Source organism: Streptomyces kryoterrae, assembly GCF_054072135.1.
This window is the reverse complement of the sequence record NZ_CM133358.1, coordinates 1,718,445-1,949,130: the sequence shown is the minus strand read 5'-3', so window position 1 is coordinate 1,949,130 and position 230,686 is coordinate 1,718,445. Positions and strand designations below refer to the sequence as shown.

The window sequence follows — 230,686 nt, the reverse complement described above, 5'->3', positions numbered from 1 at the left end:
GGGACGCACACGTACCGTCTGCCGACCGTCGACGGACCCGCCGGACTGGGGGAACTGCGCGCCGACGACGTGCTCGTCCTCGCCGTCAAGACGCAGGACAGCGAAGCCGCCCTGGCGGCCTGGGGGCCGGTGCCCGTCGAGGGTGGCGGTACGGCGGCCGAGCGGTTGCCGTTGCTGTGCGCGCAGAACGGCGTGGAGAGCCAGCGTCTCGCGCTGCGCCGCTTCCGGCGGGTGTACGGCGTCTGCGTCTGGCTCCCCGCGGCCTACGAGGAACCCGGAATCGTCTCCGCCCCGGGCGCCCCCCTCACCGGCATCCTCTTCCTCGGCCGCCACCCGCACGGCACCGACGACATCGTCCGCCGGATCGGCGCCGACCTGGAGAAGGCGGAGTTCGAGGCCCCGGTCGTGGCGGACGTGGCACGCTGGCAGTACGCCAAGCTGCTCACCAACCTGGGCAACGCGCTGGAGGCGGTCGCCGGGTCCGTCGACAGCGACGAGAGCCTGACGTTCTCCGGGCGGGTCCGCGCCGAAGGCGCGGCCGTGCTCGACGCGGCAGGGATCCCGTACGCGAGCGTCGCGGAGCAGAAGGAGCGGCGCGGAACGAAGATCACGCTGGTGCCGATGAACGGGGTCACGAGGGGCGGCGGCTCCTCCTGGCAGTCCCTGAGCCGGGGCACCGGCACCATCGAGGCCGACTACCTCAACGGCGAGATCGCCCTGCTGGGCCGCCTGCACGGCGTACCGACGCCGCTCAACGCCCTGCTCCAACGGCTCGCGAACGACTTCGCGCGAGAGCACAGGGAGCCGGGTTCGATGCCGGTCGCGGAGCTGGTGCGGCTGGCGGACGAGGCGACGGAGGCCGGCCGGGCGTTCTAGGTCCGGCGAACCGGGACACCCCTACGCGCTCACCGCGATCCGCCCCGCCGACGGCACCCGTACCGCCGCCTCCGTGTACCGCCTCAGCAGCAGCCGTGCCACCTCGGGCGCCGGTCCCAGGACGTCCGCGAGGATGTCGGCCCGGGCCGCGCCCCGCGCGATACGGTCCGGGAGGAAGCCGGGGGCCAGGACGTACGGCGCGACGGCGACGCGCTCGCAGCCCAGTTCCCGCAGCTCCCGTACCGCGTCCTCGGTGCGGGGAAGGGATGCGGAGGCGAACGCAGGCCGCACGGCGCACCAACCGGTGTGCCGCCACTCCCGCGCGATGTCGGCGATCACTGCGATCGCCTCCGGGTCGGTGGACCCCGCCGAGGCCAGCACCACTCCGGTCGAGGACCTGTCGGCGGACGTCAACCCCGCCTCGTACAGGCGCCGTTCGAGCGCCGAGAGGAGCAGCGGTGACGGGCCCAGCACCTCCGTCTGGCGGATCCGCAGCCCGCGAGGCGCGTCCCGCAGTACCGCCGGGATGTCAGCCTTCGCGTGGAAGGCACGGGTCAGGAGCAGTGGGAGGGCGACCACGTCCCGTACGCCCTCCGCCGCCAGGGACTTCAACACCCCTTGTACGGACGGGATGTTGAAGTCCAGGAAGCCGGTCTCCACCCGCAGCCCCGGCCGCAGCGACCGTACGCGCCGCACGAGGGCGTGCACGGTCGCCGCGTGCCGCGCATCGCGGCTGCCGTGGGCGATCACCACGAGGACGGGGCGGGCCGGCTGCTGGTGCACGGTGCTCAGCTCGCCACCAGGAGGCCGCGGCTGCGGAGCACCCGTCGTTCCAGCGGGCTGAAGATGAGCAGGTCGACGGCGATACCGACGAAGAGGATCAGGAAGATCGCCTCGAAGATCATCGGCATGGAGCTGGCGTTGCGGCCGTTCTCCAGCAGCGCGCCCAGACCGATGCCCAGGTCGGGGGAGGAGGCGATGATCTCCGCCGCCATCAACGAGCGCCAGGAGAACGCCCAGCCCTGCTTCAGACCGGCCAGATAGCCCGGCAGCGAGGCGGGCAGGACGATGTGCCAGGCACCCTTCCAACCGGTCGCGCCCATCGTGCGGCCCGCCCGCAGGAACAGCGGCGGCACCTGGTCGATGCCGGAGACCAGACCGTTGGCGATGGACGGGACCGCGCCGAGCAGGATCACCGCGTACATCATCGAGTTGTTCAGGCCCAGCCACAGGACCGCCGGCGGCACCCACGCCACCGACGGCAGCGACTGGAGGCCCGACAGGACCGGTCCGATCGCCGCTCGGATGAACTTCACCCGGGCCACGACCAGACCCAGCGGGGTGCCGATCGCCAGCGCCAGCAGGAAGCCGAGCAGACCGCGCTCGACACTGGTCCAGATGTAGCCGAGAAGTTTGCCCTCCAGCCAGGCGTCCTTGAACTCGACCGCCACATCGCCGGGTGAGGGCAGCTTGGTCGGGTCGCTGACGACGTTGAAGGTGATCAGTGCCTGCCAGATCAGCAGCACCACGCCGGTCGCGACGAGCGGCGGGAGGATCTTGGTGCGGAAGGTCACCGAGAAGGGCGTGCGCGTGGTGGCCACGTTCTCCAGGGCGTCCAGACCGGCCTCCAGGCCGCCGATCCGCTGGTTGCCGTCGGCTCGCTCCTGGCGCGTGTCCGGCAGGCCGGACTTCGTGTCACTGCTGGCCATGACGGCGGATCTCCCCACGCAGTTGTTCGGTGATCTCGATGGACAGTTCGGCCACGGGAGCGTCCTCGATGCGGCGCGGCTGCGGGATGTTTACCGTCCACTCGTGCGCCACCCGGCCCGGCCGGGACGACAGCAGAACGACGCGCTGTGCGAGCCGCACCGCCTCCCGCACGTTGTGCGTGACGAACAGGACGGAGACGCCCGTCTCCGCCCAGATCCGGGTCAGCTCGTCGTGCAGGACGTCACGCGTGATCGCGTCGAGCGCCGCGAACGGCTCGTCCATCAACAGCAGTCGGCTCTCCTGGGCCAGCGCCCGGGCCAGCGCGACCCGCTGGCGCATTCCGCCGGACAGCTCGTGCACCCGCTTGTCGTACGAACCCTGGAGCCGGACGAGCGCGAGCAGCTCGTCGGCGCGTCCGCGCCGCTCGTTCTTCGGAACTCCCCCCAGTTTCAGGGCGAGTTCGATGTTCCGGCCCGCGGTCAGCCACGGGAAGAGGGCGTGCTCCTGGAACATCAGGGACGGTCGCCCGTCGGTCTTGATACTGCCCGCGCTCGGGTCGTCGAGACCCGCGACGAGGTTGAGCAGGGTGGACTTGCCGCAGCCCGAGGCCCCCAGGAGGGTGACGAACTCACCCGGTGCGACATCGAGCGTGATGTCGTCGAGGACGAGCTGCTGCCCGGCGGGCCCGGCGAAGGACTTCGATACGTGCTCGATTCGGGCGGCGTACTCGACTGACTCGGCCCGTTCGGCCTTGGCGATCGCGGTGGCCATGGTCGTCACCTCCTGGGAACTCTCGGGATGGGGACTACTGGACGCCGAGACCGGCGTCGTCGACCGGGCTCTCGCCCTCGGCCTTCAGGACGTTGTTGAGGGGGGTGAGGTCGTAGATGCCCTTCAGCAGCGGGTCCTCGAGCAGACCGGCCTTGACCGCGTGCTCAGCCTCGGAGTTGAGGGTGGAGGCCAGCGGGTCGTTGGTGAACTGGATGGACTTCCACGCCGGGTCGATGACCTCGGGCTTCAGCGCCTTGCCGGAGTCGATCGCGAGCTGGGCGTTGGCCGCGGCCTTGGCCGCGTCGGAGTTGGCGTTGATCCACTTGTTGGTGTCGACCGAGGCCTTCAGAACCGCCTCGACGGCCTTCGGGTGAGCCTTGAGGAACTTCTGCGACACGATGATGTTCGTGATCACGAACTTCTTGTCCGGCCACAGGTCCGCCTCGTCGATCAGCACCTTCGCGCCCTCGGCGACCAGCTTGGACGCGGTCGGCTCAGGGACCCAGGCGCCGTCGATGGAACCCGACTTGTAGGCGTCCGGGGTGACCTTGTTGTCGGTGCGGACGACCGACACGTCGCCCTTGCCGCTCTCCGCGTCGACCTTCCAGCCCTGGTCGGCGATCCAGTTGAGGAACGCCACGTCCTGGGTGTTGCCCAGCTGCGGGGTGGCGATCTTCTTGCCCTTGACGTCCTTGACGGACTTGATCTTGTCCGGGTTGACGACGAGCTTCACACCGCCGGACGCCGAACCGCCGATGATGCGCAGGTTGGTGCCCTTGGACTTGGTGTAGCCGTTGATCGACGGGGAGGGGCCGATCCAGCCGATGTCGATCGAGCCGGAGTTGAGGGCCTCGATCTCGGAAGGACCGGCGTTGAAGACCTGGTACTTCGCCTCGGTGGCGCCCAGCGCCTTCTGGAAGTAGCCCTTGTTCACACCGACCAGCGCGGTGCCGTGGGTCAGGTTGCCGAAGTAGCCGATCTTGACGGAGTCGAGCCCGTCGATCTTCTGGGCGCCGGCGGCGACCTTCGCCTTGGAGCTGTCGTCCTTCGAGTCCGACCCGTAACCGCAGGCGGCGAGCGTCAGGAGGGGGAGTGCGGTCGCCACGGCGAGGCCGCGGCGGAGGAGTGCTGAGCGGTTGGCAGGCACGGGAGGGGTTCCTCTCGTTGGCCCGGCGGTCACGCCCTCAGGTCGTGGCCGGGAGGTCGGCAGGTCTTCGTCGTCGGGACGTCCGGTGGGGGGACAGGGCGCGCAGGCAGTGCGCGTACGTCAGCACGCACATCGCGCGACCCCGCCCTGCCCGCTGCCGAGGGCGCCGCTGCCGACGCGGCCGCCCTCCTTCGCGAACGTGGAGTAGAAATCGGTGGAGTTCATGTCAGAAGTCCCAACCGTCGTCGTCGGCCTCGTTCTTGACGGGCTCGGGCGACGCGAACGACTCGCCGACCATGCCCGCGGTGAGCGTGGTGCCGTCGTTCGGGTCGATCAGGATGAACGAGCCGGTGCGCCGAGAGTCGGCGTACGAGTCGACGGGCAGCGGCTCGGCGGTACGGATCTTCACGCGGCCGATGTCGTTGGCGACGAGCTGTCCCGGATGCGGGTGCAGGGACAGGTCGTCGAGCGTGAGACGGGACGGGATGTCCTTGACGATCGCCTTGACCGTACGGGTGCCGTGCTTGAGGAGCACCCGGTGACCGACCGTCAGCGGCGCGTCGGCGACATGGCACACCGTCGCCTCGACGTCCTGTGTGGTCGGCGGCGCGTCCTTGCTGGGCACGATCAGGTCGCCGCGCGAGATGTCGATGTCGTCCTCCAGCAGGACGGTCACCGACTGCGTGGTGTAGGCGATGTCGACCGGTACGCCGAGCAGGTCGATACCGGAGATCCTCGACGCGTGGCCGGACGGCAGGACCGTGACGGACTCGCCGACGCGGAAGGAACCGGAGGCGATCTGGCCCGCGTAACCCCGGTAGTCGGGGTGTTCGGCGGTCTGCGGCCGGATCACGTACTGCACGGGAAGGCGGGCGTGGCAGTGGCTCAGGTCGTGGGCGACCGGGACCGTCTCCAGGTGCTCCAGGAAGGTCGGCCCGCCGTACCAGTCCATGTTCGCGGACGGGTCCACCACGTTGTCGCCGGCCAGCGCCGAGATCGGGATCGCGGTGATCTCCGGGACGCCCAGCTCCAGCGCGTACGCCGTGAACTCCTCGGCGATCGCGGCGAACACGGACTCCTGGTAGTCGACGAGGTCCATCTTGTTGACCGCGAGGACCACGTGCGGGACGCGGAGCAGCGCCGCGAGGGCGGCGTGCCGGCGGGTCTGCTCGACGACGCCGTTGCGGGCGTCGATCAGGATCACCGTCAGCTCGGCCGTGGAGGCACCCGTCACCATGTTGCGGGTGTACTGCACGTGGCCGGGCGTGTCGGCGAGGATGAACCGGCGCCTGGGCGTGGCGAAGTAGCGGTACGCCACGTCGATCGTGATGCCCTGCTCGCGCTCGGCGCGCAGCCCGTCCGTCAGCAGCGCGAGGTCCGGGGTGTCCTGGCCGCGGCTCGCCGACGCGCGCTCGACGGCCTCCAGCTGGTCGGTGAGGATCGACTTGGAGTCGTGCAGGAGCCGGCCCACGAGGGTGGACTTGCCGTCGTCGACGGACCCGGCTGTGGCGAACCGCAGGAGCGTGGTCTCGTACAGTTCCGTGAGTTGCGTGGTCGTGTTCATGGCTAGAAGTACCCCTCGCGCTTACGGTCTTCCATCGCGGCCTCGGACATCTTGTCGTCGGCGCGGGTGGCGCCCCGCTCGGTCAGCCGGGAGGCGGCGATCTCGGCGATGACGTCGTCCAGCGTCACCGCGTCCGAGTCGACGGCGCCCGTGCAGGACATGTCGCCCACCGTGCGGTAGCGGACCTGCCGCTTCTCGACGGTCTCGTCGGATTTGGGCCCGCCCCACTCGCCGGCGGTCAGCCACATCCCGGCCCGCTGGAACACCTCACGCTCGTGCGCGAAGTAGATGTCCGGCAGCTCGATGCCCTCGCGGGCGATGTACTGCCACACGTCCAGCTCGGTCCAGTTGGAGAGCGGGAACACGCGGACGTGCTCGCCGGGCGCGTGCCGCCCGTTGTAGAGGTTCCACAGCTCGGGGCGCTGGCGGCGCGGGTCCCACTGCGAGAACTCGTCCCGCAGCGAGAACACCCGTTCCTTGGCCCGGGCCTTCTCCTCGTCGCGACGGCCGCCGCCGAACACCGCGTCGAACTTCTCGGCCTGGATCTTCTCCGTCAGCGGCAGCGTCTGGAGCGGGTTGCGGGTCCCGTCCGACCGCTCCTTCAGCACCCCGCTGTCGATGTAGTCCTGCACGGAGGCGACATGCAGCCGCAGCCCATGAGCCGCCACCGCCCGGTCGCGGTACTCCAGTACCTCGGGGAAGTTGTGCCCGGTGTCGACGTGCAGCAGCGAGAACGGGATCGAGGCCGGGGCGAACGCCTTCAGCGCCACATGCAGCATGACGATGGAGTCCTTGCCGCCGGAGAAAAGGATCACCGGCCGCTCGAACTCACCCGCCACCTCACGGAAGATGTGCACGGCCTCTGACTCGAGGGCGTCCAGGTGGGAGAGGGTGTACGGGGCGTCGGTGGCGCCCCCGTGCACCTTGGTAACGGGCGTCGTCATGCCAGTCCCCTCTCGGCGAGCAGCGCGTGGACGGCCGCCGCGGACTCCTGGACGGTCTGGTCCTGCGACTCGATCCGCAGATCCGGCGTCTCGGGCTCCTCGTACGGGTCGTCGACCCCGGTGAGCCCGGTCAGCTCGCCCGCTGCCTGCTTGGCGTACAGACCCTTCACATCGCGTACGGAGCACACCTCGACCGGGGTCGCCACATGCACCTCGACATACGCGGCACCGCTCTCCTGGTGGCGCTTGCGCACCGCCTCGCGGCTGTCCGCGTACGGCGCGATCACCGGGACCAGCGTCTTGACGCCGTTACGGGCGAGCAGTTCGGCGAGGAAGCCGATGCGCTGCACGTTCGTGTGCCGGTCCTCGCGGCTGAAGCCGAGGCCCGCCGAGATGAACTCGCGGATCTCGTCGCCGTCCAGCACCTCGACGAGGTGGCCCTCCTCGCGCAGCCGGCCGGCCAGTTCGTACGCGATGGTGGTCTTGCCGGCGCTCGGCAGACCCGTGAGCCATACGGTGGCTCCGGTCGTCACTGGTATCTCCTGGTCCTCGGGGGTCGCGGTCTCGGTCCGGTTCATCAGCCGTGCAGCCCGCACTCGGTCTTGCCGCGGCCCGCCCAGCGGCCGGCGCGCGCGTCCTCGCCCTCCAGCACCCGGCGGGTGCAGGGCGCGCAGCCGACGGACGCGTAGCCGTCCATCAGCAACGGGTTGGTGAGTACGCCGTGTTCGGTGACGTACGCGTCCACGTCGTCCTGTGTCCAGCGGGCGATCGGGGAGACCTTGACCTTCTGCCGCTTCTCGTCCCAGCCGACGACCGGGGTGTTCGCCCGGGTCGGGGACTCGTCGCGGCGCAGTCCGGTCGCCCAGGCCGCGTACTCCTTGAGACCCCGCTCCAGGGGCTCGACCTTGCGGAGCTTGCAGCACAGGTCGGGGTCGCGGTCGTGCAGCTTCGGCCCGTATTCGGCGTCCTGTTCGGCGACCGTCTGGACCGGGGTCAGGGTGAGGACGCGGACGTCCATCACGGCCTCGACCGCGTCGCGGGTGCCGATGGTCTCGGGGAAGTGGTAGCCGGTGTCGAGGAACACGACGTCCACACCGGGCATGGCACGGGAGGCGAGGTGGGCGACCACCGCGTCCTCCATGGAGGAGGTCACGCAGAACTTCCTACCAAAGGTGGCTGTGGCCCACGTGAGGATCTCCAGTGCGGAGGCGTCCTCCAGGTCACGTCCCGCCTGCTCGGCGAGCGCCTTCAAGTCGTCGGTCGTACGGTCTTTCTGAACCGTCGTCATATCTCGTCCCCTCCGGTTTCCCGGTGCTGAAATCCGCGAGCAAGCAGCCCGAGGAACTTCAACTGGAAGGCTCGGTTGCAGGCTCCGCATTCCCAGGCGCCGTGGCCCTGGTCGTTCGGGCGCAGGTCCTCGTCGCCGCAGTAGGGGCAGTGGAAGGGGGCGGCACGCTCACTCATGGCCCCTCCTTTCGCTGCCGTTCGCTGACGCTCACGACAGGGACTCCTCGCCGGCCCGCAGGGCCCAGGTGGCGAACCGCTCGCCGTCCTCGCGCTCCGCCTGGAAGTTCTTCAGCACGCGCTCGACGTAGTCCGGCAGCTCGTCCGAAGTCACCTTCAGACCACGGACCTTGCGGCCGAAACCGGCCTCCAGACCGAGGGCGCCGCCCAGGTGGACCTGGAAGCCCTCGACCTGCTCGCCCGCGTCGTTCAGGACCAACTGGCCCTTGAGACCGATGTCCGCGACCTGGATACGGGCGCAGGCGTTCGGGCAGCCGTTGATGTTGATGGTGATCGGCTCGTCGAACTCCGGGATACGGCGCTCCAGTTCGTCGATAAGGGAGGCGCCGCGCGCCTTCGTCTCGACGATCGCGAGCTTGCAGTACTCGATGCCGGTGCAGGCCATCGTGCCGCGTCGGAACGGGGACGGGTTGACGGTCAGGTCGAGCGCCTGCAGGCCCTCGACGAGCGAGTCGACCTGTCCCTCCTCGACATCGAGCACGATCATCTTCTGCTCGACGGTGGTGCTGAGGCGGCCCGAGCCGTGGGCCTCGGCGAGTTCGGCGATCTTCGTGAGGATCGTGCCGTCCACGCGGCCGACGCGCGGGGCGAATCCGACGTAGAAGCGGCCGTCCTTCTGGCGGTGCACGCCGACGTGGTCGCGCCAGCGCTCGACGGGCTGGGCCGGGGCCGGGCCGTCGGTCAGCTTCCGCTTCAGGTAGTCGTCCTCCAGGACCTGGCGGAACTTCTCGACGCCCCAGTCGGCGAGCAGGAACTTCAGACGGGCGCGGGTGCGCAGCCGCCGGTAGCCGTGGTCGCGGAAGATCGAGATGACGCCCTCGTAGACGTCCGGGACCTCGTCCAGGGAGACCCAGGCGCCCAGGCGCTGGCCGATCTTCGGGTTGGTGGAGAGGCCGCCGCCGACCCAGACATCGAACCCGGGGCCGTGCTCGGGGTGCTCCACGCCGACGAAGGCGATGTCGTTGATCTCGTGCGCCACGTCCAGCAGCGGCGAGCCGGAGATCGCCGACTTGAACTTGCGGGGCAGGTTCGAGAAGTCCTTGTTGCCGATGATCCGGCGCTGGATCACCTCGATGGCGGGCGTGCCGTCGATGATCTCGTCCTCGGCGATCCCGGCGACCGGCGAACCGAGGATGACGCGGGGCGTGTCACCGCAGGCCTCGGTGGTGGACAGGCCGACCGCCTCGAGCCGGTTCCAGATCTCCGGGACGTCCTCGATGCGGATCCAGTGGTACTGGACGTTCTGCCGGTCCGTGAGGTCGGCCGTGCCGCGCGCGAACTCCTGCGAGATCTCGCCGATCACCCGCAGCTGGTCGGTGGTGAGCCGGCCGCCGTCGATCCGGACGCGCAGCATGAAGTACTTGTCGTCCAGCTCCTCCGGCTCCAGGATCGCGGTCTTGCCGCCGTCGATCCCGGGCTTGCGCTGTGTGTACAGGCCCCACCAGCGCATCCGGCCGCGCAGATCGTTGGGGTCGATCGAGTCGAAGCCCCGCTTGGAGTAGATCGTCTCAATGCGTGTCCGCACGTTGAGACCGTCGTCGTCCTTCTTGAACTGCTCGTTCCCGTTGAGCGGGGTGAAGTGTCCGGCGGCCCACTGACCCTCACCACGGTGACGGCTCACCTTGCGGCGGGGCGCGGCGGCAGGGTTCTGCGGGGTGGCGGCCATGTTTCAAAGTCCTTTGGGACAGGCGGAAAGCGGCTCTTACCTGCGCGTACGGGCGCATGGTCAGACCCGCGCGGCTCTGCGCGGGCTGAGGCAAGGGGGAGGGGGGCGGCGGTGCTGAGGGCTCTTCAGCTCGCCGGACAGATGGCGCTGGACATGCGGCCGAGGTCGACGTGCCGCCGACTCACCAAGGCAATCCCAGTTCCAGACATGACGGAAGCGTGTCACGGCGATCTGGACACAGTCCAGCATTGTCCGCCATGCGGACACCCTTGTCTCGTACAGCGAGATGAGGGTGTCATCGGTCACATGGCACGTTCACGACAGGTCGAACATTTTGCGACCGGCCGTTCCTGAGCAGGTCAGAGGCGGTGCGCCCCCGGCCAGGGTCCGGGCGTGGCCACCTCGGTCTCCTCCTCGACCTTGGTGTCGAAGAGGGTGAAGCCGCGACGCAGATAGTTGTCCATCGCGTGCTCCCCGTCCTTGCTGCATGTATGCAGCCAGACCCGCTTCGTCGGCGCCAGCCCCGGCCACCGCTCCCCGAGGTCCCAGGCCCGGGCGGCCCCGTACGCCAGCAGGTGTCCGCCGATGCGCCGACCGCGGAAGGCGGGGATCAGCCCGAAGTAGACGATCTCCACGGCCCCGTCGTCCTGGGGTTCGAACTCCAGGTAGCCCGCCGGGGTGCCACGGTCGTAGGCGACCCAGGTTTCCACGCCCGGCCTCTCCAGGTACTCCTGCCAGCGGGCGTACGTCCAGGTCAGCCGGTCGGTCCAGCGGATGTCGCCGCCGACGGAGGCGTAGAGGTAGCGGCTGAACTCGGGGGAGGGCACCTCGGCGCGGACGATCCGGACGTCCCCGTCGGGCCCTGCTGCGGGCAGCAGGTCGGTCGGCGCGGTCTGTTCCAGGGACCAGGTGGTCACGGCGATGTTGCTCATGACGTTCAGGGAATCATGGGTCGTCCGCCGCGGGCCCGGTGGGGGCCGTACCTATTTCAGGGAACCGGTGACCGACGACAGCGGTACGGCGTACAGGACCCGTTCCGGGACCGGTGTGCCGCGCCAGCCGGAGTGTTCGTCCGCCGCCCGTTCCGTCAGGGACCAGAGTTCGCCGGTGCCCTCCCAGTAGGAGAGGGACTCGGCGTGTTCGCCCCAGCAGCGGCGGGACTCGTCGTCGGAGCCGCAGCGGGCGGCCTTCGCGCCCTCGGAGTCGAGCCGCCACAGGGTGCCGTGCCGGTCCTTGGCGCCGGGGGCGAGTCCGACGTACCAGTCCGCCTTCTCGTCGCCCACCGACCGGTAGGACAGCACGCCCCGGATGCCGGTGGCCTTCGTCGAGTAGGCCTCCACCGCGTTCACACGGCCGAGTGCGTTCGCGGCGAGGAGGCCGGAACGGTCACCCGCCCGGCTGAACGAGTAGCGCCAGAGGCGGCTGCGCCGATCGGCGCCGGCCGGGAAGGACTCGCTCGCGACCAGGCTGTCGGGCGTGGAGCTGCGGTCCAGGGACAGGGACCCGAAACAGGGGGTGCGGTCGTCGGCCGCCGGATCACACGAGCCACCGGTCAGGCTGTACGAGGCGACGGCGGGCATGACATACCCGTACCCGTGCGCCGACCAGCCGCCGGGCACCCGGCCGACCGCCGGGCTGTCGACCGAGGCGTGCTGGATGCGGTTCATGTCGTAGACGTACAGGGACTTGCGGTCGGTGTCCGCGGCGGAGGCGGTGACCAGCAGCTTGTCCTGGTACCAGACCATGCCGGAGATCGAGGAGGCCAGCTTGCGGTAGTCCGAGCCGTCCTCCGTCGGGACGACCAGGAGCACCCAGCGGTACGTCATGTCGGACAGGTCGTTCGCGTCGATGACGGCGACCCGCGCGAGACCCCGGGAGACCTCGGGCTCGTCCGTCTTGGCGTCGTTGTGCGTCCAGCCGGAGAGGATCACCCGGTTGGCGCCCCAGCGGCCGTCCTCGTCCGCGTCCCCCGAGGTGGTGACGGACTTGGGCAGCCAGCGCTGACTGGCCGAGTCGGCGTCGTCCCAGCAGTACGCGCGGGTGGCCGCCGGGGCGACGGGCAGCGCCTCGGTCTCGGTGGGGGCGCACTCGGCCGAGTCGCGCAGCGTGCGGTTGGTGTGTTCCAGGAGGGTGCCCACACCCACCGTGCCGCCCATGGAGGTTGCCAGCCGGTCGAGCGAACGCTTCGACGCCAGGTGCTCCTTGAGCTGGAAGTCCTTCAGCTCGGCGGCGGACGTGATGGATCTCAGGGGCCCCGGGTTGTCGCTGCTCACAGCCTGGGAGGCACTGACGATGGTGGCCGCGGCGGTCAGGGCGAGGGCGGTTCCGGCGAGAACGCCGCGCAGCGCTCTGCCCCTTCTCTGCCTGCGGTGTCTGCCGCGATACGTCATTCATCCTCCCGAGGCAGGCCAACTGCGGCTCGCGTTCCGTGCGTTGAACCGGAGTCGCAGTGTGGGGGGCCGTGTGATGGATGGTACGTCAGGGGACGCCAGGCCTGGTCGAATACGCCGGAATCCTTACCCCTGTGTTGCTTCCGGGGGTCGTTCGGACGCGTTTCCTCACCCCGGTGTCACATTCGGGTCACTGTGCGTCGCCCGCCACCCGTCCGTCGGCCTCCGCACCCCGCCCCCGTACCACTGCCGGCGCCGTCGAGTGGGGCAGCAGATCGCGGGGGTCGTCCGGAGGGAGGACGGCAACTTCCGTGTCCTCGCTGAAGCGGTACGGGCGATGGTCCAGAAACGCCCCGAGATACCGCCGTATCCGCGACAACTCCGCGCGTACGGTCACCGTGCGGGCCGGGTCGCCGAACACGTCGTCGGCCAGGCCCGCCGCGCTGCGGCCGGCGGGGTGCAGGGTCAGGAGGTAGAGCAACTCGGCGTGCCGGGGACTCAGTTCGTGGGTCCAGGAACCCGCGGGACCCGACACCGCCACCGACCAGCGGCGCGGTCTGCGCAGGTCGAGGACGATCCGCGAGGCGCCGCGCGGTTCTGGCTCGGCGGCGGCGCGGATCAGCCAGCCGCCGGCCAGCGGCTCCACCGCGCACAGTCCCAGCGCCGGCAGCCAACGGCAGCCCGGGGACAGCGCCTTGGGCAGGGCGACGCGGTTCGTGTACGGCAGGCCGGTCACCGCGGCCGTCCAGCCGTCCCGGTCCACCGCCAGGGCCCGCCCGCCGAGCCGAGCCAGCACCGGCGCCGCCGCCGAGCGCAGCCGCTCCAGCGACTGGTGGTGCCGCTCCCGCAGCCGCGCCTCGGCGAGCTTGGCGACCGAGTCGACCCAGGCGAGCGTGGCCGGGTGCACGGTCTCCAGCGGGCCACTGACATCCACCACGCCGAGCAGCCTGCCGTCGCGTGGGTCCAGGATGGGGGCGCCCGTGCACGTCCAGGTGGCGAGCGACCGTACGAAGTGCTCGGAGGCGAAGACCTGTACGGCGCGCCGGGCGACCGCCGGGGTGCCCACGCCGTTGGTGCCGACGACGTCCTCGGCCCAGTCGGCGCCGGGCTCGATCCCGAACCGGTCGGCCCTGCGCAGCACCGGCGTACTGCCCTCGCGCCACAGCACCCGGCCGTCCTCGTCCGCGACGACCATGATGTGCTGGTCGGCGTCCGCGACCGGCAACAGCCCCTGCCGCAGCACCGGGAGCACGTGCCGCAGCCGGGAGGTCTCGCGCCGCCGCTGCAGCTCCTCGCTGGTCAGCAGCCCGGTCCGGAAGTCGTGGTCGGGGTCGACGCCGCTGCGCAGCACGCGGTCCCAGGACTGGTCGATCACCGGGCGGGGCGCCTGACGCGGTCGCTGTCCGGCGAGGCGCGCCGCGCGTACGTCGCTGAGGAGCCGCGCCGCCCGCGCCGCGTCCCGGGCGACGAGTCGCGTGACGTCCATCGGCGGGTTCGCCACTGTGTCCTCCCGGCCCGTACTGACTCGATGTCTTATGGTGCCGCCCCGGGGGAGCGGAGGGCCACGGTCCGCACACAGACGCCAACAAGTTGCAACCCCCTGCAACCCTGGTGAACTGCTCTGCGGTGTCTGAAACTTGGGCGACGCCGCCGACGCGGCGTCCGTGCTCCCGGACCATGCGGGGCAAGTGGGCGGGGGTGGTGCCGTGTCGGCGCAGCACCACCCCCGCCACATGAGCGGTCGGGTGGCTAGGCGACCGGCCGGGCCCGTTCCACGACCGACGCCAGGTCCAGGGTGTGCGGGAGGGTGCCGAAGGCGTTGCCCCAGTCGCCGCCCAGGCGCGAGCCGCAGAACGCGTCGGCGGTCTCCGGGGGTGCGAACCGGACCAGCAGCGAGCCCTGGAGCACCAGCGCGATCCGCTCGACCAGCCGCCGCGCCCGGCCCTCGACGCCGTCCAGGTCGGCGAGTTCGGTCAGCAGGTCCTTGATGGCGCCGTCCAGCCGATGGTCCGCTCCGCGCGCCTTCCCGACCTCCTGGAGGAACGCGTTGAGCGCGGCCGGCTCCCGCTGGACGGCCCGCAGCACGTCCAGCGCCTGTACGTTCCCGGCGCCCTCCCAGACCGAGTTGAGCGGCGACTCGCGCAGCAGCCGGGGCATGCCCGACTCCTCGACATAGCCGTTGCCGCCCAGACACTCGGACGCCTCCGCCACCAGCGGGGTGCAGCGCTTGGTCACCCAGTACTTCGCGGCAGGCAACGCGAGCCGCAGGAAAGCCCGTTCCTGTTCGCCGCCGTCGTCATAGGCGGCGGCCAGCCGCAGCGCGAGTGTCGTCGCCGCCTCCGACTCCAGGGCCAGATCGGCCAGCACGTTGCGCATCAGCGGCTTGTCGACGAGCTTCCCGCCGAAGGCCTCGCGGTACCCGCAGTGGTGTACGGCCTGGGCGACCGCCTGCCGCATCAGCGCGGCGGCGCCGAGCACACAGTCGAGCCGGGTCGCCGAGACCATCTCGATGATGGTGCGCACCCCGCGCCCCTCGTCCCCGACCCGGCGCACCCACGTCCCGTCGAACTCCACCTCGGCGGAGGCGTTGGACCGGTTGCCCAGCTTGTCCTTGAGCCGCTGGATCCGGAACTCGTTGCGCGTGCCGTCCTCCAGCACGCGCGGCAGCAGAAAGCAGGTCACCCCGCCGGGGGCCTGCGCCAGCACCAGGAAGCCGTCCGACATGGGCGCCGAGCAGAACCACTTGTGGCCCGTCAGCTCGTACGTCCCGTCCTCGGCGAGCGGCCTCGCGACGGTCGTGTTGGCCCGTACGTCGCTGCCGCCCTGTTTCTCCGTCATGCCCATCCCGAAGAGCACGCCGGCCTTCCGGTCCGCCGGCCCGAGCCCCTCCTCGTAGACGGTGGACGTCAGCCGGGGCTCCCACTCGGCGGCGAGCACCGGGTCGGTGCGCAGCGCGGGCACCGCCGCGTGGGTCATCGACAGCGGGCAGCCGTGGCCCGCCTCGGCCTGGGACCAGACCACGAACCCCGCGGCCCGCCGCACATGCCCGCCCGGCCGCGTCCAGGCCGCCGTCAGCCCGGCCGAGACGCCCTTGCCGAGCAGCCGGTGCCAGGCCGGATGGAACTCCACCTCGTCGATCCGGTTGCCGTACCGGTCGTGTGTCCGCAGCTTCGGGGGGTTCTCGTTGGCGAGCGCTCCCCATTCCTGCACCTGCGCGGACCCGGCGGACCGGCCCAGTCCGGACAGGTCGTCCCGGGCCTCCTCCAGAAGCCCGGGGTCCAGGTGCCGCTCGACGGCCGCGACCAGGGCCTTGTCGGCGCTGAACACGTCATATCCGACCAGGGGCGGCACCTGGTTGGTCACGGTGTGGGTGCTGGCTGCCATACAGGGAACCTACCGTGTACGCGCCTGGTCACCCCCGCGGCCGGATCCGCTGACGGACACAGCCCCCGCCGGGCGGCACCCGTGCCGTTCCCGCCCGTCAGGCCGGCCGGGAGAGGGCCGCCAGTTCGTCGGAGGCGAGGGACGCGAGGTTCTGGCCGGCGGCCTGCTCGCCCTGGAGGGCCTCCAGCCAGCCGGGGTGGTACACGGTGTCGAGGTAGCGCTCGCCGAGGTCCGGTGCGATCGCCACCGCCGTGAGGTCACGGCCGTCGTGCCGGGCCAGCCACTGGGTCGCCCCGCTGATCACCGTGCCCGTGGACCCGCCGAACAGGAAGCCCCGGGAGGCCAGCCGGCGGCAGACGCGCACCGCGTCCGGTTCCTCGACGTGGATCACCTCGTCGAGGTACGACTCGTCGAGCAGCGGCGGCCGTACGCTCGTGCCCAGGCCCGGGATCATCCGGGGCCCCGGCGGACCCCCGAAGGTGACCGAGCCGACCGCGTCCACGGCGACGATCCGCACCCGCCTGTTCCACTGCCAGAACCAGCGCGCGCAGCCCATCAGCGTGCCGGTGGTGCCGGCGCCGACGAACAGGACGTCCAGGCCCGGGAACCGGCGGGCGATCGCCGGTGCCGTCGTACGGTAGTGCGCCCGCCAGTTCCCCTGGTTGGCGTACTGGTTGAGCCAGACATACCGCTCGTCGGAGGCGCACAGTGCGCGGACGTGGCCGATCCGGGCGCCCAGGAAACCGCCGTGCAGATCGGGCCGGTCGATGACGTGCACCCGGCTGCCCAGCGCCTCCATCGTGCGGATCGCCTGCGCGTTGCAACGGGAGTCCGTCACGCACAGGAACCGGTAGCCCCGGCTCGCCGCGAGCACACTGAGCGCCACGCCCAGGTTGCCGGACGAGGACTCCACGAGAACGGATCCCGGCCGCAGCCTGCCGTCCCGTTCGGCTGCCGTCACCATCTCGTAGGCGGCCTTCATCTTGATCGAACCGGCGAAGTTGAACCCCTCGCACTTCAGGAAGAGAGGCAGCCCCACGGTGGCCCGCAGGTCGACGTAGAGCTCTTCCTCGTTGAAGTCCGACGGCTGGGAAATGACTGGCATGTTGTCCCCCTGTGTGCGGCGCGCCCGTCCTCGGCACACCTGATCTGTGGCACGGCACCCGAAGGGGTCAGCCGTGCCGGCGCAGTTCGTGGAAGAAGCCGTCGACGACACGCAGTTCGCCGCGGCGGGCCACCTCGTCGTGGACGAACCGGCCGACGGCGAGGTCGAGCACTCCGAGGCCGAAGGGCGAGAACACCACCGGCCGGTCCACCGGCACCTTGGTGCGCCCGGTGAGTACGTCGTCCAGCGTGCCGTCGACGAACTCCCGTCCGCCGGTGAGCTGTTCGGCCAGATGCGGCGAGGTCTCCGCCTTCAGGCAGTGCTCGACGTCGTCGACGTAGTTCGCCGAGGCGAGCAGGATCTCGGGTGCGAGGTCGCGCAACGAGACATGCAGGACGAGCGGATGGTGGTCGAACCACGACACGTCGTGGATGTGCGGTTTCGCCGCGACGGTGGCGAACACCAGCAAGTCGCTCGACCTGACCAGCTGTTCGGAGCTGTCGTGCACGGTGACCTTGCCACCGCCCTCCGACCGCTCCAGATAGCCGCGGAAACCGGCCGCGCTGTCGGCGGACAGGTCGAACACGCCCGTCTCGTCGAACTCCCAGCCGGTGGCGCACAGATAGGCGTGGATGTAGCGGGCGATGAGCCCGGTGCCGACGAACCCCACCCGGGTCGGGCGGGCGCGTCCCCGGCTCAGCCGGTCGGCGGCCAGCGCGGCCGAGGCAGCCGTGCGCGAGGCGCTGATGATGGAGCTCTCCAGGCAGGCGAACGGATAGCCCGTGTCGTGGTCGTTGAGGATCAGCACGGCCGATGCCCGCGGAATCCCGGCCGCCACGTTCTCCGGGAAACTGGAGACCCACTTCAGCCCGTCCACGCGCACGTCCCCGCCGATCGACGCGGGCAGCGCGATGATCCGCGACGACGGACGGTCGGGAAAGCGCAGGAAGTACGAGGGCGGGTTCACCGAGTCCCCGGCCCCGTGCAGCCGGTACACCGCCTCGACCAGGTCGACGACGTCCGACTCCCGCCCCTGGAGAGCCTGTTGGACCTGCTCACCGGAGATGACCGAGAACGGCGGGACCGTGACAGGGTTCGTGGTCATGAAGCTGTCCCTTCAGAGGAGTTGCCGGAGTTGCCGGAGTAGACGGAGTCCGTGCGGCGGACCGGGTCGGCGAGGGCGGCGAGGACCTCGCGCGGCCCTTCGAAGGGCTCCCGGCTGTGCGCCGTACGGATGTTGTCGACGAGCAGCAGATCGCCGCCGCGCCACGGCTCGCGCACGGTGTGCGCCGCGTACACCTCGTTGAGGGTCTGGACGACGTCCTCGCCGATCGGATCGCCGTTGCCATAGCGGGTGTTGAAGGGGAGACCGTCGGCTCCGTACACGTCGACCAGGTACTCGTGGACCTCCGGGTCCATCGTCCACTCGTTGAGGAACGCGATCTGGTTGAACCAGCAGCGGTGGCCGGTGACCGGGTGGCGCAGAACGGCACCGCGGCGCTGGCGCGTGCGCAGGGAGCCGTCCAGCTCCCACACGAACTCGATGGCGTGGGCTCGGCAGTAGCGCTCGACGGAAGCCCGGTCGGCGGTGCCGAAGGCCTCGGCGACCGTCGCGCCTATCTCGTCGTTGAACGTCCGGGTGAGCAACCAGCCCTCCCGCTCGAAGCGTCGGACGAGTTCGGCGGGCAGCGCGTCGAGCACGGCCGCCGAGTCGGCGACCCCGGTCGCGCCGCCCTCGGCGGGTGCTTCGAGGCAGGCGAACAGCAGCAGGCCGGGGAACTCCAGCGCGTAGCTCAGCTCGTGGTGCATGCACATCGGCTGGTTCGGCGGCCACTTGGAGGAGGAGTACACGCCGTCGGTGTACTGCCGCCGGGGTGCGAAGGCCTCCTGGTCGCTCATCAGGCCGTCGGCCAGCCGCCGCAGAACGGCGCCGGTCGTGGCCGGCTCGTGCAGGCCGAGCCCACGCACCAGCAGCGAGCCGTGCTCCGCGACGGCCGCCCGCAGCGCGTCCCGATGGGTGCCCGCCCACTCCGCCGGGTCGGTGACGGGCGGGGTGCGCAGGACCGGCGGCCGGCCGGGAAGCAGCTCGACGCCGGTAAGTGACGGCTGGGGCAGAGGAGTCGATGTCGAGGAAGGGGACGAGAATGTCATGGTGTCGTTCCTTTCGGTGCGGTGCGCGGCCGTCGTCAGGCTGTGGCGGCCGGTGTGTCGAGCAGCTCGGCCAGGTCCGCGAGGACCGGGCGGCGGATGACGTCCTTGGGGGTGATCGCCCGGCCCAGGGCGATCGCGAGCCGGACCGCCGACAGCGAGGTGCCGCCGCGGTCGAAGAAGTGGTCCAGGCGGCCGATCCGGTCCGGCGCGACGCCGAGCACCTCGGCCCAGGCGGCGGCCAGCCGCCGCTCACCGGCGGTCTCCGGGCCCCGCACGCCGTCCCCGGCACGGTCTTCGGCCAGGGCGAGCTCCTCCGCGAGCGCGGTGAGCTTCCTGCGGTCGGTCTTGCCGTTGGCGGTGAGCGGCAGCCGCTCCCGCCAGTACACGGCCCCCGGAACCATGTACGCGGGCAGTGATTCGGCCAACCGCTCCTTTACGCCGACGAGTTCGGCGCCGGTGCAGAACGCCACCAGCCGTGCGCCCCGCACGACCACCACGGCGCCGTCCCGGACCCCGGGCACCCGCAGCAGCGCGTTCTCGATCTCGCCGATCTCGATCCGGAAGCCGCGCAGCTTGACCTGGGTGTCCCGGCGCCCGAGGAACTCCAGTTTGCCGTCGGACAGCCAGCGTCCGTGGTCACCGCTGCGGTAGAGCCGCTCACCGGGCCGGTAGGGGTCCAGGGTGAACGCCGCCGCCGTGCGCTCGGGGTCGTTGACATACCCGCGCCCGACACACACCCCGGAGAACACGATCTCGCCGGGCGCCCCGAGCGGCACGGGCGCGAGGTGCTCGTCGACGACGTACACGCGTACGTTGCGCACGGGCCGGCCGAGCGGAACGCGCGGCCCGTCCGGCACCCGGTCCATCACCTCGTGGTTGGTGTCGTCCGAAGTCTCGGTCAGGCCATAGGCGTTGACGACCCTGATGCCGGGCTGGGCGGCGAACCAGCGCTGGACCAGCTCCCGCTTCACCGCCTCCCCGGTGACCGACACACAGCGCAGGTCGGGGAGTTCGCGTGGCCGCTGCTCCAACTCGGCCAGCACGGCCTCCAGATACGACGGCACGATCTGGAGCACATTGACCCCGCCGTCCACGATCGTGTCGACGAACCGGGGCACGTCCAGGATCACGTCCTGCCCGACCAGCAGTGTCCGGCCGCCGACGAGCAGCGCGGACACCAGCTGCCACAGCGAGATGTCGAAGCACTGGGGAGCGGTCTGTGCGACCACCTGCCCCTCGCCGACGCCCAGGTCCTCCAGCTTGGCGAGGACGTGGTTGACGAAACCCGCGTGCTCGCACATCGCGCCCTTGGGCTCACCGGTCGACCCGGACGTGAAGTAGATGTAGGCCAGTTGGTCAGCGCCGACGCTCACCCCGAGGTCCTCGTCCGCGTGCCCCTCCGCCCCGATCTCGTCGACGTACAGCCTCGGCACGTCCGTCCCCGTGCCGTCGAGCGTGGTGGTGCTGCCCTGCTCGGTGACGACGAACGCGCACTCGGCGCGGGTGAGGGTCGAGGCGATGCGCTCGGCCGGGAAGTGCGGCTCGACCGGCAGATAGACACCGCCCGCCTTGAGCACCCCGAGCACGGCGGCCATCCAGTCGAGGTTGCGCTCGGTGACCACGGCGACGACACCCTCACGGGCCAGCCCGCGGGCCAGCAGCGCCCGACCGAGCTGGTTCGCCCGGGAGTTGAGCTCCCGGTAGGTCCACTCCGTGCCGCCCAGCACGGCCGCTACCGCGTCCGGGTGCTGCCGTACCCGCTCCTCGAACAGCTCGTGCACCCGGCGGTCCGGGAGTTCACGGTCCGGTCCTGCCAACCCGTCCAGCTGGAAGGCGAGTTCTTCTCCCGACAGCAGGCTCCGCGACTCGTGGTCGGCGTCCGGGTCGGCGGCCATCAGGGAGAGCGCGGTGAGGTGGTAGCCGGCGATCCGGGCAGCCGCGCCGGTGTCGAGGACATCGGTGCGGTGGCGCAGGCGCAGGGTGCGCTCGCCGACGCTCAGGTGCAACACGGTGCCGTCGGCGCCGCAGTCCGCGGGGTCGCCGCCGTGCGGGTCGAGCACGGTCTCGCAGGGCGGCTCGTCGTCTTCGCCCACCTCGTCGGCGAGGTCCGTCAGCGCCAGCAGCTCCCGCCAGGAGCCGGGGCCGACCAGCATCCGGCGGGGCACGGGCCGTCCGCCCTTCACCGCCACGTACCCGGTGGTGACCTCCCGCTCACCGGAGAGTGCGGCGAGGACCTTGGCGTGCGCGGCGAGCAGCGCGGACCCGAACGAGGCCGACCTCAACAGGCCTGCTTCCAGCGGGACTTCGTACTCGGCGTACACCGAGTGCCGCCTGTCCTGCGGGTCCTTGCCCGGTACCGGGCCGGGTGTCCAGCGTGGGACCGTGTTCATCGGACTGCCCCCGTCGAAATCTGTGCGGTGTGTGCGGTGTGCGCGATCTGGTCGGTCTGTCCGGCGGCCGGTGCGACCTGGTCGCCGCGCAGGGCCACCGCCGGGTTGCCGCCCCAGCGGGCCAGGCACGGCACGTCCTCGCCCTTCATCAGGAAGGAGTCCGGGGCGAGCTGGGAACCCTCGCCCATCGACACGCCGTAGTGGACGAGCGCGCCGGTGCCGAGCGTGACGCCCGCGCCGAGGACGATGTGGTCGGACTTGTAGGTGCCGTCCTCCTGCGAGTGGGCCTGGATCTTGCTGTGGGCGCCGAGCGTGCAGTCGTCGCCGATCGTGGTGAGCGTGCGCTCGGTGATGATGGCGCCGTCGTCGAAGACCCTGCGCCCGATACGGACGCCCAGCAGCCGCCACAGCAGGCTCTTGAACGGCGTCCCGTTGAACACGACGAGGAAGTCGACCGGCACCTTCCACAGCCGTTCCTGCCACCAGAAGTGCGGGTCGTAGATGGACACCAGCCGCGGTACCAGGCGCCGGAACCGGGTGATGAGCCGCTCGATCAGCACGTAGTACCCGGCGGTGAGCACGAGCCTGAGGACCAGGGACGCGCCGACCAGCGCGCCGGCGGCGATGCCGTGCGTGCCGTACACGGCGAAGGCGGCGAAGCCGAGCACCGTCAGGAGGAAGGAGTGCAGCCAGCGGAGGAACAGGAACAGGCCCATCGAACGCAGGTTGTAGCGGTTCTTCGCGGCGAGACGGCGGTGGAACTCGTCACCCTCACGCAGTTGGTCGAAGTCGGTGTCGCGCTCCACCGACCGCGGGATCTCGAAGGGCGGCGAGCCCAACAGACCGACGTTCTCGCGGAGTTCGCCGTCCAGCGGCACCATCACCTTGGTGGCCAGCAGGACGTTCTGGCCGGTGCGGCCCCCGACGGGGTAGGCGATGTGGTTGCCGAGGAAGCTGTGCGCTCCGATGGACGCCCGTGAGACGCGGAAGGACGTGGCGGAGTAGTCGGCGTTGAGGACCGACAAGCCGTCGGCGACCATCGTGCCGCGGCCGACGGACACCAGGTACGGGTTGTCGTGCTGCATCTCCGTACCGAAGTTGGAGCCGGTCTGCTCGACGTGCGAGAGGTCGTAGCCGATGGCCCGCAGATAGTGGACGATGTACGAGCTGTCGCCGCACAGCCACTTGAAGAACTTGAGGTTGGTCATGCGGGTGATGGCCCGCTGCGCCCCGTAGCGCGGGCCGTACAGCGGATAGACCCGCTCGGGCCGGATCACCAGGTTCAGCAGCCGGGGGACCAGGGACACGGTCACGGCTCCGACGACGATCACTGCGGCGAAGAGCGCGAGGGAGAGGCCCACCGCCTCGGCGTAGAAGCGGACCGAGGCCATGTCGGCCACGTCCGGATCGACCAGCATCTCAAGACGGGGTGCCAGGTCGAGCAGGAGAAAGCCGCCGCCGACCGTCAACGGCACGTACACCAGCAGGAGCTGGAGAAGACTGGCGAAACCGTAGGCGGCCCGTCGGGCGGTGGAGCAGTGGGCCCCGGGGATCCGTACGTAGTCCACGTCCGTCGGCTGGGCGGGCGAGCCGTGCCAGCGCAGGCCGGCCGGTACCGCCTGGCCCTCGAACAGCGCCGAGGCGTGGCCGAGCTGGGACCCGTCGCCCATCGACGTGCCGATGTCGAGCACGGTCTTCTCGCCGATGTGGACGTCCCTGCCGAGGGTGACCGGCCCGGTCTGGACTCGTCCGGCGACGACCCGGTAGCAGAGGAAGGAGGAGTCCTTGCGGATGATCGTGCCGGCGCCGACCGTGAGCAGGTCGGTGCAGACCGGGAGGGCCGGCGAGAGGATGGTGACGCCCTTGCCGATCCGCGCGCCGAGCGCCCGCAGGTAGAGCACGTACAGCGGGTTCCCGGTGAACAGGCGCATCGGGTTGGCGTTGAGCAGTGCCCTGACCGTCCAGAAGCGCAGATAGGTCAGACCCCAGACGGGGAACTCGGCCCGCTGCCACCGGCCGACCAGCACCCACTTGGCGACCACCGGCAGCACACACATCCCCACGAAGGCGGCGCCGCCGGACACGACCGACCGCAGATAGACGTCGACGGCCCCCGAACCGGCGTTGATCCACTGGTAGCCCTCGACGGTGACGAGCCCGGTGAGGAAGCAGTACGCGGCGAAGATGATCAACTGTGCGGCCCCGCACAGGACATACCGCGAGGTGCTGCCGGGCGCCGGGGCCTCGGCCGGCGGTGCGACGGGCGCCTCTGCCGGGGCGTCGGTGAGTGCCGCCGCCAGACTCCGGATCGTCGGATTGCCGTACACGTCCTTCATCGACACCGACGGCAGATCGTCGCGCTTCCTGACCCGGGCGCAGAAGTGCGCCATGACCAGGGAGTTGGCACCGAGATCGTCGAAGAAGTGGCTGTCGAGCGGTACTTGGTCGGTCTTCACGACAGCCGCGAGCACCTCGGCGAGGATCTGCTCGGTGCCGCCCCCGGCGCCGGTCGTGTGCCTGGCCGCGTCTTCGGTCGTGTGCTTGGTCGGATCGGTCGGCGGCATGGGCGCCAACTCGATCGGTGTTCCCCCCACTTTTCCCCCCACGATGAGCTCCCTAGCGGTGCTGGTCCTGGCTTTCGTTTCGTTCGGTCAGTTCGGTCAGGTCGGTCGGTTCGATCGGTTCGGATCGGTGGACCGGCGGCTCCGGCGGGCTGCCCTGTGCGCGCCGCCGTTCCCACTCCCGGGCGTGCCGCGCCGCGCCCGCGACCACGGCCTCCAGGGGTCCCTGGCCCCTGGTGAGCCGCCACCCGACCGCGAAGAGCAGCGAGCCCGCGACCAGCACGGCGTACTGCAGGTCGCGGGAGCCGTTCAGGGCCCCGGTGGCGAGGAACAGGACATGGGCGGTGTAGAGGGTCAGCGGCATGCTTCCCGCAGCCGCCAGCGGGAGCAGGGCCCGCCGCACCACGGTGATCCGGGTCAGCAGCAGGACCGCCGCGAACAGGACCGTGGCCGCGCCGAGGGTGTGCAGCAGGTCGAACGGTGAGGTGGAGTGCGGGGCGCGGGAGATCATCGACCACCAGGTCGAGCCGTCCGGGGTGTCCCACAGGACCTCGTCGCGGGCATGCGGCCCGGTCGCGTCGGGGAACTCGGCCTGCCGCAGCCGCTCCAGACCGCCCCAGCGGAAGAGCCACAACGAGCAGACCAGCCAGGAGGCGGCGGCGAGCGCCAGCCCGCCGGTCAGCAGCCGGGTCGCGGTGCGCCGGTCGAAGAGGTCGAGGCGCCCGATGGCGAGCCCCGCGCAGAGGTACGCCATCCACGCCAGGACCGGATAGGCGCCGTGGACGAGGAGGTCGCCGAGGAGACCGGCCGGGTCGGTGACGACGTCCTGGAGTGTCGGATCACCGTCGAAGACGGGTTCGGGCAGCACCCCCCGGAGCAGGTGGACGAGGAGCGGCGCGACCACCCCCAGGGTGAGCGCGATGCAGGCCAACGTCCGTGCCCGCAGGGCCAGCAGGGGCAGGGCGAGCAGGAACAGCAGGGCGTAGAAGGCGAGGATGACGTCGACTTCGAGGCCGCCCGCGTTGGCGGCGTAGCCCAGGAGCAGGCCGATCAGACCGACGGTCAGCGCCCGGGCGGTGACCGCGGCGAGCGAGCCGCGGCCGACACGGGGCGTACGGCCACCGGTGGTGAAGGCGAGGCCGACTCCGGCCACCAATGCGAAGGTCGCCGAGGACCGGCCGCCCGCCAACTGCCAGGCCACCGTCGGCGAGTCGTCCGGCTCGAACGCTCCGAATACGTGCACGGAGAACATACCGAGCAGTGCGAGGCCACGGGCCACGTCTACACCGGCGATGCGCGGTGTCGATAAAGGCATGGGTCGCTCCGTAAATTGGCACGGTGGATTTCGCGTCCGCCGTCTGCCCGCAGTGCAGCTGCGGGCGGAAGTGACAGGAGACGCGATATGGGGAATGGCGTAGGGGACGAAATGACGTATGCGAGGTGCGAGCGGAAAATGTCGATGGGCGAGGCGTGCGGCACGGTGTCGACTTGATCGGGCTTGGTCGGGGCCCGGATGCCCCCGTGTCGTCTTGGTTCGCACTCCCTTGGGTGGGTGTGCCCCGGAGAATGCAATCCGAATTGTTTCGACCCGGTTATGAACGGGTCAAGGTGGCCTGGCGTAATGTCGCTTTCCTGTTACAGAGCAACGACTTTTCGCGTAGATTGCGACCGCCTGTTCGCCCGCCTCACCAGGAAGCTTTCCGTGAGGCAGGTGTAATTGCCGGGCGGTATTCCGTTTACGGGTTCCGAAATATGGCCGCCAAGGGCATGACAGAAATAGTATTCGATTTATCTGCCGTATCGTTCCGCCCGGTTTCCACTGGGTTTCCCGTCGTTTTCTGCTGCGTCACGGGAACGGAGGGAGGGGAGCGGCGCACGGGCGCCGCGCCCTGACCGGGGCACCGGAGGGTGAGAGGGGTAGCGCCCGCCCGATACCGTTAGGGCGTGCAGGCAGCAAGTGAACTTCCCGAGAGCCCCAGCGGCCGACTCCATCGCGCGCGAGTCCTCTACCGGAACGTCTCCAAGCGCAGGACGGCATGGCTGTTGCTCAAGGACACCGTCAACTCGTGCGTCGAGTACCGGATCCTGGGTCTGGCGGCGGAGGCGGCCTTCTTCACTCTGCTGTCCGTGCCGCCACTGCTGCTGAGCCTGATCGGGCTGCTCGGCTACGTCGACGACTGGACCGGCACCGACACCATCACCAGCCTGGAGACCAACATCCTGGAGGCGTCCCGGACGGTCCTGTCGGACAAGGGCGTCGCCGAGATCGCCCGGCCGATCCTGGACGACGTGATGAAGGGCGGCCGGCCCGACGTCATCTCCATAGGGTTCCTGTTCGCCCTCTGGTCCGGCTCGCGCGCGGTGAACGTCTTCATCGACACCATCACCGTGATGTACGGCCTCGACGGCGTCCGCGGCATCGTCAAGACCCGGCTCGTCGCCTTCGTGCTGTTCGTCGTGGGGCTGCTGATCGGCTCGGTCGCGCTGCCGCTGATGGTGGCGGGCCCGGACGCCGTGCTGGGCGTCCTGCCGTGGTCGGAGACGCTCGTGCAGGTCCTGTACTGGCCCGTCGTGATCCTGTTGTCCATCGCCTTCCTGACGACGCTGTTCCATGTGTCCGTCCCGGTGCGCTCACCGTGGATCGAGGACGTCCCGGGCGCGCTGATGGCCCTCGCGATGTGGGTGTTCGGCAGCTTCCTGCTGCGCATCTACCTGACCAAGACGATCGAGGGCGCCACGATCTACGGATCGCTCGCCGCGGCCGTCGCCGTCCTCCTGTGGGTCGGGGTGTCCGCGTTCGCGGTGCTCGTGGGGGCCGCCGTCAACGCGGCGATCGACCGCGTCTGGCCGGCCGCGGCCACCGCCGCCGCGCGAGCCGCCAACGAACGGATCCGTGAGGAGGAGGCCGCCGAGTACGTCGCCCGGATGACCGCCGTCCGCTCCTACGAGCCCGATGGCGACGCCGATGACGACCCCGACGACTGCGACATGCCCTCGGAGTTCCCGGAGCGCTGGTCGCGCTTCCTGCCCCCGGAGGACGTGACGTCCCGCCTGCGGACCCATGTGAAGAGCACACCCAAGACGGTAGAGGGCCCGCCCCCCGAGAAGTGACGCACCGACCCCCCGCCTCCCTGTACGCCCGTCGGGCCGGCCACGGCGGCGATCGCCCTGTTCAGCGCCTTCAAACGGATGTACGGCGCCGCCCCCGAAGGGCACCGGGCGGCGTAGCGTGTCGTTCGTGTACGAGGAACGGCCCTCCCGGCTGCCGGGCGCGATGGTGTGGACCAACACCCCGACCGGGTCCGGCGACGCGCGGCCCGTCCTGCCCGACGGCTGCATGGACCTGCTGTGGAGCGAGGGCCGACTGCTGGTCGCGGGACCCGACACCCGGCCGTACGTCCCCGAGGGCGCCCCCGCGCACTGGGCGGGCGTCCGCTTCCACCCCGGCACGGCGCCGGCCCTGCTGGGCGTACCCGCGCACGAACTCCGGGACCGGCGTGTCGAGTTGGCCGACCTGTGGGGAGCGTCCGAGGCGCGACGCCTCAGGGCACGCTTCGACGCGGCGGCCGACCCGGCGACGGCACTCGAGCAACTGGCACTCGAACGGGCAGCGCGCACGGACCCGCCGGATCCCCTGCTGGGCGGACTGGTCGCGGCCCTGCGGGCGGGCCGCCCGGTCGCGCGCACGGCCGACGAACTGGGCCTGAGCGCCCGCCAGTTGCACCGCCGCTCGCTGACCGCCTTCGGCTACGGCCCCAAGACACTGGCCCGCATCCTCCGCCTCCAGCGCGCATTCGCGCTGGCCCGGAAAGGGATGCCCTTCGCGGAGACGGCGAGCCGTGCGGGCTACGCCGACCAGGCCCACCTCGCCCGGGACGTGAGGGAGTTGGCGGGGATGCCGCTGGGAAAGCTACTCGGCGGAGGGGACGGGGGAGGAGGGTAGGGGTGCGAACAGGTCGACCCCGTTGCCGTCCGGGTCGAGCACGGACGCGTACCGCTGTCCCCACACGGCGTCCCACGGCTTCAGCTCGCTCCGGTACCCCGCACCCACCAACTCCTCGTACAGGGAGTCGACGTCGGCGGCCGAGCCGCACAGCATGGCCAGCCCGATCCGGCCGCCGCCGCCGGGCGGCCGCCACCCGGGGTGGAATGAGCGGACGGTCTCCTCGGTGTCGAGCAACAGCCTCATACCGCCCGGGAGTTCGGCCTCGACATGCGGCTGCTTCTCGGCTCCCTCGGGGAAGTCGAGCCCGAGCCGGCGGTAGAACGCGACAGAGGCTGCCAGATCGGCGGTGACGATGCCGACGGCGTCGAACCGGGGTGTGGGGCGTGGGATCGGTTGTGAAGTCATACGGCCAGGTTAGGCGGGGTGTCCCGGGCCGGTCTTGAACGAATCGGACGCGACCGCGTCCCCGGTCCACCCCGGTTGCGGGCCTGGCGGAGGGCGCCAATAGTGGGAAGGACAGCTGCATCTTGATCGGTGGCCGGAGCCCCGCACAAGGAGCCTGCTCGGTCTCCTGACCGCGGCTGCCCACCGCCCCACACCTCACTGACCTCTCCCCTTGCCAAGAGAACCTTGCCAAGAGAGGAGTGCTGCCATGCGCAAGCACACTCGGGCACATCGACTTCTGACGGCCTCGACGGTCCTGTTCGCCGGCGGTGTCCTGCTGCTGCCCACGCCCACGATCGCCCAGCCGGAGCAGCCGGACTCGCGGGACTCCGCGGCAGTGGTCCCGGCATCCGAGTTCCAGATAAGGAACCCGCAGACCGGCAAGTGCATGACGGTCGCGGGCGGGCGCTCGACCGAGAACAACGTACGGCTCGTCCAGTTCAACTGTGACAAGGACCCCTCGCGCCGCTGGAAGCTCACCGGCGAAAGCGGCAACTCCCACCAGCTCGTGAACGCGCAGACACGCAAGTGCGCGACGGTCGCGGGCGGGCGCTCGACCGAGAACAACGTCGAACTGGTCCAGTTCGACTGCGACTCGGACGCCTCACGCCGTTGGAGTCTCGTCAACTGGGACAACGGCGCCTTCGAACTCGTCAACGACCGGACCGGCAAGTGCGCGACGGTCGCCGGTGGCCGCTCCACCGAGAACAACGTCGGCCTGGTGCAGTTCGACTGCGACGGGGACCGGTCCCGCACCTGGACCCTGAACCTGGCGGGCTGACGGCGCCGCACCCACCGAATGGCTCCTTCCGCGGGAATACCGCCAGGTCATGTGTTGCTCTGGTCTGAACGGTTCACGAGCGGCGGCGAGAGAGCTGGTGGGCAGATGACGGACGAGTCGACGCGGCCCGTCGTGCGGACGCCCTACGGGGACGTCCGCGGCAGATACGTGGGCTACGAGCGCTACGGAGGACACGACGGCGCCAGGATCGCCGTGTTCCGCGGCATTCCGTACGCCGCACCGCCCTTCGGCCCCCGCCGGTTCCGGCCGCCCGTGCCGCCCATCCCCTGGGACGGGGTGCGCGACGCGGGTGGCTTCGGTCCCACCGCGCCGAAACCGCCGTACTCCGAGGCCTTCGCCCGGCTGCTGTCGGACCCGGTGGTGCCCGGCGACGACTGCCTCAACCTCAACGTGTGGACCCCGGAGCCCGGACACGGGGCCCGGCTCCCGGTCATGGTGTGGATCCACGGCGGGGCTCTGACCCGTGGCTCGTCCGCCGTGCCCGTCTACGACGGCCACGGCTTCGCCCGCGACGGCGTGGTCCTCGTCTCGGTCAACTACCGCCTGGGCGTGGAGGGTTACGGCCTCTTCCCCGACGCACCCCCGAACCCGGGCCTCCGTGACCAGCTCGCCGCCCTGGAGTGGGTGCGGGCGTCGATCGCGGCCTTCGGCGGCGACCCCGACCGCGTCACCGTCTTCGGCCAGTCGGCCGGCGCGATCAGCATCGGCGCGCTCCTCGCCTCCCCACGGGCGCGGGGACTCTTCCGGCGGGCCGTGCTGCAGAGCGGGCCGCCCGAGGCGAGCGACCGCGACAAGGTACGGCGGATGGTGCGCCGGATGGCGACCCGGCTGAGGATCCCGGCGACCGCCGAGGCCTTCGCCGCCGTCGACCGGCAACTGCTGCTGCGCGTCCAGGGCGAGGTCGGACGGCTGAGCAGCCCGGTGCTGGGCGGGCCCGCCTTCGGCATCGTCGTCGACGGCGACCTCGTACCCCGCGACCCCCTGGAGGCCCTGGTCGACGGAGCCGCCGCCGACATCGACCTGCTCCTGGGCTGGACCCGGGACGAGTACCGGTTGTGGCTGGTGCCGGGCGGGCTGATGGAGCGCGTCGACCGGCTCGGCCCGGTCGCCCTGGCCGGCGCGATGGCCCGCTGCCACTGCGGCCCCGAGGTCCCGCGCGGCTACCGCACCCTGCACCCCGGTGCCGGCACGGCCGACCTCGTCGGCCAGCTGGTCACCGACCACCTGCTCCGCGTACCGCTGCACCGGCTCGCGGACGCGCGGGGCGACGGGGGAGAGGGCGGGCGGGCGTATGTGTACGAGTTCGCCTGGCCGTCCACCCAGCCCGGACTGGGCGCCTGCCACGCCCTCGAACTGGGATTCGTGTTCGACACCCACCAGGCCCCCGAGTCGGCCAAGCTGGCGGGCCAGGGCGCCCCGGAGGAACTCGCCGAGGCCATGCACAGGGCCTGGGTGCGCTTCGCCGTCGACGGTGACCCGGGCTGGCAGCCGTGGGACGCCTCGCACCCGGTGCGCGTCTTCGGCGACGGCGACCCGCACACCGTGGAAGGCCCGCGCGACCGCGAACTGGCCCTGTGGGCGGCCGACCGTGCCTCCGTGCCCCCGACGGCTCCGGAGCCCGAACCCCGGTCGGCCACGGGGCCCCGGTTGCCCCTACGGGGTGCGGAACCGCTGTCCGTCGTACGACGGCTGCGCCGCCCCGGCGGTGTTCCCCGGCGCTGATCACCGCCGTCCGGCGGGATCCGGCCGGGTGGCGGGTCCGGGACCTCAAGCTACTCCTCGCCGACACGGCCACCCTGGTCCGGGCCGCCGCGCTCACCGCCCTCGCGACCACCGGCTGTCCGCCCCCGCTGGACACGGCCGCCGCCGAAGCGCTCAACGACCCTGCCTGGCAAGTCCGTTCGGGCGCGGCGACGGCACTCGGCGCGGCGGCACCGGCGTTGGCGGTGCCCGCCCTCTCCGACGCGCTGTCGGAACCGTTCGCCGACGTCCGCGAGGCCGCCGTCCGGGCGCTGCGCCGCCACGACCGGCGACCGGGAGTCGCCGACGCCCTCGCCTCGATGGCGGGGGACGCCGACACGAACGTACGGGCCTACGCCCGGCTGTAGTAGCGGTGGAGTGGCGGCGGTGGGCCCTTCCGCGTCAACGCAACGTGTCGGCGATCGACGTGATCGCCTGCGGCCCCACCCGGCAGCATCCGCCGATCAGCCGCGCCCCCGCGTCCCGCCACCCCGTCACCTGACCGGCGGCGAAGGTCGAACTGCCGGTCCAGGCACGGGCGTCGCCGTCCCAGACCTCGCCGCTGTTCGGATAGACCACGACCGGCTTGCCGGTCACGCGCGCCGCCAGTTCCACGGCGCCCTCCACGTCCTCGGGCACACAGCAGTTCACGCCGACCGCGACGACCTCGTCCGACTCGGCGGCCGGCGCGAACGCCTCCGCCAACGGCTGACCGGCCCGCGTCCGCTCCCCGGCCACGCTGTACGACAGCCACACCGGCACCCCGAGCCCGCGCACCGCGCGCAGCAGGGCGTCGGCCTCTTCGACGTCGGGAACCGTCTCCAGAGCCAGCACATCGGGCCCGGCGGCGGCCAGCGCCTCCACCCGAGGCCGGTGGAAACGCTCCAGCTCCGCCACGCTCAGCCCGTACCGCCCCCGGTATTCCGAGCCGTCCGCGAGCATCGCCCCGTACGGCCCGACGGACGCCGCCACCCACAACGGCCGCTCCGTCTTCGCCCGGCGCGCGGCCTCGCGGGCCAGCTCCACGCTCAGCGCGAGCAGCTCGGCGGCCCGCTCGCGGCCGATGCCCCGCTTGGCGAAGCCCTCGAAGGTGGCCTGGTAGCTGGCGGTGATCGCTACGTCCGCGCCCGCCTCGTAGTAGGCGAGGTGCGCGTCGACGATCGCCTCGGGCTGCTCGACGAGCAGCCGCGCCGACCACAGCTCGTCGCTCAGATCGTGCCCGGCGGACCCGAGTTGGTTGGACATTCCACCGTCGAGGACGAGGGGCGCGCCCGAGGCCAGGGCGGCGGAGAAGGAGGAGGACGCGCGGGCGGCTTCACTGGTCTCGCTGGTCATGCCTCGACGCTAGCCGACGGCGGACCCGACGACCGCATGTCTCCAGTGCGCGGGGGTGCTGTTCCTGTTCGCCGGGATCCCGGCGAACGCGTGGATGCGGGGGCGTCGGTCGACGGAGGAGAGCGGGGTGACGGAGAAGGCGGCGGAGGCGGCGGAAGCTGTGGCCCAGCCCGGAGCATGCCGTCCTGAGTGAAATCGAATATGTTGGCGGACTCCTCGCGTGTTACTTGCCGGTAGGGAATGATGGCGGACGACCATCCACACGGCAGAGGCTGAGGCACCGGTGACGACTTTCGATGAACGGACCATCGTGCATGCCTTCCGGGACGACTCCCTGGGCGAGCACGACGCCGTCGGTCTCGCCGAGGCGATCCGGCGAGGTGAGGTGTCCCCCGCCGAGGTCGCCCGGGACGCCGTGGAGCGGGTGCGGGCGGTCGACGCACGGCTGGGCGCGGTCCAGGTGCACGTCGACAGCCCGGCGCACGCCGCCGGAACGGGCGGTGCCCTCGCCGGGGTGCCGACGTTCGTCAAGGACAACACCGACTACCGGGGGCTGCCCACGGGCCACGGCAGCGCCGCCTTCCGGCCGAGGCCGGCGCGGCGGCACGCACCGTTCGCCCAACAGTTCCTGAGCAGCGGCGTGACGGTGCTGGGCAAGACCCGGCTGCCCGAGTTCGGGTTCAACGCGAGCACCGAGTACGACGGTGCGGAGCCGGTGCGCAACCCATGGAACACGGGCTACTCGGCAGGCGGTTCGTCGGGCGGCAGCGCGGCACTGGTCGCCGCCGGTGCCGTGCCGATCGCACACGCCAACGACGGCGGTGGCTCGATCCGGATACCCGCGGCCTGCTGTGGACTCGTCGGCCTCAAGCCGACCCGCGGCCGCGTCGTGGGGAGTGACCTGGGCCGCCGGCTGCCGATCGACATCGTCTCCGACGGAATCGTGAGCCGTTCCGTGCGGGACACAGCCGCGTTCCTCGCCGCCGCGGAGACACACCGGCGCAGTCCCGGACTGCCGCCCCTCGGCCTGGTCGAAGGCCCCTCGGAGCGACGGTTGCGCATCGGGTTCCTGCTGGACTCGCCGAACGGAGCTCACACCGACGCGGCGACCCGGGCGGCGGTCACGGAGACCGTGGCCACGCTCGAACGGCTCGGACACACCGTGGAACCGGTGGAGTTGGACTTGGACCCGAACTTCACCAACGACTTCCTCACGTACTGGGGAATGCTGTCCTTCCTCCTCGGTGCCACGGGCCGCACCCTCGGCGCGGACTTCGACCGGCACCGCATGGACGCCCTGTGCCGGGGGCTGCGCGAGGACTATCTGCGGAACTGGCGGCGGACTCCCGGCGTGGTGCGACGGCTGAGGCGTACGAAGGAAGCGCACGCGACGTCCTTCGGCCAACTCGACCTCGTGATGTCGCCCGTGCTCGCCCACACCACGCCACCGATCGGCCACCTCAGCCCGAACGTTCCCTACGCGACGCTGATGGAGCGGCTCATCGCGTACGTGGCGTTCACACCGCTCGACAACATCGTCGGCACTCCGTCGGTCTCGGTGCCCGCCGCGAGCGGGACGGCGGACGGACTGCCCATCGGCGTCATGTTCTCCGCCCCCTCCGGCGGTGAACGGAAGCTGCTGGAGATCGCCTTCGAACTGGAGGCCGACCGGCCCTTCCGGCGCATCCAGGACCAGTGACATCGGCACTGTCCGCCGATCTCGAAGGTCTGCGACGCAGTGACGCACGCTTGGTCGACGTCCTGCTGGTGGAGCTGGGCCAGAGCGAGTCGGGTGGCGTCACCGACGTCCGGGACGGGACGAACCTGCTCCGCCCCCTCTGCGGCGGAGGCCAGGCGTGAACGGTGCCCAGCGACGAGAACCTGTCGGTCAGTGTGCCGCGGACGGAGTGTCTTGAGTGACGCTCGCGAACGACGACGGCTTGCCCGCGCCCTATCAGTCGGCCTGCGGCATCCGGACGACCGCGACCCCGCCCTCCAGGTCCACCGTCGTCCGGTTCGGTGGCGCCCCGTCCTCCTCGTCGTCCCGCATCAGCAGCGACGACTGCCGCTCCTTGAGCTCGTTCTGCTTCCCGGGGGAGAAGGTCGCGTGGAGTTGTTCGAACCCGGTTGCCGATATCTGGCCCTGGCGGGCGCTGTTGCGCCAGGGGAGCCGGCCGGCCCGCCCTGCGCGCAACAGCAGCTGGTCTGCGAAGGCCGTGGCGGTCAGCAGGATGACCAGCCCCGGCAAGGTCATGAAGACGGCGAATCCCATGCTCTCCAGTATCCGGAGTGGCGGGCGATGCCGACAGGTCTCGCGCCCGTCTCGGATCGGTCCCGCTCGGTCCCGTTCAGCCCTGCGCCGCGTGCCGCCCGCCCCGCCGCCGCCCGTTCCCGCGCCCCCGGACCTTCCGCGTAGCCGGAATCATCAGCCCCGCCAGCAGCCCGACCGTCATCGCGTACGGCCAGAAGCCGAGCCCCGTACCGGCCGCCGCCGGACCGGAGTTGGTGCTCGCGTCGGCCGCCGTCACCGAGCCCGATCCTGCCCCCGCCGACGAACCCGAGCGCAACCCCGCGCCCGCGGTCGGCGACGCACTCTTCGCGACCGACGTCAGGACCACGTCGTTGCCGTCGCCGCCCCGGTAGGTGATCCGGTACGTCGTGTCGCCGAGCTTGAGCGCCGTGCCTTCCTTCAGCCCACTGAACGCACCGGCCGTCTTGGCCCGCCCCGCGTGGTTCAGCACCGTGATCGTATGGGCGGAGGCAGAGGCTGCGGACGAACCCGCCGCCGACAGGTCCAGTGCCCCCGCCAGCCGCACCGCACCGGCGACCTTCAACGACCTTCCCCGCAGCACCAGTTCAGCCTTCTCGGCCTGCGTATAGCTTCCCGTCACCGTCAATCCGCCTGCCACCACGCCCTCGTTCGTCACCGAGCCCTTCACCGTCCCCGAGCCGGTGAGCGTGGTCCTCACGCGCAGCCCCGCCGAGCCCACGTCCAACCGTGCGCCCGGCGCAGTCAGTCGTATCGCCTTGCTGCGAGCGAGAGTTGCTCCGCCTCTGAGCGCCAGCGTGCCCTTCGCGACCGTAGTGCTCCCGCTGTACGTCACCCCGCTGCCCGTCAGGGTCGTCGTCGCGACGCCCGACTGTGTGAACGAGCCGCCGCCTCTGATCCGCGACAGCACCAGCGCCCTGTTCGTGTTCCGTACCACCAACGAGCCGTTGTTCACGACCTTGTAGAGCGAGCCCCCGGTGTAGAGGCCGCCGTCGCCGCCCGCCTTTCCGCTGCCCAGTCGCAGTACCGCGCCCTTCTCGACCGTCGTCGACCCGTCGTAGTACTGGACGGCGGCGAACGTGACATCGTTGCCGCGCGTTCCCTTGATGACGATGTCCCCGGCGCCGGGCGCGGACAGGGTGTCGTGGAACCGGCCGCCGCCGATGGGGGCGCCCAGTGTCACCGGGCCGTTGTAGTCGAAGGTCAGAAGTGAACGGGACCTCGCCGCGAGCAGGTTGATGTATACCGTCTCCGACGTACCCGGCATGAAGATCTTGTTCGTCGTGCCGTCACCCCACTGGACGTTCGCGCCCTTGATGTTGGTGCCGCGCTTGTTGACGTTCTTGCGGGCGGGTGTCCAGTTGAGGGCGGGATCGCTGAGCGACGGGTCGGTGTCGCCGCCCTGGTTCGACCAGCTGTACTGACCGGTCAACACCACCTTCGAGCCCGGGCGGGACTGGACGTTGATGTCGCTGCCGTACTCGCGCTGGTAGAAGTCCATCCCCATGGTGACCGTCTGGCCGACTGGCGTGTCGACCGTCCAGGTGCCCTGGTTGAGGACCTTGTGCACGCGGGGGAGTGACGTCGCGAACTCCGGTCGTCCCGCGTTGACCTGGGTGCCGTTGTCGATCACACCGGAGAAGGGGTGGGTGCCCGAGAGGTCCCAGGTGCCCCAGAGGAAGCGGGGTTGGGTCACGAGTCCGGCACCGCTGATCGTGCCCAGGTTGTACGCGCTCTTCAGCGACAGCCGCAGGGTGCCGTCCACCCGGATGTTGTCCTGGTTCAGGCGGAACGCCGGGGTGTTGTACGGGAAGTGGCCGATCAGGCCCGTCGTACCGCCGTTGCCGTACTGGAGGGTTGCTCCCCGTTCCACGGTCACCGCCGGCGGGTCCGGGTTCGTCACCGTGACGTACGGGTGGTTGCCGCCCGGGATGCTCACCCGCTGCCCCTGCCGGGACCTGGGCAGTGTGAAGTCGCTGTCCCTGGTCAGGATCAGGGTGCCCGTGCCGCGCACGGTAAGAGTGCCCTCGCCGCGGAAGACACCGTTGTACGTCGTCGTCCCGGCGGGCACGCTCACCACCGTGTCGCCGGTGAGCGTCACGTCCCGGCCGGCGAGTACGTCGGCGGTGGCGTCCCGGGAGCCGGCCGCCGAGGCGGGCGGGGCGCCGAGCAGGAGAGCGGTCATCGTGAGGGCCGCGGCAGCCGTGGCTGTCGTCCGGTGAGCGGTCCTGGGGGCGGGGCCGGCGATGGGGCTGGTGTTGGGGGAGTGGCTGTGCACGTGACAGGAGACGACCGGACTTCCCGGTAATAACAGAAAGTTGCTCAGCGGATTCTTTCGCTCCGACCCGTTGACCTTCCCGTAACACGCGCTTACCTTTTCGGCACTCGGAATGACAGATCTTGTTCGCAATTACGAACGTTTCTCGTGTCACCCCCCACACACGCACACAAATGCACACCCTGAGACCCCCTGAGACCCCCGAGATCCCGAGACCCGCACCCACCGACATCTCGTGCCCCACCCCCGAGAGGCAGCCCGCATGAGCCGTGCCGACGACCTGCCCGAAGACCCGCTCGAAGACTTGCTCGAAGACTCCGCCCTTTCCTCGCGGAGGACCCTCCTGAAGGGCGCCCTGGCCGGTGGACTCCTGGCAGCCAGCTCCGCCATCCCCGGAATCTCCGGCACCGCGCACGCCGCCACCGCGACGGCGGGCGCCCCCTGCGCCACCGCCCCGTACGTCAACCCCCTCGTGCGCAACCGCGCGGACCCCCACATCCACCGCCACTCCGACGGCCGTTACTACTTCACGGCGACCGCCCCCGAGTACGACCGCATCATCCTGCGCCGTTCCCGCACCATCCGCGGGATCGCCACCGCCGACGAGTCCGTCATCTGGCGCAAGCACGACACCGGAGCCATGGGCGCGCACATCTGGGCGCCGGAGATCCACCACATCGACGGCAGGTGGTACGTCTACTTCGCCTCCGCGCCCGCCGAGGCCATCTGGGACATCCGTATCTGGGTCCTGGAGAACGCCAACCGCGACCCGTTCACCGGCACTTGGGTCGAGCGTGGCCAGCTCAAGACCGCCTGGGAGACCTTCTCCCTCGACGCCACCACCTTCACCCACCGCGGCTCCCGCTATCTCGCCTGGGCGCAGCACGAGCCCGGCATGGACAACAACACCGCCGTCTGGCTGTCGAAGATGGCCGATCCACTGACCCTGACGGGTCCTCAGATTCGGCTCACGACACCGGAGTTGGACTGGGAGCGCATCGGCTACCGGGTCAACGAGGGACCGTCGTTCATCAAGCGCAACGGCCGGATCTTCATGTCGTACTCGGCGAGCGCCACCGACTTCCACTACTGCATGGGCCTGTTGACGATCGACGCCCGCGCCGACCTCATGGACCCGGCCAACTGGACCAAGTCCCCGACGCCCGTCTTCACCAGCAACGACTCGACCAAGCAGTACGGCCCCGGCCACAACTGCTTCACCGTCGCCGAGGACGGCCGTACCGACGTCCTCGTCTACCACGCACGGCAGTACAAGGAGATCGTCGGCGATCCGCTCAACGATCCCAACCGGCACACCCGGGTGCAGAAGCTCGGCTGGAACACCGACGGCACCCCGGACTTCGGCGTCCCCGTCGCCGACACAGAGACAGTCACACAGACAGACACGCAGGTCGGCTCACTTTTGGAGAGTGGCTCATGAGACGTGTGTACGCGGTTCTCCTCGCCCTTTGTCTGGCGCTGGCAGGCGCCCTCGCCACCGCCGGGCCCGCCCAGGCCGCGGCCGTGACCATCACCAACGGCACCCAGTTCACCGCCACCAACGGTGACCCCGTGCACGCGCACGGCGGCGGGGTCATCAAGGTCGGGTCCTACTACTACTGGTTCGGCGAGCACCGCAACGCCGACAACACCTTCCAGTACGTGGACGCCTACCGCTCCACCGACCTGAAGACCTGGGAGTTCCGCAACCACGTCCTGACCCAGTCCAGCGCCTCCGAACTCGCCACCGCCAACATCGAGCGGCCGAAGGTCATCTACAACGCGGCCACCGGCAAGTACGTGATGTGGATGCACAAGGAGAACGGCGCCGACTACAGCGAGGCCCGAGCCGCCGTCGCCGTGTCGGACACCGTGGACGGCAACTACACCTGGCAGGGCAGCTTCCGGCCGCTGGACACCTACATGTCCCGCGACATCACGGTGTTCGTGGACACCGACGGCACCGGCTACATGATCTCGGCCGCCCGCGAGAACTACGACCTCCAGATCTACCGGCTCACCGCCGACTACACCGGCATCGACAGCCTGGTCGCCGACCCCTGGCACAACGGTCACCGCGAGGCGCCGGCCCTGTTCAAGCGCAACGGCGTCTACTTCATGGTGACTTCGGCCGCCACCGGCTGGAGCCCCAACCAGCAGCAGTACGCCACCGCGACCAGCATCACCGGCCCGTGGACCGCGATGACGAACGTCGGCGACTCGACGACGTACGGCTCGCAGGCCGCGTACGTCCTTCCCGTGCAGGGGAGTTCGGGCACGTCGTACCTCTACATGGGCGACCGCTGGGGCAACGCCTTCGGCGGGACCGTCAACGACTCCCGTTATGTCTGGCTGCCGTTGAGCTTCCCGTCCTCGACCACGATCTCCATGTCCTGGTCGCCGGAGGTCACCCTCGACACCGCCACCGGGACGGTGACGGGGAACAGTGCCACGTACAACACGCTGATCGCCCGGCACTCGTCCAAGTGCGCCGATGTCACCAGTCAGTCGCTGTGGGCGGGTGCCCAGATCAAGCAGTACACCTGCAACAGCGGCAACAACCAGAAGTACTGGTTCAAGTCCGTCGCGAGCGGCTACTACCAACTGATGGTCCGGAACAGCTCGTTGTGCGTCCAGGAGAACGCCGGCACGGTCACACAGGAGAACTGCGGCTCCTCGGCCACCAACCAGCAGTGGTCGCTCACCACCACCGGCTCCTACGTCAAGGTCGTCTCCCGCGCGAGTGGCAAGTGCCTCGACGTGAGCGGCGCGTCCACCGCCGACTCGGCCGCCATCATCACGTACACGTGCGGCAGCGGAACGAACCAGCAGTGGACACGCGGAACATGACGCCCACTCAGGTCAAGGCAGCTCAGGCCAGCAGGTCGAGTGCGTCGATCGCCGTTCCCGCACTGAGGTAGGAGGTCGTCCCCGACCCGCTCACCACGTTGATCTTCAGCACGTTGTACTGACCGGTGTCCGTGAGCCAGGCGCTCGCCGGCACGCTGTACGTGAACGTGTTGTTGTTCCCCCGGTAGGACCCGTTGGTCAGGGACCGGGTGTTCGGCTGGGTGGGCGGGGACGGGATGGCCGACGTCCAGATGTCGTTGACGACGACCTGCGGGCGGCCGTTGGCGTAGGCCGTCGTCACGCCGATGCGCAGGGTGTGCGCGGCGGCGGCCTGCGCCGCGGTCAGCTTGAAGTAGACCAGCAGGCCGCTGTTGACGTCCTTCCAGATGTAGCAGGGGAAGCCCGATGTCTCGGTGCCGCTGCCGATGACCACGTTGCCGGTCCAGGCGGCGGCCCGGACGTCCGACGGATGCGCGTATGTCATCAGGTCGGCGTTCTTGAAGCCGCTGGGCGTGCCGTTCCAGTCGTTGATCCGCCAGATCGCGCTCGCGTTGCTCGGGTCGTTCGTGGCCGGGATCGCGATCGAGTTGAGCGTGGTCGTGCCACCGGCGGTGACCGACACCGAGGTGGTGTGGACGGCGAGTTCACCCTTGAACACCGTGAGCGTGTACGTCCCCGGCAGGACGCCCGCGATGGAGAAGTAACCGTCCGATGCCCGGGCCGAACCCCAGTACTGCGCGGCCGAGTTGGCGATCCCGACCGTGTACGCGTACGCCGTGTTGCGCCCGGTGATCCCGACGCCCGCGACCCGGCCCCGGCCGCCCGCGGCGACATAGCCGGAGATGCCGAGCGAGTCCGCCCAGGGGGTGGTGAGCGTCCCCGCGTACAGCGACGAGGAGGGCGCTCCGCCGTCCGTGAGGGCGATGACGTACGGGCCCTGGAGGCCGAAGCGCTGGTCCTCGGTCTGGTTCTGGCCGTAGTACAGGATCTCGTACAGGCCGCCGCCGTCCGCGCTCTGATGGCGCAGGAGGGAGCGGTAGAAGGGGCCGCCGGAGGCCTTCTCGTGGTTGGAGCGCACGACGTACAGGCCGACGCTTCCGGTCGTCCAGCCGACGTAGTTGTAGTCCATGACCCGCAGCTTCGAGTAGTGCTTCGAGCGGGTCTGGCCGTCGGATTTCGCGAAGACGTCCGAGGCCTCGATGGTGCTGTTCGTGTAGGTGTAGGAATCGGGCTCGTCGTTGAGGAACAGGCCGGCCTTGACACGCAGGATGAAGCGGGTCGCCGAGACCGATGTGTCGGCCTTGTTGGTCCACACGTAGACGTTGTTCTCGCCGCTGCGGGCCGCGTAGTAGTGCTTCAGCGTGCCGTAGGTCACGCTGACGAGGATCGTCGAACCGGACTGCTGGATCGTCACGGTGGAGGAGCCGAGGCCGGACTCGATGTGCGAGTTCATGCCGCCGTAGCCCTGGTACTCCGTGCCCCGGTAGACCAGCGAGGACAGGTCGCCGTTGGACTTGCGGACCTTGAAGACGAGGTTGGCGCCGGTGTCGATGACGTAGTTCGTGCCGTCGTCGGTGTAGCCGAAGGTCGCCGCGCGCGCGGTGCCGGGAAGGGCGAGTCCGGCGGCGGTGGCCGTGGCGCCGAGGACGAGCGCACGGCGGCCGAGGTGGGTCCCGGGGCGTCTGCTGTTGGCTGCGGACATGTGGGGGTGCCTCCTTCGGAGGTGGGGGTGGGGTGGGGGGTGTGGGGGGTGCGGTGTTCGGAAGACTGACAGTTGAATCGATTTCGCGAAAGGGCTTTCGTTGTAAGGAAGTTGGCAGATATGTGAAATCGTGCAGCACTCTAGAAAGCGCTTGCCAGACGATGTACGGTCCTGCCGCTGGGCCTTGTCGAGCGTCGGAGGACTGCTGTGGGAACCGCGATGAGACGTTTCAACCGAGCCGTGCTGGCGGCCGTGACCCTGAGCACCGCCACCACCCTGGCCGCCGTGCCTGCCACCGCTCACGAACGGCCCTCGCACGGCCCGCGCGCCCTGGGCATCGAGAACTGCGCTGCCACCGCCTGCCACTTCGACGTGGCGCCGGGCACCTACGACGTCCGGGTGCTGCTGGGCGGTGAGGCCGCCGCCAGTACCGCCGTCACCGGCGAGACCCGGCGTGCGCTCCTCCCGGAGACCGCGACAGCCGCCGGCGAGCGGGTCGCCCGCAGCTTCACCGTCAACGTCCGTACGCCCGAGGGCGAACCGACCGGAGCCGAGGGCACTCCCGGCCTCGACCTGGTGCTCGGCGGCTCGGCGCCGGCCCTGGCGGACATCCGGGTGACCCCGGCCGCCCGCCACACCCGGCAGATCTTCCTGGTCGGCGACTCGACCGTCTGCGACCAGCCCGGCGACCCGTACACCGGCTGGGGCCAGGAGCTCCCGCAGTACCTCCGCAAGGGGCTGTCCGTCGCCAACTACGCTGATTCCGGGGAGAGTACGGTCAGCTACCTCGCCAACCCCGCGCTCTTCCCGACCGTCCGGCCGCTGATCCGCCCCGGCGACCTGGTCCTCGTCCAACTCGCGCACAACGACAAGCAGACGGACGAGCCGACGTACCGCGCGAACCTGGAGACGCTCGTCGCGGGTATTCGCGAGCGAGGGGGGAAACCGGTACTGGTGACTCCGATCGTGCGCCGCTGGTTCAACTCCGACGGCACCCTGAACAACGGCACGGCCCTGCTGGTCAACGGCCTCGGCGTCGACCACCCGGCGGTGATCCGCGCGGTCGCGGCGGCACAGGACGTACCGCTGATCGACCTGACGGCGAAGACGAAGGCGCTCGTGGAGTCCCTCGGCGTCGAGGGCTCCAAGGCGCTGTACCTCTACAACGAGAAGCGCGACAACACGCACACGTCCGTCCACGGGGCCACGGCGTACGCCGAGTTGGTGCGCGACGAACTGGCGGCGCAGCGGCTGGTTCCGCGCGGCGGGGTCCGATAGAGCGACCACAAGAGCGCCTGGAGCGTCCCGACCGGAACCGGGGCGCTCCAGGTTCGACAACCCGTCGCGGCTGCCGCTGACCACTCCGGCGCCGCGACCAGCCGTACGGTGTGGCCGGTTCAGAGTGCCAGGCGGGCGATCCGCAGCGTCGCCGTGGTCGGGGACGCGCCCGTCAGCGGGGTCGCGTACGACGGGGTCACCGGTGCGTACGCCCAGGTCAGGGAGCCATCCTTGAGGGCTGCTATGTCGCCCGTGATGCGTGCCTGCACGACCTTGTCCGGTGTCTTGAAGGCGCCGTTCCAGTCGATCAGCCGCAGGTGGGTGCCTGTGAACGTGCCGGTGCAGGTGCCGCTCGCGCACTTGGCGTTCTTCAGGGACTCCCAGGACACCAACAGCCGGTCCTTGCCGTACGGGGCCACGCGGACGTTCACGTGCTCGGTGCCCGGCGCGTTCGTCAGGTAAATGGCCTTGCCCGCAGGTGAGTTGCGGTTCCTGAGGAACGACACCGCCACCTGGTGCGTGCTCCACCTCGGCTTCACCGTCCAGCCCCGGCCGCTCGAGTCGTCCGGGTTCTTCGCGGCGGAGGCCGAACCGCGCGAGCCGTAGGCGGTGGCGTAGCGGCCCGTGGACGACTTCACCAGGTCGCCGGTGCGGCCGGCGTACGTGCCGCCGCAGTAGCCCGCCCAGCACTGCTCGCGCTGGACGGCCGGCGCGTTGTCCGGGGCGCCGATGCCCGTCGACACGAACAGGCCCGAACGCCAGTCGTCGAAGCAGAGGGAGGTGAAGGCGCCGGTCGCCTCGGCGTGCAGGGCGATGCCCTCGTTGTGGGAGCAGCCCCAGCCCCAACCACCGGCCAGCTTGCCGCCCTTGGCGCTCAGGTACGACAGCTTGTCGCCGAAGTGGCCGTCGGCGAAGCCGCCCGCGCCGTGCACCACGAAGTAGGCGCCGTACTTGGTGCCGTTCCAGGTGAGCTGGCCGTCCAGGGTCGGCGACGTGTCGTTGGACGCGGTGCCGGTGAGCTTGGTGCGCCAGGCTTCCTTGCCCTGTGAGAAGCGGACGAGGGCCGCCGCCGTCTCCTTCCACTTGTTGGTGTCGGCGACCCGGGTGAGCAGCGCGAAACCGTCGTTGTGCGCGACCAGCCCGCCGACCTCCTTGGCGCCCTTGACAATCGCGTCACCGCCGGCGCGCTTGCCGGCCGAGGTCAGTGGCGTCACGTGCACACCGTCGGACGCCGGCCAGGCGACCCGCAGTGTGCCGTTGGGCGCGACCGCTGTAGCCGTGCGCGTCCACTCCCGCGTGTTGTTGTAACCGGCGGACAGATAGGGGAACTTGGCCGGCAGGGTCACGGAGGTGTTCGTGACGGCGAGGGTGGGCGCGGCGGGCGTCGTCGCCGCCCCGGCCGTCGCGTACCAGGCACCGGCGAGCAGACCGGCCGCCGCGAGGCCGCCGATCAGGGGCTTGCGGGCCGCGTGGGTGCGACGGTGGGCGGAGGTGCGGGGGAGTGGTGCTGATGTCATGCCTGGCTGTTGCCGTGGCGGGGAGAAAGGTTGCCGCGCGGATCGGACCGGACTGGCCGAAAGGCTGAGCAGGCGGGGACGGTTCGGCGGGCGCCGAACGACTACGCCCCTACGGTGGCCGCATGACCGAGCCCATGTCCGCCTTCGCGGCCCTCCACCACCGCGACGAGCCCCTCCTGCTCCCCAACGCCTGGGACCATGCCTCGGCCGTGCTCCTCGCCGCGCAGGGCTTCGCGGCGATCGGCACCACGAGTCTGGGTGTCGCCGCGGCCGTCGGACTGCCCGACGGTGCGGCGGCCACCCGCGACCACACCCTCCAACTCGCCCTGAACCTCGGTACGGAGGATTTCCTGCTCTCCGTCGACGCAGAGGGCGGATTCAGCGAGGACCCGGTCCAGGTGGGGGAGTTCGCGCGGGAACTGTTCGTCGTCGGCGCCGTCGGCATCAACCTGGAGGACGGCCTGGGCTCCGCCGCCCTGCACGCCGAGAAGATCGCCGCCGTGAAGGCAGCGGCCCCGGGCCTCTTCGTCAACGCCCGGACGGACACGCACTGGCTCGGCGACCGCCGGTCCCCCTCCCTGGCCCGGGACACCATGACCCGCCTCGACACCTACCAACAGGCGGGCGCGGACGGGGTGTTCGTGCCCGGCCTGACCGACCCGGACGGGATCGCCGCGCTGGCGAGGAGCCTCGACGTCCCGCTCAACATCCTCTACTCGCCCACCGGCCCCACGGTCACCGGACTCGGCGACCTCGGCGTACGCCGCATCAGCCTCGGCTCGCTCCTCTACCGGCGGGCACTGGGCGCGGCCGTGGCGGCGCTCGGCGACATCCGGGCGGGGCGCGCGCCCCGGGGTGAGGCACCGTCGTACGACGAGGTGGTGGCGCTCGGTCACCAGTGCCACGGTTCCAGGGGCATTGGCCAGGCCCCGGCCCCGATCTCGACCCCGGCCCCGACCGGAATCAGCCGACCGGAACCAGCGTCTCCCGGAGTCGCGCCGCGAACTCCACCGGGTGTGTGAGCAGCCCGAGATGCCCGCCCGGGAACTGGCGGGCGACGCTGCCTGTCCGTCGGGCGAGGAACGTGCCGGTACGGTGCAGGAGTTGGCCGGTGGAGTCGATGCCCATGGCGACGGTGAGCCGGGGAGAGAGGGCGGAAAGGGCGGTGAGGTCGGGGGCGTAGGAAGTGAACGGGACCAGGACGCGGGTGAGGGAGATGCCCATGGGGGTGGACAACTCGTCGGTGACGGATGGGGGTTGAGCCTCCGCGCCCGACTCCTTGTCCAGTTCCTGCTGGGTGAGGGCCCGTTCCTCCAGGCCCGCCGCCATACGAGCCGACGCGGCCTCGACACCCCGGGCGCGGTAGGTGTCGCGCACCTCGGTGAACATCGCCCGCTGCCGCTCGGCGTCGGGTAGGACCGCGACGACCGGTGGTTCGTGCGCGACCACGTGCCGCAGCCGTCCCGGGTGCCGGGCCGCAAGGTCGAGGGCGGCGACGGCCCCCGCGCTGGTGCCGAACACGTACGCGGACTCGCCCTCGGGGAGCACCGTCTCCAGCACCCGGGCCGCGCCCTCGCTCCACCACTCGACGCGCTGTTCCTCGACGGGCTTGCCGAGTTGGCCGTGGGCTAGGCCGAGGGGGTCGTACGTCACGACCGTGAAGTGTTCGGAGAGGAGGGTGGTGGGGTTCTCCAGGCCCATGGGGTGTCCGGCGCCGCCGGGGATGATGAGGAGGACGGGGCCGGTACCGCGCACATCGTAGTGATCACTCATCCTCCCGAAGTTACCGGTTGGGAAGGCCCGGCGCGGAATGATTTTCCGGACCCTCGGGCGGGTGTGCGAGTGGGCGGACACCGGAAGAGTGTCCGCCCACACAACATCAGTCCTGGTAAAGGGAGTTGGAATGGTCAGGCAATCGGTGCGTACACCACGCCCAGCTTGTCCATCTCGTCGCCCGAGCGGCCCGTGAAGCCCACGATCTGCCAGCCCGACGGTGCCGTGAACGTCGCGGTGGCCGTCGTTGCCGTGCCGGAGGCCAGGGTGCGGGCCTTGTCCGTCGTGAACGCTGCCGAGAAGATCCTTGTCCGGCCGTCCTTCTGACCCTGCGTCAGCTTCACCGAGGTGAGGTGTTCGCCGGACGCCAGGGTGAGGGAGGAAGCGGTGCCGCCCGTGCCGCCGTGGGTCAGGGCCGTGCCGCCGTCGAGCGTCAGGGACACCGCGTCCAGGCGGGAGCTGCCGCGCAGGGTGAGTGTGCGGGGCGAGGGTGTCGCCGGGAGGTCGTCGGCGTCGGTGAACGCCGTACCGTGCTCGCCGCCGAGGAAGTCGCTCGCGCGCAGCTTCGAGGGCAGCGTCCAGGAGAAGTCGACCGTGTGCGGGAAGTGGTCGGAGAGGTTGCCGCCCGCGGAGTCCAGGAAGGACGCCCACGCGTTGTTGTAGCGGGTCGCGGAGAGGTTCACGAGCTTGCTGCCGCGGTAGAGGACCTTGTCGACGACCTCGCAGCTGTTCGTCGGCGCGGTCGTCGGGCAGACGAGCGCGTCACTGCCCTGCACGGGCGGCGTACCGCCCTTGACCAGCTGGACCCAGGCGTCCGTCAGACCGTTCTCGGACGCGAGCGTGCGGATGTTGTCGCCCGAGCGCGTGTACCGCGTGTTCGTGTCACCCATGACGATCACCGCGTTGCCCGCGGATTTGGCCTGGATGAACGCGGAGAGCTGCGAGACGTTGGCCCGGCGGGCGGCATGAGCCTCGTCGGTGTCGTCGGCGTTGGTGTGGACGTTGTACAGGTCCACGTAGACGCCCTCGGAGATCCGCACCCGGGCCAGCGAGAAGCCCTTCGGAGTAAGGCAGTTGGTGCCGGTGCACTTGTTCCACTTCACCCGCTCGAAGTCCTGGAAGGCATAGTCCGAGAGGGTGTTGAGACCGTCACCGAAGGGCACTCCGCCGCTCGTCGCCGTGCGGTACGCGTGGTTGTCGTTCGCGTACAGCGCCGCGTGGTAGTTGAAGTCCTCCTGCACGTTGACGATGTCGTACGCGCCCAGACGCGGCGAAATCAACGGGGTGTTCACCTCGGGGTTGCCCGAGCTCAGAAGGTCCGGGAGGCCCGCGACGTTGTACGTCAGGACGTTGAAGGAGCCCGAGGTGGCGGCGGTGGCCGGGGCCGAGCCGACGGTGGCGAGCCCGGCCAGCGCCAGGGCGCCGGCGACGAGGGTGCCGATGAGTCTTCTCATGGTGGGGGGTCTCCATGGGGGGTGGGAGATGAACAGTGCTCAGGTTCGAGGGCCAACAGTGTGCTGGACAAGGGCTGTTGGGGGAACAGTGAGTGGAGTGACGATCCGCCGTGTCCGGGTCGTCCGGCGATCACTCGCCGGTTGGGCGAGGTTCATGTTCCCCATCGATTCTCCTCAGGCGGCGCACTGCTACGCGCGCCGCGCGATGGAGGAGCCGCGGCCGTGGGGCACGGGCACGCGCACGGGCATGGGGATGACCATCACCACGGAGAAGATCGCGAGGGCAATACGGGTACGCGCTGCCCGTGGCCTCGCGACCGGCCCATGGTGGCCGCCTCGTTCACACTGCCGTCGGAGCCGCTCCTGCGCACCGCCGAGGAGCGGCTCCGAGCCCATGGGCACGAGGTGATGCGAGGAGTGCCCGACAGGGCGGGCCGAGCGGTCCCCCCGGGGGGCTTCGGCTCGCTCACCGGCACGGTCGCGGTGGGGAGTTGCCGGTCCGGAGCGCCCCGACACCGTGTTGCGCGGATCACTGAACCGGCCACCGGAGGGATCACCGCACGGTCGTCACCCGTTCACCCCCGTGTAGTGCCCCAAACTCCACCGCCACAGCAGCCGCGCCCCCAGGAACGCCACCAGCCCCAGCAGCGGTGAGGCCGCCGCCAGCCAGTACGGGACGCCCGTGTCGTCGCCGTGGCCGGTCAGTACCGCCGCCGGGAAGTAGGCGACGAACGCGAGGGGCAGCCCGAAAGTGAGGAAGCCGCTCACCGCCCTGGGCAGCACGTTGAGCGGATAGCTCCCGAACGTGCCGAGCAGCTCCTCCAGCCAGCGCCCCCAGTAGTCGGCGGCCGGGAAACGCAGCGAGGCGCAGGCCACCGCGGTGAACAGGGCCGCCTCCAGGAGCATCCCGCCGAGGACACAGACGACGAGGTACGTGATGCGGCCCGCTGTCCAGTCCAGGTCGCTGCGGGAGAGCGCGCCCGCCATCAGGCCCACGGCAACCGTCAGGTCGCCGATGGCGTTGGTGGGGAAGTAGGACAGCTGGACCTGGCGGAACACCGGCATCGGACGGACGAGGTAGGTGTCGATCGCCCCCTCCTGGATGATCCGGCCGATTCCGTGCAGCCGCCCGAGGAACAGTACGAAGATGCCGTGTGCCAGCATCCGGGTCGCCGGGATCAGCAGCACCTCCGAGCTGTCCCAGCCGCCCATCCCGGCGAACCGGGACAGCAGCACCGTGGCGAACACGATCACCGACACCTGCCAGATGGCGCCGATCGCGATCATCAGCAGGAACTCGGAGCGGTACTCCAGCTGGGCGCGGAAGTTGAGGCGCGTGATGCGCCACGCGATACGGACGGCGTTCACGGCCTCAGCCTCCCTGGGAGACGACACGGAGGGCGGCCCGCCGCCACAGGAACCGGGTGAACAGGGCCAGTACGAGAATCCAGCCGGCCTGCACGGAGAGCTGGAAGGCGGCGTCCGAGAGCGGGATGCGGCCCACGTACAGCGACAGCGGCACGCTCAGCGTGGCCTGGAAGGGCAGGAAGGAGCTGAGCGTGATGAACCAGTCCGGGAAGAACCACAGCGGTGCGTACACCCCGGACAGCAGGTTCTGCGCGAAGATCAGGATGAGCATCGCGGCGCCGTTGCGCAGCGTCCAGAAGCAGAACTGGTCGATGACGAGCATGACGTAGTAGAGAACCAACTGGCCGAGCAGCAGACTGAGCGCGAACACCCCGGCCACGGCGGCCGATCCGGGCGGCTGGACCACCCCCGTGGCCAGACAGAGGGCGAAGCCGGCCAGCGCCCACGCGAACCCGTACAGCTGCTCGCCGAGGGCCCGCAGCGCGTAGTAGCGCTGGGGTGCCAGCGGGCGCAGGTACCAGTACACGATCGTGCCGAAGTGCATGTGCTGGAGCACGGTGTCGCGGCCCGCGTACTGGTCCAACTCCCGCAGCCGGGAGGCGAGTACGGCCAGGACGGCGTACGTCACCGCCTGCTCGCGGTTGATACCGGCCGTCGTACCGGTCTGCTGGTACAGGCCGTTCCACAGGGACGCGACCAGGACCACCTGGACGGTCAGCCGGATCAGGACGGCGGTCATCCGGGGCGGGGCGTACAGCTCGCCGAGGGGGGTGACCCTGGCGGCCCGCCAGGCGTGCAGGACGGCCATGTCAGCCGCCCCCGCGCGATTCCGGAGCCTCGGCCTGGACGTACGCGGCCCGCATCACGTCCTCCAGGTCGGCCTCGTCGAGGGCGATGTCCGTCACCTCGTACCGCTCGATGACCCGCTTGAGCGCCTGATGGACCGTCGGCGCGGCCGGACCGTCGGGGCCGAAGACCACCTGCGGGCCCTCGCGGCGGAGCAGCGCGATGCCCGGGAGCGCCTCGACCTCCGCGTGCGGATCCGCCAGCGTCGCCCGGACCTGCCAGGTCGAGCCGAACCTCTTCTTGATCTCGTCCAGCGTGCCGTCCAGCACGAGCCGGCCGTGATTGACGAGGACGACCCGCTCGGCGAGCCGCTCGACCTCCGTCATGTCGTGCGTGGTCAGCAGCACGGTCCGGCCGCGCTCCTCGACCTGATGGCGCAGGAACTCCCGCACCTGCTCCTTGACGACCACGTCCATCCCGATGGTGGGCTCGTCGAGGAACACCACCGGCGGGTCGTGCAGCAGCGCCGCCGCCAGGTCGCAGCGCACCCGCTGGCCCAGCGACAGATGCCGAACGCGGGTGTCCCAGAACGTGGAGAGTTCCAACAGGTCGTCGAACTCCTGGAGGCGTACGGCGTGTTCGGGCTTCGGTATCTCGTAGATGTCCCGCAGGATCGAGAACGACTCCCGCACCGGCAGGTCCCACCAGAGCTGGGTGCGCTGGCCGAACACCGCCCCGATGTTGCGGGCGTTGCGCTCGCGCTCCAGGTACGGCACCACGTCGGCGACGCGTGCCTCGCCGGACGTGGGTGTGAGGATGCCGGTGAGCATCTTGATGGTCGTCGACTTGCCGGCGCCGTTCGGCCCGAGCAGGGCGAGGAGTTCGCCCGGCGCCACGTCGAAGGTGATGTCGCAGACGGCGTCCTTCGCGACCCGCTCCGGCTGGACGAGGGAGCGCAGCGCCCCGGCGAAACCGGGCCGCCGCACGGTGGTGTGGAAGGTCCGGGACAGGCCCCGGACCTCTATGGAACCACTCACTCAGGGCACCTCCGAGAGCTCGCGACGCACGAACACGGCCGTCCGGCTGGGGAGCCGGACGGCCGTGTGACCGGTAACATCCTCAGCCATCGATGGCCGAGAAGACAACGGAGAATTCAGCGGGCTGAACCCGCAGCAGGTACTGCGGAAGCGCGCCCGGCCCGCAGGACTGCGAGCCGATTCCCTGCTGTCCGTGGTCGAGGTTGATCCACACCGTGTCGCCCGGGGTCAGGTCGGTGAGGTGGTCGGCCGCGTCGAGCTGTTCGCTCGTCCAGCGCCGGGCCGTGAACGAGAACTCCGGGTCGCCGTCGATCCGCAGCGAGGCAAGCCCCTTGCCCCAGCCGATCTCCGCCCAGCGGACGTCGGCGCGGGCGCCGTTCTCCTGGGGGCGGAGGTAGGGAGTCTGGAGGTCGTCGATCGTGGACTCCCAACGGCCCAGCATGGAGGCCGACTTGGTGTCGGGGTAGCCCTCGCCGGGGCCGCCGCCGTGCCAGGTCACGTCGCTGCCGTTGAACAGCCCGAGGCGCAGCCCGAGCCGAGGCAAGGGCACCTGCCAGTCGCCCTCGGGGGTCACGGACACCGTCAGTTTCAGCCGTGTCCCGTCGGACGTCCACCGATAGACCGTGCGCAGGGCCACGTCGGCGGCGGCCGGCGCCACCCGGGTCCGTACGGTCAGGGCGTCCTCGCCCAACTCGATTCCGTCCAGACGGTGTTGCATCCGGTGCAGGCCAAGCTTGCGCCAGAGGACGCCGTACCGGATGTCGGGCTGCCAGGCCGCGCCGAAGTCGTTGTCGGTGGGCGCGCGCCACACGTCCAGCTTGACGTCCATGACGTCGATCCCGTGGATCGCTGCCAGTTCGCCGGTCGAGGGGGTGAAGACGGCGGGCCCGAGCACGATGCCTTCCTGCTCGTCGTGTACGGGGCGCGCACTGGCGGTGACGGTCACCGGCCGGCGTGCCTGGACGGGGAGTTGGCCCCACGCCACCGGATGACCCTTGGGTCCCCACGCCGTGTCCTCGGCGAGCGTGGCCCGCACGGTCCAGCGGGTCTCGGCGCCCTGGCCGTCGGACGGCGGCTCGGGGAGCTTCACGTCCGCCGACTGGCCGGGGGCGAGGGTCGCGGGCACCGCCAGGGTGCCCGTCTCGACCGCCGTGCCGTCGACGTCGTACGACCACGTGAAGGTGAGCGCGGACAGGTCGGCGAAGTCGTACGCGTTGGTCACCCGCACGGTCCCGTCCGTGCCGTCGCCCTCGATCCGGACCGGCTCGATGACCTTCTTGTACTCGACGAGCCCCGGCGACGGCGTCCGGTCCGGGAAGATCAGCCCGTCGCAGACGAAGTTGCCGTCGTGCAGCTCCTCGCCGAAGTCGCCGCCGTACGCGTAGCCGAACCGCTCGTCCTTGATGCCGTGGTCGATCCACTCCCAGATGAACCCGCCCTGGGTACGGTCGTGGGCCTCGAAGATCCGCTGGTAGTCGGCGATGCCGCCGGGGCCGTTGCCCATGGCGTGCCCGTACTCGCAGAGGATGAACGGGAGTCCGCGCCGTTTCCGCGTGCCGCCGTCCAGGCCCTGGCCGATGCGCTCGGTCTCCGCGTGGTCGGCGTACATGCGGGAGTACATGTCCGTGTCGCGGCAGTCCCAGTCGCCCTCGTAGTGCACGAGCCGGGAGCTGTCCCGGCTGTGGATCCACTTGGCCATGGCGGTCAGCCCGCGTCCGGTGCCGGCCTCGTTGCCCAGCGACCAGATGACGACCGACGGGTGGTTCTTGTCGCGCTCGACCATCCGGGACGCGCGGTCCAGGAGGGCCGGGGTCCAGCGGTCGTCGTCGACGGGGTTGTCGCGCCAGTTCTGCTCGGTGAAGCCGTGGGTCTCCAGGTCGCACTCGTCGATGACCCACAGGCCGTACTCGTCACACAGGTCGAGGAAGGCCGGGTGCGGCGGGTAGTGCGAGGTGCGGACCGCGTTCAGGTTGTGCCGCTTCATCAGCAGCACGTCGGCCCGCATGGTCTCCAGGTCGAGGGTGCGGCCCTTCTCGGGGTGCCACTCGTGCCGGTTGACGCCCTTGAAGAGCACCGCCTTGCCGTTGACCTTGATGAGTCCGTCCGCCAGTTCCACGGTCCGGAAGCCGATGCGCAACGGCACCCGCTCGCCGGCGGTGACCAGCTCGCCGTCGTACAGGCGGGGATTCTCGGCGGTCCACGGTTCGACCGCGACCGCCACCGCGTCACCGGTCCTGACATCGATGTCCAGCTCGGGGACGGTGACTCGCCCGTCGACGTCGGACTCGACGCGGAGCGTGCCCTCGCCGGTCGTGTGGTCGTACGAGGAGTGCACGAAGAAGTCGAGAACACTGGCCGCCGGGCGGTGCAGCAGCGTCACGTCCCGGAAGATGCCCGGCAGCCACCACTGGTCCTGGTCCTCCAGGTACGAGCCCGACGACCACTGGTGCACCCGCACGGCGAGGACGTTGCCGGTCGGCTTCAGGAGCTCCCCGACCGCGAACTCGTGCGCCAGCCGCGAGCCCTTGAACTCGCCGATGTCCGTGCCGTTCAGCCACACCCGGGCGCACGACTCGACCCCGTCGAAGCGCAGCACCGCCCCGCCGTCCGACAGGTCGGGCCAGTCGGACGGCAGATCGAAGACGTGCAGGTGGTCGCCGGTCGGGTTCTGGGTCGGCACCCTCGGCGGGTCCACCGGGAAGGGGTAGAGATGGTTGGTGTAGATCGGTGAACCGAATGCCCCGTCGCCCTGGAGGACCCAGTGACCGGGGACCGTCACCTCGGCCCAGTCCCCGGCGTCGAACCCCGGCTCGGCGAACGAGTCGTCCGCCTCGTCGGCGGTCGTCGACAGCCGGAAACTCCACCTGCCGTTCAGGGACAGCGAACCGGCGTCCGAGGACGCGTACCAGGCGCGAGGTGGCAGGACCCCGCGGCCGGGTGAGACGTCTTCGACGTAGTCGGTGGACATGGCCGTGGTGCGGAAGGACATCGGTCTCCAGGTATTGAGGGAAGGTTCAGCCCTTGATGCCTGTCTGTGCGATCCCCTGCACCAGCCAGCGCTGGAGGAAGAGGAACACGAACACCAGGGGAAGGATGGAAATGGCGGTCGCCATGAAGATCAGGTGGAAGTTGACCGTCTGATTCGTCATGTACGACGACAGTGCCACCTGCACCGTCCAGGCGCTGGGGTCCTGGCCGATGACCAGCGGCCACAGGAAGGAGTTCCAGCCGTTGATGAAGGTGATCGTGGCGATCGCCGCGAAGAAGTTCAGCGAGTTGGGTACGACGACACGCCAGTACGCACCCCAATAGCCGAGCCCGTCCACGCGCGCCGCCTCCTCCAGCTCCTTCGGGAACCCCAGGAAGTACTGCCGAAAGAGGAAGCAGGTGAAACCGCTGAAGAGGCCCGGGACGATGAGACCTTGGTAACTGTCCACCCAGCCGAGGGACGAGACCAGGACGAAGCTGGGCACGAAGGTCACGGCGGTCGGCACCATCAGGGTGGTCAGGACGAGGTAGAACACCTTGTTGGCGTGCTTGTAGGGGATGCGCGCGAGCCCGTATCCGGCGAGCGAGCACACCAGGAGGATGCCCGCGGTGTTCAGGACGGCGACCACCGTGGAGTTCCACATGGACTGGGCGAAGTCCACGGTGACGTCGTTGAACGGCTCGGTGATGTTGCCCCACTGGATGTCGGTGGGGAACCACTTCCAGCTCTCGCCGGTGATCTCCGGGTCCGTCATCAGGGAGTTGCGGACGATCAGGTAGAAGGGGAGCAGGAAGAGGAGGCCGGCGACTCCGGTCGCGATGTACAGACCGGTGCTGCCCATGACGCCGCTGTGCCTGGCCCTGACCGGCTTCTTCTGCCCGGTCTCGGGTGCTGTGGTGGTCACTTGCCCTCCTCACCCCTTCCGAAGCCCATGATCCTGCCCTGCAGCAGGGTGACGACGCAGATCAGCATCGTCAGCACGACAGCGCCCGCGCTGCCCGCGCCGTAGTTCTGGTTCTCACCGAGGGCCATCTTGTAGAGCTCGACCAGCGGGGGCTGCCCCCAGGTGGCCTTGGAGAGCAGGTTGAAGAACTCGTCGAAGGCCTGGTAGGCGGCGACCAGCAGAAGCAGGATCACCGCGGTCGACGTCGCCCGCAGCTGGGGCAGTGTGATGTAGCGGAAGGTTTGCCAGCCCGGCTTGGCGCCGTCGATGGAGGCGGCCTCGTACAGCTCACGTGGGATGTTCTGCAGTGCCGCGATGAACAGGATCATGTAGAAGCCCGACTGGAGCCACAGCCGCACGGTCACGATGACCATCCAGTACCAGGGCGGATCCGGAGACGCGAGCCAGGCGATGTTGTCGATGCCGAACCAGCCGATGACGGTGTTGGCGAGGCCGAACCGTACGCCGTTGAAGATGGACATCTTCCAGATCAGCGAGGCGGCGACATAGCTGACCGCCGTGGGCAGGAAGAAGACCGACCGGAAGAAGGCCCGCATGAACCGCAGCCGGTTCACCAGCAGCGCCAGGCCCAGCGAGAGGGCCCAGGTGGCCGGCACGATGAACGCCGCGAACACGGTGAACGTGACCAGCGAGTTCAGGAAGTCGACGTCGGTCAGAACCTGCTTGTAGTTCTCGAAGCCGACGAAGTCGCTCGGGGTGACCGTGAAGCGTGCCTCGAAGAAGCTGAGATAGATGCTCCAGCCGATGGGCACGAAGACGAAGACGATCAGACCGATGAGGAACGGCCCGGTGAAGAGCCAGAAGTTGAAGGCGCTGCTCGCCCGCAGGCCCCGCCGCGGCCGGTCCTTGGAGACCTTGGCCGGGGCGGGCTGGGCGACCCCGCGCGTGGTGGTGGTCGACATGTCGTAGTCCGTCCGGTGGGCTATCCGAAGAGCTTCTTGAGCTCGGTGTCGACCTTCTTCTCGCAGGCGTCGAGCTGGGCCTTCGGGTCGTCGTCCTTACGCACGGAGTTGGCCATCACGTCGTTGACCGAGGCGATCATGGCCTGGGTCCAGCCGATGTTGTCGAAGTGGCCGAACTCGTTGAACAGCTTGACGCCCTCGGCCGGCAGACCGGTCTTGAGCTTGGTGGCGGTCTGGGCGATCGACGTGCGCGGCGGGATGTGGAAGCCGTAGGAGGTGGCCCAGTCCTCCTGGTACTGCTTCTGGTCGATCCACAGCCACTTCACGTATTCCTTGGCCGCCTCGACGTTCTTGCCCTTGGCGTTGACGAACATCGACCAGCCGCCGTTGGTGACCGACTGCTTGCCGGCGGCTCCGACCTTCGGGAAGGGGAAGATGCCGATGTCGTCGCCGAGCGCCTGCTGCATGGCCGGCATGGCCCACATGCCGCACCACTGGATCGCCGTCAGGCCCTGCGTGAAGGCCGACGGGTCCCACCAGTCGGTGGGAGCGCCGAGCAGCAGGTTGCCGCTGGTGAACAGGGTCCGCAGCTGCTTCAGTCCCGCGGCGACCGCGTCCGTGTTGAAGGCGGGCTTGTTGTCCGCGGTGAGGGTGTCGGCGCCGGCCGACCAGATCAGGTTGTTCTGGATCGGGGTGAGGTCGTTGCCGAGGTAGGCGCCCTTGATCTTGCCGGTCTTGAGCTTGGCGGAGACCTCGATCAGCTCCTCCAGCGTGGTCGGCACCTCGACCTTGGCCTTCGCGAAGAGCGAGGGGCGGTAGAAGAAGAACTGCGGGTCGTCGATCATCCGGACGCCGTATATCTTGCCGTCGACCGTGTGCGAGGTGATGTCGGCCTGGTTGAAGTCGTCCTTGACCGGGTTGATGATGTCGGACAGGTCCGCCACCTGGCCGCTCTTGATGAGCTGGATCTGCGGGTGGAACTCGAAGACGTCGGGTGCGTTCTTGGTGAGCAGCGCGGCGAACAGCTTCTGTTCGAAGTTGGAGCCGGTGATCCACTGCGTGGTCACGTTGGCGCCCTTGTAGGCCTTGGCGTACTTCTTGATGGCCTGCTCGGTGCCCGCCTCGCCGTACGCGTGGAAGTACTGGACGAGCGCGTCGCCCGAACCCCCGCCGCTGCGGCCGGTGTTCCCGCCGCACGCGGTCAGTCCGCCGGCGGCGGCCAGGCCCATGGCGGCCCGCAGAACGTTCCGGCGGTCCCAGTTGCTGTTGCTCAATGCCGACATGTGACGTCCTTGTCTCGAGTACGGCCGCGGCCCTGTCGCCTCAGCGCCAGATGGCTCAAATGAGGTTGCGGAGCCGGACGTTAACCTTCGGCTAAGGCTTCGGCAAGGGGTTGGACGAAGCCCGTTCGAAACGTTGCGGACTGTTCGGGATATCGGACGCGGCAGATGAGCGGACCGCCACAACAGCGGTTCGCCCGGAGGAGATTGACGGTTGGCCCAGACCTATTTCAGGGGTACCGGACCGCTGCGCCGGGCGGCCGAGGACCGCTGGGTGACCGCGGACAGGGCACCTTCGAGAGCGAAGGTCGCAGCGCCCAGGCACACCGGGTCCCCGGGGATGGGGGAGAGGACGATCTCGGTGGCCGCCAGGGGCCGTTTCAGCGCGTGCCGGGCCACGGCCTCACGCACCTCGGCCACCAGCGGCTCGCCCAGTGCGGCCGCGACCCAGCTGCTCAGCACGACGATCTCGGGGTTGAGCAGGTTCACCAGGTCGGAGATGCTCGCGCCCAGATAGCGGGCCATGTCCCGGATCACCCTGACGGCCACCGGATCACCGGCGGCGACCCCACGGGCCAGCGCGTCGACGGTCGCCGTCTGGTCGTCGGGACGCAGCAGCGCGCCACCAGGGTCCAGCTCCGCCAGGTTCAGCATGATGCCGGGCGCACCGACATACGTCTCCACGCACCCGTGGTTGCCGCAGTGGCACAGGCGCCCGTCCAGTACGAGCGTCGTGTGCCCCCACTCCCCGGCGCTGTTGCTCACCCCCCGGTGCACCCCGCCGCCGATCACCAGGCCGGCCCCGACGCCCGTCCCGAGGTTCACCACGACCGCGTTGGCGTGGCCGCGTACGGCCCCGAACCACAGCTCGGCCACCGCGCAGGCGCGCAGGGGGTTGTCGAGGTGCAGCGGATAGGCGATGTGCTCGGTGAGCAGGTCCAGGAGGGGCACGTCGTGCCAGTCCCAGTTCGGCGCGTACTCGGCGACACCGGTGACCCGGTCCACCTGCCCCGGCACGCTCACCCCGACACCGAGGACCCGGGCCCCCTCGATCCCGGCCTGCGCGACCACCGAACCGACGGCCGTGGTGACATGCCCGACCACCTGCTCGGGGCGGCTCTCGCCGGGGCGCATGTACTCGGCGGCGCGGGCCAGGACGTTCAGCCCCAGGTCGAACAGCTCGACCCGGACGTACGTCTCCGCGATGTCGACGCCGATCAGCGCGCCGCCCGCCGCGTTGACGGCCACGAGCCCCCTCGGGCGTCCGCCCGCCGAGTCCTCGAAGCCGACCTCGGTCAGCATCCGCAGGTCGATGAGCTCCCCGACGAGCGTGGCGACCGTGGCCAGACTGAGCCCGGTGGCGGCGGCCAGCTCCTGCCGGGACGTCGGTGACTCGGCGATGATCTGGCGCAGCACCTCGTAGCGGTTCGCGGTGCGGATGTCACGTGATGTGCGCTTCACCACCGGGCTTGCCCCCTCGCCGTGCAGACCTCAGTGCAGACAGGCCGGAGTGCGACGGCACCGGCGCGGCGCAAGGCTATGGGCAGTGAGGGAGGTTCGACAAGGGGTTAGGAAAGGGGCTGAGGAAAGTCTCCGCGCACGTGGCGCCGTATCCGGCCCGGGGTCAGCCGCCGAGCACCTCCCGTACGAACGCGTTCGTGAACTTCTTCGAGGGGTCCAGGAACGCCGCCAGCGCCGCGAAGTCCGCCAGCTTCGGATACCGTCCGCGCACCACCTCCGCCGGTACGGCGAACACCTTGCCCCAGTGCGGACGTGCCCCGTACGGGTTCAGCGCGGCCTCGACCCGCCGCACCACGGGCAGCACCGCGTCGGTGTCCGCCACCCAGGTGAAGTGGAACGCCACACTGTCCCGCCCGTACGCCGGGCTCAGCCACTGGGTGTCGGCGGCGATCGTGCGGACCTCGCACACCTGGAGCACCGGCGCGACGACGTCCCGGATCGCGTCGAGCGAGCGCAGCGCGTCCACGGCGTACGGGCGCGGCAGCAGATACTCCGACTGCAGCTCCTCGCCGCTGCTCGGCGTGAACTCCGCCCGGAAATGCGGGAGTCGCTCGTGCCAGGGCCCCGGCACACCGAACTGCTCGGTGCAGTTCACGGCCGGCATCCCCGGCACCGGGTGCATCGCCTCGGTGGCGGGCGCGGCCCATGGGAAGTCCGGCGGTGCCTGGTCGGTACGACGCTTCAGCCACACCTGCCGGAAGCCCGGCGCACGCCAGTCGGTGAACAGGCTCACGCTGTACGCGGCGCCCGCCACGGCCTCGAAGTCCAGCCCGTCCAGCGGCAGTTCGGTGAACACGTACTGCTCGACCTCGAAGTCCGCCTCCAGGTCGAGGGTGAGGGCCGTGACGACGCCCAGCGCGCCGAGCGCGGTGACGGCGCCCTCGAACCGGTCCTCGCCCCGGGTGATCGTCACCGTCGAGCCGTCCGCCGTGACCAGCTCGACCTCGCGCACCGGGGCGGCGAGCGAACCGTTGCCCACCCCCGAACCGTGCGTACCGGTCGCCACCGACCCCGCCACGGAGATGTGCGGCAGGGACGCCATGTTCGGCAGCGCGAGCCCGCGCCCGTGGACGACCCGCGCCAGCTCCGCGTACCGGACCCCGCCCCCGACCCGGACCGTACGGGCCGCCGTGTCGACGTCGACCTCCTGCTCCAGCCCGGCCAGGGAGAGCAGGACACCGCCGTCGCCCGGCTCCGCGATCTCGTTGAACGAGTGCCCGCTGCCCAGCACCCGCACCCGCGCGCTCCCGGCCACCAGCGCCCGCAGGGCGCCCAGGGAGCCCGGTCGGTGCAGCTCCGTGGGCGTGTAGATGATGTTGCCCGCCCAGTTGGTCAGCGTCTCGGCCATGGGGTTCGTCCCTCCGCTCAGGTGGGTCGACCCTCTCACGCAGTCCCGTGTGACATGCCCGAGGGGCCCCGCGGCCACGGACGCGCAGTCGGGGGCATACCGTGAGGAGTCGAACGCCGGAGTACCGCCGGAGCTGGAGGAGACACGGGATGGGCAGCCGCACCGCGCTGGTCGAGGATCTGATGGAGCGCTTTCCGCATGTACCGCGGGAAGCTGTCTTCAAAGAGGACCTGCTCAGGGGTGGTGTGGCCTTCGATCCGTCCGCGCTCAGCGACAACGAGGGCGGCGACGTCAAACCGAAGTCGTACTTCATCTTCTCCTTCGACCACGGCACCCTCCCCGAGCTGGGCGAGGCCGCGCTGCGCCGCCCGCCGGAGGAGATCATCCTCACCGGCGGTCCCTACGACCTGCGCCGGACCGTCGTCTCGGTGCGCGTGAACCCCGCCTCGCCCTACCGGGTGGCGTCCGACGAGGACGGCGTCCTCGGGCTCTACCTGGACGGGAAGCGGATCTCCGACGTCGGCGTGCCGCCGATGCCCGAGTACTACAAGCACAAGCTCTCCAGCGGGAAGTCCGTCATGGAGGTCGCCCCGACCATCCAGTGGGGCTATCTGATCTACCTGACCGTCTTCCGGGTCTGCCAGTACTTCGGCGCCAAGGAGGAGTGCCAGTACTGCGACATCAACCACAACTGGCGCCAGCACAAGGCGGCCGGGCGGCCCTACACGGGCGTGAAGGACGTCGACGAGGTCCTGGAAGCCCTGGAGATCATCGACCGCTACGACACGGCGAAGGCCTCCACCGCCTACACCCTCACCGGCGGCGCCATCACCTCCAAGCTCCAGGGCCGTGACGAGGCCGACTTCTACGGCATGTACGCCAAGGCCATCGAGGAGCACTTCCCGGGCCGCTGGATCGGCAAGGTCGTCGCCCAGGCGCTGCCGAAGGACGACGTACAGCGCTTCAAGGACTACGGCGTGCAGATCTACCACCCCAACTACGAGGTGTGGGACCGCCGGCTCTTCGAGCTGTACTGCCCCGGCAAGGAGCGCTACGTAGGCCGCGACGAGTGGCACAAGCGCATCCTCGACTCGGCGGAGGTCTTCGGCGCGCGCAACGTCATCCCCAACTTCGTGGCCGGCGTGGAGATGGCCGAGCCGTCCGGGTTCACGACGGTCGACGAGGCGATCGCCTCCACCACCGAGGGCCTGCGCTTCTTCATGTCGCACGGCATCACGCCCCGCTTCACCACCTGGTGCCCCGAGCCCACCACCCCGCTCGGCAAGGCCAACCCCCAGGGCGCGCCGCTCGAGTACCACATCCGCCTCCTGGAGGCCTACCGCGCCACGATGGACGAGTTCGGCCTCGCCTCACCCCCCGGCTACGGCGAACCCGGCCCCGGCCGCGCCGTCTTCTCCGTCAGCTCCTTCATGGACAGCCTGCCGGCCCGGGATCCGGCGGCGCAGGTCTGAACGGAACGCCGCCGACATCCGTATGGGGGGACGGTGGTCGTACTTCCAGGGAACGAATCCGGTCGTTTTTCCCACCTCGGACCACCGTACGGCGAGCCCGCGTTGACATGTTGCGACATGTGGATACGTCGCTTGTCAGTTGTGCGGGAAACGTGAAAAGCTCGGGCTCCGTTTTGCAAAACGGTACCCAACTCCCCTTCTCGTGGGGTCAGTTGACCATGACGTTGGCGTGTGCAAGCCGTTGATGCTGGAGTCCCCCCATATGCCAGATCTGCCGACCCCTCAGGACGCCGCCGAAGCAGCGCTGTTCTCCGAGTGCTGGGACGCGGTCCTCTCGTACGCCGACCTGTGCACGTCCGGCTCGTCCGCCGGCACCGAACTGGCCGCCGAGGCGTTCACGCACGGTATCCACGCGGCCCGGGCCGCCGACTTCGGGGCCCGCAACACCGGGCGCCGCATACCCCGCCTGCCCTGGATACCCCTGCTCCTGGCGGCGGTTCGCAGTACCGCCGCGTCCTGGGAGGAGACCGGGCACGGCAACCACCTCGACCCCGACCTGCGACTGTGGCTCAACTCCGACAAGGCCGCCCGGTACGTGGGGCCGCCGCTGCGCCGCCCGCTCGCCCTGCGCGCCCTGCGCGACATGCAGGAACCGGACGCCGCCCTGATCTGGCTGGCCGAGGTGGAGGCACTGCCGCTGGGCCAGGTGGCCCGCCGGCTCGGCCTCGACCCGGTGAACGCCGCCGAGGAACTCGCCCAGGTACGCGTCCTGTTCAGGGACCGCTGCCAGCGCAACCTGCTCGACACCCCGCTGAGCCCCGACTGCCGCCGCTTCGCCCGGCTGCTCGACGCGGTCACCCGCTCACAGGGCGCCGAGGTGCCCGAGGACCTCTCCCGGCACCTCGCGACCTGCGTGGAGTGCGCCGAGGCCGCCGCCTGCCTGCGGCTGTACGGCGGGATCAGCGGACTGTCCGCCGCGCTCGCCGGCGGTGTCATCGGCTGGGGCGGGCTCGCCTACCTGGAACGGCGCCGCCGCGCCGCCGAGGCCGGCCTGCTCGGCGGGCGCTCCGAAGCGGGCATCAACACCGGTCTCACCATCGGGGAGTACCGCCCGCGCATCGGCCGTACGGCGATCCTGGTCGCCGCCGTCATCGTCTCCGGGCTGGCACTCACCGTCTCGATGATGCCCTTCAACGGCTCCGGCAACGACCCCTCCGCGAAGGGTGTGACCGACGGGAAGCCCGTGATGGACCCGTCGTCCGTCCTGCCGTCCGGCCTGACCGTTCCCGCGGGCTCCACCCCGTCCCCGGTGCCCCGGCAGTCGGACGACCCGGAGCCGGAGTCGTCCCCGGCACCCGCCGACAAGCCCGACCCGGAGCCCCAGGGCACCTCCGTCGCCACCGCGCGCGGCGAGACGCCGAAGCCGAGCCCCGACGAGAGCGCACCGGTGTCCTGCGAGGTCGAGTACGACCTCGTCAACGAGTGGCCCGACGGCTTCCAGGCCACCATCAGCGTCACCTCCGCGACGGCCGTCGACGGCTGGCGCATCGCCTGGAGCTTCCGCAACGGCCAGCAGATCGGCCAGATGTGGGACGCGGGCTTCTCCCAGGACGGCGCCCGTGTCACGGCCACGGCCGCCGACTACAACAGGTCCGTCGCGGCCGACGGCACGGTCTCCTTCGGCTTCCTCGCCAGCTGGCAGGGCAAGAACGAGGCCCCGTTCGACTTCACGCTGAACGGCAGCAGCTGCACGAGCTGAGCACCCATGCACCCGGGCCGGCCACTCCCGCGGCGACACCGCCGCGGGAGTGGCCGGCCCGAGGTCAGATCACCTCGGTCTCGCTCCGGTCGGCCCGCTCCCAGAGGGTGTGGAAGCGGCCCTCGCGGTCGGTACGCCGGTAGGTGTGAGCGCCGAAGTAGTCGCGCTGGCCCTGGGTGAGGGCGGCGGGCAGCCGCTCGGCGCGCAGGGTGTCGTAGTACGACAGGGCGGCGGAGAACGCCGGGACCGGGACACCGTGCCGGGCGGCCGTGGCGACGACCTCGCGCCAGGGAACCTGGGCGTCGGCGATCTCGGCCGCGAACCCCTCCTCGGTGAGCAGGGTGACCCGGCGGGGATCGGCCTCGTACGCGGCACGGACCCGGTCGAGGAAGGCGGCGCGCACGATGCAGCCGCCGCGCCAGATCTTCGCTATCGCGCCGAGGTCGATGTCCCAGCCGTACTCCGCCGACGCGTCCAGGATCATCTTCCAGCCCTGCTCGTAGGCGATCAGCTTCGACGCGTACAGGGCGTGCTCGACCAGGCAGGCGAACCGCTCCGCCTCGTACGCGGTGAGGTCCCAGCTGGTGCCCCCGGGCAGCTCGCGATAGGCGGCGCGCAGGGCCCGCTGGCCCGAGGCGGCGCGGGCGAAGGTGGCCTGGGCGATGGCGGTGACCGGGGAACCGAGGTCCAGGGCGGTGCGTACGGTCCAGCGGCCGGTGCCCTTCTGCCCGGCGGCGTCGGCCACCACGTCCACGAAGGGTCTGCCGGTGGCGGCGTCGGTGTGGGCGAGCACCTCGGCGGTGATCTCCATCAGGTACGAGTCGAGGCGCCCCTTGTTCCACTGGCGGAAGACCTCGGCGATCCGCGCCGGTTCGTACCCGCCGACCTGCCGCAGCAGGTGATAGGCCTCGCCGATCAGCTGCATGTCGGCGTACTCGATGCCGTTGTGCACCATCTTCACGAAGTGCCCGGCGCCGTCCGTGCCGACATGGGTGACACAGGGCTCGCCGTCCACCTTGGCGCTGATCGTCTCGAACATCGGCCCGAGCGCGGCATACGACGCCACGGAGCCGCCGGGCATGATGCTCGGCCCGTGCAGCGCGCCCTCCTCACCGCCCGAGACACCCACGCCGACGAAGTGGATACCGAGCCCGCGCAGCGCCTGTTCTCGGCGCCGAGTGTCGGTGAAGTGGGCGTTGCCGCCGTCGATGATCATGTCGCCGGGTTCCAGGAGCGCGGCGAACTCGTCGATCACCGCATCGGTGGCCGCCCCGGCCTGCACCATGATCATGAGCCGCCGGGGGCGCTCCAGGGCCGCCACGAACTGCTCGGCCGTCTCGGCCGGCACGAAGTCGCCCTCGTGCCCGAAGTCCTCGACCAGTGCCTTGGTCCTGGCGGGGGTCCGATTGTGGAGAGCCACGGTGTAACCGTGCCGGGCGAAGTTCCGGGCCAGATTCCGGCCCATCACCGCCAGGCCGGTGACGCCGATCTGCGCGGTCGCCTTCATGGTGTGCTCCTTCGCTCGGTGCGGTCCCAACCGCCACACGATCAGTTACGGCTGGTGGGGCCCCAGTTGTTCAGCCGGATGCGGGGTGGTGTCGAGAGCGGAGGTGCGCTTGAGGCGAAAGTGCTTTCTGCGACGGCCGTCACAGGCCGCGTCGACCGCGGCGGGCGCGACGCCGCCACCGCCGACGGTGTACACGGAAGTGGGATTCTCTCGCCACGGAACGCGACCGTCCTCCGGGATGCGTCATCCTGGTGGTGTCCTTGGCAGGACCGGTCGCGGTCCGGAAGCCATCGGTGCTCGTTCTCGTGAGGTGTCCCATCGCCAAGCCCGGCGGATCAACACTGGCCGTATGGCTGAGCGGTCTCGAATCCCGGCAGTTGGAGCGGGTTCTCGCGGCTCGCGCGGATTCCGTGGCGCCACCCGAACCACGGTCGCTCGGCGAACTGACGGACCGTCTTCAGCGCCCGGCGTCGGTGGCGCTCGTGCTGCCCCGGCTCGCGCTGCCGCACCTGCAGGTGGCCGAGGCGCTGGCGGCGCTGGGGCCGGCTTCACGCACCGCACTGGCGGATCTGCTGGGCGCGAGCGGAGGCGAGGGTGCTCGGGGCCTGGACATGGCCCTCGGAGCGCTGGCCGATCATGCGCTGGTCTGGCCGGACGGTGAGGGGCTGTTGCGCTTGGCGGCGCCGTTGCGGCAGGCGTGGGACTCGCCGTTGGGACTGGACGCACCGCTGGTCGAACTGCTGGCGGACACGACCTCCGAGGAACTGCGCCGGATGCTGGCGGCCCTGGGCGTCCGGTCACCGGCCGGCACCAAACAGCAGCGGCTGACGGCTCTGGTGGCCCACCACAGTGATCCGGAGCGCGTTGCCGCGCTGGTGGCGGGCGCACCCGCGGCCACCCGGGAACTGCTTGAGCGGCGCGCGGGTGACGAGACCGGACTCCCCGACGCGCAGGCGGAGTTCGTCGTCCTCGGGGTCGTACGGCCCGACTCCGGGCCGGAAGCGCGCTGGGCGCTTGAGCGGGGACTGCTGGTACAGGACCGGCACGGTTACGGACCTGCCCGTATGCCCGCCGAGGTGACGCTCGCGCTGCGCGGGGGCGACTGGCGCGCCCCGTTCGCGCCGGCCCCGCCCGAAGTGCGTTGCATGCCCCTCACACAGGCGGACGTGGACCGGGAGGCAGCTGCCTCGGCCACGGCGTTCGCCGCCCACGCCGCGTCGGTCCTGACGGTGTGCTCCGCCGCTCCGCCGGCCCGGTTGAAGTCCGGTGGCGTCGGAGCGCGTGAGCTGTCCCGGGTCGCCAAGGCGGCGCGGTGCGACGACATCGTCGTACGCCTCGTCCTGGAAACGGCGTACGCCGCCGGGCTGTTGGCCCGGGACGGTGCTCAGGTCGTGGCGACGGACGGCTACGACGCCTGGGCGCGGCGAGAACCGGCGGAGCAGTTCACGGTCCTGCTCCAGGCGTGGCGGACGCTGCCGTCGACCCCGTCCCAGGCTCGCGACGAGGACGGCAAGGCACTGGCCGCACTTGCCGGAACATCGCCGTGCGAAAGCTGTGCGCAGGCGCGGGACGGACTCCTCAGTGCCGCAGCGCACCTCCCGGCGGGCCAGGCGGCGAAGAGCGCCGCGGAACTGGGGCCGCTGGTCGCCTGGTACCGCCCGCTCGCCCATCAACTCCCGCAGGACACAACGCCGTTCGAGACGCTGGTCCGCGAAGCCGAACTGCTCGGAGTCATCGCCCGCGGCGCCCTGTCCCGCATCGGTGCCGCCGTGCGGGCCGACGACACGAAAGCCCTGGCCGCGGCCTGTCAGCGCCTGCTTCCGACCGCCACCAGGGCCGCCCGCTTCGGCGCCGACCTCACGGTCGTCGTCACCGGCACGCCCTCCGCCCACCTCGCGGACCTGCTGGACACCGTCGCGGACCGGGAAGCCGGAGGCACGGCGTCGGTGTGGCGGTTCACTCCGGGCACCATCCGCCGCGCCCTGGACTCCGGCCGTACAGCCGACGCGATCACGGCCGACCTGGCAGCCGTCGCCGTCGGTTCCCTCCCACAGCCGCTGTCGTACCTGATCCACGACACCGCGCGCAGCCACGGCCGTATACGCGTCACGTCCGCGGCCTGCGTGATCCACGGGGCGGAACCCGCCCTCCTCGCCGAACTCGCCGTCCACCGAAAGCTCGTCGGACTCGGCCTACGGCAACTGGCACCAACGGTTCTCATCAGCCGGACCCCGCTCGACAAGACCCTCGCCGCGCTACGGGCCGCGGGCTATGCCCCGGTCGCCGAGACCGCCGACGGGACGGTACGGGTCGAACAGCCCCCGAGCCACCGTGCCGCCGCCCCGGTGCCGCACCCACGTCTGCCCGGCGGCTCGGGCGCACAGGCGAAGCGGTCCCCGGCCGCCGTCGACGTGAGCGCGCTGGCCGTCAGGCTGCGGGCCGCACCGACCTTCGCACCGGATCCTGATCCGGGCAACGGAGTCCCCTTCGGCACCGACACCGAGGAAATCATCGCCGGGTACGCGCACCTGCTGTCCTTCGCCGACGTCCGTCAACTGGCCCACGCCATCGACGAGGGCCGGGCCGTGACCATCGAGTACGTCGCCGCGTCGGGCAGCCGCACCGTGCGCACCCTCAGCGAGATCGATTACGACCCGCCCTACCTGTACGCCTGGTGTCACCTGCGCGACGACGAACGTGTCTTCACCCTCTCCCGGATTCAAGGCGTCATGCCCGCGTAGCCCTGGCCCCTCCCCGCATACACGGTCGCTTCCTGGCGAGCCTGCCAGGTGGCCTGGACCAGAACCCGTTCGGTGCTCGCCAGGTGGACTGCCGCGGCGAGCCAGGCCGACGCGGAGTGGTCGGGGTCGGCTTCGTCGAGCCGGCCGAAGACATCACGGGTGCGGCGGTCGGCCGCCGCGGTGAGTGCCGCGGCCAGGTCGGCGGCGGTGCGGAATCCCGTACGGCGCAGGGAAGCCGCGTCGTGGCCGAGATCGCCGCTGCGGGTGGGCTCGGCGACCGCACGGCGGCCTCCGGCGACGGCCGGTTCGACCAGCCGCCGCACCCGCGGTGGGCAGGCTCGACTCGGTGCGAGCCTGCCCACCGCGGGTGCGCCGTAATTCGATGGCGCCGCGGCCCCGGATACCTCTAGGGTCGGTGGTGTTCGAGCGGCAACCTACGGTTGCCGTGGGTGACTTTGCTCGGGAGGTGTGACCGATGGCTGTCGTTGAGATGGGCGCTGCCCGCATCCGGAAGTTCATCAAGTCCACTTCTGTGGCCTCCGGCTGACCTCAAGTCTTTGATCCCGCGCCCGTGAGCGCGGTGCCGGGGCCACCCTTGTGAAGGGTCACCCCTTGTCTTTCTCATCTCTCCTGGGTTCGTCCTCGTCATTCCCTTCCCCGCATCCGCTCCTGCCGTATGGCTGGGATGCGGGCTGGGAGGCCGAGTTCGCCCCCTATGCCGAGCAGGGTCTTCTGCCCGGCCGTGTCGTGCGGGTCGACCGAGGCCAGTGCGACGTCGCCACCGCCGACGGGGTGCTGCGCGCCGACACCGCGTTCGTCACCCCGCACGACCCGCTGCGGGTCGTGTGCACGGGCGACTGGGCCGTGGTCGAACCGGCCGGCGACCCCCGTTACGTCCGTACGTATCTGCCGCGCCGGAGCGCGTTCGTACGGTCCACCTCCTCCAAGCGCTCCGAGGGCCAGATCCTCGCGGCCAACGTCGACCACGCCATCGTCGCCGTGTCGCTGGCCGTGGAACTCGACCTCGGCCGCGTCGAACGGTTCCTGGCGCTGGCCTGGGAATCGGGTGCGCAGCCTGTCGTGGTGCTCACCAAGGCCGACCTCGTACCGGACGCGACGACCCTCTCGTATCTCGTCCAGGACGTGGAGGCCGCGGCCCCCGGGGTGCCGGTGCTCACCGTCAGCTCCACCAGCGGGGACGGCGTCGACGTCCTCGCGGCCGTCGTCGCCGACGGTACGGCCGTGCTGCTCGGGCAGTCCGGTGCGGGCAAGTCGACTCTCGCGAACGCGCTCCTCGGCGTGGACGTCATGGAGGTCCAGGCCACCCGTGACGCCGACGGCAAGGGCCGGCACACCACGACCACCCGCAATCTGCTCGCCCTGCCCGGCGGGGGCGTTCTGATCGACACACCGGGGCTGCGCGGCGTCGGCCTCTGGGACGCGGGCACCGGCGTCGGGCAGGTCTTCGCCGAGATCGAGGAACTGGCCGCCGGGTGCCGCTTCCTGGACTGCGCCCACACGGCGGAGCCCGGGTGCGCGGTGCTGGAGGCGCTCGACTCGGGGGTGCTCGCCCAGCGGCGGCTCGACAGCTACCGCAAGCTGCTGCGGGAGAACCAGTACATCGTCGCCAAGACCGACGCGCGGTTGCGGGCGGAGATCCGGAAGGACTGGAAGAAGAAGGGGGCGGAGGGGAAAGCGGCGATGGAGGCGAAGCGGGGGCGCCAGCGGTAACGCTGCCGGGGGTACGCGGGGGTTGTGCCGCCCCCGCCGCCCGCTGGGGGCTGCCGCCCCCAGACCCCCGCATCGGCCCTGAAGGGGCCTCGTCCTCAATACTCCCCCAGAGGGGGGACCCCCAAGGGGCTGGATATGAGTGGGCGGGTGGGAAACGTGATGTCCGATAGCCGCCAGCGGCAACCTCCCCCCGTGCCGCAAACTGGGCAACGTGACCGACCAAGACACCAGGTACGCAGCCGTGCGCAGCAGGGACTCCCGGTTCGACGGTGAGTTCTGCTTCGCCGTCGAGACCTGCCGCCCGGACGCGGTTCCCGGCTCCGCCGAATGGGACGTGCGTGCGGACGTCGTGGGGAGGGCGATGCGGCTGATCGGCGACGGGGCCGTGGACCGGGAAGGCGTCGCCGGCTCGCCGTACGGCTCGGATACAGCGCCCGGCAGGTGCAGCGCCGGCTTCACCGCGGAGCTGGGGGCGGGCCCCGTCGCCCTCACCCGGGCCCAGCGGGCGCCCACCGCGCGCGTGCTCCTGCGGACCACCGCGCTGCCGGTCACGGAGACCGCGTTCGCCTGCGGGTTCGCCGGCGTGCGCCAGTTCGACGACACGATCCGAACCGTGTACGCGGCGACCCCGAGCGCCCTCCGCGACGAAGCCCGCCGCGCACTGCGCGCCCTGCCGGGACTCGACGCCCGTACCGTCGCCGTCGTCCGGGATCCTGCCCTCGGCGACCCCGACGTCGCGCCGCCCGGCGTGGACGTGCCCGACACCTGGCGCCCCTGGCGCTCGTACGCCCTCCATCACCTCATCGCCGCAGGCGAGTGGGAGCACACATCATGACGACACACCCCGCTGTTTCCGCGACCGCTTCGGTGACCGTCCACTGGACCGTCCTCGACAGCCCGGTCGGCCAACTCCTCCTCACCGCCGACGAGTCGGGTGCCCTGACCTCGCTCTCCGTGCCCGGCCAGAAGGGCGGCCGGAGCGTGCGGGGCGCCGAGGAGGGCTGGCGGCAGGATCCCGGGCCCTTCCGGGCGGCAGAAGCACAGCTTGCCGCCTACTTCGCCGGTGAACTCACCGAGTTCCGGCTGGAGTTGCGAAGCACCGGGACGGAGTTCCGGCAGCGGGTCTGGGACGCCCTCGACTCGGTGCCGTACGGGGAGACCACCACGTACGGGCGGATCGCCGCGCGCATCGGGGCCCCAAGGGCCGCCGTACGGGCCGTCGGTGGGGCGATCGGCGCCAATCCGCTGCTCGTGCTGCGGCCCTGCCACCGGGTGATCGGCGCGGACGGCTCCCTCACGGGATACGCGGGCGGCCTCGACCGCAAGCGCCACCTGCTCGGTCTGGAGGGCGCCCTGCCGACCCCGTGACGGCGGCAGCCCTCAGTCCTCCTCCAGGCCCCAGCTGTGGATGCGCCTCGGATGGACGCGGATCACCTCCTCGCTGAAGTGGGGACCCAACTCGTGCGGGCCCGTGAGGAGTTCGGCCTCGCCCCGGATGTCGACGCCGCGCACCTTCCAGGGGGTCACGCTCACCACGTCGTCGACGACCAGCGCCACCTTCGGGTTCTTCTCCAGGTTGCGCCATTTCTTGCTGGTTCCCATCGAGTAACCGCCGATCAGGATCGTCCCGTCGTCCTGCGGGAAGAAGCCGACGGGGTTCGCCTGCGGCTGCCCGTGCGGGTCGACGGTGGCGAGCCGTCCCAGCCGCTGGCTCCGGAGATAGGCACGCTCGGCCGCGCTGAATTCGGTCATGCCGGAAGCCAAACACGGCGGCCCCGGCGGGCGCAGCGGAAACGCGGGTGTACGTGCGAACATACGTGCGTGCCGCCATGGGTGTGACATTGCGTTGGCGCGGCTGACCGCTCGGGGAACCATGCGCACATGACCCGCGCGATCATGGTTCGGCACACCCTCGCGGCCCTGGTGACCGCTCTGGCGCTCGCCCCGCCCGCAGCGAGAGCCGACACGGGGAGCACCCCCGCACCGCCTCCGCTTCCCACTCTCACCCTCTCCCCTTCGCCCGTCCGGGAAACCCCCGTTCCCCGCGTCTGGACCGGGACCTGGGAGGCCGCCGCCTCCGGAACCGTCGCGGCCAGGCCCGGCGCCTCCTACCGCAACGTCCTGCACGTCAGCGTCGGCGGCAGCGCACTGCGCGTCCGCCTGACCAACCGGCTCGGCACCCAGCCCCTCCGCCTCGGCGCCGTCACCGTCGCCCTCCAGGAACCCGGCGAACCGAAGAGCCCGGACGCCGTCCCCGGCTCGATGCGTACGGCCACCTTCGCGGGCGCCTCCACGGTGACGATCCCGGCGGGCGAGGACCGGGTCACCGACGCCGTGCAGCTCGCCGTGCCGGCCGACACCAACCTGCTCGTCACCGTCCACACGCCCGGGGACTCCGGCCCGGCGACCTACCACCGCACGGCCAAGCAGACCAACTTCCTTGCCCCGAGCGGTGATTCGGCCGCCGTGGAGGACGGCGACGCCTACACCAAGACCCTCAGCTCCTGGTACTACGTCACCGGCGTGGACGTCCTCGACGCACCCGCCGCCGGCAGTGTGGTCGCGCTCGGGGACTCCCTCACCGACGGCGGCGGCACGACCTCCGACACCGACCGCCGCTGGCCCGACCGCCTGGCCGACCGGCTCGCCGCACTGCCCCCGAACCGCCGTCTCGGCGTGCTCAACGCGGGGATCTCCGGCAACCGCGTCCTCCTGGACGGCGTCGGCCCGCGCGCCCTGACCCGCTTCGACGCCGACGTCCTCTCCCGGACCGGAGTACGCGCGCTGATCGTGTTCGAGGGCATCAACGACATCAACGGCACCCCCGAACAGACCGTCCCGCGCGCCTTCGTGGAGGCCTACAAGTCACTCGTGAGCCGCGCCCACGCGCGCGGCATCCGCGTCATCGGCGCCACCATCACGCCGTACGGCGGCCACGGCAGGTGGAGCGAGGGCCGCGAATCCGTACGCCGGGAGGTGAACACCCTCATCCGCGCCGACGGCATCTTCGACGCGGTCGTCGACTTCGACGCCGCTGTCCGCGACCCGGCGTTCCCGCACCGGATGCGCGCCGCCTACGACACCGGCGACCACCTCCACTTCAACGACGCCGGCATGCGGGCCATGGCCGACCTGATCAACCTGGCGGACCTCAGGAGCCTGTGAGCCGTCAGGCGTCCGTGAGCAGCGGCAGGCCCCAGCGCGGCGCCTGCGCGTTCGGCCGGACCGGCGCGATCGTCAGGTCCGGCCGGTCGCCCCGGGCCGTGACGATCGCCGACTCACCCTTCCGCAGGGCGAGTTCGATCGCACCCTCGCCGAGGTCCCGGTACCTCAGGGTGCGGCCCCGTCCGTCCCGAACGTCGACCCGGCCCGCGATGCCGTGCCGTACGACGCAGGGTGCGCCCGCCTCGCTGACCAGCCGTACCCAGCGGGTGACACCGTCCTCCCGCACCGCGCTCAGGAGGAACGCACCCTGGGTACGGAAGTCGTGCACCGTGAGGTCCGCCCACGAGGCCGGCAGCGCCGGGAAGACGCGGATGATCCCGCCCCAGGACTGGCAGACCATGTCGTGCAGGGACTGGGCGGCCGAGAGAGGCGTCTCGATGACCGGGCCCGACTCCTTGTACATGGTGTTGGGCTGGATGAAACGGGACATCAGCTGACCCAGGTAGCCGAGCGCGTCCTCGCCCTTGCCCAGCAGGGCCGACATGGAGGCGGCGCCGGTGAACGTATAGCCCTGAAGGGCGCCCTCGAAGCCCACCCAGTGTGCCAACGACCGTTCGATCAGGGCCCGTTCGTCCGGTGTGCGGCCGGTCAGCTCGTACAGCGGGTAGACCGCGAGCAGATGCGAGTAGTGGCGGTGGGACTTCGCGAAGGGGATGTCCGCACCGATCATGAAGCCGTTGACGTCGGTCGGATACACCACCCGCCGCGCGAGCACCTCGCGCCAGCGCGGGGCCAACTCGTCCTTGATGTGCAGCAGTTCGGCGGATTCGAGGAGCGTTCGGCAGCCCCAGGTGAGCAGCATCAGGTCGTAGTTGCAGTCGCGGGAGTTGCCGCCGTACTCCGGGGAGAAGGTGGCCGGCAGGTGCAACCTCCCGTCCGGGCCCGGCTCCAGGAAGTGCAGGTAGTAGTTGATCGCCTTGCGGAGGAGCGGGTACAGGACGTCCCGCAGGATCCGCTCGTCCATGGTGTGGCGGTAGCTGAGCCAGACGTTGTGGAGGGCCCAGGTCAGGTTGCCCACCTCGGGAGTCGGTGGCTCCTGGCCGGGGATGCCCACGCCGTAGCCGGTCAGGGTGCCCGCGGCGCCGTTGACGAGGTGGGGGTCGGTGGTACGCGGGATGCCGAGCGAGTCGGTGCGGTACGGCTGCGCGGTCTCCTTGGCCAGGTTGTCCCGGAACTCGCTCAACGCCCGTGTCACAGCGTCGAGTTCGAGGTGGTTGGAGCCGTGGATCAACCAGTACTCCAGCTGCACGTTGAGGTTCCACCAGGTGTTGGGCCAGGGAGTGGACTCCAGCCAGGGGCCGCAGGTGGCCATCACGGGCGCGTCCCGGCGGGCGGCGGACGCCGTCTTGTACAGCTGGATCCAGTAGAAGCGCTGGATACGGGCGTCGGGGAGGGAGAGGAAACTCTTGCGGTAGTAGGCGTGCCACCAGGCCCGGTGGGTCGACGCAAGGGTCGAGTAGGGGAGTCGGGAGACTCCGCGCACCTCCTTGAGCGCCCGGCCGAGTGCCGTGCGCCCCGGATACGAGTGCGCCACATGTACGTACAGCGTGCGGCTCGTACCCCGGCCGCGCTCCCGCCACGCCGTCACGTGCTCGCCGCCCGCGAGCAGCGGCTGTACGGCTGCCCGGATGCCGTCGTGTTCCTCCACCTGGGCGGGCGCGTTGCCCTGGTAACCGTCCGGCAGCGGTTTGAAGGCGGCGCGCGGGCTGATCGCGTCGGCCGGATGGAACACCCACCGGAAGCCGCGTTCACCCTCGCTCGGGGTGACCTCGACGGCGAGAACGGAGCGGTCGTTGTGCACCAGGGCGCGCAGGGCGAGGGTGCCCCGGTCGGTGGTCAGCGTCCCGGTGAGTTCGGCGTCGCGCAGACCGAGCCGCCAGTCGAGACCGGTGATCGTGCCGACCGGCTCCAGCGTGAAGTGCCCGAGGGGCAGCCGTGCCAGCCCGAAGAGGGAGCCGAACTCGGGCCTGTGGTCCTGCACTTCGGAGTGCTGGACATTGAAACGGACGGCCGTGGTGGGCGCGCCGGGCTCGGCGTAGATGCCGGAGCCGAGGAAGCCGTTGCCCAGGTAAGGGCCTTCGTACCAGGTGGTCGGCATCCGCTGCCAGACGAGGTCGGCGTCGTCGAGGACGGTACGCCAGGGGTCGTCGGTCGGGTGTTCGCGGTCGTCGGCCGCCCGCGCCTGTGCGGGAAGACCCTGGGCGATCAGCCCCCCGCCCAGGGCGGATCCGGTGGCGAGAACGGTACGTCTGGACGGGCTGGGCACGCTGCCTCCCGGCGGCTCGGATCATCGCGGCCTGAATCACTCGCCAATGCATCGAGTCATCAATTCATCGGAGCTATCTCGAGATGAAACGTAGAGAAGAGGTGAGTGGCCGTCAATAAGGTGGGAGAGATCCGATGTGTCAGCCCCAGAGTGTGGCACCCAGCCATGCACCCATGATCAGCAGGCAGGTGAAGAGTTCGATGAAGACGCTGGTGCCCCCCGCCCGCATCACCCGCCGTACCGCCGCCACCGCCTCGCCGTGCCGACCGAGCCGCACCCGTTCGTGGAGATAGGCACCGCCCACGAACCCGGGGAACGCGCCGAGCACGGGCAGCAGGAAGAAGCCGAGAAGGGCGCCCGTCCCGGCGTACACCGCCATTCGGGGGGTGGCGCCGCCCGTGCGCAGCCGGCGCGGGGGCAGCTGCCAGCGGACCACCTGGGACAGGAACAGGACGGCGGTCGCGCTCACCAGTACCCACCAGGAGACCGCCTGCGGTTCCTTCAGCGCCCACCACAGGACCGCGGCCCACACGAGCCACGACCCCGGCACCCCGGGCACCAGAACTCCGCACAGCCCGAACAGCATGACCAGGCTGATCAGCAGGAGATCCCACACTCCCATCTGCCCAGCGTGCCGGAGAGCGCGGGAAACCGCAGGTCAGACGGAGAGGTGAGGAGGTCACCGCGCACCACAGCGGAATCCAGGGAAGAGCGGTCACACTCGGGTCGGAGCGGACCGGTACAGGTCACCCCGGCGTCGCCGGGCGGTTCTCCCGTGGGGGGTGGGACCGTCCGGCGACTTGTTTCGTACATTTGTCCGCCATGTCATCCGACACGCCGTCGAACACACCGCTCATGACGGAACGCCTCGCCGGATTTTCCGGATGCCCCGTTTTCAACCGGCCCATCCGGTGGACAATTGAGGTCATGAGCCAGCAGGGGGAGAGGTCCACCGGTCACTCGGACGACTGGTGGGGGCAGTTGTACGACGACTCCACCGAGGACACCGGGCCCACGGCCGCGGGCGACTCCCTGGACGACCGGTTCGCCTCGGCGTCGGGCACGGTCGACGCGGAGAAGGCCGACGCGATTCCGGGGCAGGACGGGGGAGGCGCGGTGTTCGGGCGCGAGACCGTGTCCGGGGATGCCTCTGGTACCTCCGGGGCCGCGCGGGCCTCGGAGGCCCTTGAGGAGTGGGACGAGTGGGAAGCGGGGGCTCCGCCACAGCCGCCGCCCCCGCCCTCGCGGCCCGTGCCGCCCCCGGCACCCGCGCCCCTTTCGCCTCCCCCTCCGGTCTCCTCGCTTCCGCCGCAGCGCGGCGGTGTCCCCTACGGGCCGCGGGACGCGGTGCCGAGCAGCGGGCCCGGGCAGCCCCGCGCCCCCTGGGAGCCGCCGCCCGCCCTGCCCCCGAGCTCCGCGTCCGTCCCGCCCGGCCCCAAGCCTCCGGGCTTCCAGGACCGTACGCAGCCGCCCGCACCCGGCGGCGCGTTCATGGACGGGGGCGCGGGCGGCGGGACGGCCCGTGAGAGCGCCCAGGAGGCAGGCGCCGACATGACGGAGGCCACGGACGCCGTGTGGGACGCACCGCCGTATCCGCCCACCGCGCCCGGCCCCGTACCCGAGTCCACCTCGTCCGGGGAGGATTCCCCCGACAGGCACCCCTCCGCCCAGGACGGCTCACCGGCCGACTCCTCCTTCCTCCGGGCCCCGGTCCGCCGTACCCCCACCCGCCGGGACATCGCCGCGTTGCCGTCCCGGGCACCGGAGGTGCAGGAGCCGCCAGGGAGCCCCAAAACGCCCGGCCTCCCCTCCTCCGCCCTCACCGTCGACGAGCCTCCCGTCACCGTCGATCACGTCGGCTCGGGTCCCCCCACCTACGCCCCCGAGCCCACCGCCCTTCCACCCGCCGACCCCGACGATCTGGGGGACCTCGTCGCGGACACCGTGCTCGACGGGGCGCAGTACGGCGCCTGCACGCTGCGGGCCGTCTCGCTGCGCGGGGACTCCGCGCGGTTCCGGGGGGAGCCCCGCCGCGACTCCCTCCTCACCGCCCGCTTCGGATCGGGCGACCACGCGCTCGTCCTCATCGCGATGGCGACCGGCGCCCGTGCCACGCCCGGCGCGCACCGGGCCGCCGCCGAGGCGTGCCGCTGGATCGGGCGCGCGGTGGGACGCAGCCATGTACGGCTCGCCGAGGATCTCCGTGCCGCCCGGCGCAGCGACCTCAAGTCGGGGCTGCACCGGCTCACCGACCGCAGCCTCGGCAAGCTCCGGGCGAGCGCCGCCGAGCAGGGCATCGATCCCGAGGAGTACACCGCGGGCCTGCGCTGCCTGCTGCTCCCCGCCGACCCCGACTGCCGTACGCGCGTCTTCTTCGGCGTCGGAGCGGGCGGACTGTTCCGGCTCCGGGACGGCGAGTGGCAGGACATCGAACCGCGTGTCACCGAGCTACCGGCCGGTGAGCCCGTCGTCGGGTTCGGTTCGCCGCCCCACGAGACGCCGGACGGCGACCGGCTCACCATGGACCTCGGGATCACCACACCTCCGAGCCCCTATGAGCCCGCCCCCGAACCGCCCCGCGAACCCTTCCGTTTCCGCGCCTCCGTGGGCCGTCCCGGGGACACGCTTCTGCTGTGCACCGGCGGCCTCGCCGAGCCGTTGCGCGGTGAGCCCGAGCTGTGCGAGTACCTCACGCGGCGATGGTCCGGCGGCACCCCGCCCGGCCTCGCCGCGTTCCTCGCGGACACCCAGGTGCGGGTCAAGGGTTACGCGGACGACCGTACGGCCGCCGCCGTCTGGGAGATGTGACGGGGCGTAACGGGACGAGGGAGAAGGGGCTGCTCAGTCCGTGCGCGGGACCCACTCGCGCATCGCGTACCAGTAGCGGGGCAGCTCCTTGATGCCGCTGGTCCTGAACGGGCGTCCGGCGTCGTCGACGCGGACGGTGCCGGTGCGGCCCCGGGAGGACCAGTCCAGCTCCAGGTACCAGCGGCAGTCGCACGTCACGGTCCGGGCGGTGACCAGCAGGACCTCCGGGTCCTGGGCGGAGACTCGGTAGGGGAAGCGCACCGCCGGGATCGGCGTCCCCTCGTCGTTCCCGGGCGTCGAGCGGGCGACGGGCCGGTCCTTGTCGAGGTCCACGGAGAAGTACCGGGGAGTGATCGAGCCGCCGCAGCCCTGGTCCATGGAGTACACGGTGCCCTCGGCGGGAGCGCTCCGCCCGACCACCCGGACCCGGAGCGCCTCCAGGACCACGGCTGTCGAGGTCCGCCCCTGCACCGAGATCTCGACGTTGGTGTCACCTCCGTGCACCGCGTGCTGGCTCGCCGCCCAGGGACCGGCGTCCTGCGCGGCCGGAGGCGGAGGGACCTCCCTCGGCGACTTGGCGATGACGTAGTCGTGGCCGCAGCCGAGCGACCAGGCCTGGGAGTTCGCGGTCCAGGTGATCGGCGCGGGGGATCCCTGGGTCGGGGTTGGCGTAGGGGACACCTTCTGCGGGGAGCGGTCGGCGGACAGGGCCGAGAGGCCGCCCAGCGTGCCCAGTGCGGCCAGGAGAGTGCCGGCCACGGCCGTGGTGACCGCGATCCGCCGGTGGCGGTACCAGGGGCGCCGGGCAGCGGAACGGCCGGCGGGAGCGGACACGTCCCGGGCGGCGGGCTCCGCGGGGGCGGTGTCCTCCGTATCGGACCCACCGGCTTCGGCGGACGTGCCCGGTGCCACGGGTGTACGCGGTTCCGCCGCTGTCCCCGGCTCCGCGGGCGTACGTGTCCGTTGCCGTGCCGCCACCGCCAGGATCCACCGGCGGTGCAGCTCCACGCGTTCCTCCGGCGACGCCCCGCACAGCGCGGCGAACCGCTCCACCGGCGCGAAGTCCAGAGGGACCGTGTCGCCGGAGCAGTAGCGGTGCAGGGTGGAGGTGTTCATGCCCAGGCGCCGGGCCAGTGAGCCGTAACTGCGGTCCGTACGCCCCTTCAGCCGCGTCAGCAGCGCCGCGAACTCCGCCACGTCGTCGTGCGTCGACACACCCTTCCCCGTCCTCAGCTGATCCTCGTGTCCCGGAACGGCATCCCAGGCACTCCATATACCTGCACGTCAGAGGGGATGGGATGGTTCCACCGTCGCGGATCGCGTGTCGGCGGTTGCGGTCGCCCCGGGTGGCGGCCGATGCTTTGGACGTCGCACCGACCGCCGCCGGACCGACCACCCGGCGCGGCGACATCCGACAACACCCGGCAACGCAGACCCGTGCACAGTCGTGCACCCATATACGGGGGACACCCATGCCCACTCACGATGTCCAGGCCACCACCGCCACCACCTCCACCGGGGCGACCAGGTCCACCAGGGCCGGCCTGCTCACCACGATTTCCGCACTCACCGCCCTCGCCGCGGCCGGACTCGCCCTCGCGGCCCCGGCCGATGCCGCGGCGAAGGCGAGCGCCCCGACTCCGCCGAAGTTCCTCTCGGCCGCGGAACTGCCGCCGCACCCCAGCTCCGCCTGGACGGCGGGCCGGGTCAAGGACGGGGTGCCGGACGAGCTGAAGTCCTGCTTCGGCGAGACGCTGCCGGGCTACGACTCCCGCTACCGCGAGTTCCGCACCGAACTGGACACCGGCGCCGTCCAGCTCACGCTCGTCGTCGCCACCGACGCCAAGGCCAAGGCTCTCGCCGAGCGGCTCAACAAGGACATGCGCTCCTGCGCCAAGCGGATCGAGCAGGCCGACCCCGAGATCGAGGCCGAGTCCAGGGACTACGGCACGCTCGCGGTGGAGGAGGGTGCGCACGTCTACGGACTGCACACCGAGACCTCGTACGGCGCCACCGACATCCACCTTCTGTCGGTCGGCCGGGACGGCCGCGCCGTCACGGTCGTCGAGTGGGGCCAGCTGGGTGACTTCACGGGTGCCCCGGTGAAGGCCTTCAAGAAGACGACGACCACGGCGGTCAAGAAGCTCTACTGACCGGCAGTACCGACCAGCCATACCGAGCCGGTTCCAGCGATCAGCAGCTCGACCGATCATCGACTGATCACTCACGGGGAGAACACCGAAATGAACCGCCGCACCATCTCGCGGGGGCCCGTCCGGCGTGCCGTCGCCCTGGCCCTCGGCATCGCGGCCGTCACCGCCCTCCCGCTGGGGCTGACCGCCTCGGCCGAGGCGCCCCCGGCCGAACCCGCCGCCGTCTCGGCGCCCCGGACGGTGACCGGCAGCCCGTCCGACTCCGTGACGCGCATCGCCGACTTCTACGGCGCCTACATCGACGCCAGGAGCGGCCCCGCCGACGGCGGAAAGCTCACGGCGGAACTCCGCAAGTACTACATTCACCCCGACTACCTGAAGAAGCTCGTCGCCTGGGAGGCGAAGAACCACGCGGACGGCGTCCTGCGCGCCCAGAACGTCCCCGTTCGCTGGACGGTCACCGACAACGGCACCGCCGACCACACGGAGGCCGGCATCACCCTGACCTGGGGCTCGGGAAGTACTGCCCGCACCACCAAGCTGGTGGTCGACATGGCCCGGGACCACCGGATCATCAACATCGGCACCAAGGGCATCGGCGGGAAGTGACCTACGGCGGGATCGGCAGCCCGCACTGGACAGTTCGGCCGATCCACCGCCCTCACGCGCCCGTCCACGACTGGACGGGCGCGTGAACTGCCGCAGCGTCCGCTCCACATGCCCCTCCAGCAGCGCCCGACGGGGGCGACCGACGTCGTGATCCGGCCAAGAACGGTCCAACCAGCCCCGTACATCCGGTCGTTGAGAATTCGACATGACTGCCGTGTTCAGGTCGGGGGCATGGATCCCGTGAACGCGTTCGATCAGGAGGGGACAGTTCACCGGAGTCCGGGCGGGGGTCATGAAGAGGCATGCGCGCGGAGGCGGTCCCGTAACCATCGGGGCCTTCTCGGCGAAAACGGCGGAGGAAACGACCGAGAACGACCACGACCACGACGACAACAACGACGGCAACGCCATCGGCGTGCACCGGGGGGAGGCGCCGCAATTGAGGCGCAGGCTGGGCTGTTCGGATCTGCGGGAGGTACCGGAGGCCCGCAGGGCACTGCGTGAGCTGTTGCGGCACTGGGGGAGGCCCGGCAGCTCGGAGATAGCGGAACTGCTCACGAGCGAGCTGGTCACCAACGCGCTGGTCCACACCGACCGCGACGCGGTGCTGACGGCCACCGTCTCGCCGCGCGGACTACGCGTGGAGGTACGGGACTTCGTGGGACGCAGGCCGAGGATGCGCGCGTCGAACGCCGACGACAGTACGCATGGCAGAGGTCTGGTTCTGGTGGAGTCCCTCGCCGACGCGTGGGGCGTGCGGGCGCACGGCGTGGGCAAGGCGGTGTGGTTCGAACTGAACGGGGGCGCGGCCTGAACAGGCCACGCCCCCATGTCGGTAGCGCTCGCTTCGCGCTCAACCCGTGTTCAGCGGTGTTGCTCAGCCGTACTGCTGCTCGAGGTCCCGGAGCTTGCGCTCCAGGGAGTCCAGGCGGGGCAGGGCCATCGTGTCGTCCTCGGCCGTGAGGTCGACGGTGATCGAGTCGGTGCTGCCACGAACGGGCTGGAGGGAGGGACGGGCGCGCAGAGGCAGCTGCTCCGCGGAGGCGGATATGGCAGGCTCCGAGGTGACCTGAGCGGGCGCCCGCTCCACCTCGACCTGCTGACCGCCACCGCCGCCACCGCCGCCGAACGGGCCGCGGTGGCCCCGGCTGATCGCCTTGAGGTGCGCGCGCTCGGCCCGCTCCTGCTCACGCCGGCGAAGACGCGTCTGCTCCTTCTGGCGCTTGTCCTCGCGCACCTCGTCGACCGCTTCGTCCAGGCTGCGTACACCCTCCAGAAGCATCAGCGACCAGGCCTTGTACGTCTCACGGGGCGCCCGCGCCCAGCGGACCATACGGATCTGCGGCAGCGGACGCGGCACCAGACCCTGCTCGCGCAGGGCGGCCCGGCGGGTCTGCTTCAGCGCGCGGTCGAAGAGCACCGCGGCGGACAGGGACATGCCGGCGAAGAACTGCGGGGCGCCCGCGTTGGCGATGCCCCGGGGCGCGTGCACCCAGTTGAACCAGGCAGCCGCGGCCGCGAACATCCACACCAGTATCCGGGAGCCGAGGGCCGCGTCACCGTGGCTGGCCTCGCGCACCGCGAGCACGGAGCAGAACATCGCCGCTCCGTCCAGACCGAACGGGACGAGGTACTGCCAGCCGTCGGTGAGGTTCAGGTTCTCCTCACCGAAGCCGACGAGGCCGCGGAACGAGAGCGCTGCGGCGACCGCCGCACTGCAGAAGAGGAGCAGGTAGGACGCCGAGGCGAAAATGGCTTCCTTGCGCCTGCGGCGTTCTTCGGTGCGCTCCCACGAGTCGTCCTGGCTCGCTTTCGTCCCCGAGGAGCGCTTGCCGCGCGCCAGCACCGCCACCGCCGCCAGCACGCCCAGGAGCAGTACGGCGCCCGGAAGCAGCCAGTTAAGCGATATGTCGGTCAGTCTCATCTGGGGTCCCTTGCATTGGGATAGGGCGTAACGCCCGCCATAGTGGCCCAATCCCCTCAGCCCTCAGGCTGTTTCGGGGCAAGAGGCCGCCTAAGGAGGTGCAAGGGGATGCCCAGGGCGACATTCTGCTCGAACTGCCGCTTGAGGGGCGGGAGTTGAGTTCGAATAAGACTACCCGTACGGGTGGTTCCACGGAAAGTTCCTGCGACAAGTGAGGAACTTGTGAAGTGCCCGTAACGAAGGGAAGCCCCAGTCGAACGTGATCTTACGGCGGTGATCCTACGGCACGCCGTGTCCGCCGCGGGGGGAGGGGGGCGATTGCTGAGGATGCCTCAACTCGCGGCGGGTCCCGTCAGCTTGGCGACGCGGGCGTTGTCGCAGGTGCGCGGGCAGTTGTCGCACATCTCGGCCGGGCGGATCGTGTAGAAGAAGCAGCAGCTCGCCCGGTCGCGGGCGAGCCGCGTGGCACCGTCCGGCCCGGTCGCGTCCCGGAAGCCCGCCGACCCGACGAACGGCCGGGTCGAGCCCGGCAGCAGCAGTTCCAGCTCGCGCCGCGCACGGTCCGCCTCGCCGACGACCTGTCCTATGTAGTGCAGGCCCTCCACGACGTCGTCGGTCACCACACTCCACAGAGCCCGGCCACGGCGCCGCATCCGCGGCCCGAAACCGCCGAGCAGGGGCTCCAGGTGCTCGGTGAGCGCCGCCCGCGCCTCCCCGCGCAGCGCCTCCTCGTCGGCGACGACCCGGGCGCCGGGCAGGGTCGCCGCCGGGTCGTCGGGCAGACAGGCGAAGGCGCCGGTGCGGACGCCGAAACGCCCGTCGACGCGGTGGTAGGAGACGTCCTCGACGGGCAGCCGGGGTACCCGGCGGTGCAGGAACCAGGGCACGGTGATCAGCAGACAGGCTGTCCACGCGTACCGGTGCAGCCCGAAACCCGCGACGACGTCCGGGCGGCCCCGCTCCCCGTAGTCCCGCAGTACCTGCTCGTCGTCCCAGGCGAGGAAGGCGTCGAGGTCGCCGTCACCGGCCGCGAGCCCGGCGGCCCGGACCCATCCGGCGCCGTACGGATGCGCCTGCCCGGGGCCCAGCTCCAGGACGGTGGCGTGCGGACAGGCCTCGGCGAGCCGGTCGTACGAGTCCGCGACGGGGGACCGGGTCTGTACGGGAGCGGACATGTCGGGACCACCGCATCTCGATAGATCAGTCAGAAGATCAAAGGCAAGGCTAACCTTACTCATCGTGCCCGCGATGTGATCGGGCTCCAACACCGGATCCGGCCTGGATCACAACCTGGACTCGAATCGGGATTTGAACTTACGGAATGTGCGCCTATGGTGCTTGACGGGCGAGTAACAACCCGCCGCAATGACCCCATGTGCCGTCAAGGTGCCATCTAGCCCGAAGGAGGCCCCCGTGCAGCACGCCGGCCCGCAGGGCGCGCACGGCTCGCCCGAGACCAGGGCCCCGGCTTCCCGTCCGGGCGCGGTACGCGTTCCACCGCAGGCCACGGCCGCGGACGTGGACCGCGGGTGGGGCCCAGGGGCGAGCGGCCCGACGGCGCGCGGAACCGCGGGTGCGCCGGTCGACGGCGCCCGGGGTGAGCACACGCACAGTGAGCGGCCGATCCCGGTGCCTCGTGCGGCACAGTCCCGCCCGGCGCAGGCGCGTCCCCTCATCCGGCGTTCCTCCGTGCGGGGCCAGATCCTCGACGCGCTGCGCGCCGCGCTCGTCGAGGGCGAGCTGGCACCCGGCGAGGTGTACTCGGCCCCCGCGCTGGGCGACCGCTTCGGGGTGTCCGCGACACCCGTCCGTGAGGCGATGCAGCAGCTCGCGATGGAGGGCGCCGTCGAGGTCGTCCCCAACCGGGGTTTCCGCATCGTGGAACGGGGCGCACGAGAGCTGGCCGAGCTGGCCGAGATCCGCGCCCTGATCGAACTCCCGGTGCTGCTCCGTCTGGCCCGTACGGTGCCCGCCGAACGCTGGACAGAGCTGCGCCCCCTCGCCGACGCGACGTCCCACGCGGCGTCCACCGGCTGCCGGGCCACCTACGCGGAGACCGACCGGGCCTTCCACCGGGCGGTCCTGTCCCTCGCAGGCAACACCCAGCTGGTTCAGCTCGCCGACGACCTCCACCGCCGCGCCCAGTGGCCCCTGGTGGACACCAAGGCCGACACGAGCCGATCGGCCCTCATGGCGGACGCGGCGGACCACGGCACGTTGCTGGATGCCTTGGCGGCAGGGGACGTGTCAGTGGTCCAGTCGCTGGTGCGGAACCATGTGACAGGCGCTCACTGAACCGACGCCCCGGAGGCGCGGGGCTGTGTCCGATGCGCGGCGCAACGTCCTACGCCGAAGCCGCCGGCGGGGCCAACTGCCGTGCCAGCCAGGTCGGCACACCCCCGAGCAGCCGGAACAACCGCCCCGCCTCAGCCCGTAGCCGTGAAGCCTCCGGCTCGGACTCCGCGTCGGCGAGCGACGCCAACGCGGGTGCCGTCCCGACCAGGTACCCCAACTCCTCCCGAATCCGCAGCGATTCGCTGAACCCGTGCCGCGCCTCCGCCAACTCCCCCTCACGCAGGGCGAGTCCGGCCAGATGGCGCCATGTGAACGACAGCAGCAAAGGATCGGCGTGCGCGGTGGCCCCCGCGTGCGCCCGCCGGTACGCGGCCCGCGCCGCCTGCGGAGAACGCGCCAGGTTCTCGGCCAGCAGCCCCCGCCGGAAGTCCAGCACCGCCCGCCCCGGAGCCCCTGGCGGGATCAGCGCCGCCGCCCGCCCCAGCGCGGCCCGCGCCTCGTCGGCGCGGTCCCGTACGCCGAGCAGGGTCGCCGCGTACGCCAGCTGTCCGCGCTCACACGCCGCCGCGCCCCGCTCGTCGTCGCTCTGGGCCACCGCCTCCGCCGTACGGAGCGCGTCCTCGGCCTCTCCCCAGCCCTGCTCGGTGTAGAGGCACCGCTCCACGAGCAGCGCGGCCCGCTGGAGCGAGGCGTCGGCCGTGCTGGGGTCGAGCAGCGCCGCCGCGTCCGCCCAGCAGGCACGCGAGCGCAGCCGCCATACCGCGGTCTGGAGCGGATCGTCACCAGAAGTCGTTCCGGAACCAGACATGGCGGTGTACGCCACGTTGCCCTCCCCAAGGTCCTGTCCTTCGGATCAGCTCGGGGTCGCGGGGCTCGGCACGCACTCCCCCGGGAGGGGGGATCCCAGCGGCGTTGTCGTGGTCGCCGACTGCCCCACGCTCGGCTTCGCGCGCGCGGGGGGACCCCCACGCGTCGACGCCCACCTCCGCCTTGCAGTCGCACGTACCAAGTCCCGCTCACCGGTGACGCAAGGCACAGGGCCTCGACACCGACCTGCTCCGAAGAACAGGACCAGCACGCCATCGAGCTGTTGAGTGGTGGCGGCATCTCAGCACGAATCCCGGTGCCGGGCCAAGAGGGTGGGTGAAAGAATTCACAAAGTCGGGGAAGAACGCGTGCCCGGGTTGCCGCGCGACCGGTCCCACCCGGCGCGCGCCAGGACCGCACGCCCCGGACGCCTGGCACCACACATCCGCCTGGCCTCAGCTCATCCGCAAGGCCAGGAAGAAGTCCAGCTTGTCCTCCAGCCGCGACAGATCACGGCCCGTCAACTGCTCGATCCGCCCCACCCGGTACCGCAGCGTGTTGACATGCAGATGCAGCCGCGCGGCACACCGCGTCCACGAGCCGTCGGACTCCAGGAACGCCTCCAGCGTCGGGATCAGCTCGGCCCGGTGACGCCGGTCGTAGTCCCGCAGGGGGTCGAGCAGGCGGGCCGTGAAGGCGCGGCGGACATCGTCCGGGACGAACGGGAGCAGCAGGACGTGCGAGGCCAGTTCCTGGTGGCCCGCCGCGCACACCCGGCCCGGGCGTGCCCCGGCCACCCGGCGGGCGTGCCGCGCCTCCTCCAGCGCCCCGCGCAGCCCCTCCGCCGAGTGCACGGCCGCGCTGACGCCGATCGTGAGCCGCCCGTCGTCGTCCAGCCCCGCCGACAGCGGGTCCCGTACGGCGGTGAGCAGTTCCTCGGCCAGGATCCCCGCCTCCGAACCGTCGTGCTCCGACGACACCGCCGGCAGCGGTACGAGGGCGATCGCCTCGTCCCCCGTATGGGCCACGGCGATCCGGTCGGAGTGCTCCGGGCCGGTCAGGAGCGGGTCGACAAGGATTTCCTCCAGCAGCGCCTGGGCGACCGGGCCGCCCTCGATCCCGCCGCCGGCCCAGTCCACCCGGGCCACGACGACCTGCCAGTGCGGGGCCGCGCCGAGGCCGGGCAACAGGACCGGCGCGGCGACCCGCAGCCGGGCCGCGATCTCGGCGGGCGCGGCGCCCGTCTGCACCAGCTCCAGCACCTCCTGGGCGAGCCGCCGCCGTACCACGCGTGCCGCGTCGCGCCGGTCGCGCTCGACCGCGATCAGCTGCGTGACGCCCTGGAGCAGATCGAGCCGCTCCGCCGGCCAGTCCCCGGCGTCCGCCTCGACGGCGAGCAGCCAGTCGGACAGCAGGGTCTCGCGTACGTCCCGGGAGCCGCCCGGCGCGGCGGTGCGGCTGGTACCGCGCACGGGGAAGAGGGAGTACGTCGTGCCGCCCACCGCCACCCGGTGGGGGCTGAGCACATGTCGGCTCCCGGTGCGGGCCGCCGTGAGGTGCTCGGCGGCCAGCACCGCGCACACGTCGGGGGCCGGGGCGGGACCGGAGACCTTGGAGCCCGCGATGAGCCGTCCGGCGGGGGAGAGGACCCAGGCGCCCAGGTCGAGGTCCGAGCCGAGCAGGTCCAGGACCACGTCGGGGCCGCCGCCCGTCGGACCCGAGGTCATCATCCGCCGGTGCCGTTCCACGACCGCCGCCAGATCTCCCGCGCGCTCACCGGACACCTGCCGGACGACATGTTCGGTGATCGTCGCGAACGCCACCGACTCGTGCACGGCGAACAGCGGCAGCCGGTGCCGGACGCAGGCGCTGACCAGGTCGTCCGGGACGTTACCCAGCTCGGCCTCGCCGGCGGCCAGGGCTGCGACCCCGGCCCCCGCCACGAGCCGTACGAACGCCTCGGAGTCCGCCGGGTCCCGGCGCCAGGCCAGGCCTGTGAGCACCAGCTCGCCGCCCGAGAGGTAACGGCTGGGGTCCCTGAGGTCGGTGGTCATCACCCCGCGTACGGTGCGGTCCAGCTCGTCCTCGCCGCCGAGCAGCGTGAGGCCCAGCGCGTCGGTGTCCAGCAGTGCGCGCAGCCGCATTCTCGTCGCCGCCGTTCTGTCCGCGAGCCGCGCTTTTCCGCCTGCGCGGCGCTCACTGTTTCCAGGGAAAATCAGAGAGGTTACTGATGGCCTCTGTTCATACGAATCTACAAGACGATCGCCCTGGCCAGCCAACTCCTTCATGGTTTCCGTGACTGACCCGGGCGGAGTACAGCCCTGTGTACTGGCTCCACCGCACGTGAACAGCGCATGAACGAGCCATTCGCACGACCCGCGGGGACGATCCACGGGTACTGCCCACTGGTACAGCCCACGGGTACGACTCACGCGACGAAGAGGAAAAGAGCCGGTCATGGACTTCCTTCGCCCCGCCAGCTGGGAGGAGGCGCTCGCCGCGAAGGCCGAGCACCCCACCGCTGTGCCGATCGCGGGCGGCACCGACGTGATGGTCGAGATCAACTTCGACCACCGCCGGCCCGAGTACCTCCTCGACCTGACCCGCATCGGAGATCTGTACGAGTGGGAGACCGGCGAGCAGAGCGTGCGGCTCGGCGCCTCGGTCCCGTACACCCGGATCATGGAGAGCCTGCGCGGTGAGCTGCCGGGCCTGGCCCTCGCCTCGCACACGGTCGCCTCCCCGCAGATCCGCAACCGGGGCGGCGTCGGCGGCAACCTCGGCACCGCCTCCCCGGCCGGCGACGCCCACCCGGCGCTCCTCGCCGCGGGCGCGGAGGTCGAGGCAGAGTCCGTACGGGGGACCCGGCTGATCCCGATCGACGACTTCTACACCGGCGTGAAGCGCAACGCGCTCGCCCCCGACGAGCTGATCCGTGCCGTCCACATCAGGAACGCGGACGGACCCCAGCAGTACTCCAAGGTCGGCACCCGCAACGCCATGGTCATCGCCGTCTGCGCCTTCGGGCTCGCGCTGCACCCCGAGACGCGGACCGTCCGTACGGGGATCGGTTCGGCGGCGCCCACACCCGTCCGGGCGAAGGCCGCCGAGGAGTTTTTGAACGCGGCGCTCGAAGAGGGCGGCTTCTGGGACAACGGGAAGGTCATCACGCCGTCGGTCGCCAAGCAGTTCGCCGACCTGTGCGCGGGCGCCTGCAACCCCATCGACGACGTCCGGGGCACCGCGAGCTACCGCCGCCACGCGGTCGGCGTGCTGGCCCGGCGCACGCTGACGTGGACCTGGGAGTCGTACCGCGGCACTGACGGCCGGACCCACCAGAAGGGGAGTGTCGCCTGATGCGCGTCAATTTCACGGTCAACGGCCGTCCGCAGCAAGCGGACGACGTGTGGGAGGGCGAGTCCCTGCTGTACGTCCTGCGAGAGCGGATGGGCCTGCCGGGTTCCAAGAACGCCTGCGAGCAGGGCGAGTGCGGTTCGTGCACCGTCCGCCTCGACGGTGTGCCGGTGTGCTCGTGTCTCGTCGCGGCGGGACAGGCGGAAGGGCGCGAGGTCGTCACGGTCGAAGGGCTCGCCGAGTTCGCCAAGCAGCGTACGGAGCACGGTGGTTGCGGAACGGGCGCCTGCGGTACGTCACTTGACGCGGCCAAGCAGTGGCAGCCCAAGGGATCCACCGACTCCCAGACCGGTGAGGGCACCGAACTGGCCCCCATCCAGCAGGCCTTCATCGACGCCGGCGCCGTCCAGTGCGGTTTCTGCACCCCCGGTCTGCTGGTCGCGGCCGACGAGATGCTGGAGCAGAACCCCAACCCGACCGACGCGGACATCCGCGAGGCGCTGTCGGGCAACCTGTGCCGCTGCACGGGCTACGAGAAGATCATGGACGCGGTCCGGCTGGCGGCGGCCCGACAGGGAGAGGCGGTCTGACATGCCCGGCGAAAGTGCTCCCCTCGGGACCCCCACCAAGGTCACCCAGGGCTCGAAGACCAAGGGCGGCATCGGCGAGTCGACGCTCCGCCCCGACGGCACCCTCAAGGTCACCGGCGAGTTCGCGTACTCGTCCGACATGTGGCACGAGGACATGCTCTGGGGCCAGATCCTGCGCTCCACGACCGCCCACGCCGAGATCGTGTCCATCGACACGGCCGAGGCCCTCGCGCTGCCCGGTGTGTACGCCGTCATGACGTACGACGATCTGCCGACCGACGTGCGGAACTACGGCCTGGAGATCCAGGACACCCCGGTCCTCGCCCACGGCAGGGTCCGCCACCACGGCGAACCGGTCGCCATCGTCGCCGCCGACCACCCGGAGACCGCCCGCCGCGCGGCAGCAAAGATCAAGGTGGAGTACCGCGACCTGCCGGTGATCACCGACGAGGCCTCCGCGACCGCGCCGGACGCGATCCTCCTCCACGAGAACCGCACCGACCACCACGTCGGCCACGTCGACCACCCGAACATCGTCCACCGCCAGCCGATCATTCGCGGCGACGTCGAGGCCGCCCGCGCACGCGCCGACTTCATCGTCACCGGCGAGTACACCTTCGGCATGCAGGACCAGGCCTTCCTGGGCCCGGAGTCCGGCCTCGCGGTGCCCGCCGAGGACGGCGGAGTCGACCTCTACATCGCCACCCAGTGGCTGCACTCCGACCTGCGCCAGATCGCACCCGTGCTCGGCCTGCCCGAGGACAAGATCCGGATGACACTGTCCGGTGTCGGCGGCGCGTTCGGCGGGCGCGAGGACCTGTCGATGCAGATCCACTCCTGCCTCCTCGCCCTGCGCACCGGCAAACCAGTGAAGATCGTCTACAACCGTTTCGAGTCCTTCTTCGGCCACGTCCACCGGCACCCCGCGAAGCTCACCTACGAGCACGGGGCCACCAAGGACGGCAAGCTGACCCACCTCAAGGCCCGGATCGTCCTCGACGGCGGCGCGTACGCCTCCGCCTCCCCGGCGGTCGTCGGCAACGCGGCCTCGCTCGGCGCCGGCCCGTACGTCGTCGACGACGTCGACATCGACTGCATCGCCCTCTACACCAACAACCCGCCCTGCGGCGCGATGCGCGGCTTCGGCGCGGTCCAGGCCTGCTTCGCCTACGAGGCGCAGATGGACAAGCTCGCCGACGCGGTGGGCATGGACCGGGTCGAGTTCCGCCGCCTCAACGCCATGGAACAGGGCTCGCTGCTGCCGACCGGACAGGCCGTCGACTCCCCGGCCCCGGTCGCCGAACTCCTGCGCCGCGTCAAGGCGATGCCCCTTCCGCCGGAGCAGCAGTGGCTGACGGCCGGCGAGGCGGCGGACGTACGCCAGCTGCCGGGCGGCCTCTCCAACACCACCCACGGCGAGGGCGTGGTCCGAGGCGTCGGCTACGCGGTCGGCATCAAGAACGTCGGCTTCTCCGAGGGCTTCGACGACTACTCGACGGCCCGCGTACGTATGGAGGTTGTCGGCGGCGAGCCGGTGGCCACGGTCCACACGGCCATGGCGGAAGTGGGCCAGGGCGGGGTCACCGTCCACGCCCAGATCGCCCGCACCGAGCTGGGCGTCACCCAGGTGACGATCCACCCGGCCGACACCCAGGTCGGCTCGGCCGGTTCGACCTCGGCCTCCCGGCAGACGTACGTCACCGGCGGCGCCGTCAAGAACTCGTGCGAGCTGGTCCGCGAGAAGGTCCTGGAGGCCGGGCGCCGCAAGTTCGGCTCCTACCACCCGGCTTGGGCCACGGCCGAGCTGCTGCTGGAGGGCGGCAAGGTCGTCACGGACGCCGGCGAGGTCCTGGCCGACCTGGTGGACGTCCTGGGCGAGGAGTCCGTCGAGGTCGAGGCGGAGTGGCGGCACCGGCCGACCGAACCCTTCGACCTCCGCACCGGCCAGGGCTTCGGACACGTCCAGTACTCGTTCGCCGCGCACCGGGCCGTCGTCGAGGTCGACACCGAACTGGGCCTGGTCAAGGTCATCGAACTGGCCTGCGCACAGGATGTCGGCAAGGCGCTCAACCCACTGTCGGTGGTCGGCCAGATCCAGGGCGGCACCACCCAGGGCCTGGGCATCGCGGTCATGGAGGAGATCATCGTCGACCCCAAGACGGCCAAGGTCCGCAACCCGTCCTTCACGGACTACCTGATCCCCACCATCCTCGACACCCCGACCATCCCGGTCGACGTCCTCGAACTCGCCGACGAGCATGCCCCGTACGGCCTCCGAGGCGTCGGCGAGGCCCCGACCCTGTCGTCAACCCCGGCCGTTCTGGCGGCGATCCGGAATGCGACGGGCCTGGAGCTGACGAAGACTCCGGTACGGCCGGAGCATCTGACGGGAACGTAAGCCTCCGGCGGTCGCGCGGAGGAGTTCTTCCGGGGGACTTCGTCCCCCGGGCCCCCTTGGGAGACCGCACCATGACCCAGCAGTCGGTACAGCCCAGGACCCCCGACGCGGACAGGGGCGTCCGACCCGCCCGCCCCTCACCCGACCGCTACTTCCACGTCACCCACCGAGGATCCACCCTCGCCCGGGAGATCCGCGGCGGCATCACCACCTTCATGGCGATGGCGTACATCCTGCTCCTCAACCCGCTGATCCTCTCCGGCGAGGACGCCGCCGGAAACACCCTCGGCCGGCACGCGCTGATCACCGCCACCGCCCTCGTGGCGGCCCTCACCACGCTCCTCATGGGCTTCCTCGGCAAGGTCCCCCTCGCCCTCGCGGCCGGCCTCTCCGTGTCCGGCGTACTGTCCTCGCAGGTGGCGCCCGGCATGACCTGGCCGCAGGCGATGGGCATGTGCGTGCTGTACGGCGTGGTCATCATGCTGCTGGTCGTCACCGGCCTACGCGGGATGATCATGAACGCGATCCCGCTGGCGCTGAAGCACGCGATCACCATGGGCATCGGCCTGTTCGTCGCGCTGATCGGCCTGGTGAAGGCCGGTTTCGTCCACCAGGGCACGGCAACTCCCCTCTCCCTCGGCCCGACCGGCGAACTCGCCCGCTGGCCCGTGCTGTTGTTCGCCGCGACCCTCCTCCTCATCGTCATGCTCCAGGCACGCGGCACCCCCGGTGCGATCCTCATCGGCATCGTCAGCGGTACCGTGCTGGCCGTCGTGCTCAACGCGACGGGCGTGATCGACCCGAAGCAATGGGCCGGCGGGGCACCGGAGTTGCACGGCGGCGCGGTGTCGATGCCGGACTTCTCGCCCCTCGGGGACGTCGGGTTCGGCGGCTGGGGAGAGGTCGGCGCGATGACGGTCGGCATGATCGTGTTCACCCTCGTCCTCGCCGGCTTCTTCGACGCGATGGCGACGATCATCGGCGTCGGCACGGAGGCCGGGCTCGCCGACGACAAGGGCCGGATGCCGGGCCTGTCCAAGGCACTGTTCATCGACGGCGCGGGCGGGGCGATCGGCGGCGTCGCCGGCGCGTCGGGCCAGACGGTGTTCGTGGAGTCGGCGACGGGCGTGGGGGAGGGCGCCCGTACGGGCCTGTCCTCCGTCGTCACCGGTCTGTTCTTCGCGGCCTGTCTGTTCTTCACTCCGCTGACGGCGATCGTGCCCGGAGAGGTCGCGGCGGCTGCCCTGGTGGTGATCGGCGCGATGATGATGTCGAACGCCCGCCACGTCGACTGGGCCGACCGCGCCACCGCCGTCCCGCTCTTCCTGACCGTCGTGATCATGCCGTTCACGTACTCGATCACGGCGGGCGTCGCGGTCGGCGTGATCTCGTACGTCGCCATCAAGGCCGCACAGGGCGGGGCGCGGCAGATCGGTGCCTTCATGTGGGCCCTGACAGGCATCTTCTTCGTCTATTTCGCCCTCCATCCTCTTGAGGGCTGGCTGGGCGTGCACTAGCCGAGCAGTCCAGCCCCGCAAGCCTTTCCGTACAACCGTTGTCGAGGAGACCGAGATGCTGGACATCGCCGAAGAACTGCACCGGTGGGTCGAGCGGGGCCGTGACTTCGCCGTGGCCACCGTGGTGGCCGTGAGCGGCAGTGGCCCTCGCCAGCCCGGTGCCGCCCTCGCGGTGGACACCGACGGCACGGCGATCGGCTCGGTCTCCGGCGGCTGTGTGGAGGGCGCGGTGTACGAGCTGTGCCAACAGGCCCTGGCGGACGGTGAGTCGGTGGTCGAACGCTTCGGCTACAGCGATGACGACGCCTTCGCCGTGGGTCTGACCTGCGGCGGCGTCATCGACATCCTGGTGACGCCGGTACGGGTGTCGGATCCCGTCCGCGCGGTGTTCGCCTCGGCTCTGGCCGCCGCCGCGAGCGGTGAGGCCGCGGCCGTGGCGCGGATCGTCTCCGGCCCGGGAGAACTGCTGGGCCGCGCCCTGCTCGTCGGCCCGGACGGCTCGTACGAGGGCGGCTTCGGCGCCCATCCCGAGCTGGACCGCACGGTGGCCGCCGAGGCGCGTGCCCACCTCGACGCGGGCCGCACCGGCACCCTGGAGATCGGAGAGCGGGGCTCTCGTTGCGGAGCACCGCTCACGGTTCTGGTCGAGTCGTCGGTGCCGCCGCCCCGCATGATCGTGTTCGGCGCGATCGACTTCGCGTCGGCGCTGGCCCGCATGGGCAAGTTCCTCGGCTACCACGTGACGGTGTGCGACGCCCGCCCGGTCTTCGCCACACCCGCCCGTTTCCCCGAGGCCGACGAGATCGTCGTCGAGTGGCCGCACCGGTACCTGGAACGGACGGCCGTGGACGCCCGTACGGTCCTGTGCGTCCTCACCCACGACGCCAAGTTCGACGTACCCCTGCTCCGGCTCGCACTGCGGCTGCCGGTCGCGTACGTCGGCGCGATGGGCTCCCGCCGGACCCACCTGGACCGGAACGAGCGGCTGCGCGAAGTCGGTGTCACCGAGCTGGAGCTGTCGCGGCTCAGGTCACCGATCGGGCTGGACCTCGGCGCTCGTACGCCCGAGGAGACCGCGCTGTCCATCGCGTCGGAGATCGTCGCCAACAGGCGTGGCGGGAGCGGGGTTTCGCTGACCGGGGCGCACACGCCGATCCACCACGACGTCACCTCGGCGTCCGAACCGGCGGGGTGGATCGGGTCGGTCGCCTGACGTCACTCGAATTCCGGTCGCAGATAGCCGAGTTGGACTCCACGGGTGGCCTTACGGCTCACCAGGGTGCCGCGTCCGGGCGGCTGATGGGCCGGTTTGACGGTGCCCAGGAGGAAGCCTTCGTTCGGGTCGCCCGAGAGTACGAGCCCCTGGGCGCCGAGCTCCTTCAACTGCGTGACGAAGGGCTCGTACAGAGACCTGGAGGCCCCGGCCGAACTGCGCGCCAACACGACGCGCAGGCCCAGGTCACGGGCGAACGGCAGGTATTCCGTGAGCGGGGCAAGGGGGTTGCCGCTGCTGGTGGCGACCAGGTCGTAGTCGTCGACCAGCAGATACACGTCCTTGCCCTGGTACCAGCTGCGGGCGCGGAGCTGCTCGGCCGTCACGTCGGGACCGGGCATGCGGGCGTGCAGTTCTTCGGCCAGTTGTCTGACGACGTCGGCGGCTCCCGGTCCCGAAGGGCAGTAGCTCAGCAGGTACTGGTCGGGCACCTCGCCGAGCAGCGACCGCCGGTAGTCGACCACGAGCAGTTGGGCACCGTCGGGCGAGACCCGGGTACAGAACTGCCGCACCAGCATCCGCAGAAACGAACTCTTGCCCGACTCGGACTCGCCGAAGACGAGGAAGAAGGGGTCGTTGGAGAAGTCGAGGAACACCGGGGCCAGACTGGCGTCGTCGATGCCGATGGCGATGCCCTGACCGGGGGACTCGTCGGGGCCGGGCAGTTCGTCGAGGGTGACCAGTTCCGGCAGGGTGCGTACCGGGGGAGCCGTCGGCCCCGACCAGTCGTCGCGCACGTGCGAGACCAGCCGGGCTGTCGCCTCGCTGATGGACAGACCTTCGGCGTCGCCCTCCAGCCTCGGCAGGGCGGTCAGGAAGTGCAGCTTGGCGGGGGACAGGCCGCTGCCCGGGACGCCCAGCGGGACGTGCTGTGCCTGGCGCCGGTCGATCTCGGAGTCCGACGCGTCGCTGAGGCGCAGTTCGATCCCGCTGAGCAGACGATCGCGCATCGCCACGCGGACCTCGCCGTAGCGGGCGGCGCTGATCAACAGATGCACGCCGTAGTCCAGGCCGCGCAGGGCGATGTCGTTGACGACCGGTTCGAGTGCCTCGAAGTCCGTCCGGAAGGTCGCCCAGCCGTCGATGACGAGGAAGATGTCGGCCAGGGGCGGGTCCGGCCGCTCGTCGCTCCGGCGGCGGTATGCGGCCGGCGAGTCGATTCCGAGGACGCGGAACAACTCCTCGCGCTCGGTCAGTGCCCTCGCCACCTCGGCGACCGTACGCCGTACCCGGTCCGCGGCCAGCCGGGAGGAGACGCCGCCCACATGGGGCAGCCCGGCCAGCGGCTCCAGCTTTCCGCCGCCGAAGTCCAGGCAGTAGAACTGCGCGTCGAAGGGCTTGTGGGTGAGGGCGACCGACGCGATCAGTACGGCCATCACGGTCGACTTGCCGGACTGCGGTCCGCCGACGACGAGGACGTGCCCCTCGGCCCCGGAGAGATCCAGGGCGAGCACACCCCGCCGGTGGTGGAACGGCTCGTCGACCACCGCGAACGGCACACTCCGCAGGGGCTGGAACGGCGGGGCGGGCGGGCCGCTTCCCCGTCTGTCCCGCCAGTCGGCCGCCTTCGCCGGCAGCAACGACTCCAGCGAGGGCGACGGGCCGAGCGGCGGCAGCCAGATCCGGTGCGCACCGGCTTCCGTGCCCGACAGCCGGCCGACGACCACGTCCACCAGCGAGGCGGAGCCGGTCCCGTCCGCGCTCTGCAGCGCGGCGGACACGTAGGAGGCCTTGAAGCGGATCAGTACGTCGGTGGTGTCGGCCTTGAGGAATCCGGCGCCCGGGTCCGGCGGCAGATGGTAGGCGTCGGGGTAACCGAGCACCGCACGGGATTCGGACGCCGAGAAGGTGCGCAGCCCGATGCGGTACGACAGATGGGTGTCCAGCCCGCGCATGCGGCTTTCGTCCAGCCGCTGCGAGGCCAGCAGCAGATGCACGCCCAGCGCCCGGCCGACCCGGCCGATCTGCGTGAACAGGTCGATGAGGTCGGGCTCGGCGACAAGGAGTTCGGAGAACTCGTCGATCACCAGCACCAGCGTCGGCAGGGGTTCGAGATCGTCCCGGGAGGCGCGGGCCCGTGCGTACTCATGGATGCTCGGCAGACCACCCGCGGCCCGCAACAGCGCCTGGCGTCGCTGCAGTTCACCGCTGATCGCGTCCCGCATCCGCGCCACGAGCAGCGGATCGCCCTCCAGGCCCGTCATGAGCCCGGACACATGAGGAAGCCCCGCGAGCGGTGCGAACGTCGCGGTGCCCTTGAAGTCGGCCAGTACGAAGGCCACTTCCTGCGCCGAATGGCGGACAGCCAGCCCCAGGACGATCGAGCGCAGCAGCTCCGACTTGCCGGAGCCGGTCGCGCCCACGCACAGACCGTGCGGGCCCATCCCGTGGTGCGCGCTCTCCTTGAGGTCGAGGAACACCGGCTGACCGTCCTCGCCGACCCCGATCGGCACCCTCAGCCGCTCCTCGGGAGTCGGCCGGGCGCGCAGGGCCGGCAGATTCGGCGAAGCCGGGTTGTCGACGCCCAACAGGCCGGTGACGACGGCTCCTTGGCGGCCGGCGGGATACTTGACGAGCGCACCGGTGTCCTCCCGGGTCCGCAGCGCCGCCCACCCCGCCCGTACCAGCTCCGTCGTCTCCGCCAACGACTCCCGCGCCGCCACCGGTCCTGCCCCGTCGTCGAAGCGCGGCACCGCGACCCGGAACCGCCGACGCCGGGACAGTGCCCAGCCGACCGCGACCCCCGACGCCAGCGCGGGGTCGAAGAAGGACTCCTCGGGGTCGTCCAGGGCGAGTTCGAGCCGTGTGCCGAGCAACCCCCGCAGATCCGTGGTGAAGTCGCTCCAGCGGCGGGCCGTGACCAGCAGATGGACACCGTAGTTCAGGCCGGTGTTGGCCAGCCGGTGAACCGTCTCCTCGAACCCCGGGACCTCCCAGGTGAAGTCGAGCCAGCCGTCGATGACGAGGAAGACGTCGCTCGCCGCCCCCTCCTCGATCCGGCCCGTGGTGCGCAGCGCGCGGAACGCCTCGATGGAGTCGATGTCGAGGTCGCGGAACAGGGTGCGCCGGGTGGAGATCACGGCCCTGACCGCAGTGAGGGCGTTCTCGACCGCGCTGTGCTCGTGCGGCGCCGCGAACGTCCGTACGTGCGGCAGCGAGCGCAGCACCCCGAGCCGGTTGACCGCGCCCTCCAGCAGATAGAACTCCGCCTCGTGCGGCGTGTGGGTCAGCGCCAGGGACATGATCATGGAGCGCAGCAGCGTGGTCTTTCCGCTGCCGAGCTTGCCGACGACCGCCGCGTTGCCGTCCCGGCTGGAGAAGTCGACGCAGAAGGGATCGCGGCCGGTGCTGTTCTCGAGCCGGCCGACGGGCACGAGCAGCCGGGACGCGCCTTCCCACGCGTCGCAGACGAAACCCCGGTCGACGGTCTCCACGGGCGGCGGCAGCAGTGAGCCCAGCGTGAGTTCCTCGGCCATCGCGGCCCGGGCGGCGGGCCCGGCGGACGCGTCGACCCAGGGCGCGTAGGCGAGGGCGACGGTTCCTTCGCACTGGCCCGACCTGGTCGGTGTCTGCTCGGGCCCCGCCTGGTTGATCACCGTGTCGTGGACGTACGTGTACAGCTCCTCCGGGGTGATCACCCCGTCCCGGTTCTGGTCGGCGAGGCCGGTGGACAGCCCCTCGATCACGGCCGCCGTGAACCGTGGGGCCGTCAGACTGTTGTCGAGGGTGAGGTGCTCGCCCTCGTACGCGTACTCCAGGGCCGTGGACGCCGTGATGACGAACGTGCCGCGTCCGCCGAGCGCCGCCTCGACGTCCACGGGCGCGGGGGACATGGGGGAGCCCCGGTGGAAGAGCCCGCTGTAACAGCAGTCCAGCAGCACGATCTTGGTGCGGGCCTCGCACTCGTCGAGGAGCTGGTGCAGGAACGCGGCCGGGATGGCGGTGGTGTGCGGACGCTTCAACTGCGTGCCCAGCGTGGCGAAGAACAGCCGGTCGGCGTCGTTGCGGATGCCGTGGCAGGCGAAGTAGAGCAGGACGAGATCGTCGGGGTCGCGGTTGCTGAGTACCTCCTCGACCGCGGTCTGGATCTCTTCCTTGGGCCGGTTCGGCAGTTCGTGGACGAAGTCGAAGCGGCCGATCGCCGGGTCCCTCAGCAGGGCCTTCAGTTCGGCGGCACCCCGGGCCGGCGCCCTGAGCCGGTTGAGCCCGGGATCCTGGTAGCCGTCAGTCGCGACGAGCAGTGCGATCCGGCGTCCCGCCATCGCCAACTCCCGGATCACTGTTGGTGTTCACGCCCGTCGCGGCGGCAGTGCCCGGATCGGCCGTGCCGTCCGCCACCGCGGCCGTCCCCGCCTCGATCCGCGCGGTCACCGCCTCGACCAGTGCCTGCTGGTCCCGGGCGGACAGGGCGTCGAACGACCCTTTGTGGCCGTCGATCTCCCACTCCACCGACCGCGCCTTCGAGCGCTGCACGAAGGCGACGACGACGTTGCTCACGGCCTTGAGCGCGGCGGCGGAGAAGGCGCCGCTGACCACCAGCACCGCGAGGTCGTGCCCGACTCCGGCCATCGACTCCTCGGGCGCGGCAACTGCCTTGCGCTCGACGTGGAGAAGGCCGAGCGTCCGCAGATCGACGTACAGACTGCGGACCTGACGGTCCGTCCGCTCCGCGGTGGCTCCCGGACCCGAGTCGATCCGAAGCTCCAGCCGCACGCGTTCCTCGTGCACGCCTTCCCCTTCCCCCGACCCGGCCGGTGCCGCCGGCACGTGGAGTTGATCGTAGCGTCCGTCAGCCCATCCTGAGCAGCCGGTTCACCGCCCGCCCGAACACATACCGCGACGCCCCCGCCAGCGGACGGTCGAACAGGGACGGCAGCACTCGTACGCGCAACTCCTCGCGCCAGATCACCCGCGAGCGGCCTCCCGGGCCCGGGCGCACCTCGATCTCCGCCCAGCCCAGGACGACCCGGCCGCGTTTCTCCAGGCGGCACAGGCCCGGGGCGTCCACCGTCGGGGGCCGCCAGACGGTGACCTCCATACGGTCGTCGAAGGCGAGGGGGCCGATCCCCGAGCGGGCGACGAACACCGTGCCCTCGTGGGTCGGTGGGGCGGTGAGCACCGTGACGCGGGTCAGCGGGACCACGGAGGCGTGGCGGGGCCACTCCGTGAGCCGCCGCCAGGCCTCGTCGAGGGGGAGCGGCACCGTACGTTCGAGGAGGAAGTTGACCACGGCACGATCGTAGGGAACCCGACGGGCGACCCGGCACGTTCCGGAGTTCCGCGGCGCGTGTTCACAGAGGACTCACATGCTGAGCCGTGGTGAGAGCGGTGGGAGTGGCGGGCCTGGAGCGAGGATGCGCGCGGGCGACCGCTTCCGTCACCGCACGGTGTACGGCACCATGGGCGCGACCTCGTGACCCGTGACCCGTATCCCCGGCCGGAGGGCACCGCGTGGACCGTCAACCGCACGACAGACTCGACGAGTTGATGAGCGACCCCTATCCGCACTACGCCCGTGCCCGCGACGCCGAGGGGCTGACCTTCGTCGCCGAACTCGACGCCTGGCTGGTCGCCCGGGACGCCGACGTACGCGAAGTGCTGCGCCGCGCCGAGGACTTCTCCTCGGCCGGCGCGTTGCGCCCCGACGTCATGCCGGCGCCCGCCGCGCTCGCCGTGCTGGGCGGCGGCTTCGGCGGGCGGCCCGTCGTCGTCGGCGCGGACGGGACCCGCCACCAGGAGCTGCGGGCCCCGATCGTCAGGGGTCTCTCGCCCGCCCGGGTCGCCGCCGTCGTTCCGTACGCCGCCGAGCGGGCCGCCGCCCTGGTCGACGCGTTCGTGAACGGTGACTCCGGTCAGGTCGGTGAACACAGGGGCGGGCACGTGGAGTTGATGTCCGCGTACGCCCGCCGTCTGCCCGGAGAGGTCATCGGCAGGATCGTCGGACTCGACCCCGCCGACATCCCGGCCGTGGTGCACGGTGGATACCGCGCCGAGGAACTCCTCTTCCGTCCCCTGCCGGAGGACGAGCAGATCGCCGTCGCCCAGGACGTGGTGGCGACCCAGCACATCCTCGACCGGTACGCCCGCGACCGGCAGGCCGAGCCCCGTGAGGACCTCTGCACGGACATCGTCACGTCGGTCACCGCCCCCGGCAGGGGTGACGGTGACGGTGACGGCAGTGCCGAACTCACCCTCGACCAGCGCCACGAGGTCGTCTCCCACCTCCAGAACCTGCTGATCGCCGGACACCTCACCACCAGCGCGCTCATCGGCACGACGGTCCTCCATCTGCTCCGGCACCCGGACCAGTGGGAGCTGCTGTGCGCGGAACCGGACCGCATCCCGGCCGCCGTGGAGGAGGCCGCCCGGTACGACACGGCGCTCCAGGGATTCCGCCGCGTCACCACCCGCCCGGTCACCCTCGTCGGCACCGAACTCCCCGCCGGGGCAACGCTGTTCGTCGCCTTCGGCGCCGCCAACCGGGACGGTGTGCGCCACCCGGGACCGGACGGGTTCGACATCACCCGCACCCCGGTCCGCCACCTCGCCTTCGGCCACGGCGCCCACGCCTGCCCCGGCTCCCAGCTCGCCCGTGAACAACTCCGGCTCACGCTGCAGGAGTTGACCAGCCGCCTGCCGGGTCTGCGACTGGCCGAGGACCACCCGGTCACGATGCGCCCGACGATGATCCACCGCTCTCCGCGAAGCCTGCAGCTGACCTGGTGACCGGTGCACGGGCCTGGTTTCCGGCGGCCGGACCGTCTCCGAGGTCGTCGGCCGAGGGAGCGGAACGCCTTAGCCCGCTCGGCCCAGCCCGACCGGCCCCGCCCCACCGAAGTGACGTATCTCTGGGAGGAGGACGTATGCCGGCCCGCTGAGGAGGCGCTGTGGCGAGATCCCGAGTGACGATGTCGGCGGTGGCCGTGGGGTTCCTCCTGGCGGCGCTGGTGCCGGCCGGAGTCGCCACGGCCGCCGCCGCACCCACGCCCGAGGCCTGCACCGCCGGCACCGGCCCCTACCAGCAAGAGCTGGAGGAACATCTGAAGCTGCCCGCGGACGGCCGGCAGACGCCCGCCGACTGCGAGGCGATCCGCACCTTCCAGACCCGCAACGGGGTGCGGCCCGCCGACGGCTACGCGGGTCTCACGACCTACCGCACGATGCTCGTCGTCGAGGCCCGCGCCAACCCCAACGCCGGCGGGAAGTGCCCGGTCCGCACCTACCGCGTCGCCTGTGTCGATCTGACCCGGCAGCTGATGTGGGTCCAGACCGGGAGCCGGGTCGTGTACGCGCCCGTGCCCATCCGCTCGGGGCGTGACGGCCACGAGACCCGCACCGGCTGGTTCACCGTCTACTGGCGGGACCTCGACCACTACTCCGACCTGTACGACAACGCGCCCATGCCGTACTCCCAGTTCTTCAGCGAGGGCCAGGCCTTCCACGGCACTCCCGGCGACCTGTTCACCGGCGGCTCCCACGGCTGCGTCAACCTGCGCCTCGACGACGCCCAGCGGCTGTGGAACACCCTCGCCGTGGACGACGCCGTGTACGTGTGGGGAGTGAAGCCGGGTACGGAACGGAAGTTGAGGCCCCAGCCGGCCGAGTCCGCGGACGCTCTCACGCCAGCAGACGTGCCCCCAGGTCCTCGCCCGGAAGAGCACCCGGAAGGACGTACGCCACCGCCGAACCCCGGTGCTCGATGAAGCGGCTCAGGTCGTCCGTCGCCGTCATCCGGTGCTGGACGCGCGCGAACAGCGCGGGATCCCGCATGAAGGCGAGGAACAGCAGACCCCGGTCGTCCGGCCCGGCGTCGTAGCTGTAGCCCCGGCGCAGCATCCGCGCGCCCGAGTCCAGCCGGGGACTGGCCGCCCGTACGTGCGCCCCCAGCGGGATGATGTACCGCCCCTGCGGGGTCTTCGCGAAGATGTCCACGTCATCGTGTTCGTGCCGCCGGCCCAGCGGCGCCCCGCTTTCCCGGTGCCGCCCGATGACCCTCTCCTGACGTGCGGTACTGAGCGCCGCGAAGCCGGCCACGTCGATGTGGACGCGCCGTACGACGAGGATCGTGGCGTCGTCGGACCACACCCAGCGCTCGCACTCCTTGGCTGACGGGTTCTCCGTGCCGTCCTTGAAGCCGAGCAGGTTGCGCGGTGTCTGCCCGGCCGGCGTCGGCGGCAGGAACCCGGTCTGCCGCCAGCGCGGGCGCAGGGTGGCGCCCGCCAGCCGGGTCAGCGCGCTCGCGGCGGCCGTCGTGACGCGCGGGTCGTCGGCGCAGAGCTGGAGCAGCAGATCGCCGCCGCCGTGCGCGGGGTCGAGCCGGTCGTCGGGGAACGGCGGCAGCTCGCGCAGCGCGGGCGGCGCGGTGACACAGAGGAGCCGGGGGAGCCGGGGGCCGACCGCCACGGTCGCGGTGAGCCGGGCCTTCCCGGCACCCCCGATCTTCTTGATCTCCGTCGCCTGCAGGCGGGCCGGCGGCGCGAGTTCGCCGTCCAGGACCTCCGCCAGTGCCCGGGTCCAGTGCCCGAACACCTCCCGCAGGGCACGCACGCCGCTCGCTCCCTGCACCGCCGGGGCGAGGTCGTACGCCACGACGAGCGCGGCGGTCTGCTGAGGGGTCGTCACACCGGCCTGGCGCGGGCCCCGGAAGCGGAACGCCTGCGGACCCGCGGCGGCGGAGGGACGGGAACGCGTGTCGTCGGCACACCCGGAGGCGGTGGCGGCGAGGGCGCCGAGGGCAGCGGCGCGAGTCAGGACGTCCCGGCGTGCGGGGGCCGACGCGCCGTCGGGCGTGGGGGAAGAGGCATGTGCTGTCATAGGAGTGAAAGGGACGATATATCTGCGGTCGTGTCAAACATGCTCTTTGCGCGAGTCCCACGAACCGCGTCCCGGCGAACCCTCTCCCGGGGCCTGCTCGTCGCCGTCTGCCTCCTCACCGGCGCCACCGCCTGCACAAGTCCCTCGCCCCGGGGCTCCGGCGGGGCCGCGCCCGCCTCGGTCGTCCGGGTGCCGCAGGACACCGGCTCCCTTCAGGACGCGGTCGACCGGGTCGGCGAGGGCGGTCTCGTCCTGGTGTCACCCGGCGTCTACCGGGAGAGCGTGACCGTCTCGAAAGCGCGGGTCGTGCTGCGCGGCCTCGACCGCTCCCGGGTGGTCGTCGACGGGGAGTTCGAGCGCGCCAACGGCATCACCGTGACCGGCACGGGCTCCGTCGTGGAGAACCTGACCGTCCGCGACCACCTCGCCAACGGTGTCCTGTTCACCGGCGTGACCGACGAGTCCGCCCTGCGGGCGGGCCGCGCCGGCGGTTCGGCGTACGACCCGCTCGACACCGTCAAGTTCCCCCCGTTGAAGGGCTTCCGGGCCTCCTACGTCACCGCGTACAACAACGCGCTGTACGGCATCTACGCCTTCGACGCCCGCAGTGGGATCATCGAGCACTCCTACGCCTCCGGACACGCCGACTCCGGGATCTACGTCGGCCAGTGCCGCCCCTGCGACACCGTCGTCCGGCACAACACCGTCGAGCACAACGCGGTGGGCCTGGAGGTCACCAACGCCTCCGAACGGCTCTATCTGCTGGGCAACCGGGCCCGCCGCAACCGGGTCGGCCTGACCCTCAACTCCAACGACCTGGAGGCGCTCGGCCCGCAGCACGGCGCCGTCGTCGCGGGCAACACGCTCACCGACAACAACGACGAGGCCGGCCCCGAGCAGGCCGACGGCGGCTTCGGGATCGGCGTCGGGGCGGGCGGCGGGCGCGCCAACGTCATCGAACGCAACCTGATCAGCGGCAACAGGTCGGCCGGGGTGCTGCTGAGCGACGTACAGGGCTATCCCGCGCGTGCCAACACCGTGCGTGCCAACCGGGTCACCGGCAACGGCACCGACCTGGTCCTGGCCACCGGCACCCCGGCCGGCAACTGCTTCACCGGCAACGGCGAGGCACTCACCAGCCCGCCGCGACTGCCCCGCGAGACACGCTGTGGAAAGGGGGCGCGGGGTGCTGTGCGGGCGGAGCCGGACACCGGGCTGGTCCGCGATCCACTGGGCCACCCGACCCTCGTCCAGGCACCCCCGGGCCTCTCCTTCCAGGACGTACCGGCGCCACCGAGCCAGCAGCAGATGCCCGGCGCCACCACGACTCCGGCGCGGGCGGCGGTGGGCCTACCGGGGAAGGTGACCCCGGAGGAGTTCGAGTTGCCGGGTGGCAACGGCGCCCCTTGAGGGGCGCGGGGCTCTGTCGATGTGCGGCTCCGCCGCGTGGGCGCGACCAGCCACAGCGGACCCGCACCGCCCGTCGGACCGGCTAACGCTCACCCCAGGGCGCCCCCGGCAACCTGCTGACCCCCCGCACCCGAACTCCACCCAGGTCCATGGTGATCGTCCGGCCCTTCCCGAGGTCTGCCCGAACGCGCCGCATACCCCCCTCCTCATCGATCCAGTACGACAGCGGAGAGCGGTCGCCGCGAGGGCCGGCCGGGGACGCGGACGCGTTCGGACGGGGCCGCGGCCCCGAGAAGACGTCGTAGCGCCGACCGTCCAGGTGCTCGTCTCGCAACCGCAACGGCCCCGACTGCGCGAGCAGCTGCGCGTTGTCGGGCCGGTCGGCGCCCAGCGACAGGGCCAGTCGCAGGGCGGTGTCGAGTGGTGCGGCGCCGAACGCGCGGCGCGTCCACGCGGTCGTCTTCAGCCGCCCCGCCGCGCGCAGCGCGTCCTCGGGGGGAGCCGTGGGGGACCCGTCGGCCACCGCCAGCCCGCTCTGGTCCCAGGCGAGCAGGCCGCCGTTCGGACGTCCGGAGCCCGTCACCTCGTACCACCCGACGGCCCGGTGCCGGCGATGGTCGACAACGGCGCGGACCACGGCCGTGCCGTCGCCCGACGCCGTGTGGACGGTGATCTCCGAGGGGCTGATCCGGTACGTGCGGAAGCGGGCCAGGGCCAGGCGCTGTGCCTCGTCGGCGGAGAGGGGCCGGGGGCCGGAATCGCCACCGCCGGTCAGGAGGAGACCGGCGCAGGCCGCCGCGGTGAGGACGCCCACCGCCCACCAGGCCCGCCGTACCCTGCGCTGCCTCGGCGTCCCTGGTGTCTTCTCGGTCGTGCCACTCCTGATACGTCGCATGGGACGTCTCTACATGCGGGCGGGCCGCGTACCGGTCGACACCGGTACGCGGCCCGCCCCGCGTCACCCTCCCGGGTGCGCGGCCGTCACCCCACTGGGCAGGGCGTCAGCACTTCTTGCCCTTGCACGGCTCACCCCGCTTGTTGGCGATCTTCACGATCAGCCCTTCGGAGCCCGTACCGTTGGTCAGGGTCAGCCGGTAGGGGCCGAAGACCGGGTTGTCCGGCAGGACGTAGCCCTCGGGGACGTCCTTCTCCACGAGGTAGTACGTGCCGATCCGGTTGTCGTCGAAGGAGCACTTGCCCGTCCGGCCGGTGACACAGTCGCCGGCCATCCGGTCCCGGTCGGCGCCGGCCCGCTGGAGGCCGGTCTTGCCGTTGCTGTCGAGCCACAGCTGGAAGACCGCGCCGCGCAGCGGCTTGCCGGTCTTCTTGTCGGTCTTGACGACCGTCAGCGCCAACTCCTTGACCAGGCCCGCGTCGAGGGTGAGGTCCTGACGGTTGCCCGGGCCGAGGGTGACCACCGGGGAGCAGCCGCCGGTCGGGTCGACGACCGAGTCGTCACCCGTCCCGCCCGCGTTCTGCCTGGTCCACAGGTAGCCGCGCGGACTGCGGAAGCAGACCTTGTAGCGCCCGTCGGACAGGTCGCCGAACAGGTACTTCCCGGCCGCGTCCGTCCTGATGGTCTTGATCATGTCACCGGTGGCGGGGTCGATCAGCTCGACCGTGACGTCCTTCGCACCGGGCTCGCCCGGGTCCTGGACGCCGTTGCCGTTGGTGTCGTACCAGACGTGGTCGCCCAGCTTGTTGACCGGACCGACCAGGCCCGCGTCGATCGTGTGGTTGACCTGTCCGGGATCGCCCACGGCCACCGTGGTCCGGCCCGACGGGTCGACGTTCGAGTCGAGCGCGCGGTCGGAACCGGCGCCCCGCTGGGTCCACTTCAGCTGGGCGAGGGTCGGGGAGCCAGGCAGCGTCGACGGGTTGATCCCGCTGTGGTCGAAGGTGGCCGCGTACTCCGTGTTCGGCTTCAGGCCGTCTTCCGTGCCCAGGTGGTACTCGCCGTTCGCGTCGGTCGTGGTGGTCAGCGCCGGCCCGGTCGGCGGGGTCAGCGTGACGCGGACGCCCGCGACGGGCGGCTCGGACGGGTCCTGGACGCCGTTGCCGTTCGAGTCGTACCAGACCCGGTTGCCGATCTGGACGGGCGCCTGGTCGCAGACGAGCTCCAGGTCGGCGAGACCGTTGGCCTTGCCGAACAGGTTCTGGCGGAGGGCGAGGTCGTTGTTCCAGGTCGGCTGGATGAGGAGATTGCCTTCGACCGCGCCGTTGTTCGCGGTCCAGCGGCGGACGCCCTGCTGGAAGGCGTTGAACGGGTCGTAGGCCGTGCTCCACACCTTGTTGCGGTACGGCTGGAGGACCGTGCCGCCCTCGGTGATCTGGTCGTGGACCGCGTCGATCGTGGTGGCGTTGGGGCCCACCCGGCGGGAGTCCCTGTAGAACTCGCCGTTGCCCGGGCCTTCGCCGTTGCCCGGCCTGTTGCCGGTCAGGGCACCGCAGGAACCGTTGTTCTCCAGCGTGTACGTCGTCCCCGACTTGCAGGCGCGCAGTACGTCACCGGCGGCGACGCCGGTCAGCAGCGGACGGATCGTGCTGTTGTACGCGAACGTGGCGGTACCCGTCATGTCGCCGAAGCGGTCGCGGTAGCCGAGCACCAGGTCGCCGTTGTCGGCGATCTCGATGTTGGACAGGATGGGCTGAGGGGCGGAGATGAACGAGTGCGTCTCCGTGCCCGGGACGCGCTCGTTCCAGGCCTCCCACTCCGCGCTCATGACCTGGCCGACCGTGGACGGCTTCTTGCAGCGGTAGGCGTCGGCCGGCAGACCGGTGAACCGGTAGGCGCAGCCGCGCGGGTAGTCCAGCGCGTGCGTGAAGATCTCGCTGAACGTGCCGTTCTTGAACTCGTAGACGTGCGCGCTCAGTTGGGTCGGGTCGCCCCACGCGAGGTCCGAGGTGACGGTCGTCTCGGCGCCGCACACCCCGCCGACCAGCACGCGCTTGCCGCGCACGCCGATGCCGTACGGGTGCCACTGGCCGACACAGGCCCGCGGCCTCGGGATGCCGTACGGCGTCTGCGTGCCGGGCCTGACGGAGTCGCCGGAGCCCGTGATGGCCACGCTGTACAGCTTGGAGTCGCTGAGGTTGACCGCGTACAGCGTCTTTCCGTCGCCGGAGACGTCGACGTCTCCGATGCCCTCGCGGCCGACCTTGCTGTAGACGGCGTCGTCGTGCAGCCAGTTGTCCGTGGTCACGTGCTCGGTGAGCGTGCCGGGCAGCGTGACGAAGGTGTCGACGGTGGTGTCGGTGCCGAACTGGCGGTAGATCGTGTTGGTGTTGCCCGCCGGGCCGTAGGCCGTGTGCCGCTTGACGAGTGTGCCCATGTACTTGTTGCCGGTGCGGTCCACGCCGATACCGAACACGGCCTGCTGCTTCGTGTTGTCGGTCAGCTGCGTGACGGTCCCGCCGGGGGTGGTGTTGGTGAAGTTCCCGCCGAAGGACACCAGGCCCTTGTAGGTGTCGGGCGCGTCGCCCTTGGTGAGGTTGCAGGTGACCAGGCTCGGGTTCTCCTGGCAGTAGACGCCGGGCTCCCAGAAACCGGTGGTGTACGTGACGTTCGTACCGCCGGAGACATCGACGAAGCCGACATCGCCGCGGATGACGTCGGCGCCCGAGCCCAGGCCCGCGACGGCGGGGGAGAGGCTGTCGGGGTCCGGGTTGGTGACCTGGACGCGGTACCTGCCGCCGGTGAGCTCGGTCGTGGCCGCGAAGGTGGCGGTGCCGTCGGCCGCGGTCGTCCCGGTCCGGACCTGTCCGGCGTCGTCCGTCAGGGTGACCTTGACGCCGGCGAGGCCCGGCTCCAGCACGCTGTCGTACGCGCCGTCCGCGTCCACCTCGGTGACGACCCGCACGGTCAGGGTGCCGTCGCCGGTGGCGGCCCGCGCGGTCACGGCGAGCGGGCCGAGCCCGGTGGCCGCGACCGCCGGTGAACCGGTCGCGACCAGCGCGAGACTCAGACCGGTCAGACCGGCGAGCCGTCTCCGCCGTCCCGGTGGAGCGTCGTGCGGGCGCCGGCGCGAGGCGCTGGTGCCGGGTTCTGCTCTGAACACTGTGTCCTCGTCTCGTGGAGCGAACACCCCCATCGAGCTATGTATGGGATCGGTGAAGAAGATCGAATCGACCCGTTCGGAGGAACCGGCCGATTATCCGACCGGCCGGGCGGGGTCATCAGGGGTACGGCGGACATCCCCGTGGTCATCTCGCGGGTGCGTATGGGTTCCGTCAAGACCAGGTGGGCGGCCGTATGGGAGCCGTCAACGGGGGCCGGATCCGGCCACGGAGGCGCTTTGCTCGGACTGTCCGAACCGATCCACACCCCACGTCTCGCTAGGAGCTCGCGATGGCCGATCCGGCCTTCGTCGTCATCACGGTCGCGGTGTTCGCGCTGGTGGCTCTCGCCGCCAAGGGGGTGACGAAGCTGTGACCGCCGAGAACGTTGTCGGCCTTGTCGTGGCCGTCGCCCTGCTGGGCTATCTCGTCCTGGCCCTGATCTTCCCGGAGAGGTTCTGAGCCACGTCATGGGTCCCGTCCTCGCCGGCGTCCTCCAGCTGCTCGCCCTCATAGGAGCACTGGCGCTCGCCTACATCCCTCTCGGCAACTACATGGCCAGGGTCTACTCCGCCGACCGGCACTGGCGCGTCGAGAAGTGGATCTACCAGGGCATCGGCGCCAACCCCGACACGGAGATGCGCTGGCCCGCGTACCTGCGCGGTGTCCTCGCGTTCTCAGCCGTGGGTGTCCTGTTCCTCTACCTGCTCCAGCGGCTCCAGGGCGTTCTGCCCGGCTCGCTCGGCTTCTCCTCGATCGACCCGGACCAGGCGTTCAACACCGCCGTGTCCTTCGTGACCAACACCAACTGGCAGTCGTACTACGGCGAGCAGGCCATGGGGCACCTCGTGCAGACCGCCGGGCTCGCCGTGCAGAACTTCGTCTCCGCCGCCGTCGGCATCGCTGTCGCGGTGGCCCTCGTCCGCGGGTTCGCCCGGTCACGCACCGGTGAGCTGGGCAACTTCTGGTCCGACCTGGTGCGTGGCGTCGTACGCATCCTGCTGCCGTTCTCCGTCGTCGTCGCGGTCGTGCTGGTCGCGTGCGGTGTCATCCAGAACTTCTCCGGCATTCACGAGGTCGGTCAGTTTTTGAACGGGCACAGCACGGGCGGGTCCCAGCAGTGGAACGGGGGCGCTGTCGCCTCGCAGGAGGCCATCAAGGAGATCGGCACCAACGGGGGCGGCTACTTCAACGCCAACTCCGCGCACCCCTTCGAGAACCCGACGCCGTTCACCAACCTGCTGCAGATCTTCCTGATGCTGGTGATCCCGTTCGCGCTGACCCGCACCTTCGGGGTCATGGTCGGCTCGGTCAGGCAGGGCTACGCGATCCTCGCGACCATGGCCACCATCTGGGTCGGCTTCGTCGCCCTGACGATGTGGAGCGAGTTCGCCCACCACGGGCCGGCCCTCCAGCTCGCCGGGGGCGCGATGGAGGGCAAGGAGACCCGGTTCGGGGTCGGAGCCTCGTCCATCTACGCGGTGTCGACCACGCTGACGTCCACGGGGGCGGTGGACTCCTTCCACTCCTCGTTCACCGGGCTCGGCGGCGGCATCACCATGCTCGGCATGATGCTGGGCGAGATCGCGCCCGGCGGCACCGGATCCGGCCTCTACGGCATGCTGATCATGGCGGTCATCGCGGTGTTCATCGCCGGGCTCATGGTCGGCCGTACGCCCGAGTACCTGGGCAAGAAGATCGGCACCCGTGAGATCAAGTTCGCGGCCTGCTACATCCTGATCACCCCGGCCCTGGTGCTCGTCTTCACCGCCGCCGCGATGGCGTTGCCGACTCCGGGCAACTCGATGACCAACAGCGGGGCGCACGGCTTCTCCGAGATCCTGTACGCCTACACCTCCGCGTCGAACAACAACGGCTCGGCCTTCGCCGGGCTGAACGCGGACACCCAGTGGTTCAACACCACGCTGGGGCTGGCCATGGTGCTGGGCCGCTTCCTGCCGATGGTGTTCGTCCTGGCGCTGGCCGGTTCACTGGCCGAGCAGCAGCCGGTGCCGGTCACCGCGGGCACCCTGCGGACCGAGAAGCCCCTGTTCACGGGTCTGCTGGTGGGCGCGATCCTCATCATCACCGGTCTGACCTACTTTCCGGCGCTGGCGCTCGGTCCGCTGGCCGAGGGGCTGGCGTCATGACCACCGACACGACGAAGCAAGAGGACGCGATGTCCACAGCCACTCCGACCCGGGCGCCGCACAACGACGCGCCCACCGGGCACAAGCCCGTCGAAAGCCGTGTCGGCGCGGGCCTCTTCGACCCCGGGCAGCTGCTGAGGTCACTGCCGGACGCCTGCCGCAAGCTCGACCCGCGGGTGATGGTCAAGTCCCCCGTGATGTTCGTGGTGCTCGTCGGGTCCGTGCTGACGACGGTCTTCTCCTTCAAGGACCCCGGCGACTGGTTCGGCTGGACCATCAGCGCCTGGCTCTGGCTGACCGTGATCTTCGCCAACCTGGCGGAGGCGGTCGCCGAGGGGCGCGGCAAAGCCCAGGCGGACACGCTGAGGAAGGCCAAGACCGACACGGTCGCGCGGCGCCTGACCGGCGACGGGGACGAAGAGGAGCAGGTGCCCGGCACCGAGCTGGGCATCGGCGACCGCGTCGTCTGCGAGGCGGGCGACATCATTCCGGGGGACGGTGACGTCGTCGAGGGTGTGGCGTCCGTCGACGAGTCGGCCATCACCGGGGAGTCGGCGCCGGTCATCCGGGAGTCGGGCGGCGACCGGTCGGCCGTGACCGGCGGTACGAAGGTGCTGTCCGACCGGATCGTCATCAAGATCACGACGAAGCCCGGCGAGACCTTCATCGACCGCATGATCGCTCTGGTCGAGGGCGCGGCCCGGCAGAAGACACCGAACGAGATCGCGCTGAACATCCTGCTCGCCTCGCTGACCGTCGTCTTCCTGCTGGCGGTGGCGACCCTGCCGCCGCTCGCGGACTACGCGGGCACCCATCTGACGATGGTCGTACTGGTGGCGCTGCTGGTCTGCCTCATCCCGACCACCATCGGCGCGCTGCTCTCCGCGATCGGCATCGCGGGCATGGACCGGCTGGTGCAGAGGAACGTGCTGGCGATGTCGGGGCGGGCGGTCGAGGCCGCCGGTGACGTCTCCACGCTGCTGCTGGACAAGACGGGCACGATCACGCTCGGCAACCGGCAGGCCGCCGAGTTCGTGCCGGTGGCGGGGACGACGGAGGCCGAACTGGCCGACGCTGCCCAGCTGTCGTCACTGGCCGACGAGACGCCCGAGGGCCGCTCGATCGTCGTACTGGCGAAGGAGAGGTACGGGCTGCGCGAGCGTCACCAGGGTGAGCTGGCCGGTGCCGAGTGGATCGCGTTCACCGCCCAGACCCGGATGTCGGGCGTGGACGTCGACGGCAGGAAGATCCGCAAGGGTGCCGCCGGATCGGTCGTCACCTGGGTCCGGGAACAGGGCGGCGAGGTGTCCGAGGACGCCGGCGTGCTCACCGACCGGATCTCCGAAGCGGGCGGTACACCGCTGCTCGTGGCAGTCGAAGACACCGACGGGGCACGGGTGCTGGGCGTCATCCACCTCAAGGACGTGGTCAAGGAGGGTATGCGGGAGCGGTTCGACGAGCTGCGCCGCATGGGCATCAAAACCGTCATGATCACGGGCGACAACCCGCTGACCGCCAAGGCCATCGCCGAGGAGGCGGGCGTCGACGACTTCCTCGCCGAGGCCACCCCCGAGGACAAGATGGCCCTCATCAAGCGGGAGCAGGCGGGCGGCAAGCTGGTCGCCATGACCGGTGACGGTACGAACGACGCGCCGGCGCTCGCCCAGGCCGACGTCGGTGTCGCGATGAACACGGGCACGTCGGCCGCGAAGGAGGCCGGCAACATGGTCGACCTCGACTCGAACCCGACGAAGCTGATCGAGATCGTGGAGATCGGCAAGCAACTGCTCATCACCCGGGGCGCGTTGACGACGTTCTCCATCGCCAACGACGTCGCCAAGTACTTCGCGATCATCCCGGCGCTGTTCGCCGCCGTCTACCCGGGCCTCGACAAGCTCAACATCATGGACCTGTCCTCGCCCGACTCCGCGATCCTCTCCGCCGTCATCTTCAACGCGCTGATCATCATCGCGCTGGTCCCGCTCGCGCTGCGGGGCGTGCGGTACAAGCCGATGAGCGCGGACCGGATGCTCCGCCGCAACCTCGGGATCTACGGCGTCGGCGGCCTGATCGCCCCCTTCATCGGCATCAAGATCATCGATCTGCTGATCTCCCTCATCCCCGGCATTGGGTGACGTCATGAACAACTCGGTTACGAACACTGCCCGGTTGATGGGAGCGGGGCTGCGTGCCCTGCTGGTGTTGACCGTGCTCACAGGTGTGATCTACCCGCTGGCCGTCACAGGTGTTGCCCAGGCGGTCTTCCCGGGCACGGCGAACGGCTCGGAGATCAGGTCCGAGGGGAAGGTGGTGGGTTCCTCGCTGATCGGTCAACAGGGGTACGACCTGGACTACTTCCAGCCTCGCCCGGCCAATGGCCTGGGTGTGAACTCGGTCAACACGCAGTACACGCTGATCCTGTCCGGCGCCACCAACCGCTCCGCCGACAACCCCGACCTGATCAAGTGGGTCAAGGAGGCCAAGGCCAAGGTCGTCAAGGACAACTCGACCGCCGACTACAAGGTCAGGCCGTCCGACGTACCCGCCGACGCGGTCACGTCCTCCGGCTCCGGCCTGGACCCGGACATCTCCCCGGCCTACGCCGGCCTCCAGGTCCACCGGATCGCCGAGCGCGACGGCCTGTCCGTAGCCCGGGTACGGAAGCTGGTCGACGACCACACGGAGGGCCGCACCCTCGGGTTCATGGGTGAGCCCCGGGTCAACGTCCTCGAACTCAACATCGCGCTCAGGGAACTGATCAGGGGCCAGTGATTCCGTGATGACCCGGGTGCTGGTCGTGGAAGACGACCCCCAGCTCGTACGAGCACTCGTGATCAACATGCGGGCACGCCAGTACGGAGTGGACGCGGCGCCCGACGGCACCACGGCCCTCCGGCTGGCGGCGGCCCGTCGGCCGGACGTCGTGTTACTGGACCTGGGTCTGCCCGACATGGACGGCGTCGATGTCATCAGGGCACTGCGCGGCTGGACCCGCGTACCGATCCTGGTGCTGTCGGCACGCCGGTCGTCCGACGAGAAGGCGGCGGCGCTGGACGCGGGCGCCGACGACTACCTCACCAAGCCGTTCGGCATGGACGAGCTCCTGGCCAGACTGCGGGCCGCCGTCCGCCGCACGGAGGAGGTCCCGCTCGCGCCGGGGGCGACGGTCGTCACGACCGACGACTTCGTCATCGACCTGCGCGCCAAGAAGGCCACACGGGCGGGCCGGGACATCCGTCTCACCCCCACCGAATGGCATCTGCTGGAGATCCTGGTGACCAACCCGGGGCGGCTCGTCAGCCGCAAGCACCTGCTCCAGGAGGTGTGGGGCGCCGCCCGGCACAGCGGGTCCAACCATCTGCGCGTCCACATGGCACAGCTCCGCCGGAAACTGGAGTCGGACCCCGCACATCCGCGCTATCTGATCACCGAGCCGGGGACGGGGTACCGGTTCGAGGTATGACCGGCGCGGGTGGGCGGTACGGATCTGCGGGCGTCGGTTCGCCGTCCGGGGTGCGCGGCCGATCAGCCCCGGGCCCGGCGCGCGACGGCCACCCCCGCCCGGAGCGCCGCCACGGGGTCCGGGGCCTCGTCGAGTTCGATGAGCACCGTGCCGGCGCCGGGTGTGCGGGACATCGCGTCGGCCCAGCCGCGCCAGTCCACGACGCCCGTGCCCAGTTCGGTCATATAGGGCTGCTGCTGGGCGAACACCGTGTCGTCGATGGTGAGTTCGACGTCGATCGGACCGACCGCGTCCTTCCAGTGCGCCAGCGCGATCCGCTGCGCGTGGCGTCGCGCGACGGCCACCGGGTCCCCGCCGCCGAGTGCGATATGGCACGAGTCCGGGCACAGCCACACATAGCGCGGGTCGGTCAGCGCCATGAACAGATCGATGTCCCGCTCGTACCAGAGCGTGCTGTTGGACTCCGTGTGGAAGGCGAGCCGCACACCCAGCCGGGCGACCGCGTCGCCGACCGCGTGCGCGATGTCGGCCATCCGGGACATGTACGCGGCGTCGACGAAGAAGGGCGGACGCGTCCCGAACGTCGTCCGCATGGGCAGCCCGGTGACCAGGAGGTCCGCCCCGGCATCGGCCAGGAAGGCCGCGCGTCGCTCGGCGTCGGCGACGATCGCGGGCAGGTTGTCCCCGTGGAGCCAGTCCGGGGCATCGCTCCCGGCGACGAAGGCGCTCACCACGCTCAGACCCCGGTCCGCCAGCGCGCGCCGGAACGAGGACGCGCTGCCGAAGGCGCGCAGGGCCGACTCGATGTCGCCGGGCGCGAAGGTCAGCTCGACACCGGTGACACCGGCCTCGGCCAGCGCGTCCAGTATCCGCCCCCAGAAGCCTCCGGGATCGGCGAGGGCCAACTCCCGTACGGCGTCCGGGGTGTCGAGGTCCCAGAAGGCCGGGTGGTAGAAGGTGATGACGTCGGTGGCGAAGCGTGGTCCGGCGGCGTCCTGCGGCGGAGTCATTCGCCACCCCCGCGGGCGTTGTAGACCACGACATCGTCGGCGTCGACCGCGTCCCGGTAGTTCCGGAACACGGCGAGCGCCTCCTCCCGCAGCACGTCCGGTACGACCTTGATGCCGCGCGACGCGAACTGCTCGGCCCAGTCCGCGCCGAGCGGTCCCTCGTCGAACGTGGTGATCTCCTCCAGTTCCGGCCCCTCGCCCGCGACCACCAGACCGCGCACCCCGGACCACATGGTCGCGCCGTAACACTGCACGCAAGGACGCCAGTTGACGACCAGCTCGTGCGCCGCCAGCCCGTCCCCGCCCAAGTCCCAGCCGCCAACGGCTGTCTGGGCCAGCCCGAGCGCGACGACCTCGGCATGCGCACTGGAGACACCGGAGGCGAGGACGACGTTCACCCCGACCGAGACGATCCGGCCGGTGTCCTGTTCGGCGACCAGCGCCGCGAACGGACCGCCGTTGCCCTCACGCCAGTTGCGGTCCGCGAGACGGTGCACGAGGCGCATCCGGTCGTCGCGGTCGGGGACGACGGGGGGCACGTCGGCCAACTCGTCGTCGATCCAGGCCGGCAGCGCCACCCGGTATTCCTTCGCGATGTCGATCACGTTCCAACTCCCTTGCAAAGTAAGAAGGCTCGGCGGAGTTCAGCGCGCGGTGAGCGCGGTGCGGTGCTCGGTGACGGCTCGGGCGGCCCGTACGGCCGTCACCGCGCCCGTCAGCGTGACGTTGGCGGCCATGGCGGTGGGGATCACGCCGTTGCCGGCGAGGTACAGGTTGTCGAATCCCCACACCCTGCCGTCCGGGCCGCACACGCTGGAGCCGTCGTCGGCGGCGCCGGAGCGGACCGTGCCCGTCAGGTGCAGCGACGATCCGGGCGGCAGCACTGCCGACTCGGTCGCCGGATCGAACGGGCCGAACTCCTCGGCGATCGCCCGGACTTCGGACAGCGCACGGGCGATGAGTGCCCGGTCGGCGTCGGAGTAGGCGAACTCGACGCCGATCCGGGGCAGTCCGGCGAGGTCGGTGGCCGACTCCGAGAACACGAGCCGGTTCTCGGGGCGGGACTCCACGGGGGTGTACAGGGCGAGGCCCACGGAGTGCGCGAGGGGGCGGCCGTCGTCGTCCACGTACGTCCTGTCCATGATCTGGCCGTGGAACGGCTGGGCCGCCCCGTTCTGCGGCAGCCAGAGCGAGTCCGTGCAGAACTCGCCGACGCGGGGGAGCGGCAGGGCGTCGAGGCCGATGCCGAACCGGTCGAGGTCGAGCAGCACCCTGGCGGTGACGAAGGCGTGCTCGTTGAGGTACCGGCCCAGCGCGTCCGGGCGGATGCCCGAGGCGAACAGCAGCTGCGGGGTGCGCAGCGCGTCGGCGCACACCACCACGGTGTCGGCGCGCAGTTCGGACTCGGCGCCGTCGGCGACGCGCCGCAGCCGGGCGCCGGCGACCCGGCCGTCCGACGACACGATGAGCGAAGTCGCGAGGGTGCCGGTCACCAGGGTGAACGCGGGATCGCCGCCCGTCGCGATCGCCGGGAGGATCGTCCCCGGGGCGGTGCGCGGCAGCGGGCCCGAGGCCGGCGTGGTGACCGCCATGGGCATGGGCTGCGGGCGCCGGTCGTACGGTCCGGCACCGTCGTAGCGTCGGCGCAGTACGTCGAGGACCAGTTCGCCGACCTCGGTCGGGCCGATCGGGGCGGCCGTGACGGCGAGTACGCGGCGTGCGGTGTCCAGATCGGCCGCCCAGCCGGCCGGGTCGCCGAAGTCGAACACCTCGGGTCCGGCCGGCCACGGGGTCGCGGCGGTCCAGTGCACGCCCATGCCGCCCGCGTTCCACGCGAGGGCCGTCGCGGGCATCGCCTCCGCGTCCTCGCCGAAGGCCAGCGCGTGGAACATGCCGGGCGTCAGCCCGTCGAGGCCGTCCGCGACCTCGCGCACCACTTCGGCGCCCGTGTACATGCCCTGGATACCGGTGGTGACCCGGTCGTTGTAGCGCTCCCACAGGACGGGGTCGTCCACGTCGTGCAGATGCACACCGGGGGCCGTACCGATCGCCTCGCCGCCGTCGACCATCGTGATGCGCAGCGCCGGATCGGAGTCCCGCAGCAGCCGGGCCACGACGGCTCCCATGATGCCGCTGCCGACGACGAGGACATCGGTGTGGGGGGTGTGGGTCACGGTGAAACTCCATGTCTTGTACCGCTGTTGGTGCTGGAAGAGGCAGAGGGGGGTCACACACCGGGGACGAGCGGGCCGAACAGCTCGGTGTCCATGCGGTCGAGGGCCAGCTTGACGGCGCCGACGAGGGGGGCGTCGCGGCCCAGGATCGTGGCCCGCAGTTCGACGGCCGGGGTGCGGGCACGGCGCAGCGCGGCGCGTACCCGGGGCAGCAGCACGTCGGCCGCGTCCTCCAGGCCGCCGCCGAGCACGATGAGGGACGGCGCGATGGTCCACGACAGGGTCGTGAGGATCGACGCGATGTTCTCCACGAGCTCGTCGACCTCGGCGAGCGCGGAGACGTCACCCTCTCGGGCCGCCTCGAACCGGCCGAGCGCGACCGCGCGCCTGGCCGCTTCCGGCGAGGTGAGCCAGGCCACCGGGCGGTTCTCGACCGAGCCGACCGGGATCGAGACCACCTCGATGATCTCCCCCGCGGCGCCGTCGAGACCACGGTGCACGGCCCCTCGGATGAGGACGCCGAGACCGGTCCGGTTTCCGAGCATCGCCCATACGACGTTGTCGTGGTCGCCGGCCACGCCCCGCCAACGCTCGGCGAGAGCACCGAGGTTGGTGTCGTTGTCCGCGAACCACGGAACCCGGACGCGTCGTGTGAGCTCGTCGGGCAGGTTCACGCCCTCCCATCGCGTCGTGTGGACCAGCCGGCGCACGACTCCGTCGTCGTCGATGGCGCCGAGGCCCGCGACCGCACCGGCGCGAAGACGGTCCGCGGACCCGCCCGCGTCGTCGAGCGCCTCCAGCACCAGCGCCGCGACGTCGTCGAGCGTGACCTGCGGATCCAGGTAGGCGCGCAGTGGCCGCTGGGCCCGGCCGAGGATGCGGCCGCGGACATCGGCGACGACCGCGGACGCGCCCGAGGTGGTGATCTGAGCGGCGGCCAACAGGGCGTGTTCGGCCCGCAGTTCGTACCGCCGGGCGGGGCGACCGGCACAGCCGCTGGTCGGCACCCGCGCCAACTCCGTCACCCAGCCCGCCTCGACGAGCGAGTCCAGGACGAGTTCGATGGTGCGGCGCGAGAGACCGGCCCGCTCGGCGAGCGCGGTCAATGTCATCGGCTCGGCCGACACCGCCAACGCCCGCAGGATCACCGAGGTGTTGACGCGTCGGACGGCGCTCTGATTCAGCCCGTTCATGCCGTTCACCCCGGACGTCAGCATGCCTTCACCACCCCGGGCACCGCCCGTACGACGGGATCGAACACGCCTGTGGTGTCGGCGACGAGGGCCGCGTCCGGCCGGCCGTACTCGCGCGCCGGATCACCGGCTGCACCGGACGCCCGTGCCCACTCCGGCTCCTGGCCGTGGACGAAGCCGGCCAGATCGGCGTGCATCGCGGCGGCCAACTCCACGGGCGGGTACGGTCCGAGCGCCCGCGCGCTGCCCGGCGCGTCGAGCAGGTCGAAGAAGAACGGGATGTCGACGCAGTGCCCGGCGCCACCGAGTACGGGGGAGGGCCACTCGAAGGAGTACAGCCAGGTACCGGCGTCGGCGTCGCGGCGCGCTGCCGCCACGCGCGGGCAGGCGGCCCGGAACAGGGTGTCCGTCACCCGGGTGCCCGCAGCGCGAGCGGCGGCGGGTCCGGTGGGGGTGTACGGGCTCGGGTGCGGGTTCTCCGGCGCGGTACCGCAGTCGAACTCGTCACCCGTCGCACCGAGCAGCAGAGGTATGCCGTGTCCGTGCCCGGCGAGTCCTTCGGCGACGGGGACCGGCAGGACGTCGTCGCCGACGACCGGGCCCAACGGGAGTACGTCGGCTCCGAGTTCGCCCCGCAGGTCGATGACGGCCCGCTGGAGTCGCTCCACGGTACGGCGGCCGAATCCGGCCCGCGTGGGTGGTGTCCCGACCCGCTCCCCGAGCCGTTCGACGAACCGGCGGGCCGGCTCCCGGTCCCCTTCGACGACGATGCCGGAGACGCTGACCGCACGCTGGAAGAGACCGTCGGCGGTCGGCGACGACAGCAGCGCGAGCACTGCCGCGGCCCCGGCCGACTGACCGGCGAGGGTGACCCGGCCCGGATCGCCGCCGAACGCGCCGATGTTCTCCTGGACCCAGTCGAGCGCGAGCAGGATGTCGCGCAGCCCGAGGTTCGTGGGCGCGTCGTCCAGCGGGGCGAATCCGTCGACGCCCAGCCGGTAGCCGACGGTGACGCAGACGACGCCGTCCCGGGCGAAGGAACGGCCGTCGTACCAGGGACTCGCCGGGCTGCCCGCGAGGAAGCCGCCGCCGTGGATCCACACCAGCACCGGGCGGGACGGCGCGTGGCCGTCGGCCGTGGCGGGGGCGACGACGGAGAGGTTCAGGATGTCGTCGCCGGGCACCGACGGCTCCGGCACCGTGGTCGTGGGGAACAGGGGCACGCGTTGCGAGGTGGGCCCGTGCCGGGACGCGTCGAACGGCTCCGGGAACCGGCCGCGTCGGACCGGCGCCGCGAACCGCCTTACTCCGGTGGGTGGTTGGGCGTACGGGATACCGAGGAAGCGCTGTACGGGGCCGCGGCGACGGCCGACGACCGGGCCGGCGGGGGCGTGGACGGTGACCGCGACACCGGTGAGGCCGTCGAGGTGGTCCGTGGGGGCATGGTCCATGGGGGTCACCGCATTCCCGATCCGGAGATGCCCTGCACGAAGTAGCGCTGGAGGAACAGGAAGAGCACCAGCACCGGCAGCATCACGACGATCGCGCCGGCGAGCAGCAGACCGTAGTCGGTGACGTGCGCGGCTGCCTGGCTGGTCGCGGCGAGGCCCACCGGCAGCGTGTAGGTGTCCATGCTCTGGGCCACGATGAGCGGCCAGATGAAGTTGTTCCACGAGCTGAGGAACGACATGATCGTGATCGTCGCGACCGCCGGACCGGCCAGCGGCAGGAAGATCCGGAAGAAGATCCGGAACTCGCCCGCGCCGTCGATACGCGCCGCCTCCAGCAACTCGTCCGGGATGGACATCGCGTACTGGCGCATGATGAACACCGACAGCGGCAGGGCGATGCCCGGGAGGGCGATACCGGTCAGGGTGTCCGAGAGTCCCATGTCCACGGTGAGCACGAACTGTGTGACGAACACCGTGCTGAACGGCACCATCATCGCCGCCATGACCGCGCCGAACGCGATCCGCCGGCCCGCGAAGTCGAGCTTGGCCAGGGCGTACCCGGCGGCCGAAGCGGCCACGATGTTGCCGGCCACCACGAGGGCCGCGACCACGACGCTGTTGACCAGGAACCGTCCGAAACCGGCGGTCCGGAACAGCCGGGTGAAGTTGTCGAGGGTGACATGGTGCGGGAGCCAGGCACCGGGGTCGGAGCGGATCTCGTCGAGGCTGCGCAGCGAACCGGCGGCCACCCACACGAACGGGAGCAGGGTGAGCAGCGCGCACAGCACCAGTGCGCCGTAGAGCAGCGGCCGGGAGAGGGACCGGCGGGGTGCGGCGGCCCGGTCGGTGGTCGGGCGGGCGGTCGTCGGCGCGGCCAGGGCGGTCATGAGCGGGACCTCAGCAGTCGGAACTGGACGACACTCACCAGGGCCACGAGCAGCAGCATCACGAAGGACGCGGCCGAGGAGACCCCGAACTCGCCCGAGCCGAACTGGTGGTAGGTGTACAGCGCCATCGACTCGGTGGAGCCCAACGGGCCGCCGTTCGTGAGCAGATACGGCTCGTCGAACACCTGGAGGTAGAAGACGGTCAGCAGCACCGACACCATGAGCGTGGTGGGCAGCAGCAGGGGCAGGGTGATGTGTCTCAACTGCCGCCAGCGGCCTGCCCCGTCGAGGGCGGCGGCCTCGTACACGTCCTCCGGAATCGCCTGCAGACCGGCCAGGAACAGCACCATCGCGGTGCCGAAGTTGCGCCACAAGCCGAGCAGGATGACGACGGGCATCGCCAGGTTCGGATCGTCCAGCCAGTTCGGCCCGGCGAGGCCGACGGCGCCGAGCACCTTGTTGACGGTGCCGTCGGAGTTGAAGGCGTACTGCCAGATCAGGGCGACCGCCACCACGTTGGTGACCACCGGCGCGAAGAAGACCGTACGGAACACCCCGCGCAGCCGCCGGACACCGGAGTTCAGCACGACCGCCAGCGCGAACCCCACCCCCATGGTCAGCGGCACGCCGACGACCACGAAGAGCCCGGTGTTCAGGATGTCCCGCAGGAAGCTCTGGTCCTGGAACAGCCGGAGGTAGTTCTCCAGGCCGGTGAAGTCGACGGCGAACGGGTGCCGCAGGTCCGCGCCCCGGAGGTCGGTGAGGCTGAAGGCGAGCGCGGCGACGGTGGGGATCGCCGTGTAGAGCAGGAACACGACGGCGAACGGGGCGAGGAACAGCCAGGCGACAGCCGTCCGGCGGGCGCCTCGGGAACTCCGGGGGCTCCGGGGGCTCCGGGGGCGGCGCACCCGGTCCGGCGCACCCGGGCCGATGGCGGTGGTCATCGGCGGCTCACTTCGCGCCCGTGCCGAGGCTGTCGGCGTACGCCTGGACGTTCGACGCGGCCTTCGCGGCGGTCTCCGTGCCCTTGGCCACTGCCTCCATCTCCTTGCCCAGCCGTGTCGCGACCTGCTGCCAGGTGTTCACCTGGGGGAACGCCCGGGTGTTCTTCAGCTGGGTGAGGAAGGCGTCCAGGAGCGGCTGGTCCGCGATGGCGGGGTCGTCCCAGGCGGAGATGACGGCCGGCAGCGAGCTGTACGCCTTGTACTGCGCGACCTGTGTGCTCGGCTTCGTGAGGTACCGGACGAGCTTCCATGACGCGTCCGCGTTCCCCGCGCCTGCGAGTACACCCCAACTGCCTCCGGCGGAGAAGGAGTTGCTGCCCGATGCGCCGGCGGGCAGCGGGGCGGTGGCGACATGGGCGGCCGTCCAGCCGTCCTTCTTCGCGGCGGCGTCGAGCTGTCCGATCACCCACGGACCCGTGATCATCATGGCGGTCTTCCCGGACACGAAGTACGGCTGCGCGTCGAGGAACGTGGGCCCGGCGGTGTCGGCCGTGCCGGAGGTGAAGAACGACGCGTTGTACTGGAGCGCGTCGACCATCGCGGGAGTGTCGAGCGTCCACTTCCCGCCGGAGGAGAGCAGCGAGCCACCGGCCTGCCAGGCGTACATCGCGACGTCCTGACCGTTGAAGATGTCCCAGCCGATGTCGGCCCCGAGGCCGCGTGCGGCGCCGGCACCCTGGAGCGCCTTGAGGAACGGCACCGTCTCGTCCCACGTGGCGGGCGCCTTCACGCCCGCCTTCCTGGCGAGGTCGGCGCGGTAGACGAGCGCGTAGGTGTAGGCGTACCAGGGCACCGTGTAGGCGACGTCCCCGACCACTCCGGCGGTCCAGAGGCTCTCGAAGAAGCTCGCCCTGTCGACGAGGCCGTCCGGGACGGGCCGCAGGATCGACGGGTCGAGGAACTGTGACTGGGACTCGGGGAAGAACTGGGCGAGATCGGGCCCCTTGCCCGCCGCGATCGCCGACTGGAGCTTGGTGTAGTACTCGCCGTTCGGGATCAGCGTCACCTTCACGGTGACGTCGGGGTTCGCGGCCTTGAATGGCTTGACGACCTTGTCGAGGACATCGGCATCGCCCTGGGCGGCCCAGACGGTGACGGTGCCGGTGGCCGGGGAGGTGTCGACGGGTGCGGCGGTGGCTGTCGTGGCGGCGGTGTCGTCGCCGCGTCCACAGCCCGCGAGGGCGAAAGCGCCGGTGAGAGCGAGGCCTGCGGTCAGCTTGAGGGCGCCGCGGCGGGAGGGGTTGGACACTCGGGGCTCCTGTGCAGGGATATCAGGGAAAAGAAGCTTTTTTGGTCCGATGGACCCCATGGGTGCGATGTCGCCTGTGAGGCTGATGGCGAGAAAGCTATGAGCGGGGTATTTCGGCCGAGTGGCGGACCCGTCACGAATAATTTCGGAACTTGTAGCGAAATCGATTCGTCATGATTCGCGGAATGTGCCGGTTTCGGATCACGGCTGTGCTCGCACCGAAAACAGGTGGCGGGTGCGGGAGGGCAGCGTTACCGTCTCGGACGATGACTACCGACTTCCTTCACAGATCGGGGGTCCCGTCCGCGCAAGGTGAGTGCTGATGCTCACTGAGAACGCGTACGGGGACACCCACCTCTCCTATTGGCCGCGCGTACGGGAGTTCGCCGTGCCGCCGTCCATGATCGCGACCGCGACGGCCCGCCGCCTGGCCGGGGACTGGGCGGGCGCGTGTGCCGCCGCAGGCGTCGATGTCGACCTGAACCTACGGTCCGTGGCACGCGCCCACGGCCGGGAACTCGCGGCCCGGCTCCGCGCCGATCTACGTCACCTGGTGCCCGACCTGCTGCGCTGGCACCTGCCGAGGATCGCCCCCGACGGGCTGCTGCGCCCGGGACTGACGATCAGCCTGGCCCGGTACGACGCCACCGGGCGGCCCGGCGCCCACCCGGTGCACCTCGTGGCCCGCACCGCGCCGGCGTGGGCGGACGCCGGCCAGCGGATCAGCCTCACGCTGTGGGACGGATCGCACGCGGATGCGGGCGCCCGTCGCGCCGCGCACCCGCACCCGCACCCGCACCCCAGCCGGCGGTTCCGCCTCGATCTGCACCGCCACCTGTGGGACGCGCGCAGAACCGCTGAGCTGCGGACCCGCTCCGGCGCGGACCGGCCACCCGGCTACGACCGTCCGGAGCCGCCGTCCCGGGATCTCCTGGCGCGGGTGCCGCAGGGGCGTCGCTGCGCCGTGGATCGATGGGCGGACGAGGCGCGGTTGGTGCTCGACGCCGAGGAACGGCCAGCCGAAGCCGGCTCCGGCTCCCGCCTTGGCTCGGGGGGCGGCGCGGGCTCTGGTCTCAGCTCCGGCGTCGGCAAGGGCTCCGGCCTCGGCTCCAGCTCCGGCATTGACCCCGGCTCCGGCCTTGACTTCGGCTCCCGCCTTGCCTCTGGGGTTGGCGTGGGCTCTGGCCTCGGCTCCGGCTCCGGCCTTGACTCCGGCTCCCGCCGTGGCTCTGGGGTTGGCGCGGGCTCCAGCTGCGGCTCGGGGGTTGGCGTTGGCTCTGGCCTCAGTACGGGTTCCGGTTCCGGCCCTGGCCTCGGCCTCGATACGGCTTCCGGCACGCGCCCCCGCCCCGGGCCTGGCTTTGGCACGCGCCTTGGCAGCGGCTCCGGCCCTGGTTCCGGCTCCAGCTCCGGCACTGACCCCGGCCCCGGCACGGACTCCCGCCCCGGCACGGACTCTCGCCCCGGCCCCGGCATTCGCACGGGCGCTGGAGTTGGCCCCGGCACGGGCATTGGGCCCGGTTCCGGGACCAGTATGGGCACCGTTGCCGTGCGGCTGGGGGCCCGGCAGCGGTTGCTCCTGGATCTCGTCGCGGGCCCGGACGGCAGCGGGTCGCCCGTGCTGCGGATCACTTGGGCGCCCACGGGCGGTGGCACCTCCGCACTGCCGCTCCTGCCCGACGCGGCGACCTGGGTGCTGCCCGACCTGGAACTCATCCGTACCGGCGCGATCGAGCTGGATCAGCTGCACCCGCTGGTCGCCTCGGCACTCGTACCTGACCGTCCGCCGACCGGTCCACCCCGGAACCCGGCCCGGGCAGGTGAGCCGCGTTTCGTGGAGTGCCGGGGCGCCCTGCACCGGATCGGCCTGGTCGACGGGGTGCTCGCCCCGCTGGACCACGACCCGGCCGAGACCCGCCGGGAAGAACTCCTGGCCGAGCTGAGCGGCACGCCACTGCCCTGTCTGCGGGCCATCGACGAGGCCCACCGTCACCCGGACTGCCTCACCGGCGTCAGCGAACGCCTGGACCACGGCGACATCGCCGGTGCGCTGGCCGTCGTGGAAGGCCTGCTCGGCCCCGACGCGGTGCTGCGCGGCGGCGCCCTGCGGGACGAACTGGAAAGGGCCGCCGAGCGACGCATCACCTACGGCCTGTTCAGGGCCGGCCTGACCGGCCCCGGTCCCGGATCCGGCGGCTTCCGCCAGGACGTCGGCCGTACCCGCGACCACCGCTCCCACCCGCGCCAGGCGACGTTCCGCTGACCTGGGAGACACCCGTCTCCACCCTCAGTATTCACTCATGACGAACCCAAAGGTGATCAAACATGGCCTCAGACATTTCCTTCGCCGCCCCCGAGACCCTCGACCCGAAGACCCGCACGGCCACACCCCACACACCCCAACTCGACATCGCCGCCGAGCTGTTGACCCTGCTCCGCGACACCGCCACCGAACCCCGCCCCGACACCCGGCTGGAGGCCCTCACACTGGCCGTGGCCGCCGACCTGCCCGTGCTCCTGTGGGGTGAGCCGGGGATCGGCAAGACCGCGGCCCTGACACAGCTGGCCGCCTCCCTGGACCTGCCCCTCACCACGGTGATCGCGAGTGTCCACGAGCCGTCCGACTTCTCCGGACTGCCCGTCATCGGCGACGATCCCGCGACGCACGGTGTCCCGATGGCCCCGCCGGACTGGGCGGTACGACTCGTACGGGCCGGCCGGGGGCTGCTGTTCCTCGACGAACTGTCCACCGCGCCGCCGGCCGTTCAGGCCGCCCTGCTCCGGCTGGTCCTGGAGCGGCGGATCGGAGCCCTCCAACTGCCGCCCGGCGTAAGGGTCGTGGCTGCCGCCAACCCCCGGTCCTCGGCTGCCGACGGCTGGGAGCTGAGCCCGCCGCTGGCCAACCGGTTCGTCCATCTCCAGTGGACCCACGACCACGAGGTCGTCGTACGAGGCCTCGGTGGCACCTGGCCCCGGGCCACCCTGCCACGGCTGGCGCCCGAGAAGCTGTCGGACGCCGTGGACTTCGCCCGCCGCGCGGTGTGCGGGCTGCTCGACGCCCGTCCCAAGCTCGTGCACCTACTGCCGAGCAACGAGACGCGCCGGGGCGGCGCCTGGCCGTCACCGCGGAGCTGGGACATGACCCTGAGCCTGATCGCCTTCGCGACCGCCGCCGGCTCCTCCCGGGAGGTCCTCTCGCTGCTGGTCAGGGGCGCGGTCGGGGACGGTCCCGGGCTGGAACTGCTGGCGAGCCTGGACCGGATGGACCTCCCGGACCCCGAGTCGCTGCTCGCCGACCCGGCGGGTGCCGTCCTGCCCGAGCGGGGCGACCTGCGCCAGGCCGTGCTGGACGGCGTGGTGGCGGCGGTCCGGGGACGCCCGGACAGGGCCCGCTGGGACGCGGCGTGGAAGCTGCTGGTCCGGGCGCTGGAGACCGGGGCCCCGGACCTGGTGGTCGTCCCGGCGACCACCCTGGCCTCGCTGCGCCAGGAGGACTGGGACGTTCCGGCGGCGATCGAGAAACTCGCCGGAGTCGTGTCCCTGTCCCGGCGGGCGGACCGGGCGGCGGGCCGTGCGGCGGCTCGGGCAGGCACAGGGACAGGAGCCGGGGCGGGAACGAGGGGCGGCCGATGAACACCGACGCGCCGGGGACCCTGGACCTCGACAAACTCTTCGCCGCCCGGCTGCACGCCGTCCGGGCCCGCCCGTACCTGGCCACGGCACTGTTCGCCCTGCACCCCGTCGAGTCGCGGCAGGTCCCGACGATGGCCGTCGACCGGGACTGGCGGTGCTACGTCTCACCGGCGTTCGTGGACCGGACCCCGGTCGAGGAGCTGGCCGGGGTGTGGGTGCACGAGGTGTCCCACCTGCTGCGCGACCACCACGGCCGCAGCGACCGCTTCGCCCGGGAGCACGGCCTGACCGGCCCCGGGGAGCGGCTGCGGATGAACATCGCCGCGGACTGCGAGATCAACGACGACGCGTTCGGCGACGGGCTCGTCCGCCCCGAAGGCGCTGTCGAGCCAGAGGCGTTGGGACTTCCGGCGGGGGAGCTCATGGAGGAGTACCTGCGCCGGTTCCGCCTCGGGCCGAACACCCTGAGCCTGTCCTGGCTGGACTGCGGCAGCGGGGCCGACGGACTGGGACGGGCATGGGATCTGGGGCCGGACGGCGCGCACGGCCTGAGCGAGCAGGAACGCGACGCGGTCCGGTTCCGGGTCGCGCAGGGCATCAACGGCCGCCCCGGGAACGCCCCGAAGGGGTGGCGGCGATGGGCGGAGGAGGCGTTCCATCCACCCTTGCCATGGCGGGAGTTGCTGGGAGCGGCGGTCCGCTCGGCGGCCTCCGCCAGCGGCGTGGGCGAGGACTACACCCACGGCCGGCCGGCGCGCCGTTCGGCGGCCCTGCCCGGCGTCGTCCTGCCGAGCCTGCGGCGCCGGCCGCCCCGGGTCTCCGTGGTCATCGACACCTCCGGGTCGGTGAGCGACGCCGAACTGGGCAGCGCCCTCCTGGAGGTCGCGGCGATCTCCCGCGCCGTGGGCGGCCGACGGGACATGGTCACCGTACTGCCGTGCGACGCGGCGGCCCACCTCGTGCACACGCTGTGCCGGGCCGAGGGAATTCCCCTGACGGGCGGCGGGGGTACGGACCTGCGCACCGGCTTCGCCAGGGCACTGCGGGCGACTCCGCGCCCCGATGTCGTCGTCGTCCTGACCGACGGCCAGACACCCTGGCCGGCCACCCGGCCACCGTGCCGGACGGTGGTGGGCCTGTTTCCCCGGCAGCACACGGGCCGGCGGCGGCCCCTTGCCCGGTCGTGGGACGAGGGCGAAGAAGATCGCTACGTGCCGGACGCGCCGCCCGCCTGGGCGCGGGTGGTCGACATCGGTTCGGCGTCCACGAGCCGACAGCACTGAAAGAATGGGCCGATGCGCACCCCCTCATCGCTTCTGTCGGCTTTTCGGCCCCAGGTCCAGGAGCGGCTCTACGACTTCTACGAAGAACTCCGGAGCGCCGACGACCTCTTCTGGGACCGTCGCACGAGCGCCTGGATCGCCACCGGGCACGCGGTGGTCAGCAGCGCGGCGAATCATCCGGGACTGTCCTCGGTGCGCTACCCCGACATCGAGGCCGTCCCGGAGGAACTGCGGCCGCTGGCCCGGGTGCTGAGCCGGCAGATGCTCTACAACGACACCCCCGACCACCCCCGGCTCCGCGCGCTGATCGGCAAGGCGTTCGCTCCGCGCGCGGTGGCGGCACTCCGTGCCCGGATCGTCGAAGCCGTCGACCGGATCATCACCGGGGCGGCGCCGACCGGCCGGATGGACATCGTCGCGGACCTCGCCCGCCCACTCCCGCTCACCGTCATCTGCGACCTCCTCGACGTACCGGAGGCGGACCGCGCCGCCGTCGCCGCCTGGTCAGAGCCGGTCGCCGAGGCCATCGGCAACTCCCGGCTCGACGCGGACCGCAACCGCGAGGCCTCGCAGAGCATGGCGGACATGCTCGCGTACCTCCGCGAACACCTCACCCGTCAGGACACCCCGCCGGCCCCCGACTCCCTGCGTGCGACGGTCACCGCACAGGCCGGGAACACCGACCAGGACCTCGACGAACTCCTCGCCAACTGTGCCCTGTTGCTGATCGCCGGCCACGAAACGACCACCCACTTCATCGGCAACGCCACCCTCGCCCTGCTCCGCCACCCGGACGCGGCCGACCAACTGCGCCGCAGGCCCGAGCTGATGCCCGCCGCGGTCGAGGAACTCCTGCGCTACGACGCCCCGGTACAGCTGATGCTGCGCCGGGCGCGGCACGATCTGGACCTGGCGGGCCGCAAGATCGCCGAGGGGCAGACGGTGCTGCTGGTGGCCGGCGCCGCCAACCGGGATCCGGCCGTCTTTCCCGATCCCCATGCACTGGACTTCGAGCGGACCGGCTCCGGCGGACGGCACATGGCGTTCGGCCACGGTCCGCACTTCTGTCTCGGCGCGGCGCTGGCCCGGCTGGAGGGTGCGATCGTCCTGGAGGCGCTCCTCACCCGCCTCCCCGGCCTACGGCTCGACGGTACCGAGCCACCGCGATGGCAGCGCAGCCTCAACTTCCGCGGCCTCACCCGTCTGGACGTCGCCTTCACCCCGGACGCCCACACCGGCGCCGCAGGGACCACGCCGGCCGACGTGGCCGCCTCCGGCCTCGCCCCCGCGCCCCAAGCCGGCGGCTGCCCGGCCCGGGGCCGGTGAAGCCGAGGACGCGTGACCGCTCAGGAGCGGTGTCCTGTCCTGTCCCTCTGCCCTGGCCTGTGCGCCCGAGTGTGTGGAAGGGGCGGGAAGGGGGACTCGGTCCATAGACCAGGTTCGGCGTTCCCATGGGGCTGAGCCTGTTCAGGTTCCTCTGGTTCGGACATGGTGCCGGGGGAGCCGCCCGCCCCTTGGGTCACGGCAGGCTGCCATGTTCGCAGACCCGCCGGGCGACCTCACGGAGCTTGGTGTTGTTCTGCTGCGAGTAGCGGCGCAGCACGTCGAAGGCCTGCTCCTCCGTGATGTGGTGGCGGCCCATGAGGATGCCCATCGCCTCTCCGATGACATGGCGGGTGGCGACGGCCCGTTCCATCTGGGCCTGGGTGCGGGCGCTGGAGAAGGCGACCGCCGCATGCGAGGCCAGCAGCCACCCGGCCAGCTCGCTGGCCTCGGTGAAGGCACCGGGTCTACGGGAGTAGAGGTTCAGCGCGCCAAGGTCCTCGTCGTCGGTGAACAGCAGGAAGCCCATCACACTGCCCACACCGAGCGCGTGGGCCTGCGGGGCGTAGGCGGGCCAGCGCGTCTGCTCGGCGGTGACGTCCGCGATGCGGAAGACCCGCTCTCCCCGGGAGGTGCGGGCCACATCGAAGCAAGGCCCTTCAGCCAGCCGCTCCTGCAGCTGATCGCTGTCGATGACCAGCTGGTCGGTCGGGGCGAGGGTCTCCACCTTGGTGCCCCGCAGCACCAGGATGCCGGCCGCGTCGCAGCCCTCCACCAGCTCGGTCGCCGACTTGGTGATCCGCTGGAGGGTGGCGTTGACCGACTCCTGCGCCAGGAGATCCCGCGCCATCGACGCCATCTGCTGGGCGAACCGTCCCCAGTCCACTACGTTCTCCGCCTCTCGTCCGGTCCGGACAAGCCTCATACCCAGTTTTTCACGCGCGCCTCTGGACGGCCTCTGTAGCGACGCGATCGGCCTTTCACTCTCCGTGTCGGTGACCTGATCGCGACCGAACGCCGACCCGGAACAGGCGGCGGTGGTGAACGCGCCCTGCCCGCTCGGTCGGGAACGCGGGTGATCAGTGTGATCAAGGATGTGGGCGCACCGCGCGACGCCGTGGTTCGCCGGGGTTGGCCTGCGCTGCGGGGCCCTCCACGACCCTGGTGGTGTCGTGCAGGAAGTCGTGCTTGGCCAGCCCGTCACTCATGGTGTCGGCGGCGAGGGAGCAGGTGGTGACGAAGTAGCCGTAGCGGTGTTCCAGCCGAATAGCGTCGTTGATCCGCGGGAACTCGCCGACGAGGCCGCTGAGCATCTCCTGGGATGTTGACCGGAGTGTCGAGCTGATCGGAGGGGTGCCCAGCCCGGTGATGCGGTGCGTCGACGTGGTGCCAGACGACCTTGCTGGTGCTGCGGTTCATGAGGACGAACTGCACACCGTGGGGGAACGACTCCTCGTCCCAGCCGACACCCGGCCTGCCCCGCATGATGTGGTCCAGCCGAAACTGGGCCGGGGTGACGAAGAAGATCGCGTGGTTCTCGGTGACCGCGAAGTCGTGCATGGGCACGGGCACCTTGATGCCGAAGGCGTGGCTGTCGACGACCTGCCCGGCCTTCACGTCCGCCGGGTACCAGGTGATGATCGGGCCGGTCGCGGCGAAGAAGAGCAAGTCGCCCGTGGCCGGGTCGGTCTTGCAGGGGGCGGTGCAGAGTACGTCGACGCCGCCGTGCAGTCGTAACTACCGTACGTCTTCAGGGTTTCCGGGTGCATGGCGTACGGCAGGCCGTCCTCGTAGTAGACCAGCAGGTGGTTGTCGAAGGTGCCGAGATTTGGAGGCCCTGGACTGCCTCGACGCCGACGAGAAGCCTCTGTCTGAGGAACGCGAGTACTGAGCTCTTTCAGAGTGGCCACTGATCGGGTGACGACGTCGACGTCCGCAACGGACAAGGCCCCTATGCCGTTGAGGGAGGTGTTCGACGTCTCAACTCATCGGCGCAGGAGCCTTGTTGGTTGCCTATCCTGCCGCATTCGACCTGCCTCATGCCCTGGTCGAGTGGGTCACCATGATCATCGTCACCCGTGAGGGTGACCGACGTTGCAAGCTCCCACCGCACCAACGTGCCCTCGTCGGCCTGGTGTACCTACGCAAGCACGACACCCTCGCCCAACTCGCGGCCGGCTTCGGCATCTCCGTCGGCACCGCCCACTCCTACACGACAGCCGTCATCGACCTGCTCGCCGACCGCGCACCCGGGCTTCTGCGAAGCCTGCGCGAAGCCGACCCCGACTACGTCCTGCTGGACGGCACCCTCACGGAGTGCGACCGGGTAGGCGACAGTCGGGCCGACTTCTCCCAAAAACACCGACGTCACGGCGTGAACGTGCAGGTGGTGACCGATTCAGCCGGACGACTGCTGTGGATCTCGCCCGCACTGCCCGGCCGCGCGCACGACCTGACCGCGGCCCGCACTCACCGGATCATCCGAATCTGCGAACGCCAGGGCATCCCGATCCTCGCCGACCGCGCCTACATCGGAGCCGGCCCATGGGTGACCACACCACGCAGGCGCCCACCCGGCCGCGATCTCACACCCACCCAGCAAACCGTCAACCGCGCACTGTCGGCGGCACGCGCACCGGTCGAGCGAGGCGTCGCACGGTTGAAGTCCTGGCGCATCTTCCGCAAAGCTCGGTGCAGCCCGAACCGAATGTCGTCAATCGCAGCCGCCGTCCTCACCCTGGAGCGGCACCGCTGAAAACGCTCACTGATCGAGTGGCTGCGGGCTCCACCGGGCCGTTCGGCAGCGGGTGGCGGGCCGCACAGGAAGACGGCACGACGGAGGAAAACCTGGCCGAATTTCTGCTCAGCCGTTTGCGCCGCTTTCCGGCGACTCGGAGATTCGTGCGAAGGCTTGAACGGCCCGCTCATACAGGGCGCATGCTTTGTGTGGACCGGCGGGCTGCGCAAGCAACGTCCCCATGGCGCTGTGCACCTCTCTCTCCCATTTGGTGTGGCCGATTTCCTTGTGTCGCGTAATTGCTTCCCCTGAAGCGGCGACTGTTCCGGCGTAGTCACCGATTCGATACTGCAGTCGACCCAAGTCGTACAAGGCGTTGCATTCGACGATACGGGACCCAATTCTATGGTAAAATTGTACCGCGCTTTGCAGGAGGGAGATTGCCGTCAGGAGATTATCGGTGAAGCTGTGCAAAGTGCCCAAGTCGTATGCGGAATTGGCCTCGCCGAGAGAGAAGCCGAGGCCCCGATACTGCTCCGCCGCCTGCTTCATGAGTGTGATCGCTCCTGGTGGGTCGCCTGCCCGGTACCGCACATGGCTCAGGTCGAAGAGTGTGTTGGCTTCGATGAGACGGAATCCGTAAGCACGTGAGACTTTCAGAGCTTGCTGAAATAGCGTGCTTGCTGCGGCGTAGTTCCCATTCTGGTACTCGGCCGCCCCCAGGCCGTGGAGGGTCCTGGCCTGGCCGTGGTGGTCGCCGACGCGGTGGTAGATCTCCCGCGCCTCAGTGAGCAGATCTGCCATCGCGCGATGGTTTCCGGCCTGGAAGAGCAGGCGGCCAAGCTCGTGAAGTGCGTCAGCCTCCCCGTGAGGGTCGCTGTAAGCCCGGTAAATCGCCAGTGCTTTTTCCTGCAGTTGCTGCGACTCTTCATGGTCTCGTGTCAGACGTCGAACGGTGCCGAGCGCACTCAGGGTGTCGGCCTCGCCCAGGCGGGACCGGGCGTGGTAGAGCGTGAGAGCCGATTCCAGAGCCTCGGCGGCTGAGGCGTAGTCACCGGTCAGCTGCTGTGCGGCGGCGAAGTCGAAGAGGGCGTCGGCCTCCCCGAGTAGGTCCGCTGTGTGACGGGCGGCCACGGCGGCGGCGCGGTGGAGGACGGCAGCCTCTTGCCAGGGCCCCTCCTGATACAGGAAGGCGGCCACTGCACCGGCCAGACGGACCAGGTGCGCATGACGACCGCTGACACCGGCGTGGTTGATGCAAGCGATGAGGTTGGGACGTTCGGTCCGCAGCCACGTCAGGGCATCGTTCCGGGTGGCCAGAGCCGGTACTGCGCGTGGGCAGGTGCTGATGGCCCGCGTGCCGGCGCGAGAACGGCTGACGAGATGGCGATTGGCGGCTTGGGCTGCTTCGAAGAAGTAGTCCAGTAGCCGGTCGGTGGCGCTGCGGCGGTCCTCGACAGGACCCTGAGCCGCGAGATTGCGTGCGTACTCACGCACGAGATCGTGCATGCGGTAGCGGCCGGCTGCGGGCTCGTCGAGTAGGCAGTGGGCATGCAGAGCGCTCAGATGCCGACGGGCTGAGAGAAGAGGGATGTTGTCAAGGGCTGCTGTGGCATAGGCGTCGATGTCAGATCCCGGGTGTAGGCCGAGGCGACAGAAGAGGCGCTTCTGATCGGCATTCAAATCTCGGTAGGAGAGAGCGAAAGCCGTGGCTACGGGTGCCTCCTCCGCTTCGAATGCCCCGAGCCGATCCTGGGCCTCCACGAATTCTGCGAATTCGGCTGCGAACTGAGAGACGCTGCACGCCTGGCGGTGCGCCAGTCGCGCGGCAAGTAGCGTGATGGCCAGGGGCAGGTAGCCGCACTGCTGGACGATCTCGCCGACCGCATCAGCCTCAGGGCCAGCGAGGGAGCGCCGGGAAATGCGAAGGAAAAGGTGGACCGCCTGCTCGGGCGAGAGGATCCCCAGGGCGAGCAGCTTCGCACCCGGGATGGCGAGCAGGAATCGGCTGGTGATGAGTACCCGGGCATCCTTGGATGATGGAAGCAGGGGCTCGATCTGGCTCCTGCTCGCTGCGTCGTCCAATATCAGCAGGACTCTCTTGTCCGCGAGGCGGTCGCGCCACATGGCAGCCCGGGCATCCAGCGTGGCAGGGATGAACTGCGGGGGGACCCCACTGTTCATGAGAAGGCCGACGAGGATCTCGGATGGGTCGACCGGTTGTTGGCTCGGCGAATGAGCATGCAACTGGACAAAAATCTGCCCATCGGGAAATCGATCCGCCAACAGGTGAGCGGCCTTGGTCACGAGGGCGGTCTTGCCTACTCCTGCCATGCCGTCAACTGCGTGGACTGCCAGGACCCGGCCCCGCTCGTTTTCTTCGATGAGTTGCGTCAGTTCCAGTTCACGGCCCACGAATTCGGCTACGTCGGATGGGAGTGTCCTCACGGCAGGCGGGGGTGGCAGGGGCGAGGCGTGGTAATTGATGTCCCCGGCGGCCAGGTATATTCGGGATTCGTTGTGAGCGTGGCCCTCCAGGTGCACCCGTGGAGGATCGGACCTATCGGGCCACATGATCACGACCCCGTGATGTGTTGATCACGCGCGGCCATGAAGACCCGGGAATTGTCATGAGCTTCTGCCTTCAACAGCACCGATCGCGTCCGGTCCCGCTCGTCCGAGGGCAAGGTCGGCACGAGATACTCCTCAAGTAGCTGCTGTACTGCGCTCGCCAAGGCAGGAGAATCGCCGACCAGCTGCTGAAGTCGCAGGTGCCACACGCCAGCCAGAGCTCGTACGGTGCCCTGATCGGCACGGTCAAGAGCAGCCATCACTTGGGCGCGAACCGATTCCAGTTCACTTCCCACGGCATCTGCCTCTTCAGGACGAACCCGCTGCCACAACGCCACCACCGCTGTGCGCGCCTGTTGCCACCCGTCGGTAGCCATCGCACCTATGAGGGCCGTACCTGCCGCTAAAACGATCGGATCCATCCTCACCCCTTAAAGTGGGCGTGCTGGAATTACTGTAGTTGGGAGGGGCGGGGTATGGAAATGTTCGGGACGTCGCGAACTGTCGTGTGATTCCTGGGGGCGAATTTGGTTCAGTGGCATTGGATGTTTCTGAGGTTTCAGGGTGGTCTCCACCGCTCGGAGCCCCAGCGTCGGTCAGGTGCCGCAGTGCGGCTCCCCTCCGCGTCGGTGATGTTGTATGCGCGACTGTCGTATACGTGTCCGGCGTCGACGGTTCTCCGGCCGCGAGTGCGGAAGGAAAGGTGCCGACCGCGCCGAAATCGATCCGCATCGACCGACTGGACGGCGTACCGATCTACGTGATCATGGACAATCCGTCCGCTCACAAGGGCCCCGGCCCTGCCGTCCGGCGCTGGGCGAAGAAGCGCAAGGTCGAGTTGTGCTTCCACCCCCGAGCACGCGTTGAGATGCGACCGGATGAAGAGCGGCGCAGGATGTACGGGGCAAACGGCACCCACCCCGGGCCCGAGCAGCCTCCAGGCCGGGCCCGGCAGGAATCGCGGACCGAAACTGTCCGCAAGGGGGGCTAGCGTGCGGCACATGCAGAACACGGCGAAGCAGAACACGGCGACGACGGCCTCGGCGAAGACGGCTTCGGGGGCCGCCCCGACGACGAGCCCGGGGCCGGCCGCGACAGGAGGGCCCGCGCCCACCGCCGCCGCCCCCGTCCTCGGCCCCCGCGCCCTCAACCGAGCCACTCTCGCCCGCCAACTGCTCCTCACCCGGTCGTCGATGTCCGTCAAGGACGCTCTCACGCACCTCCTCGGTCTCCAGGCGCAGAACGTGAAGCCGCCGTACTACGCCCTTGCCGCCCGCCTCGACGGCTTCGTCCCCGGGGAGCTGTCCCGGCTCATGGCCGACCGGGAGGCCGTCCGCATCGTCACCATGCGCTCGACCATCCACACCCACACCGCCGACGACTGCCTCACCCTGCGCCCGCTCGTCCAGCCCGCCCGCGACCGCGAACTCACCTACTTCCGCAAGGGACTTGTGGGCGTCGACCTCGACCGGCTCACCGCCCTCGCGCGTGATCTCGTCGAGGCCGAACCGCGCACGATGAAGCAACTGCGCGAGGCGCTCCTCGTCGAGTGGCCGGACGCCGACCCGCAGTCCCTGTCCGTCGCCGCCCGCTGCCGGCTCCCGCTCGTCCAGGTCACCCCGCGCGGTCTGTGGGACCGCAGCGGCCAGGTCGTCCTCACCACCGCCGAACACTGGCTCGGCCGAGCGGCCGAACCGGACCCGGCCTCGCTGCTGGACACGACCGTGCTCCGCTACCTCGCCGCCTTCGGCCCCGCCTCCGTGAAGGACATGCAGACCTGGGCCGGTCTGACCCGGCTGCGCGACGCCTTCGAACGACTCCGTCCGCGGCTGCTCACCTTCCGGGACGAGCACGGCACCGAGCTCTTCGACCTCCCCGACGCTCCCCGTCCCGACCCGGACACCCCGGCACCGCCGCGCTTCCTGCCCGAGTTCGACAACCTGCTCCTCTCGCACGCCGACCGCACCCGCGTCGTCCCCGCCGACCTCAAGGGCCGTACCTGGACGGGCAATCAGGCGCACCGCGTCCTCCTCGTCGACGGCTTCCTCGCGGGACTGTGGAGCCTTGTGGACCGCACGCTCACCGTCGAGCCCTTCGGTGAACTCACAAGGGGCCGGCGGGCGGCGGTGGTCGAGGAGGGTGAGCGGATGCTCGCCACGCTGCACGAGGGAACGGCGTACGACATCCGGTTCGGCACCGTCGTACGGGAGCGGGAGCGGGAGCGGGAACGTGGATAGGGGGCGTTGCGGACCGCTCGTGGCCGGTCCGCAACGCCCCCTGGCATTCACCTGAGGGGTGCTCAGGAGACTGTGGTGGCCGGGCCCTTGCCGCCGCAGGGGCCCGTGGTGACTACCTGATCGGTGGTTACGACGCGACCTGCGTCGCCACCAGGCTCGAGAAGGTGGTCAGCCGGGTGTAGACCCCGGGGTAGCCGGCCTCGGCACAGCCCTCTCCCCAGGAAGTAATACCTGCCAGGACGCCGCCGATCATCAGCGGGCCGCCGCTGTCGCCCTGGCAGGTGTCAACGCCGCCGGAGGTGTATCCGGCGCAGACCATGTCGCTCGCGATGTAGCTGGAGCCGTACGAGCTGGAGCAGCTGGAGTTGGAGACGGTCGGGACCGTCGCCGTGCGCAGCTGGTTGGAGGAGCTGCCGTTCTCGGAGGTGGTGCCCCAGCCGATGATGCGGGCTGTGGTGCCGGCCGCGTAGACGCCGGTCTGGGACGAGGTGACGTAGGACGCCGTGGTGTACGGCATCGAGGTCGCGAGGGTCAGCACGGCCACGTCGTCGCCGTTGGTGGCGTCGGTGTAGCTCGGGTGGATCCAGATCTTGGTGACCTTGCTGACGGTGCCGTTGGTGCCGTTGAGGTAGGTACGGCCGCCGACGACCCGGACGCTGCTCGTCGTCTCGCCGACCATACAGTGGGCCGCGGTCACGACCTTGGTGGCGGAGACGAGGGTGCCACCGCAGAACTGGTTCTGCGAGGCGTCCGTGATCTGCATGACGTACGGGTACGTCGCCGCGGTGGTCGTGGAACCGCCCACGATCGGCTGGGGCGCGGCGACGGCGGGGGCGGCGATGAGTGCGGTCGATGCGGCGGCAGCGGTGGCCACCAGGACAGCGGCGGCCTTCTTGGCACGGGCGAGCCCGAACATGGGTTCTCCTCTTGTGGGGATTGCCGGTGGGGGGACGCGCGGGTGTGTGTGGGGGGTTTCTGCACGGGGCGGTGGTGCTGCTCCGTGTGCCCGGCGAGCGGCACATCCACAAGGTAGGAGCCGGATAAGGACTCTCCCAATGAGGGAACCCCCTAGGGGATTCGGGGGAGGGAAAACCCTCGGTCGTACGGGGTCGACGGCACGGTACGGTGAGAGCGCAAGGATGGATCGCGCACAGGTGCACGGCCGTACGGCGGGTATGCGGGCGTTACTTGGGGTGGCGTCCCGCCGCCAGCCTGACAATGTCCACCCGAGACCGGATACCCAGTTTCCGGTACACCCGGGTGAGTGTCGCCTCGACCGTCTTGACGCTGATGAACAGGCGTCCGGCGATCTCGCGGTTGGTCGCGCCCTCCATGACGAGCGCCGCGACCTGACGTTCCATCGCGGCGAGCCCGTCGAGCGCGGCGACCGCCTGCGGCTGCTGAACGAGCGGCTGCGGCGCGGGACTGGGCACGGTGGCCGCGTCCACCCTGCGCAGCCAGGGCAGCGCGCGGCAACGTCTGAACAGGCGGGCCGCCTCGTCGTACGACGTAGGGGCGGGAGTGGCTCCGGGCCCCGGCGGTCCGGTGCGCAGCTCCGCCAGGGTGAGGGCGGCCCGTGCCTCCTCAAGTCCGTAGCCCAGCTTGGCGAGTCGGTCCTGCGCGGACGTCAACTGGGCCAGAGCCGCCTCGCGTTCACCGCGTGCCGCGCGTACCAGAGCCTCCGAGCGGTCGAGCACCGCGAGCACGCTCTCGCGCCCCAGCCGCAGCGCGTGGGCGCGCGACACGTCGATGACCTCCTGCGCCTCGTCCAGCTCGCCCACGCGGACCAGTGCCTCCGCGAGGTCGCCCTGCCAGCGTCCGCGCGCCGGGTCGTCGACGCCGAGATCGTGCTCCAACTCCCTTGCCCGGCGCAGCGACTGCACCGCGCCCGGCGCGTCCCCGGCCACCAACCGGGCGTATCCCAGGGCCGCTTGGGCCCGGGACAGGTACATCAGGTCGCCGTTCTCCTCGGCGTGCTCGACCGACTCCCGGGCCAGCGCGAGCGCCCGGTCCACGTCACCGCCGGACGCCTCCGCCAGCGCGGCGAGCATCGCGGAGGCGACCTCGCCGATACCGGTGTCCCGGGCCAGCCGCAGGCTCTCCCGGGCCAGGTCGAGGGCCCGGCCGCAGTGCCCGCAGCGCAGTTCGGTCTCGGCGAGGCCGCGCAGGAAGTGCACCTCGCTCTCGACCGATCCGCGCCGGCGCACCTCGCGCAGCAGGGTGGTGATGGTGGCCCGCGCCTCGGGCAACTGGTCGCTCATGATCAGCCAGCGGAACCGGGCCGAGCCGATGCCGTTGTGATGGACGGTCACCTTCGGGTCCTGGGGCTCCTTCAGGGCGCGCTTGATGGTCGCGGGCGCGTCCGGGTGGCCCATCAGGGTCTCGGTGTGGGCCTGGAAGGAGAGCGACATCAGCTCCATGTGCCGGTCGCCGCCCCGCTCGGCGAGCTCCGCCGCGCGTGCGGCCTCCTCGCGGCCCTCGGCGAAGTCGCCCTCCACGAGCAGCGCCCGCCAGGCCAGTTGGTAGTGGATCAGGGCGAGCAGCTGCGGGTCGTCGCCCGCGTCGGCCAGTGCCTGCGGGAAGACGGCGTCGACCTCCGTCATGGCATGGCCCGCCGTGTCGATCACGATGATCCAGGCCCGCACCCGTTCCGCGGGCACCGTGCTCCGGGCGAGCACCTGCCGGGCGACGTCCCGCGCGAGATCCAGCTCACCGGCGGTGATCGCGTCCTCGGCGGCCCGCAGCCGGTGCTCGTCAGGGTTCGGCGCGCCGTCGGCGGGGGCGTACCGGGCGGCGAGCAGCCCGAGCGAGGAGGCCACCGAGGGCGCCCCGCGGTCCCGGGCCAGGGCGGCGGCCTCGGCGAGCCGCGCGGCCACCTCGGGATCCGTGCCCTCGGCGGCCAGGGCGAGGTGCCGGGCCCGCTCGATGAGGTCGGAGGCGGCCGTGGACAGCGCGGCGTGCGCGGCGCGGCGCTCCTGGGCGCTCGCCTCCGCGTACAGCGCGGCCGAGACGAGGGGATGCGCGAACCGTACGGCCGGACCCTCGGGCTCGGTCGCCAGCAGCCCGAGGGCCGCGGCCTGGGCGGTCTCCGCCTCGGCGTTCTCCCGGCCGGCCGCGTGCAGCAGGGCCAGGGTGGGACGGGCGCCGGCGCTCACCACGAGGAGGGTGCGGCGGGCGTCGTCCGACAGCATCTCCAGGCGGCTGAGGACCAGCGCGCGCAGTGAGGTCGGCACCGGCAGCGGCTCGCCCGGGCGCGGGGGAGTGGGGTTCTCGGCCAGGGCCCGGCCCAGTTCGAGGGCGTACAGCGGGTTGCCGGCGCTGATGCGGTGGATCTCCCGCACGGTCGAGCGCGGGAGGTCGTAACCCCGGTGCTGGAGGAGGGCCTCCACCTGGGGGCGGGTCAGCGGGTTCACCCGGACCGCCAGGGTGTCCGGCGTGGACGCGCGTAGATAGCGGTCGTACTCCTGTCCGTCCGTCCGCCCCGCGAACAGCATCCGTACGGGGTCGTCGCCCAGGCGGCGGGCGGCGAAACCGAGGAGTTCGGTGCTCGCGGTGTCCAGCCACTGCAGGTCGTCGGCGACGACGAGGACGGGGCCCTTGGCGGCCAGCGCGCGCAGCGCGGACAGCACGGCCAGCCGCAGTGCGAGCCCGTCACGCTGGAGCGTGGACTCGCCACGGCCGGTGAGTGCCGACTCCAGGGCGACACGCTGGGCGACGGGCAACTGGGCTGACACCTCGTCGAGGGCGAGCCCCAGAAGATCGGCGAGTGCGAGGAAGGGGAGATGCGATTCGGACTCGGTGGCCGAGCAGCGCAACACGGTCCGTGCCGATTCGCCGTATTCCGCGGCCAATGTCCTAAGGACGGTGGACTTTCCTATTCCGGCCGTTCCGTGCAGGAGTACGCTGCCGCCGCGCGAAAGCTGCTCGCGCGCCGAGACGAGCGCTTCGTCCCGGCCTATGAGCAGGTCGGGGCGGCATCGGCCAGGCTCCTGGAAGTCCCGTCGCACGGTCACCGCTCCCCTCCTGTGTCGTGTGGGCCCCAATATTAGGCAACAGATCTTTGAATTTCGGACCGGCGGCCGGGTGAGGCAAATAACAGGACGGTTGAGGCATCGGAAAATTCAAGTCACATGTGAATGAATACACGGTATGCGTGTGCGGAGCGTGACGACGAATTTCCCTCGGGGGCAACGGATCCTCAGGGCAGCAGCCCCGCCCGCCGCGCCGCCACGACCGCCTCCCCGCGCGAGTGGGCGCCCAGCCTGCGCATCGCCGAGCGCAGATAGCCCTTCACCGTCTCCGGACGCAGCCCCAGCCGCTCCGCGGTGACCGCGTTGGACGCCCCCGAGGCGACACACGCCAGGACGTCCAGCTCACGCGGTGCCAGTGCGACCTCGCCCTCGGGCCGCCCGGCGGCCAGCAGGCCGCACGCGTCGAGCAGCGCGCCCCGCAGCTCCGGATCGGTGATCCGCGGGGCCAGCGCGCGCAACGCCGCGTGCGCCTCCCGCACCTGCTCCCACGCTCCGTCACCACGCCCCCCGGTGCCGGCGGGCTCCGGCCGCGCCGCCGCCAGCAGCTCCCGCGCCCGGTCCCGTACGACGAGCGCCTGCTCCACGTCCCGGGCTGCCTCGACCGCCGCGCCGATCGTGCGGTCACCCAGGGGCTGGGCGCTGCGCAGGGCGCCGTACAGCACTCCCCGCACCCGGCGCGCCACGACGACCGGGACCGCCACCACGGAGCGCAGGCCCTCGGCGGCGACCGGGATGTCGTACTCGTGGCTGATCACCCGGGAGACGGAGTAGTCGGTCACCGCGCACGGGCGGGCCAGGGTCACCGCCCTGCCGCCCAGGCCGTTGCCGGCGGTCACCGCGAGCGCGCGCAGCGCCTGGGTGGAGGTGCCGCTGAGTTCGCTGATGCGCATGTGCCGGCGCCCGGATTCGACCAGCCCGCCGAAGGCGACCGGCAGCCCGGTCACCCGCCGCAGCCGGGCCAGCGCCCGCTGCACCTCCGCCGCCTCCGCCGTGTCTGCTGCCACGTCTTCGCCCCTTCGTCGCGGCCCGCTCGTGGTGTGTTCGCCGGTGTAGGTCGCACTCACCCCCGTTCGGGGGTAGTGAGACCTGCATCACGGATTACACGATGTCAGAGTGTCGCCCGGCAATGGTCCGGGACCGAGGAGGACTGATGACGACGGTGACCGAGCGCTTCCGCGAGGCGCGGGACTTCCTGCTGGCCCACCGCGAGGACTACGCCACCGCGTACGAGGGTTTCAGCTGGCCCCGCCCCGAGCGCTTCAACTGGGCCCTGGACTGGTTCGACGTCATCGCGGACGGGAACGACCGCACCGCTCTGCACATCGTCGAGGAGGACGGCTCGGAGGCCAGGGTGTCCTTCGCCGAGATGTCCGCCCGCTCGAACCGGGTCGCCAACTGGCTGCGCGGGCTCGGGATCCGCCCCGAGGACCGCGTCCTCGTCATGCTCGGCAACCAGACCGAGCTGTGGGAGACGGCCCTCGCCGCGATGAAGCTCGGCGCCGTTGTCATCCCCGCCACCCCGCTGCTCGGCCCCGCCGACCTGCGCGACCGGGTGGAGCGCGGCCGGGTCGCCCACGTCCTGGTCCGCGCCGAGGACACCGGCAAGTTCGACGAGGTGCCCGGCCGCTACACCCGGATCGCGGTGGGCGGCGCCCCCGAGGGCTGGCAGCCGTACGAGGACGCCCACGACGCCCCCGCGGAGTTCACGCCGGACGGGCCGACCCACTCCGACGACCCCCTGATGCTCTACTTCACCTCGGGCACGACCGCCCGCCCCAAACTCGTCGAGCACACCCACGCGTCCTACCCCATCGGGCACCTGGCGACCATGTACTGGATCGGCCTCAAGCCCGGCGACGTGCATCTGAACATCTCCTCGCCCGGCTGGGCCAAGCACGCCTGGTCCAACCTCTTCGCGCCCTGGATCGCCGAGGCGACCGTCTTCATCCACAACTACACGCGCTTCGACCCCGCCCGGCTGATGGCGGAGATGGACCGCGCGGGCGTCACCTCCTTCTGCGCCCCGCCGACCGTCTGGCGGATGCTCATCCAGGCCGACCTGACCCAGCTGCGCACCCCGCCGCGTGAGGTCGTGGCCGCCGGTGAGCCGCTCAACCCCGAGGTCATCGAACAGGTGCGCCGCTTCTGGGGCGTCACGATCCGGGACGGCTTCGGCCAGACGGAGACCGCCGTCCAGGTCTCCAACAGCCCCGGCCAGCCGCTGAAGACGGGCTCCATGGGCCGCCCGAGCCCCGGTTACCGGGTCGTCCTCCTCGACCCGGTCTCGGGCGAACCGGGCGCGGCCGAGGGCGAGATCGCGCTCGACCTCGCCACCCGCCCGGTCGGCGTGATGACCGGCTACCACGGCGACGCCGACCTGACAGCGGAGGCGATGGCCGGCGGCTTCTACCGCACCGGGGACATCGGATCGCGCGACGAGGACGGCTACATCACGTACGTCGGCCGGTCCGACGACGTCTTCAAGGCCTCCGACTACAAGATCTCCCCCTTCGAGCTGGAGAGCGCGCTGCTGGAGCACGAGGCGGTGGCGGAGGCCGCCGTGGTCCCCGCGCCGGACGAACTGCGCCTGGCCGTACCGAAGGCGTACGTCGTGCTCGCGGCGGGCTGGGAGCCGGGACCCGACACCGCGAAGGTGCTGTTCGAGCACAGCCGTGAGGTCCTCGCCCCCTACAAGCGCCTGCGCCGCCTGGAGTTCGCCGACCTCCCCAAGACCGTGTCCGGCAAGATCCGCCGCATCGAACTGCGCGAGGCGACGGCGGCGGGCTCGACGGACGAGTACCGCGAGGAGGACTTCCGGTGACTTCCTACGCTCACGGGACCGGCGACACCCCACTGTTGGGGGACACGATCGGCGTCAACCTGGACCGGGCCGTCGCGAGGTGGCCCGACCGTGAGGTGCTGGTCGACGTGCCCTCTGGCCGACGCTGGACGTACGCCCAATTCGCGGCGGATGTCGACGAGTTGGCGTACGCGCTGATCGCGAGCGGGATCGCCGGGGGCGACCGGGTGGGTATCTGGGCGATCAACTGCCCCGAGTGGGTGCTGGTCCAGTACGCCACCGCGCGGATCGGCGCGGTCATGGTGAACATCAACCCGGCCTACCGCACCCATGAGATCGAGTACGTCCTCAACCAGGCCGGGATCTCGCTGCTCTTCGCCTCTGCCGGTCACAAGACGAGTGACTACCGGGCGATGGTCGAGGAAGTGCGAGGCAGATGCCCGCAGTTGCGGGAGACCGTGTTCATCGGGGACCCGAGCTGGGACGCGCTGATCGCGCGCGGCACCCCGGTGCCGTTCCCGGAGCTGTCCTGCGACGACCCGATCAACATCCAGTACACCTCTGGCACGACCGGCTTCCCCAAGGGGGCCACGCTCTCCCACCACAACATCCTCAACAACGGTTATTTCGTAGGGGAGTTGATCGCCTACACCGAGCAGGACCGGGTGTGCGTCCCGGTGCCCTTCTACCACTGCTTCGGCATGGTGATGGGCAACCTCGCGGCCACCTCGCACGGCGCGTGCGTCGTGATCCCGGCGCCGTCCTTCGAACCGGCGGCGACCCTGCGGGCGGTGGCCGAGGAGCGCTGCACCTCGCTGTACGGCGTACCGACCATGTTCATCGCGGAGTTGAACCTTCCCGACTTCGCGACGTACGACCTGTCGTCCCTGCGCACCGGCATCATGGCGGGCTCGCCCTGCCCGGTCGAGGTGATGAAACGGGTGGTCGCCGAGATGCACATGGCCGAGGTGTCCATCTGCTACGGCATGACGGAGACCTCCCCGGTGTCCCTCCAGACCCGCCGGGACGACGACCTGGAACACCGCACCGGCACGGTCGGCCGGGTCCTGCCGCACATCGAGGTCAAGGTCGTCGACCCGGCGACCGGAGTGACCCAGCCGCGAGGCAGTGCGGGGGAGTTGTGTACCCGCGGCTACAGCGTGATGCTCGGCTACTGGCAGGAGCCCGAGAAGACCGCAGAGACGGTGGACGCCGGCCGCTGGATGCACACCGGTGACCTCGCGGTGATGCGCGAGGACGGCTACGTCGAGATCGTCGGCCGCATCAAGGACATGATCATCCGGGGTGGGGAGAACATCTACCCGCGCGAGATCGAGGAGTTCCTGTACGGCCATCCGAAGATCGCCGACGTCCAGGTGGTCGGAGTGCCGCACGAGCGGTACGGCGAGGAGGTCCTCGCCTGTGTCATCCCGCACGAGGCCACCGAACCACTCACCCTCGACGAGCTGCGGGCCTTCTGCGAGGGGCGGTTGGCCCACTACAAGATCCCGAGCCGGTTGCAGGTGCTGGACGCCTTCCCGATGACGGTGTCGGGGAAGGTGCGGAAGGTGGAACTGCGGGAGAGGTACGCCGGGGAGCGGTGAGGGCGGCGGTTCGGCGGCCGGGGTTCAGGTTCTGGGAATCCCAACCACTACCTCAGCAACGGTGGTGACGGCTTGCGGAGGCGGAGGCGGGGTCGGTGGTCGAGGGGCGTCTCGGTTGCTGTGGCGCGGATTCTTCCGCGGGCTCCGAGGGGGGTTCGCCTGGGCACGGAGGGCGGCGGCTCGGGCGGCCGGGGTTCAGAGGCTGCGTATGCGGAGTCCGGGGCAGGGCTGCCGGGGTCTCAGACCCCGCTGGCGTCGAGGTCGTCGGCCGGGGTGTTGACCGGCTGCGGAGTGCCGGTGAGGTCGAGGACGAACAGGGGGACGCCGAGGGTCTCGGCGCCGGCGCGGGCCTCGTCCTCGTATCCGGCGAGGGAGAAGTAGACGCAGTCCGAGGACTCCGTCATGGCCGTCAGCCACAGGCACTCGATGTCCCGCAGCGACGCCGGGCTCACCGTCGGGTCGACCTGCGCCAGGACTCCGCGGGCGGCGAGCCCCACGCCGGACGGGGGCCGCTGGTCGGCGCGGCGGATGTCGTGGTAGCCGAGCCAGCGCAGATAGAGGGCGGCGGCGGTGACCGCGTCGCGTGCGGTGCGGATGGTGACGGGCTGGAAGGCGCGCCGGGGGCGGGCGGAGGGGCGGGGGGTGCGGAGGGCGCCGGGGAGTTTCGGGGCGCCGGGCGGGGGCGGGGCGTCCTTCGTCCGTGGCCCGGCCGGCCGGGTGTCCGGGACCGGCCGGGTGACCGGAATGCGCAGCACCGTGCCGCAGGGGCAGCCCAGTTCGGGGTGCGGCCACTGGTCCCCGCGGCCACAGGCCGTGCAGCGCACGGTGATCCACTGCTCGTCCCAGACGCGGTGGGTGACGGCCGTCGCCGCCTCCCGCGGATCGAGCGACGGTCTGACCGGCGCACCGCACGCGCACGGATAGGACGGCGCCGCGTACAGATGCTCGCGCAGGCAGGCCGGACACCGCACCGGCATGCTCTCGGCCATGGCCAACTCCACTACGTGACGTCGGGGTCAGAGCCCCATCGTGCTCCACACGACCCCTGCTTGTCCGTCTCTTGACGGCCTTCGCGAGCCCACTTACATTGTTTCCAGATTACGGAATATGAATTCCATAATACAGAAATGGCACGGAGACTTTCTCTCTCCGTGGGGCGCGACGGGAGTACGAATCCGAGGAGTTGCACCATGGCTCGTATGACCGCCGCCCGCGCGGCAGTCGAGATCCTCAAGCAAGAAGGTGTCACGCACGCGTTCGGTGTTCCCGGCGCGGCGATCAACCCCTTCTGCACGGCGCTCAAGGCCGCCGGCGGGATCAGCCACACCCTCGCCCGCCATGTTGAGGGCGCCTCGCGCGTGGCGGAGGGCTGCACGCGCACCCACCCCGGCAACATCGGTGTCTGCGTGGGCACTTCGGGCCCGGTCGGCACCGACATGATCACGGGGCCGTACTCCGCGACCGGCGACTCGATCCCGGTCCTCTGCATCACCGGCCAGGCGCCCACCGCGGTGATCCATAAGGAGGACTTCCAGGCCGTCGGCATCGCCTCCATCGCCCGGCCGGTCACGAAGACGGCCACCGCCGAGCCTGTCCTGTTCCAGGGTGAAGCCGGTGACGTCGTAACCCGCCTTGACGAGGTTCTCGGACATGGGTGAGCCCATGATGCCGAGGCCTGTCCAGGCGACCTGGGGAAGATCGGTCATGACGGGGCGCCTCTCTGCTGCTGTGCTGCTCGGGACGGCAGGGGGGTGATGTCAGGGGGTTCGGCGCGCTTCGCGCGGCAGCCAGTCGAACGCCTCGGCGCTCGGCCGGTCGCCCGGCTTGTACTCCAGGCCCACCCAGCCCTCGTAACCGGCCTTGCGCAGCCGCTCCAGGTGGTCCGCGAGCGGGAGCGTGCCGGTGCCGGGGGCGCCACGGCCGGGGTTGTCGGCGATCTGGACGTGGCCCGTCTTCGCGGCGAACCGGTCGATCACCGAGGGGAGGTCCTCGCCGTTCATGGACAGGTGGTAGAGGTCCATCAGGAAGCGCGCGTTGTCGAGGCCGGTCGCCAGGTTGACCCGGTCGACGACCTCCACGGCGGCCGGGGCGCTCACCAGCGGATACCGGGGTGACTCCGGCTTGTTGAGCGCCTCGACGAGGAGAATCGCGCCGATACGGCTCGCGGCCCGGGCCGCGAGCCCCAGGTTCTCCAGCGCCAGCGCGTCCTGCTCCGCCGGGTCCACGCCCTCGACGCGGTTGCCGTACAGCGCGTTGAGCGCGCCGCAGCCGAGCGACCCGGCCAGACCCGCGGCCACCTCGATGTTGGCGCGGAACCGCTCCGACTCCTGGCCGGGCACCGAGAGGGCGCCCCGGTCCGGGCCCGGCAGCTGTCCGGCGTAGAAGTTAAGGCCGGTGAGCCGGACGCCGGCGTCCTCGATCGCGGTCCGCAGGGAGTCAAGCTCTGTCTGTGCCGGGGTGGGGGAGTCGGGCCAGGGCCACCACAGCTCGACCGCGGTGAAACCGGCGGCCCGGGCCGCCGCGGGGCGCTCCAGCAACGGGAGTTCCGTGAAGAGGATCGAGAGGTTGACGTTGAAGCGCTGCTCTGGGAATTCCATGGCCGTCGGCGCCTCCCTTATTCCGTATGGTGGAAATAACTTTCTACTTGATGGAAGACTGCCGCCGAGTCTCGGAGCTTGTCAAGAGGGCTCTCCCAAGTGGCGGGGTGGCAGGAGGGCGGTTACACAGGGTTCAACGTTCATATGAGCGGGGCGCACGTCTCCCGTGTGTCAGTGCACTGAAGTTGTGAGGCAAACATGGCCGTCGAGCCATTCCCTGCCTGCCCGGAGAACTCCGGAACAGGCGAAACCCGTACCGTCACCCGCATACGCACGAACGACCTGGTGCGCACCGTGGTCGTCGCCAGACCCCTGGACGATGTCGTCCAGCTCGTCACCCTCCTGGAGCAGTCCCCCGACGGCCTGCCGACCGCGGCGACCGTCCTGCGGGTCGCGGCGGTGGCGCGCTCCGTCGAGGACGTCTCACGCCTCGTGGAACTGCTGGGCCCGCCGGCGCACGGTGTCGACCGGATGGACGAGGCGATCCGGACAGCCGCCGAGCAGCGGCCGGTGGCCGAGGTCGGCCGCCTGGTCGCGCTTCTGCACGCGGCCCCGCACTCCGCGCACGCGGAGGCCCAGGCGGTACGGGCCGCCGCCACCGGAAGGCCCGTCGAGGACCTCGTGCAGCTGATCGGCGGCATCGGCGACGTCCAGGACCGGGAGCGGGACCCGGATCCCGCGATCGCGAACACCGCACCGCGGGTCCAGGAGGCGGCGGCCGTGGCGCGTGCCGGGAGACGTGACGTCCTGTGGCTCCGCCGGGCTGTCGCCGTCCTCGTCATGCTCTGCGCCGCGGCCCACTTCCCGCTCGACTGGGTCGATGCGCCGAGGCATGGCCTGGCCGCCGCGCTCGGCGTCTCCGCGCTGTGCCTGCTGGCCGGTGCGGCGCTGTGGTTCGGCCGGTCGCCGGCCGTGGCCGCCGCTGCCGTGATCGTGTCGGGCGCGCTCGCCGCCGCCCATCTGGTGGGCGGGCATGTCGGCTCGGAGACACTCGCCTACGTACGGCAGGCGGGCGGAGCGGTTTCCCCGCTGCCCGCTCTGGCGGCCTGGGCCGCGACGCTCGCCGCGCTGGCGGCGCTGGCCGTGTCCCTCATCCGCGGACGGCGTGTCGGCGGTGCGCGTGACACCGCCCCCGACCCTGTCCTGAAGGTGAACTCCCTGCGTCTGTAGGCAAGTTCGGGTGCGGGGTGCATGCCTTCCGGGATGGGCCCGCATCCCTGCTGAATGTCGCAGGGGAGTCCGTTAGGGTCGTGTCCGAGCGGCTGGGACACGACCTGACGGAAGAATGGGCACAGTGCGACTGCGAGTGGAGTTCACGACCGAGCCCTTCGATCTCGACGAGGCACCCGCGCACGCGCTGGTCGCCCGCGAGGTCATCGAGGCGGCCGAGCTGGACGCGGTGGACGTCGGCCCGTTCGGCAACACCGCCGAGGGCCGCGCCGACGCCGTGCTCACCGCCCTGGACGCGCTGCTGCGCAGGACCCTGGAGGCCGGTGCGACCCGGATCTCCCTCCAGGTCAACGTGATCGACGAGGAAGGCGGCCGGTGACCGGCGCCGGGGACGGGTCCGTCACCGAGGCTTTCGTCGCGGCCGTGAAACCGCTGGTCGACGCCATGGGCGGCGAGATGGTGGCGCCCGGCCAGGCCGGCCCCGACGACGTCGTGCTCGTCTGGGAAGGCGCCGACGTGATCGCCGTACGCCTGCCACAGCTCGCCGACTCGCTCGATCACATCCTGGCCGCCCTGGAACGCGGACACGGTAAGCCGCTGGCCGAACTGGACCGCAAGGCCAAGCAGGAGACCGTACGGATACTCGAGGCGCGCGGCGCCTTCTCCGTGCGGCACGGGGTCGAGACCGTGGCGAGCGCCCTCGGGGTCAGCCGCTTCACGGTCTACAACTACCTGAACCGCGAGAAGCAGGCCTGACTGGCCTGACGGACTCGGGGTGACGGGCGTTGTTACCCGGAATTTTCAACAAAGTGTTGACGTCTCGTCGGCGGAAGGCGTTAGCTGTGCGCAGCCAGCCCGGCGTGCCGTCCGCACGCGCCCAGCACGCACAAGGCGACGGAGGTCTGCCGTGACGTCGAGTACGACCCCTGGCGGCCTCGCCCGGTTCAACGCCCTGGAGGAGTCCGCGGCCCGGGCCGCCCTCCACGAGGCCTGCGCCTCGACGGCCTGGGGACGGCACCTGCTCGCGAAGCGCCCGTACGCCACCGCCGAGGACCTGTACACGGCGAGCGACACCGCGACGGCCGACCTGACCCCCGACGACCTCGCCGAGGCGATGGCCGGACACCCGCCGATCGGCCGCCCCAAGCCCGGTGACCCGACCTCCGCCCGCGAACAGCGCGGTATGGCCGGCGCCTCCGAGGAGCTGAAGGCGGAGATGCTCGAACTGAACCTCGCCTACCAGGAGCGGTTCGGCCATGTCTTCCTGATCTGCGCGACCGGCCGGACCGGCGAGCAGATGCGCGACGCGGTACGGGAACGGATCGGGAACACGCCGGAGCGGGAGCGGGAGATCGTCCGCACCGAACTGGGGAAGATCAACCGCATCCGGCTCCGCAACCTCGTACAGGAAGAGCAGTGACAGACATGAGCACCGACGCCATCGATCCCACCGCCTTCGTCGCCTCCGTGTCCACGCACATCCTGGACACCAGCGTCGGCCGGCCCGCCGCGAGTGTCGCCGTGCGGCTCGCCGCGCGCAGCGGGCGCGAAGCGGACTGGCGGGCGCTCGGCGGCAGCGCGACCGACGCCGACGGGCGGTGCAAGGACCTGCCGGCGCTGCCGGAGGGCACGACCCACGTCCGGCTCGATTTCGAGGTCGAGCCGTACCTGGAGAAGAAACAGGCCGATGCGCAGCAGGACGCCCCCGCGAACCGGGACAGCGGTGCGGCGGGAGCGTTCTTCCCGGAGGTGGCGATCACGTTCGCCGTCGTACCGGGCGAGCACTACCACGTACCGCTGCTGCTCAACCCGTTCGGCTACTCCGTATACCGAGGGAGCTAGCAGCACCATGACCGATCCAGCAGGCAAGGGCCGCCCCGTGTTTCTCGGGCAGAACCAGTACGGCAAGGCCGAGAACCGCGTCGTGCGCGTCACCCGCGACGGCGCCACCCACCACATCAAGGATCTCAACGTCTCGGTGTCGCTCTCCGGCGACATGGACGAGGTCCACCTCTCCGGCTCGAACGCGAACGTCCTGCCGACGGACACCACCAAGAACACGGTGTACGCCTTCGCCAAGGAGCACGGCATCGACTCCGCCGAGCAGTTCGGCATCCATCTGGCCCGGCACTTCGTGACCACCCAGGAGCCGATTCTGAGGGCGCGCATCCGGATCGAGGAGTACTCCTGGGAGCGGATCGAGGCGGCGGGCGAGGGCGAGCACTCCTTCGCCCGGCAGGGCCAGGAGACCCGGCTGACCCAGATCACGTACGACGGTTCGTCGTGGGAGGTGGTCTCCGGGCTCAAGGACCTGGTCGTGATGAACACCACCGACTCCGAGTTCTGGGGCTACGTCAAGGACAAGTACACGACGCTGCCCGAGGCGTACGACCGCATCCTGGCGACCCAGGTGTCCGCGCGCTGGCGCTTCAACTGGTCCGACGAGGCACGGGAGATGCCCGACTGGGAGGAGTCCTACGCGCAGACCCGCAAGCACCTGCTGTCCGCCTTCGCGGAGACCTACTCGCTCTCGCTCCAGCAGACCCTGTTCCAGATGGGCGCGCGGATCATCGAGCAGCGCGAGGAGATCGACGAGGTGCGTTTCGCCCTCCCCAACAAGCATCACTTCCTGGTCGACCTGAAGCCGTTCGGGCTGAAGAACGACAATGAGGTCTACTTCGCCGCCGACCGTCCGTACGGCCTGATCGAGGGCACGATCCTGCGCGACGGCGCCGAGGCGCGCATCCCCGCCGACCTCACCAACCTCTAAGGACGTGCGAACGATGGTTCAGCGCATCGTCATCGAGAACTGCGCGGTCGCGACCGTGGACGCCGCCGACACCGAGTACGCGTCCGGTCATGTGGTGATCGCCGGCAACCGTATCGAGTCGGTCGGCGCCGGCAAGGCCCCCGAGGGTCTGACGGACGTGGTCCGGCGCATCGACGCGAGCGGGCACCTCGTCACCCCCGGCCTGGTCAACACACACCACCACTACTACCAGTGGATCACCCGGGGCCTGGCCACCGACCACAACCTCTTCGACTGGCTGGTCGCGCTGTACCCGACGTGGGCGCGCATCGACGAGCCGATGGTGCGCGCGGCGGCGCAGGGCTCGCTGGCCATGATGGCCCGCGGCGGCGTCACGACAGCCATGGACCACCACTACGTCTTCCCGAAGGACTCCGGCGACCTGTCCGGCGCGATCATCGGCGCGGCCCGCGAGATGGGCGTCCGCTTCACCCTCGCCCGCGGCTCGATGGACCGCAGCGAGAAGGACGGCGGCCTCCCCCCGGACTTCGCCGTTGAGACCCTGGAGGGCGCGCTCGCCGCCACCGAGGCCACGGTCGACGAACATCACGACCCCTCCTTCGACGCCATGACGCAGGTCGCGGTCGCCCCCTGCTCACCGTTCTCCGTCTCGACCGAACTGCTGCGCCAGGGCGCGGAGTTGGCGCGGCGCAAGGGCGTACGCCTGCACACGCACGGCTCGGAGACGGTCGAGGAGGAGCAGTTCTGCAAGGAACTGTTCGGCATGGGCCCGACCGACTACTTCGAGTCCACGGGCTGGCTCGGTGAGGACGTGTGGATGGCGCACTGCGTCCACATGAACGACTCGGACATCGCCGCCTTCGCCCGTACGAAAACGGGTGTGGCCCACTGCCCGTCCTCCAACGCCCGGCTGGCCGCGGGCATCGCGCGCGTCCCCGACATGCTGGCGGCCGGCGTCCCGGTCGGCCTCGGCGTCGACGGCACCGCGTCCAACGAGTCCGGCGAACTCCACACCGAACTGCGCAACGCCCTCCTCATCAACCGCCTCGGCGCGCACAGGGAAGCGGCTCTGAACGCCCGTCAGGCCCTGCGCCTGGGGACCTACGGCGGCGCCCAAGTCCTGGGGCGGGCACGGGAGACGGGGTCACTGGAGCCGGGCAAGCTCGCCGACCTGGTCCTCTGGAACCTGGACACCCTGGCCCACGCGTCGATCGCCGACCCGGTCACCGCCCTGGTCTTCGGCGCGGCGGCCCCGGTCACCGCGTCCTTCGTGAACGGCGAACAGATCGTCGAGAACGGGCGGTTGCTGCGCGTCGACGAGGACGAGATCGCCCGCTCGACGCGTACGGAGGCTCGGCGGCTGGCAGCGATCGCCGCGCGAGCCTGACCCCGGAGGCCCGGGGCCCGAACAGACCTCCGGCCGAGGGGGACGGCCCTCGGCCGGAGCCCTGCCGTCGCCGGCGGCCGTCACCACCGACCGTCTCAGCCGGTCAGCCGATGTAGTAACTGTCGCCGTACACCTTCCAGTCGAGCGGCGGATCCAGGTTCAGGTTCCCCTGGTCGAGGAAGACCCGCTGGGCGGTGTCCACGCGGCTGGTGTCCTCGTGGGCCGCCTCCTGCCGCATCGCCCACACCCGGGCGTCGAGGAAGGCGTTCAGGTACGACGTCTCGTCGCCGCCGTCGGCCGGGGTGGCCGAGTTCGCGCGGGCCCGCGCGCGGATGCCGCCGAAGGAGAGGCTGTCCGTGCCGGGGCCGTGCATGACCATCGCGTCGTAGTAGGCGAACTGGCCCAGCGTGCCGACGCCGTCCTCCTTGGCGCGGGCGACGGCCGGACCGAAGTAGACGCGGTCACGCTCGTCGTCCTGGGCCTCGCGGAACGCGGACGTCTTCGCTGCCTTGCGCCAGGCGGCGGGGAACCCAGGGTCCAGGCCCTCGTGCGAGTCCGTGCCGTCCACCGCGCGCAGCGCGGGCAGATAGGCCGCCAGGACGTTGTCCGCGTCCCGCTCGGTGTACAGCTCTACGAGGGCCGGCATGTCGCTCGTACCGGAGCAGAAGCCGATGATCCCGGCGGTGTAGCCGCGCCCGTCGCCGATGTCCTGGATGTAGCCGTACTGCGCCCGCCAGTCCAGGGAAGAGTTCTCCGCGCTGCACACCAGGCGCATCGCGATGTCCTTCTTGGCCGGGTCGTCGAGCCCGCTGCCGGTCGCCTCGGTGGTCGCCCCGGACGCCATCCGCTGGGTGGTCAGGATCGCGGTGGCGCCGAGGGCGGCCAACAACGTACGACGGGCGGCGGCTCTGTGCGGCATCGGCACGGGATCTCCAAGAAGGGCGCGGCGGGAAGAGGTCGAGAGTCGCGCGCCAAGTTGGGAATGCCGTGGGGTGACGGTAGGAGGTCGCTGTGAGTGCTGATCAGAGTCCGAACAGCTTCGGCTCGGACGCCAGCGCGCGGAAGTACTTCTTCGGGTCCGGGACGAGCTTGCGCGCCTTGAGGTCCATCAGCCCGCCGACCGCCGTGATCTCGGCGGAGACCGTGCCGTCGGTCTTGCGGATCGTCTGCCGGATACGGAAGGTCCTGCCCTCGCCCCAGATGAAGTCGCAGGTCACCTCGACCTCGTCGCCTGCCAGCAACTCCCGCTGATAGCGGATGGTGGTCTCCAGGGCCACCGGACCCACGCCCTCGGACGTCAGCCCCGCCTGGCTGATGCCGGCCGCGTGGAGTAACGCCCAGCGGGCGTGCTCCGCGTAGTTGAGGTACACGCTCTGGTTGAGGTGCCCCTGCACATCGGTCTCGTACCCGCGCACGGTCACCGGCACGGAAAACGGTTCGGCCACGACTTCCCCTTCAGGACTGCTCGGCTGCACGGCGAACAGGACGGGGACAAGCGTACTGAGCGGTTGCTCATCGCCGTCAACTGCCTCCGCACATCGGGTCGTTACGTCCGTCGGGGCGACGCCAGCAGATAGCGCGTGCCGGTACGCGGCTCGGTGTACTCGCCGACCTGCCAGCCCGCCTTCTCCAAAGTGGCCGCACAGGCCCGCAACGCGTCGCCGTCGGGTTCGCGCACGGCGACGGCCTCCGGCTGCGGGGTCGCCCGCACCCGGTAGCCGCCACCGTCCCCGTCGCCTTTCCCGTCCGCCGGGCGGTGGTCTGCCGCCTCCAGAGCCAACGCGGCGGCCTGTACCAGATGCTTGCGCTCCCAGCCGCACGGACGGTCCATGGCCCCGTCCGTGTTGGTCATCCGGCGCAGCTCCAGCAGCCCCTGCCAGGCACTGTGCACCTCACGCGTCCGGGCCGGCCCGGCGGCCGGTGTCTCCGCCTCGCCGCCCACCCGCGCGGCGAACACCCCGGTGGCCCCGGAAGCAGGGGGAGCCTCGGGAGCGGCAGGCGCGTCCGTGGGCTGCGCTTCCTCCCGTATGCGATGGCCCGCCGGCGTCAGGAAGTGGTCGTGCGGTGGCCGGGGGTGCCGGAAGGCGAGCCCTCGCCCGACCAGCGCGGCGAGCTGGAACTCCGTACCCCGCAGCCGTCCCGTGACGGGGTCGGCGGCGTCGATGACGCGTCGCTGGGCGGCGGTCGGCGGTCGTGTCATGGCGGACTCCTCCCCGGTCGTCGGGTGATGCGGGCGATCGGCCGGTCAGTTGATCGACCGGTCGATTCGACCCGTTCCTCGAAGACTACGACCCGGGTCTGACATCGCGGGCCCAGCGCTCCAGCTCGGCGAACTCGCGCTCCCCGAGCCCCCTGCGCGGGTCGATCCGCAGCAGCAAGGCCTGCCCGGCATGGTGCTCGGCCACATGACGGACGTCGAGGTCGGTGATCATGTCGTCGACCCAGACGAAGGGGCGCCCGTCGGCCCACTCCACGACGCGCCGCGTCTTCCAGTACAGCCCGTCCGGGTCCTCGGCGAACAGGTTGGTGAACTCGATGACCGGCAGGTCGGCCGGCAGCCCGATCACCGGGCCGATCATCTTGTTCGCCCCGTGCATCCAGGTCGTGGCCCACACCAGGTCGTACGGCAGGGCGAGCAGCCGGGCGCCGTGCCCCGGGTGCAGCCGTATCCGCAGACCTCGGCGCAGTCGCCGGGAGCCCGGTTTCTGCCGGGCGGACCAGTTGGCCGGGTGCACCCGGCGGGTCACATAACCCCGGTGGCGCAGGAGCCGGGCGCGGAACGGGTTGAGGGGGCCGTCGACGTCGAGGAGCAGCAGTGGTCGGTCCGTCATGGGGAGGGGTTACCCATGACGGACGGCGACTGACCGCCGCTGCGGGCGTTACTGCCGATAACCGCTCAGGAACCGCCCGATCCTGCTGATCGCCACCTCCAGGTCGTCCGCGTACGGGAGGGTGAGGATGCGGAAGTGGTCGGGGGAGGGCCAGTTGAAGCCCGTACCCTGCACGACCTGGATCTTCTCCTGGAGGAGCAGGTCCAGGACGAACCTCTCGTCGTCGTGGATCTTGTGTACGGCCGGGTCGAGGCGCGGGAACGCGTACAGCGCGCCCTTCGGCTTGACGCAGGAGACGCCCGGGATCTCGTTGAGGCGTTCCCACGCGCGGTCGCGCTGTTCGCGCAACCTGCCGCCGGGGGCGGTGAGTTCGTAGATGGACTGCCGGCCGCCGAGTGCCGCCTGGATGGCGTACTGCGCGGGCGCGTTGGGGCACAGCCGCATCGAGGCCAGCATCGTCAGGCCTTCGAGGTAGCTGCGCGCGTGCTGCTTCGGGCCGGTCACCACCAGCCAGCCCGAGCGGAAGCCCGCCACCCGGTACGTCTTCGACAGGCCGCAGAAGGTCAGGACGACCAGGTCGGGAGCGAGCGCGGCGGCCGAGTGGTGCACCTCGTCGTCGTACAGGATCTGGTCGTAGATCTCGTCGGCGAAGACCATCAGGCCGTGGCGGCGGGCCAGGTCGAGGATGCCCTCGATGATCTCCTTCGGATAGACCGCGCCGGTGGGGTTGTTCGGGTTGATGATGACCACGGCCCTGGTGCGGTCGGTGATCTTCGCCGCCATGTCGTCCAGGTCCGGGTACCAGTCGGCCTGTTCGTCGCAGAGATAGTGGACCGCCTTGCCGCCCGCGAGGGTCGTGACCGCCGTCCAGAGGGGGAAGTCCGGGGCGGGGATGAGGACTTCGTCACCGTCCTCGACCAGCGCCTGGACGGCCATCGAGACCAGTTCCGAGACGCCGTTGCCGAGGAAGACGTCGTCGACGTCGACCTCCAGGCCGCGTTCCTGGTAGCGCTGGGCGACGGCCCGGCGAGCGGAGAGGATGCCGCGCGAGTCCGTGTAGCCGTGGGCCTGCGGCAGCATGCGGATCATGTCCTGGAGGATCTCCGGCGGCGCCTCGAAGCCGAAGAGCGCCGGGTTGCCGGTGTTGAGGCGCAGGACGCTGTGGCCCGCCTCCTCCAGTGCGTTGGCGTGCTCGATCACCGGTCCGCGGATTTCGTAACAGACCTCGCTGAGCTTGCTCGACTGCCGGAACTCCATGCGCTTCCGCCCCTCCGGTTCGTGGTGATGCTTGGTTTTACCAAGTATCAGCTTGGAAAGTCCAACAACATGTCTAGACTGCGTCGCATGTCACCTCGCCGAAGCTACGACCAGTACTGTTCCGTCGCTCGTGCCCTCGATGTCGTCGGCGACCGCTGGACCCTCCTGATCGTCCGGGAGCTGCTGGCCGGTCCGCGCCGCTACACCGACCTGCAGGCGGATCTGCCGGGCGTCAGCACGGACGTACTGGCCTCGCGGCTGAAGGACATGGAGCGGGACGGCCTCGCGACCCGGCGCCGGCTGCCGCCGCCGGGGGCCGCTTCCGTCTACGAACTCACCGGCCGGGGACGGCAGTTGCTGCCCGTGCTCCAGGCGCTGGGGGAGTGGGGCGCGCCCGAGCTGGGCGAGCGTCGGGCCACGGACGCCGTACGGGCGCACTGGTTCGCGCTGCCGTTGCTGCGCGGCCTGGACGCGGTGGGCGGCGAGGTGAGTGGCGGGGGTCTCGTCGAAGTCGGTCTGGAGGAGGGCGAGTTCCACCTGTACGTCGGTGCGGAGGACGTTCCGGTGTACGGCGCCGGGCCCGCCCCCGAGGAGCCCGACGCCCGTCTGTCAATGGACGCCGGGACGTGCGCGGCCGTCGGCCGGGGAGACGTCGGCGTGCTCGACGCCGTACGGAGCGGACGTATCGAGGTGACCGGCGAGGGAACACTCGCCAAGGCGCTGCGCGAGGCCTGATACCCGAGATGAGGACCGATACGGGACATGCCCGCCGCGCGACCGTGCGCGGCAGGCATGTTGACGATTCGTCAGGGGTTGGTCCTGGTCCTGATCAGGCTCCCGGCGGAACCTGCCTCGGCCGGCCCGAGCCGCGCGTCAGGGCGTAGCCGCCGACGCCGGCCAGGGCGGCCAGCACGCCGCCGAGCGCCGTCCAGACCCAGCGGTCGGACCACCAGCCGGAGGACCAGCCGTCGTCGGGCTCGATGCTCGACAGCACCGCGGACGCCGTCGAACTGTCCTCCGTGGCCTCGGACTTGACCGCGATCCCGGGGACCAGTGGCTCGGCCAGCGAGCCGTCCACGGCCGCCGAACCGCCGATGTCCTTGGAGTCGACCCGGACTTCGGCGTCGACCGGGAGGCCGAGGTCGGAGGTCGCGAGGTTCACCGTCGTCAGCCGGAGGTAATAGGTGCCCGGCAGTGGGTCGTTGGCCCACTGCTCCGACCAGGCGCGGACCGTCCGCAGGGTGCACGCCAGCTCCACGGACGCGGTGCCCGCGGCGGCGGTGCGGGTCTGGGCGCCGTACTGACAGGCCTGGCGGCGCCGCAGACCGTCGTACACGTCGAGCTGCCAGGTCTCGGAGGCGTGCGTGTCCGGCAGCTTCACCGTCGCCTTGACGGTGGGGCGTTGACCGGCGTCGGCGGGGAACGACCAGTACAGGTAGTCACCCGCCGAGCCGCTCGCGGTGGCCTGCTGCCCCTGGTCGATCTCCGTCGCCGTACGGAACGACGTGCCCGCCGAGGTGGGGGCCGAGCCGCCGTCCGAGGGGCTCGCGGAGGGCGAGGCGTCGGCGAGGGCCGGGGTCGCGGCCAGCCCGAGCATCAGCACGGCCGAGCCCAACACACGCGTACCGCACATCAGTTGTTCCTTGGGAATTCGCGTCACTCGCATCAGTTGGTCCTCCATACCGAGACCCGCAGGCGCGAGATCCAGCCCCACAGGACACCCGTGAGGAAGCCCACCAGGATGAGTGTGCCCAGCAGCCACCAGCCGCGGCCGAGACCGAAGGAGGCCACGTCGCTCGCCTGGCTCGGGCCGTCGACGACGTCGACGGTCAGTTCGAGCGGCAGACCGGGCGTGGACTTCACACCACTGGCCGCCGAGAAGGAGTTGGTGACCTGGAGGCACACCGTCTCGGCCGCCGGCTTGTCCGCGTCGTCGTCCGCCTCCGCCTTCGGATAGCGCAGGCCCGTCGAGATGACGTCGGTACGGCCGGTGCCGTTGCCCTCGCCGCGGACGATCTCACGGCCGTGCGCGGTCACCGCCCGCAGCAGCACCCCGTAGTCGGGGTTGACGGCCCGGTCGGCCGACACGCTCACCGAGGCGCGCAGTTCCTGCCCCGGCAGGACGTCGACGCGGTACCAGCGCTGCTGGCCGAACTCCTCACGGTCCGTGTACAGACCGGACTTCACCGCCGGGGCGTTCGTGCATCCGGCCGCGCCCTCGACGGCCACCGGCGTGACCACCGGGTCGGCGGCGCGGACGACCAACTGGTTGACCTTGTCGGCGAGTTCGTCGGTGTGCTCGACCGATGTGTACGTCCCGCCGGTCGCCTCGGCGATACAGCTCAGCTGCTGCCGCATCTTGGTGTTCGGGACCAGGCCGAGGGTGTCGATGGTGAGACCGATGCCCTTGGCCGCGATCTCCCGGGCCACCTCGCACGGGTCGAGCGGCGCACAGGTGTCCTCGCCGTCGCTGATGAGCACGATGCGCTTGGTGCCCTCGCCGCCGTCGAGGTCGTCCGCCGCCTTCAGCAGGGCGGGGCCGATCGGCGTCCAGCCGGTGGGCGTGAGCGTCGCGACCGCCGTCTTGGCCTCGACGCGGTCGAGCGGGCCCACCGGGTAGAGCTGTGCGGTGTCCTTGCACCCCTCCTTGCGGTCGTCGCCGGGGTAGTTGGCGCCCAGCGTGCGGATGCCGAGCTGGACCTCCTCGGGTGTCGCGTCCAGCACCTCGTTGAACGCCTGCTTAGCCGCGGCCATCCGCGACTGGCCGTCTATGTCCCGGGCCCGCATGGAACCGCTGACGTCGAGGAGGAGGTTGACCTTGGGCGCGAGTGCGGTGGTCTCGTCGGCGACGGCTTCGGCCGGGACCGCGATCCCGGCCGCCAGGGCGGTAAGCAGGGCGCAGGCGCCCGCCGCCAGCCGTTGTCTTGTGATCATCGACGGATCCTATTGACCCAGGGTCACCCGCTTCAAAACGGGTCCCGTCAGTTGCCTCCCCGCCCCATCTCTCCCATCACCTCTCCCATCACCTCTCCCAGGGGGGTGGGCAGTTTGGTCCACAGGTCACCGGGCATGTTCGGCGACAGCCGCATCAGGGTCAACGCTTTGGTGGGCAGGGGCTGTTCGAGCAGCGCCAGGAGATCCGGCGTACGTGGCAGCCCTCGTACGGCCGTCTCCAGCGCCACCCGCAGCGCCGCCTGTGAACCGGCGGTCGCGCCCAGCGCCCCCGCCACCAGCGAGCCGAACAGCTTGCGGCGCAGGGTGACTTCGTCGTCGGTGACGATCCGTCCGGTCAGCTTCGGCGCCGGGATGCCGTGCCGGGCCAGCCGTGACGGGCTGACGCGGATGTCGGCGAGGTCGCGGTAGACCAACCGCAGTGGGTCTCCGGTCGCCGACAGCACGACGAGCAGATTCTGGCCGTGCGCCTCCAGGGCGACGCCCAGATCGAGCAGCCGCAGGCCTACGGTGAGCGCGAGACGCGTGAACTCGGCCAGCCAGGAGGGTGATCGGGGAAACTCCGTCGCGGCGAGGGCCCCGACGGGAACGACGTACTCACCCGCCCCCGAGTCCGTGTACAGGTCCGGCGGTTCCCTCAGCACCGCCGCCAGATCGGGAGAGTCGGCGGTGACCGCGCCGAGCGTGCGGGTGATGTGCAGCAGCCCGTCGAGACGCGCCGCCATCGACTCCATGAACGCCGACACGGTCGCCGCCGTCTCGATCGAGTACGGCGAGATGTCCCGTACCGAGGAGGTGAGCCGGGCGCTCAACGCCGTTTTGAGGTGCGGCCCGCCGCCCGGGAGGGCGAGGCTGCGCAGGGACATCAGGGGATGCGCCGACAGCGCGCCCACGCTGGGGAGTTGGAGCACATGTGCCGCCTGCCAGGGATGCACCGGAATCAGCGGACGCCCCCCGTCCCACAGCCACTTCGGCCACTCGCCCCGCACGGCGCAGTCGTCCGCCGCCACCAGCGCCAGCTCCACGACCGGCCGGTGCTCGGGCCCGTACGCGAGCTGCTCGGCCACCGAGAACCCGGGCCGGGAACGGCAGTTGGGGTGGAATGGATGCCCGTCGACGATCCGCTGCTCCCACTCCCAGCCGGTCGCGGGGGCACGGAGGGCGCTGTCCTGGTTGGCGCGCGACAGGGCCAACGAGGCGACACTGTGGCCGAGTTCGGCCGCGAAGGCGGTCGCGTGCGGCACGGCCAGGTCCGTCATCAGCCGCGCCGGATCTTCGTACGACACCGTCCCGAGCCGTACGGCGGTGACACGGCCGTCGACAGCGTACGGATCGGCGTACGGGCCCTCCAGCCGGCGCCCGTCCGCCAGCAGGAGACCCGAGCCGCTCTCGCGGCGGACGATCCACGGCAGCGGCTCGTGGACGAGCGCCCGCCACAGCCGGGTCAGCACGGCGGCCCGGGCACCGGGCAGCTCGGCCGCGTACCGCGACACGAGGTCGGGGCGGACGGCGGCCAGTTCGTCGGCGACCTCGGCCTCTGCGCTGGAGGGACGGTGCACGGCGGGCTCCTCGGGTGGGGGTACGAGTGCGGGTTTGGGCGCGGGTATGTGCTGGTGAACGGGCGTGGACGACGACAGACATACTTGATCGCCAGTGCACCGCGGGAAACCGCGAGCGTAGGAAAGCACCGTAAGAAACGAGGGAACGCGTGGACCCCACCATGCCCCCCACCGCACCCCGGGCCCCCACCGCACCCCCGGCCATGCCCGCGCCCGACGGCATCGGAGCGCGCGCCGACGCGTACGCGACCGCGCCCCTGCTCAACTGCCTGCTGCGGGAGGTGGCCCAGCCCGTTCCCGGACCTGGCGAGCCGCGCGTGTACCGGCTGCCGAGCGGGGAGCGCCTGCTGCGCGTGCGCGGCGCACGACGGCCCGCGACGCCCGAGGTGAACACGGGCGACGGCGGCTGGCACCCGCTCGGCCACGCCGAACTCCTCAAGCTCGTGGCCGAGGAACTCCAGGCGTACACCGGCCTGTCCAACCCCGAGCTGCCCGCCGAGATGGCCGACAGCCGGGACACGGTCGCCGCGCTACTCACCGTCCGCGACCGCACCACACCGCCCGACGATCCGTACCGGCGCTCCGAGCAGTCCCTTCTCACCGGGCACCCTTACCACCCGGCGCCCAAGGCGCGCGGCGGCGGCCCGGTCGCGGGCTGGCTGCCGTACGCGCCCGAGGCGTACGCCGCGTTCCCGCTGGTGCTGCTGGGCGTGCGCGAGGACGCGGTGGCCGAGGAGGGCGACGTGTCCGCCCTGGACGCCTTCGGCACGGCCCCGCCCGGCTACCGGCTGCTGCCCGCCCACCCCTGGCAGCTCGACCTCGTCGGCCCGAGCCTGACGGAAGCCTTCGGGGACGGCCGGCTGATCCGGCTGGGCACGACCGCGTTCGACACCTGGCCCACGGCGGCCGTCCGCACGCTCTACGCGCCCGAGCACGACCTCTTCGTCAAGTTCAGCCTCGACGTCCGCATCACCAACGACGTACGCCGGCTCTGGCGCCACGACCTGCTGGCACTGCGCCGCACGGACGCGGCGGTCGTCGCCGCTGCCGAGGGCCGGCCGGTCTGGCTCAGCGATCGGGGCTACCGCACCGCCGACTTCGCCTTCGAGGAGCTGGCGGTCCTGGTCCGCGACGGCCTGCGCGACCACGTCGTACCGGGCGCCACCCCGCTGCTCGCCGCCGCGCTGGTCGAGGGCTTCGACGGCAACCCGCTCGACGGGCTCGCCGACCCGGCCGCCTGGTGGACGGCGTATCTGCGCTGTGCCGTGCCACCGGTCGTCGAACTGTTCGCACGGTACGGCGTTGTCATCGAGGCCCACCTCCAGAACTGCCTGATCGCGGTCGACGCCCGTGGAACCCCCGTACAGGCCCTGTACCGGGACGCGGAGGGCGTGAAGCTGCTGCCGGACGTGACGCGGGCGGTGGGCTGGGAGCGGCTCGTGTACTGCCTGGTCGTCAACCACCTCACGGAGGTCGCGGAGGTGCTGCGGGAACGCCATCCGGGCTTCGACCCCTGGCAGGCCGTACGCCGGGAGCTGTCCCGCCACGACCTCCCCGAGGTCGCCGCACTCCTCGCCTCGCCCACCCTGCCCGGCAAGACCAACCTGCTGCTGCGCTGGACCGGCGCCGACGGCGCCGACGCCCGCTATCTGCCGCTGCGGAATCCGCTGGCGGGGTGAACCGACGGGGTGAAGGGGAACCGTTCCGGACCCGATGACGTCATGAGCGGAACATCTAGACTGATGTCCGGTATTGGGGAGGGGGAGTCATGAAACCGCTCGGAGCAGGTGATCCCGCCTCTGTCGGGGAGGGCAGGTACCGGCTGGTCGGACGCCTCGGCCAGGGCGGGATGGGCGTCGTCTACTTCGGCCGGTCGCGGTCGGGCCGGGCGGTGGCCGTCAAGGTCGTGCGGCCCGAACTGAGCACGGAACCGGGCTTCCGGCGCAGATTCGCCGACGAGGTGGCCGCGGCCCGTCGCGTCGGCGGCTTCCACACCGCGCCGGTCGTGGACGCCGACCCGGAGGGCGAGCCGGCCTGGCTGGTGACGGCCTACGTACCCGGCCCCACGTTGCGGGACCTGCTCGACCAGGTGGGCCCCCTTCCCGCGGACACGCTCACCGTGCTGGCCGCCGGTCTCGCCGAGGCGCTGGCCGCCATCCATCAGGCCGGGGTCATCCACCGCGACCTGAAGCCCGCCAACATCATCGTCGCGGAGGACGGCCCCCGGGTCATCGACTTCGGCATCGCGCGCGCCCTCGACGGTACGGCCCTCACCCAGACCGGGTTCCAGATCGGCACGCTCGGCTTCCTCGCGCCGGAGCAGCTGCTCGGTGGCGCGCTCACTCCCGCGGTGGACATGTTCGCCCTGGGCGTGGTGCTCAGCCAGGCGGCGGGCCGCGCTCCCTTCGGTGACGGGGGGTCGGCCGCCTGGCCCTACCGCGTCGTCCACGAACAACCGGACCTCACGGACGTGCCCGACCTGCTGCGCGGACTGGTCGCGGCCTGTCTGGCCAAGGACCCGCTCGACCGCCCCGGCCCGTCGGAGTTCCTCGACCAGCTCACGGTCCGGCATCCGTCGGACACCTGGCTGCCCGCCGAGGCGACCGCGCTCATCCGGAGGCAGGCCCCGGCGGCGTACCTCGAGGCAGCGGACCGCCCGTCGGCCGTGCCCACCGATCCACGCGTGACGGTGTCAGGGCTGCCGCCGGTCGCGGATGGACAGCCCCTGGCAACCCATCCGCGGACGACGGTGTCCGGGCCGCCGGTCGCTGATGGGCAGGCACTGGCCGGTGACCAGCGCGCGACGGTGTCCGCGTCTCCCCCGGTCGCCGACCGGTACGCACCAGACACTGACCCGCGCCCCGTCCCGCCCACCCTGCCCGCGCCTGGCGAGGGCCAGGTCATCGCCTCCCACCCGCTGACCGTCCAGTCGCCGCCCGGCCCCGGCTTCGGACCCCCGCCGGACCTCACGCCCGTTCAGCCGCGCACAGGGCTCGTCCCGTCCGGCGACGCCGGGGTACGGCGGGGTCGCCGAGGGACGGTCGCCGGAGCGGCGCTGCTGGTCGCGGCGGCCATCGCGGGACTGCTCGTGTGGCAGCTCTGGACCGGTTCCGGCGAGCCTGGAGCCAACAATGCCGGCGGAACCTCGCCGTCGCCCCGGCGATCGACCCCCGCCGCGTTCCCCGACGCCCCGCTGCTGGTCCGGCTGGACATGGACCCCGGATCGTCGGAATGCCACAGTGTGATCGGCCGCCGCGACTCCACCACCGACAATCCCGAACAGCTGATCGACGGGACCTGCGACGCCCTCCCGCAGTGGTCCCCCGGCCGCCAGTCGTTCGCGTTCACCCGTAAGACGACGGCAGGGTCGGCCGTGTGGACGGCGAACGCGGACGGTACCGGCGTCCGCCGGATCGCCGCCATCTCGGGCGGCCGGGTCTCCTGGTCCCCGGACGGCAAGCGACTGGCAGTCCTGCGTCGCGACGCGGACGGTGTGCAGCAGCTGTTCGCCGTGAACGTCTCGGACGGCTCCGCGCAGCAACTGACCACCGGCTCGGGGAAGGTGGACGACCCGGCCTGGTCCCCCGACGGCAAGGTCATCGCCGTCTGTCTGCAGAAGACGTCGGGCTGGCAGGTCCACGTCGTCGATCCGGCACGGCCGGGCACCGAACCCCGGCAGGTGACCCACCAGTCCCGGCGGGCGCTGGACCCCGTCTGGTCCCCGGACAGCCGCTACTTCGCGTACACCGCCGGAGCACCCGGTGTGGGGACGGGGGGAGACATCCGCATCGCCAGGGCCGACGGCAGCGACGACAGGAGACTCGTCCAGACGGCGGCCCAGGAGATGGACCCGGTCTGGTCACCGGACGGCAAGTGGGTGGCCTTCGTCCGGGGGCCCTTCGACCGGCCGGCGATCTGGGCGGTCCGCGCGGACGGCACGGGTGCCCGCAAGCTCACCACCGGCAGCACACCGGAGGGGCATCCTTCCTGGCGCTGAGCCCGGTGCCGAGACGCGCCGTCCCGGTTGTCACACCTGGTCACTATGCTCACGCTCATGAGAGAGGTCACGGCAACCCGCTACGTCGAGCCCCTGAGATCGGGCGGTTCCGTCCCAGGGGTGGTCGAGGCTGACGACCTCGGTACCTACGTCGTGAAGTTCACCGGCTCCGCGCAGGGCCACAAGGCGCTGGTCGCCGAGGTGGTCGTCGGAGAACTGGCACGCGCCCTGGGGCTGCGCTTCCCCGAGCTGGTCCTCGTCCACTTCGACCCGGCCACCGGCGCCCACGAGCCCCACCAGGAGGTCCAGGACCTGCTGCAGGCCAGCGCCGGCCTCAACCTGGGCATGGACTACCTGCCGGGCGCGAAGGACTTCACCCCCCAGACGGCGGCCTCGTTCGACGTCGATCCACTGGAGGCGGGCCGGATTGTCTGGCTGGACGCCCTCACCGTCAACGTGGACCGTACGACGCACAGCTCCAACCTGATGGTCTGGCCCACGTTCGGCATCGCACCGCCGCGCCTGTGGCTGATCGACCACGGCGCCGCCCTGGTCTTCCACCACAGGTGGGACCTGTCGGCACCGGAGAAGGCGTACGACTTCCGCCGCCACGCCCTCGGCCGCTACGCGCCCGACACCCGCGCCGCCGACGCCGACCTGGCGCCCCGCGTGACGGAGCGGCTGCTGCGCGAGGTCCTGGCCGAGGTACCGGACGCCTGGCTGGAGATCGAGGCGGGCTTCACGACCCCCGACGAGGTCCGGGACGCGTATGTGTCGTACCTCCACGCGCGCGTGCGGGCGTCCGCGTCCTGGCTGCCCACCGAGTTCCCCGGCCGCGAGGAACTCGCCGCCGAGGACGCCCAACGCGCGGCGAAGACACAACGGGACCGGCCGAACTGGCTCAAGCAGGTCCCCGACCTGCACGGGAAACCGGCGGCGGAACACGATTGGTCGGTGCATCTCGGATGACGGACACACAGACAGCGGGGAGCGGGACGGACGCCGTGCACCGCGTGGAGATCGAGTACTGCACCCAGTGCCGCTGGCTGCCCCGCGCCGCCTGGCTGGCGCAGGAACTCCTCACGACCTTCGAGACCGAGCTGACGGAACTGTCCCTGAAACCCGGTACCGGCGGCGTCTTCGTCGTACGCGTGAACGACGAGGTGGTCTGGGACCGGCGCGAACAGGGCTTTCCCGAACCGACGGCGGTGAAACGGCTCGTACGCGACCGAGTGGCCCCGGACAAGTCCCTGGGCCACTCGGAGAAGTAACTCACCTCTGTGATCTAGCCGCGCAGCTGCTCGTACGCCGGCAGGGTCAGGAAGTCCGCGTAGTCGTCGTCGAGGGCCACGGTCAGGAGCAGGTCGTGGGCCTGCTGCCAGTGGCCGGCCGTGAAGGCCTCGTCGCCGATCTCGGCGCGGATGCCGGCGAGTTCCTCGGCGGCGATCTTGCGGGCGAGTTCCGGCGTGGCCGTCACCGTGCTCCCGGCGTGCTCGAACTCGACGCCCGCGTTGATCCACTGCCAGATCTGGGAGCGGGAGATCTCGGCGGTGGCCGCGTCCTCCATGAGGTTGAAGATGGCCACCGCGCCCAGCCCGCGCAGCCACGCCTCGATGTAACGGATGCCGACCTGCACGGCGTTGACCAGTCCGTCGTACGTCGGGGCGGCCTTGAGGGAGTCGACGGCGATCAGGTCGGCGGCCTCGACGTGGACGTCCTCGCGGAGGCGGTCCTTCTGGTTCGGCCGGTCACCGAGGACCGCGTCGAACGAGGCCATGGCGATCGGCACGAGGTCGGGGTGGGCGACCCAGGAGCCGTCGAAACCGTCGCCGGCCTCACGGTCCTTGTCGGCCTTGACCTTCTCGAAGGCGACCTTGTTGACCTCTTCGTCGCGCCGGGACGGGATGAACGCCGCCATACCGCCGATCGCGTGCGCGCCGCGCTTGTGGCAGGTGCGGACGAGGAGTTCGGTGTAGGCGCGCATGAACGGGGCTGTCATCGTCACGGCGTTGCGGTCCGGGAGGACGAACTTGGGGCCGCCGTCACGGAAGTTCTTGACGATGGAGAACAGGTAGTCCCAGCGGCCCGCGTTCAACCCCGAGGCGTGGTCACGGAGTTCGTAGAGGATCTCCTCCATCTCGTACGCGGCCGTGATCGTCTCGATGAGAACGGTCGCGCGGACGGTGCCCTGCGGGATGCCGACGTAGTCCTGTGCGAAGACGAACACGTCGTTCCACAGGCGGGCTTCGAGGTGAGACTCGGTCTTCGGGAGGTAGAAGTACGGGCCCTTGCCGAGATCGAGCAGGCGCTGGGCGTTGTGGAAGAAGTAGAGGCCGAAGTCGACGAGGGCGCCGGGCACCTGCTGCCCGTCGAGCTGGAGGTGGCGCTCGTTCAGGTGCCAGCCGCGCGGGCGCATCACGACGGTCGCGAGTTCGGCCTCGGCCTTGAGGGCGTACGACTTGCCGCTCGCCGGGTCGGTGAAGTCGATGTTCCGGGTGTAGGCGTCGGCCAGGTTGACCTGACCGAGGACCACGTTCTCCCAGGTCGGCGCGGAGGCGTCCTCGAAGTCCGCGAGCCAGATCCTCGCGCCCGAGTTGAGGGCGTTGATCGTCATCTTGCGGTCGGTCGGGCCGGTGATCTCGACCCGCCGGTCGTTCAGGGCCGCAGGGGACGGGGCGACCCGCCAGGAGTCGTCGGCGCGGATCGCGGCCGTCTCGGGGAGGAAGTCGAGGGTCGAGGTGCGGGCGATCTCGGCGCGGCGCTCCGCACGGCGCGCGAGGAGTTCGTCACGCCGGGGCGTGAACCGCCGGTGCAGCTCGGCCACGAAGGCCAGCGCCGCGTCGGTGAGCACCTCCTCCTGCCGGGGCAGGGGCTCGGCGTCGACGATGGCCAGCGGGGACGGCGCTGGTGCGGACATGAGCGGTCACTTCCTTCAGCGGGCTGATGTGGGCTGCTGTGGCTGCGTGGCACGGATGTTTCTGATCAGTGGATACTAGTTTCCTCATTGTGGAAGTTCAATGATTTGTTGACGTCGAGATTCTTCGTGGCGAGAAGCTCCTACCCCAGCCGGTCCAGGTCGGCCGCGGTGTCGATGTCGTAGGGCTGCGCCACATCGCCGCACTCGACGAGGGTGATCGCGTCGTGGTGGGTCCTGAGGTAGTCGCGGGCGCCACGGTCACCGGCCGCCGCCGCCGCGACGCCCGCCCAGTGGGCGGCGCCGAACAGCACCGGATGCCCGCGCGTTCCGTCGTACGACGCCGCCGCGAGGGACTCCTCGGAGGTGTACGCGGCGCGGACGCGGGTCATGGCCTCCGGCCCGATGCCCGGCTGGTCGACGAGCGAGACGACGGCCGCGCGAGCCCCTGAGCCACGCAGGGACGCCAGCCCGGCCCGTAGCGAGGACCCCATACCTTCCGCCCACTCCGGGTTGTTCACCAAAACGCATCCGGGTAGGTCCGCCCGCGCCCGTACGTCGTCAGCCTGCGCCCCGAGGACGACATGGACCGGGGCACAGCCCGCCGCACGCAGAGCGTCGGCCGCGTGTTCGACGAGAAGGTGTCCACGGTGTTCGAGAAGGGCCTTGGGTCGCCCGCCGAGCCGTCGCCCCCCGCCTGCCGCGAGCAACAGCCCTGCCACCTGGTCCGTTTTCTCCGTCATGCCTCCTGCATACCTGACCCGGGGCCGGACCGCCGGTCTTCGCGGGCTGAATTTCGGCCCTTGGTGTGGCGCCTGTCGCGCGGGTGGCGTTTACTGTCCCGCGTCCCCGGCGCCCGACCAGCGCAACGGGGACGTGCGGGGCGCGTGTGGGGGCCAGTGGGGGGAGCCGTGTTGCGGAGCTTGGGACAGAGGTCGGTGACCGGCAGCGACGAAGATCCTAGAGTGGCGGAGTTGCGGACCGCGGTGTCCCGGCTGCGCCGTGAACTCGCCGCGCACCCGGCCGAGTTCCCCGACCGTGGCATCGCCGAGGACGAACTGGCCTGCCTGGCCGCGATGACGATCACCGGCAGCCCCGAAATCCCGCGCCTGCGCCGCTCGTTACTCCTGATCGCCGGCGCGATCGGCTCGGTCAGCGCACTCGCCCGGGGTCTGTCGGACGTTCGCGCCGCGGTGGATCTGTTCGGGAAACCGCCGCACCGCTGACGGCGGCCCGAGAGGTCCCGGGCCGGCGGGCGGAGGCTTCGGTCTCAGTGGGCGGGGTTGCCCGAACTGGCCAGTGCCACCGACAACTCGGCCGCGACCTGCTTCAGTACGGGCACGATCCTCTCCGTCGCCTCCTCGGTGACCCGGCCCGCCGGGCCCGAGATCGAGATCGCGGCGGCGGTGGGGGAGTCGGGCACGGAGACCGCGAGACAGCGGACGCCGATCTCCTGCTCGTTGTCGTCGACCGCGTAGCCGAGGCGCCGCACGTCCTCCAGGGCGGCCAGGAAGCCGTCCGGGGTGGTGAGCGTCTTCTCCGTCGCGGCCGGCATGCCCGTCCGCGCGAGCAGGGAACGCACCTCGTCCGGCGGGAAGCCGGCGAGCAGGGCCTTGCCGACGCCGGTGGAGTGCGGCAGGACGCGCCGGCCCACCTCCGTGAACATGCGCATCGAGTGCTTGGACGGCACCTGTGCCACGTACACGATCTCGTCGCCGTCCAGGAGAGCCATGTTGGCCGTCTCGCCGGTCTCCTCGACCAGCCGGGCCAGATAGGGGCGGGCCCAGGTGCCGAGCAGCCGGGACGCGGACTCGCCGAGGCGGATCAGGCGCGGCCCCAGCGCGTACCGGCGATTGGGCTGCTGACGTACGTAACCGCAGGACACGAGCGTGCGCATGAGCCGGTGGATGGTGGGCAGGGGCAGCCCGCTGCTCACGGACAGCTCACTGAGGCCGACTTCACCGCCCGCGTCGGCCATGCGCTCCAGCAGATCGAAGGCACGCTCCAGGGACTGGACACCACCGCTGGCGGCGGCGGGTTTGGCGGCGTCGGTGGAGCTGGCGCTGGGCGTCGGCACGGCGCGTTCCTTTCACTGCTGACAGGCGATGGTGCAGCCTATCGGGCGGTTGCTTGACGGCCTGCTGGCGTGTGGCTACGTTCAGATTTCCGGAACTCTAATTCCGTCCTGTGGAAACATCCAGGCTGCCGCCCCGGCCTGCTCCGGTTGGTGTCGAGTCGGGCGGGTCGGCAAGGTGGCTCTTGACGGTGCGATGCCCTCGGTGAAGACTCCTTCAACAGAAAGTTGAATTCCGTTACGTGGAAGTTAACGGTGGGATTCACGGTGTCAGAGGTGACAGAGAGGGGTCCGGGTGTCCGACATCGAACTGGTGTTGCGTTCGACGCGCGTCATCACGCCCGAGGGGACGCGTGCGGCCACCGTCACGGTCGCCGACGGCCGGATCGTGGCCGTACTCCCGTACGAGGCCGAGGTGCCGCCCGGCGTGCGCCTGGAGGACTTCGGCGACGACGTCGTGCTGCCCGGGCTGGTCGACACCCATGTGCACGTCAACGACCCCGGGCGCACGGAGTGGGAGGGCTTCTGGACCGCCACGCGCGCCGCGGCGGCCGGCGGCATCACCACCCTCGTCGACATGCCCCTCAACTCCCTCCCGCCGACGACGACGGTCGACCACCTCCGTACGAAGCGGGAAGTGGCCGCAGGCAAGGCGCACATCGACGTCGGATTCTGGGGCGGCGCGCTGCCCGACAACGTCAAGGACCTGCGTCCCCTGCACGACGCCGGCGTCTTCGGCTTCAAGGCGTTCCTGTCGCCGTCCGGCGTGGACGAGTTCCCGCACCTCGACCAGGAGCGACTGGGCCGGTCGATGGCCGAGATCGCCGGCTTCGACGGACTCCTCATCGTGCACGCCGAGGACCCGCACCACCTCGACGCGGCCCCGCAGCGGGGTGGTCCCGAGTACGCCCACTTCCTCGCCTCGCGCCCGCGCGGCGCGGAGGACACGGCGATCGCCAACCTGATCGAGCAGGCGAAGCGCCTGCACGCGCGTGTGCACGTCCTGCACCTCTCGTCGAGCGACGCGCTGCCGCTGATCGCGGCGGCGAAGGCGGAGGGGGTGCGGATCACCGTGGAGACATGTCCGCACTACCTGACCCTCACCGCCGAGGAAGTCCCGGACGGGGCAAGCGAGTTCAAGTGCTGCCCGCCCATCCGCGAGGCCGCCAACCAGGACCTGCTGTGGCAGGCGCTGGCCGACGGCACGATCGACTGCGTGGTCACCGACCACTCGCCGTCCACCGCCGACCTCAAGACCGCCGACTTCGCCACGGCGTGGGGCGGCATCTCGGGGCTCCAGCTGAGCCTCGCGGCGGTGTGGACCGAGGCGCGGGCCAGGGGCCACTCCCTGGAGGACGTCGTGCGCTGGATGTCCACGCGTACGGCCGCGCTGGTGGGCCTCGGCGCGCGCAAGGGCGCCATCGAGGCGGGCCGGGACGCCGACTTCGCGGTACTCGCGCCGGACGAGACGTTCACCGTGGACCCGGCGGCCCTGGAACACCGCAACCGTGTGACGGCGTACGCGGGCAAGACCCTCAGCGGGGTCGTCAGGTCGACCTGGCTGCGGGGCGAACGCATCGTGGCGGAAGGCGAGTTCACCGCACCGAAGGGGCAACTCCTCACCCGCACGCCCTGATGCGCAGCCCCCTTCCCCTTCTCTGTTTCCCGGCACCCGCAGCGCCGACTCCGAAAGGCAGAACTGATCACCGTGACCGCGATTCCGAGCTTCACCGGCGACGCGAACCCCTACGGAGGCGGTGACCCGTACGCGGACTACCGCACCGCGGACTTCCCCTTCACCCAGTACGCCAACCTCGCCGACCGCCGCCTCGGGGCCGGGGTGATCGCCGCCAACGACGAGTTCTTCGCCGACCGCGAGAACATGCTCGTGCCCGAACCCGCCGAGTTCGTGCCCGAGCACTTCGGCCACAAGGGCAAGATCATGGACGGCTGGGAGACACGGCGCCGGCGTGGCGCGTCCGCCGAGCACCCGTGGCCGACGGCGGAGGACCACGACTGGGCGCTGGTACGGCTCGGCGCGCCGGGCGTCGTACGCGGTGTCGTGGTCGACACGGCCCACTTCCGGGGCAACTATCCGCAGGCCGTGTCGGTGGAGGGCGTGTCGGTGCCCGGCTCCCCGTCCCCCGGGGAACTGCTGGCGGACGACGTGAAGTGGACGACGCTGGTGCCGCGCACGAAGGTGGGCGGCCACGCGGCGAACGGCTTCGAGGTGTCGCTCGAACAGCGCTTCACGCACCTGCGGGTGAACCAGCATCCCGACGGGGGGATCGCGCGCCTGCGGGTGTACGGCGAGGTGGTCCCGGACCCGGAGTGGCTGGCGGCGCTGGGCACCTTCGACGTGGTCGCCCTGGAGAACGGCGGCCGGGCCGAGGACGCTTCCAACCTGTTCTACTCGCCGGCGTCGAACACCATCCAGCCGGGGCGCTCCCGCAAGATGGACGACGGGTGGGAGACGCGTCGCCGCCGGGACCAGGGCAACGACTGGATCCGCTACCGGCTGGTGGCGCGGTCGGAGATCCGGGCCGTCGAGATCGACACGGCGTATCTGAAGGGGAACAGCGCGGGCTGGGCGACGGTGTCGCTCCGGGACGGCGAGGACGGTGAGTGGACGGAGGTCCTCCCGCGCACCCGCCTCCAGCCCGACACCAACCACCGGTTCGTCCTGCCGACCCCGGCGGCGGGCACGCACGCGCGCGTGGACATCTATCCGGACGGCGGGATCTCACGGCTGCGGCTGTTCGGTTCCCTGACGGAGGAGGGGGCGGGGGAACTGAGGGCTCGGTACGGGGGGCTCGGGGGCTGAGGTGGCCTCCGGCGGGGATGGGGCATGGGGAGAGGGCGGGGGAGTGGGCTGCTGGGCCAGGAGGTCGGCCTCAGGCCTTTTCCTCGCCCTCGCCGCCCCTGCCCGTCCCATCCCCAGGGGCTCCGCCCCGTGGCGCAGGTTAACACCGCGAAAACTCATCGGACGAGACGGAAAAATCTCCGGAGTTGTCATTGACATGCCACTATCTACGCGCGTCATCATGAGGGCATGAGATTCCCCCCACGGATCACTCGTATCGGCGCCTCGGCCGCCGTCCTGTCCGCTCTCCTGGTCGGCGGAACCGTCACCGTCGGCACGGCCGGCGCCGCCACCTCGGCGGTCGGCAGCATCTGCTACGGCGACCTGCCGACGCAGGCCTACACCACGCTCAACCTGATCGCGAAGGGCGGCCCCTACCCGTACTCGCAGGACGGCAGCGTCTTCCAGAACCGGGAGCGCCTCCTGCCTTCGCAGTCCACCGGTTACTACCACGAGTACACGGTCAAGACCCCCGGCTCCTCCACGCGCGGTGCGCGCCGCATCATCACCGGTGAGGAGAGCCAGGAGGACTACTACACCTCCGACCACTACGCGTCGTTCGATCTGATCGACTACGACTGCTGACACCGCCGTCGAGCGAACAGTGCCACCCCGCCGGAAGCCCGGACCGGGCCGAACCCCACTTCGGTCACCCGGGCTTCCGGCTCTCGGCGGCAGCGAACAGCGCGAACGACAGCACCAGCAGCGCCACGCTCGCGTAGATCTCGTAACCGTCGAGAAAATCGAACTTCCGTACCAGGCCCCACCGCAGGTCGGTGAATGCCTGCAGCAGGCCCGCGGCGCCCTGCACCAGGGCGACAAAGCCGGCGACTTCCAGTAACTGCTTCATGCCGGGATCCTCGCTCCGCGGACCCCCCGCTTCCATCGGCCGCAGGGCGAGGCATCTCCCCCCGAAGTCGCCGGTCGCTCCCGGAAACGGCGCCGAAAGTCCCTGGCGGCGCGACTTTGGTCGACGATCACGACTCGGCGGGTGTGGTGCGGGCCGGCACTGCGTAGATTTGTCGACCGTGAGTGGCGACAGACCCGCATCCGTTCCCGAGGCCCCGACGGCGTTCCCCGGGCGGCGCTGGCTCTTCCCGTCGGCCGTGCTCGACGAACTCGATCACCACCCCGGTTCCGACCCTGGTTCCCTTCCGGGTTCCGGCTCCGCGCGGGAGCGGGCCGGGTGGTTCGGAAGGTCCGCCCAACCCCGGCGCACGGCGCGCGACTGGGTCGTCGACTTCACCTGCTTCCTGCTGGCCGTCCTCACCGGCGTGCTGGGTGCCGACGCCCTGGCCGGCGACCCGAACACCCCCCACGCCGTCGCCGTCGCCGACCAGTTGCTCGGCGCCCTCTCCTGCGCCGCCGTATGGCTGCGGCGCCGCTGGCCGCTCGGCCTCGCCGTCGCGATGCTCGCGGTCAGCCTCGTGTCGAGCACCGCGGGCGGCGCCGGTCTGGTCGCCCTCTTCTCCCTCGCCGTGCACCGGCCCTTCCGGTACGTCGGCCTGGTCGGCGGTGCCTCCGTCGTGGTGATTCCGCTCTTCTACTGGCTGCGCCCCGACCCGGACCTGCCGTACTTCGTCTCGGTGGTCCTCAGTGTCCTGCTGACCGCGACCGCGGTCGGCTGGGGCATGTTCGTGCGGTCCAAGCGCCAGCTCATGGTGAGCCTGCGGGACCGGCTGCGGCGGGCCGAGACGGAGGCGCTGCTGCGCGCGGAGCAGGCGCAGCGGCTCGCCCGCGAGGCCATCGCGCGCGAGATGCACGACGTGCTCGCCCACCGGCTCACCCTGCTGAGCGTCCACGCCGGCGCCCTGGAGTTCCGGCCCGACGCACCCCGTGAGGAGGTCGCCCGGGCCGCCGGGGTCATCCGGGAGAGCGCGCACGACGCCCTCCAGGACCTGCGGGAGATCATCGGCGTCCTGCGGACCGGCGACGCGGAGGAAGCCGGGCGCCCGCAGCCGACACTGGCCGCGCTCGACACCCTGGTGAGCGAATCCCGCGAGGCCGGCATGAAGATCACGCTGGACAGCCGTGTGTCGGCACCGGGCGCCGTCCCCGCCTCCATCGGCCGTACCGCCTACCGGATCGTCCAGGAGGGCCTCACGAACGCCCGCAAGCACGCCCCGGGCGCCGAGGTCACGGTGTCCCTCGCGGGCGCCCCGGGCGACGGCCTGACCGTCTCCGTACGCAATCCCGCGCCCCCGGGGGAGGTTCCGCACGTCCCCGGCTCCGGACAGGGCCTCATCGGGCTCACCGAGCGCGCGACGCTGGCAGGCGGGCGGCTGGAGCACGGCGTGGAAGCGGACGGGGGCGGTGGCGGTGAGGGCGCGGGCGGGGCCGGGGGATTCGCCGTCCGGGCCTGGCTGCCGTGGGGTGCCTGACGGCGCCTCTGTCAGGGAACAGAGATACAGGGAACCGGGAACAGGGAACTCGAGGAGCTCCAAAGAAGGAAGGCGTTCTCAGGCGCGCACCGTACGCGGCACCACCCGTTGCCCCGCCTCGCCGTACACCCAGGCCGAGGTCTCCTCGATGAACTCGGTCGGGAAGCCCGGCCGGAATCCGGTGGTCTCGTCCAGTTTCGCCACCAAATCGGCGGGGAGCGCCAGTTCGGCCGCGCCGAGGTTGTCCGTGAGCTGCTCGACCCGGCGCGCGCCCACGATCGGGTGCACGGCGGGGGAGTGCGCCATGGTCCACGCGATGGCCACCTGCGCGGGGGACGCGCCGAGTTCGTCCGCCGCCGACTGCACCGCCCGCGCCACCGCGTGCTCGCGCTCACCGATCGCGTCCGCGGACAGCCGTACGGACTCGTCGGGGGCGATGCCCCGCGCGCGTGTGTACTTGCCGGACAGGATGCCGTTCTGCAGCGGACTCCAGGCCGCCACCGACATCCCGAACGCCTCGGCCATCGGCAGCAGTTCGCGCTCGATGTCCCGGTTGAGCAGGCTGTACGGCACCTGGAGCGCGGCGAACTGCGACCAGCCCCGCCACTCCGCCAGGGTGTTGGCCCGGGACACCACCCAGGCCGGGGCGTCCGAGATGCCGACGTACAGCACCTTCCCGGAGCGCACGGCGTCGTCGAGGGCGCGCATCGTCTCCTCGACGGGCGTGGCGCGGTCCCAGATGTGCACCCAGTACACGTCGACGTAGTCCGTGCCGAGCCGGCGCAGGCTGGTCTCCAGGGACAGCGTGAGGTTCTTGCGGTGGTTGCCGGCGGCGTTGGGGTCCGCGCCGTCGCGCGAGATCGTGTATTTCGTGGACAGCACGAGCCGGTCGCGCCGCCCCCTGAGGAGTTCGCCGAGGATCGTCTCGCTCGCACCACCGCGGTAGTTGATCGCGGTGTCGACGACGTTCCCGCCGGCGTCCTCGTACGCGTCGAGGATGCGCGCGCACTCCCCCTTGGGTGCCCCCACTCCGCCCTGGTCGCCGAAGGTCATGGCCCCCAGGAAGAGCTCCGAGACACGTAAACCGGTCCGGCCCAGCAGTCGGTAGCGCACGAATGCCCCTTCGTCTCACGGGTGTTCAGGTCGGCAATGTAGCCCGCGCCCTCCATGTACGTCCGGGCGCCGCACAACCGTGATTACGTAGGGCCATGACCGTGATCAGACTGCTCCTCGTCGACGACGACCCCCTGGTACGGGCAGGCCTGTCCTTCATGATGGGCGGCGCCGACGACATCGAGATCGTCGGAGAGGCGGCCGACGGCAGCGAGGTCGAGGCGCTCGTCGGCCGCACCGGCCCGGACGTCGTGCTCATGGACATCCGGATGCCGACGGTGGACGGCCTCGCCGCCACCGAACGTCTGCGGGCCCTCAAGGACGCCCCGCAGGTCGTGGTCCTCACCACCTTCCACGCCGACGACCAGGTACTGCGCGCCCTGCGCGCGGGCGCCGCCGGCTTCGTCCTCAAGGACACCCCGCCCGCCGAGATCCTCGCCGCGGTACGCCGGGTCGCGGCCGGCGACCCCGTCCTGTCGCCCGCCGTGACCCGCCAGTTGATGGCCCACGCGGCGGGCGGCACGGCCGACACCCGGCGGGCCGGTGCCCGGGAGCGGATCGGCGCGCTGAACGACCGGGAACGCGAGGTCGCGGTCGCCGTCGGCCGGGGCAGCTCCAACGCCGAGATCGCCGCCGCCCTGTTCATGAGCGTCGCCACCGTCAAGACGCACGTCTCCCGCATCCTCGCCAAACTCGACCTCAACAACCGAGTACAGATCGCCCTGTTGGCGTACGACGCCGGACTCCTGGAGGAAGACGGGCAGGACGGGCACTAGCGGCTGACGGCACACGTTCTCCTGGCAGCGGCACAAGTGGTGAGGGCGGCGGCCGAGGGGGATGTGGTCATGGGGGAAGTACTCGATCTGGGGGAGTTCGGCGACGGGTTCAGGACGGACCCGCATCCGGTGTACGCCCGTCTGCGCGCCCGTGGTCCCGTGCACCGGGTGCGGCTGCCGCACCCGGACGCGCACCACGTCACCTGGCTCGTCGTCGGGTACGAGGAGGCGCGCGCGGCGCTCGCCGACCCCCGGCTGTCCAAGGACCCCGCCAAGATCGGAATGTCGTTCCTGGACGAGGAGCTGATCGGCAAGTACCTCCTGGTCGCCGACCCGCCGCAGCACACCCGGCTGCGCGCCCTGGTCTCCCGCGCCTTCACCGCACGCCGCGTGGAGGCCCTCCGGCCGAGAGTCCAGGAGATCACCGACGAACTCCTCGACGCGATGCTCCCGCACGGCCGCGCCGACCTGGTGGAGTCGTTCGCGTACCCGCTGCCCCTCACGGTGATCTGCGAACTGCTCGGCGTGCCCGAGATCGACCGTACGGCCTTCCGGAAACTGTCCTCGGAGGCCGTCGCGCCCACCAGCGCGGAGAGCGAGTACGAGGCGTTCGTCCAGCTCGCCGCCTATCTCACCGACCTGATCGAGGACAAGAGGCGCGCCGGACCGAGCGGCGACCTGCTCGGCGACCTGATCCGCACGACCGCCGAGGACGGCGACCGGCTGTCCCCCGAGGAACTGCGCGGCATGGCCTTCGTCCTGCTGATCGCTGGCCACGAGACGACCGTCAACCTCATCACCGGCGGCGTCCGTGCCCTGCTCACCCACCCTGCCCAACTCGCCGAACTGCGCGCCGACATGACCCTCCTCGACGGCGCGGTGGAGGAGATGCTGCGCTACGAGGGGCCGGTGGAGAACGCGACGTTCCGCTTCGCCGCCGAACCCCTGGAGATCGCCGGCACAGCCGTCGCCAAGGGCGATCCGGTGATGGTCGGCCTCACCGCGGCCGACCGCGACGGAAGCCGCTACCCGGCCCCGGACCGCTTCGACATCCACCGCGACGCCCGGGGCCACCTCGCCTTCGGCCACGGCCTCCACTTCTGCCTCGGCGCCCCACTGGCCCGCCTCGAAGCGCGCACGGCGATACGCACCCTGCTGGACCGCGCCCCCGGCCTGACCTTGGCCGGCCCACCCGGCGACTGGCTCCCGGGCATGCTGATGCGCGGGGTGCGGAGCCTGCCCCTTCGGTGGTGACCGGGCGTTTTGGCCCTCAGCTCCACCCGCCCTGAATCTCCGCGAGGTGTACGGGCCTGCGCTCCCGTCTGGACAGTTCGCAGGCCTCGGCGACACGCAGGGCCTGGAGTGCCTCACGGCCGTCGCACGGGTTGGCGCGTTCGCCGCGCACCACCTCGACGAAGGCCGACAGCTCGTCCTCGTAGGCGGGCCCGAAGCGCTCCAGGAAGCCGGTCCACGGCTTGCTCGCGGCGGGCGGTCCGGCAGACTCGGTGGACGCGATGGGCGTACGGTCGTCCAGGCCGACGCCGATCTGGTCCAGCTCCCCGGCCAGCTCCATACGGACGTCGTAGCCCGCGCCGTTCATGCGCGTCGCCGTCGCCGTGGCGAGCGTGCCGTCGTCCAGGGTGAGGACCGCGGCGGCCGTATCGATGTCGCCCGCGTCGCGGAACATCGTGGGCCCGGCGTCCGACCCGGTCGCGTACACCTCGACGATCTCGTGCCCCGTCACCCAGCGCAGGATGTCGAAGTCGTGGATCAGGGCGTCCCGGTACAGCCCGCCGGACAGCGGAAGATACTCGGGCGGTGGCGGCGTCTGGTCCGACGACATCATGCGGACCGTGTGCAGCCGGCCGAGTTTCCCGGACCGCACGGCCTCGCGGGCGCCCGTGTAGCCGGTGTCGAAGCGGCGCTGGAAGCCCATCTGAAGGATGGTCCCGGCCGCCTCCACCTCGGCGATCGCGGCCAGGGTGGCAGGCAGATCGAGTGCTATGGGCTTTTCGCAGAACACCGGGAGACCCGAGCGCGCTGCCCGACCGATCAGTTCGGCGTGGGCCGAGGTGGCGGCTGTGATCACCACGGCGTCCACGCCCCAGGTGAAGATCTCGTCGACACCGGGTGCGGCCGTGGCTCCTAAGCGGTGCGCGAGATCCTGTGCCCGCCCGCTGTCCGCGTCCGTGACGATGAGGGAGCCCCCTACCTCGCGGTGGCGGCTGAGGGTCTTCGCGTGGAATGTACCGATGCGGCCCGTCCCGATGACTCCGATGCGCATGAGAACCAAACTGGGGTCCGACCAGGCGCGCTGTCAATGCGTATGTCCGGACAACCGAACTACACGACTTCCCGTCAACAGTCCCCGGAGCTACGCTCGGGCCGTGCCGAAACCAGATGTGGGTCCGACAGTGCCGCTGGAACTCAGTGTGGACCGGAGCAGTCCGGTGCCGCTCTACTTCCAGCTGTCCCAGCAGCTCGAAGCCGCGATCGAGCACGGAGCACTCACTCCCGGCAGTCTGCTGGGCAACGAGATAGAGCTGGCCGGGCGGCTCGGCCTGTCCCGCCCCACGGTGCGCCAGGCCATCCAGTCCCTCGTGGACAAGGGCCTGCTCGTACGCCGCCGGGGCGTCGGCACACAGGTCGTGCACAGCCAGGTCAAGCGGCCCCTGGAACTGAGCAGCCTCTACGACGACCTGGAGGCGGCGGGCCAGCGCCCCGCGACCAAGGTCCTCGTCAACACGGTCGTACCGGCCTCCGCCGAGGTCGCCGCCGCACTCAACGTGGCCGAGGGCAGCGACGTACACCGCGTGGAACGGCTGCGGCTGTCGCACGGCGAACCGATGGCGTACCTCTGCAACTATCTGCCGCCCGGCCTGTTCGACCTGGACACCGGCCAGCTGGAGGCCACCGGCCTGTACCGGCTGATGCGCTCCGCCGGGATCACCCTGCACAGTGCCCGTCAGTCGATCGGCGCGCGCGGGGCGACGGCCGAGGAAGCCGAACGCCTCACCGAGCGCGAGGGCGCCCCCCTGCTCACCATGCAACGCGCGACCTTCGACGACACGGGCCGCGCAGTCGAGTTCGGCACCCACACCTACCGCCCCACGCGCTACTCCTTCGAATTCCAACTACTGGTACGCCCCTGAGCGCCCCTGAGGAGGAAGGGGGCGCGGGGCTGTGACATGTGCGGCTCCGCCGCGGGGCGCGATCAACCACAACGCACCCGCACCCGGCAACGACCCCGCGCCACCCCACCGCTCCCCCGCAACGCACCCGCATTGCCGGTGAGGCAGAATCACTCCCGATGAGCAGCTACCGCGACCTCGCACTCCCCAGGGCACTGGCCGGCTCCGCCCGAGAGGGCAGCGCCCCCATCGGCTCCCGCAGAGCCCCCGCCCTGCGCACCGTCGGCACGCGTGAGCGCCGTTCCCACCTCACGGCCCCCCGTGTCCCCACCGTCGGCATCGACATCGGCGGCACCAAGGTGATGGCGGGAGTGGTCGACGCCGACGGCAACATCCTGGAGAAGCTCCGCACCGAGACGCCCGACAAGTCCAAGAGCCCCAAGGTCGTCGAGGACACCATCGTCGAGCTGGTCCTGGACCTGTCCGACCGGCACGACGTGCACGCGGTCGGCATCGGCGCGGCCGGCTGGGTCGACGCGGACCGCAACCGGATCCTGTTCGCGCCCCACCTGTCGTGGCGCAACGAGCCACTGAGGGACCGCATCTCCAGCCGCCTCGCCGTCCCCGTCCTGGTCGACAACGACGCCAACGCCGCCGCCTGGGCCGAGTGGCGCTTCGGCGCGGGGCGCGGCGAGGACGACCTCGTCATGATCACGCTCGGCACCGGCATCGGTGGCGCGATCCTGGAGGACGGCCAGGTCAAGCGCGGCAGGTTCGGCGTGGCCGGCGAGTTCGGCCATATGCAGGTCGTGCCCGGCGGCCACCGCTGCCCGTGCGGCAACCGCGGCTGCTGGGAGCAGTACAGCTCCGGCAACGCGCTGGTCAGAGAGGCGCGCGAACTCGCGGCCGCCGACTCCCCGGTGGCGTACGGGATCATCGAGCACGTCAAGGGCAACATCGCCGACATCACCGGTCCGATGATCACCGAGCTGGCCCGCGAGGGCGACGCCATGTGCATCGAACTGCTCCAGGACATCGGCCAGTGGCTCGGCGTCGGCATCGCCAACCTGGCCGCCGCCCTGGACCCCTCCTGCTTCGTCATCGGCGGTGGTGTCTCCGCGGCCGACGACCTGCTGATCGGCCCCGCCCGGGAGGCCTTCCGCCGCCACCTCACCGGCCGCGGCTACCGCCCGGAGGCCCGTATCGCGCGCGCCCAGCTCGGCCCCGAGGCCGGCATGGTGGGCGCCGCCGACCTCGCCCGGCTGGTCGCCCGCCGCTTCCGGCGCGCCAACCGGCGCCGTGTCGAGCGGTACGAGCGCTACGAGAAGTTCGTCGAGACCCGCCGTACCACCCAGGGGCCGCTGTGACCGCCTCCCTGCCCCGCCAGGCCATGCCCCCGGACGAGCCGCCCGGCCCGCCCGAGGACCGCGGACACCGGATCCGCCGCCGCGCCCTGACCCTGCTGATCATCGTGCTGCTCATCGGTGTCCCGGCCGGCTATCTGGTGATCTCCGCCAACCAGAGCCGCGACAGCGGCAAGGACAAGGAACGGAAGTGGGCGGCGCGCGGCCTCACCGCGGCCTGGCCCTCCAAGGTCCAGCGCCACATCTACGAGGTGCCCGTCCCGCGCCAGGCCGACGGCGAGGGGATCCTGTCGACGAAGGTCGCGTACTACGAGACGAACAACTGGCGCACCAGCCGCCTGTACGTCCAGTTCATGACCACGAACGCGGGGCTCGACCACTTCTTCAAGGCCATGGGCGTCCCCCGCACCAGCCTGAAGAAGGACGCCTTCACCATCAGCGCCCGGGACCGGAAGATCGTCGGCTGGGAGTTCAAGGAGCCGGGCCCGTGGTGGGGCCTTGCCCACTCGCAGAAGAACCCGGCACCCACGCAGCACATCGTCGTCAAGTGGTCCCACCCCAACCACTACATGGTCTACGTCGTCTCGCGCACGACCCCCTGACCGGCCGCGTGACGCGCTTCGGCCCGTTTCCGGGACCGATTGTCAGACCCCGCCCGTACAGTCGAAGACGTCCGACTCGACGGACACGACACGAGGGCGGGAGGTGACGTACGCATGAGCGACGAGACGTCGGCGACAGCGGTGGCGGACGTGTCCGTGCGCCTCGCGGCCGTCTTCCTCCCGGCCCCCCTCCCGCGCGAGGGCCGCATCGCCTTCTGGGACCCGGAGGGGGACACGGGCCTGCCGGATCGGGGCGACGGTCATACGGAACTGACGGTCGTACGGCGACACGGCGCCGGTGTCCGCCGCCGCACCACCCCCGCGCTGACGCTGCCCGTCGACGCGGCGCTGCCGCTGCTCGTGCGGGCCCGCCGCGACCCCGCCGCCCACCCCGCCACGGCCTGCTGGGGCGCCGCCGCGCTGCACGCCCTGCGGCTCACGGCCCGCGGCAGGCTGCTGCCCGGGCTCACCCCCACCGGCCACGACGCCTGGCGCGCGGGCCCACTGGACCCCGACGACATCGCCCACCTCAGGGCCATCGCCGCCGCCCTGCCGTACGAGGGCCACGCGGTGCCCCTGCCCGGCTCCGGCCCCCTGCTGCTGCCCGAGCCGGAGGCACTGCTGCGCGCCTTCCTGGACGCCGTCGCGGACACCCTGCCGCGCACCCCGGCGGCTCCCTACGCGGCGGGGATGCCCTTCGCCGCGCGCCCGGCCCAGCGGCTGCCGGACGCCCACGACTGGGCGGCGGAGGTCGCCGCGGGCATGGACGCGGGCGTGCGGATCTCGCTCCGCCTCGACCTGTCGGCGTACGACCTGTTCGACGACCCCGACCGGGTGCGCACCGCGGGCGCGGCGATCGTCCAGGTGCACAGCCTGGCCGATCCCACCCTGGTGACCGACGCGGCGACCCTGTGGGCGGGCACCGCGGACGCGGCCTTCGGAGCACGCGCCCGCGTGGACGCCGCCCTGGCGGTGCGCCGCGCGGCCCGTGTCTGGCCCCCGCTCGACCGCCTCACCGAGCAGGACGCGCCCGACGCCCTGGCACTCTCCGAAGAGGAGCTGTACGACCTGCTCGGGGTGGTCGCGACCCGGCTCGCCGCCGCCGGCGTCGCCGTGCACTGGCCCCGGGACCTCGCCCAGGACCTGACCGCACAGGCGGTCGTACGTCCGGCACCCGGCTCGGCGAAGGACGGCACCGGCTTCTTCGAGAGCGAGGAACTCCTCCAGTTCCGCTGGCAGTTGGCGCTCGGCGGAGATCCGCTCACCGAGGCCGAGATGGACGTGCTGGCGGAGGCCCACCGGCCCGTCGTACGCCTCAAGGACCAGTGGGTGCTCGTCGACCCGGCGCTCGTCCGCAAGGCACGCAAGCGTGAACTGGGCCTCCTCGACCCGGTCGACGCGCTCTCCGCGGCACTCACCGGCCGCGTGGAGGTCGACGGCGAGAGCGTCGAGGCGGTCCCGGTCGGTGCGCTGGCGGCCCTGCGCGACCGGCTGACGGCGGGCATCACCCCCGTCGAACCGCCCCCGGGTCTGCAGGCCCGCCTGCGCGACTACCAGCTCCGGGGCCTGGCCTGGCTGGACCTCATGACCTCCCTCGGCCTCGGCGGCTGCCTCGCCGACGACATGGGACTCGGCAAGACGATCACCGTCATCGCCCTGCATCTGCGCCGGGCCCGCGGCGAGCCGACGCTGGTGGTCTGCCCGGCCTCCCTGCTGGGCAACTGGCAGCGCGAGATCAACAAGTTCGCGCCCGGCGTCCCCGTCCGCCGCTACCACGGCCCCGACCGCACCCTGGAGGACATGACGGGCGGCTTCGTCCTCACGACGTACGGCACCATGCGGTCGACTGCGCCCCGGCTGGCCGAGCAGCCGTGGGGGATGGTCGTCGCGGACGAGGCACAACACGTCAAGAACCCGTACTCGGCGACGGCGAAGGCACTGCGCACGATCCCGACCCCCGCGCGCGTGGCGCTCACCGGCACCCCGGTGGAGAACAACCTCTCCGAACTCTGGGCCCTGCTCGACTGGACGACGCCCGGTCTCCTGGGCCCCCTGAAGTCCTTCCGCGCCCGGCACGCGCGCGCGGTGGAGACCGGTGAGGACCAGGAGGCGGTGGCCCGGCTCGCCCGCCTGGTCCGCCCGTTCCTCCTGCGCCGCAAGAAGTCCGACCCGGGCATCGTCCCGGAACTGCCGCCCAAGACGGAGACGGACCACCCGGTCCCCCTGACCCGAGAACAGGCCGCCCTGTACGAGGCGGTCGTACGCGAGTCCCTGCTCGCCATCGAGACGGCGGACGGCATCGCCCGCCGGGGCCTGGTGCTGAAGCTGCTGACCTCCCTCAAACAGATCTGCGACCACCCCGCCCTGTACCTGAAGGAGGAGGCCGCGGGCCCCGCCGCGGGCGATCGGCTGGCCGCCCGTTCCGGCAAACTCGCCCTGCTGGACGAGCTGTTGGACACCCTGCTCGCCGAGGACGGCTCGGCACTGGTCTTCACTCAGTACGTGGGGATGGCCCGGCTGATCACGTCCCACCTCGAGGCCCGCGCGGTCCCGGTCGAACTGCTCCACGGCGGCACCCCGGTCGCCGAAAGAGAACGCATGGTGGACCGCTTCCAGAGCGGCGCGACCCCGATCCTGATCCTCTCCCTGAAGGCCGCCGGCACCGGCCTGAACCTCACGCGCGCGGGCCATGTCATCCACTTCGACCGCTGGTGGAACCCCGCGGTCGAGGAACAGGCCACGGACCGCGCCTACCGCATCGGCCAGACCCAGCCCGTCCAGGTGCACCGCCTGATCACCGAGGGCACGGTCGAGGACCGCATCGCCGAGATGCTGGAGTCCAAGCGGGCCCTGGCCGACGCGATCCTGACCTCGGGCGAGTCGTCCTTCACGGAACTGACGGACCGGGCGCTGTCCGACCTGGTCTCCCTGCGGGGGGCGGTGTGATGCCGTCGGAGAAGCACCGGGAGCAAGTGGAAGGACACGGCACGGTGGGGGAGCAGCCGTCGTCGGACGGACACCCCCTGTCGGGCGAGGCCGAGCGGGACCGGCCCGCCGACGCCGCGCGCAGGGCGTTGCGGGCGGCGCGGGAGCGCGCGGCTCAGGAAACGACCGGGACCCATGACGCGGTCGAGGCCGGAGCGCGTGAAACCCGGCCGGGAGACGTGGTTCGGGCCGCTCTGCGCGGCGCGGCAACGCAGGCCGGGGGCCGGGCCGCTCAGGCAGAGACGGCGGACGTGACCGGCCCGGAGGCTCGCGAGGTTCCGACGGCACGCGCCGACACCGAGGACCGCACGGGCGGGCGTCCCGGGGATGCCGCCCGAGAGGCCCTGCGCGCCGCGCGTGGGGAGGCACGGCGGGGCCGTCCGGCCGCGGAGACGCCGGCAGCCGAGACCACCCGGCGGCCCGTCCGGCCCGTGCCTGGGCGCGACCCACGCGATCGAAGCCCCGGGGACGGGAGGCGTGACGTACGGGAACTGCTCGCCGGTTCCTTCGAGTCGCCCACCGACGATCACCCGGCGGCTCCGGTGAGGGACCCGGAGACCGGGGACGACGGGCCGGGCACCGATCCGTCGCCGCCGGTGACCGTCGGGGACGTCCTGCGTGCCGTTGCCGCGCCGGCCGCGCGGGGCGGCACCGTGGGTGTCGAGGCTCCGGAGGCGTCACGGGGCGGTTCGCGGGACACCCGGAACACCCCGAATGCCTGGGACGCCCGGGGCCCCCTGGACACCTCGATCACCCGGGACACCCTCGGCACCCGGGACAGCGCCGGGTTCCGGCAGGCGGCGCCCTCCGTCGAGGCTCCCCGCAACACCTCACGCCTTGTCTCCCCGTCCTCGTCCATGGCCGCCCCCGGCCGTGACGGTGAGCTGCGCCGTACCTTCCCCGCCCTGCCGGCTCCGGCGAACCGGGAGGCGTCGTCCCAGCAGGTCGGCTTCGCGGAGAGCTGGTGGGGGAACGCCTGGGTGGCCGCTCTGGAGGAGGGAGCGCTGGATGCCGCCCGGCTGGTGCGGGGGCGCGGGTACGCGGCAAAGGGGCACGTCGACGCCATCACCGTGACACCGGGGCTCGTGCTCGCCTATGTGCAGGGCTCCCGGCCGCGCCCGTACCGTGTCCAGGTGCGGCTGCGCACCCTCGGCGACCAGGAGTGGGAGCGGTTCCTGGACGCCGCCGTGGAGCGGCCCGGGCACATCGCCGCGCTGCTCGACAAGGAGATGCCCCAGTCCCTCGCCGACTGCGGGGCGCCCCTGCTGCCCGGCCCCGGCGACCTCGACCCCCTGTGCAGCTGCCCCGACTCCGGACACCCCTGCAAGCACGCCGCCGCCCTCTGCTACCAGACCGCCCGCCTCCTCGACGCCGATCCCTTCGTCCTGCTCCTCCTGCGGGGCCGGGGCGAGCGGGAGGTACTCGACGAGTTGTCCCGGCGCAACGCAGCCCGCGCCGCCCGTGCCGCTCAGGAGCAGCAGCCGGGATCCTTCCCCGGGGTCCGGGCCTCCGACGCGCTCGCCCCGCGCACCCGCCCGCCGCTCCCGGCCCCGCTGCGTCCCCGCCCGCACCCCGAGCCGCCTCCGGCCTACCCGGCGTCCCCGGGCGGCCCGGACCCCTTCGCGCTGGACCAGCTGGCTACGGACGCCGCAGCCCGCGCCCACACGCTCCTCTCCAGCGGCCACGACCCGGTAGGTGAGCTGACCCTGTGGCAGGACGCCGTGCGTCTCGCCGCCGCCCGTCCCGGCTCCGGCCTCACGGCCGGCACGCGCGCCCTCTACTCCTCGCTCGCCAGAGCCGCCGGCCGTACCACGGCGGATCTGGCGCGTGCGGTGGCCGCCTGGCGGCAGGGCGGGCTCGACGGACTCGCGGTCCTCGAAGAGGCCTGGGACCCGCCGGCGGGACGGTTCGACCGCGCCCGCCCGCTTCTCCTCGCCGCGGATCTCCCCGCCTTCAGACCCCGGCGCAACCACCTCACCCACCCCCGCGGCCACATACAGCTGCGCCTGGGCCGCGACGGCCTCTGGTACGCGTACGAGTCCGAACCGGGCGACGACGACTGGTGGCCCCGCGGCACTCCCGACCTGGACCCGGTCGGCGCCCTCACCGGCCTGGGCAACCCGACGGAGCCCTGACCCGGGGCGGTCCGGTCGTCCGGCGTCAGGCCTCCGGTGAAGGGGATGTCGGGCCGAACCGTCTGCCTACGACGGGCCCGGTTCCGTGCCGGCCACGTAGACGGTGTTGGTCGAGGTGCCGCCTTGCAGGAAATTGTCGAAGTCGACGACATGGGCCGCCGACCGAGGGAAGACCTCCGCGAGCGCGGCGGTGAACTGTTCGTCCGGCGGGTCGTTCGACCACAGGGCGAAGACCCCGCCCGGGTGGAGGTGTTCGGTGAGAGCGCGGAGCCCGGCAGGCAGGTAGAGGGCCGCGTGGCGCGGATGGAGAACATGGCGCGGCGAATGGTCGACATCCAGCAGGATGGCGTGGAAGCGGCGGCCCGGCTCCCTCGGGTCCAGACCGCCCGGGTCGGCCGCCATCGCGAAGAAGTCGCCCTGAACCAGGCGGCAGCGGGCGTCCGAAGTCAGCCGGGTACCGAGCGGGACGAGGCCCCGCTGATGCCAGTCGATGACTTCGGCGAGCGTGTCGATCACGGCCAGCGAGCGCACCCGGGGGTCGTCCAGCACAGCCTGGGCGGTGTAACCGAGTCCGAGACCGCCGACGGCGACGTCCAGTTCGGTGCCGGGCAGTTCCGCCAGCCCGAGTTCCGCGAGCGCGATCTCGCCGGCTGTGAAGAGGCTGGACATCAGGAACTCGTCGCCGAGCTTCACCTCGTACACATCGGCGCCCGACACCGGGTCGCGCCGACGCCGCAGGCTGATGTCGCCCATCGCTGTCGGGCGCCAGTCGATCTCCTCGAAACGCGCGCTCATACGGTTACCTTTCTGACGCACCGTCGGTAGCCGAAGCCGGTGCCTGGAACGCCGCTCCACGAGCGGGTGTGGACGCAGCCGGGAAACCACCCTCCCCCTTGCCCTGCTGGTGGGGCAGGGCAAGGGGGAGGGGGTCGTCGGTCAGGCGTCGATGATGACGGGGATGATGAGGGGCCTGCGGCGGTGGGTACGGAAGGCCCAGTTCGCCACGGCACGGGCGATGAGCTGTTCCAGCTGGCGTGCGTCGCCGACGCCTTCCTGAGCCGCGGTCGCCAGAGTCTTCTCGATGACCGGGATGACCGGTTCGAAGGTGGCGTCGTCGTGGACGAAACCCCGGGCCAGGAAATCGGGAGTCTCGGCAAGGGCGCCCGTGTCGGCGTCGACGATCGCCACCACGGTGACCACGCCTTCCTCCGCGAGGGTGACCCGGTCCTTCAGGGACGCCTCGGTGGCGCCGCCGACCTCCATGCCGTCCACGTAGACGTAGCCCGCGGGCACCTTGCCGGTGATCGACGCCCGCCCGTCCACGAGGTCGACGACGACGCCGTCCTCGGCGATGACCACCCGATCGGGATCGACCCCCGTACGGATGGCCAGGTCGGCGTTGGCCCGCAGGTGGCGCCATTCGCCGTGCACGGGCATGACGTTGCGGGGCTTGACGATGTTGTAGCAGTACACGAGCTCACCGGCGCTGGCGTGTCCGGAGACGTGCACCTTGGCGTTGCCCTTGTGGACGACATGCGCGCCCCACCGGGTCAGCCCGTTGATCACCCGGTAGATGGCGTTCTCGTTGCCGGGGATCAGGGAGCTGGCGAGCAGGACGGTGTCGCCCTTGCCGATGCGGATCACATGGTCGCGGTTGGCCATCCGGGACAGAGCCGCCATCGGCTCGCCCTGGGACCCGGTGCACACCAGGGCGATCTTGTGGTCCGCCAGCTTCTCCAGTTCCTTGGTGCTCACGACCAGGCCGCTGGGAACCTTCAGATAACCGAGGTCGCGGGCGATGCCCATGTTGCGGACCATGGACCGGCCCACGAAGGCGACCTTGCGGCCGTTCTGGTGCGCGGCGTCCAGGACCTGCTGGATGCGGTGCACATGGCTGGCGAAACTGGAGACGATCACCCGGCGCGGGGCGGTACGCATCACCTGCTCGATCGCCGGGTTCAGCTCACGCTCGGAGGTCGTGAAGCCAGGGACCTCGGCGTTGGTGGAGTCGGTGAGGAAGAGATCGACGCCCTCCTCGCCGAGGCGGGCGAAGGCGCGCAGGTCGGTGATGCGGTCGTCCAGCGGGAACTGGTCCATCTTGAAGTCGCCGGTGTGCAGCACCATCCCGGCCCCGGTGCGGATGGCGACCGCGAGGCTGTCCGGGATGGAGTGGTTGACCGCCACGAACTCGCAGTTGAAGGGGCCGAAACCACGCCGGTCGCCCTCACGTACCCGCACCGCGCGCGGCCGGATGCCGTGCTCTTTGAGCTTGGCCTCCAGGAACGCCAGCGTCAGCTTCGAGCCCACGACAGGGATGTCGGAGCGCTCTCGCAGGAGGTACGGCACGGCGCCGATGTGGTCCTCGTGGCCGTGGGTGAGCACCACGGCCACGATGTCGTTCAAACGGTCACGGATCGAGGTGAAGTCCGGCAGGATCACGTCCACGCCGGGTTGGTTCTCTTCGGGGAACAGCACGCCGCAGTCGACGATGAGCAGCTTGCCGGCATGCTCGAAGACGGTCATGTTGCGGCCGATCTCACCAAGGCCGCCCAGGGCGACGACCCTCAGCCCTCCTTCAGGCAGGGGAGGGGCGGCTTTCAGTTCGGGATGCGGATGACTCATATTCCGACGTTACCGGAGAGCCCGCACGCGCTGATCCACTGGCTGCCCGACGAGCCGGGTTCAAACGTCGTCCGAGAGGTCTTTCACCCGATCCGGCCCACATCCTCACAGCCCCCGTCATGGCGGCAGCCGTGGGTGTGGGAGCGTAAGTCGAGTGAGCGACGCACAGACCAACACCCTTCAATACCGATTTGACGGGCCGGAAGACGCACCTGTCCTGATCCTGGGTCCCTCACTGGGCACGACATGGCACATGTGGGACCGGCAGGTGCCGGAGCTGGTGAAGCAGTGGCGGGTCTTCCGGTTCGATCTGCCCGGGCACGGCGGTGCCCCCGCGCATCCCGCCGGGTCGGTCGCCGACCTGGCCACGCGTCTGCTCGTCACCCTCGACACGGTCGGCGTGCAGCGCTTCGGCTACGCGGGCTGCGCGCTGGGCGGCGCGATCGGCGCCGAACTGGCGCTGCGTCACCCGGAGCGACTGGCCTCGCTCGCGCTGATCGCCGCCTCGCCGCGCTTCGGAACGGCCGACGAGTTCCGCCAGCGCGGGGTGATCGTCCGGACGAACGGGCTCGGCCCCATCGCCCGCACCTCCCCCGAGCGCTGGTTCACCAGCGGCTTCGCCGCCGCGCAGCCCGCGATCACCGAGTGGGCCGTACAGATGGTCCGCACCACCGACCCCGGCTGCTACATCGCGGCCTGCGAATCACTCGCCTCCTTCGACGTACGGGGCGAACTGGCCCGCGTCGGTGTGCCGACCCTCGTCCTCGTCGGCTCCGACGACCAGGTCACCGGCCCCGCCGAGGCCCGCACCCTGGTCGCGGGTATCCCGGACGCCCGCCTCGCCGTCGTACCCGGCGCCTCCCACCTGGTGCCGGTCGAGCAGCCCGCGGCCGTCACCGACCTCCTCGTACGCCACTTCTCGACGGCCTGGCAGCCCGCGTACGACAACGGCAGCGGCCAGACGGCCATCTCGGCGGCCCCGGTCAAGGCGGTGCTGACCGCACCCCAGCTGATCGCCCCCATCGCGGAGATCGCGCCGCCCGCCCCGCAGCCCGAGGCGCAGGGCCGCCCGGACCAGTACGACGCCGGGTTGAAGGTCCGGCGTGAGGTGCTCGGTGACGCGCATGTCGACCGGGCGCTGGCACAGGCGGACGAGTTCTCCGGGGACTTCCAGGACTTCGTCACCCGATACGCGTGGGGCGAGATCTGGAACCGGCCCGGCCTCGACCGGCGCTCCCGCAGCTGTGTCACCCTCACCGCCCTCGTCGCGGGCGGCCACCTCGACGAACTCGCCTTCCACACCCGCGCCGCCCTCCGCAACGGCCTCACCCCGGTCGAGATCAGGGAAGTGCTGCTCCAGGCCGCCGTCTACTGCGGGCTGCCTGCCGCGAACAGCGCGTTCAAGGTGGCCCAGCAGGTCATCCGCGAGGAGACGACCCCCGAGGGATGACGCCCGAGGGGCGATCCCCGAGCCGGGTGGTGAAAGCACCGGCCCCAGCCGCTCACAGCCGGGGCCCGCGCGGCAGGATGGACCCATGAAGCTCACGAAGAAGTCCCACGCCTGTGTCCGCCTGGAGAAGAACGGGCAGACGCTCGTCCTCGACCCCGGGGGATTCAGCGAGGAGGACGCCGCGGCCGGTGCCGACGCGATCCTGGTCACGCACGAGCACGGGGACCATTTCGACGAGGGACGCCTGCGCGCCGCCCTGGACGCCAACCCGGCCGCCGAGATCTGGACCCTCGCCGCGGTCGCGGAGCAGCTCTTCGCCGCCTTCCCGGGCCGCGTCCACACCGTCGGCCACGGCGACACGTTCACCGCCGCGGGCTTCGACGTGCAGGTCCACGGTGAGCTGCACGCCGTGATCCACCCGGACATCCCGCGCATCACGAACGTCGGCTACCTCGTCGACGGCGCAGTCTTCCACCCCGGCGACGCCCTCACCGTCCCCGACCACCCGGTCGACACGCTGCTGCTCCCGGTCATGGCCCCGTGGAGCAAGCTCTCCGAGGTCGTCGACTACGTCCGTGAGGTCAAGCCGCGGCGCGCGTACGACATCCACGACGCCCTTCTCACGGACCTCGCCCTCCCGATCTACGGCCGACTGGTCGGCGGCCTCGGCGGCGCCGAGCACGCGCGGCTGACGCCGGGGACGTCGGCGGAGGTCTGAGGAGGTCCGAGGAGGTCTGAAGGGCGTTGTCAGACCCGGCGGGTAGGTTGTGGGGCATGCGTATCGCGACCTGGAACGTGAACTCGATCACCGCCCGCCTGCCGAGGCTGCTGGCCTGGCTGGAGAGCACCGGCACGGATGTGCTGTGCCTCCAGGAGGCCAAGGTGGCCGCCGAACAGTTCCCGTCCGACCAGCTGCGCGAGCTGGGATACGAGGCGGCGGTCCACGCGACGGGCAGGTGGAACGGCGTCGCGGTGATCTCCCGCGTGGGCCTGGAGGACGTGGTGCGGGGTCTGCCCGGCGACCCCGGCTACGAGGGCATCGAGGAGCCCCGGGCCGTCTCCGCGACCTGCGGCCCGGTCCGCGTCTGGTCGGTGTACGTGCCGAACGGCCGCGAGGTCGCCCACCCCCACTACGCCTACAAGCTCGGCTGGTTCGAGGCACTGAAGGCGGCGGTCGCGGCCGACGCGGCGGGCAGCCGCCCGTTCGCCGTCCTGGGCGACTACAACGTGGCCCCGACGGACGACGACGTCTACGACCTGGCCGCCTTCGAGGGCCTCACCCACGTCACCCCGCCCGAGCGCGCCGCCCTGGCAGCCCTGCGCGAGACGGGCCTGACGGACGTGGTCCCCCGCCCCCTGAAGTACGACCACCCGTACACGTACTGGGACTACCGCCAGCTCTGCTTCCCCAAGAACCGGGGCATGCGCATCGACCTGGTCTACGGCAACGAGCCGTTCGCCCAGGCGGTGAAGGACGCGTACGTGGACCGCGAGGAGCGGAAGGGCAAGGGGGCGTCGGATCACGCCCCGGTGGTGGTGGACCTGGAGGTGTAGGGCACCTGTTCTCCGGGTCTGGGGGACCTTTTCAGCGCTGGACGTGCACCTCCAGCCCGTCCGGCGTTTGAGGACGAGCGCGTTCAGCGCGAACGGGGGTCTGGGGGCAGCGCCCCCAGGGACGACCACCCGACCCACGGTGCCCTACGGACCCAGCGCCCCCAACGGCACCGCCCCCGCCAGCGCAGCCAACCCCGCATCACCGGGATGCAGATGGTCTCCACTGTCATACGTGGGACGCAACCGCGTCGGCTGTGCTGGATCCCGCAACACCGCGTCGAAGTCCACGGCACCGTCGAAACCACCGTCGGACACCGCCTGCTCGCGGATCCACGTGTTGACGACAACCCGCTGACCGTCGACGACAGAAGTGCACCGCGCTTCACCCCCGCACGGCCCGATCGTCGCGACCAGCACCCGCATCCCCCGCGCACGCACCCGTTCCGCCAGCTCCTCCAGACCGGCGATGACATCCTCGGCCGACGCACCCGTCCGCAGGTCGTTCACGCCCTGGAAGACGATGGCCGTACGCGCCGACGTCTGGGCCAGGACGTCCCGGTCCAGACGGTGCAGGGCGCTCACGCCGCCGGAGTCGGTGGACAGGCCGTCGCCCGGGTAGCGGTCGGTGAGGACGCGGTTCGCGGCGATGCCCTGGTTGAGGACGCCGTAGTGGGGGACCGCGCTCTGGGCCAGCAGCCGGTCGGCGAGCACATCGGGCCAGCGCCGGTTCGCGTCCAGGGCCGATCGCTCGCCGTCGGTGATCGAGTCGCCGAGCACCACGACCGACCCGGGCCCGTCACCGACGTCCACCCCGGTCAGCAGCGGCCAGGTGGTCAGCGTCGAGGTGTACGACGTCGGGGAGCCGTCCGCCGTGTGGTCGCCCGGCTCGCTGACGTACGAGCGCTGCTGCGTGAGCCGGTGCAGCGGCGCGGCAGTCACCGTGCCCGGCAGATGGAAGCTCACCAGCAGACTGGCGTCCGCGGGCACCGCGAAGTCCAGTGGATCACTGAACGCCTGTGCCCCGGCCGGGAGTTCGGCCCCGCGCGCGCCCCGGAAGGTCAGCGGCACCGGAGTGTCGCTGGCGGTGGCGCCCGACGCCTGGACGGCCACCGTCGCGCTGCCGATCACTACCGGTGCCGACGCGAAGGTGTTGTCGAAGCGGACCCGTACCCGTGGCCCGCCGGCGGACGTGTGCACCACCAGCCGCAGCGAACGGTCGGTCCACGGGCCGACGGTCGCGTACGTCGAGGTCGGCGCCGCCCAACTGCCCGTCCAGCCGGCCGTGTCGGGGCGTACCGAGAGGGCGAACACATGCAGGTCGGCCGCGTACGGCAGCTGGACGAAGTCGACCTGGTGCCCTCGCGCGATCGGCACGGTGACGACGTACAGCCGCGCCTTCTCGGCGAGTTGACCGGCGGGCGTGTTCACATGCGGCAGCGCGACCGTCTTGGCGCCGAGCGGGCCGGTGCGCCAGTCGGGGGCGGTCAGGCGGTACGCGGACCGCGTGCCGTCCGTGTACGAGACGGTGCCCGCGCCGCTCACGTCGGCGCCGCCGGTGCCGGCGACGAGGAACGCGAGGGAGTCACCCTCCCCGCGGACGCGGACGGGCTGGCCGGCGGCGCGGACGTTGTCCGGTTGGCCCGGTTCCCGGCACGGCCAGGTCAGCCGGGCGCCCTGGACGGTGAGGGCGCGGCCCTTGGTCCAGCCGGCGGCCGTCAGGTCCTGGGACGACACCGAGGCGCCCGAGCCGTCGAAGTCGGCGGCGCCGGGCAGGGCGTCGTCGCTGACGGCGGTGTTGTCGAAGTACCGGGTGAGGGGGAGGGGTTCGGTGGCGTGGGCCGTGGACGGCAGGGGTGTCAGCGTCGCGCACAGGGTGAGGACGACGCCCGGTCCCCAGAGACCCCGGATTCCCGGTCCCCGTCTGCCTCGGCCACCTCGGCGCATGTCCGTCCCCTCGGTCCGCTGGGCCCGCCGCTCACCGCAGTGTGAAGCTAAGGAGCCGCCAGGGGCCAGTCAATGCGGCAGGGACGCCGGACGGGAGCGGACGGGGAAGTTGGCCGGAACCGGCGGGCCCGCGCGCCCTGTGGTGCGGTCGGCGGTGTGAATGACACGCTGGACGTATGAACATCCCTTTCCTGGGCAGCTGGCGCAAGAGACATGGACTCGCCCGCGGTGTGGCGGTGTATTCCGAGGGGGAGCACGACCCCGAGGGGGTCGCCGGGCTTCTCTCCGAGTGCGAGCTGCTCCGCTCCCAGGCGTACCGGGAGGGCGTCGAACTCGACGACTCCGCCGCCTCGTTGGAGGCGCTGGACCAGCTGGTGCCGGGCTGGCGGGACGACGAGGACTCGCTGAACTGGCTCGGCAACGACGCGGGCCTCTATCTCGGCACGGTCATCGTGCGGACCGTCCCCGGGGCCGCCTGGGACTTCTGGCCGAACGGCCATCCCGTCGTACGGCTGTCGTCGGGCCGTGAGTTCGACGTCGTCGCTTCCGGACACGAGTGGGCGTCCAGTGGTGTTCCCGAACTGTCGCAGCTGTACGCGGAGGTCGCGGAGACGTAGGCGCAGGGCGCGCATCTGGCGTAAATACGGCTAATGCCCGAAAAGTGCGTGTCGCGCTTTAACTCCACTCCTGTCTGGATAGTTTGCGGCAACCACGACACAGCTGAAGTGAGTAGGGCTGGGCATGGCTGTCGATCCGTTGATCGAGCTGCATGAAGTCAACAAACACTTCGGTGAGCTGCATGTCCTCCAGGACATCAACCTCACCGTGGGCAGGGGGGAGGTGGTCGTTGTCATCGGCCCGTCCGGGTCGGGCAAGTCCACTCTGTGCAGGGCGATCAACCGGCTGGAGCCGATCGGGTCCGGGACGATTCTGCTCGACGGTCAACTGCTGCCCGACGAGGGCAGGTCTCTCGCGCGGCTCCGTGCCGAGGTCGGGATGGTCTTCCAGTCGTTCAACCTCTTCGCCCACAAGACCGTCCTCCAGAACGTCTCGCTGGGCCAGGTCAAGGTGCGCGGGCGCAGGAAGGACGAGGCAGACAGGCGCTCCCGTGAACTCCTCGACCGGGTGGGCCTCGCCTCGCAGGCGCCGAAGTACCCGGCCCAGCTCTCCGGCGGCCAGCAGCAGCGTGTCGCCATCGCCCGCGCCCTGGCCATGGACCCCAAGGTCATGCTCTTCGACGAGCCGACGTCCGCGCTCGACCCGGAGATGATCAACGAGGTTCTGGAGGTCATGCAGCAACTGGCCCGCGAGGGTATGACGATGGTCGTCGTCACCCACGAGATGGGCTTCGCCCGCTCGGCCGCCAACCGGGTCGTCTTCATGGCCGACGGCCGCATCGTCGAGGACCGCAGCCCCGAGGAGTTCTTCACCGACCCGCGCAGCGACCGAGCCAAGGACTTCCTCTCCAAGATCCTGCGGCACTGACGCCAACACCGCTGGGTGTCAAGGGAGTTGAGGCTGTCGTCAACCTGCTGACGGACAACCTCCCGACAGCGGCCAGGGCCGGAAAGTCGGCCGGGCCGAACCTCGACTACGATTTGCCGTTCATCCCCATCGGGATGTGGACCGAGGCCGAGGCCGTCGCACCGGCCGAATCAGGGACGCTGCTGCCAGGCAGGCAGCGGTAGAAGGGCATGCGCTCGCCCGGCGGCAGCCGGAGATCACTGCTCGCGCAGGGGTACGGACACCTATGAGGGGACGTACTCCGGCGGGCGGAAGGTCAGCTGCGCGCCGGTCGGGTTGTGCTCGACGCAGACGGGTCGACCTGGCCGGCCGGCCTGCCGAGGCCGAGCGGGCCCACGTCGCAGAGGTACGCGACGCGGGTGCCGCTCTCCTTGTTTCCGGTGACCGGACCGTCGTGTGCGACGTGACCCCTCCCCGTGCGCGCCGCTAGGAGGCGCGGTGGGAGTTGGGTGGAGCGACGGCCGCGACCGGCATCGGGGTCTGCGCGGCCCGGGTGATGTCCGTGACGACCTCGACGACATCGGGTCCGTACGCCTGCGAGTTGACGACCTTCAGGAGCAGGGCGAAGGAGTTGTCGCCGTGTTTGCGGGCCAGCCGTTCGTGGTTGCGGGCGAGATAGCGGGTCGCCGCCTGGTTGGTGATCGCGCGCTGGCCGCAGAAGAGGAAGACCGGCCGGGCCTCGCCGCGCTGGCCGGCGGTGAGCCGCGCCAGGATCACGTACTCGCTCCTGCCCCCCTCCAGCCGGTAGCGCTCCGTACCGATCTGGAAGGCGCCGCGGTCCGGGCCGGGTTCGGAGTCGACGTTGACGCGGACGCCGGGGAGCAGGGAGTGCAGATGCGCCAGCATGCGGCGGTTGGAGGCAGGGCCGCCCACGCAGAACTCGGTCCGCTCGCCGAACCCCTGCTGTGCGGCGTCGTGGGCGACGACCTGGGCGTGGGCGTTGCAGTCCTTGATCAGGGCGGCGAGTTCCAGCAGCGCGAACACGTCGTGGCGCATCACCGTCAACTCGGGGCCACCGGCCTCGCGGTTCACCACGAGCAGCGACTCGGAGTTGTCCGGCAGCCCGAAGAAGGCCTGTTTACGGCGGAGTTTGCGCTTCCACAGATAGGTGCGGGCCAGCCAGCCGAGGGCTGCGCTGATACCGGCCGCGACCACACCGAGGACGATATTGCGCACATCGTCAGTCATGGGCGCGCATGGTAGCGGTCAACCGCAACGGTGTTCGAGAGGCCCTTACGGGACCGCGGGGATGCGGTTACGCTGCGCGGACGGTTGTTGACTGGAGGTATTGATGCGTCGCCCTGTCGCGCGGAGTCTGGCGGTCCTGGCGGTTTCAGCAGTGGTGGTCTCGGTGGGGGCGGCTGCGCCACCCTCCGGGGCCACGTCGGCGGATACGGCTCCGCGGAAGGTCCCGGTCGCCGTCGGGTACGGCGGTGCCGTGGCGAGCGTGGACGCGGACGCCTCGGCCGTCGGGATCGAGATCCTGCGCAAGGGCGGCAACGCGGTGGACGCCGCCGTCGCCACGGCCGCGGCGCTGGGGGTCACGGAGCCCTACTCCAACGGCATCGGCGGAGGCGGCTACTTCGTCTACTACGACGCCAAGTCCCGTACGGTACGGACGATCGACGGCCGCGAGACGGCACCCCTGACGGCCGACTCGGGCCTGTTCCTGGAGAACGGGCAGCCGATCGCCTTCGCCGACGCCGTCACCAGCGGGCTCGGCGTCGGTACGCCGGGCACGCCCGCGACCTGGCAGGCGGCGCTGGACAGTTGGGGCACCAAGGGGCTCGGGACGCTGCTGAAGCCGGCGGAGCGGCTCGCGCGCGACGGCTTCACGGTGGACGACACGTTCCGCGCGCAGACCGCGTTGAACGAGACGCGGTTCAGGAACTTCCCGGACACGGCGAAACTGTTCCTGCCCGGCGGTGCGCTGCCGGTGGTCGGGTCGACCTTCAGGAACCCCGATCTGGCGCGTACGTACGCGGAGTTGGCCCGCAAGGGCGTCGGCGCCCTCTACCGGGGGAAGCTCGCGAAGGAGATCGTCGACACGGTCAACAAGCCGCCGGTGGACCCGGCTTCGGGTTACAACGCGCGTCCCGGCGAGCTGTCGCTCAAGGACCTGGCGGCGTACCGGGCGAAGCGGCAGGCGCCCACGAAGACGTCGTACCGCGGCCTGGGCGTCTACTCGATGGCACCCTCCTCGTCCGGCGGTACGACAGTCGGCGAGGCGCTCAACATCCTTGAGAAGACGGACCTTTCGAAGGTGAGCGACGTCCAGTTCCTGCACCGCTACATCGAGGCGAGCCGCATCGCCTTCGCGGACCGGGGGCGCTGGGTGGGCGACCCGGCCTTCGAGGACGTACCGACGAAGGAGCTGCTGTCGCAGTCGTACGCCGACTCGCGGGAGTGCCTCATCAAGGACGACGCGGTGCTGACGAGCCCGGTCGCGCCCGGCGACCCGCGCCACCCGGCGGCCTGCACGAGCACCGGCATCGCGGCGCCGACGACGTACGAGGGCGAGAACACCACGCATCTGACGGTGGCCGACAAGTGGGGCAACGTCGTGTCCTACACGCTGACGATCGAGCAGACCGGCGGCAGCGGCATCACGGTCCCGGGCCGCGGCTTCATCCTGAACAACGAGCTGACGGACTTCTCCTTCGCACCCGCCAGCCCGGCCGTCCACGACCCGAACCTGCCCGGTCCGGGCAAACGACCGCGCTCCTCGATGTCCCCGACGATCGTCCTGGACGCCCACGGCAAGCCGGTGGTGGCTCTTGGTTCGCCCGGTGGCGCGACCATCATCACGACCGTCCTGCAGACCCTGACGGGCTTCCTCGACCGGGGGCTCCCGCTGGTCGACGCGATCGCCGCGCCGCGCGCGAGCCAGCGCAACCAGACGACCACCGAGCTCGAACCGGCGCTGTGGAACAGCGAGTTGCGGACCAAGCTGGAGGCGATCGGTCATGGCTTCCGGCTGAACGCGGAGATCGGCGCGGCGACCGGCGTCCAGCGCCTGCCGAACGGCGAGTGGCTGGCGGCGGCGGAGACCGTACGACGGGGTGGCGGGTCGGCGATGGTGGTGCGGCCGGCGTCCTGACTCACCCGGGGGCGGGCGGCGGCACGGTGTCCGAGACCGGCCGCCCGTCCGCGGCGTAGCGGCTGACGGCCGCCGCGGGCCAGGTGTACTCGATCTCCGCCAGGGTGAAGCCCGCGGCCATCCGCAGGGGGCGCTCGGCGGTGCGCAGGCCGCCCGCGCGCTCGTAGAACGAGATCGCGCGGGCGTTGCCGCGCAGTACTTCCAGGCAGACGTCCCGGCCGGGGTACCGTCGGGCCGCCCAGGCGAAGCCGTGGTGCAGCAGCGTGCGGCCGACACCGGTGCCGACGTGTCCCGGCCGGGCGTGCAGGTTGTCCACCTGGACCCGGCCGTCCGCCGCCGTGTCCAGGTGGATGAAGCCACGCAGCTCGCCGTCCTGCTCGGCCAGCAGCAGACACCGGTCGTCGGACAGTGCCGCCGTGCGGGCCCGCCACTTCGCGCGGTGCTCCGCAGCCAGCGGGCCATCCAGATACGCGGCGGGCATGAGCGCCGTGTACGCGCTGCGCCAACTGGCCGTGTGCAGGGCCGCGATGCTCTCCGCGTCGGCGGAGGTGCCGTTCCTGATGCGCATGGAGCCGTAGGTTACGCCCGGCTCGTGTGCGCCTCCTGACGTGCCGTGAGGACCCGCGGCCCCGACTCCGTGATCGCCACCGTGTGTTCCGCGTGGGCCGCGCGGGAGCCGTCGTTCGTACGGAGGGTCCAGCCGTCCGGGGCCTCGTGGTAGCCGTCCTTGCCGCTGCCGATCAGCATCGGCTCGATCGCCAGGACCAGGCCGTGGCGCAGCGGCATGCCGCGGCCGGGGCGGCCCTCGTTGGGGACCGGGGGGTCCTCGTGCATACGGCGGCCGATGCCGTGGCCGCCGAAGCCCTCCGGGATGCCGTAGCCCGCGCTGCGGCACACCTCGCCGATCGCGTGCGCGATGTCGCCGACGCGGTTGCCGACGACCGCCGCCGCGATGCCCGCCGCGAGGGCCCGCTCGGCGGTCTCGACGAGCCGTACGTCGGCCGGGCGCGGCTCGCCCACGATGAAGCTGATCGCCGAGTCGCCCGCCCAGCCGCCCAGTTCGGCGCCGAAGTCGGCGGAGACGAGGTCGCCGTCGCGCAGCCGGTAGTCGTCCGGGATGCCGTGCACGATCGCGTCGTTCACCGAGAGGCAGAGCACCGCCGGGAACGGGGTGGGCGCGAAGGAGGGACGGTAGCCGAGGAAGGGGGAGGTGGCCCCGGCCGCGCGGAGCACCTCGTGCGCCACCTCGTCCAGCTCCCGTAGGGAAACGCCCAGGTCGGCGGCTTCCCGGACGGCCGTGAGGCCTCGGCCGACCACCTGGCCGGTTTCATACATGGCATCGATCGCTGTGTCCGTCTTGAGTTCCACCATGCCAATTACTATACCGGTATTAGAATGGTGGCATGGTACGCACTCCTCTCACCCCCGAAGAGCGTCAACGCGGCGAGCGGCTCGGCCGGTTGCTGCGAGTGGCGCGTGGTGGCCGCAGCATGGCGGAGATCGCGGCCGACGCCGGTATCTCCGCCGAGACCCTCCGTAAAATCGAGACCGGCCGTGCGCCGACGCCGGCCTTCTTCACGGTCGCGGCCTTGGCGCGGGTCCTCGGACTGTCCATGGACGAACTCGTCGGGCGGTGCGAGTCATCGGCCCCGGCCGCGGCGTGAGCCCCAGGGGGCGGTTTTGGCCAATGTGTCAGTGGTCCACGTCACGTTCCGCTGGGCGCGCGGTACTCTGCGTCCGGTCCGAAAACCCTTCGTAGCCCGTCCGTAACACGGTTGGTGTTTTCTACGGGGCGGAGAACTCCGGTCGGGCATGGGGTGGACGTCATGGCGGTGGAACAGCTCCCGGGGCAGGTGCGGGAGTTCGCGCGGTATCTGAACGGCCTGTTGGCCCGCCTCGATCAGGGCGCGGGCTGGTGCGGCGTGTTCTGGCAGCGCGATCCCGACGGTATGCGTGCCTGCCTGGAAGGGCACGAAGTGCCGCCCTGGGACGTCGTGGAGGCGCTGCTCCAGGATCTCGCCGCCGGCTACGGACCGGGCACCGTCGCTCCGGAGGCCGAGCAGGCGCGTGCCCTGCACCAGGCCTCCCTCGCCGCGTTCGACGCCCGCACCGGCGCCCGCGACACCCTCGGGGACCGGCTCGACGTGATGCTCCGGGAACAGAAGTACGCCGCCGAACGACTCGCCGAGCTCGGGCGGTCGCTCGGCTCCGCCGCCACCCACGAGGAGGCCGAGGGTCTCCGCCTCGACCTCGCCTGGGCCCACGACGACCATGAACGCGCCTCCGCGCGCTGCGTCGAACTCCGTTATCGCCTCGACCAGTTGGCCCGCCGGACGATGAGCCGGGCGCCCTTCCGGCTCCCCGACCGCGACGACGAGGCGGATGTCTTCGCCGGCCGTGCCCACAACGCCCCGCACCCCGCCGACGCGCACGACGGCGACCCCCTGACCCTGCCCAGGCAACGCACCGACTCCGACGGGCAGCGCCCGGGCGACGACAGGGCCGCCTGGTACGACGACGAGCGCGGCTCCCGCCGGCAGCGCCCGGACGACGGTCCGACCGCCGGACACGAGAACGGGCCAGGCTCCCGGCAGCAGGCCCCGGAGGGTTCCGGCCCCGCCCGCCAGGGAGACGACCGCGGCCCCGGCAGGCCGCGTCCCGACGACGACCTGCGCCCCTGGCGCGACCACGTCCGCCGCTCCGGCCAGGCGGACGACCATGACCATCCCCGTCCGGCCGACACCCCGGATCCCTCCGCCGGGAGCGCGGCGCCTCGACTCCCCGCCGACTGGTACGAGTCCGCCGTCCCCGAGCCGGGCCCCGCGGACCCGCCCCCCGCCCCCAAGCAGCGATCCAAGCGCCGTGCCCGTGGCAGTGCCCGGTTCGCCGGGATGATGGACGACGCGGACACCGGCGCCCCGCCCGTCGTCGACCCCACCCCCGTACCGGCCATGCCCGCGCCCGCCGCCCCGAGCCGCCGCAACCCGCGTGGGGCCCGGTTCGCCGGAGCCGCCGCTGCCGCCAAGCCCGTGGTGCCCGTGCGGGAGGCGCTGGACGACGACTCCCGGCACGACACCATCGACGCCGTCCGCACCCTCGTACGACTGCGCGGCGAGGGACGCAGCGGTGAGGCGCACGCGCTGCTCGTCGAGGCCTCCCACTGGCCCGCCGCCCGTTTTCCGCTGCTCGCCGCCGAGCTGAACCGCGCGGGGCTCGGCGCGGACTGGGCCACCCTGCTCTGGGAGGCCGCCTCCCTGCCGGCGGACCGGCTGGTCGCCGCCGCCGACGCGCTCGTCGCGGCGGGGCGGGGACTCGACGGCCAGCAGATCCTGCGGCAGGGCATCGTGCGTCCGGCCCAGGAGGTCGGCGAGGCCGTGCTCCGGCTCACCGAGGAGGGCAGACACCGTGAGGTGCGTGCGCTGCTCGACGCGTACGTCCGGGTCCGCACCCCCGAGGAGGCCGCCCGCAGTGTCGCCGCCGACCCCCAGCGCCTCGTACCACTGCTCCTGGAGGCGGCGCGGGGTGCCTCCGAGGACCGGTACTGGGATCTGGTGCACGCCCTCCGGGTCGCCGGCCACAGTGCCTGACCCGGCTGACCCGGCTGCCCGCGACTCGCCCACTGGGGTGTGAAACGTGATCGACTCCGCGGGTTAACGACGATGGTCTTGGCAAGGCTCCTCCGGAGGCTTACTTTCAGCCCCTACGACCTCTGTCTACGGGCGTAGAGGCTCTCTGACGTCCAGCCGGAAGGAACAGGTCATGGCCAACGTCGTACGTGCCGCTCTGGTTCAGGCCACCTGGACCGGTGACACCGAGTCCATGGTCGCCAAACACGTGGAGCACGCCCGTGAGGCCGCCCGGCAGGGCGCCAAGGTCATCGGATTCCAGGAAGTCTTCAACGCGCCCTACTTCTGCCAGGTCCAGGAGCCCGAGCACTACCGCTGGGCCGAGCCCGTGCCCGACGGGCCGACGGTGGTTCGTATGCAGGAGCTGGCACGCGAGACCGGCATGGTCATCGTCGTACCCGTGTTCGAGGTCGAGCAGTCCGGGTTCTACTACAACACCGCGGCCGTGATCGACGCCGACGGGACCTACCTCGGCAAGTACCGAAAGCACCATATTCCGCAGGTCAAGGGCTTCTGGGAGAAGTACTACTTCAAACCCGGAAACCTCGGCTGGCCCGTCTTCGAGACGGCCGTGGGCAGGATCGGCGTCTACATCTGCTACGACCGGCACTTCCCGGAGGGCTGGCGTCAGCTCGGTCTGAACGGCGCGCAGCTCGTCTACAACCCGTCCGCGACCCACCGGGGCCTCTCCTCCCACCTGTGGCAGCTGGAGCAGCCCGCCGCGGCCGTCGCCAACGAGTACTTCGTCGCCGCCATCAACCGGGTCGGGCAGGAGGAGTACGGGGACAACGACTTCTACGGGACCTCGTACTTCGTGAACCCGCGCGGCCAGTTCGTCGGCGACGTCGCGAGCGACAAGGACGAGGAACTCGTCGTGCGGGATCTCGACTTCGATCTCATCGAGGAAGTCCGGCAGCAATGGGCCTTCTACCGGGACCGGCGGCCGGACGCGTACGAAGGGCTGGTGCAGCCGTGAGCGATCTGTACGGGCGTCACAAGGCGGTTCTGCCGGACTGGCTCGCCCTCTACTACGAGGACCCGCTCGAGATCACCCACGGCGAGGGCCGGTACGTGTGGGACGCGGCCGGGAAGCGGTACCTCGACTTCTTCGGCGGCATCCTCACCACGATGACCGCGCACGCGCTGCCCGAGATCACCAAGGCGGTGAGCGAACAGGCCGGGCGGATCATCCACTCGTCCACGCTCTACCTCAACCGGCCGATGGTCGAACTCGCCGAGCGCGTCGCCCAGTTGTCCGGCATCCCGGACGCGCGCGTCTTCTTCACCACCTCCGGGACGGAGGCCAACGACACGGCTCTCCTCCTCGCCACCTCCTACCGGCGCAGCAACCAGATCCTGGCCATGCGCAACAGCTACCACGGCCGCTCCTTCAGCACGGTCGGCATCACCGGCAACAAGGGCTGGTCCCCGACCTCCCTGTCCCCGCTCCAGACCCTGTACGTCCACGGCGGCGTCCGCACCCGTGGCCCGTACGCCGAGCTGAGCGACGACGAGTTCATCGCCGCCTGCGTCGCCGACCTGGAGGACCTGCTCGGGCACGTCCGGCCGCCGGCGGCCCTGATCGCGGAGCCCATCCAGGGCGTCGGCGGCTTCACCTCGCCGCCCGACGGGCTGTACGCGGCCTTCCGCCGAGTGCTCCAGGAACGCGGCGTCCTCTGGATCGCCGACGAGGTACAGACCGGCTGGGGCCGCACCGGTGAGCACTTCTGGGGCTGGCAGGCACACGCGGAGAACGGTCCGCCGGACATCATCACCTTCGCCAAGGGCATCGGCAACGGCATGTCCATCGGCGGGGTCGTGGCCCGCGCCGAGATCATGAACTGCCTCGACTCCAACTCCATCTCCACCTTCGGCGGCACCCAGATCACCATGGCGGCCGGCCTCGCCAACCTCACGTACCTCCTGGAACACGACCTCCAGGGCAACGCCCGGCGCGTCGGCGGACTCCTCATCGAACGGCTCCGGGCCGTCGCCGCGCAGCTTCCGGGCGTACGGGAGGTCCGTGGGCGCGGGTTGATGATCGGCGTCGAGCTGGTGAAGCCGGGCACCGACACGGCCGATCCGGAGACCGCCGCCGCAGTGCTCGAAGCGGCCCGGGAGGAGGGGCTGCTCCTTGGCAAGGGCGGCGGCCACAACACCAGCGCGCTGCGCATCGCACCGCCGCTGTCCCTCACCGTCGCGGAGGCCGAGGAGGGCGCCGCGATCCTCGAACGTGCTCTGAGGAGTACCCAGTAGCAGAACCTGAGTAAGGGCGAGCGCCCCGGAGGCGAACCGAGCCACAGAAAAAGGGGAAGACCGTCATGCTCACGACCACCACCTTGGAACCCGCCCTGTCGGTCCGCCAGGTCCTCGGCCTGGAACGGGTGCTCGCGGGCGAGCCCGAGGTGGTGGCCGGCGCCGGCCAGCTCGACCGGGCCGTGCGCTGGGTGCATGTCGCCGAGGCCGCCGACGTCGGCGTGATGCTCAGTGGCGGCGAGATGATCCTCACGACCGGGGTGCTGCTCGCCGGGGACGAGGAGGCCCAGGTCGAGTACATCCGCTCGCTGCACCGGGCGGAGGCCGCCGCCGTCGTGCTCGGGCTCGGCCGTGCCTTCCCGGCGCCGCCGGACGTGATGCGGCGCGCTGCCGAGCGGTGCGGGCTGCCGATGGTGGTGCTCCACCGGCCGTTCCCCTTCGCGGAGTTGACGGAAGAGGTCCAGTCCCGGCTGGTGCGGCGGAAGTTCGCCGCCGTGAGCCTGTCCGAGACGGTGCGGACCGCTCTCACGGGGCTCATCACCTCCGGCGCCCCGCTGCAGCACCTCCTCGACGAGGTCGCCTCGCACAGTGCCTGTCCCGTCGTCGTCACCAACCTCGCCCATCGGGTCCTCGCCACATCGGGGGAGCGGTCGGCCGTGGACGACGTGCTGCGGGACTGGGAGCGCATCTCCCGGCAGGCCGGCGGGAGCGAGGGCGACGGGTGGATCCGGGCCGAGCTGGGCGGGCGCGGGGAACGCTGGGGGCGGATCGTGCTCTGCGGGTACCGCGGTGACGCCGCCACCGGACGGCTGCTCGCCGACCGGGCCGCCGAGGCACTCGTCCTGCACCGCATGCTCGGGGGCTCCGTGCACACCTGGGAGGAGCAGTCCGCGCAGAGCCTGCTGACGGACCTGGTGAGCGGAGTCGTACCGGCCCGGCAACTGCTTCCGCGGGCGCGGGCCGCCGGGCTGCCCGTCAACCGGCGGACCTTCGTGCCGCTCGTCGTACGGGACGGCGATCCCGCCGAACTCGACCGCGTACTGCGGCTGTTGGGGCTGCCGGGGCTGGTCGCCGAGCTGGCCGACGACGCCACCGCCGTGCTGCTGAGCCTCGCCCGGGACCAGGACGCCAAGGCACTCGCCGCGCACTTCGCGCTCCGGCTGCGCACGGAGACCGGCGGGGGCCGGACCGTCGTGGCCGCCGCCGAGGCGCTCGCCAACTGGGACGACGTACCCACCGGACTGCGTGAGGCACTCCACGTCGCCGCCGCCGTCGCGGACACACCGGCGGGGCCGGAGCTGCCGGTGCTGGTGCACCTGCGGGACGTACGGCTGCGCGGGCTGGTCAGGCTGCTGCGGGACGATCCGCACGTGCAGGCGTTCGCGGAGCGCGAGCTGGACGGGCTGCTGTGCGGGACCGAGGGCGAGTCGGAACTGCTGCCCGTGCTGCGGACCTATCTCGCCACCGGGCGCAACAAGTCACGCACCGCGCAACTGCATCATGTCTCACGGCCCGCGCTCTACCGGCGGCTGGAGGCGATAGAGACGCGGCTCGGCCTCGATCTCGACGACTTCGAGCAGGCCGCGTCCGTGCATATCGCGCTCCTCGCACACGACGCCCAGCAAGGCCGATGACCGCTCTCTCCAGCGCTCCGTCTTACCGCTCCGAAACATCAGAGGACCAGGGAAAACAGTGGTGAAACATGGGCAGACGGCAGGGTGACACCGTGGAACGCCGGACGTCCGCAGGCGTGACACCGTGCAACTCAAACCCGCTCTCCGGGCTTCCTAGGCTCGCCGTACACCGAGTGACCGGAGGTCCCGATGAGCAGGGTGATTCGCGCCGCCATTTTCCAGACTGCCTGGACGGGCGACAAGGAGTCGATGATCCAGGTCCACGAGCAGGCGGTCCGCGACGCCGCGGCCCAGGGTGCTCAAGTCATGTGCTTCCAGGAGCTGTTCTACGGCCCCTACTTCTGCCAGGTCCAGGACAAGGCGTTCTACGAGTACGCCGAGCAGATCCCGGACGGCCCGATCGTCAAGCGCTTCCAGGCGCTCGCCAGGGAACTGGGCATCGTCCTCGTCCTGCCGATGTACGAGGAGGAGCAGCCCGGCGTCCTCTACAACACGGCCGCCGTGATCGACGCCGACGGCTCGTACCTCGGCAAGTACCGCAAGCACCACATTCCGCAGGTCGCAGGCTTCTGGGAGAAGTTCTACTTCCGCCCGGGCAACGCCGGCTGGCCGATCTTCGACACGGCCGTCGGCAAGATCGGCGTCTACATCTGCTACGACCGGCACTTCCCGGAGGGCTGGCGTGCGCTGGGCCTCGAAGGCGCCGAGATCGTCTTCAACCCGTCGGCCACCTCGCGCGGTCTGTCCGCCTACCTGTGGCAGCTGGAGCAGCCCGCGGCGGCCGTCGCCAACGAGTACTTCGTCGGCGCGATCAACCGGGTCGGTGTCGAGGAACTCGGCGACAACGACTTCTACGGGACCTCGTACTTCGTGGACCCGGAGGCGCAGTTCGTCGGCGAGGTGGCGAGCGACAAGGAGACCGAACTCGTCGTCCGCGACCTGGACCTGGCCAAGCTGCGCGAGGTCCGCGACCGCTGGCAGTTCTTCCGCGACCGCCGCCCGGATGCGTACGGACCGCTGACCGCGCCGTAGCAAGTCGACCGTCGGTACCCGCGCCCTCGAGGGGCGCGGGGCACCGCGCGACCCACCACACACGACCCGCACTTCTCGACACAACCCAGCGGAGCGTAATCTCATGAGCAGCCGTACCGTCATCCGGGGTGGCCTCGTCATCACCGCGTCCGACGAGATCCATGCCGACGTCCTGATCGAGGGCGGCCGTATCGTCGCCCTCGCGGCGAGCGGAACCGCGGCCGCCGAGGCCTGGACGGCCGAGCGGACCATAGACGCCACCGGGAAGTACGTCATCCCCGGCGGTGTCGACGCGCACACCCACATGGAACTGCCGTTCGGCGGTACGGCCGCCTCGGACACCTTCGAGACCGGCACCCGGGCCGCCGCCTGGGGCGGTACGACCACGATCATCGACTTCGCCGTGCAGAGCGTCGGCCAGTCGCTGCGCGACGGACTCGACACCTGGAACGCCAAGGCCGACGGCAACTGCGCCATCGACTACGCCTTCCACATGATCGTCTCCGACGTGAACCAGGACACGCTCAAGGAGATGGACCTGCTGGTCGAGGAGGGCGTCACCTCCTTCAAGCAGTTCATGGCCTACCCGGGCGTCTTCTACAGCGACGACGGCCAGATCCTGCGCGCCATGCAGCGCTCCGCCGAGAACGGCGGCCTGATCATGATGCACGCCGAGAACGGCATCGCGATCGACGTCCTCGTCGAACAGGCGCTGGCCCGCGGCGAGACCGACCCCCGCTACCACGGCGAGGTCCGCAAGGCCCTCCTCGAAGCCGAGGCCACCCACCGAGCCATCAAGCTCGCGCAGGTCGCGGGCGCGCCCCTGTACGTCGTCCACGTCTCGGCGCAGGAGGCGGTCGCCGAGCTGGCACGGGCACGCGACGAGGGGCTCAACGTCTTCGGCGAGACCTGCCCGCAGTACCTGTTCCTGTCCACCGACAACCTCGCGGAGCCGGACTTCGAGGGCGCGAAGTACGTGTGCAGCACGCCCCTTCGGCCCAAGGACCACCAGGCCGCGCTCTGGCGAGGCCTGCGGACCAACGACCTCCAGGTCGTCTCCACGGACCACTGCCCGTTCTGCTTCGAGGGCCAGAAGGAGCTGGGCCGGGGCGACTTCTCGAAGATCCCCAACGGGCTCCCGGGCGTCGAGAACCGCATGGACCTCCTTCACCAAGGCGTCGTCGACGGGCACATCAGCCGCCGCCGCTGGATCGAGATCGCCTGCGCCACCCCGGCCCGGATGTTCGGCCTCTACCCGAAGAAGGGCACCATCGCCCCGGGCGCCGACGCGGACATCGTCATCTACGACCCCACGGCCGAGCAGATCGTCTCCGCCGAGACGCACCACATGAACGTCGACTACTCGGCGTACGAGGGCAAGCGGCTCACCGGCCGCGTCGAGACCGTCCTCTCGCGCGGCGAACTCGTCATCACCGAGCGGGAGTTCACCGGGCGCGCGGGTCACGGCGTCTACACCCCCCGCTCCACCTGTCAGTACCTGATCTGAACTAGGAGCATCGCTCATGGACTTCGGCCTCGTCCTGCAGACCGACCCGCCGGCCTCGCGTGTCATCGAGCTGATGCAGCGCGCCGAGGGCAACGGCTTCACGTACGGCTGGACCTTCGACTCCGCCGTGCTGTGGCAGGAACCGTTCGTGATCTACAGTCAGATTCTGTCCAGCACCGAGAAGCTGACGGTCGGACCGATGGTCACCAACCCGGGCACCCGCACCTGGGAGGTCACCGCCTCCACCTTCGCCACCCTCAACGACATGTTCGGCAACCGCACGGTGTGCGGCATCGGCCGCGGCGACTCCGCGATGCGCGTCGCCGGCCGTACGCCCAACACGCTGGCCCGGATCAGCGGCGCGATGAAGGTCATCCGCTCGCTCGGCCGGGGCGACGAGGCCGACCTCGGCGGCACGGTCATCAAGTTCCCGTGGGTGCGGCCGGGCGCCGAACTCCCCGTCTGGATGGCCGCGTACGGCCCCAAGGCGCTCAAGATGACCGGCGAGGAGGCCGACGGGTTCATCCTCCAGCTCTCCGACCTCTATCTGACCGAGTACATGGTCAAGACGGTCAAGGACGCCGCCGTCGCCGCCGGACGTGACCCGTCCGAGGTGAAGATCTGCGTCGCCGCCCCCGCGTACATCACCGAGGACGACTCGCCCGAGGCGCTCGCCCACGCCCGCGACCAGTGCCGCTGGTTCGGCGGGATGGTCGGCAACCACGTCGCCGACCTGGTGTCGAAGTACGGCGAGCACTCCGCCGCCGTACCCGAGGAACTCACCGACTACATCAAGGCCCGCGAGGGCTACGACTACTCCCACCACGGACGGGCCGACAACCCCGACACCCAGTTCGTGCCCGACGAGATCGTCGACCGGTTCTGCGTCATCGGCACCCCCGAGATGCACATCGAGAAGCTCAACAAGCTGCGTGAGCTCGGCGTCGACCAGTTCGCCGTCTACGACATGCACGACGCCCAGGAAGCCGTCATCGACGCCTACGGGTCGACGGTGATCCCGGCCGTCAACGCCTGACGTACCCGAACTCGTCGCTGTGTTACGCACCCACCAACTCCCCTTCCCCGGCGTTCAGGTAGCCGGGGAGGGGGTCAGGACACCTCCGGGTGTCCTGTGCGCATCCCCCAACGCGCCACCCGCACGGCCTTTCCCGACCCACCTCATTGATTGGCCTGCCCATGACCGACACCGCTCCCACGGCCATACCGCCGTCCTCCCAACTCACCCTCCCCGACGGCCGGGTGGAGATCTCCCCCGACGCGCCCGTTCCCAGCGGGCCGTACGCCAACGAGGACCTTCTGCCGGTTCCGGTCGAGAAGCGCACCTGGAACACGTACAACTTCTCGGCCCTCTGGGTGGGCATGGCCCACAACACGGCCTCCTGGACCCTCGCTTCGGGTCTGATCGCCGTGGGCATGGACTGGAAGCAGGCCGTGCTCACGATCGCCCTGGCGAACGTGATCGTGCTCATCCCGATGCTGCTCACCGGGCACGCCGGGCCGAAGTACGGCATCCCCTTCCCCGTCTTCGCCCGCGCCTCCTTCGGGGTGCGCGGCGCCAACCTCCCGGCTGTCGTGCGGGCGTTGGTGGCGTGCGGCTGGTTCGGCATCCAGACCTGGATCGGCGGCGAGGCGATCTACTTCCTCGCCGGAAAGCTCATCGGCGACGGCTGGGCGAACGCCTCGCACATCGGCGGCTACGCCTGGACGATGTGGCTGTCCTTCGCCATCTTCTGGGCGATCCAGGTCGCCATCATCTACCGGGGAATGGAGACCATCCGCCGGTTCGAGAACTGGGCCGCGCCCTTCGTGCTCCTCGGCGCCGGCGTGATGCTGTGGTGGATGGCGAGCAAGGCCGGCGGCTTCGGCCCGCTCCTCGACCAGCCCTCCAAGCTGGGCTACGGCGCGGACTTCTGGAAGATCTTCGCGCCCGCCCTCATGGGCATGATCGGCTTCTGGTCCACGCTGTCCCTGAACATCCCGGACTTCACGCGGTACGGCAAGAGCCAGAAGGCCCAGACGTGGGGACAGGCGCTCGGTCTGCCGACCACGATGACCCTGTTCGCGTTCCTGTCCGTCATGGTCACCTCGGGCTCGCAGGCCGTGTACGGCGAGGCCATCTGGGACCCGGTACAGCTCGCCGCCAAGACCGACAACGTCTTCGGGCTGCTGTTCGCCCTGGTCACCGTGCTGGTGGCGACCCTGTCCGTGAACGTCGCGGCCAACCTGGTCTCGCCGGCCTTCGACTTCTCCAACATCGCGCCGCGCAGGATCAGCTTCCGGGCCGGCGCGCTCACCACCTGCGTCCTCGGCGTCCTGATTTTCCCGTGGAAGCTGTACTCCGACCCGCAGGGCTACATCTTCACCTGGCTCGGCCTGGTCGGCGGTCTCCTCGGCACGGTCGCCGGCATCCTCATCGCCGACTACTGGATCCTGCGCCGCGGCAAGCTCGACCTCGCCGACCTCTACCGGGCGGGCGGACGCTACTGGTACGACAACGGCTGGAACTGGCGGGCGGTCGTCGCCTTCCTGGTCGGCGGCGTACTGGCCGTCGGCGGTGCCGACTTCCACCCGCTGATCGACGGACGGCCCATCCCGGCACTGTCCTCACTCGCGGACTACGGCTGGGCCGTGGGCCTGGGCACCTCGATGGTGCTCTACCTGGCGCTGATGCTGGCGACCGGGAAGGGGCGGGACGAGGTGAAGGAGACGGCCACGGTCTGACCCTGTACGTGCCCTGGAGGGCGGCCGGTTCTACCGGCCGCCCTCCAGCGCTGCCACGGCGTCCCGGGCGGCCTTGATGGCGCCCTTGTTGATCACATCCGTGCTGGGCGCCTTCTTCGACTCGAAGTCACTGCCGTTGTACGTGATCACCACCAGCGCGTTCGACGCGCGGACCAGCACCACGCCCTCGCGGGTCTGCTGCTTGTCCTCGGTGGTGAGGTTCACGACGGAATAGGCGGCGTCACCGAGCCCAGGCACCACCCCGCCGCCGCTCTTCTCCGTCAGGCGGTCCTGGTACGTCTTCTCCGCCGCCGCGTCCGTGTCGGACAGCTCGAACGACACGTCGAGCCAGCGGTAGTCGTACCCCTTGAGCGCGTTCCAGGAGCAGGTGCGGCGTGCGTCCGTGTCCGTCGACGGGATCTCCTTGCCGGCCGCCTTGGCGCCCGGGACAAGGGACTTGACCGTCCCCGGGGTCACGGCCGAGCAGGGTGCGGGCGCGGCGGTGAAGGTCTTCGCCGCCGCCGAGGTCGAGGGCGCGGTGGGCGATGCGGACGCGCCCGTGGTGGCCGCCGCCTCGTGGGTGTCGGTCGGCGCCGCGGCGAGCGGCCCCGATGACAGCGCCCAGCCGGCCGTGGCGAGCACGGCGACGGGCGCCAGGCGGGTGGTGAGTGCGAGCGGCAGAGGAAGGCTCAAGGCGCACTTCTCGTGGGGGACGGTGCGGAAGGGGGTCCGCACTCCGGACGGGACGCCAGTGTCACATGACTGCCTGTGGGGCGGAAGTAGGAACTCGCTCCGTGGCTGTGCGATGACCGTCACTTGTTGTCGGCCGCCCGGACTGTCCGTCGGAATGCGCAAATCGGCGTCGATGACGCCCCATTCGCTATCGATGCCAGATATCTCCGCGAAGCTCCCATAGGTGATGAGACGGGCACACCGATAACGGCTTGCGCTGTTCCGCGCCCGTCCGGAGCCTTGACGCATGTCCTACACATCGCCCGCCACGGACGGCACGACTGTCGACCTCCCCGCCGTGCCCGAGGAGATCCTCGCCTACTACGCGCGCGGCAAGGAGGACGCCCGGATCCGGCGGGGTTCCGGACGGCTGGAGTTCTGGCGGACCCAGGACGTGCTCCGGCGGCTGCTGCCCGCGCCCCCCGCGCGCGTGCTCGACGTCGGCGGGGGCAGCGGGGTGCACGCGGAGTGGCTTGCGCGGGACGGGTACGAGGTCGAGCTCGTCGACCCCGTGCCGCTGCACGTGGACCAGGCGGGACGGTTGCCCGGCGTCACCGTGCGGCTCGGGGACGCCCGTGCGCTGCCCGCGGAGGACGCGTCCTGCGACGTGGTCCTGATCCTCGGACCGCTGTACCACCTGCCCGAACGACCGGACCGGGTAAGGGCGTTGGCTGAGGCGCACCGGGTGGTCCGGCCTGGGGGACTGGTCGTCGCGGCCACCATCAACCGCCATACCGCGCTGCACGGTCTGCTGCGGCAGGAGCTCTACTTCGATCCGGCGCACCGGGCCCGTACCGACGACGTCAGCACCCACGGCAGACACGGCACGGACCACGGCACCTTCACGACCGCCTATCTCGCCGAACCGACCGAGGTACCGGCCGAGTTCAGCGAGGCCGGACTCGTCCCGGAAGGCCAGTACGGGCTGGAGGGCGTCGCCTGGCTGATGGGCGGCGTCGAGCAGTGGCTGGACGACCCGGAACGCCGCGAGGCCGTCCTGTCCGCGACCCGCCGCATCGAGTCCGAGCCGACGCTGCTCGGCGCGAGCGGACACGTACTGACGGCGGGACGGCGTCGGCCGTAGCCGGGAGGCGAGCCGGCGCGGGCGGTGTGCCGGGGGCGCGGAGCGGGGTACGTACGATCATCGGATCGTGTGCCGCAGTGAAGGAGCCGCCCGTGTTCACCACCCGACCCACGCTCCAGGGCACCTTCGGGATGGTGTCCTCCACGCACTGGCTGGCCTCGCAGTCGGCGATGGCCGTTCTGGAGACCGGCGGAAACGCGTACGACGCCGCCGTCGCCGCGGGCTTCGTCCTGCACGTCGTCGAACCGCATCTCAACGGGCCCGCCGGTGAGGTACCGATCATCATCGCCCCGGCCGGCGGCGAGGTGCGGGTGCTGTGCGGGCAGGGCGTCGCGCCCGCCGGGGCCACGGTCGCGCACTACCGGGGACTGGGGCTCGATCTCGTACCCGGCACCGGACCCCTCGCCGCCGCAGTGCCCGGTGCCTTCGACGCGTGGATGCTCCTCCTCCGCGACCACGGCACCAAGCCGCTCGCGGACGTCCTCAAGTACGCCATCGGGTACGCCGAGGACGGGCACGCGCCCGTGGAGAGCGTCGGCGCGACCGTGGAGACCGTACGGGAACTGTTCGAGACGGAGTGGACCTCCTCCGCGGACGTGTACCTGCCCGATGGACAGGCGCCGCGGCCCGGCCGGCTGTTCCGCAATCCCGCGCTGGCCGCCACCTGGAAGCGGCTCCTCGCCGAGGTGGCCGGAGCCGGGGACCGTGTCGCCCAGGTCGAGGCGGCACGGGAGGTGTGGCGCACCGGCTTCATCGCCGAGGCGCTCGTACGGCAGTCCGCGCGGCCCACCCTCGACACCAGCGGCACGCACCACACCGGCACCCTGACAGCCACCGACCTCGCCTCCTGGTCCGCGTCCTACGAGGCCCCGGCGACCTACGACTGGCACGGCTGGACCCTCTGCAAGGCCGGCCCCTGGAGCCAGGGCCCGGCCCTCCTCCAGCAGCTCGCGCTGCTCCCGCCCGAGCTGCCCGCATACGGGTCCGCCGACTACGTCCACCTTCTGATCGAGGGCTGCAAGCTCGTCATGGCGGACCGGGAAGCCTGGTACGGGGACGCGTCCGGCGGAGCCGATGTGCCGCTCGGCGAACTGCTGTCCGACGCCTACAACGCCGACCGGCGGATGCTGGTAGGAGACAAGGCCTCGTACGAGCTACGGCCCGGCGGCCCGGGCGGGCGCACTCCGCGACTGTGCGCCCACGCGCGCGTGGCGGCCACGGACGAGCCCGGATTCAGCGCTCCGGGGGCCGGTGAGCCGACCGTCGCCAGGCACCCGACCTCAGCCGTGCCCGGCGAGCCCGAGATCGCCGCCGACGGCTCCACCCGGGGCGACACCTGCCACCTCGACGTCGTCGACCGGTGGGGCAACATGGTCGCGGCCACGCCCAGCGGCGGCTGGCTCCAGTCCAACCCCGTCGTACCCGAACTGGGCTTCCCCCTCGGCACCCGGCTCCAGATGGCCTGGCTGGAGGAGGGCCTGCCGAACTCCCTCACCCCCGGCCGTCGCCCCCGGACCACCCTCACCCCCTCCGTCGCGCTGCGCGACGGAGTGCCGGTGCTGGCCTTCGGCACGCCCGGCGGGGACCAGCAGGACCAGTGGCAGCTGCACTTCTTCCTCGCGGTCGCCCTGCGCCCCGAGGTGCGCGGCGGCCTGGACCTCCAGGGCGCGATCGACGCCCCGAACTGGCACAACGACAGCTTCCCGGGTTCGTTCTACCCGCGCGGCATGCGCACGGGCAGCGTCACCGTGGAGGCCCGCATGCCGGACGAGGTGATCGAGGAGCTGCGCCGCCGGGGGCATGACGTGACGATCGGTGACGACTGGTCCGAGGGCCGGCTGTGCGCGGTCGCCCGGGACCCGGAGACGGGAGTCCTGTCGGCGGCGGCGAATCCGCGGGGGATGCAGGGGTACGCGGTCGGGCGCTGATGTCCGAATCCCGGTCTTCAGGCGGATTCCATCCCATGTCCACCGGCCCGGCAGGGATTGTCAGTGCCGCGTGCTCTCATGGAGACATGATCGAAGAAAACGAAACCATCGAAGAGTTTCTCGCCCGGCACGCGTCCGACGTCGAAGAAGCGGTCCGTGAGGCGGCGGCCGCGGAGATCATGCCGCGCTTCCGGCAGCTCGCCGCCCACGAGGTCGACCAGAAGAGCGGCCCGCACGACCTGGTGACCGACGCCGACCGCAAGGCCGAGCTGTATCTCACCGAAGTGCTGCCCAAGCTGCTGCCCGGCTCCGTCGTGGTCGGCGAGGAGGCCGTGCACGCCAACCCCGCCTCGTACGAGGCGATACAGGGCGAGGCGCCGGTCTGGATCGTCGACCCCGTGGACGGCACCCGGCAGTTCGTCCACGGCGACCCCGGCTTCTGCACGCTCGTCGCGCTCGCACACCGTGGAGTCGTCCGCGCGTCGTGGACGTTCGCCGCGGCCCGTGACCAGCTCGCCACAGCGATCCGCGGACGGGGCGCCTTCCTCGACGGCACACCCCTGCACGCGGGCGCGCCCGTGCCCGGCCGCGACCTCCGGGTGGCCACCTCTCACCCGGACTACACGACCGACGAGCAGAAGCGCGCGCTGCTCGGCCTGTGGACGGACGGCGTCCGGCCGCGCGCCTGCGGTTCGGCAGGCCTGGAGTATCTGGCCATCGCCCGGGGTGAGCTGGACGCCACCGCGTTCTCCTGGGAGGCCGCCTGGGACCACGCCGCGGGCATCCTCCTCGTCGAGGAGGCCGGCGGCGCCCACCTGACCCGCGCGGGCGAGCCGTTCCGCATAACCGGCGGCAACGTGCTGCCGTTCACCGCTGCGCGCGACGCGGCCACGGCTCACCGGGTGGCGGAGCTGCTGTCGGGCGCAGCCTGATCTGCGGGCGGGCCGAGCTGAAGCGCAGGGTGACGACCTCGAACTCGGCCACGGTGCCCACCGCCGGCCAGTCCGCGGGGTCGAAGGGCAGCCAGGCGACGTCCACGAAGGCGTCCACCGGCAGGTTGATGTCGACGAACAGACCCGTCCGGCCCGGCCCCCACGGCAGCGCGCACACCATGCCGGTGACCAGGGAGCCCTCCGGCAGCGGGCCGGTGACGTAGTGGCTCAGGTGCCGATGCCGCAGGGCCGTGGACCACGCCCGCTCGAACTCCGGCTCGGTCACGTCCACCGCCTCCGGCGGCACCTCCACGGCGCCCTCGGTGAACGCCCCGTACACGGTCTGGTAGAGCTGGACGCCAAGGCGCCCGAACCGCTCGCGCACAAGGGCCAGTTGGGCCTGCGCGGCGGCCATCGAAGCGCCGCCGGAGGCCGTGCCGTCGGAGTTCTGGAGCGCCTCGCACGAGCGCGGGATCTCCAGTGCTGCCTCGAACACCGCCTGCCGCAGCACCCAGCCGTCGTCCTCGACCTCGAACCAGTGCCAGGCGGTGTCGTCGGCGTCCTCGCCGGGCGATTGGATGCGGAAACGGCGCGTCATCCGGCCGAGGTTACCCGCGCCGGGCAGTGTCGGTGTCCCGGCATATCCTGATCTGAAGTGGCCGTCGGCTGACAAAGGAGTCCGAAGGTGCCGTCGATGCTCGATGCGGTCGTGGTGGGGGCAGGGCCCAACGGGCTGACGGCTGCCGTGGAGCTGGCCCGCCGGGGCTTCTCCGTGGCCGTCTTCGAGGCGCGCGACACCGTGGGCGGAGGCGCCCGAACGGAGGAGCTGACGCTGCCCGGCTTCCGGCACGACCCGTGCTCGGCGGCGCACCCGCTCGGCGTCAACTCCCCGGCGTTCAGAGCGATGCCGCTGGCGAGGTACGGACTGGAGTGGCTGCACGCCGACCTGCCCATGGCCCACCCCTTCCCGGACGGCACGGCCGCGGTGCTGGCCCGTTCCGTGGCCGAGACCGCCGCCTCCTTCGGGCCGCGGGACGCGGGCGCGTACCGCAGGCTGGTCGAACCGTTCCTCAGCAGGTGGGACACGCTGGCGCACGACTTCATGTCGCTGCCCCTGACCTCGCTGCCCCGCGATCCGGTCACGCTCGCCCGCTTCGGCCTGGTCGGCCTGCCGCCCTCGACCTGGCTGATGCGCCGCTTCCGCGACGAGCGGGCGAAAGCCCTGTTCGCAGGCCTCGTCGGACACGTCATGGCCCCGCTGGGCGGGGTCGCCACCGGCGCCGTCGGCCTGGTCTTCGCCCTGGCGGCCCACGCCCGCGGCTGGCCGGTCGCCCGCGGCGGCTCCCAGTCGATCTCCGACGCGCTCACCGCGTATCTGACGGACCTCGGCGGCACCGTCCACACCGACTACGAGGTCAAGCGGCTGGACGACCTGCCACCCGCGCGTGCGTACGTCTTCGACACCTCACCCACCGCACTGGCCCGTATCGCGGGCTTCGGCGGCTACTACGAGCGCTATCGCTACGGCGCGGGCGTCTTCAAGATCGACTACGCGCTGGACGGCCCCGTGCCCTGGACGGCGCCGGAGGCCCGCAGGGCGACCACCGTCCAGGTCGCCGCGAACCGAGCCGAGATCGACACCGCCCTGCGCGCCGCCTCCCGCGAGGGCAAGGCACCCGACACCCCCTTCCTGATCACCGTCCAGCCGAGCGTCGTCGACCCCTCCAGGGCCCCCGAGGGCAAGCAGGTCTTCTGGGCCTACGGACACGTCCCGAACGGCTGGACGGGCGACCTCACCGATGCCATCGAACGCCAACTGGAGCGCTTCGCCCCCGGCTTCCGCGACCGGGTCCTCGCCCGCGCGACCGCCGGCCCGCCCCAACTCGCGGCCCGCAACGCCAACTACGTCGGCGGTGACATCGGATCCGGCGCGGCCAGCGGCCTCCAGCTCGTACTGCGCCCCAGGCTCTCCCTGTTCCCGTACGCCACCCCGCACCCGGCCGTGTTCATCTGCTCCTCGGCCACCCCGCCGGGCCCCGGCGTCCACGGCATGTCGGGGCACAACGCGGCGAAGGCCGTCTGGAGAAGGCTGAGGCAGTCATCATGAACGCCATCGTGCTTGTCAAGGGCGACATCACCCGACAGAGTGCCGACGCGATCGTCAACGCGGCGAATTCCTCACTCCTGGGTGGGGGAGGCGTCGACGGAGCGATCCACCGCAGGGGCGGTCCCGAGATCCTCGCGGCCTGCCGAGCGCTGCGCGCCGGTCACTACGGCAAGGGTCTGGCCACCGGCAAGGCGGTCGCCACGACCGCGGGCAACCTGGACGCGCGTTGGGTGATCCACACGGTCGGACCCCGATTCCTCCCCGAGGAGGACCGGTCGGCGCTGCTGGCCTCGTGCTACCGGGAGTCGCTGAGGGTGGCGGACGAGCTCGGCGCCCGCACGGTGGCGTTCCCGGCCGTCTCCGCCGGCATCTTCGGGTGGCCGATGGAGGACGCGGCCCGTATCGCGGTGGAGACCGTGCGCGCCACGGAGACCGCGGTCGAGGAGGTGCGGTTCGTCCTCTTCGACGAACAGGCGTTCGAGGCGTTCGCGGGGCACGTCGACTGTTGACGGCGGGGGTGACCAGGCCAGTGGGTGAGTGGGTGAGCCAATGCACTGACGAGCCCCTGCCTGACGGGAAGGTGATCCGGAGCCTCCCTGGACACGCCACCTTGATGTCGGATTTTCGCCAGCTCCGCTCCGGCCCATCGCCGATGCTGGACGTATGCGGAACGCGATGCACACCGACACCGAGCACTGCGTACGTGCCGTCCAGTCCAAGGACGCGCGCTTCGACGGCTGGTTCTTCACGGCGGTCCTGACCACCCGGATCTACTGCCGGCCCAGCTGCCCGGTGGTGCCGCCCAAGCCCGAGAACATGACCTTCTACCCGAGCGCGGCGGCCTGCCAGCAGGCCGGCTTCCGGGCCTGCAAGCGATGCCGGCCCGACACCAGCCCCGGCTCACCGGAGTGGAACCAGCGCGCCGACCTCGTGGCCCGCGCGATGCGGCTGATCGGCGACGGAATCGTGGACCGCGAGGGCGTCCCCGGCCTCGCCACCCGCCTCGGCTACAGCACCCGCCAGATCGAACGGCAACTCCTCGCCGAACTGGGCGCCGGCCCGCTCGCCCTCGCCCGCGCCCAACGGGCCCAGACCGCGCGGCTCCTCGTCGAGACGACCGCGATGCCCATGGCGGAGATCGCCTTCGCGGCCGGATTCGCCTCGATCCGCACCTTCAACGACACCGTCCGCGAGGTCTTCGCCCTCTCCCCGAGCGAACTCCGCGACCGCCTCCCGAGGACACCCACCAAGAGGACCCGCACCGATGTGCGTCCGAGCGGTACGGGCACGTCCGTCGGCACCTCGGGCGCCCTGAACCTCCGCCTCCCCTTCCGCGTCCCGCTCAACCCCGACAACCTCTTCGGCCACCTCGCCGCGACCGCCGTACCCGGCGTGGAGGAATGGCGCGACGGCGCCTACCGCCGGACCCTGCGTCTCCCGTACGGACACGGCATCGCCGCCCTCACCCCGAAACCCGACCACATCGCGTGCCGCCTCACCCTCAGCGACCTGCGCGACCTGCCCGTCGCCATCAGCCGGTGCCGCCGGATGCTCGACCTGGACGCCGATCCGGTCGCGGTCGACGAGCAGTTGCGCACGGATCCGGTGCTGGCGCCCCTCGTCGCGAAGGCCCCGGGGCGACGTGTCCCGCGTACGGTCGACGAAGCGGAGTTCGCCGTACGGGCGGTGCTCGGTCAGCAGGTCTCCACGGCCGCCGCCCGTACCCACGCGGCCCGTCTCGTCACGGCGTACGGCGATCCGGTCGACGATCCGGAGGGTGGCCTCACCCACCTCTTCCCGACCCCGCGGGCCCTGGCCGCCCTCGACCCCGAGTCCCTGGCGATGCCCCGCACCCGGCGGACCACTTTCACCACCCTCGTCGGTCAACTCGCCGACGGCGTAATTCACTTGGGCGTCGAGAGTGACTGGGTGGAGGCCCGCGCCCGGCTCCTCGCCCTCCCCGGCTTCGGCCCCTGGACCGTCGAAGCCATCGCGATGCGTGCCCTCGGCGACCCCGACGCGTTTCTCCCCACGGACCTCGGAATCCGGCGCGCGGCCCAGGAGCTGGGCCTCCCGTCGACCCCGGCCGCACTGACCGCACGCGCGGCGGCCTGGCGGCCGTGGCGGGCCTACGCGGTCCAGTATCTGTGGGCGACAGACGGCCACCCGATCAACTACCTCCCCGCATAAGACGTGCAAGGCGCATAACGCGTATAAGGACGTGAGGAAGAGCAGTGAAACAGCACACGGTCATCGACAGCCCGTACGGCCCCCTCACCCTCGTGGCCGACGACGGAATCCTCTGTGGTCTCTACATGCTCGACCAGCGTCACCGCCCACCCGAGGAGAACTTCGGCGCACGCGACGACACACCCTTCGGGGAGGTGACCGACCAGCTGAAGGCCTATTTCGCGGGCGAGTTGAAGGAGTTCAGCCTCGAACTCCACCTGCCCGGAACCGACTTCCAGCGCAGCGTCTGGGAGCAGCTGTGCCGTATCCCGTACGGCGAGACCCGCTCGTACGGCGAACTCGCCGACGCCCTCGGCAATCCGAAGGCATCCCGTGCCGTGGGCCTCGCCAACGGCAAGAACCCGGTCGGCATCATCGTGCCCTGCCACCGGGTGGTCGGCGCCGACGGCAGCCTCACCGGGTACGGGGGCGGTCTGGAGCGCAAGCAGCGGCTGCTGGACTTCGAACGGGGGCCGGCGCTCTTCTAGTTCCTCCTGCTCCCTCCGCCCCATGTCTCACACCTCATGTCCCACGCCTCATGTCTCACCCCGACGACCTTTGTCCCGCACCTTGTCGCCCGCCGCGCCCCGGCGCATGATGTGAAGCGCTTTCTGTCGCGTTCATGGCAATACTCTGGGCGGGTGTGCCGATGGGCGCGCGCCTCGAAGGGTGGTAGACGATGGAGTTCACCAGCCGTTCCACAGGTTCCACACCGTCCGATCCCGACGGCGTGAGCAGACGCCGCGTGCTGCAAGGGGCCGTCGCCGGTGTGGGCGTGGCGGCCCTGCCGACGGGCGCGACGGCATCGGCTGCCCAGGTCGAGGCCGCTGAGCGGCAGAAATTCAGCCTGAACCTCGACTGGCGGTTCATCAGGTCGAATGTCGCCGGCGCCGAACGGATCACGTTCGACGACTCCGGGTGGGCCGTGGTCAGCGTGCCGCACACCTACAACGACGTGGACTCCTTCGACAACTGGATCGGCAGCTCGGGCGAGTCCTCGGTGGCGATGCAGCCGACCTGGTACCGCAAGCGCTTTCAGTTACCGGCCGAGCAGGCGGGCCACAAGGTGATCCTCGAACTGGAGGGCATCCGCCAGGCGGCGACGGTCCACCTGAACGGCGTCCTGATCGGCAGCTACGAGGCCGGAGTCACCCCCTTCGGCTTCGACCTCACCGACGAGGTCCTGTTCGGCGCCGACAACGTGCTCGCGATCTGCGCGGACAACACCAAGTGGCGGCCGGAGTCCGCCACCGGGATGCCCTTCCAGTGGGACACCCGGGACTTCAATCCCACCTTCGGCGGCCTCACCCGCAACGTCATCCTGCACGTCGTCCCGAAAACCCACTTCACGCTCCCGCTCTTCAGTAACCTGGGCACCACGGGGACCTACGTCTACCCGTCCGCCGTCAACGTCTCCGGTCACACCGCGACGATCAACGCGGAGGCGCAGATCAGCAACGAGGAGGACCGATCCCGAACGCTGTCGGTGTCGGCCGAACTCCGCGACGAGCAGGGCGCGTTGGTGGGCACGCTGCCCGCCTCGACGGTCACCCTGACTGCCGGTACCAGCCACGTCTTCAAGGTCGGCAGCCGGATCAGCGGGCTGAACTTCTGGTCGCCGTCGTACCCGGCCCTCTACACCGTGCGGTTGACGCTCACGGAGGGGGCGACGGTCGTGGACACGTACACGGTGCGCACCGGCTTCCGGAAGGCCGAGTTCCGTGGCGGGGCGGGCACCGGGGGCGTGTACATCAACGAGAAGCAGATCTTCCTCACCGGTTACGCGCAGCGCGCCACCAACGAATGGGCGGTGCTCGGCGACGCCGTACCCGAGTGGCTGCGCGACCACGACGGCCGGCTCATCCGGGAGAGCAACGCCAACCTGATCCGCTGGATGCACCTCGCCGCGCAGCCCGCCAACATCCGGATGACCGACCGGTACGGGCTGGTGTCGGTCCAGCCCGCCGGGGACAAGGAGGCCGACGCCATCGGTGTGCAGTGGGACCAGCGTCTCGCCGCGATGCGGGACGTGATGATCTACTTCCGCAACAGCCCGAGCATCCTGTTCTGGGAGTCCGGCAACAACTGGCTGACCGCCGACCACCAGCAGCAGATGCGTGCGCTGAAACAGACATGGGACCCCAGCGGCATGCGCGCGATCGGCTCCCGGGCGACCTCCGACAACTCCGCCTACGGCGGCACGGCGGCCGTGGACCAGTGCGAGTACATCGGCACGATGCTCAACCGCCACTACAGCGACTACGCCCGCGACCGTATGCCGCTCATCGAGTCCGAGTTCACCCGTGACGAGGCCCCCCGCCGTGTCTGGGACACCGCCTCCCCACCCGACTTCGGCTACGTCACCGGCCCCGACGTCACCTACCACTGGACCTCGGAGGACTTCGCCGCCACCGTCGCCGCGAGCACCCGCTACGAGTTCTGGAGCCAGCGCATCCAGGGCCCGGGCAACCGGCGCTACTCGGGCGCGGCGGCCCTGACCTGGGCGGACTCCAACCAGCACGGCCGCCAGTACAACTGGGAGACGTGCAGGCTCTCCGGCCGCGTCGACGCGGTCCGCATCCCCAAGGAGACCTACTACACCCACCGCGTCATGCAGAGCCCGACCCCCGACCTCCACATCGTCGGCCACTGGACCTACCCGTCCGGCACGGTGAAGCCGGTGTACGTCATGGCCGCGGGAGTCTCCCGGGTGGACCTGCTGGTCAACGGCAGGACGGTCGGCACATCGACCTCTCCCCAGTACGACTTCCTGCACACCTTCACCGACGTCGCGTGGCAGTCCGGCACGATCACCGCCGTCGGCTACGACTCGGCCGGCACCGAACTGACCCGCGCGCAGAAACAGACGACGGGCACACCCGCCGCCCTCCGGCTCACCGCACACGTCTCACCCGACGGCCTGAAGGCCGACGGCACCGACGTGGCGATGATCGACGTCGAGGCGGTGGACTCGGCGGGCCGCCGCGTTCCGACCGACCAGGCCCGCGTGGACTTCACGGTCACCGGCCCGGCGAAACTCCTCGGCGGCCACAACCCGGGCGTCCCGTACAGCGTGTTCCAGTCCTACGTCAGCACGGAAGCGGGCATCAACAGAGTCTTCGTACGCACGACGCGCACCGCCGGTACCATCACCGTCCGTGCCACGCGCAGCGGCCTGGCCACCGCCACGGTGACGATCACGTCCACACCTGTCGTGACGACGGGAGGACTCACGGAGCCCCCGCCGCTGTGAACTCCACGCACCTAGGCTGCCCCGGACTGCCTCAGCTCGCCCAGCAGTTGGGGCAGGGCCGTGCCGATCGGTTCGCGTACGACCTCGTCGGCCCGGTCGTCGTACGGGGTCGGCTCGGCGTTGACGATGACGAGCCGGGCGCCATGGTCGGCGGCGACCCCGACGAGCCCGGCGGCGGGCTGCACCTGGAGGCTGCTTCCGACGGCGATGAACACCTGGCAGGCCTTGGTGACGGCGAGGGCATCGCCGAGGACGACCGGGTCGAGCCGCTGACCGAACATCACCGTCGCCGACTTGAGAATCCCGCCGCACGTCAGACACGGCGGATCGTCCTCGCCGGCCTCGACCCGGGCGAGGGCGTCCTCCATGGGCCCGCGCGCATGGCACTCGGTGCACACGAACTCCCGTGCGGTGCCGTGTAGTTCGAGTACCTTGCGAGCGGGCATCCCGGCGAGCTGGTGCAGCCCGTCGACGTTCTGCGTGATCACCCGCACGGGCACCCCGGCCCGCTCCAGCTCGGCCACGGCCCGGTGCGCGGCGTTGGGCTCGGCCTGGAGGGTCCGGTTCTGGCGCCGCATCTGCCAGGAACGGCGCCGGATCTCGGGATCGCCCATGTAGTAGTCGTACGTCACGAGCTTCTCGGCCTCGGGATCGCGCCGCCACAGGCCGTTCGGGCCGCGGTAGTCGGGGATGCCGGAGTCGGTCGAGATTCCGGCGCCGCTGAGGACGGCGACGAGAGGCTTGGTCATGCTGCCGAGCGTAGGTGCCGGGGTTCGGGGCGGCGAGCGGATTACGGCCCAAGGCCCGTCACCCACAGCCGGTGTACCAACACGCGCCCGGTGTTACTGTCCGCGCATGGCAGCCAAGGTCTCCGTCTCGCTCGACGCCGAACTCATCGTCGAGGTCATGGTGCTCGCGGGCGTCGGGAACCCCCAGGACGCCGTCGAACTCGTCGTACGGGACTACATCGCCCGCGGTCACCGCACGGAGGCCCGGGTCGCCGAGCGCGACGACGCGCGGCGGCCGGCGGACGATGTGCGGCCGCCGGACGTTCAGGGCTGAACCGCGTCCTGGGGTACTCGTCAGGCCACCCGGCTGCCGTTCTCCAGTTCCGCCGTTCCCCCGCCCTCCACCAGGACGTCGAGGGCGTGCAGGACCCGGCGGCCCAGGGAGCCCTGGAGGTACTCGGCGAGATCCTCGCGCGGTACCAGCCGCCACGACAGCAGCTCCTCCTCCTGCAAGGTGATCGACTTCAGCTCGTCCTCGCCGAGGACGCCACCGTCGTACAGGTACGCCACCAGCGGCGGGTGGCCCGCGATGTGGACCCAGTCGACGGCCAGCAGACGGCCGAGTTCACGGTCGAGGCCGATCTCCTCAAGGGTCTCCCGGCGCGCGCCCTGACGTGGGGTCTCCCCGTCGTCCGACTCGATCGTGCCGCCCGGAAGGGCCCAGCCCTCACGGTAGTTGGGCTCGACGAGCAGGATCCGTCCGTCGGCGTCCCGGAAGAGCGCGGCGGCGCCGGCCAGGACACGGGGCAGGCCGGCGATGTACGTGGCGAAGTCTTGAATGGTCATCCGGGAAGCGTAACCAGGGGAGATGACCCGGAGACGTCCGTCGGCGTTCCGTCACACCTGCGGGTGGGGTCCACGACTTCGCGCGGGCGCGGATGTCCTGGCTGTGAGCGGGGAGGAGGGAATGACGGGGCGGGTCTCCTGCGGTTAAGGTCGCAGCGGCGCGACTGCCCTGACGTGTACGGGGCCGAGAGCAAGGGGAACACAGGGTGGCGGACGCTGCGGTTACGGCGAAGGTGACAGGTGTGCGGACGACTCGGGTGCTGATCGCCGCCGACAAGTTCAAGGGATCACTGACGGCTGTGGAGGTCGCCGAGCGGGTGACCGCCGGGCTGCGCAGGGCCGCCCCCGATGTCGAGGTCGAGTCGCTTCCCGTGGCCGACGGAGGTGACGGGACCGTGGCCGCCGCTGTCGCCGCCGGATTCGAACGGCGTGAGGTACGGGTCGCGGGACCGCTCGGGCACGAGGTGACGGCCGCGTTCGCGCTGCGCGGCGACACCGCGGTGGTGGAGATGGCGGAGGCGAGCGGGCTGCAGCGGTTGCCCGCGGGCGTCTTCGCGCCGCTCTCGGCATCGACGTACGGCTCGGGAGAACTGCTGCGGGCCGCGCTCGACGCGGGTGCGCGCACGATCGTCTTCGGGGTCGGCGGCAGCGCCACCACCGACGGGGGCGCGGGCATGCTCTCCGCGCTCGGCGCGCGCTTCCTGGACGCCGACGGCGAGCCCGTGCCGCCTGGCGGCGGCGGCCTGGACGGACTCGCCACGGCCGACCTCTCGGGCCTCGACACCCGCCTCGCGGACGTCGACTTCGTGCTGGCCAGCGACGTGGACAACCCGCTGACCGGGCCGAAGGGAGCGCCCGCGGTGTACGGCCCGCAGAAGGGCGCCTCCCCGGACGACGTGGCCGCCCTGGACGAGGCCCTCGCGCACTACGCGAAGATCCTGGAGACAGCGCTCGGCGCGAAGGCAGCCGAGTACGCGTCCGCGCCGGGCGCGGGCGCCGCCGGTGGCATCGGCTACGGCGCCCTGGTCCTCGGCGCCCGGTTCCGGCCCGGCATCGAGGTCATGCTCGACGTCCTCGGCTTCGCGGCAGCCCTGGACCGCGCCACGCTGGTGATCACCGGCGAGGGCTCCCTCGACGAGCAGACCCTGCACGGCAAGGCCCCGGCCGGGGTCGCCGCGGCGGCCCGGGCCGAGGGCCGCGAGGTCGTCGCGGTCTGCGGGCGCCTCGCCCTGCGCCCGGAGGCACTGGGCCGGGCCGGCATCCGACGCGCGTATCCCCTGACGGAGATCGAGCCGGACCTCGCGAAGTGCGTCGCCGACGCCGGGCCGCTCCTGGAACGGGTCGCGGAGAACATCGGACGGGACTTCCTGGTCTGAGGCCCGGAGGACACCGACCGCGTCACTGGGCAAGGCGCGCGGTCTCCTCCTGCGCGCCCGCCGGCCCCGACAGCCGGTACGCGTCCAGCGCCAGCGTCATCTCGATCAGATCGCGCGGCCTGGCCAGTGACCTGGACGTCAGCTGTTCCAGCCGCCGAAGCCGGTTGAACACCGTGTTGCGGTGGCAGTACAGCCGCCCGGCCGCCCGTCCCGCCGACCCCTCGCAGGCCAGCCACACATCGAGGGTCTCCAGCAGCACCTCCCGGTCGGCGGGCTCCAGCCCGGCCAGCGCGCCGAAGACGGCCGAGACCAGCCGGTTCGCGAGTTCCGGCTGGCTCACCACCAGCGCCGTCGGCATCCGCTGATCCAGGCGTACGACCTCGCTCGCGTCCGGCGGGCAGGTACGCAACGCCAGTTCGGCCAGCCGCCGGGCCCGCCCCAGCTCGGCCAGCCCCGGTACGACGGGACTGATCCCGCCCGCCCCCGAACACCGTCCGCTCAGCGCCTGCGCCACCGCGTCGAGTCCCTGGTCGGGCCCCAGCAGCACCACGCCCACCTCCTGGTCGGCCCGCATCCGCCACACGAACCGGTACCCGGCACCCCGCAACGGCCGGTGGAAGGCCTCCCGAGGGTCCCGCCGCTCCGCCCGCAGCACCACCACCGCGTACGCGCCCCGCTCCGGCAGATCGAGCCCCGCCGCGGCCCTGGCGGCCAGCCCCGGTGACTCCTGACCGTCGAGCAGGGCGTCCAGCAACGCCTGCAACTGCTCGTCCGTACGCCGACGTAACTCCGTCTCGGTCGCCCGGTAGGCCTCCGTCGCCGTCGCCGCCTGCGCGTCGATCGCCGACCACACCAGGGTCGCCGACCGCATCAGTACGCCGAGCCGCTCCGGTTCCTGGCCGCCCGCGCCCTCCAGCAGCGCGTCCCACACCAGATAGCCCGCACTCCGGTACGCGTGCACCAGCAGCTCCAGCGGCAGCCCCTGCTGGGCGCGGCGCCGGCCCGCGTCCTCCGCGTACTCCAGGTCGCGGCGCGGTGAGTTCCGGGGCGCGGAGATCGTCCCGATGCCGATCCGCATCGCCTCCTCCGCCTCCCGCCACTGCTGGTCGTACGGGAGGACCTGGCCGTAGACGGGGGAGTGCTCCGACAGTTGCCGCACATGTTCGTCCACCAGCTCCGGCACCCGTTCCAGCAGCGCCGTGCAAGCCTCGGCGAGCACCTGCCAGTCATGACCCGTACGCCTTCTGCGCGGTCCCATGAGCGGAGGATGCCACCCTCCGCGCCCCTTCGGCAGGCCCCTGACACGCAGCGTTGTGCACGCGCACAACGGGCGGCGGAGTCCGCTGGTCCCCGGCCACGTTTCGGCGCGGGTTCGGCCGCGACCCGTGGACGGACGCCCGCCCCGGTGCTGGGGTGAGCGCCACACCGGACGTGTGTACGGGAAGGAGCGGACGCCATGGGCGGTGGGACAAGGGGATCTCCGGACGGCTCCCCGGGCAGCTCTCCGGGCGGCGCCGATCTCGTCGTACGGGACCTGTCGGTCGGGTACGGGCCCGTGCGTGCCCTTCGGCAGGTGTCGCTGGAGGTGCCCGAGGCGGCCGTCGTGACGGTGCTGGGCGGCAACGGCGCCGGCAAGTCCACGCTGCTGCGGGCCATCAGCCGCACCCTCTCCTTCCAGGGCGGGGCGACGACCGGCGGCACCGTCACGCTCGGCGGACGCCGGATCGACGGGCTCGCCCCCGACCGGGTGGTGGCCGCCGGGGTGTCCCAAGTACCGGAAGGACGACGGGTGTTCGCCCGGATGACCGTCGCCGACAATCTGCGCGCCGGAGCCCTGGGCGCGAGCGGCGGACGCGCGGAACGGGCCGCCGCCCTGCGCCGCGTGCACGAACTGTTCCCCGTCCTCGCCGAGCGCGCCCAGCAGCGCGCCGGGTTGCTGTCGGGCGGCGAGCAGCAGATGCTGGCCGTCGCCCGTGCCCTCATGGCCGCCCCCAGGGTCCTGCTCCTCGACGAGCCGTCGCTCGGCCTGGCCCCGCTGATGGCCGCGCGGATCGCCGACACCGTGCGCGAGATCAACGCCCAGGGCACCTCCGTCCTGCTCGTCGAACAGAACGCCGCCCTGGCCCTTCGGCTGGCCACCCAGGCCTACGTCCTGGAGGTCGGCGAGGTCACCCTCTCCGGCCCCTGCGCCGAACTCGCCGCCTCCGACGAGGTACGGCGCCGCTATCTGGGCGTGGTGGACGAGGACGCGGCGGCGGACGCGGCAGGGGCGATGGGTGGAGCGGGTGCGTCCGGGTTGACGCGGTCCACTCCGAGGTTGACCAGATGGGAGGGTTGATCCACATTG

The 230,686-nt window shown here is 71.0% G+C and carries 191 protein-coding genes and 5 pseudogenes (2 of these 196 only partly in view); 98 read left to right on the top strand and 98 right to left on the bottom strand.

Annotated features, from left to right (window positions below; all coding sequences use genetic code 11):
- Positions 1-876: the 3' portion of a ketopantoate reductase family protein gene (locus ACW4TU_RS08080; protein ID WP_457426079.1), read on the top strand. 147 nt of this gene lie to the left of the window's left edge; 876 of the gene's 1,023 nt are visible here — the last part of the coding sequence; its start codon lies off the left edge, out of view; it ends in the stop codon at positions 874-876.
- Between the two features lie 21 nt (positions 877-897).
- On the opposite strand, the gene ACW4TU_RS08075 is transcribed toward ACW4TU_RS08080, so the two are convergent.
- The 21 genes from ACW4TU_RS08075 to ACW4TU_RS07975 form a co-directional block, all read right to left on the bottom strand.
- Entirely contained in the window at positions 898-1,659 is a 762-nt protein-coding gene (locus tag ACW4TU_RS08075) for a sirohydrochlorin chelatase (RefSeq protein WP_457426077.1), read from the bottom strand.
- A gap of 5 nt (positions 1,660-1,664) precedes the next feature.
- Positions 1,665-2,585: an ABC transporter permease gene (locus tag ACW4TU_RS08070; protein WP_457426075.1), complete on the bottom strand. Its 921-nt coding sequence runs from the start codon at positions 2,583-2,585 to the stop codon at positions 1,665-1,667.
- On the bottom strand, positions 2,572-3,357 hold the full coding sequence (locus ACW4TU_RS08065; protein WP_457426073.1) for an ABC transporter ATP-binding protein: 786 nt from the start codon (positions 3,355-3,357) through the stop codon (positions 2,572-2,574). Before ACW4TU_RS08065 ends, ACW4TU_RS08070 begins: the two co-directional genes overlap by 14 nt.
- A gap of 34 nt (positions 3,358-3,391) precedes the next feature.
- On the bottom strand, positions 3,392-4,504 hold the full coding sequence (locus ACW4TU_RS08060) for an ABC transporter substrate-binding protein (protein WP_457426071.1): 1,113 nt from the start codon (positions 4,502-4,504) through the stop codon (positions 3,392-3,394).
- Positions 4,505-4,730: 226 nt separating this feature from the next.
- On the bottom strand, positions 4,731-6,068 hold the full coding sequence (locus tag ACW4TU_RS08055) for a sulfate adenylyltransferase subunit 1 (protein ID WP_457426069.1): 1,338 nt from the start codon (positions 6,066-6,068) through the stop codon (positions 4,731-4,733).
- A 2-nt stretch (positions 6,069-6,070) separates the two neighbouring features.
- Positions 6,071-7,012: a sulfate adenylyltransferase subunit CysD gene (cysD, locus tag ACW4TU_RS08050; protein ID WP_457426067.1), complete on the bottom strand. Its 942-nt coding sequence runs from the start codon at positions 7,010-7,012 to the stop codon at positions 6,071-6,073.
- Positions 7,009-7,590 carry an adenylyl-sulfate kinase gene (cysC, locus tag ACW4TU_RS08045; protein ID WP_457426065.1) on the bottom strand — a complete coding sequence of 194 codons (582 nt, stop codon included), beginning with the start codon at positions 7,588-7,590 and terminating at the stop codon, positions 7,009-7,011. Before cysC ends, cysD begins: the two co-directional genes overlap by 4 nt.
- On the bottom strand, positions 7,590-8,300 hold the full coding sequence (locus tag ACW4TU_RS08040) for a phosphoadenylyl-sulfate reductase (RefSeq protein ID WP_457426063.1): 711 nt from the start codon (positions 8,298-8,300) through the stop codon (positions 7,590-7,592). The genes cysC and ACW4TU_RS08040 overlap by 1 nt, the downstream gene beginning before the upstream one ends.
- Entirely contained in the window at positions 8,297-8,476 is a 180-nt protein-coding gene (locus ACW4TU_RS08035) for a hypothetical protein (RefSeq protein WP_457426061.1), read from the bottom strand. Before ACW4TU_RS08035 ends, ACW4TU_RS08040 begins: the two co-directional genes overlap by 4 nt.
- 31 nt (positions 8,477-8,507) lie before the next feature.
- Positions 8,508-10,202 (bottom strand): nitrite/sulfite reductase, encoded by a 1,695-nt coding sequence (locus ACW4TU_RS08030; protein ID WP_457426059.1) that lies wholly within the window; start codon positions 10,200-10,202, stop codon positions 8,508-8,510.
- 125 nt (positions 10,203-10,327) lie between these two features.
- Positions 10,328-10,411, bottom strand: a complete 84-nt coding sequence (locus ACW4TU_RS08025; RefSeq protein WP_309486338.1) for a putative leader peptide — start codon at positions 10,409-10,411, stop codon at positions 10,328-10,330.
- A gap of 150 nt (positions 10,412-10,561) precedes the next feature.
- Positions 10,562-11,134 (bottom strand): GNAT family N-acetyltransferase, encoded by a 573-nt coding sequence (locus ACW4TU_RS08020; RefSeq protein WP_457426057.1) that lies wholly within the window; start codon positions 11,132-11,134, stop codon positions 10,562-10,564.
- Between the two features lie 51 nt (positions 11,135-11,185).
- Positions 11,186-12,592: a hypothetical protein gene (locus tag ACW4TU_RS08015; protein ID WP_457426055.1), complete on the bottom strand. Its 1,407-nt coding sequence runs from the start codon at positions 12,590-12,592 to the stop codon at positions 11,186-11,188.
- A 190-nt stretch (positions 12,593-12,782) separates the two neighbouring features.
- Positions 12,783-14,078 (bottom strand): GAF domain-containing protein, encoded by a 1,296-nt coding sequence (locus ACW4TU_RS08010; protein WP_457429976.1) that lies wholly within the window; start codon positions 14,076-14,078, stop codon positions 12,783-12,785.
- Between the two features lie 263 nt (positions 14,079-14,341).
- Positions 14,342-15,976 carry an acyl-CoA dehydrogenase family protein gene (locus ACW4TU_RS08005; protein ID WP_457426053.1) on the bottom strand — a complete coding sequence of 545 codons (1,635 nt, stop codon included), beginning with the start codon at positions 15,974-15,976 and terminating at the stop codon, positions 14,342-14,344.
- Between the two features lie 97 nt (positions 15,977-16,073).
- Positions 16,074-17,081 carry a 2,3-diaminopropionate biosynthesis protein SbnA gene (sbnA, locus tag ACW4TU_RS08000; RefSeq protein ID WP_457426051.1) on the bottom strand — a complete coding sequence of 336 codons (1,008 nt, stop codon included), beginning with the start codon at positions 17,079-17,081 and terminating at the stop codon, positions 16,074-16,076.
- A gap of 67 nt (positions 17,082-17,148) precedes the next feature.
- A complete protein-coding gene (sbnB, locus tag ACW4TU_RS07995) occupies positions 17,149-18,186 on the bottom strand; it encodes a 2,3-diaminopropionate biosynthesis protein SbnB (protein WP_457426049.1) in 1,038 nt (345 codons plus the stop codon).
- Positions 18,183-19,232 carry a TauD/TfdA family dioxygenase gene (locus ACW4TU_RS07990; protein WP_457426047.1) on the bottom strand — a complete coding sequence of 350 codons (1,050 nt, stop codon included), beginning with the start codon at positions 19,230-19,232 and terminating at the stop codon, positions 18,183-18,185. The genes sbnB and ACW4TU_RS07990 overlap by 4 nt, the downstream gene beginning before the upstream one ends.
- Before the next feature lie 35 nt (positions 19,233-19,267).
- Positions 19,268-21,622, bottom strand: a complete 2,355-nt coding sequence (locus ACW4TU_RS07985) for a non-ribosomal peptide synthetase (RefSeq protein WP_457426045.1) — start codon at positions 21,620-21,622, stop codon at positions 19,268-19,270.
- A complete protein-coding gene (locus tag ACW4TU_RS07980; protein WP_457429975.1) occupies positions 21,619-24,186 on the bottom strand; it encodes a Pls/PosA family non-ribosomal peptide synthetase in 2,568 nt (855 codons plus the stop codon). Before ACW4TU_RS07980 ends, ACW4TU_RS07985 begins: the two co-directional genes overlap by 4 nt.
- A 52-nt stretch (positions 24,187-24,238) precedes the next feature.
- Positions 24,239-25,498 (bottom strand): heparan-alpha-glucosaminide N-acetyltransferase domain-containing protein, encoded by a 1,260-nt coding sequence (locus tag ACW4TU_RS07975; protein WP_457426043.1) that lies wholly within the window; start codon positions 25,496-25,498, stop codon positions 24,239-24,241.
- Positions 25,499-26,127: 629 nt separating this feature from the next.
- Here ACW4TU_RS07975 and ACW4TU_RS07970 point away from each other — a divergent pair.
- Positions 26,128-27,294 (top strand): YihY/virulence factor BrkB family protein, encoded by a 1,167-nt coding sequence (locus tag ACW4TU_RS07970; RefSeq protein ID WP_457426041.1) that lies wholly within the window; start codon positions 26,128-26,130, stop codon positions 27,292-27,294.
- A 127-nt stretch (positions 27,295-27,421) separates the two neighbouring features.
- Positions 27,422-28,126: a helix-turn-helix domain-containing protein gene (locus tag ACW4TU_RS07965; protein ID WP_457426039.1), complete on the top strand. Its 705-nt coding sequence runs from the start codon at positions 27,422-27,424 to the stop codon at positions 28,124-28,126.
- On the opposite strand, the gene ACW4TU_RS07960 is transcribed toward ACW4TU_RS07965, so the two are convergent.
- Positions 28,094-28,534 carry a VOC family protein gene (locus ACW4TU_RS07960; RefSeq protein WP_457426037.1) on the bottom strand — a complete coding sequence of 147 codons (441 nt, stop codon included), beginning with the start codon at positions 28,532-28,534 and terminating at the stop codon, positions 28,094-28,096. The genes ACW4TU_RS07965 and ACW4TU_RS07960 overlap by 33 nt on opposite strands.
- A 247-nt stretch (positions 28,535-28,781) precedes the next feature.
- Here ACW4TU_RS07960 and ACW4TU_RS07955 point away from each other — a divergent pair, with 247 nt between their 5' ends.
- The 3 genes from ACW4TU_RS07955 (at position 28,782) to ACW4TU_RS07945 (ending at position 31,483) form a co-directional block, all read left to right on the top strand.
- Positions 28,782-29,354, top strand: a complete 573-nt coding sequence (locus ACW4TU_RS07955) for an RICIN domain-containing protein (RefSeq protein WP_457426035.1) — start codon at positions 28,782-28,784, stop codon at positions 29,352-29,354.
- Positions 29,355-29,459: 105 nt separating this feature from the next.
- Positions 29,460-31,097 carry a carboxylesterase/lipase family protein gene (locus ACW4TU_RS07950; protein WP_457426033.1) on the top strand — a complete coding sequence of 546 codons (1,638 nt, stop codon included), beginning with the start codon at positions 29,460-29,462 and terminating at the stop codon, positions 31,095-31,097.
- The gene (locus ACW4TU_RS07945) at positions 31,094-31,483 is read left to right on the top strand and encodes a HEAT repeat domain-containing protein (protein WP_457429973.1); all 390 of its coding nucleotides are present in this window, start codon (positions 31,094-31,096) and stop codon (positions 31,481-31,483) included. The genes ACW4TU_RS07950 and ACW4TU_RS07945 overlap by 4 nt, the downstream gene beginning before the upstream one ends.
- Positions 31,484-31,517: 34 nt before the next feature.
- Here ACW4TU_RS07945 and mmuM read toward each other — a convergent pair whose 3' ends face one another.
- Positions 31,518-32,450: a homocysteine S-methyltransferase gene (gene mmuM, locus ACW4TU_RS07940; RefSeq protein WP_457426031.1), complete on the bottom strand. Its 933-nt coding sequence runs from the start codon at positions 32,448-32,450 to the stop codon at positions 31,518-31,520.
- 283 nt (positions 32,451-32,733) lie between these two features.
- Here mmuM and ACW4TU_RS07935 point away from each other — a divergent pair, with 283 nt between their 5' ends.
- Both ACW4TU_RS07935 and ACW4TU_RS07930 read left to right on the top strand, forming a co-directional pair.
- Entirely contained in the window at positions 32,734-34,149 is a 1,416-nt protein-coding gene (locus tag ACW4TU_RS07935; protein ID WP_457426029.1) for an amidase, read from the top strand.
- Positions 34,146-34,310, top strand: coding sequence for a hypothetical protein (locus ACW4TU_RS07930; RefSeq protein WP_457426027.1), 165 nt, complete (start codon positions 34,146-34,148; stop codon positions 34,308-34,310). The genes ACW4TU_RS07935 and ACW4TU_RS07930 overlap by 4 nt, the downstream gene beginning before the upstream one ends.
- Positions 34,311-34,404: 94 nt before the next feature.
- On the opposite strand, the gene ACW4TU_RS07925 is transcribed toward ACW4TU_RS07930, so the two are convergent.
- The gene (locus ACW4TU_RS07925) at positions 34,405-34,722 is read right to left on the bottom strand and encodes a DUF6191 domain-containing protein (RefSeq protein WP_457426025.1); all 318 of its coding nucleotides are present in this window, start codon (positions 34,720-34,722) and stop codon (positions 34,405-34,407) included.
- A gap of 76 nt (positions 34,723-34,798) precedes the next feature.
- On the bottom strand, positions 34,799-36,904 hold the full coding sequence (locus tag ACW4TU_RS07920; protein WP_457429971.1) for an autotransporter: 2,106 nt from the start codon (positions 36,902-36,904) through the stop codon (positions 34,799-34,801).
- Between the two features lie 355 nt (positions 36,905-37,259).
- On the opposite strand from ACW4TU_RS07920, the gene ACW4TU_RS07915 reads away from it, so the two are divergent.
- Both ACW4TU_RS07915 and ACW4TU_RS07910 read left to right on the top strand, forming a co-directional pair.
- Positions 37,260-38,438 (top strand): glycoside hydrolase family 43 protein, encoded by a 1,179-nt coding sequence (locus ACW4TU_RS07915; protein WP_457426023.1) that lies wholly within the window; start codon positions 37,260-37,262, stop codon positions 38,436-38,438.
- A complete protein-coding gene (locus ACW4TU_RS07910; protein ID WP_457426021.1) occupies positions 38,435-39,847 on the top strand; it encodes an RICIN domain-containing protein in 1,413 nt (470 codons plus the stop codon). The genes ACW4TU_RS07915 and ACW4TU_RS07910 overlap by 4 nt, the downstream gene beginning before the upstream one ends.
- Positions 39,848-39,869: 22 nt before the next feature.
- Here the strand turns inward: ACW4TU_RS07910 and ACW4TU_RS07905 are convergent, their stop codons facing one another.
- Positions 39,870-41,549 carry a rhamnogalacturonan lyase B N-terminal domain-containing protein gene (locus ACW4TU_RS07905; RefSeq protein WP_457426019.1) on the bottom strand — a complete coding sequence of 560 codons (1,680 nt, stop codon included), beginning with the start codon at positions 41,547-41,549 and terminating at the stop codon, positions 39,870-39,872.
- Between the two features lie 219 nt (positions 41,550-41,768).
- On the opposite strand from ACW4TU_RS07905, the gene ACW4TU_RS07900 reads away from it, so the two are divergent.
- On the top strand, positions 41,769-42,827 hold the full coding sequence (locus ACW4TU_RS07900) for a rhamnogalacturonan acetylesterase (protein ID WP_457426017.1): 1,059 nt from the start codon (positions 41,769-41,771) through the stop codon (positions 42,825-42,827).
- Between the two features lie 119 nt (positions 42,828-42,946).
- On the opposite strand, the gene ACW4TU_RS07895 is transcribed toward ACW4TU_RS07900, so the two are convergent.
- Positions 42,947-44,344: a hypothetical protein gene (locus tag ACW4TU_RS07895; RefSeq protein ID WP_457426015.1), complete on the bottom strand. Its 1,398-nt coding sequence runs from the start codon at positions 44,342-44,344 to the stop codon at positions 42,947-42,949.
- A 134-nt stretch (positions 44,345-44,478) separates the two neighbouring features.
- On the opposite strand from ACW4TU_RS07895, the gene ACW4TU_RS07890 reads away from it, so the two are divergent.
- Positions 44,479-45,366: an isocitrate lyase/PEP mutase family protein gene (locus ACW4TU_RS07890; RefSeq protein ID WP_457429969.1), complete on the top strand. Its 888-nt coding sequence runs from the start codon at positions 44,479-44,481 to the stop codon at positions 45,364-45,366.
- On the opposite strand, the gene ACW4TU_RS07885 is transcribed toward ACW4TU_RS07890, so the two are convergent.
- From ACW4TU_RS07885 to ACW4TU_RS07835, 11 genes are all read right to left on the bottom strand, one after another.
- On the bottom strand, positions 45,308-46,117 hold the full coding sequence (locus ACW4TU_RS07885; RefSeq protein WP_457426013.1) for an alpha/beta fold hydrolase: 810 nt from the start codon (positions 46,115-46,117) through the stop codon (positions 45,308-45,310). The genes ACW4TU_RS07890 and ACW4TU_RS07885 overlap by 59 nt on opposite strands.
- Before the next feature lie 134 nt (positions 46,118-46,251).
- Positions 46,252-47,571: a jacalin-like lectin gene (locus tag ACW4TU_RS07880; RefSeq protein WP_457426011.1), complete on the bottom strand. Its 1,320-nt coding sequence runs from the start codon at positions 47,569-47,571 to the stop codon at positions 46,252-46,254.
- Between the two features lie 567 nt (positions 47,572-48,138).
- Positions 48,139-48,939 (bottom strand): ABC transporter permease, encoded by an 801-nt coding sequence (locus tag ACW4TU_RS07875; protein ID WP_457426009.1) that lies wholly within the window; start codon positions 48,937-48,939, stop codon positions 48,139-48,141.
- A 4-nt stretch (positions 48,940-48,943) separates the two neighbouring features.
- Entirely contained in the window at positions 48,944-49,747 is an 804-nt protein-coding gene (locus tag ACW4TU_RS07870; protein ID WP_457426007.1) for an ABC-2 family transporter protein, read from the bottom strand.
- 1 nt (position 49,748) lies between these two features.
- Positions 49,749-50,762, bottom strand: coding sequence for an ABC transporter ATP-binding protein (locus ACW4TU_RS07865; RefSeq protein WP_457426005.1), 1,014 nt, complete (start codon positions 50,760-50,762; stop codon positions 49,749-49,751).
- Positions 50,763-50,844: 82 nt separating this feature from the next.
- Positions 50,845-53,751, bottom strand: coding sequence for a glycoside hydrolase family 2 TIM barrel-domain containing protein (locus ACW4TU_RS07860; RefSeq protein ID WP_457426003.1), 2,907 nt, complete (start codon positions 53,749-53,751; stop codon positions 50,845-50,847).
- Positions 53,752-53,776: 25 nt separating this feature from the next.
- Positions 53,777-54,655, bottom strand: a complete 879-nt coding sequence (locus ACW4TU_RS07855) for a carbohydrate ABC transporter permease (RefSeq protein WP_457426001.1) — start codon at positions 54,653-54,655, stop codon at positions 53,777-53,779.
- Positions 54,652-55,617, bottom strand: a complete 966-nt coding sequence (locus ACW4TU_RS07850) for a carbohydrate ABC transporter permease (protein ID WP_457425999.1) — start codon at positions 55,615-55,617, stop codon at positions 54,652-54,654. The genes ACW4TU_RS07855 and ACW4TU_RS07850 overlap by 4 nt, the downstream gene beginning before the upstream one ends.
- Positions 55,618-55,637: 20 nt before the next feature.
- On the bottom strand, positions 55,638-56,900 hold the full coding sequence (locus ACW4TU_RS07845; protein WP_457425997.1) for an ABC transporter substrate-binding protein: 1,263 nt from the start codon (positions 56,898-56,900) through the stop codon (positions 55,638-55,640).
- A 222-nt stretch (positions 56,901-57,122) separates the two neighbouring features.
- Positions 57,123-58,358 carry an ROK family transcriptional regulator gene (locus tag ACW4TU_RS07840; RefSeq protein ID WP_457429967.1) on the bottom strand — a complete coding sequence of 412 codons (1,236 nt, stop codon included), beginning with the start codon at positions 58,356-58,358 and terminating at the stop codon, positions 57,123-57,125.
- 163 nt (positions 58,359-58,521) lie between these two features.
- Positions 58,522-59,766 (bottom strand): FAD-binding protein, encoded by a 1,245-nt coding sequence (locus ACW4TU_RS07835; protein WP_457425995.1) that lies wholly within the window; start codon positions 59,764-59,766, stop codon positions 58,522-58,524.
- A gap of 149 nt (positions 59,767-59,915) precedes the next feature.
- Here ACW4TU_RS07835 and ACW4TU_RS07830 point away from each other — a divergent pair, with 149 nt between their 5' ends.
- Complete coding sequence (locus tag ACW4TU_RS07830) at positions 59,916-61,238, top strand: radical SAM protein (protein ID WP_457425993.1); 1,323 nt, start codon at positions 59,916-59,918, stop codon at positions 61,236-61,238.
- Positions 61,239-61,500: 262 nt separating this feature from the next.
- Positions 61,501-62,997: a cellulose binding domain-containing protein gene (locus tag ACW4TU_RS07825; RefSeq protein ID WP_457425991.1), complete on the top strand. Its 1,497-nt coding sequence runs from the start codon at positions 61,501-61,503 to the stop codon at positions 62,995-62,997.
- Between the two features lie 64 nt (positions 62,998-63,061).
- Here the strand turns inward: ACW4TU_RS07825 and gndA are convergent, their stop codons facing one another.
- Positions 63,062-64,504 (bottom strand): NADP-dependent phosphogluconate dehydrogenase, encoded by a 1,443-nt coding sequence (gene gndA, locus ACW4TU_RS07820; protein ID WP_457425989.1) that lies wholly within the window; start codon positions 64,502-64,504, stop codon positions 63,062-63,064.
- A 305-nt stretch (positions 64,505-64,809) separates the two neighbouring features.
- Here gndA and ACW4TU_RS07815 point away from each other — a divergent pair, with 305 nt between their 5' ends.
- Complete coding sequence (locus ACW4TU_RS07815; RefSeq protein ID WP_457425987.1) at positions 64,810-67,245, top strand: helicase C-terminal domain-containing protein; 2,436 nt, start codon at positions 64,810-64,812, stop codon at positions 67,243-67,245.
- Here ACW4TU_RS07815 and ACW4TU_RS07810 read toward each other — a convergent pair.
- Positions 67,224-67,568: a hypothetical protein gene (locus tag ACW4TU_RS07810; protein ID WP_457425985.1), complete on the bottom strand. Its 345-nt coding sequence runs from the start codon at positions 67,566-67,568 to the stop codon at positions 67,224-67,226. The genes ACW4TU_RS07815 and ACW4TU_RS07810 overlap by 22 nt on opposite strands.
- 289 nt (positions 67,569-67,857) lie before the next feature.
- Between ACW4TU_RS07810 and rsgA the strand changes: the two genes are divergently transcribed.
- The 3 genes and pseudogenes from rsgA (at position 67,858) to ACW4TU_RS07795 (ending at position 70,344) form a co-directional block, all read left to right on the top strand.
- Complete coding sequence (gene rsgA, locus ACW4TU_RS07805) at positions 67,858-68,976, top strand: ribosome small subunit-dependent GTPase A (RefSeq protein WP_457425983.1); 1,119 nt, start codon at positions 67,858-67,860, stop codon at positions 68,974-68,976.
- 211 nt (positions 68,977-69,187) lie between these two features.
- A pseudogene (locus tag ACW4TU_RS07800) lies at positions 69,188-69,646 on the top strand (helix-turn-helix domain-containing protein); the annotation flags it as partial.
- A gap of 161 nt (positions 69,647-69,807) precedes the next feature.
- Positions 69,808-70,344: a methylated-DNA--[protein]-cysteine S-methyltransferase gene (locus ACW4TU_RS07795; RefSeq protein ID WP_457425981.1), complete on the top strand. Its 537-nt coding sequence runs from the start codon at positions 69,808-69,810 to the stop codon at positions 70,342-70,344.
- A gap of 12 nt (positions 70,345-70,356) precedes the next feature.
- On the opposite strand, the gene ACW4TU_RS07790 is transcribed toward ACW4TU_RS07795, so the two are convergent.
- Positions 70,357-70,728, bottom strand: a complete 372-nt coding sequence (locus ACW4TU_RS07790) for a PPOX class F420-dependent oxidoreductase (protein WP_457425979.1) — start codon at positions 70,726-70,728, stop codon at positions 70,357-70,359.
- Positions 70,729-70,857: 129 nt separating this feature from the next.
- Between ACW4TU_RS07790 and ACW4TU_RS07785 the strand changes: the two genes are divergently transcribed.
- Positions 70,858-72,141, top strand: a complete 1,284-nt coding sequence (locus ACW4TU_RS07785) for an SGNH/GDSL hydrolase family protein (RefSeq protein ID WP_457425977.1) — start codon at positions 70,858-70,860, stop codon at positions 72,139-72,141.
- Between the two features lie 4 nt (positions 72,142-72,145).
- Here the strand turns inward: ACW4TU_RS07785 and ACW4TU_RS07780 are convergent, their stop codons facing one another.
- Together ACW4TU_RS07780 and ACW4TU_RS07775 are read right to left on the bottom strand one after the other, a co-directional pair.
- Complete coding sequence (locus ACW4TU_RS07780) at positions 72,146-74,467, bottom strand: glycosyl hydrolase family 95 catalytic domain-containing protein (protein WP_457425975.1); 2,322 nt, start codon at positions 74,465-74,467, stop codon at positions 72,146-72,148.
- 139 nt (positions 74,468-74,606) lie between these two features.
- Positions 74,607-75,089, bottom strand: a complete 483-nt coding sequence (locus ACW4TU_RS07775) for a DUF456 domain-containing protein (RefSeq protein WP_457425973.1) — start codon at positions 75,087-75,089, stop codon at positions 74,607-74,609.
- Between the two features lie 305 nt (positions 75,090-75,394).
- Here ACW4TU_RS07775 and ACW4TU_RS07770 point away from each other — a divergent pair, with 305 nt between their 5' ends.
- Positions 75,395-77,275 carry a protein phosphatase 2C domain-containing protein gene (locus ACW4TU_RS07770; RefSeq protein ID WP_457425971.1) on the top strand — a complete coding sequence of 627 codons (1,881 nt, stop codon included), beginning with the start codon at positions 75,395-75,397 and terminating at the stop codon, positions 77,273-77,275.
- A 33-nt stretch (positions 77,276-77,308) separates the two neighbouring features.
- Here ACW4TU_RS07770 and ACW4TU_RS07765 read toward each other — a convergent pair whose 3' ends face one another.
- A complete protein-coding gene (locus ACW4TU_RS07765; protein WP_457425969.1) occupies positions 77,309-78,490 on the bottom strand; it encodes a helix-turn-helix domain-containing protein in 1,182 nt (393 codons plus the stop codon).
- A 257-nt stretch (positions 78,491-78,747) separates the two neighbouring features.
- Between ACW4TU_RS07765 and ACW4TU_RS07760 the strand changes: the two genes are divergently transcribed.
- The 3 genes from ACW4TU_RS07760 (at position 78,748) to ACW4TU_RS07750 (ending at position 80,851) form a co-directional block, all read left to right on the top strand.
- On the top strand, positions 78,748-79,428 hold the full coding sequence (locus tag ACW4TU_RS07760; protein ID WP_457425967.1) for a hypothetical protein: 681 nt from the start codon (positions 78,748-78,750) through the stop codon (positions 79,426-79,428).
- A gap of 90 nt (positions 79,429-79,518) precedes the next feature.
- Positions 79,519-80,037: a hypothetical protein gene (locus ACW4TU_RS07755; protein ID WP_457425965.1), complete on the top strand. Its 519-nt coding sequence runs from the start codon at positions 79,519-79,521 to the stop codon at positions 80,035-80,037.
- 292 nt (positions 80,038-80,329) lie between these two features.
- A complete protein-coding gene (locus ACW4TU_RS07750; RefSeq protein WP_457425963.1) occupies positions 80,330-80,851 on the top strand; it encodes an ATP-binding protein in 522 nt (173 codons plus the stop codon).
- Between the two features lie 63 nt (positions 80,852-80,914).
- Here ACW4TU_RS07750 and ACW4TU_RS07745 read toward each other — a convergent pair whose 3' ends face one another.
- Together ACW4TU_RS07745 and ACW4TU_RS07740 are read right to left on the bottom strand one after the other, a co-directional pair.
- Complete coding sequence (locus tag ACW4TU_RS07745; protein ID WP_457425961.1) at positions 80,915-81,961, bottom strand: DUF2637 domain-containing protein; 1,047 nt, start codon at positions 81,959-81,961, stop codon at positions 80,915-80,917.
- Positions 81,962-82,293: 332 nt separating this feature from the next.
- Positions 82,294-83,136, bottom strand: a complete 843-nt coding sequence (locus ACW4TU_RS07740; RefSeq protein ID WP_457425959.1) for a (2Fe-2S)-binding protein — start codon at positions 83,134-83,136, stop codon at positions 82,294-82,296.
- Positions 83,137-83,374: 238 nt separating this feature from the next.
- Here ACW4TU_RS07740 and ACW4TU_RS07735 point away from each other — a divergent pair, with 238 nt between their 5' ends.
- Entirely contained in the window at positions 83,375-84,256 is an 882-nt protein-coding gene (locus ACW4TU_RS07735) for a GntR family transcriptional regulator (RefSeq protein ID WP_457425957.1), read from the top strand.
- A gap of 49 nt (positions 84,257-84,305) precedes the next feature.
- Here ACW4TU_RS07735 and ACW4TU_RS07730 read toward each other — a convergent pair whose 3' ends face one another.
- Together ACW4TU_RS07730 and ACW4TU_RS07725 are read right to left on the bottom strand one after the other, a co-directional pair.
- Positions 84,306-85,079 (bottom strand): hypothetical protein, encoded by a 774-nt coding sequence (locus tag ACW4TU_RS07730; protein WP_457425955.1) that lies wholly within the window; start codon positions 85,077-85,079, stop codon positions 84,306-84,308.
- 439 nt (positions 85,080-85,518) lie between these two features.
- A complete protein-coding gene (locus tag ACW4TU_RS07725) occupies positions 85,519-87,207 on the bottom strand; it encodes a PucR family transcriptional regulator (RefSeq protein WP_457425953.1) in 1,689 nt (562 codons plus the stop codon).
- 313 nt (positions 87,208-87,520) lie between these two features.
- Here ACW4TU_RS07725 and ACW4TU_RS07720 point away from each other — a divergent pair, with 313 nt between their 5' ends.
- The 5 genes from ACW4TU_RS07720 (at position 87,521) to ACW4TU_RS07700 (ending at position 94,135) form a co-directional block, all read left to right on the top strand.
- Positions 87,521-88,420, top strand: coding sequence for an FAD binding domain-containing protein (locus ACW4TU_RS07720; protein WP_457425951.1), 900 nt, complete (start codon positions 87,521-87,523; stop codon positions 88,418-88,420).
- The gene (locus ACW4TU_RS07715) at positions 88,420-89,007 is read left to right on the top strand and encodes a (2Fe-2S)-binding protein (protein WP_457425949.1); all 588 of its coding nucleotides are present in this window, start codon (positions 88,420-88,422) and stop codon (positions 89,005-89,007) included. Before ACW4TU_RS07720 ends, ACW4TU_RS07715 begins: the two co-directional genes overlap by 1 nt.
- A gap of 1 nt (position 89,008) precedes the next feature.
- Entirely contained in the window at positions 89,009-91,405 is a 2,397-nt protein-coding gene (locus ACW4TU_RS07710; RefSeq protein ID WP_457425947.1) for a xanthine dehydrogenase family protein molybdopterin-binding subunit, read from the top strand.
- Between the two features lie 71 nt (positions 91,406-91,476).
- The gene (locus ACW4TU_RS07705) at positions 91,477-92,922 is read left to right on the top strand and encodes an NCS2 family permease (protein WP_457425945.1); all 1,446 of its coding nucleotides are present in this window, start codon (positions 91,477-91,479) and stop codon (positions 92,920-92,922) included.
- A gap of 55 nt (positions 92,923-92,977) precedes the next feature.
- Complete coding sequence (locus ACW4TU_RS07700; protein ID WP_457425943.1) at positions 92,978-94,135, top strand: XdhC family protein; 1,158 nt, start codon at positions 92,978-92,980, stop codon at positions 94,133-94,135.
- Between the two features lie 2 nt (positions 94,136-94,137).
- Here the strand turns inward: ACW4TU_RS07700 and eccCb are convergent, their stop codons facing one another.
- The 3 genes from eccCb to ACW4TU_RS07685 form a co-directional block, all read right to left on the bottom strand.
- A complete protein-coding gene (eccCb, locus tag ACW4TU_RS07695) occupies positions 94,138-98,457 on the bottom strand; it encodes a type VII secretion protein EccCb (protein ID WP_457425941.1) in 4,320 nt (1,439 codons plus the stop codon).
- Positions 98,420-98,923: a hypothetical protein gene (locus ACW4TU_RS07690; protein ID WP_457425939.1), complete on the bottom strand. Its 504-nt coding sequence runs from the start codon at positions 98,921-98,923 to the stop codon at positions 98,420-98,422. The genes eccCb and ACW4TU_RS07690 overlap by 38 nt, the downstream gene beginning before the upstream one ends.
- A gap of 61 nt (positions 98,924-98,984) precedes the next feature.
- Complete coding sequence (locus ACW4TU_RS07685) at positions 98,985-99,425, bottom strand: SRPBCC family protein (protein ID WP_457425937.1); 441 nt, start codon at positions 99,423-99,425, stop codon at positions 98,985-98,987.
- A 221-nt stretch (positions 99,426-99,646) separates the two neighbouring features.
- On the opposite strand from ACW4TU_RS07685, the gene ACW4TU_RS07680 reads away from it, so the two are divergent.
- Both ACW4TU_RS07680 and ACW4TU_RS07675 read left to right on the top strand, forming a co-directional pair.
- Positions 99,647-100,921, top strand: a complete 1,275-nt coding sequence (locus tag ACW4TU_RS07680) for a cytochrome P450 (protein ID WP_457425935.1) — start codon at positions 99,647-99,649, stop codon at positions 100,919-100,921.
- Positions 100,922-101,082: 161 nt separating this feature from the next.
- Positions 101,083-101,898 (top strand): L,D-transpeptidase family protein, encoded by an 816-nt coding sequence (locus ACW4TU_RS07675; protein ID WP_457425933.1) that lies wholly within the window; start codon positions 101,083-101,085, stop codon positions 101,896-101,898.
- On the opposite strand, the gene ACW4TU_RS07670 is transcribed toward ACW4TU_RS07675, so the two are convergent.
- On the bottom strand, positions 101,813-103,009 hold the full coding sequence (locus tag ACW4TU_RS07670; RefSeq protein ID WP_457425931.1) for a Dyp-type peroxidase: 1,197 nt from the start codon (positions 103,007-103,009) through the stop codon (positions 101,813-101,815). The genes ACW4TU_RS07675 and ACW4TU_RS07670 overlap by 86 nt on opposite strands.
- Positions 103,010-103,048: 39 nt before the next feature.
- On the opposite strand from ACW4TU_RS07670, the gene ACW4TU_RS07665 reads away from it, so the two are divergent.
- On the top strand, positions 103,049-104,419 hold the full coding sequence (locus ACW4TU_RS07665; RefSeq protein WP_457425929.1) for a right-handed parallel beta-helix repeat-containing protein: 1,371 nt from the start codon (positions 103,049-103,051) through the stop codon (positions 104,417-104,419).
- A gap of 82 nt (positions 104,420-104,501) precedes the next feature.
- On the opposite strand, the gene ACW4TU_RS07660 is transcribed toward ACW4TU_RS07665, so the two are convergent.
- Together ACW4TU_RS07660 and ACW4TU_RS07655 are read right to left on the bottom strand one after the other, a co-directional pair.
- Positions 104,502-105,314 carry a hypothetical protein gene (locus tag ACW4TU_RS07660; RefSeq protein ID WP_457425927.1) on the bottom strand — a complete coding sequence of 271 codons (813 nt, stop codon included), beginning with the start codon at positions 105,312-105,314 and terminating at the stop codon, positions 104,502-104,504.
- Between the two features lie 106 nt (positions 105,315-105,420).
- Positions 105,421-108,477 (bottom strand): SdrD B-like domain-containing protein, encoded by a 3,057-nt coding sequence (locus ACW4TU_RS07655; protein ID WP_457425925.1) that lies wholly within the window; start codon positions 108,475-108,477, stop codon positions 105,421-105,423.
- Between the two features lie 370 nt (positions 108,478-108,847).
- Between ACW4TU_RS07655 and kdpF the strand changes: the two genes are divergently transcribed.
- The 5 genes from kdpF to ACW4TU_RS07630 are packed head-to-tail and all read left to right on the top strand — an operon-like array spanning position 108,848 to position 114,088.
- Entirely contained in the window at positions 108,848-108,937 is a 90-nt protein-coding gene (gene kdpF, locus ACW4TU_RS07650) for a K(+)-transporting ATPase subunit F (protein WP_009326374.1), read from the top strand.
- 8 nt (positions 108,938-108,945) lie between these two features.
- Complete coding sequence (kdpA, locus tag ACW4TU_RS07645) at positions 108,946-110,625, top strand: potassium-transporting ATPase subunit KdpA (protein WP_457425923.1); 1,680 nt, start codon at positions 108,946-108,948, stop codon at positions 110,623-110,625.
- Entirely contained in the window at positions 110,622-112,760 is a 2,139-nt protein-coding gene (kdpB, locus tag ACW4TU_RS07640) for a potassium-transporting ATPase subunit KdpB (protein WP_457425921.1), read from the top strand. Before kdpA ends, kdpB begins: the two co-directional genes overlap by 4 nt.
- 4 nt (positions 112,761-112,764) lie before the next feature.
- A complete protein-coding gene (locus tag ACW4TU_RS07635) occupies positions 112,765-113,397 on the top strand; it encodes a potassium-transporting ATPase subunit C (RefSeq protein ID WP_457425919.1) in 633 nt (210 codons plus the stop codon).
- A gap of 7 nt (positions 113,398-113,404) precedes the next feature.
- Complete coding sequence (locus tag ACW4TU_RS07630) at positions 113,405-114,088, top strand: response regulator (RefSeq protein WP_457429965.1); 684 nt, start codon at positions 113,405-113,407, stop codon at positions 114,086-114,088.
- Between the two features lie 62 nt (positions 114,089-114,150).
- Here the strand turns inward: ACW4TU_RS07630 and ACW4TU_RS07625 are convergent, their stop codons facing one another.
- The 8 genes from ACW4TU_RS07625 to ACW4TU_RS07590 are packed head-to-tail and all read right to left on the bottom strand — an operon-like array spanning position 114,151 to position 123,056.
- Positions 114,151-115,098: a sugar phosphate isomerase/epimerase family protein gene (locus ACW4TU_RS07625; RefSeq protein ID WP_457425917.1), complete on the bottom strand. Its 948-nt coding sequence runs from the start codon at positions 115,096-115,098 to the stop codon at positions 114,151-114,153.
- Positions 115,095-115,703, bottom strand: coding sequence for a tRNA-specific adenosine deaminase (locus ACW4TU_RS07620; protein WP_457425915.1), 609 nt, complete (start codon positions 115,701-115,703; stop codon positions 115,095-115,097). Before ACW4TU_RS07620 ends, ACW4TU_RS07625 begins: the two co-directional genes overlap by 4 nt.
- Before the next feature lie 39 nt (positions 115,704-115,742).
- Complete coding sequence (locus tag ACW4TU_RS07615) at positions 115,743-117,272, bottom strand: GMC oxidoreductase (RefSeq protein WP_457425913.1); 1,530 nt, start codon at positions 117,270-117,272, stop codon at positions 115,743-115,745.
- Positions 117,273-117,325: 53 nt separating this feature from the next.
- Positions 117,326-118,465, bottom strand: coding sequence for an ROK family transcriptional regulator (locus ACW4TU_RS07610; RefSeq protein WP_457425911.1), 1,140 nt, complete (start codon positions 118,463-118,465; stop codon positions 117,326-117,328).
- A 17-nt stretch (positions 118,466-118,482) separates the two neighbouring features.
- Positions 118,483-119,916 carry a carboxylesterase family protein gene (locus tag ACW4TU_RS07605; RefSeq protein ID WP_457425909.1) on the bottom strand — a complete coding sequence of 478 codons (1,434 nt, stop codon included), beginning with the start codon at positions 119,914-119,916 and terminating at the stop codon, positions 118,483-118,485.
- A gap of 5 nt (positions 119,917-119,921) precedes the next feature.
- Entirely contained in the window at positions 119,922-120,803 is an 882-nt protein-coding gene (locus tag ACW4TU_RS07600) for a carbohydrate ABC transporter permease (protein ID WP_457425907.1), read from the bottom strand.
- A complete protein-coding gene (locus ACW4TU_RS07595; protein WP_457425905.1) occupies positions 120,800-121,747 on the bottom strand; it encodes a carbohydrate ABC transporter permease in 948 nt (315 codons plus the stop codon). The genes ACW4TU_RS07600 and ACW4TU_RS07595 overlap by 4 nt, the downstream gene beginning before the upstream one ends.
- A gap of 7 nt (positions 121,748-121,754) precedes the next feature.
- The gene (locus ACW4TU_RS07590; protein ID WP_457425903.1) at positions 121,755-123,056 is read right to left on the bottom strand and encodes an extracellular solute-binding protein; all 1,302 of its coding nucleotides are present in this window, start codon (positions 123,054-123,056) and stop codon (positions 121,755-121,757) included.
- A 322-nt stretch (positions 123,057-123,378) separates the two neighbouring features.
- Here ACW4TU_RS07590 and ACW4TU_RS07585 point away from each other — a divergent pair.
- From ACW4TU_RS07585 to ACW4TU_RS07570, 4 genes and pseudogenes are all read left to right on the top strand, one after another.
- Positions 123,379-124,101: pseudogene (locus tag ACW4TU_RS07585) on the top strand (hypothetical protein); the annotation flags it as partial.
- A gap of 1,280 nt (positions 124,102-125,381) precedes the next feature.
- Complete coding sequence (locus ACW4TU_RS07580) at positions 125,382-126,689, top strand: AAA family ATPase (RefSeq protein WP_457425901.1); 1,308 nt, start codon at positions 125,382-125,384, stop codon at positions 126,687-126,689.
- Positions 126,686-127,972: a vWA domain-containing protein gene (locus ACW4TU_RS07575; RefSeq protein WP_457425899.1), complete on the top strand. Its 1,287-nt coding sequence runs from the start codon at positions 126,686-126,688 to the stop codon at positions 127,970-127,972. The genes ACW4TU_RS07580 and ACW4TU_RS07575 overlap by 4 nt, the downstream gene beginning before the upstream one ends.
- A 12-nt stretch (positions 127,973-127,984) precedes the next feature.
- Positions 127,985-129,298 (top strand): cytochrome P450, encoded by a 1,314-nt coding sequence (locus tag ACW4TU_RS07570; protein ID WP_457425897.1) that lies wholly within the window; start codon positions 127,985-127,987, stop codon positions 129,296-129,298.
- A gap of 193 nt (positions 129,299-129,491) precedes the next feature.
- Here the strand turns inward: ACW4TU_RS07570 and ACW4TU_RS07565 are convergent, their stop codons facing one another.
- The 3 genes and pseudogenes from ACW4TU_RS07565 to ACW4TU_RS07555 all read right to left on the bottom strand — a co-directional run.
- Positions 129,492-130,181, bottom strand: coding sequence for a GAF and ANTAR domain-containing protein (locus tag ACW4TU_RS07565; RefSeq protein ID WP_457425895.1), 690 nt, complete (start codon positions 130,179-130,181; stop codon positions 129,492-129,494).
- 202 nt (positions 130,182-130,383) lie between these two features.
- Positions 130,384-130,608 (bottom strand): hypothetical protein, encoded by a 225-nt coding sequence (locus ACW4TU_RS07560; protein WP_457430763.1) that lies wholly within the window; start codon positions 130,606-130,608, stop codon positions 130,384-130,386.
- A gap of 127 nt (positions 130,609-130,735) precedes the next feature.
- A pseudogene (locus tag ACW4TU_RS07555) lies at positions 130,736-130,963 on the bottom strand (carotenoid oxygenase family protein); the annotation flags it as partial.
- A gap of 337 nt (positions 130,964-131,300) precedes the next feature.
- Between ACW4TU_RS07555 and ACW4TU_RS07550 the strand changes: the two are divergent.
- Positions 131,301-132,050 carry a transposase gene (locus ACW4TU_RS07550; protein ID WP_457425893.1) on the top strand — a complete coding sequence of 250 codons (750 nt, stop codon included), beginning with the start codon at positions 131,301-131,303 and terminating at the stop codon, positions 132,048-132,050.
- 108 nt (positions 132,051-132,158) lie between these two features.
- On the opposite strand, the gene ACW4TU_RS07545 is transcribed toward ACW4TU_RS07550, so the two are convergent.
- Complete coding sequence (locus ACW4TU_RS07545; RefSeq protein WP_457425891.1) at positions 132,159-134,447, bottom strand: ATP-binding protein; 2,289 nt, start codon at positions 134,445-134,447, stop codon at positions 132,159-132,161.
- Positions 134,448-134,608: 161 nt separating this feature from the next.
- Positions 134,609-135,025: a hypothetical protein gene (locus ACW4TU_RS07540; protein WP_457425890.1), complete on the bottom strand. Its 417-nt coding sequence runs from the start codon at positions 135,023-135,025 to the stop codon at positions 134,609-134,611.
- Positions 135,026-135,261: 236 nt separating this feature from the next.
- Between ACW4TU_RS07540 and ACW4TU_RS07535 the strand changes: the two genes are divergently transcribed.
- Both ACW4TU_RS07535 and ACW4TU_RS07530 read left to right on the top strand, forming a co-directional pair.
- A complete protein-coding gene (locus tag ACW4TU_RS07535) occupies positions 135,262-135,594 on the top strand; it encodes a hypothetical protein (RefSeq protein ID WP_457425888.1) in 333 nt (110 codons plus the stop codon).
- A 10-nt stretch (positions 135,595-135,604) separates the two neighbouring features.
- On the top strand, positions 135,605-136,840 hold the full coding sequence (locus tag ACW4TU_RS07530) for a winged helix DNA-binding domain-containing protein (protein WP_457425886.1): 1,236 nt from the start codon (positions 135,605-135,607) through the stop codon (positions 136,838-136,840).
- Positions 136,841-136,967: 127 nt separating this feature from the next.
- Here the strand turns inward: ACW4TU_RS07530 and ACW4TU_RS07525 are convergent, their stop codons facing one another.
- The 3 genes from ACW4TU_RS07525 to ACW4TU_RS07515 form a co-directional block, all read right to left on the bottom strand.
- Positions 136,968-137,756, bottom strand: coding sequence for a S1 family peptidase (locus ACW4TU_RS07525; protein ID WP_457425884.1), 789 nt, complete (start codon positions 137,754-137,756; stop codon positions 136,968-136,970).
- 268 nt (positions 137,757-138,024) lie between these two features.
- Entirely contained in the window at positions 138,025-140,853 is a 2,829-nt protein-coding gene (locus ACW4TU_RS07520; protein ID WP_457425882.1) for a helix-turn-helix transcriptional regulator, read from the bottom strand.
- A 185-nt stretch (positions 140,854-141,038) separates the two neighbouring features.
- The gene (locus ACW4TU_RS07515) at positions 141,039-141,875 is read right to left on the bottom strand and encodes a response regulator transcription factor (RefSeq protein ID WP_457425880.1); all 837 of its coding nucleotides are present in this window, start codon (positions 141,873-141,875) and stop codon (positions 141,039-141,041) included.
- A 146-nt stretch (positions 141,876-142,021) separates the two neighbouring features.
- Between ACW4TU_RS07515 and ACW4TU_RS07510 the strand changes: the two genes are divergently transcribed.
- Entirely contained in the window at positions 142,022-143,692 is a 1,671-nt protein-coding gene (locus ACW4TU_RS07510) for an AMP-binding protein (protein WP_457425878.1), read from the top strand.
- Positions 143,689-145,275, top strand: a complete 1,587-nt coding sequence (locus tag ACW4TU_RS07505; protein ID WP_457425876.1) for an AMP-binding protein — start codon at positions 143,689-143,691, stop codon at positions 145,273-145,275. The genes ACW4TU_RS07510 and ACW4TU_RS07505 overlap by 4 nt, the downstream gene beginning before the upstream one ends.
- Positions 145,276-145,514: 239 nt before the next feature.
- Here the strand turns inward: ACW4TU_RS07505 and ACW4TU_RS07500 are convergent, their stop codons facing one another.
- Positions 145,515-146,264: a hypothetical protein gene (locus ACW4TU_RS07500; RefSeq protein ID WP_457425874.1), complete on the bottom strand. Its 750-nt coding sequence runs from the start codon at positions 146,262-146,264 to the stop codon at positions 145,515-145,517.
- Positions 146,265-146,465: 201 nt separating this feature from the next.
- Between ACW4TU_RS07500 and ACW4TU_RS07495 the strand changes: the two are divergent.
- Positions 146,466-146,855 (top strand): annotated as a pseudogene (locus tag ACW4TU_RS07495) (thiamine pyrophosphate-binding protein); the annotation flags it as partial.
- 6 nt (positions 146,856-146,861) lie between these two features.
- Here ACW4TU_RS07495 and ACW4TU_RS07490 read toward each other — a convergent pair.
- Positions 146,862-146,981: pseudogene (locus ACW4TU_RS07490) on the bottom strand (NAD(P)-binding domain-containing protein); the annotation flags it as partial.
- 51 nt (positions 146,982-147,032) lie between these two features.
- Entirely contained in the window at positions 147,033-147,872 is an 840-nt protein-coding gene (locus tag ACW4TU_RS07485; protein ID WP_457425872.1) for a TIM barrel protein, read from the bottom strand.
- Positions 147,873-148,070: 198 nt separating this feature from the next.
- Here ACW4TU_RS07485 and ACW4TU_RS07480 point away from each other — a divergent pair, with 198 nt between their 5' ends.
- From ACW4TU_RS07480 to ACW4TU_RS07450, 7 genes are all read left to right on the top strand, one after another.
- A complete protein-coding gene (locus ACW4TU_RS07480; RefSeq protein WP_457425870.1) occupies positions 148,071-149,042 on the top strand; it encodes a hypothetical protein in 972 nt (323 codons plus the stop codon).
- Positions 149,043-149,166: 124 nt separating this feature from the next.
- On the top strand, positions 149,167-149,421 hold the full coding sequence (locus ACW4TU_RS07475; protein WP_457425868.1) for a YkoF family thiamine-binding protein: 255 nt from the start codon (positions 149,167-149,169) through the stop codon (positions 149,419-149,421).
- Positions 149,418-149,798 (top strand): helix-turn-helix domain-containing protein, encoded by a 381-nt coding sequence (locus ACW4TU_RS07470; protein WP_457425866.1) that lies wholly within the window; start codon positions 149,418-149,420, stop codon positions 149,796-149,798. Before ACW4TU_RS07475 ends, ACW4TU_RS07470 begins: the two co-directional genes overlap by 4 nt.
- 151 nt (positions 149,799-149,949) lie before the next feature.
- A complete protein-coding gene (uraD, locus tag ACW4TU_RS07465; protein WP_457425864.1) occupies positions 149,950-150,462 on the top strand; it encodes a 2-oxo-4-hydroxy-4-carboxy-5-ureidoimidazoline decarboxylase in 513 nt (170 codons plus the stop codon).
- Positions 150,463-150,467: 5 nt separating this feature from the next.
- Positions 150,468-150,884: a hydroxyisourate hydrolase gene (gene uraH / locus ACW4TU_RS07460; protein ID WP_457425862.1), complete on the top strand. Its 417-nt coding sequence runs from the start codon at positions 150,468-150,470 to the stop codon at positions 150,882-150,884.
- A 7-nt stretch (positions 150,885-150,891) separates the two neighbouring features.
- Complete coding sequence (gene pucL, locus ACW4TU_RS07455) at positions 150,892-151,812, top strand: factor-independent urate hydroxylase (protein WP_457425860.1); 921 nt, start codon at positions 150,892-150,894, stop codon at positions 151,810-151,812.
- Positions 151,813-151,825: 13 nt separating this feature from the next.
- Positions 151,826-153,199 carry an 8-oxoguanine deaminase gene (locus tag ACW4TU_RS07450; protein WP_457425858.1) on the top strand — a complete coding sequence of 458 codons (1,374 nt, stop codon included), beginning with the start codon at positions 151,826-151,828 and terminating at the stop codon, positions 153,197-153,199.
- 103 nt (positions 153,200-153,302) lie between these two features.
- On the opposite strand, the gene ACW4TU_RS07445 is transcribed toward ACW4TU_RS07450, so the two are convergent.
- The 5 genes from ACW4TU_RS07445 to ACW4TU_RS07425 form a co-directional block, all read right to left on the bottom strand.
- Positions 153,303-154,124: a chitosanase gene (locus ACW4TU_RS07445; protein WP_457425856.1), complete on the bottom strand. Its 822-nt coding sequence runs from the start codon at positions 154,122-154,124 to the stop codon at positions 153,303-153,305.
- Between the two features lie 97 nt (positions 154,125-154,221).
- A complete protein-coding gene (locus ACW4TU_RS07440) occupies positions 154,222-154,644 on the bottom strand; it encodes an acyl-CoA thioesterase (protein ID WP_457425854.1) in 423 nt (140 codons plus the stop codon).
- 101 nt (positions 154,645-154,745) lie between these two features.
- Positions 154,746-155,399: a hypothetical protein gene (locus tag ACW4TU_RS07435; RefSeq protein ID WP_457425852.1), complete on the bottom strand. Its 654-nt coding sequence runs from the start codon at positions 155,397-155,399 to the stop codon at positions 154,746-154,748.
- An 85-nt stretch (positions 155,400-155,484) separates the two neighbouring features.
- Positions 155,485-156,030 carry an HAD domain-containing protein gene (locus tag ACW4TU_RS07430; RefSeq protein WP_457425850.1) on the bottom strand — a complete coding sequence of 182 codons (546 nt, stop codon included), beginning with the start codon at positions 156,028-156,030 and terminating at the stop codon, positions 155,485-155,487.
- A gap of 48 nt (positions 156,031-156,078) precedes the next feature.
- Positions 156,079-157,287, bottom strand: a complete 1,209-nt coding sequence (locus tag ACW4TU_RS07425; RefSeq protein WP_457425848.1) for a pyridoxal phosphate-dependent aminotransferase — start codon at positions 157,285-157,287, stop codon at positions 156,079-156,081.
- Positions 157,288-157,374: 87 nt separating this feature from the next.
- Here ACW4TU_RS07425 and ACW4TU_RS07420 point away from each other — a divergent pair, with 87 nt between their 5' ends.
- On the top strand, positions 157,375-158,022 hold the full coding sequence (locus ACW4TU_RS07420) for a winged helix-turn-helix transcriptional regulator (RefSeq protein WP_457425846.1): 648 nt from the start codon (positions 157,375-157,377) through the stop codon (positions 158,020-158,022).
- A gap of 94 nt (positions 158,023-158,116) precedes the next feature.
- On the opposite strand, the gene ACW4TU_RS07415 is transcribed toward ACW4TU_RS07420, so the two are convergent.
- Genes ACW4TU_RS07415 through ACW4TU_RS07405 form a run of 3 tightly spaced genes read right to left on the bottom strand, consistent with a single transcriptional unit; the run spans position 158,117 to position 161,798 of the window.
- On the bottom strand, positions 158,117-158,920 hold the full coding sequence (locus ACW4TU_RS07415; RefSeq protein WP_457425844.1) for a hypothetical protein: 804 nt from the start codon (positions 158,918-158,920) through the stop codon (positions 158,117-158,119).
- Between the two features lie 32 nt (positions 158,921-158,952).
- Positions 158,953-160,221 carry a VWA domain-containing protein gene (locus ACW4TU_RS07410; RefSeq protein WP_457425842.1) on the bottom strand — a complete coding sequence of 423 codons (1,269 nt, stop codon included), beginning with the start codon at positions 160,219-160,221 and terminating at the stop codon, positions 158,953-158,955.
- A gap of 47 nt (positions 160,222-160,268) precedes the next feature.
- On the bottom strand, positions 160,269-161,798 hold the full coding sequence (locus ACW4TU_RS07405) for an IucA/IucC family protein (protein WP_457425840.1): 1,530 nt from the start codon (positions 161,796-161,798) through the stop codon (positions 160,269-160,271).
- A gap of 161 nt (positions 161,799-161,959) precedes the next feature.
- Here ACW4TU_RS07405 and ACW4TU_RS07400 point away from each other — a divergent pair, with 161 nt between their 5' ends.
- The 4 genes from ACW4TU_RS07400 to ACW4TU_RS07385 all read left to right on the top strand — a co-directional run bounded on the left by ACW4TU_RS07400 (position 161,960) and on the right by ACW4TU_RS07385 (position 167,066).
- A complete protein-coding gene (locus ACW4TU_RS07400; protein WP_457425838.1) occupies positions 161,960-163,477 on the top strand; it encodes an IucA/IucC family protein in 1,518 nt (505 codons plus the stop codon).
- 89 nt (positions 163,478-163,566) lie between these two features.
- Complete coding sequence (locus tag ACW4TU_RS07395; RefSeq protein ID WP_457425836.1) at positions 163,567-165,795, top strand: protein kinase domain-containing protein; 2,229 nt, start codon at positions 163,567-163,569, stop codon at positions 165,793-165,795.
- A 57-nt stretch (positions 165,796-165,852) separates the two neighbouring features.
- Entirely contained in the window at positions 165,853-166,764 is a 912-nt protein-coding gene (locus ACW4TU_RS07390; protein ID WP_457425834.1) for a HipA family kinase, read from the top strand.
- Entirely contained in the window at positions 166,761-167,066 is a 306-nt protein-coding gene (locus ACW4TU_RS07385) for an Rdx family protein (protein ID WP_457425832.1), read from the top strand. Before ACW4TU_RS07390 ends, ACW4TU_RS07385 begins: the two co-directional genes overlap by 4 nt.
- 14 nt (positions 167,067-167,080) lie before the next feature.
- Here the strand turns inward: ACW4TU_RS07385 and aceB are convergent, their stop codons facing one another.
- Both aceB and ACW4TU_RS07375 read right to left on the bottom strand, forming a co-directional pair.
- Positions 167,081-168,712: a malate synthase A gene (gene aceB, locus ACW4TU_RS07380; RefSeq protein WP_457425830.1), complete on the bottom strand. Its 1,632-nt coding sequence runs from the start codon at positions 168,710-168,712 to the stop codon at positions 167,081-167,083.
- Positions 168,713-168,852: 140 nt separating this feature from the next.
- On the bottom strand, positions 168,853-169,452 hold the full coding sequence (locus tag ACW4TU_RS07375) for a nucleotidyltransferase family protein (protein WP_457425828.1): 600 nt from the start codon (positions 169,450-169,452) through the stop codon (positions 168,853-168,855).
- A 168-nt stretch (positions 169,453-169,620) separates the two neighbouring features.
- On the opposite strand from ACW4TU_RS07375, the gene ACW4TU_RS07370 reads away from it, so the two are divergent.
- Positions 169,621-169,935 (top strand): DUF5955 family protein, encoded by a 315-nt coding sequence (locus tag ACW4TU_RS07370; protein WP_457425826.1) that lies wholly within the window; start codon positions 169,621-169,623, stop codon positions 169,933-169,935.
- 44 nt (positions 169,936-169,979) lie between these two features.
- Here ACW4TU_RS07370 and ACW4TU_RS07365 read toward each other — a convergent pair whose 3' ends face one another.
- Positions 169,980-170,786 carry an IclR family transcriptional regulator gene (locus ACW4TU_RS07365; protein ID WP_457425824.1) on the bottom strand — a complete coding sequence of 269 codons (807 nt, stop codon included), beginning with the start codon at positions 170,784-170,786 and terminating at the stop codon, positions 169,980-169,982.
- Between the two features lie 292 nt (positions 170,787-171,078).
- On the opposite strand from ACW4TU_RS07365, the gene allB reads away from it, so the two are divergent.
- The 3 genes from allB to ACW4TU_RS07350 all read left to right on the top strand — a co-directional run bounded on the left by allB (position 171,079) and on the right by ACW4TU_RS07350 (position 174,231).
- The gene (allB, locus tag ACW4TU_RS07360; protein ID WP_457425822.1) at positions 171,079-172,419 is read left to right on the top strand and encodes an allantoinase AllB; all 1,341 of its coding nucleotides are present in this window, start codon (positions 171,079-171,081) and stop codon (positions 172,417-172,419) included.
- A gap of 72 nt (positions 172,420-172,491) precedes the next feature.
- On the top strand, positions 172,492-173,607 hold the full coding sequence (alc, locus tag ACW4TU_RS07355; protein WP_457425820.1) for an allantoicase: 1,116 nt from the start codon (positions 172,492-172,494) through the stop codon (positions 173,605-173,607).
- Positions 173,608-173,835: 228 nt separating this feature from the next.
- Positions 173,836-174,231 (top strand): guanyl-specific ribonuclease, encoded by a 396-nt coding sequence (locus ACW4TU_RS07350; RefSeq protein WP_457425818.1) that lies wholly within the window; start codon positions 173,836-173,838, stop codon positions 174,229-174,231.
- 64 nt (positions 174,232-174,295) lie between these two features.
- Here ACW4TU_RS07350 and ACW4TU_RS07345 read toward each other — a convergent pair whose 3' ends face one another.
- A complete protein-coding gene (locus tag ACW4TU_RS07345) occupies positions 174,296-174,496 on the bottom strand; it encodes a hypothetical protein (RefSeq protein WP_457425816.1) in 201 nt (66 codons plus the stop codon).
- A gap of 178 nt (positions 174,497-174,674) precedes the next feature.
- Here ACW4TU_RS07345 and ACW4TU_RS07340 point away from each other — a divergent pair, with 178 nt between their 5' ends.
- Entirely contained in the window at positions 174,675-176,027 is a 1,353-nt protein-coding gene (locus tag ACW4TU_RS07340; protein WP_457425814.1) for a sensor histidine kinase, read from the top strand.
- A 78-nt stretch (positions 176,028-176,105) separates the two neighbouring features.
- On the opposite strand, the gene ACW4TU_RS07335 is transcribed toward ACW4TU_RS07340, so the two are convergent.
- The gene (locus ACW4TU_RS07335; RefSeq protein WP_457425812.1) at positions 176,106-177,140 is read right to left on the bottom strand and encodes an aldo/keto reductase; all 1,035 of its coding nucleotides are present in this window, start codon (positions 177,138-177,140) and stop codon (positions 176,106-176,108) included.
- A 95-nt stretch (positions 177,141-177,235) separates the two neighbouring features.
- Between ACW4TU_RS07335 and ACW4TU_RS07330 the strand changes: the two genes are divergently transcribed.
- Positions 177,236-177,916 (top strand): response regulator, encoded by a 681-nt coding sequence (locus tag ACW4TU_RS07330; protein ID WP_457425810.1) that lies wholly within the window; start codon positions 177,236-177,238, stop codon positions 177,914-177,916.
- A gap of 69 nt (positions 177,917-177,985) precedes the next feature.
- A complete protein-coding gene (locus ACW4TU_RS07325; protein WP_457425808.1) occupies positions 177,986-179,170 on the top strand; it encodes a cytochrome P450 family protein in 1,185 nt (394 codons plus the stop codon).
- Positions 179,171-179,186: 16 nt separating this feature from the next.
- Here ACW4TU_RS07325 and ACW4TU_RS07320 read toward each other — a convergent pair whose 3' ends face one another.
- Positions 179,187-180,200: a Gfo/Idh/MocA family protein gene (locus tag ACW4TU_RS07320; protein ID WP_457425806.1), complete on the bottom strand. Its 1,014-nt coding sequence runs from the start codon at positions 180,198-180,200 to the stop codon at positions 179,187-179,189.
- 130 nt (positions 180,201-180,330) lie between these two features.
- On the opposite strand from ACW4TU_RS07320, the gene ACW4TU_RS07315 reads away from it, so the two are divergent.
- The 5 genes from ACW4TU_RS07315 to ACW4TU_RS07295 all read left to right on the top strand — a co-directional run bounded on the left by ACW4TU_RS07315 (position 180,331) and on the right by ACW4TU_RS07295 (position 188,133).
- A complete protein-coding gene (locus ACW4TU_RS07315; RefSeq protein WP_457429963.1) occupies positions 180,331-181,068 on the top strand; it encodes a GntR family transcriptional regulator in 738 nt (245 codons plus the stop codon).
- 158 nt (positions 181,069-181,226) lie between these two features.
- Complete coding sequence (locus ACW4TU_RS07310; protein ID WP_457425804.1) at positions 181,227-182,414, top strand: ROK family glucokinase; 1,188 nt, start codon at positions 181,227-181,229, stop codon at positions 182,412-182,414.
- On the top strand, positions 182,411-183,013 hold the full coding sequence (locus tag ACW4TU_RS07305) for a sugar kinase (protein WP_457425802.1): 603 nt from the start codon (positions 182,411-182,413) through the stop codon (positions 183,011-183,013). Before ACW4TU_RS07310 ends, ACW4TU_RS07305 begins: the two co-directional genes overlap by 4 nt.
- Before the next feature lie 114 nt (positions 183,014-183,127).
- Positions 183,128-185,959 carry a DEAD/DEAH box helicase gene (locus ACW4TU_RS07300; protein WP_457425800.1) on the top strand — a complete coding sequence of 944 codons (2,832 nt, stop codon included), beginning with the start codon at positions 183,128-183,130 and terminating at the stop codon, positions 185,957-185,959.
- 44 nt (positions 185,960-186,003) lie between these two features.
- Entirely contained in the window at positions 186,004-188,133 is a 2,130-nt protein-coding gene (locus ACW4TU_RS07295) for an SWIM zinc finger family protein (protein ID WP_457425798.1), read from the top strand.
- A gap of 66 nt (positions 188,134-188,199) precedes the next feature.
- Here the strand turns inward: ACW4TU_RS07295 and ACW4TU_RS07290 are convergent, their stop codons facing one another.
- Both ACW4TU_RS07290 and ACW4TU_RS07285 read right to left on the bottom strand, forming a co-directional pair.
- Positions 188,200-188,928, bottom strand: coding sequence for a polyamine aminopropyltransferase (locus ACW4TU_RS07290; RefSeq protein ID WP_457425796.1), 729 nt, complete (start codon positions 188,926-188,928; stop codon positions 188,200-188,202).
- Between the two features lie 141 nt (positions 188,929-189,069).
- Positions 189,070-190,755 carry a ribonuclease J gene (locus ACW4TU_RS07285; RefSeq protein WP_457425794.1) on the bottom strand — a complete coding sequence of 562 codons (1,686 nt, stop codon included), beginning with the start codon at positions 190,753-190,755 and terminating at the stop codon, positions 189,070-189,072.
- A gap of 154 nt (positions 190,756-190,909) precedes the next feature.
- Here ACW4TU_RS07285 and pcaDC point away from each other — a divergent pair, with 154 nt between their 5' ends.
- The 3 genes from pcaDC to ACW4TU_RS07270 all read left to right on the top strand — a co-directional run bounded on the left by pcaDC (position 190,910) and on the right by ACW4TU_RS07270 (position 193,759).
- Positions 190,910-192,205: a bifunctional 3-oxoadipate enol-lactonase/4-carboxymuconolactone decarboxylase PcaDC gene (gene pcaDC, locus ACW4TU_RS07280; protein WP_457425792.1), complete on the top strand. Its 1,296-nt coding sequence runs from the start codon at positions 190,910-190,912 to the stop codon at positions 192,203-192,205.
- An 85-nt stretch (positions 192,206-192,290) separates the two neighbouring features.
- Complete coding sequence (locus ACW4TU_RS07275; RefSeq protein ID WP_457425790.1) at positions 192,291-192,923, top strand: MBL fold metallo-hydrolase; 633 nt, start codon at positions 192,291-192,293, stop codon at positions 192,921-192,923.
- 56 nt (positions 192,924-192,979) lie between these two features.
- Positions 192,980-193,759, top strand: a complete 780-nt coding sequence (locus ACW4TU_RS07270; RefSeq protein WP_457425788.1) for an exodeoxyribonuclease III — start codon at positions 192,980-192,982, stop codon at positions 193,757-193,759.
- Between the two features lie 144 nt (positions 193,760-193,903).
- Here ACW4TU_RS07270 and ACW4TU_RS07265 read toward each other — a convergent pair whose 3' ends face one another.
- The gene (locus tag ACW4TU_RS07265; RefSeq protein ID WP_457425786.1) at positions 193,904-195,703 is read right to left on the bottom strand and encodes an SGNH/GDSL hydrolase family protein; all 1,800 of its coding nucleotides are present in this window, start codon (positions 195,701-195,703) and stop codon (positions 193,904-193,906) included.
- Between the two features lie 176 nt (positions 195,704-195,879).
- Between ACW4TU_RS07265 and ACW4TU_RS07260 the strand changes: the two genes are divergently transcribed.
- Together ACW4TU_RS07260 and ACW4TU_RS07255 are read left to right on the top strand one after the other, a co-directional pair.
- Positions 195,880-196,320, top strand: coding sequence for a DUF6278 family protein (locus ACW4TU_RS07260; protein ID WP_457425784.1), 441 nt, complete (start codon positions 195,880-195,882; stop codon positions 196,318-196,320).
- A gap of 124 nt (positions 196,321-196,444) precedes the next feature.
- Entirely contained in the window at positions 196,445-197,188 is a 744-nt protein-coding gene (locus ACW4TU_RS07255; RefSeq protein ID WP_457425782.1) for an amino acid ABC transporter ATP-binding protein, read from the top strand.
- Positions 197,189-197,653: 465 nt separating this feature from the next.
- Here ACW4TU_RS07255 and ACW4TU_RS07250 read toward each other — a convergent pair whose 3' ends face one another.
- Entirely contained in the window at positions 197,654-198,415 is a 762-nt protein-coding gene (locus ACW4TU_RS07250; protein WP_457425780.1) for a hypothetical protein, read from the bottom strand.
- Between the two features lie 103 nt (positions 198,416-198,518).
- On the opposite strand from ACW4TU_RS07250, the gene ggt reads away from it, so the two are divergent.
- A complete protein-coding gene (ggt, locus tag ACW4TU_RS07245; RefSeq protein WP_457425778.1) occupies positions 198,519-200,327 on the top strand; it encodes a gamma-glutamyltransferase in 1,809 nt (602 codons plus the stop codon).
- 1 nt (position 200,328) lies between these two features.
- Here ggt and ACW4TU_RS07240 read toward each other — a convergent pair whose 3' ends face one another.
- Together ACW4TU_RS07240 and map are read right to left on the bottom strand one after the other, a co-directional pair.
- Positions 200,329-200,895 carry a GNAT family N-acetyltransferase gene (locus tag ACW4TU_RS07240; protein ID WP_457425776.1) on the bottom strand — a complete coding sequence of 189 codons (567 nt, stop codon included), beginning with the start codon at positions 200,893-200,895 and terminating at the stop codon, positions 200,329-200,331.
- Positions 200,896-200,906: 11 nt separating this feature from the next.
- Positions 200,907-201,698 carry a type I methionyl aminopeptidase gene (map, locus tag ACW4TU_RS07235; protein ID WP_457425774.1) on the bottom strand — a complete coding sequence of 264 codons (792 nt, stop codon included), beginning with the start codon at positions 201,696-201,698 and terminating at the stop codon, positions 200,907-200,909.
- 32 nt (positions 201,699-201,730) lie between these two features.
- Between map and ACW4TU_RS07230 the strand changes: the two genes are divergently transcribed.
- The 9 genes from ACW4TU_RS07230 to ACW4TU_RS07190 all read left to right on the top strand — a co-directional run bounded on the left by ACW4TU_RS07230 (position 201,731) and on the right by ACW4TU_RS07190 (position 213,124).
- Complete coding sequence (locus ACW4TU_RS07230; protein WP_457425772.1) at positions 201,731-201,991, top strand: helix-turn-helix domain-containing protein; 261 nt, start codon at positions 201,731-201,733, stop codon at positions 201,989-201,991.
- A 162-nt stretch (positions 201,992-202,153) separates the two neighbouring features.
- Positions 202,154-203,914: a hypothetical protein gene (locus ACW4TU_RS07225; RefSeq protein ID WP_457425770.1), complete on the top strand. Its 1,761-nt coding sequence runs from the start codon at positions 202,154-202,156 to the stop codon at positions 203,912-203,914.
- Positions 203,915-204,086: 172 nt separating this feature from the next.
- The gene (locus ACW4TU_RS07220; RefSeq protein ID WP_457425768.1) at positions 204,087-204,929 is read left to right on the top strand and encodes a nitrilase-related carbon-nitrogen hydrolase; all 843 of its coding nucleotides are present in this window, start codon (positions 204,087-204,089) and stop codon (positions 204,927-204,929) included.
- A complete protein-coding gene (locus ACW4TU_RS07215) occupies positions 204,926-206,209 on the top strand; it encodes an aspartate aminotransferase family protein (protein WP_457425766.1) in 1,284 nt (427 codons plus the stop codon). Before ACW4TU_RS07220 ends, ACW4TU_RS07215 begins: the two co-directional genes overlap by 4 nt.
- 65 nt (positions 206,210-206,274) lie before the next feature.
- Entirely contained in the window at positions 206,275-207,843 is a 1,569-nt protein-coding gene (locus ACW4TU_RS07210) for a PucR family transcriptional regulator (RefSeq protein WP_457425764.1), read from the top strand.
- A 189-nt stretch (positions 207,844-208,032) separates the two neighbouring features.
- The gene (locus tag ACW4TU_RS07205; RefSeq protein WP_164319275.1) at positions 208,033-208,875 is read left to right on the top strand and encodes a nitrilase-related carbon-nitrogen hydrolase; all 843 of its coding nucleotides are present in this window, start codon (positions 208,033-208,035) and stop codon (positions 208,873-208,875) included.
- A gap of 103 nt (positions 208,876-208,978) precedes the next feature.
- A complete protein-coding gene (hydA, locus tag ACW4TU_RS07200) occupies positions 208,979-210,382 on the top strand; it encodes a dihydropyrimidinase (RefSeq protein WP_457425761.1) in 1,404 nt (467 codons plus the stop codon).
- Between the two features lie 16 nt (positions 210,383-210,398).
- A complete protein-coding gene (locus tag ACW4TU_RS07195) occupies positions 210,399-211,418 on the top strand; it encodes a TIGR03842 family LLM class F420-dependent oxidoreductase (RefSeq protein ID WP_164319271.1) in 1,020 nt (339 codons plus the stop codon).
- 161 nt (positions 211,419-211,579) lie between these two features.
- A complete protein-coding gene (locus ACW4TU_RS07190; RefSeq protein WP_457425759.1) occupies positions 211,580-213,124 on the top strand; it encodes an NCS1 family nucleobase:cation symporter-1 in 1,545 nt (514 codons plus the stop codon).
- Between the two features lie 30 nt (positions 213,125-213,154).
- On the opposite strand, the gene ACW4TU_RS07185 is transcribed toward ACW4TU_RS07190, so the two are convergent.
- Positions 213,155-213,817 carry a hypothetical protein gene (locus ACW4TU_RS07185; protein WP_457425757.1) on the bottom strand — a complete coding sequence of 221 codons (663 nt, stop codon included), beginning with the start codon at positions 213,815-213,817 and terminating at the stop codon, positions 213,155-213,157.
- 286 nt (positions 213,818-214,103) lie between these two features.
- Here ACW4TU_RS07185 and ACW4TU_RS07180 point away from each other — a divergent pair, with 286 nt between their 5' ends.
- The 3 genes from ACW4TU_RS07180 (at position 214,104) to ACW4TU_RS07170 (ending at position 217,800) form a co-directional block, all read left to right on the top strand.
- Positions 214,104-214,940 (top strand): class I SAM-dependent methyltransferase, encoded by an 837-nt coding sequence (locus tag ACW4TU_RS07180; RefSeq protein ID WP_457425755.1) that lies wholly within the window; start codon positions 214,104-214,106, stop codon positions 214,938-214,940.
- 92 nt (positions 214,941-215,032) lie between these two features.
- Complete coding sequence (locus ACW4TU_RS07175; protein WP_457425753.1) at positions 215,033-216,868, top strand: gamma-glutamyltransferase family protein; 1,836 nt, start codon at positions 215,033-215,035, stop codon at positions 216,866-216,868.
- An 86-nt stretch (positions 216,869-216,954) separates the two neighbouring features.
- Positions 216,955-217,800, top strand: coding sequence for an inositol monophosphatase family protein (locus ACW4TU_RS07170; RefSeq protein ID WP_457425751.1), 846 nt, complete (start codon positions 216,955-216,957; stop codon positions 217,798-217,800).
- Here ACW4TU_RS07170 and ACW4TU_RS07165 read toward each other — a convergent pair.
- On the bottom strand, positions 217,736-218,398 hold the full coding sequence (locus tag ACW4TU_RS07165) for a hypothetical protein (RefSeq protein ID WP_457425749.1): 663 nt from the start codon (positions 218,396-218,398) through the stop codon (positions 217,736-217,738). The genes ACW4TU_RS07170 and ACW4TU_RS07165 overlap by 65 nt on opposite strands.
- Positions 218,399-218,494: 96 nt before the next feature.
- Here ACW4TU_RS07165 and ACW4TU_RS07160 point away from each other — a divergent pair, with 96 nt between their 5' ends.
- From ACW4TU_RS07160 to ACW4TU_RS07140, 5 genes are all read left to right on the top strand, one after another.
- Positions 218,495-219,907: a phytoene desaturase family protein gene (locus ACW4TU_RS07160; protein WP_457425747.1), complete on the top strand. Its 1,413-nt coding sequence runs from the start codon at positions 218,495-218,497 to the stop codon at positions 219,905-219,907.
- On the top strand, positions 219,904-220,416 hold the full coding sequence (locus ACW4TU_RS07155) for an O-acetyl-ADP-ribose deacetylase (protein ID WP_457425745.1): 513 nt from the start codon (positions 219,904-219,906) through the stop codon (positions 220,414-220,416). The genes ACW4TU_RS07160 and ACW4TU_RS07155 overlap by 4 nt, the downstream gene beginning before the upstream one ends.
- 154 nt (positions 220,417-220,570) lie before the next feature.
- Positions 220,571-222,097: an AlkA N-terminal domain-containing protein gene (locus tag ACW4TU_RS07150; protein WP_457425743.1), complete on the top strand. Its 1,527-nt coding sequence runs from the start codon at positions 220,571-220,573 to the stop codon at positions 222,095-222,097.
- Positions 222,098-222,141: 44 nt separating this feature from the next.
- Complete coding sequence (locus tag ACW4TU_RS07145; protein WP_457425741.1) at positions 222,142-222,624, top strand: methylated-DNA--[protein]-cysteine S-methyltransferase; 483 nt, start codon at positions 222,142-222,144, stop codon at positions 222,622-222,624.
- A 242-nt stretch (positions 222,625-222,866) separates the two neighbouring features.
- Positions 222,867-225,389 (top strand): glycoside hydrolase family 2 protein, encoded by a 2,523-nt coding sequence (locus ACW4TU_RS07140; protein ID WP_457425739.1) that lies wholly within the window; start codon positions 222,867-222,869, stop codon positions 225,387-225,389.
- Positions 225,390-225,400: 11 nt separating this feature from the next.
- Here ACW4TU_RS07140 and ACW4TU_RS07135 read toward each other — a convergent pair whose 3' ends face one another.
- Positions 225,401-226,138, bottom strand: coding sequence for an SIR2 family NAD-dependent protein deacylase (locus ACW4TU_RS07135; protein ID WP_457425737.1), 738 nt, complete (start codon positions 226,136-226,138; stop codon positions 225,401-225,403).
- A gap of 106 nt (positions 226,139-226,244) precedes the next feature.
- Between ACW4TU_RS07135 and ACW4TU_RS07130 the strand changes: the two genes are divergently transcribed.
- Positions 226,245-226,451 carry a DUF2191 domain-containing protein gene (locus ACW4TU_RS07130; RefSeq protein ID WP_457425735.1) on the top strand — a complete coding sequence of 69 codons (207 nt, stop codon included), beginning with the start codon at positions 226,245-226,247 and terminating at the stop codon, positions 226,449-226,451.
- 20 nt (positions 226,452-226,471) lie between these two features.
- Here the strand turns inward: ACW4TU_RS07130 and ACW4TU_RS07125 are convergent, their stop codons facing one another.
- On the bottom strand, positions 226,472-226,963 hold the full coding sequence (locus ACW4TU_RS07125; RefSeq protein ID WP_457425733.1) for an NUDIX domain-containing protein: 492 nt from the start codon (positions 226,961-226,963) through the stop codon (positions 226,472-226,474).
- Between the two features lie 257 nt (positions 226,964-227,220).
- On the opposite strand from ACW4TU_RS07125, the gene ACW4TU_RS07120 reads away from it, so the two are divergent.
- Positions 227,221-228,339: a glycerate kinase gene (locus tag ACW4TU_RS07120; RefSeq protein WP_457429962.1), complete on the top strand. Its 1,119-nt coding sequence runs from the start codon at positions 227,221-227,223 to the stop codon at positions 228,337-228,339.
- A gap of 22 nt (positions 228,340-228,361) precedes the next feature.
- Here ACW4TU_RS07120 and ACW4TU_RS07115 read toward each other — a convergent pair whose 3' ends face one another.
- Complete coding sequence (locus tag ACW4TU_RS07115) at positions 228,362-229,597, bottom strand: PucR family transcriptional regulator (protein WP_457425731.1); 1,236 nt, start codon at positions 229,595-229,597, stop codon at positions 228,362-228,364.
- Positions 229,598-229,795: 198 nt separating this feature from the next.
- Between ACW4TU_RS07115 and ACW4TU_RS07110 the strand changes: the two genes are divergently transcribed.
- Complete coding sequence (locus ACW4TU_RS07110) at positions 229,796-230,677, top strand: ABC transporter ATP-binding protein (protein ID WP_457425729.1); 882 nt, start codon at positions 229,796-229,798, stop codon at positions 230,675-230,677.
- 6 nt (positions 230,678-230,683) lie between these two features.
- Positions 230,684-230,686: the beginning of an ABC transporter ATP-binding protein gene (locus ACW4TU_RS07105; RefSeq protein WP_457425727.1), read on the top strand. The gene runs 813 nt beyond the window's last position; the window shows 3 of its 816 coding nt (coding positions 1-3); the start codon lies at positions 230,684-230,686; the stop codon falls past the right edge of the window.

Excerpts from the sequence above, each read along its gene's own strand:
- ACW4TU_RS08070 (WP_457426075.1), bottom strand. The coding sequence starts at position 2,585 with ATGGCCAGCAGTGACACGAAGTCCGGCCTGCCGGACACGCGCCAGGAG.
- ACW4TU_RS08065 (WP_457426073.1), bottom strand. The coding sequence starts at position 3,357 with ATGGCCACCGCGATCGCCAAGGCCGAACGGGCCGAGTCAGTCGAGTAC.
- ACW4TU_RS08055 (WP_457426069.1), bottom strand. The coding sequence starts at position 6,068 with ATGAACACGACCACGCAACTCACGGAACTGTACGAGACCACGCTCCTG.
- cysD (WP_457426067.1), bottom strand. The coding sequence starts at position 7,012 with ATGACGACGCCCGTTACCAAGGTGCACGGGGGCGCCACCGACGCCCCG.
- cysC (WP_457426065.1), bottom strand. The coding sequence starts at position 7,590 with ATGAACCGGACCGAGACCGCGACCCCCGAGGACCAGGAGATACCAGTG.
- ACW4TU_RS08040 (WP_457426063.1), bottom strand. The coding sequence starts at position 8,300 with ATGACGACGGTTCAGAAAGACCGTACGACCGACGACTTGAAGGCGCTC.
- ACW4TU_RS08035 (WP_457426061.1), bottom strand. The coding sequence starts at position 8,476 with ATGAGTGAGCGTGCCGCCCCCTTCCACTGCCCCTACTGCGGCGACGAG.
- ACW4TU_RS08030 (WP_457426059.1), bottom strand. The coding sequence starts at position 10,202 with ATGGCCGCCACCCCGCAGAACCCTGCCGCCGCGCCCCGCCGCAAGGTG.
- ACW4TU_RS08025 (WP_309486338.1), bottom strand. The coding sequence starts at position 10,411 with ATGTCTGGAACTGGGATTGCCTTGGTGAGTCGGCGGCACGTCGACCTC.
- ACW4TU_RS08020 (WP_457426057.1), bottom strand. The coding sequence starts at position 11,134 with ATGAGCAACATCGCCGTGACCACCTGGTCCCTGGAACAGACCGCGCCG.
- ACW4TU_RS08015 (WP_457426055.1), bottom strand. The coding sequence starts at position 12,592 with ATGACGTATCGCGGCAGACACCGCAGGCAGAGAAGGGGCAGAGCGCTG.
- ACW4TU_RS08010 (WP_457429976.1), bottom strand. The coding sequence starts at position 14,078 with ATGGACGTCACGCGACTCGTCGCCCGGGACGCGGCGCGGGCGGCGCGG.
- ACW4TU_RS08005 (WP_457426053.1), bottom strand. The coding sequence starts at position 15,976 with ATGGCAGCCAGCACCCACACCGTGACCAACCAGGTGCCGCCCCTGGTC.
- sbnA (WP_457426051.1), bottom strand. The coding sequence starts at position 17,081 with ATGCCAGTCATTTCCCAGCCGTCGGACTTCAACGAGGAAGAGCTCTAC.
- sbnB (WP_457426049.1), bottom strand. The coding sequence starts at position 18,186 with ATGACCACGAACCCTGTCACGGTCCCGCCGTTCTCGGTCATCTCCGGT.
- ACW4TU_RS07990 (WP_457426047.1), bottom strand. The coding sequence starts at position 19,232 with ATGACATTCTCGTCCCCTTCCTCGACATCGACTCCTCTGCCCCAGCCG.
- ACW4TU_RS07985 (WP_457426045.1), bottom strand. The coding sequence starts at position 21,622 with ATGAACACGGTCCCACGCTGGACACCCGGCCCGGTACCGGGCAAGGAC.
- ACW4TU_RS07980 (WP_457429975.1), bottom strand. The coding sequence starts at position 24,186 with ATGCCGCCGACCGATCCGACCAAGCACACGACCGAAGACGCGGCCAGG.
- ACW4TU_RS07975 (WP_457426043.1), bottom strand. The coding sequence starts at position 25,498 with ATGCCTTTATCGACACCGCGCATCGCCGGTGTAGACGTGGCCCGTGGC.
- ACW4TU_RS07960 (WP_457426037.1), bottom strand. The coding sequence starts at position 28,534 with ATGACTTCACAACCGATCCCACGCCCCACACCCCGGTTCGACGCCGTC.
- ACW4TU_RS07955 (WP_457426035.1), top strand. The coding sequence starts at position 28,782 with ATGCGCAAGCACACTCGGGCACATCGACTTCTGACGGCCTCGACGGTC.
- ACW4TU_RS07950 (WP_457426033.1), top strand. The coding sequence starts at position 29,460 with ATGACGGACGAGTCGACGCGGCCCGTCGTGCGGACGCCCTACGGGGAC.
- mmuM (WP_457426031.1), bottom strand. The coding sequence starts at position 32,450 with ATGACCAGCGAGACCAGTGAAGCCGCCCGCGCGTCCTCCTCCTTCTCC.
- ACW4TU_RS07925 (WP_457426025.1), bottom strand. The coding sequence starts at position 34,722 with ATGGGATTCGCCGTCTTCATGACCTTGCCGGGGCTGGTCATCCTGCTG.
- ACW4TU_RS07920 (WP_457429971.1), bottom strand. The coding sequence starts at position 36,904 with ATGACCGCTCTCCTGCTCGGCGCCCCGCCCGCCTCGGCGGCCGGCTCC.
- ACW4TU_RS07915 (WP_457426023.1), top strand. The coding sequence starts at position 37,260 with ATGAGCCGTGCCGACGACCTGCCCGAAGACCCGCTCGAAGACTTGCTC.
- ACW4TU_RS07910 (WP_457426021.1), top strand. The coding sequence starts at position 38,435 with ATGAGACGTGTGTACGCGGTTCTCCTCGCCCTTTGTCTGGCGCTGGCA.
- ACW4TU_RS07905 (WP_457426019.1), bottom strand. The coding sequence starts at position 41,549 with ATGTCCGCAGCCAACAGCAGACGCCCCGGGACCCACCTCGGCCGCCGT.
- ACW4TU_RS07900 (WP_457426017.1), top strand. The coding sequence starts at position 41,769 with ATGAGACGTTTCAACCGAGCCGTGCTGGCGGCCGTGACCCTGAGCACC.
- ACW4TU_RS07895 (WP_457426015.1), bottom strand. The coding sequence starts at position 44,344 with ATGACATCAGCACCACTCCCCCGCACCTCCGCCCACCGTCGCACCCAC.
- ACW4TU_RS07890 (WP_457429969.1), top strand. The coding sequence starts at position 44,479 with ATGTCCGCCTTCGCGGCCCTCCACCACCGCGACGAGCCCCTCCTGCTC.
- ACW4TU_RS07885 (WP_457426013.1), bottom strand. The coding sequence starts at position 46,117 with ATGAGTGATCACTACGATGTGCGCGGTACCGGCCCCGTCCTCCTCATC.
- ACW4TU_RS07880 (WP_457426011.1), bottom strand. The coding sequence starts at position 47,571 with ATGAGAAGACTCATCGGCACCCTCGTCGCCGGCGCCCTGGCGCTGGCC.
- ACW4TU_RS07870 (WP_457426007.1), bottom strand. The coding sequence starts at position 49,747 with ATGGCCGTCCTGCACGCCTGGCGGGCCGCCAGGGTCACCCCCCTCGGC.
- ACW4TU_RS07860 (WP_457426003.1), bottom strand. The coding sequence starts at position 53,751 with ATGTCCTTCCGCACCACGGCCATGTCCACCGACTACGTCGAAGACGTC.
- ACW4TU_RS07850 (WP_457425999.1), bottom strand. The coding sequence starts at position 55,617 with ATGTCGACCACCACCACGCGCGGGGTCGCCCAGCCCGCCCCGGCCAAG.
- ACW4TU_RS07845 (WP_457425997.1), bottom strand. The coding sequence starts at position 56,900 with ATGTCGGCATTGAGCAACAGCAACTGGGACCGCCGGAACGTTCTGCGG.
- ACW4TU_RS07835 (WP_457425995.1), bottom strand. The coding sequence starts at position 59,766 with ATGGCCGAGACGCTGACCAACTGGGCGGGCAACATCATCTACACGCCC.
- ACW4TU_RS07830 (WP_457425993.1), top strand. The coding sequence starts at position 59,916 with ATGGGCAGCCGCACCGCGCTGGTCGAGGATCTGATGGAGCGCTTTCCG.
- ACW4TU_RS07825 (WP_457425991.1), top strand. The coding sequence starts at position 61,501 with ATGCCAGATCTGCCGACCCCTCAGGACGCCGCCGAAGCAGCGCTGTTC.
- gndA (WP_457425989.1), bottom strand. The coding sequence starts at position 64,504 with ATGAAGGCGACCGCGCAGATCGGCGTCACCGGCCTGGCGGTGATGGGC.
- ACW4TU_RS07795 (WP_457425981.1), top strand. The coding sequence starts at position 69,808 with ATGACGACACACCCCGCTGTTTCCGCGACCGCTTCGGTGACCGTCCAC.
- ACW4TU_RS07790 (WP_457425979.1), bottom strand. The coding sequence starts at position 70,728 with ATGACCGAATTCAGCGCGGCCGAGCGTGCCTATCTCCGGAGCCAGCGG.
- ACW4TU_RS07785 (WP_457425977.1), top strand. The coding sequence starts at position 70,858 with ATGACCCGCGCGATCATGGTTCGGCACACCCTCGCGGCCCTGGTGACC.
- ACW4TU_RS07775 (WP_457425973.1), bottom strand. The coding sequence starts at position 75,089 with ATGGGAGTGTGGGATCTCCTGCTGATCAGCCTGGTCATGCTGTTCGGG.
- ACW4TU_RS07770 (WP_457425971.1), top strand. The coding sequence starts at position 75,395 with ATGAGCCAGCAGGGGGAGAGGTCCACCGGTCACTCGGACGACTGGTGG.
- ACW4TU_RS07760 (WP_457425967.1), top strand. The coding sequence starts at position 78,748 with ATGCCCACTCACGATGTCCAGGCCACCACCGCCACCACCTCCACCGGG.
- ACW4TU_RS07755 (WP_457425965.1), top strand. The coding sequence starts at position 79,519 with ATGAACCGCCGCACCATCTCGCGGGGGCCCGTCCGGCGTGCCGTCGCC.
- ACW4TU_RS07750 (WP_457425963.1), top strand. The coding sequence starts at position 80,330 with ATGAAGAGGCATGCGCGCGGAGGCGGTCCCGTAACCATCGGGGCCTTC.
- ACW4TU_RS07745 (WP_457425961.1), bottom strand. The coding sequence starts at position 81,961 with ATGAGACTGACCGACATATCGCTTAACTGGCTGCTTCCGGGCGCCGTA.
- ACW4TU_RS07740 (WP_457425959.1), bottom strand. The coding sequence starts at position 83,136 with ATGTCCGCTCCCGTACAGACCCGGTCCCCCGTCGCGGACTCGTACGAC.
- ACW4TU_RS07725 (WP_457425953.1), bottom strand. The coding sequence starts at position 87,207 with ATGCGGCTGCGCGCACTGCTGGACACCGACGCGCTGGGCCTCACGCTG.
- ACW4TU_RS07720 (WP_457425951.1), top strand. The coding sequence starts at position 87,521 with ATGGACTTCCTTCGCCCCGCCAGCTGGGAGGAGGCGCTCGCCGCGAAG.
- ACW4TU_RS07715 (WP_457425949.1), top strand. The coding sequence starts at position 88,420 with ATGCGCGTCAATTTCACGGTCAACGGCCGTCCGCAGCAAGCGGACGAC.
- ACW4TU_RS07710 (WP_457425947.1), top strand. The coding sequence starts at position 89,009 with ATGCCCGGCGAAAGTGCTCCCCTCGGGACCCCCACCAAGGTCACCCAG.
- ACW4TU_RS07705 (WP_457425945.1), top strand. The coding sequence starts at position 91,477 with ATGACCCAGCAGTCGGTACAGCCCAGGACCCCCGACGCGGACAGGGGC.
- ACW4TU_RS07700 (WP_457425943.1), top strand. The coding sequence starts at position 92,978 with ATGCTGGACATCGCCGAAGAACTGCACCGGTGGGTCGAGCGGGGCCGT.
- eccCb (WP_457425941.1), bottom strand. The coding sequence starts at position 98,457 with ATGGCGGGACGCCGGATCGCACTGCTCGTCGCGACTGACGGCTACCAG.
- ACW4TU_RS07670 (WP_457425931.1), bottom strand. The coding sequence starts at position 103,009 with ATGACAGCACATGCCTCTTCCCCCACGCCCGACGGCGCGTCGGCCCCC.
- ACW4TU_RS07665 (WP_457425929.1), top strand. The coding sequence starts at position 103,049 with ATGCTCTTTGCGCGAGTCCCACGAACCGCGTCCCGGCGAACCCTCTCC.
- ACW4TU_RS07660 (WP_457425927.1), bottom strand. The coding sequence starts at position 105,314 with ATGCGACGTATCAGGAGTGGCACGACCGAGAAGACACCAGGGACGCCG.
- kdpA (WP_457425923.1), top strand. The coding sequence starts at position 108,946 with ATGGGTCCCGTCCTCGCCGGCGTCCTCCAGCTGCTCGCCCTCATAGGA.
- kdpB (WP_457425921.1), top strand. The coding sequence starts at position 110,622 with ATGACCACCGACACGACGAAGCAAGAGGACGCGATGTCCACAGCCACT.
- ACW4TU_RS07635 (WP_457425919.1), top strand. The coding sequence starts at position 112,765 with ATGAACAACTCGGTTACGAACACTGCCCGGTTGATGGGAGCGGGGCTG.
- ACW4TU_RS07630 (WP_457429965.1), top strand. The coding sequence starts at position 113,405 with ATGACCCGGGTGCTGGTCGTGGAAGACGACCCCCAGCTCGTACGAGCA.
- ACW4TU_RS07625 (WP_457425917.1), bottom strand. The coding sequence starts at position 115,098 with ATGACTCCGCCGCAGGACGCCGCCGGACCACGCTTCGCCACCGACGTC.
- ACW4TU_RS07610 (WP_457425911.1), bottom strand. The coding sequence starts at position 118,465 with ATGAACGGGCTGAATCAGAGCGCCGTCCGACGCGTCAACACCTCGGTG.
- ACW4TU_RS07605 (WP_457425909.1), bottom strand. The coding sequence starts at position 119,916 with ATGGACCATGCCCCCACGGACCACCTCGACGGCCTCACCGGTGTCGCG.
- ACW4TU_RS07600 (WP_457425907.1), bottom strand. The coding sequence starts at position 120,803 with ATGACCGCCCTGGCCGCGCCGACGACCGCCCGCCCGACCACCGACCGG.
- ACW4TU_RS07595 (WP_457425905.1), bottom strand. The coding sequence starts at position 121,747 with ATGACCACCGCCATCGGCCCGGGTGCGCCGGACCGGGTGCGCCGCCCC.
- ACW4TU_RS07580 (WP_457425901.1), top strand. The coding sequence starts at position 125,382 with ATGGCCTCAGACATTTCCTTCGCCGCCCCCGAGACCCTCGACCCGAAG.
- ACW4TU_RS07575 (WP_457425899.1), top strand. The coding sequence starts at position 126,686 with ATGAACACCGACGCGCCGGGGACCCTGGACCTCGACAAACTCTTCGCC.
- ACW4TU_RS07570 (WP_457425897.1), top strand. The coding sequence starts at position 127,985 with ATGCGCACCCCCTCATCGCTTCTGTCGGCTTTTCGGCCCCAGGTCCAG.
- ACW4TU_RS07560 (WP_457430763.1), bottom strand. The coding sequence starts at position 130,608 with ATGCTCAGCGGCCTCGTCGGCGAGTTCCCGCGGATCAACGACGCTATT.
- ACW4TU_RS07540 (WP_457425890.1), bottom strand. The coding sequence starts at position 135,025 with ATGGATCCGATCGTTTTAGCGGCAGGTACGGCCCTCATAGGTGCGATG.
- ACW4TU_RS07530 (WP_457425886.1), top strand. The coding sequence starts at position 135,605 with ATGCAGAACACGGCGAAGCAGAACACGGCGACGACGGCCTCGGCGAAG.
- ACW4TU_RS07525 (WP_457425884.1), bottom strand. The coding sequence starts at position 137,756 with ATGTTCGGGCTCGCCCGTGCCAAGAAGGCCGCCGCTGTCCTGGTGGCC.
- ACW4TU_RS07510 (WP_457425878.1), top strand. The coding sequence starts at position 142,022 with ATGACGACGGTGACCGAGCGCTTCCGCGAGGCGCGGGACTTCCTGCTG.
- ACW4TU_RS07500 (WP_457425874.1), bottom strand. The coding sequence starts at position 146,264 with ATGGCCGAGAGCATGCCGGTGCGGTGTCCGGCCTGCCTGCGCGAGCAT.
- ACW4TU_RS07485 (WP_457425872.1), bottom strand. The coding sequence starts at position 147,872 with ATGGAATTCCCAGAGCAGCGCTTCAACGTCAACCTCTCGATCCTCTTC.
- ACW4TU_RS07480 (WP_457425870.1), top strand. The coding sequence starts at position 148,071 with ATGGCCGTCGAGCCATTCCCTGCCTGCCCGGAGAACTCCGGAACAGGC.
- uraH (WP_457425862.1), top strand. The coding sequence starts at position 150,468 with ATGAGCACCGACGCCATCGATCCCACCGCCTTCGTCGCCTCCGTGTCC.
- pucL (WP_457425860.1), top strand. The coding sequence starts at position 150,892 with ATGACCGATCCAGCAGGCAAGGGCCGCCCCGTGTTTCTCGGGCAGAAC.
- ACW4TU_RS07450 (WP_457425858.1), top strand. The coding sequence starts at position 151,826 with ATGGTTCAGCGCATCGTCATCGAGAACTGCGCGGTCGCGACCGTGGAC.
- ACW4TU_RS07435 (WP_457425852.1), bottom strand. The coding sequence starts at position 155,399 with ATGACACGACCGCCGACCGCCGCCCAGCGACGCGTCATCGACGCCGCC.
- ACW4TU_RS07430 (WP_457425850.1), bottom strand. The coding sequence starts at position 156,030 with ATGACGGACCGACCACTGCTGCTCCTCGACGTCGACGGCCCCCTCAAC.
- ACW4TU_RS07425 (WP_457425848.1), bottom strand. The coding sequence starts at position 157,287 with ATGGAGTTCCGGCAGTCGAGCAAGCTCAGCGAGGTCTGTTACGAAATC.
- ACW4TU_RS07420 (WP_457425846.1), top strand. The coding sequence starts at position 157,375 with ATGTCACCTCGCCGAAGCTACGACCAGTACTGTTCCGTCGCTCGTGCC.
- ACW4TU_RS07415 (WP_457425844.1), bottom strand. The coding sequence starts at position 158,920 with ATGTGCGGTACGCGTGTGTTGGGCTCGGCCGTGCTGATGCTCGGGCTG.
- ACW4TU_RS07410 (WP_457425842.1), bottom strand. The coding sequence starts at position 160,221 with ATGATCACAAGACAACGGCTGGCGGCGGGCGCCTGCGCCCTGCTTACC.
- ACW4TU_RS07400 (WP_457425838.1), top strand. The coding sequence starts at position 161,960 with ATGCCCCCCACCGCACCCCGGGCCCCCACCGCACCCCCGGCCATGCCC.
- ACW4TU_RS07395 (WP_457425836.1), top strand. The coding sequence starts at position 163,567 with ATGAAACCGCTCGGAGCAGGTGATCCCGCCTCTGTCGGGGAGGGCAGG.
- ACW4TU_RS07390 (WP_457425834.1), top strand. The coding sequence starts at position 165,853 with ATGAGAGAGGTCACGGCAACCCGCTACGTCGAGCCCCTGAGATCGGGC.
- ACW4TU_RS07385 (WP_457425832.1), top strand. The coding sequence starts at position 166,761 with ATGACGGACACACAGACAGCGGGGAGCGGGACGGACGCCGTGCACCGC.
- aceB (WP_457425830.1), bottom strand. The coding sequence starts at position 168,712 with ATGTCCGCACCAGCGCCGTCCCCGCTGGCCATCGTCGACGCCGAGCCC.
- ACW4TU_RS07375 (WP_457425828.1), bottom strand. The coding sequence starts at position 169,452 with ATGACGGAGAAAACGGACCAGGTGGCAGGGCTGTTGCTCGCGGCAGGC.
- ACW4TU_RS07350 (WP_457425818.1), top strand. The coding sequence starts at position 173,836 with ATGAGATTCCCCCCACGGATCACTCGTATCGGCGCCTCGGCCGCCGTC.
- ACW4TU_RS07345 (WP_457425816.1), bottom strand. The coding sequence starts at position 174,496 with ATGAAGCAGTTACTGGAAGTCGCCGGCTTTGTCGCCCTGGTGCAGGGC.
- ACW4TU_RS07330 (WP_457425810.1), top strand. The coding sequence starts at position 177,236 with ATGACCGTGATCAGACTGCTCCTCGTCGACGACGACCCCCTGGTACGG.
- ACW4TU_RS07325 (WP_457425808.1), top strand. The coding sequence starts at position 177,986 with ATGGGGGAAGTACTCGATCTGGGGGAGTTCGGCGACGGGTTCAGGACG.
- ACW4TU_RS07320 (WP_457425806.1), bottom strand. The coding sequence starts at position 180,200 with ATGCGCATCGGAGTCATCGGGACGGGCCGCATCGGTACATTCCACGCG.
- ACW4TU_RS07310 (WP_457425804.1), top strand. The coding sequence starts at position 181,227 with ATGAGCAGCTACCGCGACCTCGCACTCCCCAGGGCACTGGCCGGCTCC.
- ACW4TU_RS07300 (WP_457425800.1), top strand. The coding sequence starts at position 183,128 with ATGAGCGACGAGACGTCGGCGACAGCGGTGGCGGACGTGTCCGTGCGC.
- ACW4TU_RS07290 (WP_457425796.1), bottom strand. The coding sequence starts at position 188,928 with ATGAGCGCGCGTTTCGAGGAGATCGACTGGCGCCCGACAGCGATGGGC.
- ACW4TU_RS07285 (WP_457425794.1), bottom strand. The coding sequence starts at position 190,755 with ATGAGTCATCCGCATCCCGAACTGAAAGCCGCCCCTCCCCTGCCTGAA.
- ACW4TU_RS07275 (WP_457425790.1), top strand. The coding sequence starts at position 192,291 with ATGAAGCTCACGAAGAAGTCCCACGCCTGTGTCCGCCTGGAGAAGAAC.
- ACW4TU_RS07270 (WP_457425788.1), top strand. The coding sequence starts at position 192,980 with ATGCGTATCGCGACCTGGAACGTGAACTCGATCACCGCCCGCCTGCCG.
- ACW4TU_RS07265 (WP_457425786.1), bottom strand. The coding sequence starts at position 195,703 with ATGCGCCGAGGTGGCCGAGGCAGACGGGGACCGGGAATCCGGGGTCTC.
- ACW4TU_RS07260 (WP_457425784.1), top strand. The coding sequence starts at position 195,880 with ATGAACATCCCTTTCCTGGGCAGCTGGCGCAAGAGACATGGACTCGCC.
- ACW4TU_RS07255 (WP_457425782.1), top strand. The coding sequence starts at position 196,445 with ATGGCTGTCGATCCGTTGATCGAGCTGCATGAAGTCAACAAACACTTC.
- ACW4TU_RS07250 (WP_457425780.1), bottom strand. The coding sequence starts at position 198,415 with ATGACTGACGATGTGCGCAATATCGTCCTCGGTGTGGTCGCGGCCGGT.
- ggt (WP_457425778.1), top strand. The coding sequence starts at position 198,519 with ATGCGTCGCCCTGTCGCGCGGAGTCTGGCGGTCCTGGCGGTTTCAGCA.
- ACW4TU_RS07240 (WP_457425776.1), bottom strand. The coding sequence starts at position 200,895 with ATGCGCATCAGGAACGGCACCTCCGCCGACGCGGAGAGCATCGCGGCC.
- map (WP_457425774.1), bottom strand. The coding sequence starts at position 201,698 with ATGGTGGAACTCAAGACGGACACAGCGATCGATGCCATGTATGAAACC.
- ACW4TU_RS07230 (WP_457425772.1), top strand. The coding sequence starts at position 201,731 with ATGGTACGCACTCCTCTCACCCCCGAAGAGCGTCAACGCGGCGAGCGG.
- ACW4TU_RS07225 (WP_457425770.1), top strand. The coding sequence starts at position 202,154 with ATGGCGGTGGAACAGCTCCCGGGGCAGGTGCGGGAGTTCGCGCGGTAT.
- ACW4TU_RS07220 (WP_457425768.1), top strand. The coding sequence starts at position 204,087 with ATGGCCAACGTCGTACGTGCCGCTCTGGTTCAGGCCACCTGGACCGGT.
- ACW4TU_RS07210 (WP_457425764.1), top strand. The coding sequence starts at position 206,275 with ATGCTCACGACCACCACCTTGGAACCCGCCCTGTCGGTCCGCCAGGTC.
- ACW4TU_RS07205 (WP_164319275.1), top strand. The coding sequence starts at position 208,033 with ATGAGCAGGGTGATTCGCGCCGCCATTTTCCAGACTGCCTGGACGGGC.
- hydA (WP_457425761.1), top strand. The coding sequence starts at position 208,979 with ATGAGCAGCCGTACCGTCATCCGGGGTGGCCTCGTCATCACCGCGTCC.
- ACW4TU_RS07195 (WP_164319271.1), top strand. The coding sequence starts at position 210,399 with ATGGACTTCGGCCTCGTCCTGCAGACCGACCCGCCGGCCTCGCGTGTC.
- ACW4TU_RS07190 (WP_457425759.1), top strand. The coding sequence starts at position 211,580 with ATGACCGACACCGCTCCCACGGCCATACCGCCGTCCTCCCAACTCACC.
- ACW4TU_RS07180 (WP_457425755.1), top strand. The coding sequence starts at position 214,104 with ATGTCCTACACATCGCCCGCCACGGACGGCACGACTGTCGACCTCCCC.
- ACW4TU_RS07170 (WP_457425751.1), top strand. The coding sequence starts at position 216,955 with ATGATCGAAGAAAACGAAACCATCGAAGAGTTTCTCGCCCGGCACGCG.
- ACW4TU_RS07165 (WP_457425749.1), bottom strand. The coding sequence starts at position 218,398 with ATGACGCGCCGTTTCCGCATCCAATCGCCCGGCGAGGACGCCGACGAC.
- ACW4TU_RS07160 (WP_457425747.1), top strand. The coding sequence starts at position 218,495 with ATGCTCGATGCGGTCGTGGTGGGGGCAGGGCCCAACGGGCTGACGGCT.
- ACW4TU_RS07155 (WP_457425745.1), top strand. The coding sequence starts at position 219,904 with ATGAACGCCATCGTGCTTGTCAAGGGCGACATCACCCGACAGAGTGCC.
- ACW4TU_RS07150 (WP_457425743.1), top strand. The coding sequence starts at position 220,571 with ATGCGGAACGCGATGCACACCGACACCGAGCACTGCGTACGTGCCGTC.
- ACW4TU_RS07135 (WP_457425737.1), bottom strand. The coding sequence starts at position 226,138 with ATGACCAAGCCTCTCGTCGCCGTCCTCAGCGGCGCCGGAATCTCGACC.
- ACW4TU_RS07130 (WP_457425735.1), top strand. The coding sequence starts at position 226,245 with ATGGCAGCCAAGGTCTCCGTCTCGCTCGACGCCGAACTCATCGTCGAG.
- ACW4TU_RS07125 (WP_457425733.1), bottom strand. The coding sequence starts at position 226,963 with ATGACCATTCAAGACTTCGCCACGTACATCGCCGGCCTGCCCCGTGTC.
- ACW4TU_RS07115 (WP_457425731.1), bottom strand. The coding sequence starts at position 229,597 with ATGGGACCGCGCAGAAGGCGTACGGGTCATGACTGGCAGGTGCTCGCC.
- ACW4TU_RS07110 (WP_457425729.1), top strand. The coding sequence starts at position 229,796 with ATGGGCGGTGGGACAAGGGGATCTCCGGACGGCTCCCCGGGCAGCTCT.